This window comes from Streptomyces sp. NPDC031064, assembly GCF_055570965.1.
Window position 1 is genome coordinate 1 of the sequence record NZ_JBVIGF010000010.1, and the last position, 225069, is coordinate 225069.

A 225069-nucleotide genomic window follows, 5' to 3' on the forward strand; every position below is an offset into this window, starting at 1 on the left:
CCCGCGGCGCGGGTTCCGCAGCGCTGCGCGCTGCGCCAACGAACGGCCTCGCTTCGCTCGGCCGGGGGCGGCTCCGCTTCGCGGAGCCTGGTGGGACTGCCTCGCTTCGCTCGGCGGGAGCCTCGCTTCGCGAGGCTCGGCCGGCTCGCTTCGCTCTCCGGCTTCAGGTGGTCTTTCGCTTTGAGTTTCAGGTATCTCTGCGATCCGGTGGATGGCATGAGTTGAGTGTGAGTCAGGGATTTCGGTCCGCTTCGCTTCCCTGACAGGCCCGCTATCGCGGGCGCAGCAGTAGAGGGGTGTGTGGTCTGCCTGCGGGTACGGGGTCTTCGGGTTGCTGGGGTTTTCGAGCGTGGAGGCCATGCGTGGTCGGATTCCTCAGGGCTGTGCTTCATTTTGGAGTACAGATGGATTCTGGCACCCGGCGGGCGCAGCGATGCGGGCTGCAAGCACCGCGTCAGCTTGTCCGCCACCATCTGCCTAAAGCGACTGACCGGTAGTAACCCAACAAGGCATCAGACGATAGGTGTATGCGGCCGCTTGGGCAGCCATACGCGGCGCATCACAGAGTGCCCGGGCTCAACCCCGGTCTGCCCAGCCATCCCACAACAGCATGGCTGGCAACGCTCAGCGCGGAGGCGGGAGCTCGCGCAGACCGTAGTCCGGTGGCAGCCAGCCCTTCTTCCGTCTGTCAATGGTCGCTTGAGCGTGGGAGGCGGATACGGGCAGCCCTGCATCAGATCGGGTTCAGTCATGGCCAACCAAGAGAATCCCGACTACCGCCCGCCCTCGCCCGGCAAGCCGGAAATCTTGCACCACTAGCATCCGCACGTGCACCCCGAGCCCCGATCGACTCTCAAGACCCTACCCCCGCCCGGTCGGATGATCACATCCGATGAGAGCGATGGAGATGCGCAGCCCCTCTGGCTCAGCGATCGGCCGGGCACGGCCGAACTGTGGGCACAGCTCCAGGCCGAGCACACAACTTCCGGCCTCTACCCACTACTCCTTGATTCCCTAGATCCCCATGACGGCCACTTCCACCCATGAGGGTCAAGCGAGCTCTTCCCCGAACAGACGTCATCCCCGGCAAGCCACAACCCGGCCGGCCTCCTCTCGAAGTGGTGGTCGGCCTACACCGCCGTCCATGAAGACGACATGCTCTCCGCCGAAGAACGCCTCGCCGTCACGGCCCCCTTCGGCCAGAGGTGGCCCGGCCTCGCCCCAAGCCGACAGACAGCGACGAACCCCGGCCAACCGGCTGCCGAGTACGCGCAGGCGTTTCACTCCGATCGACCCGAGTCCCGGCTGGGGCTGGTCGCAGCCGCGTCCGGCGCCGAGGCCCTCACAACCGTAGGCTGGCCCGGACCCTGCAACTACGACAACGACACCGCAAAGCTCTCCGCGATCATCACCGATTGGGAACACCGCTTCGGCACCCGAGTCGTCGCCGTCAGGTTTTCCACCCTGCACCTCAGCATCGCCGCTCCACCGATGAACAAAGAAGACGCTCTCCTCGTCGCCGCCGAGCACTTCTCCTTCTGCCCAGACAACACCTGGCAAAACAGCCCACCCTGCACACTGGCCACCTACGCCGAACAACTCACCGGCGCCCACAACAGGAACTCCTGGTGGGACTGATCCTCCTCCGAAAACAATCACCAAGCCTGCTGGAAACCACATTCACTCAAAGGACCCGCACCCAGCCCAGACCACTCGACAACAGAACCCCCCACGCCCCACACACACGACAAGCACCCTTCACCGAATAACAACAACAGCCCTCACCAACCAAACAACACCCCCACCAACCCGGCACCCAAGCCCGCCACACCCACCACCAGCGAAACCCCGCGACGCACACCCAGCGCACACCACACGACGCCCCATCAACCAACACAGCGTCACAGAACAGTTCCCCTACGGCCGCTTCGACAACCACGCGCCGGTTCTGGACCTAGAGGCCTCCGCCCGTGGCCTACATATCGATGAGGGCCCAGCGTCGGCGTCCGCCGTCCTCCTGGTCCGTGCGCTTTGGTCCGGTAGCCGGTGTCGGCCCACGCCTTCGTGACGCGCGGGTGAGCCTTGGCGATATTCGAAAGCAGGTGGATGCCGCCAGCGTTGTCGGAGACGCTGGCGGCGGTGACCCAGACGGCCAGGAGCAGACCGAGGGTGTCCACACCGATGTGGCGTTTGCGGCCGGCGATGTTCTTGCCCGCGTCAACCCCTGGCCGGTGGCCGGGACGTTGACCGGAGGTCTTGATGCTCTGCGCATCGAGAACGCATGCACTCGGTGTAGTACCGATGGCGGCCATCCCGCGACAGGGCGCAAACAGACGCGACCGGGGCGTGTTGGGATCAGACAGGGGGCGAAGGGACCGAAACGGACCCTCGACCATCATCACTAGGCGCAGACAGCGCGACGGTGGCCAGCAACTCGACAGTCCCAGGCAGGTCGGCCACCCAAAACGCAGCCAACCACCCCTGGCAGAACAAAACGCTCTTTTAGACCGGCCGCGTCGAAAGTCACCTGAGCGGGTGATGCGGCCCGAGGCCTGCGCATGGGAACGTGATCAAGCTACAAGCCCGGAACGACCGTGTCACTCGGGGGACCATGCGCACGCCTCGCCCCAGCACCACCCTGCCCTCACGCCGGACTCCGCCCCCGGCCACGCGGGGCTGATCCGCCGATGCCCTTCCGCACCCGGTCCGACCGGAGAGGCCCGGCCGGCCCCGCACAACCGGCCGCCTCCGTGCGGCGGCTCGTACCGCTGCTGATCGTGGTCGTGCCGCTCCCCCTGTTACTGGTCGGATGTGCACCACAGGCGCCGCGTGCCGACCCCGACGAGGTGATCAAGACCGCCACCCAGCGACTCACCGACTCCTGCCTCACCCGCCAGGAACTGACTCCGCCGCGCCGCGGGCACGCCTCGCCGCCCCCGGGCAAGCACGACCGGGTCACCGCCGCTCTATTCGGCGCCGGGCCGACGGAATTGTCGCTGTCGCTGCCCACGGGTCACGTCGTACGCGCCCACACCGACGGCTGCCTGGCCGCCGCCCAGCGCCGCCTCTACGGAGACCAGCGGCGCTGGTTCCGCGTGTCCGTGATCGTCAACAACCTGCACTCCGAGGCCACCCACACCAATCGCAGCCTCGACGAGGTCCGCGCCCGGCACCGGGCCGACATCGCCGACTGGGAGCGGCTGCGCGCACACGCCCTCACCCAGGCCACCGCCCTGCTCGACAACCCCCAACCGACAGGAGACACCACGTCATGAAGCGCATCACCGCCGTCCTCACGGCCGGCCTGATCTCCGCCGGCCTGCTGGCCGCCGCCCCCACCGCCCAGGCGGCGGAATGCCGCAGCGGGTACTTCTGCGTCTGGACCCACGCCAACTTCGACGGGATGAAGATCGACCACTCCGGGGACGACCGATGGTGGGAGGGCAACATGTCGAACCAGGACTCCTCGTGGGCCAACCACGGCGTCTCCGGCCCCGGCGTCCCCGACCATGTCAAGATCTACGACGGCCGCGAGCTGACCGGTGGCGTCACCCTCTGCCTGGCCCCTGGGCAGGAGGTCAGCTTCAACGGCCGCGCGAACGACCGCGGCAGCTCCCACACCTGGGCGAAGAGTTGCTGACCGCCCGATACGCCTAGGGTCTGTTGCGACCGTGCTGGTCACAACCGTGCACCAATGGCTGTGAACAGCACGGTCGGTTCCCTCTACCGGCTCCATACACCCGCGTCACAGAGCGCCCACAGCGGCCACCACGCCGATGGGAACGGCACCGATGGTGCTGGCAACCATCAGCGGCGTAGCGAGCTTCGGATACCGGAAGGCCGGGTGAACCCAGCACCCATGACCAGCAAAGCAACAAGGACCAGGAGCAGGACGACGAGCAGAGCAAGCTTCAACGCCGGATAGTTCGCCCTTCGGAACAGGCAAGCCATCAGCGGCCAGTAGCACGGTGAAGCAGGCACTGGTCAGCCCCGCAACCCACCCCCCCTGGATCTCCAGGGAATCGATCGCCCAGCACACAGACGCCAACCGGCACGACACCAGCATCGAAGCGGCGGCGACGGGCGGCACCAGAGCGGGCAGCACGATCGGGGACCGTATCAGGCGCAACAGTCGGTACAGCGGATCGTGGACGAGGCCCACGGAACCGCCTGTGATCTTGGTCAGCCGTGGGCCTCGATCCACGACAACCAGCGGATCCCCGCCTACTTCCGGCTGTACCTGACCGCGACGCCGCGCATCCTGGCGGCGCCCCGGCCGCCGAGGGGCGCTGACGGCCAGAAGGTGGTGCTGGCGTCGACGGGCCAGGACTCGGAGACGTACGGACCGTGGCTGACCGAGCCCGGGCTCTCGGAGGCGATCGAGCGCGGGATTCTCGCGGGTTCGAGATCGACGTGCTGGAGATCCGCGATCCGTCCCCGGTCTTCGGGGAGTAGGAGGAAGGCGCTACGGGGCCGGCGCATGGCGCTGCTGCAGACGGCGCTCGTGGAGCACGCCGCCGCGTACAACCTGCGTACGGTCATGACGTTCCACCAGCGGGTGAAGGAGGCCGCGGCGTTCGCGGAGAAGCTGCCGGAGACGGCGGCCGAGCTGTACGTCAACGACGTCTCCGATGACGACCTGGCGAAGGTAGAGGCCCTGCCGAAGTCGTCGATCGACGCGGAGTTCTACGAGCTGGAGGCCGGCCGCCAAGTACCCCCGGACCGAGTGTGGGCGGCCTGGCTGTGCGGCGACCACCTCGTGTCCGAGCGGCGCGAAGTCCTGCGCCAGTGCGCCATCGGCATCGACGCGGCTGGCCGCCGGGTCCACCGCGCCTTCCTCGCCAGCGTTCGGGTGCTCGGGGAAGGTGTGGACATCACCGGCGAGCGCGGTGTCGAGGCGATCGGCTTCGCCGAAGACCCGACCGACATGGTCGCCTCCGCCTCGTTCCGCCCCCTCGTAGCGGTTCTCCAGGGCCTGCGCAGTCATGATGAACGACTCGTCGAGCAGCTCGCCTCCCGCGCGCTCACCAGCGGCAAACGCAAGTTACACGTCCAGCGTGACGAGGACGGGCGGATCGTCGGGGCCCGCGAAGAGGCTGACGGAGAGGGCCGGGAGCAAGAGGACACCGACGCCGCTGCCGAGACGGCCCTGCTCCACTTCTCTAGCCCGTGCGACGCGGTGACCATCGCGGCCTTCCTGCGCCCCCGGGTCTAGCGGCCCGAGTCGTTGGCTTGGCTGGAGGGCTACGAGGCGCTGCTGCGCTGGCGCAGGGAGAACGGGATCACGGGCCTGTACGCCGTGCCGTACGACATCGAGGTCGAGGTCGGCGTCATCAAGGACTTCCCCCCTCGGGTGGTGGGTGCACCAGCAGCGCGAGACGCTGCGGGCCGGTGAGCTCGATCCGCACCGCAAGGAGCTGCTGGACGCGCCCGAGGCCGGGATGGTGTGGGAACCCGGCGAGGAAGCGTGGGAGAACAAGCTCGCCGCACTGCGGTCGTACCGGCGGCCCCCCGGGCACCTCGCACCCCGCCAGGACGCCGTCTGGACCGATCCCGCCGACGGGGTAGAGGCGCCGATCGGACAGCACATGGCCAACCTCCGTCGCAAGGCCGCCAAGAACGGCCTGGGCAAGGACCCGGAACGGGCCGCCGTACGCGCGGCACAGCTCACCGCCATCGACACCGACTGGAACTGCCCCTGGCCACTCGACTGGCAACGCCACTACCGCATCCTGGCGGACCTGGTCGACACCAACGGCCACCTGCCGGCCATCGAACCCGGCGTGCTGTTCGGGGGCGACAACATCGGACGGTGGCTGGAACGGCAGAAGAACCCGGGCACCTGGGCGCAGCTTCTCCCCGAGCAGCAGGAGCGGCTGGCGAAGCTGGGCGTGCAGCCCGCTGAGGCCCCGTCTCCCGCCCCGGCAGCCACGCGCAGAGAAGGGCCCCAGCAAGGCGCAGGCGGCGTTCCAGCGGGCCTGGCTGCCCTCACGCAGTGGGTCGAGCGGGAAGGCGTGGACCGGCCCGTGCCGAGGGGTCACAGCGAGCAGCTCGCCGTCGACGGCGAGGCCGAGCCGGTGACCGTGAAGCTGGGCGTATGGATCACCAACACCAAAACCCGGCGCCACAAACTCACGGTGGAGCAACGGAACGCGCTGCGGAAGCTGGGAGTGGAGTGGGCGTGACACGCCACCTCGTCCGTCGTAGAGCTGGGAGGTCAGCGAGGCCCCGGGACGTCGTGACCCCCGGGGCCTTCGTCTTGTCTTCCGGCTCCGGACAGCGGTGCACTACGTGCTGAAACACAGGTCCCTGATGGCTGTGGTCTCGCGATTGTGCAGGTCAGATGTACAACGCGTAGGCGTGTTGCCACGCCGGTATTACACGGTCGAGCGGGCGCGTTGCAGTCCGCTGATCCGCGCGGTCGGGACCGTGGTGGCGTGATCGTCACCGCTTGGGGTGGCGCGTTCGTCGCGGGGCGAGGGTACCTTGCCGGGAAGCACGCACCCCTGTGGCCCGGGTCGGCTATACCGGAGCGGTTCCGACTGCCCTGCTCGCCGCCGCAGAAGGAGTCCACCACCTCATGACCAACGCCGCGAACATCCCTCCCGCCAGCCGCGCCGCCCGCGTGATCACGATCGTCGCCGTAGTCATCGGCGTCGCCTACACCGGTGTCCCTTGGCGGCCGGCGCATGACACGGTGTATCAGGCAGTTCGACTTCCACCCAGGCAAGCCACCACCGGATCGTCGGCAGCGCCGCGCTGCAGGCTGGCTTTGTACGCGAGAGCGGGAATCATTCGTCGACGGCTTCGGGAGTCACCGCGCGGCCCTGTTCCATGATCAATGTCGATGAGTTTGGGAGTCACTCACGGTCCGGCGAGCGGCCTCTGGACTCGAGTTGCACCGTAACGAGGAGAAGGGTGAGTGACTGCAATGGTCTTTTCGGAAGCGATGAAGGACTGGGTCTACTGGGACCAGGCCGCATATGAGCTGGGGTTGAGCCTCGGTGTGCTCACGGCTGACGTTCCCTTCTCGAAGAGCAAGAGGATCTTCTGGGAAGACAACCCGGCTGGGCGAGCTCTCCACGCTACCCTCTTGGCGCTTGTGGAAGCCGGCTTGCTGGAGTCGCGGGACAATGACGAGGAGTTTCGGTGGGCGTCCACCAAGTTCCTGAACGTGTTCGACGACGAGCTCCTGTAGCTGGTGACGATGTCGGCGGCGCGGGCCACGATGCTCGGCCACTGGAGTCTGGGCACACCGGTACATGTAGCCGTCGAGTCAGTGGCGGGTGCCTCCCGAACTCGGGTTCTGGCTCGCTTTCCGTGATGCGCGCACGCTGAGTGACGACTGGTGCTCCGATCAGGCTTCGGGAAGTTGCCTGAAAATGGCCAGGGCCGATCTTGTGTGGTCGACAGTGCGGCGTCGTGGAAGAGACGTCGCCCCGTCTGGAGGGCCTGCTGTTACCGTCCATCGCGGACGTGTCGGTGCTGTCGCTGGACGTGAGCCACGAGGCGATACGCATCGACGTGTGCAGTACGGCGGCCGGGGCGGCATGCCCGGACTGTGGAACCGAGTCGTCCCAGGTGCACAGCTCTTACCTGCGGACGTGCCGAGTGGGGGACGTCTCGTGGTTCCCCGACTGCGAGTCCGGCGGTTCTTCTGTCCGGAGTCTTCGTGTGCTCGGCGGACGTGCCCTGAGCAGTTGCCGGGACTGACCAGGCGGCACAGCAGGTGGACGGAGCGGTTGCGGTCGACTCTCGCCAGGGTGGGTCTCGCCCTCGTCGGCCGGGCTGGCGCCCGGATGGCACGGGCCTTCGGGGTGTCCATCAGCCGCAGCGCGGTGCTGCGGCTGCTCGATGCATTGTCCGAACCCGAAGTCCCGGCCCCGCGGGTGGTTGGTGTTGATGAGTACGCCACAGGCAAAGGACGGGACTACGGCACGGTGCTCGTCGACGTCGAGACCCGTCGGCCGGTGGATCTGCTGCCTGACCGGGAGGCGTCCAGCCTGGCCGCGTGGCTGGGAAGCGACCCGGGATCGAGATCGTTTGCCGGGACCGCGCGCCGTTCTTCGCGGAAGGCGCCACAGCCGGGGCACCCCAGGCGACGCAGGTCGCCGACCGCTGGCATTTGTGGCACAACCTCGGCCAGGCCGCTGAGCGGGCTGTCGCCCGCCACCGGCAGTGTCTTCGCGTCCTGGTCCCCGATCGCGAGGGGAAGGTCGACGAACCGGTGCCGCCAGAGGAGAAGGCGGACTCTCCATGGCGGAGCGAGCGGTTCGCCACCGCGTCCGAGCCAGGCATGCCACGGTCCACGCGCTGCTGGAAGCCGGCCACAGCCGCCGTTCCATCGGGCGTCAGCTCCAGATCACCCACCGCACCGTCAAGAGCCTCGCCGACGCTGCGAAGCCGGAAGACCTCTTTCGCGGCCAGTGGCAGCACAACAGGACCTCCGTCCTCGACGAGTACAAGCCCTACCTGGATCAACGTTGGGACGAGGGCTGCACCAACGCCTGGAAGCTCTGGGAGGAGATCGTTCCCTTGGACTATCGAGGCAGCTACGGCCGGGTGAGCGCCTACCTGCGGGAGAAGCGCACCTCGCCACGGCCGGTCACCACACAACCGCTGGCAGCCCGCGTGGTGACGAGATGGATTCTCAGCCGACCCGAGACGCTGACCGAGATCGAACAGCTCCAGCTCAGGGCCGTCCTGGCCAACTGCCCTGAACTCGACGCCCTGACCGGTCACGTCCGGTCCTTCGCCCAGATGCTCACCGAGCGCCAGGGCGAACGACTCCCGCAGTGGCTCGACGCCGTCCGCCAGGACGACCTTCCCAGCCTCCACACTCTCGCGGCCGGCATCGACCGAGACCGCGCCGCGGTCATCGCCGGCCTGACCCTGCCCTGGAACTCCGGCGTCGTCGAAGGACACGTCAACCGGATCAAGATGCTCAAGCGCCAGATGTTCGGACGCGCCGGCTTCGCACTGCTCCGCGAGCGGGTCCTTCTCGCCCCGTGACCGATGTCAGTGGCTCCTGAAACCATGCCTTCGTCCGAGACAGCCGTATCAGGAGCCATGCATGGGAACGTGGGGAACCGGCCCGTTCGACAGCGACCTCGCCGCAGACTTCGTCGATGAACTTGAGGGACTCACCCACCAGCAGGTCATCGACGTGCTGGAGCGGGCATTCCAGCGAGTCACCGACTCGGGAGAACGCGTCGATGGCGGAGACGGGGCCGAAGCCGTTGCCGCCAGCGCTCTCGTCGCCAGCACCCTCCCGGACAGCCCCATCGTGATTGACCCCGATGACGGCCCCACGGAGCCGCTGCCCGAACTGCCAGCCTCGCTTCGCGCGTCGGCGAAACTCGCACTTGACCGGGTTCTCCGGGACGGATCAGAAATGGCAACCGGCTGGGTGGACAGCGCCGACGCCGACCAGTGGCGCCAGGAAGTACGACAGATCCTCGAAGCACTCGAAACACCCACTGATCACTAATCGTGACCGCTTCACGGAAGTCGTGCCAGAGCCCTTCCAGGGGCAGCGTTTGTCCGCCAGTTTGGGCAGCAGTGGCGGATCTTGAGGCCCGTCGATGTGCACCAGAAATAGCAGCGCGAGCGACGCGCAGTGCGTCACGGCCCGGCGGGTGCTCGGGTGAGTCTGATTCCGACCTTCGTCAGCACTTGGCCGAGGAGGTGGAGGGCTCGTGGCCGGGCTGGCACTCCGCGCGCTGTTCCCGTCCAGTAGGCGTCAGTGAGCTTCTCCGTTGCCGTGAGGATTTGGTCGTCGTTTTGCGTGGTCAGGACGAGGACGAACCGCACGTAGTCGCCGATGTCGGTGCCCTGGGTGTGTTGGTGCGTGAAGGTTTGCAGGCGCGGTGTCAGGGCGGGCAGGGTGCGGTCCGTCGGAAAGACCACGGCGAGTCCGGCGAGGGCGAGGCGAACCGCGGGCATTCGGCCGACCAGCGGGCCAGCAGAGCTGGACCGCGCTGCGGGCCCGGGCCTCGCTGTCGGAATCGGCATGCCGCGGGGTGGCCAGCCAGGTCTCGGCGAGATGGCGCTCAGCGACAGTGGCAGCCCTGAACAGCAGGTCGACGGCTTGGAACCGGTGCCGAGTGGGAATGCGGTCGTCGACTGCGAGGGCCGTGACCAGGGCGAGGCCGTCAGCAGTGGCCGGCTGACAGGTGTCCTGGTGAAGGATCTCGCTGCAGAAGTCGCCGAGGAAGCTCCGGTCGTCCCAGCAAGAGTCGACCTCGCCGTCGAACAGCATCGCGGGCTGGGGCGGCCTGGGGCCCTGCATGCGGTCGGCAATGACGTCCCGGAACAGATGCCGGATCGGCGGACCAGCAGCATTCGTGGTGTGCCGGGTCTGCCCGGGTTCGGCGTTGGTATCCATGGCTAGCGGAGCCTACTGGAGCGTCTCGGCCCGACGTCCCCTCGCCTGGATGGGGCGGGTAGCCGGCCCTGAGCCTGTCGCGGTCAGCCGGCCTTGGCCGATTTCTCCGCTCGGGCTCGGGTGGAGGCGAGGCGGTAGGAGTCGGTGCCGGTCTCGATGATGGTGCCGTTGAAGGTGAGGCGGTCGACAATGGCCGCGCAGAGCCGGGGGTCGGTGGAGTCTTGGTCCAGCCGCCGAACGACTCGTTCGAGGCGATGGCGACGCTGTTCTTCTCCCCCACCCGGTCAGCACCCTGAACAGCGGGGCGAGCTGGCACATCGGCAAGTTTACTCGCCAGTACGCCGCGACCAGCAGTGCCCGGTCCTCCAGCGGAATGCCCCACCGTCAGCCCTTGCGGACCGCATCCGCACCCTCGCGCCGCAACAGACCCACCAGCTTGCCGAACAAGCGAGGGCTCAGCCCGGTTAACGGGGCTATTCAAGACGGCTCCGACGCCGTGATCACACCAGCCACTGCGTGATCATTCCACTGCTTCAGGCTCCCCCTGCTCGAACGCGATGCGGCAGCGTTCTACCTGGTCGGCCACCTGCTCCATGAACCAGCGCATGACCTCGTAGGGGACAACTCGCTCATCAGGGCTGTAGACGCGAACGGTCGGCTGCAGATTCGGGTCCTCGTCTGGGACAAGCGCTACCAAGAAGGCAGCGCCGGGCAAGTGGATCACCGCGGCGTCGGGGGTCTCGGTACCCGTGGCTGGCGCAGGCACAGCCTCGCTCAGCTCCACGGCCCAGGCGTCGTCAGGCAACGCGTAGTGGAACAGGACGGCGTAGTGACGGCCTGCATGTTCTCGCAGCTCCCATGGCATGTCAGCAGGCTGCCACACCGGCCGTGTCGGAGGCTCGTGGGATCCTGGCCCTCACCTGGACGAACCCAGCCAGCGTTTGCGGGACAGCCATTAGGCGTCGGTCGACGCTGACGCCGCTGTTTTTGTCCGGCCGAGCTGAAGCAGCCCCATGCGCAGCTCGTGGGCCATGCTGGCCAGCAGGGTGCCGGGCCGGTGGTGACTATGGGCGGCTCGGCTTCGTCACTGCCAGCGACGCAGTGCAGCTCCAGCTCATCGCGTCCCCAAGAGGTCAGCCACTCAACTGGGGCCGCTGCGCACGCCGTGGGTCGGCCGTGTGGTCGCCAGCGGTGGGGGTCCAGGCTGGGTGATCGGTCGTCAGTTCGCCCCTTAGCTTGCCGGTCGGCTCCGATCCGGGTAACCAGCCCGGCCAGCCGGGGCCGGGAGGCGATGTGTCTCCCGGCCCCCCGGTCGGTCCCTCATGCCAGCTGTGTGCCTTTCGCCCGGCGAGCAGCGGCCCGGCGGCCCGGCAGCAGTAGGAACCGGCCTTGCTCAGCCGCGCCGATGGGGGTAGCGACCAGTCAGGTAAGGCAGCCGGGCACGTCTCGCGCCGGAGGGACAGGTCGTGCTTGGCCTCGTAGTCGTAGAACTCGCGGTCGGTCTCCACCGTGTGGATCGGCAGAGTCATCAGGTCCTCGTCAACCTCCAGCACACCCACGGTGGCCGGGGTACTGGGAATGAACTCTTCCACCATGTACTCGCTATAGGGCTGCTCCCGGTTTGCTCCCTGCGCGTGCGGTATCGAACACCGTCGCCACCCGCATGAGCCGCCGCCCAGTGCCGTTACCCGGCCGAGCGTCTCGTCGATGTCGTAGACACCGATGCTGAGCAGGATCCGTGGCGCCCGCCCCGGCTTCGGCGTTGGCCTTGGCCACCAGCCCGAGGTCGGTGTCTCCGATGCGCAAGCCGAGGTAGAAGGCCGGGCCTTCCTGCGGTACGCGGAAGACCTCCTCGGCGCCGAGCAATTTCGTATAGAAGCCGAGCAGGACATCCTGGTTGGCAGTCAAGATCACTGGCTGGATGGTGGACATGGCACCCCTGTCGAGAACGGTCGTGTCGCTGTGTAGACCGTTCGAAGACGGAGGACTCATCGGCAAACCGTCCTGCCCGAATCTGACGGAAGGAGGCGACCGCGGCCGCGTACGACGCCCGTACACAGGTGCTCAGATCCGTGGGCCCGTATGGCGTCTGGTCGGAGCTGTGGCGGCCGGGTCAGGTTCGCTGCGTAGAGAGTGTTTACCGCTGCTTGTTCCAGGACGGTGGCGGTGTGCAAGAAGGCTTAATCGTTGGTAGTGCGGAGGCATCCGCCCGCGTTGATCAGGCTCATGACGATGTGTCCGCCGTGCTCTCGGTCAGGAGCGTATACGCGGCCGGTGACCGATTCGACCGTATTGATTGGCCGCAGTTTCTCTTCCTGACACCTGAGTCTGCAGTGGTGACGAGCGCCGGGAGTGCCGTAGCCGCGCGGGGCGTGCACTGATGGGCCGTCCGTTCGGCTACTCCTCCGGATGGGCCAGCCTGTGCAACTGCCTGCCCGTCGCGACATCCCACACTCGAGCGGTTCCGTCGTCGCTCGCGGTCGCGGCGGTCTTTCCGTCCGGGCTGAACGCCACGGCGTTGACCCAGTCGGTGTGGCCAACGAGCACGCGCAGTTGCTCCCCGGTGCCGGGATCCCACAGTCGGGCCGTGTAGTCGTCGCTGCCGCTGAGCAGAATGCCGTCCTCGCTGAAATCGACGCCGTTCACCCAATCGTCGTGACCGACCAGTTTACGAAAGGGCTTTGTCGTGCCCGTTTCCCACAGGTCGACCGCGCTGCCGCTGCTGGCGATGGCGAGAGCTTTCCCATCGGGACTGAAGGCCAGGCCTCCCGGGGACGAAACGTTCAAAGTGAATCTTAGTTTTCCTGTCGGCACGTCGGAGATGTGGATGGCATCGTCGTCCTCTCCAGCACTCGCCAAGAGTTTCCCGTTCGGGCTGAATGCCATGGACTTGACCTGGCCGGCATGAGCTTTCATATTGATGAGGTGCTTGCCCGTGGCTGCGTTCCACAGTCGTACCGTGCCTTCGTAATCGCCTATGGCGAGCGTCTTTGAATCGGTGGTCAGCGCTGCGGCCTCGACGTCGGCGTCCGCGGTTTCAACGTTCGCGTCCGTATCACCTGTCAGCGGATTGACGAGAGAGATGCCATTGTAGGCATCGTCGACGACGAATTTTCCGTCGGGGCTGAATGCCAGACATCGGCCGACGCATTCGTAGGTGTCCACGGCCTTGATTCTTATACTGTCGTCCGAGATATCCCACCGGCGCACTCTGTCGTATGTGCTGGTGACCAGGAATTTCCCATCCGGGCTGAAGACCACGAGGTCCACACCGCCGAGTGGAACATCAACTGTTCTCAGGTCACTGCTTCCGGCCGCGGTCAGCAACACGGGAATGAGCACGGCGGCAAGGCGGGCGCAGGCAGCTCGGCGGCGCACGCTCGGTCTTAGGGACCGCAACCGCCGCAATTGCCGGACACGACCACGAGGCGGACGTACAGGGGCGAGGGCAGGGGGGGGAGCGGGTGCCGTGGGGGATTCGGAGCCGCCGTCGCTCTCGACGGCATGGGCGGCGAGGAGGTCGCGCGCTGCCTGGGCCACCGTGGGGATGTCCTCGGCGGCGACCTGCGTGAGCGTTTCGCGTGCCGTGGTGACGCGCGCGGGATCGCCACTCCCCAGCCAGTCGCCCAGCGCCGCCACGGCGCCTCGCCGGATCGCCGGGTAGGGGCTGTCCAAGCCGATGCGCACCGATTCGGGCAGCCGTGCGGGGACAATGGGGGCCGGCGCGAAGGCCGCGTTGCGTGCAAAGGCCATCCGGCCCACGCGATTGCGGTCCAGGACATGCGGCTCCGGCCGTTTCCGGCTGACGAGCAGACTCCGCAGGCCTTCATAGACGGTGTCCAGGTCGAGCATCTCGGGCGCGTCGGCCACACCTGCGCGCAGTACGTCCGTGAACGCCGCGGTGAAGGCGGTGAGCGGATCCCCGGGAGGGGCCATGGCCACCCCGGTCTCCGCGGCGGCGGCCAGCACGAACGTACCGTCGACTTCCGCGAGATCGACCACCTTGCCGGACTGGGGGCCGAAGGCGCGGGCGCTGTAGCAGCAGTCGAGGATCACGATCCGCCGGGCGGCCGGACTGTTCTGCACCGCACGCCTGATCCACGCGTACGGGACGGCGGTGTCATAGACGGATGTTGGATCACTGTCCGGGACCGCGACATACAGGCTCCCGCTCGGACCGAGCAGGCCGTGTCCGGCGTAGTACACCAGCAGGGTGTCTGTGGCCGCCGCAGCGGCCTCCCGCACCAGTTTCGAGGCGGCCCCGGGAGTGGCGGGATCCAGCAGTTCCTTGCAGTTCTCCTTCGGCAGTCCCCACTTGGCCGTCAGCAGTGCGGCCACAGCACCCAGGTTGCCGGCCACGGCCGGCAGGTCTTCGAGGAAGGCGAACCGGCTGGCGCCGATGAGTGCGGCACGGGAACCTGACGGGTCGGGAAGCCTGTCCACGGCCATGGGCGGCTGCTTCAGGACTCGGGGTCGATCAGCTGCCGCAGCAGCCGCTGTGCCTGCTCGGGATCATCCGTGGAAAGGGCCACTTTGGTGCCGTCCGGGCGCTCGACGGTCACGGTCGGTCGCTGCGGGCGGGTGGCGCGCCAGTTGGCCAGGCTTAGTCCGAGCGAAGCTGAGCTGAAGCCGCTGCTGAGCACCAGGGAGACGATGTCGAGGACCGCCGACTGCTGGCCGGGCACAGGAGTGCTCGCCGACGCCAGTTGCGGGTCGGCGCTGCGCCGGATCGACCTGTCCTTGGTCAACCAGTCGTGGAGGGAACGCAGTTCGGCCTCCTGTGGATTCTTGCCCACGCTGATCACCAAGCGCATACGTCCCCCGGATTTCCGTGCTGACGGGCCTCCCCGAAGCTCGCTCAGCGTAGAGGTTCGGCCACGGTCCAAGGAAGCGGTTCGTCACAATCGCGCGGACACGAACAGTTGTGTCCCACAGAGGGCGGTCCCCTCGCTCAGCCGGCTTCGCGAGTCGATGACTGTCCGGTGATCCGCTTCTCGAACCAGTGGTGGGCGTACGGGTCGTCGGTAGGCCGCGGCCTCCCACTGCTGTACTGCTGTGTCGGGGCGGCCCAAGGGTGGTGGCCCCAACACTGTCCGCCGCTGGCGACTGTCCCTCCACAACATCCCAGACCCAGTGCCTGGCCGTCATACGCGGTCGTCGTGCACCGGTATCGTCCCGGCCGCCGCGGTGAGACGTGCCGCCGGGCGGCCGCGGCGAGATGCCGTGGTGTGTTGCTGACCCGCCGCGACGACGCCCGGCTGGCCGTCTGTCGTAGGGCCGCTTGGCCGTCCGGGCGTCTCGCCGGAGCATGCCTCGCTGCTGCGGCCGCCGGCGCGGTCGCGTGGTGCGGGACTCTGTTGTCCCGTCGCTTCGCCGCAGTGCGGTACGGGCGCCGTCCCCGCGCGTCTGGGCGCCGCCGTCCGGCCCCGTTCCGAGGGATGGGCGGCCGCATTGCTGCCGTCCACAGTGTCGCCGTCGTTCGTCTCCCCGCGCGGCAATGCTGTCCGTCACCTCGCCGCAGCCGCGTCGGGTTCGTCGCCCGGATCGGCAGAGGCACTGGTCCAACGTGGGGCGGTAAGGGACAGATACCCCACTGAGGTCACTGACGAAATATGTCAGGTCATGGACACGACCAAGCGGCGGGGACTCCCACCCGCTGCTTAAGACGTCGTTTCCTTTGGCTGAGGTCCGTGCTGCCGACGGCCAGGTGAGTGTCAGTGCGGTGTGGGAGTCTCCGGGGCATGAGCTACGACCTGGCTGTCTGGGAAGGCGAGAGGCCGGCGGATGACAAGACCGCCGGCCAGGTCTTCAGCAACCTGTACGACCGCTACATCGACGGCGAGGTGGAAGAGCCTCCGTCCCAACGCATTGCGGCTTACGTGGCCGCGCTGCTTGAGCGGTGGTGCGACATTACCGAGGACGAGGAGGACACCTCGCCTTGGTCGACCGGTCCGTTGATCGACGAGGCCAGTGGTCCGCTGATCTACTTCGCCATGCGGTGGAGCATGGCCGAGGAGGCGTCGGCCTACGCGGCGGCCGTGGCGGAGTCCATGGGGCTGGTCTGCTTCGACGTGCAGCAGGACCGGCTCAGGCCGTGAGTAGGGCCGCCAAGCAGCGGTAGCCGATCAGGGTCGCGGCTATGCCGACGAAGGCGAGGAAGTGTTCGGCCTTGCGTTCGTACCGCCGGTGGAGGCGTCGGCAGCCCGCCAGCCAGGACACGGTTCTTTCAACCACCCAGCGATGCCGGCCCAGCCGCTGCGGGGACTCGACACCCTTGCGGGCGATGCGGTGGCGGATCCCCCGCTCGCGCAGCCATCGGCGCAGGTGGTTGTAGTCGTAGCCCTTGTCCGCGTGCAGCTTCGCCGGCCTCCGGCGCCGAGGCCCGCGCTGGGACCGGATGGGCGGGATGCCGCGCACGAGCGGCTCCAGACCCTGGCTGTCATGCATGTTCGCACCCGAGATGCCCAGGGACAGTGGCAGTCCGTTCCGGTCGCAGATCAGGTGGATCTTCGATCCCAGCTTGCCGCGGTCGGTCGGATTCGGTCCCGTCAAGGGCCCCCTTTTGCCGCCCGCAGACTGACGGAATCGATTGCGCACCGGGACCAGTCCAGCTCGCCCCGCGCTCCGAGTTCATCGAGGATCACGCGGTAGAGCCTGGCCCAGACCCGGTCCCGGCTCCACTGGGCGAACCGGCGGTAGACCGTGGGCCAGGCGGGACCGAACACCGGCGGCATCTGCCGCCACGTGCAGCCTGAGGTCGCCACGAAGATGATCGCGGCCAGGGCTTCGCGGTCACCTGCCCGCCGTCGACCACCACCCTGCGGACGCGTGACCACTATCGGAGGCACCACCCGCCTGAACAGCACCCACAACTCGTCCGGCGCCAGTCGCTCAACGAGATCCGTCATGCACGGCTCAACGAACGATCACGCCATAAGAAACGATGCCTAAGCTGCCCCCAGAGTTGCTCGACTTGATTCCCCAACAGGCTCGCGCTGACCTGCCAAGGACGTCACGATGGAGGCGCCGCCCGATTGCCAACCAGCAGACACTTGGGGGCCGATCCAGGTTGCCCGTGGCGCGTGAGAACCCGCTTCTGAACCTGCGAAGTCGCGGTGCTGGGCCCCCTGGACAACACCAACACGCAGCATGAATTGACCGACTACGCCTCGGTTTGCCGGTAGTTTCACGCCTATCCCAACAGAAGCGGAGAGGCCGGTGAAAACAAGAACCGCGACTGCCTGGTTCACGCCCGCCCTGCGTACGCTCACGGTTCTCCTGGGTGCGGGGTCATTCGGTTTAGGGGCATGTGCGGTTTTCGCGACCCAGAACGGGACTGGCGCGGCGGCATTAATCGTATTCGGGGGCGTCCTACTTCTCCTCGCTCTGCTAGGCAGTCGTATCGAGAGCCTTGAGTTCGGAGGGGCCACGCTGAGGCTCCGGGCCGCTGCAGCGGAGAGGTTCGCATTGGCGGAGGAGATCGAGCGTCAGGGAGACATGACCACGGCTCGTGAGTTGCGTGCGGAGGCGAGGACTCTGCTGGACGCTGCGGGTCCTATCGCCGCCGACTACAGGTCGGTGCGCGGCTCGATGCGCCCCGGTGCCGCACGCACATGGGCCCTAGAAGCGGTGATTGCCCGTGCACGCCGCTTGGCACAGGAGCGGTCCTTCGAGTCGGCCGAGGTCTTGCGCTGGTTGCGTGACGGTACGGATGAAGAGCGCATCACCGCCCTGGCAATGATGCAGGCCAAGCCTGAACTGCGGAACTTCGAAGCCACCCTCGCCGCCATCGCGCACCCGCGCACCTCCTTCGAGCAGTACCACGCCATGCGGCTCGCGGTGCAGATGGTCGACGAACTCGACTGGGGCCAGGCCAGGAGGCTGGCTGAAGCAGTAGAGCGGCAGAGGGGCATTCGCTTCCGAAGGGACTCAGATCGCGTGAAGCTTCGCGAGGAGATTCTCCGGAAGGTGCGCGCGCGCTCGTAGAGCGGGGCCGGCCAGCGTGGCGCGGCAATCGAACGAGCGAGCGGCCTCAGCGGCCAACGGTACGTTGCTCGCCAGACTTCCCTACTCACTTGAGAACTGGAGCCAGTGGGGCGAGTAGCATCCCCGGTCGCTCACCAGAATCACCATCAGCCTTCCGAGACGAGCCGGTACACCACCTGGCGCAGCGCAACGCTGCCTGGTAGTTCTCCCCGATCTGCCGGGCCCGGTCCACTACGACCGGCCACCGCACCCGCTAACCTCCCCATGCAGTACATGTACCCCTTCGCCGCCCGGCCTGCCGCGTCACCTGGTCAGGGGCTGCTTGAGGCAGGGGCCGCGCGGAACTCCTGCGTCATCAGCGGGACCGAGCCGCGCTGCGCGGGTGCCGGGCCCGGTTCGCCCCAGACTTTGTGCAGCACCGCGCGCATCTGCGGCCCCGGCTTTCTGCTTTGTTGCAGCATTTGATCAACGAACGCCGCCCCTTAGCAGCCCCACTCAGGAGCCGGGAAACACCGTTCCTCTTCCCAGGGCTTCGTCCCGGCCAGCCGATGAACTCCACCACGCTGCAGAGACGCCTGAACCGCCTGGGCATCCCCAGCGACGGCAAAGCCCGCAACGGCGCCTGGCTTGCACTGGTGAGGGCAGTCCACTGGAAGATGCTCGCAGACCTCCTGGGCGCCGCCGACGGCACAGCCCACACCTGGCATCGAGCCAACGGCGGCGACCGCGCCAGCTACGTCGCCAGCCACCTACGAGCAGCCGAAGCGCCAACCGGCCCGGAGCAACATGGAGGTAGGGTTTTACCACTAACAGTCAGGAATTGGTTGCTGCTCTGCAAGGACGAGCATGCGGTAGTCACTGATGGCGCGCTTATAGCCGGAAGGTTTTTCGTCTCCGCCTGTGATTTTGTGAACATAATCACGCCTCAGTGTGCCGTTATGGTCAATTCGCTACTGCCTCGCGCGCCAGTCTGCAAAGGCTGTTGCGTCGAGCGTTCTCAGCCAGGATTCCAATCATTCTTGAGGACGCTCGGCTTGGCTTTCTTGACATCTTGCATGTCTAGCGTCCAACGAGTGCATGGTGGAACATGCGGAAACCTGAAGGCCCACCTGGCATCATCTGTGTCCGTAGCAAGAACAAAGACACCCTTGACATCTCCGGGAGTAGTTGGACAGCGCAAGAACGGTGCTCTTCTTATCCTTGCCCACTAGGACGGTCGAATCGAACAGTGCCGCTTGCTCTTCGGGTCGCAGATGATCCTGCTCGCGGCTTTGGCGTAATTGGTCCTGGGTTGCACGTGATTGCAGAATCCCGCTGTAGCCATTCAGGAGCAGGCCAACCCCCGCCACACCGACTGCGGCTACTTGAGCCCAGTCGACCCATCGCGCTCGAGATTCAGCCTCCCAATGCGCTTCAAGCTTCGGCGACAGACATGGGGTTGCGACACGCGATGCGCGCACTGCCCCGCCGCTACCTTAGAGCTCGTAACACGATCTTGTTGAGGTGTGCTGGTCGGGCGTGACCATTACGCCGATTCTGCCGTTCGTGGGGTGTGGGGAACCGGCCGTGGATCGTGGATGATGAACTGTGGGCGCTGATCGAGCCGTTGCTGCCGCCCTGGCCGCAGAAGACTCCCGGCCCGAAGCCGGCCGATGACCGGCTGTGCCTGCAGGGCATCTTGTACGTGCTCTACAACGACGTCAGATGGCAACTGCTGCCGCTCGAGCTGGGCTTCGGCTCGGGGCAGACCTGCTGGCGCCGACTCGGTCGGTGGCACGAGGTCGGCGTCTTCGACAAGCTGCACCGCCTCCTGCTCGCCGGGCTGCAAGCGGCCGACGAACTGGACTGGACCCGGGCCTGCGTGGATGCCTCCCACTCTGCGTGAAAAAGGGGGGCGAGGTCACCGGCCCGTCACCGGTCGACCGCGGGAAGACTGGCAGTAAGCACCATTTGATCTGCGACGGCAGAGGCACTCCGTTCAAGGTCATCACCACCGCGGCCAGTCAATGACGTCACGCAGACGCTGGCCCTGGTCGACGGAATCGCACCCGTGGCCGGCAAACCCGGCCGACCGCGCAGGCGTCCCGACGCCCTGCTCGGCGACAAGGGGTACGACAGCAATCCCAACCGCCGCGAGCTGCGCCGGCGCCGGATCCTGCCGGTGATCTCCCGCAAGGCGCCCCGAACATCAAGGGCCTGGGCAAGCTCCGCTACGTCGTCGAACAGACCTTCTCGCCCGTGCACCACTTCAAACGCCTGGCCGTCCGCTGGGAAAGACGCCTCGACCTGCACGACGCCCTCGTCTCTCTCGCCTGCGGCCTCATCTGCTGGAGACGTCTCAAGAAGGCCCGCGCGAGACGGGTCACGAGCCTTTTACTGACGGCGGTCTTCGCCTGCGGCTCGGTAGCCGGCTCACGGCCACCACGGGCCTGGTCAAGGCTGCCTTGGTCTCCGCCCATGTGCGCGAGCAGGGCGGTCGTGCAACTGATTCATCTTGTTGGGCATACCGGGTCTGCTGACTGATCCGACAGGTACGCCGTCCGTTCCTCTGGGGTGAGGTCGCGGTTGACGGCACGGCAGATTTTCTTGATCGCTTCGGAAGGTTGGGGGAGGGTCACGTCAGACAGCCGCGCGGTGTAGTCGACACTGCCGGTGGCAAGGGTACGGCCGTCGGGACTGAAGGCCACCGATGACACCGTGTCGTTGTGACCGGACACGGTGGCAACGGCCTTGCCGGCGGCTACGTCCCACAGCCGTATGGTCGGGACGTTGCTGGCGGTGGCGAGGGTGCGGCCGTCGGGGCTGAAGGCCACCGCATTCACCGCGCCCTCGTGCCCGGTCAGAGTGGTGCGGGTCTTACCGGTGGCGACGTCCCACAGCCGCACGGTGTAGTCGTCACTGGCGGTGGCGAGGGTGTGACCGTCGGGACTGTAGGCCACCGACCTAACCCAGCCGGTGTGCCCGGTCAGGGTGGTGCGGGTCTTGCCAGTGGTCACGTCCCACAGCCGCGCGGTGTCATCGATGCTGCCGGTGGCGAGGGTGCGGCCGTCGGGGCTGAAGGCCACCGCATTCACCGTGCCCTCGTGCCCGGTCAGGGTGGTGCGGGTCTTACCGGTGGAAAGGTCCCACAGCCGCACGGTCGAATCTCCGCCAGCGGTGCCGAGGGTGCGGCCGTCAGGACTGAAGGCCACCGACAATACCGCGCCAGCGTGCCCTCTCAGGGTGACGCGGGTCTTGCCGGTGGAAAGGTCCCACAGCCGCACGGTCGCGTCGAGGCTGGCGGTGGCGAGGGTGCGGCCGTCGGGGCTGAAGGCCACCGACCACACCGCGCCAGCGTGCCCGGTCAGGGTGACGCGGGTCTTGCCAGTGGAAACGTCCCACAGCCGCACGCTCGCGTCGAAAGCGCCGCTGGCGAGAATGCGGCCGTCGGGGCTGAAGGCCACCGAATCCACTTCGTGGGTGTGCCCAGACAGGGACGTGCGGGTCGCACTGGTGGTCACGTCCCACAGCCGTCCGGTCGCATCGACGCCGCTGGTGGCGAGGGTGCGGCCGTCGGGGCTGAAGGCCACCGACCACACCGCGCCAGCGTGCCCTCTCAGGGTGACGCGGGTCTTGCCAGTGGAAACGTCCCACATCCGTACGGTCGCGTCGCTGCTGACTGAAGCGAGGGTACGGCCGTCGGGGCTGAAGGCCACCGACGGCACCCCGCCATCGTGCCCGGTCAGGGTGGTGCGGGTCTTGCCGCCGGCGACATCCCACAGCCGCACGGTCGAGTCTTCGCCGGCGGTGGCGAGGGTGCGGCCGTCAGGACTGAAAGCCACCGACCACACCGGGCTACCGTGCCCGGTCAGGGTGGTGCGGGTCTTGCCGCCGGCGACATCCCACAGCCGCACAGTCCCGTCAAAATCTCCGACGGCGAGGGTGCGGCCGTCGGGACTGAAGGCCACCGAATTCACCTCGTCGATGTGGCCGGTCAGGGTGGCGCGGGTCTTGCCGGCGGCGACATCCCACAGCCGCACGGTCGCGTCGACACCACCCGTGGCGAGGGTACGGCCGTCGGGACTGAAGGCCACCGACGTCACCGCGTCATCGTGCCCTCTCAGGGTGGCGCGGGTCTTGCCGGCGGCGACATCCCACAGCCGCACGGTCGCGTCGCTGCTGGCGGTGGCGAGGGTGCGGCCGTCGGGGCTGAAGGCCACGGACCACACCTTGTCGGTGTGCCCTCTCAGGGTGGTGCGGCTCTTGCCTGTCGCGATGTCCCACAGCCGTATGGTCGCGTCGTTGCCAGCGGTGGCGAGGGTGCGGCCGTCGGGGCTGAAGGCCACCCAATTCACATCGTCGGTGTGTCCGGTCAGACGTCGGTGCAGGGGGAGGGCCGCTGCGGTCCGCAGGCTTTCGATGGACTCGGGGGTGTGGCTGGTGCGGTAGGCTTGGACGGCCAGCAGCGAGGCGAGTTCAGGGTTTGCACGGAGAAGCGTGTCGGACTGGGTGGCGAGTTGCCGGGACTGCGCTGATTGCCGTTGGGTAATTGCTGTCCGCCACTGCCAGAGGACGCCCCCTGCGGCGAGGAGTGCGAGTACGAGCAGGCCGGCAAGGACCGTGTTGAGGCGCCTGCTACGTCGAATGACGTCTTGTTGGCGCTGTTTGCTGGCGGTGAGGAAGGCGGTGATGTCGCCTGGCAGGTGACGTCGTCGTGACCACTCGAGGCCTTCCGCGAGTGCTGTTCCCCCGAGAAGATCTCCCGTGTCGGTTGTGGCTGCCCAGCGGGCCTGTTGTCCCCGGGTGCGGTTGAGCCACTCCTGGAAATGGTGATCCTGGCTGATCCACTCGCGCAGTGTGCCCCAGTCACGGATGAGCGCGTCATGGATCAGTTCGGCCACCGGCTCGCCGGGAGGCGCGTCTGGGCGTTGTGGGTCTCGCAGCGTCTGGGTGGTGATGATGCGATGGTGTGTGAGGGCGGCCATCACGGTGTCGACGTCGCCGTCGGTTGTGTCGTCCGGGCCCGCTGCCAGGTCTCGCAGTTCGTTGAGGAGGACCTGCGCGCGAACGGCCGGTATGTGGCGGCCGGCGTCGGCGGGGTGCACCAGGGAGGTCAGGATGCGCCGTGCGATGGTCCGTTGTCCGGGGGCCAAGTCGTTGAGGGCGCTGTCGCACCAGGTGGTCAGGCTTCCGCTGACCGCTCCGATGCGACGGTAGGCCTCATGGGTGAGGTATCCGTCCTGACGGCGGAGCCACAGTTGGCTGAGCGTCAGCTCCAGCAGGGGCAGCACGGTTGCGGGTGCCTCTCCTGCTGTGGCTGTCTCGGGAGTGGTGGCCAGGACGTCGGTGATGATCTGTTCCGGCAGTCCCGATTGAAAGTGGAGTCCCACGTCCTGTGCGGGCAGGACGATGATGTCGTGCAGGTCCTGCCTGGTCAGGGTGCCCGGTACGTTGAGGAGCCCTGGCATCGCCCTTTCCAGCAACGTGGGGGCCGCAGCGGCCAGTTGGGCATAGAAGTCATCACGCATGACCAGGATTACGCTGAGGCTTGCGGGCGATTCGACCGCTGCGGCGATCTGGTCCAGGACGGCCATGCGGTTCCGCTGGGAGCCATTGGCAGTCTGGGTGAAGAGTTCTTCGAACTGGTCGATGATCAGCAGGAGGCGCTCGCGGGTGGGTTCGGCTGCAAGGCGACGCGTGACCGCCTCGGCTATCCCTTCGGTGATGGCCCCGGGCAGCCCCGCGCGCTCGATCTCCGCCGACAAGTCCTGCCTCGGCCGGGCAAGCACCGGCAACCACCGGTCGCTGCCCGGCAGCTCCCCAGCGGCCAGCGCACGCAGCACACCGGCCTGGATCAGAGACGACTTGCCCGACCCGGAGGGCCCGAGCAGCAGCGTGAGCGGCCGCTGGCGGGCCAGGTTCGACACGACTTGTCGTACCGCGTCCCGCCGGCCTTGGAACCAGCGGGCCTGGTTTTCGGTGAACGACTCCAGCCCCCGGTAGGGACACAGCGCCTGCTCGGCAAGTTCCGGCAGGATCTCCCGCAAGACCTGCGTCGGCGTGACATACGCGATGCCCTGACCTCGTACGTACTCGTCGGGAGCGGTGATCTCGGTGAGCATGCCGATGACCAGGCCGGTCACCTCGTCGAGGACCGGCCCGCCGCTGAACCCGGTGGTGAGGTCGTTGGCGGCCGTCAACTGCAGGTGCGGGCCCCCGCCGCCGACAGCTGGCAGCAGATCTCCGGCCACACCGAAGCCGAAGTGTCCGTCCGGCGGGGCCTGAGCGGGGAACCCGAATGAGCGCACATGGTGGCCCCGGCAGCCCGCCGCGGAGCCCAACAGCAACGATCTCATGCTTGCCGACGTACCGCTCAGGTGAAGGACGGCCACGTCCTCGTCCTCGGGAGCACGCCACAGCCCCGTCACGACATGTCCCTCGGCCCGGAACCTCTCCGCTATGTGGGGAAAGACCACTCCCACTCGCTGCCCGGGCCCGCCTCCCGCCGCCCGGACGACGTGCGCACAGGTGACCAGGACACCCTCGGCCACCAAGAAACCGGCTCCCGCCACTTTCCCTCCCGGCCCGAGGATCTGTGCCACGGCAGCGGGCAAATCCGACGCTGTAGGGTCGTCCGACACCTTGCCGACGCCTTCCACCGGATCAGCCCGTATTCTCTTGCGGGAGAGGGTGACCGAGTCCTTCCTTCGCCCATGACAAGGTCACCTTCAGATGGCCACTGGCCTGGCTCTTGGTGATCACGGCCCCGGCCTCGGCCGCGAGGTCGACACCGAACTCGACCGTGATGTTGTCGGGGTGAGCCTTGCGCAGCTGGTCGAGTGTGGCGTGAGCCGCCTTGGCGACCGGCTCCAGAGCCCCCTGCAGACTCCCCGGTAGCTCATGAATGGCATCGCCGATACGACCGGCCTTCACCGGCCCTTCCAACGCACCCGCTGGCTCCTCGACCAGAACCCAGCCCCCGCCCTCCAGCGGAATCCGAGTCAGAGGTGTCAAAACGCCTCCTCCGCCTATCGTGCTCACCTCAGGCGTCGACGAGCGGGGTGCCATCGGCGCCAATGCCGCTCCCTGTCGCCTCGTGGGTGAGGCCGCCAAGCGCCGTGAACGGAACTGCGGCGTTGTCAACGCCTGGAGCTTTGATCGATGGTCGTCGACGGTCTCGCTTCGGCGTCCTGGCCAGGATCCCCGCATATGGCATGGGCCGCATCTCGGAGCAGGCAGTTGAGAGCACGGGCATTTACCAGTACGCCGTGGAGGTACGGGCGGATACGGATGCGCTGCTTCACGCCGCTGAACAGTGGGATCTTGCTCTGGCATCCTTGCCGCCCCGCTGATCAGCATCGCGTGACAGCAGGCATCACGAAATATCCGCCACAGCCTAGAATTCCCCACCCGCGCTCAGGCCGCTCCCCAGGCCTGATCTTGCTCCGCCCTGGGATGGCCCCGCTCCAGAGGGCGCAAGCAGGCCTGGGACGACGGCCGGGTCAGTGGCTGGCGGGTACCGGAGCCGACCCACATCCACCGCCAGCGCCACGGCGGGCGCGAGCACACCACCGAAGGAGCACCCCGTGCTGGACCGCATACCCGACGACATCAAGGTGTGGCTGCTCATGCCCGGCAGCGACGACCACCCCAGCCAGGCCCCAGCGTGGCGCGCCGGCAACTACTGTGCCACCTCGTACTGGGAGGCGCCCGAGATTGAGGCGAACACCGCTCACGCCGAGGTGCTTGCGGTCCTGAAGAAGGCGTACCCGGACGAGGCGGCATCGTGCGGCACGCGGGCGACGCACCTGCGGGACTTCCTGTCGGACGAACGGATCGGCGACTGGATCGTCACCCCGGACGACGACACCGCGCACCTGGGCATCATCACCGGCGAGCTGGAGTACACGTTCTTCGGCGACGCCTTCCCCCGTCGGCGAAGGGTCGACTGGAAACTGTCCATACCGCGACGGCTGCTGCTGAGGTACGCGACCCAGACGGTCGGCACGTTCGTCCCTGTCCACAAGCACCGCGACGCCGTGCTGCTCGCCATCGCCCAGCACGGTGGCCTCGGGCTGTTCACTGGCCAGGATCACGAGGAGCTGGAGAGCCTGGAGGAGGAAGTGCCCGAGGCGGTCGGCCTGGTGGGCGTCCCGTACCAGGAGGCGGACGAAACGATCACCCCCGCCCCAGCCGTCCCCTCCACCCCCGACAGCGCAGCCGTTACCCGCGCGCTGCGCACCCACGCCCAGCTTCAGAATGCACTCGCCCGTCAGGCCGCCGACCACGGCCTCCTGCCCCGCACGCGAGGCAACGACGCGCCGGACTACGACCTGGTCCTGACCGACCCGGCCGGGAAGCATCTGATTCTCGTCGAGGTCAAGTCGCTTCCTCCCGGCGGCGAGGAGGCACAGCTGCGGTCCGGGCTCGCGCAGCTCCTCGACTACGCTGACCACTTCCGTCACCACACCGGCCTACGCCGCGTCCTGTGGGTCGAGCACGCCCCGGCAGAGGCCAAGCGGTGGAAGCGGATCTGCAAGCGCGCCGGGATCACCCTCGCCTGGCCCCGGCGCGAGGACCGGGTCTTCGGGTAGCAGTCGTCTACCTGCTTCCGTTTCGTCTGCGTCGTCTGCATGAGTCAGTGATCGGCTGAACTCCGCTAAGTAAACCGTAATCTGATCAACTCGAAAGGTTCGGGAACCGGAATCGGCCGTACCTCTGAAAGGTGAGGACCCCGCGCAGTTTGCACCCGGGGACAGGGAATGGGCCGGGGCTGGGACGTTGCTGATACCGGTGAAGCGAGGCCGCCCCTGGTTGAGCGCTCAAGTAGGTGGGGAGCAGAGCAGGGAAAGGGAAGTCCACAGAAACTGACCTTCGCGGTGCCGCCCAAGGCTTCGTACTTGCCATCGATTGTGCCGAAGCCCCGCAGGGCGTGGGGTTTACGTCGCTGGACCAGGACGCCCCCGCGCCGCGGAGCGGCCCGGGGGCAGGCTGGACGCCAGCCGCACCTCCCTCAGGGAGCCCAGTACTTCACGGCATCCCGCTCGCCGTAAGAGCCGCCTTCATCCAGCGGTCCACCGCCCGATCTGGGGGGATTCTGCGCGACTGGTCTCAGGCCGTCGTCGAGGAGGTCCGCCGCACCACTCGGGCCGACGTCGAAGTCGACGCGGCGGCGATCCGCCATGGCATTGCCGAGTTCACTCACAGCCGGATGTGTATTGCCAGACCCCGGGCTCCCGGCCCCGGGGCCTCGTGCTGACGGGCGCAGGGCGCGATCACCTGCACCATCCGATGAAGCACCGCACAGCCCCAGCACCCGTGTGCTGGGCCCTGAGGCTGGAGGCGAAGTGTGGTGGGGGCGGCGATTGCTGCCCCCACCTCGTGTCCTGGTGCTGCTGGACGATCTATTCGCCTGTGGTGCCCAGTTGTACGACCTGGGGGTCGTGGGTGCTGAGGCGGTTTCCGGTGCGTGTGTCGATGCGGAAGATGCCGCTCGCGCCTTCGATGACGTTGGTGGTATCGAAGAGGTAGAGCTGGGCTCCTACCGCGTTGATGTGGGGCGGGGTCTGAGGCGGGTCGACGGCCTTGCCGATGGCCAGGCTCGCGGTGAGGAAGGCATCGTGGGCCATGACCGCCCAGCCGCTCGCCAGGTGACCCGGGTCGAACTTCTGTCCGTGATGGGGCCGGCCGAATTCACCGGCGAATGCCTTGTACAGGGCGCGGTCGGGGTTGCTCTCGCTGTTGAGCTGGGCTGGGTCGGCGAGGGGGACGTAGAGGACGGAGATGGGGGCGTCGGGGTCATTCAGGGCCGGGATCTTGCGGTCCAGGGTTGCCGCGTCCGAGCCGGTGACCACGGTGATCGGGGTTGTGCGGCAGTGCCTCTGGTGCAGGTTTTCGAGGAAGGTGGGCAGGTAGGTGGCGCGGCCGGCGTAGAACACCAGGTCGGGTACCACATTGCCGCAGAGGTTCTTGCTGATCGTGTTCAGGCTGGTGCGGTCGGCGCCGTTCCTCACGTCGAAGTTGAAGTAGATCCTCTTCCCCTTGTCGAGGTAGGGGAGCAGGCCGGTCGCCTGGTTGTAGAACGCCTTCTCCAGGGACTGGGTGTAGAGGTCGGGGGTGTTGTTGGGGGTGAAGGGGGCGCTGACGAGTGCGGCGGTCTTGAGGTCGGGGCGGTTTTGGATGTGCCGGCTGATCGTGGCGAGCTGGGTGTTGACCGTGGGTGCAACACGTACGAGGCCGGGAATCTTGGGGCCGTTGTTGATCGTGCCGGTGGTGTCCAGGCCGGCCGCGGTGATCAGATCGCCGATCATCGGGATGGAGGCCTTGGACAGTGCCCGGGCGGCATCGACGGTCTCCTGGCGGCTGAGGCCCATTCCGGTGACGGCGACGAGCCGGTCCTGAGTGCTGGTCATCGACTTGAGCCGGTCGGTGACGGTACGCCAGTCCTTCTGCTCGCTGCCGGTATTGGCCAGCACCAGCCGGATCTTGGGGTAGGCGTTGCCCTGGTTGGCCCGGTGCTGGGCGATGAAGGCGCCTTCGACCTGGTGGACAGCCCGGCCGCCGGACAGGCTGGTGGGGCCTTCGGTGAGCGGGCCCAGCAGGGCGACGGTGACGTAGCCGGCGTTCTTGGTCGCTGCCCGGTTCTCCGCGTCGATCGCGGCGAGGGCCGGCTGCATACCTTTGCCGAAGAGGCTGTGGCCGTCGCGGCCGTCGGTGATACCGACGCACTCACCGGCCGCCGTGCGCAGCAGTGCCGGGTTGGTGGTGCCGCAGTGACGCTTGCGCTCTGCGGCAGCCTTCTGATCATCCCGCTGTCGCTGCAGGGCGGCGCGGGCAGCGGCTTCCTGGTTCTGTTCGTGCTGCCACCACACGACGCCGGCGGCCGCGGCGACGACCGCCGCCGCGGCAAGCACGAGCGACAACTGTAGTCGCCGGGGCTGAACAAGGCGTGAGGCGGAGAGTGCCCGCGGCCACTTCCGTGAGCGTTTGACGGGCGCGAGGCCTTCGTTCACAGCGTGCCAGGCCTCACCCCATGGAGCTTGTTCGTCCTCACTCAATCCGCAGGCCTGCAGATACTGAGTGACGAACTTGAGGCTGGGAAGCTGATCCCGGCGGAGGGTGGAGGCGACTGTGGAGGGCGGCAGCGGCTCGCCTGCCGCGGTGGCGTTCTCGTTGAGCCGTTCAAGGGACAGCCGCTTGTAGGTCCTCAGACTCGCCAGGGCGTCACGGAACTCCTTGGCGTTGCTGATCGTCAGCGGCTTGGGCGCCTTGGGCGCCATCGCCTGCCGCAGCTGACCGGGCTGGTCCACGGGGCCTGCCGTCTTCTTCCAGAAAGTCCTCACGCGCGCCTCCCCGTGACAGAGACGGAGGACTGCTCCAGCCACGCGATGATCGGCACAGCAGCGCCGGCGGCCACCGTGATGACGCCGAGCGCGTCGAGGACGGACTGTCCCGACTTCAGGAGCACGACGACCACCAGCACGATGACGACGAACACCGTCACGCGAAGGCCGGCGGTCACCGTCCCCGTCCCGCAGGACGGGGACGCGGGCAGGACGCTGCTGCGAGGACTTCGTGAGCGTGAGGATCGGGGAACGCGCATGATCTGACCTCCTGGGCGCTGGCGTGGATACGCCGGGCGGACCCCGCGGGCGATTACCGGTCACCGACACGGGGTGTGATGGGAAGTAAGCGTGCTGTCGCCAACGGTCCGGTGGCAAGCCCTGCACCTTGTCGGAACGGCACCCCGCGAGAACCGCGCCGTGCGGCAGGCGTTCCACCCTCCTCCGCCCCAGGCCAGGCTGCTCCCCAGCCGGTTCGTCCGAGCCGTTGAGGGTGCACCAGGCGTTCGGAACGCTCTCTGACACTGGATGGGGAAGTGACCGTGACCTGCGCGTATTTCCTTCGGAAGGCGGCGGAAAGCCTCTTCGATCTTGCTATTGCCCTCGGGCAGTGACGAGACTGGGTACCAGCGGCCGCTCGCAAGACAGGCCGCTGCCGTGACAACCCTCGTCAAGTCCTCCTGGGCGCGATGCGGACAGCTCACGGACAACGAGAGGGCCCCTGTTACCGGCAGGGGCCCTCCCTCACGCTACCCACGGCCTGTCGACACCTTCGGAACACGTCCCGCGGGCTCCACGATCGTACCGAGCGCACATACCCCCGGGCAGGCCAACTAGAGAAGGACGGCGAGCGTTCGCGCCGGTGGACAGGCCCTCAGGTTGCCGCTTCGCCAGTGCCACGTCTATGGGGATGTGCTCCCGCCTGCCGTGCGCACCGTGGACACGCCCCTGGGCCTTCACCCCGCAAACCTCGTATCACACATGTTTTACTCCTTTGGTGAACAATTGCCCCTATATGTTCAGAGTCATCGGTGTCGCAGCCGCGCTAGTCCTTGGACTCGCGCTGCCCTGGTCGGCTGCGGCTGCCGAGGAGGAGCCGAAGCTCACGGTCATCGGCGCTGAAGAAACCATCAAACTGAAGACACGACCTGAGAACGGCCAGCTTCTGCGCGCCCGGGTAAGGGTCGCGGTGTCCAACAGCGGGACAACCGACGCGGTCCTGGCTGCCGAGACGTTTCTCGATGCGATCAACCACGAAACTGATGAGACGTGCACGCGGGCTGAAGACGTCACCGAGACGATTGACGGAACGCCCCCCAGCGTCGGCCGCGGCAAGACCGAACTCGTCGTGATTGATCTCGAACTAGACGAAAAGTGCAGCAACAGGGAAGGAACCCTCCTCCTGTCCAGCGGCACAGGGGCCCCGGCCAAAGTCCGCCTTCTGGTCCCCCGCCTCGAGGAACTCGAACCGGGCTACTGGCAGGCCGGGTTGGCAACCTTCGTAAGCACAGTCCTCGTCGGCCTGACCATCCTCTTCTTGGGCGCCAAGAGCGCCCTGACCGATGAGGTGCCCATCGGCAAGGCGTGGTCTGTCGAGGACAACTGGCTCACCAACGTCGCCACACTCGGAGCCATCCTCGGTAGCGTCCTCACTGCCACAGGTTTCGTGGAAGACTGGCTGCCAGGCGTCTCCCTCGGACCTCTGCTCGGTTTGAACCTTCTCTTCACCGGGTTCCTGCTTGTCGCGCCGGTCATCTACTCCGCTTCATGCACCTGGAAGTGGATGCGGGCACCCGCCAACGTCCAGAACGGGGAGCCGGGATACGAGATGAAGGTGACGGGCCGGGGCTGGGGCCTCCTCCTCGCTGCCTGCGCCACCGTAGCCGGAGTGATCGGCCAGCTCTCGATGACAGGAGCGCTGATCTTCTCCTCATCGACACACACCGGGATCAAGGTTTTCCTCCTGATCCTTTTGGGTCTCGCAGCCACCTTCACCGCAATCTATGCCGTCAAGTTCGTGCATGGAACGCTGCGGTGGGAACGGGAAGAGGGCAAGGAACCGCTGCGCAGTCTGAACGGACAATCACGCAGCGGCATCATGTAGCGGTGCACCGGCGCCGTCCGCTCGGGGTCGTAAGACACATACTGCGCGAGGCTTGAGCGCCTTCCCATCGAAGGCCAGACATGCCCGGCCGGATCCTCCGGCACGGCATCATCGACCAGCCCGAGGCCCGCGCCTCCCCCGCCGGAGGCGTGCTCGGCCGACAGGCCACCGTGTCCGGACGGCCGGACACGCCTTGAGTCTGCCTCCGTGTCGTGGCGGCCCGGTCCGGGGCTCTCAGGACAGGGCGGTCGGTCGACGCGGCGGCGGGACGGCCCGAAGCAGTTCCCACAACGGTCGAGAGCCGGACGCCCACGCAGCGAGGGTGTGACGGTCGACCACGTGCAGCCGCTGCTGCTGGGCGAAGGCCACCGCGGGTGCGGTGACCCGCCCGTTTGTCACGATCACCGCGACGTCCGCGCCGTGGACCTGGCGGGCGGTGCCGTTGAGGACCTGGAGCTCCGGGGTGCCGACCGCGGAGCCGGCGAGGCCGTTGCGGCGGTGCTTGCACTGGATCACCCAGCGCCGTCCGTAGGGGTCGGTGGCCTTCACATCTGCCCCCATGTCCCCGCGGCCACCGACGCGGACCGCGTCCCGGCAGCCGTCACGGCGCATCAGGTCCCGCACCGCGTCCTCGAACCGGGCATGGTGCAGGGCGTCGAGTTGGGACAGCCCGTACCGCAGGCCCTGGGTATGTACCGCTTCCCACCGAGCCTTCTGCTGCTTCTGGCAGAGCCAGCCGCCGCCAGCCAGCACCGCGAGCACGCCGACGATGAGGAGGATCCACCAGTGGGCGAGCAGCCAGTTGACGACGGCCACCACCAGGCCGACGGCCAAGGCTGCTGCCGCGAGGAGACCGATCAGCCGGTCCTCCGCGCGCTGCCGCCGCTTGTTCGGCCCCCTCGGACGCCGCCGTGCCGGCGGGCGCCGGGCCGTTGCCAACCGTCCCTTGCGCGGGCGGGGGCTCATCGGCTGGCCTGCGTGACGCCGCTCGCGAGATGCCCCAGGATGTCCTGGGTTCCCTGGCCGACCGGGGTGGGCGCGAGCAGGACACCGAGCGCCAGGACGATAACGACGGTCATCCTCTCGTCGGAGCGGCTGCGGGCCTGCGTACGCCGCCGCAGCCGCAGCCGCAGCCGCAGGACGACGATGACGCTGAGCAGCACCGCCACGTTGATGGTCAGCAACCGTCCAGCCCCCCCCCCACGACCGGCCCTCACCATGCGCGGACGGCAACGCGCCACCTCGGCCTTCTTGTGTAGCCGGGGGCCGGTGACGTTGGAGGCCGGTTGCTGATGAATGGCACAAAGCCATCGGACCTGGCTGAATACAGCGCGGTCGTACTACCAGTCGGCGATGCGCACGGTGACGTACATGTCGCCTGGCGCGCCACCATGCTTGCCGGGGCCGCCGAGTTTACGGATCTGGATCTCCTGGCCGTCCATGATGCCCGCGGGGATGCGGACCTTGTAGGTGCGCTGTTCACGGACGGCCCTGCCCTCTCGTGGCAGTTGCCGGCCGGCATGGTGAACGCGGCAAGACGCCCGCCGTGGTCGCGGTCGAGGAGACCCGCGCCGAGACCGGCATCCGCTGCACGGTCAGGCAGCACCTTCACGCGTCCACCCGGTAACCGGGGTAGTCGCCGACTACCAGTTGGCCGAGTACCTGATGGGCGAGGCGGAGAACCGGAAATCCGTTGGAAAGCGCGGACGTCGCCTGGGCGCCCATCACGTCCCTCTCGAGGTTCATCCCTGAGCAGACCATCTTCCCGCCGATCCTGGAGGCGCTCGCGTGACCAAGCAGACCAATAACCAGCCGGGCATCTCCGCCGCGATCGACCGGGGCCCGGGCGGGGCACCTCCCGAAACCGTGCACATCTGCCGTCGGAACTCGGTTCTGGCACAGATCTTGGGGAGCGGTCGAAGAGGGTAGCCTCGGCCGGGTTCCGATCACGCCAAGCTGGTGTTTACTGCTTCCGCTCTCCGGGCGTGAAGGGGCCGGTTGCGGGGGCTACGCATTTGTCGACGACGGTGTTCTCGCCGGCCGCCGTGCCTTCCAAGCAGAGCCGTCCGCCCTTGTCACGCAGGTCGAGGAAGAACCGCGTGGTCGCACCTGACTGCTTGAGGTCGTGTATGCGCTCGTCGACGTAGCCGAGGTTGTGCAGAATCGTCCGGACCTTGGTTGGGGTCGGATCCACCAGATCCCAGAGCGCCTGGGCAATGCGCTCTTCATGGAGGGCGCTCGCGCACCAGTCGCGAGCGTTCAACTCCACCTCGGGACCCGCCGTCGGGGCGATGGGCTCCACGTCTGGCGATACCTCCACCACACCGGGCGGCACTGGCAGCGCCGGACCGGTCGGCGGCGCCTCTGGCGGGGCACTGGGGGGACACGACTGCGCGATCTTGTCGAGCATCGCCGTGAAGGCCACGCTGGGCCGGACCTCGGCAGTGTCAGCGGGCTTGCTTTGCGGTCCGTCGGTGGTTGTCTTCACAGTGCCGCAGGCGGCGAGCGCCAGAGAGGCAAGAGCTGCGACCGCGAGCGTGAGCCACGGGCGGCGGTGGGAGCTGGCAACTGTGCTGGTCAGGGTCGAGGTTCGTCTCATGCACCAAGTCTCCGATCAAGCCGCCGCCGGCACGTGAGTACGCGTACTCACGTGCCGGGGGTACTCGCTCAAACTTCCCGACGTTCTTCTGCGGGACGGACGCTCTGACGAGCTCACGCCTCCCACCACTCTCGCGGCTTGACAAACGGCATTAGGAATCGATGAGACCCGACCAGACTTCAGCGAGATAGGACATCGGTGTTCGATTGTGAGGGGGCTGGCTTCGCGTGAGACCGCGTACGCCTCCCGTCAGACAGGTGAGAGTGACGCTCCGTCAGCTCTAGGGCAATCTCTGTCACGCTCGGCTGAGGCCGATGACGGTGCCGGTCAGGCAAAGCGACGCATCGTTCTGGGACTCTCTCGTGTTCGACGGGATCGACGACGTGGATGTCGTAGCGGTGTCCGTCGCTTTCGGCACGGTCGACGTGACGGCGAGGCGAGAGGTCGGGGACCGGTGCGGCATGTCCGAACTGCGGCCGCTTCTCGGCCCGGGTGCACGGCTCCTACCAGGCAGGCTGAAGAATCTGCCGCTCGGTGGGCAGAGCGTCGTGATCCGGCTGGCAGTGCGGCGCTTCATCTGCGGCACGTCGTCACCGTTGCCGCCCTGCTCGCGGGCCTCGCCGCGAATCGCTTCCTACGACCCAGGCCGCTGAGCGAGGACGACGACACCGGCATGGCCGTCAATGGCTTGGTCACGCCGGTCGCTTCATGTGGAGAGGCCCGAGCGCTGGACCAGTTCGTCGAGACCGCAGAGTACGCCCCTGCGGCCCAGCGGGGACGCATTCAGGCCGAAGCTGTCTGCTACGCCCGCGCCGTGCGCACACAGGAGTGGCCGGCAATGGCCGACGGCAACGGCTCGCCGGCTCCCAGCGTGTGGTCGACGGACTTCCCCGGACCTTCGCCACCCTGCGGGACCAGCCCATCTTCGGCATGCTGATCGCAGCCGACCACAAACGCTCCGACGAACGTGAGGAACGACTGACCCAGGCCACCGCATCCCCAGCACCATCTTCTGGTTCCTGCTCGCGACGCTGACCGTCACCGTCATCGGGCTGGGCATCTGCCTGCCCCGCCGCAACAACCGCGGTCAGGTGATGTCCCTCGTGGTCATCACCGCCCTGCTGGCCACGACCCTGTGCATCATCCGGGACGTCGACCGGCCTTTCAGCGGCATCATCAGCGTCGAGCCGACCGCGATCACCGAGGCCGAACGCCAGGCCACCCGCGACTTCCTCGCCAACCACAAAGCCGCCGAGCTGCCCTGCGACGACCAGGGCAACCGCCGCACCACCTGAGCCGAGCCCGAGCGACGTACCAGCGCGGTGGCCGGCGCCGTTTCGCTCCGTCAGCTTCGGTTACCGCACCGCCGACACGCTCGCCAAGGACCGGCTGGGGAGGAATGAGACCCGCTCGCCGACGTTCGCCACCCACGGACAGTTAACCTGCGGCACGCCGCAGACATACTTCTGGCCGATTAAGCGCGGGCTACCGTGTCGGCCACCGTACGCATCTCCGTCGGTCGCTCCTCAGTGCGGCATGGCGTGCTGCGCGCCGGACACCCTCCGCCGCTTCTGTACACGGTCACGCTGCCGGAGGTGGCGCGGCGGACGGGCGGGTCCTCCTCTTTCGGGTCGTCATCACGTGCGGCCGGCTGGCCCCGCCGCTCCTGCGGTCCTGCCGACCAGGCGAAATAGCCACAAGAGCAGGGGATGTCCAAGAACGCCCAGGTGTGACGCGCACGACCTGGGGGAATAACGCTGCGCGCATGCTGAATACAAAACGTTCTTTTTGCTCGCCCTCGTGGGCATCGACGAAAGGGCACAGGCATGTCCCAGGCCATGCGTAAGACGACGAAATCTCCGGTGGCACGGCGGCTGGCCGCCGCGGCTGTGGCGTTGGACAGCTGCCTGGCGCTCACCGGCCCGGCGGGCAGCGCCGGCGCGGCGCCCGCCGACCCCGTACCGACCGTCTTCTTCGGTGACTCGTACACCGCCAACTTCGGCATCGCACCCTTCCAGGAGGGCGAGAAGTTCCTCTGCTTCCAGGCGAAGGAGGACTATCCCACCGTCGCCACCCGACGCCTCGCGGACAAGGGCGTCACGCTCGACGTCCAGTCGGACGTCTCCTGCGGAGGCGCACTCGTCCACCACTTCTGGAACGAGCAGGAGCTGCCGCTCCAGATGAAGGTCCCGCCGCAGCAGGAGGCCCTCAAGGCCGACACCCAGTTGGTCGTGGGCAGTCTGGGCGGCAACACGGTGGGCTTCACCAGCATCCTGAAGCAGTGCTCCGCGAAGCTCCGCAGCGAGGCACACAACCTGCTGCCCGGGACACCGGTGGACTCCGGCGAGCCGGCGGGCAAGTGTGCCGAGTTCTTCACGTCCGGGGACGGAAAGCAGTGGCTGGACGACCGGTTCGAGCAGGTCGCATGGGACCTGGAAGAGATGCTCGACCGCACAGGCTACTTCTCCCCCGACGCCAAGCGCGTCCTGGTCGGCTACCCCAGGCTCGTGCCCGAGGACACGACCAAGTGCCTGACCCCGGCGCCCGGCCAGACGGAACTGCCGTTCACCGACATCCCCAAGGACGCCCTGCCGGTCCTGGGCCAGGTCCAGAAGCGGCTGAACGACGTCATGAAGAAGGTCGCCGCCGCCGACGCCAATGAGGACGGCGTACCCGACGCCGAGTTCGTGAACCTTTACGACGACACCGGCAACAACACGGCCTGCGACGGCGCCGACCGGGGCATCGGCGGCCTGCTGGAGAACTCCCAGATCGGCGGCGACGGCCAGTGGCTTCCGTGGTACGCGCACCCCAATGAGAAGGGCCGCGACATCCAGGCCGAGCGCGTAGCGGCCAAGGTGGAGCAGGTCCTCAACCAGTAAGGGGGCCACAGCCCCTGTCGGGAGCTGCCCTGCGCCCTCACCGCGCGCATGTACGGCCTCCCTGCACCACTCCTGAACGAAGCCCCGGGTCATCGACCTGGGGCTTCGCCCTGCAGCCCCCGCCTCCCGTTCACCGTGTCGACAGGCGTGCCGGTGCGACGGGCGGCGGCGGAGCCGAGGGCGGCTGACGCGCCAGCGGCACATTCCTCCACGGGCGGGCCTGGCCGCGCCAGCTCTGCCCCCTTCGAGCAATGACCGTGGAGTGGCTGTGGAGCGGTCTGGCCTGCGCCTGTGGGATGCGGGGATCTTCCCCGCCGGGCCTCGACGCCCTGCGGCAGGGTCTGATGGACCGGCTGGTGGCGAGGATCGGTGAGGACGGTGCGCTGCGGGATGCGTGCCGCGGCCGGGTGCTGGAGTCGGTGCTGGCGGTGCGTCTTCTGCAGCGGACCGGCGCGGCCCCGGTGCAGGCGGCTGCCGTGCGGCGGTATCTCGAAGGGCAGGCCCGCAGTGCGCGGGGCGTCGAGGGGGTGCTGATGAAAGCCGGACTGGGGGGTGACAGCGCGGGGTCGGCCGGAGCGGCCGCCGGCGGGGGTGGCCGCGGCTCCGTCGTTCACGGCCGGCCGGAAGCGAGCGCTGGTATGGATGTTGGCGGCGATCCTCGACGAGCGTGTCGTGCCCGAGTGGGATGAGGCGGCGTGCGCTGAGGCGGGGCTGCACAGATGTGCGCAGGTGCAGATGAGCGCGTGAAGACGGTCCTGGCCGCAGCTTCCGGCCGCACTGGGCGGGTGAGCGACGAGGACGTGCGGGTGCTGCTGGAGTCGCAGTGGGCGCCGCATGTGTGGGAGGACAACGTCCTCATCCACTCGTCGGCGCTGCACGCCCTGTCCGGGCTGTCGGGCACCGAAGACGTTGTCGCCGCCGGCATCGCGAAGGTGCTGCACCACCAGCGGCCCGACAAGGGGTCCCGTACATCACCGACACCGGCACCTGGTGCACCGCCACCGGTGGGGTCGCTCTGCACTCCGCCAGTGCTCCTCCACCGACCTGTCGCATCAGACCGACGTCGACTGCACATCCGTGGCGGTGCAGTTCCTCCACACTCTGGATGCCGTCCGCTACGGCGAACCTGTCCGCCGCGGCATCAACTCCCTCCCTACTGTCCAGGGGCCGGACGGCGGCTTCCCGACGTACGTGGCCGACGCCCCGTCGGAGGCGTCCATGACGGCCGCGGCCGTCGACGCCATCACCACCCATGGGCTCGTACACCAGGCGGTCGTGACAAGGCACTGCGCTTCCTGGCCAGCGAGCAGCGCCGGAACGGGGCCTTTCCGCCGGACTGGAGCAGCAGCAGCCTGCACACCCTCTTCCGCGCCCGCCTCGCCGCCGGCTGCGACCCTCGCCTGATGTCCGAGCCGGTACGGCGGATGATGGGGGCGCACCGACACGCTGCTGCGCGAGGGCCGCAACCGGGACGGCGGGTGGGGCCAGCCGGCGGGAAAGCCCCGTGATGTCGTCTTCACCGCCTATGGCCTGATCGCCGCGTGCGGGTAGGACGACCCCGGCCTGGCTGTCGGCGCCGCCCGCTTCCTTCTCGCTGCCCGGCGGGGCGACGGCGGGCTGGAGGCGGTGTCGGACTCCATCGGCCCGCGGCCGTTGCGGTTCACCGTGCCTTCCCTCGCAGAGATCTGGGTCCTCCTCGCGCTCGGCCACCTCCACCACCGCACCATCCCGCCCGACGGGCGAACCACCCGCGCCGATGCCGCGGTGCGGCGGCTGGGAGGCTGTGCCGCAGCGGGCAGGGGCCAGGAGCGAAAAGCTTGGTCCGGGTGAGGGGGAGCGTCGCTTTCGCGGCGGAAATCTCTTCCACTCCGAGATCAGAACGCCAGGGCCGGCCATGGACGTGAACAGAGCGGCCATCGAACCAATCACCGCTGAAGCGTCAGATCTCCGCCCAGCAGGGCAGCGTGACGAAGCCGGTGGTGTCGGCCTGTGCCTGGACCAGCTCGGTCAACGCGGCGACAAAGGGCTGGGCAGCGGTGTATGCGGGCAGTGCGGTGGCGGCCTGCTTGAGGCGCTGGTGCGCGGCGGGGAGCATGCCCGGATCCCATGCTTCTTGCTCCTTGAGCCGCTTGTTTCCTCCTCCCATCTGATCTCCATGATCGTGAGCGCCGGACACTGCTTCATGGCCGCTCGCCGCTCCGTGCGTCGGCCCAGCGGAATTTTTCTCCAAGACAGGGCAGCCCGGGGTCCGTCAGGGTTAGCGCATGCACAGCGACGAGGTGGATGCCGAGGCCGGAGCCGGGGCCGGGGACAGCAGTGCCGGCGGCGACCGTGGAGCGGACAGTGGGTGGGAAGTGGCGCGGCCCGGCGGCACGCCTCCCGTTGAAGGTGTCCGGATGGCAGGGTTCAGGGATCGCGTCGGCCGGGCGCTGGACCTGCGGGTGCTCCCCCAGCCTGCCGTGGTCCTTGTCATCGGCTTGGGGGACGACCCGTTCACGGTCGAGGGTGGCACCGGGCATCGGCCCTCGACAAGCCCGAACCGTAACCCGAGCCTGGTCGCGTCGTTGTCGCCCGGGTCCGCGCGGATCCGCGGCCGGGACGTCGAGTGCATCGAGATGTGCCTGACGCCTGCCGCCGCTTATGGGCTGCTGGGTGTGTCGCCGCACGAACTGGAGGGGGCAGTCGTCGGCCTGGAGGACCTGTGGGGGCGGCAGGAACGGCTGCTCCGGGAACGGGTGGTCGCCGCCACAGCGTGGCAGGAACGTTTCACGCTGGTCAGCGAGTTCCTCGCCCGCCGGGCGGCCCGGGGCCCGGCGATGACGCCTGAAGTCGCCGGTGTGTGGGACACGATCGTGGCGCGGGGAGGCCGGGTCAGGGTCGACGACCTCGCCGCGTCCTGCGGGTGGAGCCGCAAGCGGCTGTGGTCCCGGTTCAGTGCCCAGATCGGCCTCACCCCCAAGCGCGCCGCCATGCTCGTCCGCTTCGACCGGGCCGCCCGGGCCCTGCGCGAGGGCACAAACGCCGCGGATGTCGCCCTGGCGCACGGATACTCCGACCAGTCCCACCTCCACCGCGACGTCCTCGCCTTCGCCGGATGCACGCCCGGCGCCCTGGCCGGAATCTGACCTGCACCCCCGGACATCACAGCCACCAATCCAGATGAGGAAGGAAGTCATATGAGCACCATGGACACAGCGGTCACCCAAGAGGCCATGGCCGACCGAGGCCTGATCGTCCAGCTCGCCTTCGGCAGCATGGCCTCGCAGACCTTGCGCGCCGCGGTGCGGCTGGGAGTCTTCGACCTACTCGGCGACGACCGGCGGCCGGCCATCGAGGTGGCCGCCGACGCGGGAGCCGAGCACCAGCCCATGACCAGGCTCTTGCGCGCCCTCGCCGGTCTGGGCCTGATGAAGGAGCACGAACCCGACGCGTTCTCAGTGACTCCGGCCGGCGCCCTCCTCGCTTCCGGCCGTCCCGACTCGCTCGCCTCGTTCGTCCGGATGTTCACCGACCCGGCGATTGTGCGGGCCTGGGGCGACCTGGACACCAGCGTGCGCACCGGCGGGATCGCGTTCGACGCCGTCTTCGGCACCGACTTCTTCAGCCATCTCGGCCGACACCCCGAGCTGTCCACCGACTTCAACGCCGCGATGAGCCAGGCCTCCGAGGAGACGGCCGCCGTGCTGCCGCACGCTTACGACTTCGGCCGCTTCACCTCGGTCACCGACGTCGGCGGCGGTGACGGAAGCGTCCTGGCCGGCGTACTCGCCGCGTATCCGGCGCTCACCGGTGTCCTCCACGACACCAGGGACGGCCTGGCCCAGGCACCGAAGACGCTGGACCGGCACGGGGTGGCGGGGCGCTGCTCCCTGGCCGCCGGCGACTTCTTCCGTTCCGTGCCCGGCGGCTCGGACCTGTACCTGATCAAGAGCGTGCTGCACGACTGGTCGGACGATCAGGCGGTCACGATCCTCGGCAACTGCCGCAAGGTGCTGCCACCCGGCGGCCGCATCCTGATCGTGGAGCCGGTACTTCCCGAAGTCGTCGGTACGGGCGCCGCCGCACACGCCGCGGACGGCGGGATCACCTACCTCAGCGACCTCAACATGCTGGTGAACCTGGGTGGGCGGGAACGTACCCGCAAGGACTTCGAGGAAGTGTGCCACCGCGCGGGACTGTCCGTCGTGTCGGTCACCCCGCTGGTGGAAGCGGCCCCCTTCTACCTGATCGAGACCCAGGCCGACTGACCACGAACACGGACGGGGCCCGTCAGGCTCACGGCGGTGCGCGGCTCGGTCGGCGGCGGCCGCCCAGCAATCCGGGCGAGAGAGGCGATGAGGACCGAGGCCAGCTCGATCCGGCGGGGCCCAGTCCAGACCTACCTGTTGCTCCGCGGAGCGGGCGGGACGCAGAACCGGCTCGTAACTTCCCTGACGTGCCCAACCTCGGTGAATGGCTCCGAACGTAGATAACACCAGCACACGCTTGTGTGCCCCCTTCGCTGGAGGACCATCTCATGCTCGGCACCGATGCTCCGATCGCTGGGGAGCCGGTGGCCCGTGCCTTCGGCCGCCGGTCGGTCAGGCGGAGGTGTCGACCAGCGTGTCGAACGAGAGCCCGCTGGAGCCCTCCCCGCGGCCGAGGCCGCGGCAGGCGCTGAGCCACACGGACACCCGGCCGTTGTGCCAGCGGGTGCGGTTGTAGGAGACGGCGATCCTGGTGCCTGCCGGCGTCACCTCCTCCTCGTTGATGAAGTAGGGCTGTCCGGCGTCGAACCCCTCCCGCAACAGGCTGGTGCGGGGCCGCACCGGCTTGCCGTCGATGGCGCTGGGCAGGGCGGCCCGTTGCAGGCGGATGGCGCGGTCACTGCCGGGGACGCGTACGGGGATGAACGGGATCCAGTGCTCCGGGACGGTGTTCATGGCCCGGTAGGCGATCGGCGCGAGCGGGGTGTCCGGTGCGGTGGCGGGGATGAACCGCTGCCTGTGAGCGAGGACCTCCGCGGCCACCTCGCTGCCCCGCCGGCCTTCTCCCGTGGCCAGCCGGACGGTCTTCTCCAGGCCCCAGACCATGTTGGCGTTCTCGTCGCGGATCAGGGAGACCTCCTCCAGCACCGGTCCCTCAGCGACTTTGGGGACACTGGGCGGCAGGAACACGGAAGTGTCCGCGGCGACGTTCTCGTCACCGATTGTGTCGAGGGTGAACATGGACCAGCGCTGCCAGTCCTCGTCCTTGCCGCTGCCGGCCGGAGTGATCCACAGCCGCTGCCCGAAGACGTCGGTGACCGCCAGGCCCCGGATCGACGCCAGTGCCCCGACCGGCATGTCGCAGGGCAGATGGAGCCAGTCGTTGCTGTAGACGAGGGCGAATTCGAGGAAGATGAGGCGTGCCAGGTCCGTACTGTCCGGTTGTACCCCGGCGAAGTTGGTCCGGCCATCCTCCAGTGCCCACCATCGCGGCAGGGGCATGCCCGCGTACCGGACCGGCGCGGGGAACACCGTGCGGTTGACCGGCGCGGGTGGCGCGGTGGTCCCGCCCAGGGGGCCGCCCGGGTCGATGGAGAACGCGTGCCAGTCCAGCAGGCCGCCAGGATACTCCTGCGCCGTGAGGACCTTCTCGCCGCCCCCGGCCGCGGCGGCCGCGATGGAGAACCGGTGCTCGAGTCGGGTGGCGTCCCAGGTGCCGTGGTCGTCCGGCTGGTCGATCAGGTCGTCGAACCAGGTGACGAGCCGGGTGCCGAGGCTGTCGAGCTCGGCGCGCTGCGATGCCGGGACGGAGATGCCGTCCGAGGCACGGCCGTTGTCCACCTTGATGTGGCGGTAGAGCTCGTAGCCGTCCATACGGCGGCCGGCGACGGCCTGCAGTGCCGACCAAACCTCCGGGTGGGCCACTCGTGGGGTGTCGGTGTCCGCTTTGGGGTCGGGCAGCTTGATCGAGTATTTCTTGACGTAGTCGGCGCGCAGGTGCCGCAGCCCGAGCCGCCGCCCGAGCAGCTTGAGCCAGCGTCGTCCGATCGCCAGGCGCAGGTCGAAGGAGATCCGGTCGGTGCCGAAGGCGAAGGGCAGGGCGCGCCGTTCGGCCAGCGTCTCCAGCGGCCGGTCGCCGGGCAGGCTCTCGGCCGTGGCCGAGGCGGGCCGGAAGCGGGACGGGGTGGTGGTGGCCACTGAGTAGGTCGCCGTCACCGCGGAGCCCGCGTCCGTGCCCCGGTACTCCCCGAGCTGCCACTGCCGGGTCAGCAGCCACAGCGGGTCGCGGACCTCGGCACGCAGCGCCCGGTCGAAGTCGGTGGTACGGGGCCGGCCCTCGATGCGGTTCCAGAGGCCGACGGTGGGGAACGTGCGGTCGGCCAGCGCAGTACGCAGGTCCCGGATGCGGGGCGGCTCAGACATGGGTCTTTCCTCGCAGGTTGCAGAGCGCGAGATCGGTGCTGATGGTGATCGGCCGCCGGGTAGCTGACATCACGGTCGCCGGCAGCAGATGCGCGTACGCCGTGGTGTCGAGATGGCTCGGCTCTACGGCTCGCGTCTTGGCCAGGTCGAGGGTTTCACCGACCGCCGTGATGAGGTCGTCGCCGCTCCAGGTGCCGGTCTTCGCCGGCGGTGCGACGAGGAGCATCGCCTGCGGCGGTTCGGCGTCGGGGTTGTCGTAGTGCAGAGCGATACCGGTGGTCTCCTTCTGTGCCGGGACGACTTCCGTCCATTCGTCGAGCAGCAGACCGCAGTGACGATTGGCGCCCACCACCGGCACGGGTGCGTAGTGCGCGGTGAACATCAACCGGTCCTCGTCGATCAGAGTGTCCGCCGCGAACTCCATGCCGAGCCAGTGGTCGTTCTGACGGTAGGGCAGTTGGACCGGTACGAGTTCGGGCTCCTCCCAGCCGGTGAGATCGCCGAGCAGGCCGCCGCCCGGGCCGCGCAGCGCGTCGCCAAGGAGGACGGCCTGTTCCCACAGCCGCGGCTTGTCCCGCACACGTGCGATGCCGTGCACCCAGTCGTCGACCGGAAAGTCACGCCCGTGGTGCTGGACCAGGTGGGCCACGAGCTTGTCGCTGTCGTGGAGAGACTTCCGCCAGTCCGAGTGGACCTGATCGGGGGCGGTGAACTCGGGTACGGCGAGGGCGTCGTCGCCCAGCATCGCCTGGAGCGCCTCGGTCGCGGCGTGAACCTGGTCCGGGCCGGTCAGCGCCTGATCGTAGGCGGCCAGGGCCTTGTCGGCGTCGCCGAGCCGGGTGATGACTTCGCCGTGCAGCGCCTGTGCCCGAGCCAGGAGGTCCGCGCCGAAGGCAACGATCCGGTCGTGGAACGGTGTCAGCTCCAGTCCGGTCCGGTCGAACTCGGTCAGCGGGAGTAGTGCGGTGACATCGGCGAGCAGTCCGCTGACCGTCTTCCTCGTCGTCGAGGCCAGTGCGCGCAGTGCCTGCAGGCGGGTGTTGAAGGCGGTGCGCGTGGTCCCGACGGCGGCGCGCAACTGGGCGGGCTTAGCCGGGCGCGGGGTGGTCGGCCGGGTGGTGAGCAGCCACTCCGCCTGTTGCAGCAACCGGAAGCGCTCGTCGGTGGTCGCCGAGGAGGGCAGCCGGTCGTAGGCGGCGATCAGGGCGTCGGCGGAGGCGAGGGCGTGGCCCATGCGGTCCGCGGTCTGCTTGACGGCGGCCAGCACATCGCCGTATACGGCGCGCCGCCACAGGGTCATCTCGCCCCAGCCGCTGCGTACCATGCCGAAGCCGGCGGCTGTGACGACGAGGTGGCCGTATCCGGTCAGGAAAGTGTCGATCCCGTCGACGATGGCCGTGCGGTCGGGTTCGGCGGGCGGCTGCGGGTACAGCGGCGTCAGGGTGGCGAGATAGTCGGCGGTGTCCTGGCGCAGCTTGTCCAGGGACGCGCGGACCGCGGCGGGTCGCGCCCGTGACAGGGAGACGGAGTCGTCCATGCTCCGGTCGACGGGCTGGGCTCCGGCGGCCGGCACCAGGTCGGTCGGCCGCAGGGGTCGCGATGTGGTGAGCAGCGTGCGCAGCGCGGTGATGAGGGAGGAGAGTTCGAAGAAGGTCACCTTGTTGTCGACGCGCTCGGTGTGACAGATGGTGAGGTCGGCGTCGGGACGGGGCCGGTCCTTGGCGACGACGAAGCCGATGATCCGGTCGTCGAGGTCGGTCATCGCCGCGTCGTCCTTCGGCCGCACGCCCCACAGCATGTCGATCGGTTGCAGTCCGATGTCGGCCTGCGTCACCACGCGGCTGCGTGGCTCCTTGTCGACCGGGTCTTCCCATCTGACCACGGCGGCCACTTTCGTCTGGTGCGGCAGCAGGGTGGGCAGCCAGGCGTTGACGGCCGGCTCGGCCTGGGCCCGTGGACCGCGCCCCTGGAACATCCCGGAGCCGTGGTCGGGGCCCAGCCCGGGGGTCAGCATCAAGCCCAGCCGGTGGGTGAGCGTGATTCCGCTGCGGGGCGTCTGCACCACCGCCGGGTCGGGCGGGAAGCCCTCCTTGGAGTAGGCGTCGAGGGTGGCACCGGCACGTTCGGTGTTTCCGGCGAGGGTCTGGTGGGCCGCCTCCGCAACGGCCAGATCGGCCAGCGCGTCATGGATGGCGAGCAGGTTCCGCACTTCGGCGTTCATGGCCTGCTGTTCCGCCTCGGTAGCCTCCGGCATCCCGGTCGCGCCGAAGGGGTATTCCGGGAAGGCCGGTTCGCGTGTCGCTCGGCGGACCAGCGCGAGGCCGTCCACGACGTTCCGGGCCTCGATCAGCTCCAGGGCCGTGCCGGGACCGGCGTCGGACAGCTTGCCGGAGCGCAGCGGGAACTCCCCCCGCAGCGCCGGCAGGAACTTGTCCAGTTCGGCCTCGGGATGGCGGTCGTGCAGGCCCCGTTCGAAGCGATGGCCGAGCAGTGCGCCCAGCGACTGGCCCTGACGCAGTCCGTCCAGGAGGCCGAGTGCGACCCTGACGCGTTCGGAGCTCAGATTGACGGCGAAGGAGCCCGGGTTGTCGGGCGAGCCGTTGGCGACGTAGCCCGCCCGCAGCACGGCCGCGGTGGTCGCCTGTGCAGGCGACGGGGCGTGGATGTAGCCGCCGCTGCGGGGATCGTGCAGCAAGGGGGTGGATCCGGCGGGCTGGAACAGCTCCGCGAGGCTGCCGCTGAGCTGCACCTCGGCGAGCGGCGTGCGCCGCCGCCGGACGTCCTCGAGCCACCCGTACGCGCCGAGGTGTACCCCTTGTTGTGCCGGGTCGGTCCCGGCGGGCCCGTACCGCAGTTCGCTGAGCCGTTCGTTGACCAGTCCGAGCCGCCAGGCGTCGAGCCGGTAGGTGGCGCAGTCCAGGTGTTCGGCGAGGACGCGTTCCAGCCGTGCGGTGGGCAGGTCCGCCAGCCGGCCGAGGGCATCGGCCTGCTCGGCCAGATGCTCGGTGGCGGGGTGGGTGCCGAGGATGCCGGGGATGTGGTCGACGACCAGCTTCGTGGGGTGGTTCGTGATGCGGGGGTCGGCGGAGTACAGCTTGCGGAAGCGGCTCTCGCTGGGCTGGGGCTGTGCGGATTTCCGGATGTGGATGAACAGGGGATCAGCGGCGGACAGGGTCTCGCCCGCAGCCGCGGCCAGCTTCCGTGCGGTGTCCTCCCAGCCGAGCAGAACCGCATGGCGCAGCAGCAGGTACAGCAGCGCCGCAGGGGGCCGGTCGTCGGTGAAGCCCCGTTCGAGCCGGATGGTCTCGAGGTCGCTACCCGCGTGGTCGGCCAGCCACCGCAGGTAGTTGCGCCCGTCCGGAAGGTAGCCGCGGACCTTGTCGGTCTCCGACAGTGGCCGGTCGTCGACGAGGGGCCCCAGCAGGGGGTGCTGCTCCTCGACGAACAGACGGCGGATCAGATCGGGATCGGGCGCAGCGGCACCCGTGTGGCCCAGCCGGCGCAGCAGATCGCGGATGGGCCGCGGCATGTCCAGTCTGTCCAGGGCGGGCACCACCTTGGGGCCGCCGCTGTTGAAGTTCTCGCGGTTATAGATGTCTTCGACACTCTGCGCGTAGCGCTGGTAGTACTCCACCGAGGTGGGGTGCAGGGCCAGGATGTCGAGCAGCATCTGATGCGGATCCGCCGCGGAAGTGCCGGCTCCGGTGTGCTTGCCGAGGTAGGACACCTGTGCGACGGCAGCCTGCCAGTCCTCGGCCGCCGCAGACAGCAGGCTGTTGAGGGCACGCCGGTGCGTGGCGGTCAGCGGATGGGTGAGCCGCGAGAAGGCTGTGGTGGGCAGGATGCCGTACGGCTGCCGTCCGATCTTGACCGCGGGCACCGGGCCGCGTCCGGACACGTGCCGGACGAAGAACCGGCGGGTCTCGTCCACCACGTTGGGCGGGATCACCGGATGCAGCATGGTCTGCAGGTACGAACCCCAGGTCACCGGCCACAGAGCAATGTTCGCGGCGCGGGCGTCGCGTTGGTCTGTCCCGTCGGCGTTGGCCACCCCCGTCATGACGGCAGGGTCGAGGCCCAGCAGTTCGGCGAACCACTGGCCGTCGGTCTTGACCGCCCAGTCCTCGGAGGCGGCGGAGACCTGCGCTCCGTAGGTGGTGCGCCGCACGGCCTCGGCTTCCTCGTGTGGGTTCTGGCCGGCGGAGGCCTGCTCGCTGTTGTTGGTCACCGTGCCCTGCGGCAGCAGGCTGAACCCGGCGGGACTGCGCAGGTGGCGGGTGATCAGGTCTGCCAGGTCGGTCGCCGTCTGCTGGGCGGTGCTGTCCTGCCGTACGCCGAACACGAGGAGCCGGTCGACACCGTTACGGAAGGAGTCCTTCAGCTCGATCCGGATTCCCATGCCGACGTCGACGGCGGCCTCGAACTCCGTCAGCCAGCGCAGTTCCGCGGGGACCTTGAGCGCGCCGGTCTCCTCGTTGACCTCGGGCTTGTCGGCGGATGACGGATCCGGGCTGACGGCCAGCTCCGCAGGCACTGCATTGCCGGGCTCGCAGAAGACCTGTTCGCCGCCGACGAACCCGATCGCCGTGAACCGGTCGGGCAGCAGCCGTGCCCGTGCCGCCCGGGTCCACGACCGGGGGCTGACGTCCTCTTCGGGGAGCGGCGCCAGCACTAGGAAGGTGACCAGCACGTCGTCCCCGGCACCCGCCGCCGGGGTGTCCACACCGACCGGACGCCGTCGCCGAGTCTCATCCGCGCGCGTGACGCCGACCGCCGCCAGCAGTGCCGCGTCGGCGGCGCGGATCCTCGCCCGGTCTCCGTGTGCCCGCCAGACCGCCGTCCAGTACGTGACCGTCGGCTCGCGGTCGTCGGCCGCCACGGCTTGGGGCGTGACGACCACGAGCACGGTGGTGTCGCGCGGCACCCCGGTGGGCTGCTCGGACGGATTGGCGGGACGGCGAGCCCTCAGCAGCCAGTCGGCCCGGCCGGCCGGGATGCGCTCGGTGAGTTCTCGCCAGGCGGCCGACTCGGCCGCGGGATCACCGCCGGCCCGCCACACCGCGATCCAGTAGGCGTCGAGCGCGGCGACCTCGGCGGCGGTGGGCCGGGGTTCGAACGCGTCGACCGACCACTCGTCGGGGAACACGCGCACGAGCAGCTCGGTGGCGGTGAACCGGGTCTCGATCCGGACCGGGCCCAGCAGCACCGGGAAGTCGTCGCTGAGCTGCAGCGCGGCCCGCGGGTCGAAGGTGGTCACGGCAGCATCTCCTGTGCGTGTACGGCCATCAGCACCGGTGCTTGGAAGAGGATGTAGGCGACGTCGGCGGAGCTCAGGCCGCCGTGCCAGAGGGGGAGGGACAGATCCTCCACGTGCTGTTCCTGCTTCTCGGCGTCTTCCGTCGGCTGGTCGAACTCCTGAAGCACGACGGGGACGGTGTTCTCGCCGAGTTCGATGAACCGCTTTCCTCCGGGGGCGACGTCCGGCCAGGACAGGTCGTTCCAGACCTCAACACGCTGTGGCGTGGTGGCGGGGGCGACGTCCAGGCCGAACCGCGGCTCACCTGGCCTCTCCTTGATGACGAAGAACCAGCCCGCGCTGCCCTGGGGCACCTCGCCCTTGGCCTCGTCGGAGGTGAGGTCGAAACCGAGCAGGTAGATGTCGGGCTCGACCTTGGCCTCGTACAACGGCAGCCGGATCTCGTCATGTGACGGGTTCGCCTCATCGACGAGCTCGACCGGAACGCGCTCCTTGGTCGGGTCGGGTTGCGCGTTGCTCGGTTCCCAGCGGGCCCGATGGGCGTAGACGGCCGCGTTCGGGTACTTCTTCAGCAGCTCGCCGCGGATCACCAGCACGAGCTCGTTCTCCTGCTCGCCCTTGTCGCGGTTGTCGTGCCCGCCGAGCTTGGACTCCCGGGTCCACGTGGCGATCGGCGGGATGTCGTACAGACGCTCGCGGCGCTCTTCGGGCGTCTCGCCCGGCAGGGACGGCACGGCGCGCACGTCCCAGAACTGCCGGAAGGGTGTGCCCCGCTGGTCGGTGGGGTACTCGCGCCACAGCAGCTCACGGGCCATCTCATGGTTGAGACCAACGAGGTAGGACTCGATGAACTCCTGGTCCGTCTCCAGCAAGGTGACGGAGTTCGGCGGCACCCGGTTGATATTGGGCATGAACAGGTCCACGGACTGGTCGATCAGCGCCTGGTACATGGGCATGTCCAGGACCGGGTAGGCCATGGCCTCCAGAAACTGCTCGGCGAAGGGTGCCAGCCGCTCCGGCAGCTTCACCGAGCTGAGCAGGTGTCTGGGCACGGTGTCGTCGGCGCGCAGGCCGGCCAGCATCGCGTCCGTGGCGTCGGTGACGTGCAGCCGTCGGCGCGGACCGGTCCGGCCGGCCAGGGCGGCGTCGCCCCAGCCCTGGTACAGATCGCGCAACGCGCCCTTGAACGCCTCTGCCTCCGGGCTGTCCGGACCACCGGGCGAGGGGACGAAGGAGTCGCCGGGGAGCGTGAGGCGGAAGTTCTGGCTCGTCGGCAGCAGATCGACGGGATCCGCGGCCTGCGCCGCCTGGCCTGTCCCGTGCAGCACCTGGTCGAGCTGTGCGGGTGTGACGACGGCGGCAGGCCTCGCCTTCGGGGCGGCTGCGGTGACCCCGCCGGATTCGGCGTCCATCCTCGGCACCAGGGCCTGCGGCGGTCGGTGCTCGGTGAAGGGCAACCTGCGCATCAGCCGTGATCCGGGCCGGGTGATGCGGCGCATCGCCGAGGACAGCGGCGCCGCTGTGACCCGGCTCTCGGCCACGCGGAAGCCGACGGCGACACGCTCGGCCGGCCCGGCCGGCGGTGCGGCCGTGGACTCGGCTGGGGAAGGGGGCTGAGCGGCCGGGAAGCGGGTGACCACGCGTCCGTGCGCGGGCGCCGTCAGGGTCAGTGCCCTGCCGGACGGTGCTGCCGGCTCCCTGGCAGGTGCCGATGGCGGATCCAGGTGCCTGGTCTGCAGTACGGCGCCGACCTCACGCGCCAGTTGGGCCGCGCGGATCCGGGCATTGGCAGCGAGTACCTCGCCAACCTGCGCCCAGGCGGCAGCCATGAATTCTTCCTGCCGCTTGCGGACCACCTCGGCCCCCAGATTCGCCGCGACCCGGAAGCGCGGGTCGAGATTGAGGCGGTGCACCCAGTTGCGGTTGTGCGGGACCGGGTTGCCGTTACGGTCGGTCAGCAGCCGTGAGGCCGGCGCGTGCCAGCGCCCGTACAGCGGCGGGGTGATGACCGGGTCGACCTGGCCCGCGGGTGCGGCCGGGTTCGTCGCCGTGAGCGCGGTGTGCGCTGTGGCCGGAGTCCTCGTCAGGTAATCGTCGGCCAGGTTGATCAGACCGGCCAGTGCCTGCTGGAAGGGGTGGGGGTACGTGAAGCCGAGTTCCTGGAGGTTATCCCACTTATCCCAGTTGTCCGCGACGCGCTCGGGAATCTTCAGGGCACCGCCGAGCTTGAGCACGCCGCCCAACTCGGCCGGCACGGTGATCCCGGGCAGGCCCGGGCCGGGCGAGCGGTGCACATCGAGGTCGCGACGGCCGACGCTCGCATCGAGCGGCTCCTTGGGGACCAGCAGCCGTACGAGGTACTCGAAGTCGCCCGCGCTGCCTGTGGAGAAGAACCAGCGGTGGTAGTAGGGAAGTTGACCCGGGGCCTCCTGGCCCGGGTACTCCCCTTTCCAGGCGGGATGCAACGCCGCCGGTGAACGTGCCGGATCCAGGCCGAGTCCCGCCAGCCGCCCCGTCTCGAACGCCGGCACCAGGAACGCGTGATAACCCGTGTGCGGGTCCAGGCGGCGCGGGCAGACCAGCCGCGCACACGCGCGGTCCGCGTTGTCGCGCAGCACCTGCCCCAGCGCGGGCAGCACGTTGGCCATGTCGTCGGACGACACGGGCGCGTCGAGCGAGCCGTTGACGTGTACGTGCGCCCATGCCCCGAGTTGTCCGGACGGGGGCAGGGCATCCGGTTTGGTCACGGTGATGAACGGCAGCGGCCGGCCGGCGGCGGTGCCGTCCTCGAACTCGGCCCGGCCGTCGGCGCGCGAGTCCTCGCCGCCAGCGAGCACGACCAGCGCGAGCCAGGGGAGCAGTCGGCGTGTGGTGGCGTCGGGCGCGGCCGGGCTGTAGCGCCACGGGAAGTCCTCGTCGTAGAACTCGATGTGCGCCAGGTAGTTGGGCTCGACGTTGGTGACCCACGGCCGTGGCTCGGTGCGGGAGATCGCCCGGGGATCCACGCCGATGACATCGCCCGGCCCGTAGATCTGAACGGTCCGTTCGACGTCGCGCGTGACCGGTGGTCCCCCGTCGACGGCCTCACCGGCGACCCGCAGCTTCACCGGAACGGTGGCCCGGGACGTACCGACCGGGTTGGTGGTGATCCTGGTGGCGATGCCGGACCGCAGCCACGGCAGGAACGTGTAGGCGTTGGCGGTCACGTCGTGACCGTCGCGTCGACGTCGAAGATCTCAGCGCTCGTCGTCAGCTCCTCCGCGCCCGGCGTGGCCGCGGCGAGCCCCGACCGTACGACACCACCGGCGACCAGGACGAGCTTGTCCGACAGCGCGACGGCCGTGAACGCCCATCTGCCCGTCGCCAGGCCCCCCGCAGGCCTCCAGCTACGGGTCGCCATGTCGAAGATGACCGCACTCGCGTATCCGACGTCGTCGCGGGCGTTGTCGCTGCCGCCGACGACCAGGACCCTGCTCTGGCCCAGCGGCACGGCGCGGTGCAGACCGCGTCCCCCGGGCATGTCGGGTACGGCGGCCCATGTCCCGGTGTCCTGGACGTAGAGCTCGGCGCTCGCCCGGCTGAACGGGTCGAAGGTGCCGTCGCCGGATCCGCCGGGCGCGCGGCCCCCGGTCACCAGCACGCTGGCACCGCCTGACAGCACTGTGGCCTGGTGCCGGGCGCGCGGCACGAGCAGCGCGCCGGTCGGGCTCCACGTCCCGGCGGTGGGGTCGTACACCTCGCAGTACGCCAGGGCGGTGTCCTCGTCGCGGGCCGTGGGCACGGTGCCGCCGACGACCAGAACCCGGCCGTTGGCCAGCACCACGGCAGGGTGGCCGCTGCGGGCGTCGGTCATGACCCCCGTCTCGGTCCAGGTCCCGGAGGCCGGGTCGTACAACTCGGCGGAGCGCAGCGCCTTCACCGACTGGGCGGAGCGGATGGTCGTGCCCCCCGCGACGAGGACCTTGGTGCCCACCAGCACGGCGCTGTGGCCCCAGCGGGCGGTGTGCATGCTTCCCGTGCTGCTCCAGGTGCCCGCCACCGGGTCGTAGATCTCGGCCGCGGCCAGGCCCGGCGCCGGGAACTGTGCCGATCCGCTGATCCCGCCGGCGACCAGGACCTTGCCGTCGGGCAGTCGGGTCGCGGTGTGCAGCCGCCGGGGCGTCCGGAGGTTTCCGGTGGCGGTCCATGTCTTGGTACTCGGGTCGTAGACCGCGGCGTCGGCGAGCGCCGCGGCCGATCCGTCCTGCCCGCCCATGACAAGGACCTTGTTGTCGGTGAGGACGACCGCGTGGTCGTGCCGGCCGTACCAGGCGGCGGCCGACGGCAGGGCACCGGTGCCGGTCCACCGGCCCATGGCCGCCAAGGTGGTGCTGGTCATGGCCGCAAACCTTTCATCGCGTTCATCGAGTGCATCGGCGTCAGGGGCCCGGTACTGCAGGGGCTCATGGGGTGAAGATCTCCGCCGTGGCCGTCAGGACGTCACGCCCTTGGCCGGGAGCCGCCGCTCCGGTCAGGACCCGGCCGCCCGCGGCGAGGACGCGCCCGTCGGCCAGGACCAGCGCGGCGAAGTCCCAGCGGCCGGTGGTGAGGGCGCCGGTACGGCTCCAGGCGTCGGCGGCGGGATCGTAGGTGGCCGCGTCGCGGTAACCGGCGTGGAAGCGCGGGCCGCCCGTACCGCCAAGGACGAGTACCTTGCCCGTCGGGAGCAGGACGGCACGGTGGCGGCTGCGCCCACCGGGCATGCGGGCGACCGGCGTCCACACGCCGGCGGTGGGGTCGTAGAGCTCGGCGCTGTCCAGGCTCCCGGCGCGGTACGTGCCGCCGGGGCGGCCGGTGACGGTGTCACCGCCGGTGACGAGTACCCGGCCGTCGGACAGGAGCGTCGCCTGGTGCCCGACGCGCTCCGTGGTGAGGCTCCCGGTGGGCGTCCAGGTTCCGGTGGCGGGGTCGTAGAGCTCGCAGTGGGCGAGCGCGGCCCGGCCGCGGCCGGTGAGCAGCGCGCCACCGATGACGAGGACCCGACCGCTGCGGAGCTTCACGGCCTGGTGCCCGGTGCGGGCGTCGGTCATCGGCTTGGCGTCCTCCCACTGCCCGGTCGCCGGGTCGTACAGCTCCGCGGAGGTCAGCGCGCCCACGCCCTGGGCGCGGGTGCCCGTGCCGCCGGTGATGAGTACCTTCTGGTTGTCCAGGAGCGTGGCGCAGTGCCCCCACCGGGGGACGCTGGGGCGTGTGCTCGTCGGGCCGACGGTCCAGCGGGCGGCGAGCGGATCGTAGAGCTCGGCCGAGGACAAGGCTGTCCCGTCGGCCCCCAGGCCGCCGAAGGCCAGTACGCGGCCGTCACGGAGCTTGGTCAGGGTGTGCAGACGGCGGCCGGTCTTCAGACTGTCGGCCTGCGTCCACGTACCGGTCACAGGGTCGAACAGCGTGCTGTCGGCGAGTGCGGCGCCGGTACTGTCCGCGCCGCCCGCGACCAGTACCCGGCTGCCGGAGAGCAGTACGGCGGCGTCCGTGGACGAGTCCGCGCCGACGGTGGAAGGCATCGCCGCGGTGTTGGACCAGCCACCGGGGACCGCGGTGGCGCCGGTCGCTTCGGACTCGGGGATGACGTGCAGCGTTCCGGCGAGGGCGGGGTCCTGCTCCACCCATTCGACGAGTGCCTCGTCGGCCGTCGTCCGGCTGCGGAAGCTCGCCGGTCCCCCGCCCACTTGAGACGTCGCGGTACCGGGTGGGAACGCCTGCTGATTGTTGCGCTTGTGGGCGACGACGAAGCGTTGCCCCGTCAGTTGGAGGGTGTCGTCCGCGGCGTACGGCTGGCGGAGGGCGGCCTCGTGCCGCGACAGGGAGGAGCGGCTGGTGCTGCTGCCGTCGAGGAGGTGCTGGAAGACGGCCGGACTGACCCTGCAGAGCCTTTTCGCCGTGGTGGCCGTGGTCGTGTCCGGCAGGCGCATTCCGTTCACGGCCCGGGCGGCCGCCGCCCGGCGGGCCTTGCTGTCGGTCACGATGAGTTCGTACCTGGCGCTGCGGCGCACGGCGCGCGCGGACGCGAGGGCTCCTTGGACTGCGGCCAGTTCGAGGCCCGCGTCCTGGTCCTCGTACGGCAGGCGGGACAGCTTCGCCGCGTCGTCCATGTCCTGGAACTGGGCCATGGCGAACTTGTCGTCGGGGACCGACACCCGCACCAGGCCGCTGTCGGGTACGGGCTCGATGGCGAACCGCTTGCCGTCGCGCGGTCGCTGGGCGCCGACGCGGTCGAGGCGCACATTGAGCGGGATGAGGCGCTGCCGGATGAACAGCGTGCCCAGCGGGTGCAGCACCAGACGGTCCGTGCTGGGCAGCGTCCGCAGGTTGACCAGGGCATTCGTCCCGCCTGTCGGCAGCTGGGTCTGCCAGCCCTCCGCCTTGCCGATCTCGTCGCTGAGCAGAGGCAGGACGTCGACCGGCGGCAGGGTGGGATTGTGACTGTCCCCCCAGGTCAGGTCGAAGTCCACGGAGATGTCGAAGAACAGCAGCGAGATCGAGCCGCGCCCCCGCGCCCGCCATGGCGCCGGGCCCTCCAGTTGGAACCTCAGGTGAATGCTGAACAGTCCGACACCGAAGGCCTTGAGCGAGACGCCGGCCGTGACGTCGATGACGAACGCGAAGGGCGAGAACCGGAACAGCGCGTCGAAGGCGAGGTGTCCGTGGAGCCCGAATTCCTCGAAGCCGAGGGCGAGTTCGGCTCGGGCGCCGAACTGCGCGGTGTTGCTGGTGACGGCGAAGTAGCCCGACACGCGGATGCGGGCGAGGGGCCGGTTGATGATGTCGACCGAAATGCGCGGTGGTACCGGGAACGGCAGCGGCGGCGGGGTGAAGGACGGGTGGAACCCGCCGACCGACAGGACCAGGTCTCCCCTCCCCCAGCCGACCAGCAGGCCCATCCCGCCCTCGATCGTCATGAGCAGGATGCGGGACTCGAACAACTGGGCGTAGAACCACAGGCGCTGCTTGTCGAACTCGAGCGCGCCGACGAAGTTGACCTGCAGGACCAGCAGCGGCAGCTCTTTGCTCGGCAGGATGCAGCGCAGCACACCGATGATCGCGACGTTCCCCGGGATTTCGAGGACGACTCCGAGGGAGACACTGATGAGCGTGGGCGTGCCCCAGCCGATCTTCGCCATGGGACCGACCAGGAACGTCCCCTGCTCGGGAGGGAAGAAGGCGCGCAGATCGCTGAGGACGCGCGGCGCGTTGGACACCACGTCCTTGGGGAACATGACCGACTCGACGGTGCCGGTGCGCACGCCTTCCGCCAGGGCACCGAGGTTCATGCCTCGATGCAGGCCGAGCAGTCCGCCCACCGCGAGCAGGGTGAACCCGTACCCCAACTGCAGGCCGATCCCGCCGAACTCGGCCGTGAGGATGATCAGCAGTGAGAACCCTTGCGAACCGTCCGGCATCCGGGTGGAGATGAGTCCGATCGCCTTCACGTCGATGAACCCGGCGAGCTGGAACTCCAGGGATCCCGCGTACTCGCCGCGGTCGGGGTCGTAGTACAGGAAGCCGCCTCCGCGGACGACGTCCAGATCCATGGACAGGCCGACGCCCTTGGGTGCCTTGAACCGGGGCCGTACGTCGATGGGGCCGAGGTTGCCCTGGCCGCCGGGCGCCAGAACGAGCGGGATCTCGGTGCCCAGCCCCTGGACAGCCGCCGTGACCGGGCCGAGGGCGGCCTTCACATCCGTGGTGAGGCCGAGGGTGAAGGTGGTGTCCTGTACGCCGAGGAGCAGGGTGAGCGCGGACAGGTCGACCGGGCCGAGACTGATGTGGGAGGCGAGCTGGATCTCCAGACCGCCGCTGCCCTCGAAGCGCAGCCCGTCGGACGGGCTGAACGCGGCGCCCAGTTCGAAGTCGCTCTCGATCCGCACCCCGCCCAGCAGCGTGGCCACGAACCCGTCACCACCGTCGAGGTGGATGTGCACCTTGCCGCGCTGCAGCAGTGCGCCGAGCTGGGTTTCGAGGGTTCCGTCGGGCCTGGCCCGAAGCCGGAGGACCACATCGATCTGCTCGGCCGTCACCCGGCTTCCGCCGGGCAGTGACAGCAGCGGTACGGGATCGCCGGGCTCGCGGCGGTAGCTGTGAACGACTTCGGCCGTGCCCTGCACGGTCGCGCCCTGCGGCGGCTCGATCCGGGCCTTGCCCGGCTGGAACACCAGCGTGGTGTCCGCCGGTACGTCGGCGTCCAGCCGCAGCGTGAGCGTCCAGTGTTCACCGCTGCGCTCGATCGTTCCCTTCGTCAATCCCTGGGGCAGTTCCACCGCCATGCCACGCGGATCGAGGCCGGTCCGCGGTGTGAGGGAGGCGAAGAGCAGGTCCAGGGTGGGGGGCGTGGCGGTCTTGTCGTACAGCGACGGCAGCCCGGCGTAGGCGGCGAGCCGGTCCAGCACGGTCAGGACCTTGGAGCCGTCGAACCCAGGTGCGCCCCAGTCGTACAACGCGCCCAGATGGACGTTCGGCTCGCGCAGCCAGCCGCCGATCCGGTCGAGGTGGAACTCGTTCTCGGTGAAGAACGGCTTCTGCGGATCGATCGGGCCGACGTTCCGGTCGGTGCGCACGAGGACACCCAAGAACTCCAGCAGCTCGTTGACACCCTGATTGCCCCCCAGGAAGCGGGCGAGCAGCAGGTTGAACAAGCGCTCCGGCAGGTTGGCCAGGATGGGCTCCGCGCCGGGCAGGTTCAGGCCCGCGAGCGAGGTCTTCAGCCCGTCGAATCCGGAGACGACAGCATTGATCTGGCCTCCGGCTTGCAAGACCCGGCGCAGGACCTCGTCCCACCGCTCGGCGTCGATCGCCTCCTGCAACCCCCGCAGCAACTCGACGAGGAAGCCAACAGACCCGGTGGTGGTGCTCAGCGTGGGAGCGATGGAGGCCGTCTGCGCGTCCGTCAGTGGCAGACCCACATCGGCGAGGAACTCCCGCGCCCCCGCGGGCGTCAGCCCACTCAGCGGCGACAGCAGCGCGGCAAGCTGGCCGACCAGCCCGTCCAAGGTGCCGCGCTCGCCGCTCATGTCCGCCGTCCCGGGCGGGCGAGCGCCGCCGGCACGTCCTGGATGGTGTCCACCGGCAGCAGCGCCTCGGCGACCATCGGGATGTAGCGTTCGAGGTCCCGGCTCAGCCGGGGACCGGCGTGCTGGACGAGCAGTGGCAGCATCGTCTCGACCAGTTGGGCACGTGTCACCCCGTTGATGACGGTCGGGATGCTGTGTCCGGGGGCACGGACGCTCTGTACGCAGTGGTGGTAGAACGCCGCTCCCTGCATGACCCGCCAGGCGGCGGCGACGGGGCGCACCGAGGTGATCAGCTTCCGCGCCTCGGCCCGGTGCTGTCTGATCTTGCCCAGCAGCAGCCGCCCGCGGACGCTCGTACGAAGCTCGTCGCGCAGCCGCTCCACGCCGCGCCGCTGGGCCAGCTCGACGGCGGACTCCGGCCGGTCGGGGAAGATATGGATCGTGTCGCCGGCGCTGGGCGCGGTATCGGACCAGCCGTCATCGACGCGGGGGATTGTGATCTGGAGGTGGTCGAGCACCTTCTGGATGGGGGTGGCGATGCCGATGTTGCCGATACTGGCGAATTCCAACGCGGATCGGTCGATCTTGAAGTACTGCTCGAGCGGGCCCGCGCGGATGATCATCGCGACAGCGAGGTTTTCGTGGTTGATCACCAGGCTGCCCGAGTCGCCGCCCTCGAAGGTCAGCTCCTCGCCGTTGCGGTAACTGTCGCTCAGTGACTGCCCGGGCACCGGGCTGGGCCGCGGCAGGATCAAGAACTGGTTGACGTTCGTCTTGATGCCGCTTCCGCGGTCGCCCGGGTCGGAGATCCCGAACCGGAAGATGAGCCGGTCAGGATCTGCGACATCGGGCTCGGACAGCGAATTGCTCAGCATCGTGCCGAACTTCAAGCGACCGTTGACCGCGTTGTAGATTCGCACATACTGCGCATGGCTCGGCAAGGTGCCCAACGGAGGGCCCTTGACGACGCCCAGCCCTTCGGTGACGGCTCCCCTGATCGGGATGCTGACCACCGAGCCGCCGATGGCCACCTGCCAAGCGTTGTGGAACTTGACTCCGGGATCCAGCCGTGCCACCGCACAGTCCGTCTCACTGGCATGGCCGTTCACCACGGTGCCCATGACACGGACCTTCGCCGGAATCCAGTTGAAGCCGCCGGTCCACGTGCCGTCGTGGTAACCGCCGACCCAGTCACCGCCCTCCGCAGGCTGCGCCTTCCGGTTCGGGTCGTAGACCGGCCGTCCGACCCGCTGGCCCCCAGAACAGCATGAGCTGTAGTCGGGCGAGTGGACGGCCAGTTTGTCGATGACTCTGAAGCCCGGGAACAGGACATGGGAACAGCTCAGCATGACCGGCATGCCGTTCACGTCACGGGCGAAGCACCCCAGGGCCCCCGGCCCCTTGTTGTGATTGGTCTCGATGCTGGCCCCCGCGGAGATGAACGGCGGCCCCGCGGTGGCGGTGGCCCGGCGTTCCACGACCACATGGGTGGGCAGTCCCAGGACCCTGTCCGGTACGCCGCCGCCTTCCTGACCCTCGCTGACGTACACCCGCCACACCGGCGTGGTGTCCGGGCCGGCGCCGACGCCCAGGCCCACCCCGACCACGCCCGGTACGCCCTGCAGCATTCGGTGCACCTGTGGCAGGAGCGCCCGCCGTCCTCCGACCGTGCTCATGGTGCTCCCTCCCGTACCGTCTCGGCACAATCGGCATCGGCCGGCATGGTGCCCGCCACGAGGGTGACGTCGAGGCGCTGCAGCAACGGCTCAATGGGGCAGGCGACACCGTCGCCGTTGGCCGTGGCGCCCCACAGCAGGCCGACGACGCGGAGCTGTCCGTCCAGCAGCGCCGCGCCGGAGTCGCCGGGTGCGGAGAATGCCAGGGCGGGATCGTGTGATCCGACGAGCAACTGCCCGGGTGCGGTCCACTCGCGGCCGTCGATGAACGGCCGGTCGGGGTAGGCGACATCGAGGAGAGTGCCCTCCGTGAAGCCGGTGGCCGGCCCGTGCTTGCACACGTCGACGCCCGGTTCCGGCCGGGTGACCATCGTGGGCCAGCCACGAGCCAGGGCATGCCGCAACCAGCCTGGATAGTCCTGCGTCCCGTCCAGCTCGATGAGCGCGCCGTCGACGAAACAGTCCTCGCCGGCGAAGTTCACCCGGCCGAGGTGGCCTCGACGGGCAGGCCCGAGCCGGACCGGTTCGGCCTGCCCCGCGTAGTCCTCCCCGTCGACGGACGGCGGCAGAGCCCAGACGATGTCACCGGCCCGCGCTCCGGCGCCCAGGACAACATGGTGGTTGGCCAGCAGATGGGGCCGGCCCGCGGCGTCGCGCACGAGCGCACCGGCGACACCCGGTACTCCCTGCGCATTGACAATCCGCAAACCCGGTGACCAGACCGGGGCCGACGTATCCGAGACATCCGGGTGGCGCGGCAGGTCGAGTAGGGCATGCAGTGAAGTTGTGCGCTGCGCCAGGTCCAGTACGTGTTCCTGATAGGCGGCGATGTCGTCGCGCAGGGCCGCGCTGCCCTCGGCCAGGAGCACATCGCGCATCGCACGCAGGGCGTCCACCGGCCTGACACCGTCAATGGCCTCGGGCAGTGGCCATGTCGGCTGGTCGGCGTTGCGCAGGGCGGTGTTGACGAACGCCGGCCCCTGGTGGCGGTGCCATGTGACCATCACGCGGCGGTTGTGATGCACCAGATGGCGGATCTCATCCATGTGGCGACGGACCAACGGGCCCAGTCGACGTCCCTCGTCACTGCTTTCCAGGGTGCTCCACGCCGCGTGGACCGCCGACCAGTCCACTGGCGGTTGGCCGCCCCGTGCGATCGGCATGCCCGGCACCGCGCGCGACCGGCCCGCGGTGCCCCGGCCGGATGGAACCATCTCGACATTCAGGTGCTTGAAGGCGGCGGCAATGAAGATGCCCTGCGACCGACCGGTCAGAATTTCCTCCGGCGCGCTCTGACCCTGGACGAGGATCGGCTGGAGGACGCCGTTGGTGAGGATGCCGACCACCTTACGGCTGTCATCGACGATCGGCGCGCCGGAGTCCCCGCGCTGCGAGAACTTCGCCCCCCGGACGACGAGGGTGGGGCTGCCGGCGGAGCCGCCGACAGTAACGGTCAGGCCCGAGTTGGTGAACTGGTCCCTGATTTTTTCCGGGGTGATCGAGGGATCCTGCGTCTTGTACCGTTCCATGTCCAGCTTGTACTCGGTGACCGGTTGCCCCTGGCCGGCGGGTGTCACCGCCTCGACCTCGAAAACCCACGCCTGCCCGATAACGACCTGGCTGCCGACCAGCTCCTTGATCTGCACGCGCTTCAGCGCGGCGATCCTGCCGCGGGTGTGCTGGGTCTTCGCACCGTACTTCTGCACCGGAATCTGCCGGTCGGCGGGCAGGTTCGCTTCCGACGGCTCGGCGGCGGACAGCGACCACTCCGTGATGAGGTCACGCACACCGGCGAGCTTGCCGATCTTGGGTACATCGTTCGAGGCGTTGGTCTTCGCATCCAGCCCGATGAGAGAGGCGTCCACGGCGAAGTGGACCTGACCGATCGTGACCTTGCTCTGAATCGCCTTGTCGTCCAGCGGCTGCAGGGTGCGTGACACCACTGTGCCGACGGGGTTGTTGCATTCGGCTCCGCAGCAGGTGCTCAGTTCCGGCGAGTACACGAGATCGGCGTCCGGTGCTCCCTGCAAGGCCAACGGCGGGCCGAGGACATGGGCGCACGTCAGGACGTACCGGCCCTGTCCGCCGGACTCCCTGACGATCAGCCCGGCCGTGCCGTGGTCGTACTGACCGTGCTTGCCGCGCGTCACCTGGTTCCCCGCATCGACGCTGGGCGAACTCGAATGTGGTACCGCGCGCCGCCCGATCGCGGCAGTCGTCATCGGATCACCTTGCTTGCCGTGGTCGATCGGGTCATTCATCACCCTAGCAGTGCATGCCATTCCATAAGCTGACATATCCGGGTACAAGCCACTGAACGGGTGAGGGGCTTGTGGACACGTGGTTCGGGTGGTCCGGCGTACGAGCGGCGCACGGGCCGGTCGGACTGATGGCATGGCGGACAAGGCGGCGCTCGAGGCGGGCCGCGACAGCGAACGGCGAACAGGGCGGCATGGGACCACCTCGTCCTGGCTTCGTTCACTTCTGGCTGAGCGCGTCGAGCCGGGACTCGGGTTCCTGCCCGAGCGTCGAGCACCAGGCGTACCCGGTGCGGATGTCCGCGCTGTCGGCGGGGGCAGGCACCCGCAGCGCCTTCTTCGTAGGCGAAGGCGACGGCGCCGCCGTATGAGCGGAACGGCGAGCCGGGCTGGGCATCACACTTCGGGCAGGTGTGCCGTTTCGTCGCGCCCTGGACCTCCGCTTCCGGCCGGGGAAGATCACGATGGGGCGGGCGATGGTGTCACGGCCATCGTTCGAGCGCCGTCGTGCCGCCTGAAGCAGTACACCGAGCGGCGGCAGACCCAGTAGCACCATGCGTGGGAGTTCCGGGACGCGTGCGAGGGTCGCACGGCGGATGACGACCGGTGGCCGACCTGGCCTACGGCGCCGGGGATGACTGTCGTCCCGGACAGCGCCGGCGTGCCGCACCAGGACTGATGGCGGGGAGCCGCACCCGTGGATGGGTCCGGGCCTCCGCCGTGTAGCGCGCCGGTCAGGGGCGTTCACCGGTCTCAACGGGGATGGCGTCTTCGATGCCGTCGGTCGTGAGGTGGCGGGCAGCGAGGAGGCGGTCGATCGCGGCCCCGCCCGGGGCACCGCGGGGGGCCACAGGCTTCCATGCCTTCCCCTGCGGCCTGGTCAACTCCCCTCGGCACAAGGCGAAATGGAGCCTGTGACTGCTAGAGCTGGTGCCGTAACGTCGCCGGGATCAAGCAGCCGCCAACAACCAGTTGAGGGGGAAGCATGGACGATCACCAGTCTGATGGCGAGTCCGGGCAGCAGACGCCACCGAAGGGGCCACCGCCGCCGACCTTCCCGCCGCCGCCCGCCCATCCGCCCGCCACACCCGTACGGCCCTCTGCCTGGCAGAGGGCCACGGGTAAGCAGAAGACCTTGTTGTCGGTGGCCGCCGCGGGCGTCGTCCTGGCGGTCATCCTGACCGCCATCTCCTCGTCCGGCAGTCCGGACGACTCCGCCGGCGGTTCCGCTGGGCCGGTCGCGGATTCGCTGGCCGCTGCCGCGGCCCACGGCACCGCGGCCGCCGCCGCCCTGGACGAGCTGCCCGGCATCCACCTGTCCGCGGCCTACGCCCCGTACGGCGGCAAGCCCGTCACCCGGGCCGAGCTGACCGTCACCGACGACGGAAAAGCGTCAGGCACCTTCGAGGAGCCGGTGACCGGCAAGGCCACCATGGCGTGGTCCGGTGAGCAGCTCTACCTCAAGGGCGACAAGGAGTTCTGGGCGCAGCAGGGTCCGCACAACGGGACTGACCTGACGAGTGCTGGGCGGTGGGTGGCTCCGGAGAAGCGTTCCGGGTACCACATGCTCGACAGTTTCGGGGTGAACGCGGGATCGCTGTCCCCGAAGTCGCTGGCTGCGATCGTCAGGCAGGTGACCACTGACCCTGCTGTGGTGCAGGAGGACGCCGGCAGTCCTCAAGGCCGCCGGGCGATCTCCTACACGGTGGATGAGCAGACGGTCGTTCTTACCGCAGATGCCCCGTACACGCTGGTTGCGATCGGGTTCAACCCTGCCAATGCGCGGCCGGTCACGACAGCGGCCTGGCGTGGACGGCCTGGCGTCGATGCCCTGGCGGTGAGCGCGGGCCACCGGGTGGTGCCTGTCGACGACGGCGACGACGGCAGGTTCTCCAACCCGTACCTCGTCGCGGTACCGAAACCGGCCACGGACAAGGAGACGGATGCGACCCGGGCCGCGGCAGCCGAGGCCGCGGCGGCCGCCGTTCCCCCCTCGTCGGACGCAAAGGCCGCCAGGTCGCAGGGCCCGAACTTCGTCACCACGTTGACCAGCCCCTACCTGTGCACGTCCAACCCCTGCTCGTACGCGTTCACCGTCAGGAACGAAGGGAACGCGGCAGCCGAGGCGGTTCTGCACGTCAGCTTCCCCGGCATCCCCGACCGGGCCCACCCGCTCGGCACCCTGGGCCCTGGGCAGTCCAAGAGCGTCAGCGGCACCCGCCCCAACGCCGCGGCGGGCACAGGCAAGACGGTGCGGCACACCGACTACTCATGGGTGTACTCCTCCGCCACCTACGGGCCCGACCCGAGGGTCGGGCAGCGGCTGTACGCACGGGGACTGAAGCCCGACGACGTGTTCGTCGCCACCCCCCTCAAGCCGCTCCTCGCCAACCTCCTCGACCAGATGACCAAGGACGCCCCCATCACCGATGAAGAGACGAACGAGAAGACCATCCAGGCGCTGCGGGATGCGAACCACGAGGGGCAGTTGCCGCTGCTGATGACAATCGCCGCTTCCGGCCGCCTGCAAAACCCCGGGGACCTCGCCGAGAGCCTGTCCGGCATCGACAAGATCGGCGGCGTTCGGGTCCTCCAGCAGATCGCCCACCTGGTGAAGGCCGACCCCCACGCGAAGGTCTGGTACGACGGCGGTTACAAAGCCGGCAACGGCCAGACGTACAAGACCGACTACATCTACACCAGCGACCGCGACGGCCAGGAGCTCCGCCGCGCCGTCCAGGTCAAGACCATCGAAGCCTGGAAGAAGCTGTGGCCGCGGATGAAGGACGGCGCGGAACAGCTCAACGGCGAACACACCAAGGGCGGCGGGAAACGGCAGCCGGAGAACGCGCCGCCCGGCTTCGAGCGGGTCCTGCAGATCAACCTCGAACCGTCCGTCGGCCCCGTCTTTTTCAACGCCGGCAAGGCCGACCTCACCAGGTTTCTCAGCAGCCCCCGGTACGCCCAGGCGCGACAGAACCTGTGCAAGCCGAGCGGTGAGGACCGTGTCGACCGGCTCGTCTTCGTCAACGCCGCCGGTATCCACGAGTGGACCGACCTGACCGAGATCGGCGTGAACTGCCGGGCGGCCACGGGGTGACCCGCTGGGTGCACGGCCCTCCTGGCGCGGGCCGCGCCCTCCCTGTACAGCACAGGGGCCCTGCCGGGCCGTCGCGGCGGATTGACCTTCTGGACGAGCTGGATGAACAGCTCCACCAGCGAGTCGGTGATCTCCGTCTACCGCACGTGACACAGCGTCGACAGCAACGTGTAACGCAACGGCCCGGCCGCCGCCAGCAGGTCCTAGGGGTACTCCTTCGCGCGCCCGAGTCGGCCTTCAGCTCGGTGAAGAACGTGCCCCCCGCCGTCCGCGCTGTCCGCGTCCGCGCCCGCGTCCTCAGTGATCAGGTCGTCCAGCCGGGGCCGGGCCGCTGCCGACAGCCGGCCACCAGATGGAGGCCTGGAGCGCTGCCGACCGCCCGGGCCATCCGGTGGACCTCTCTACGCCGAGGGGTCAGCCGTCGTTCGTCTCATACTTCCACGGGGAACAGGTCGCCGACGTGGCGGGTTCCACGCATGCCATGTAACGGACGCGCTTGCCCTCGGCGACCTCGAGGTTGCGCCGGACCGGCGGGCCGCTGTAACCGTTGTGGTTCCATATGCCGTTGGTGACGTTCACCCATCCACCCGGAACCTCGTACTGGATGAGGCCCATGGTGGCCTTGCCATCGGCCCTGTAGTCGTGCACGTGGAAGATGTCGCCGTGGTCCTCCCAGCGTGCCCCCGCGGCCGGCGAGTCGCCGCAGCCCCGGGGGTAGCACGCCTGGCCGTCGGCGAATGCGGGGCTCGCCGTGTAGAGGGAGAGCGCGGCGACACCGCCTGCCACCAGGGGTAGCGTCCGTACGACGTGGCGCTTGAACAAGGTTTTTCCTCCGTCCGTTCTGTCCTTTGACGCTGCGAAAGGACACCGGTGGTCTTCGTCGTGTCGGGTCGTACGTTTTGTGCGGGCCGGACCACCGCGGGTGCGAGGACCGGCCACCGCCGTCATGCGTAGGGGTTGCGGTAGGTCTTGTAGGTGCACGCGTCCGTGATCTCGTCCCGGCAGACCCAGATCGAGACGTAGCGAATCCGGTTGGTGTCCCGGGCCTGCACGCGGCCGAAATTGACCGAGCTGCCGCACCCTTGCTCGTTCCAGCGCTTCTTGCCCCTCCACAGGCCACTCACGTCGACGAACGAGTAGACGGAATGGGCGTCGCAGGAGGTGTCTTTAAGCCAGTAGTCGGGGACGGAGAAGCTGTTCCGGTCGATCCAGTTGATCGAGCCCCACGCCTGGCCGCGCTGCTTGCCCCCGGTGTACACGGAGACGTTGTATCCGGCCCATGAACCGGCGGCGGCTGACGCGCCCGCTCGCCCGGCGATGTCCCCCTGTGACACCGGGCCGGCCTGCGCCGTCGTGGCCTGCGCCGTCGTGGCCGCGGTGGCGACGAGCCCGGCGGCCATGAGGACAGCCGTGATCGACCTGCCTGGACTTTTACGCATGGTTCCCCCATGGATCTAGATCCTGACTTCCTGCCGGGTACGGCAGCGAGCGGCGGACGCACCAGGGGGCGGCGGCCGGGCGGCGCGGCACAGATGAACCCGAGCCGCCGCCCCTCACCACGCCTGGTCCCGCCGCGGTCAGTTACGGCCGCTGCTCGCCCACAGCACGCGCAGGTTCACATCTCAGCGGAGTGCTGGGACCCGCCATCGCTTCGACACTAAGGGCCGTTGCGCCGCAGGGCATCGGGGCAGGCCCTGAGGACGGATCGCGCCATACGAAGCCGGTGGAGTTGTCGGTCGTTGTGCAGATCAGGGTCGAACCGAGCGGCCAGCATGCTCAGCAGCCAGCGCCACATCCTCGTGCTGGCACCTGCCGTCAGTTGGGCTACGACCTCCTCCACGGCCAGGCGTTCACACAGTGTCGCTTGCGCCTACTGGGCCTTGCTGAGCGCGGTGAGGTCTTGAGCGAGCGCGGACCGCTCGACGCCGATCGCCCTTTCCAGAGCTTTCCGGGCTTCCAGAAAGTGTGGTTCAGCCATAGAGCAGCCTCCAGAGATCAAGTGTCCTCGGCATTCTCCTGCCGCTGAGGCGGCCTTCCTCGCACCAGCAGGTCATCGACGTGCTGGGGGTGGGCATTCCAGCGAGTCATCGACTCGGGAGCACGGGTCGATGGCGGAGAGGGAGCCGAAGCTGTTGCCGCCGGCGCCCTCGTCGCCAGCACACTCCCCGACAGCCGCATCGTGATCGACCCCGACGATGGCCCCCGGCCAACCCCTGCCCGAACTGCCCGCCGGTTGGGTGGAGAGCACCGACGCCGACCAGTGGCGCCAGGGCGTACGACAGATCCTCGAAGCACTAGAAGCACCCGCTGATCACTCACCATGACCGCCTCACGGAAGTCATGCCAGAGGCCGAGACGGGCACCGGATGTACACCGGTTCAGAAGGCAGCCGCCGCCCGAGAGGGAATCGCGATGTTGACGGGTTTTGGCAGCAGCACGGGCACGGAGGGGTTGCTGCTGGGGGTGCGGTGGCCGACGCCGTCGCGGTCTGGTGCTCGGGCTGCATGGGTGCGCCGGCTTCAGGCCGGTGGAAGTGGCCCTGCGACGGTGACCGTGCCGGCCCACCTGTCATGTTGATCGGGCGCGTGCCAGAGGATGTTGAGCCGGCGGTGGGTGAGTTCCTACGCCTTCCGAACCACGGCCACCCGCGCGATGTCGGGCTCGGACGAGGACGGAGGACGGGCGAGTGCGCCGTCGGCGATGCCGGCCGGCCCGGTGAAGTGGACGGCGTACCTCCAACCGTCCGGATTCCGGTTCAGGATGAGGCTGGTCGGCGTCCCGGGGGTGCGCCAGTACGGCAGCCGTTTGCTGGCCATGCCGGCAAGATGCTGCGGTCTCACTGCCCATGCGGCGCGTCCGGCGTCACCGGGTACGCACGCGCCCCGGACCGTCCGGATAAACGGATGGTCAGGGTCGAGCGAGACGCGGCAAGATGCTCCGTATGGCATTGCCCGCCCCCGAGCTGCACACCGCCCGGCTGCGACTGCGGCCGTTCTCCGACGCCGACGCGGCGCCGCTCTACGCGCTGCACAGCAGTGCCCACGTACTGCGTTACTGGGACTCCCCGCCGTGGACGGAACCGGCCCGCGCCCAGCGCTTCATCGCGACCTGCCGGACGATCGAGGAGGAAGGCACGGGAGCGCGGTGGGCCGTCGACCGTGTCTCCGACGGCGCGTTCATCGGCTGGTGCGGCCTGACCGGATGGAACCCGGACTTCCGCAGCGCGTCCCTGGGCTACGTCTTCGACGTCGCCGCGTGGGGCCACGGCTACGCCACGGAGACCGCCCACGCCGTCCTGCGGTGGGCGTTCGACACCCTGGACCTGAACCGCGTCCAGGCTGAGACCGACACCCGCAACGCGGCGTCCGCCCGGGTCCTGGAGAAGCTCGGCTTCGTCCGCGAAGGCACCCTCCGCGAGGACTGCGTCGTCAACGGCGACGTCTCCGACTCCTGGGTCTTCGGCCTCCTCCGCCGCGAGTGGCACGCGACGGCCGGCCGCTAGGGCCGAGACCTGCCCGGCTTTCGGTCCGCAGCCCACCGAGGTCGCCGTGGGACCGCTCCGGCGAGCTCAACGTCTTCGCTTGCCCCACCGACCCCGACCATCCGCACCACTGGAGCATCCGGCAGCTCGCGGGGGCCGCCTGGAGCGGCAACATGCCACCGTTCCCGGTGCGGCGTGGATCGGGAAACACTGGTGAGCGGCGTTACGCGGCTGCTACTCCGGTCTGACTCCGCAATCTTGTCGCGGCCCCTGAGCCGAGGCGCGAGAGTTGCCACGTCACCACCGGAGTGGTGGGCTTTGCAGCCAGTTGAGCGCTGACGCGGGTTGAGGCGGCGTACGCACTGCTCCGCCGCGGCCTGTCGAGGTGACCGCGGACGGCCTACGGGGCGGTCCGCGGCTTGCACACCTGTGGTGCGGTGGCGTCGAGTCCGAGCAGGCGGAAATAGTTCTCGCCGAGGGCGATGTTGCGGAAGGCTCTGTCGCCCAGTGCCTTGTTGATGCGGCTCGTCACTTCCAGTTCTTCCTTGTACACGGCGTAGGTCTTGTCGCGCGATGCGACGAAGTCGGTGCCCGGGATCGCCCGGGTGGGGTGGCGGTCGAGCAGGTTGGCGTACTGCCTGCGCACGCCCGGCTTGCTGAAATACTGGTCTTCCAGGACGCGCCAACTCAGATCGAGTGTGAGGTTGGGGTGGCGGTCGAGGAGATCGCTCACGATGGCGATGTGCCGGCGCGGGTCCATGGCGGACAGTTCCTTGGACAGGCCCATATGGGCCCAGACGATCTTGTTGCGGGGGTAGCGGTCAAGCGCCTGCCGGAAGAGGCGCAGGTACTTGGTGGGTTCGGCGTCGGTGCCGAGGTCTGCGTGGATGGTGACGGGGATGCCGCGTTCCTCGAGTTTCCTCATCATCGGCGCCCAGGCGTCGATGTCCTCGCTGGTCGCGGGCTCGTGGTGGTTGGGCAGCAGGGCGCCCTTGATGAGGTTGAGCTCGCCGGCCCACCGGAACAGTCCCGGGAATTCCCGGTCGTACATGTCGAATGTCTCGGGGATGGTCTCGGGGTTGGCGATGTCGAACGAGGTCATCGACAGGGTGACATGCGGGCTGGTGGGCTTGGTTTCGAGGTAGTTCTCGGCGTTGACGACGTCGTTCTTGATGCTGGGGAGTACGGGCGTGCCCGGACAGTTGAGGTAGTAGGTGCAGTTCGAGTCGGCGGGCAGCTTCTGCCCGATACCGAATGCGTTGACGTACCGAACGCCGCTACGGCGCAGGTAGGCATTGACCTCTTCGAAGGAAATGGCCTTGCCCCCGAACGGCCGGTAGTGCAGGTGGCTGTCCACGACAGAGGTGTAGGGGCGTGTTGCCCGGTCGAAGCAAGCGCCGTCGGCCAGGACGGTGCCCGCGCCGGCCGGCGAGGCCGCGACGGCCGCAGCGGCCACTGCGACGACGGATACGAGGACGCGCTTGCGGTGGAGGAGGATCACGTTTGTGCTCCCACGGGAACCAGCCGCGCAGAAGTAGCACACACGGCGCATATACGAACAGATTCGGCACAGTGTGAGTGGCGGTTCTGCCTTGGGTGACACGGACTCGCCGGAGCGGTCTGTCCGGTCACCCGATGGATCGAACGGATGGCGCAGGCAGGCTTCCCGGCGGTGGAGGGCGCGAGGGCGCGCGATCATCGTCCTCGACGACGGCGTCGTGGGGGCCGGGGCGCCGGGGAGGGCTTCCAGGCGGAGGCACAGCCCACCGAGGCCGAGCCGCCGACCCGCGCTGGCGCCCCCGAACCCGCGATCAGCGATCCGCCCATCGTGAGAAGCTGGGCGCCCGTGAGGTCCCGGACAGGCACGGGAACCGTCCGGGACGGGCCCCGCCCGGGGCCGATGACATCCCCCGGCAAGGCACAAGCACGCCACACAGCCCCAGCCATGGATGACGGCGGCTGAACGTTCACCGGGCACGTTGGGGCACTGCACCACGGGCTCGGTGGGCTGGCTCTTCTCCGCCCGACCGGCGGTGAGGCCATGGCGCCTCGGCCCACCTTCTGCGGCCGTCCCTCAAGGCCAGCGTGATGATCAACAGTGGATAGGCTGTGTGCATGTCACGTGCACGCGTCACCCTCGTAACCGCCCTTGCCGGGATTGCCGCGCTCACCGCCTGCTCCTCCAGCAGCGACAAGCCGGCTCCCGGCTCCGGCACGGAGAAGGGCGACAAGCCGGTCTCCGCTCCTGCCCCGAAGCCGATCACGAAGGAACTCACCCAGGCCCAGATCACGCAGGCCCTGCTCGGCGACGGCGAGACCCTTCCCGGCTGGTCCCTTCACGGCGACAAGTCGGTGACGGAAGGGCAGTACTGCAACGGCACAAAGGAAGCCGACTCCGCGCCGGCGGGCTGGGTCCGCGGCGGCGATTCCTCGTACGAGTACAACGGCTCCACGAACAACATGGCGTTCATACATATCTGCCTCTTCCGATCGGCCGACGACGCCCACCGCCAGTACACGGCGTGGAAGGGCACCGAGAAGAGCAAGCAGCAGAACCCCAAAAAGCCGGTAGGCGACGAAAACACACTGGTCATCAACCCCGGCCTCAGCGACGACTCCGTCTACGGGTACGTCCGCTCGGGCAAGGCCAACATCCGGGTACGGATCGAAGGCGGTACCGCCGGCGACCCCTCGGGCACACAAGCCATGCTCGCCGCGACGCTCAAGCGCCTTCAGCAACTGCAGGACGGCAAAGCCGCCACCGTGACCGCCCCCGACGAACAGGCCGCAGCCCGGCAGTAAGCGATCTGCGCAGCCCTGGGCAATAACACTGGCCTCGGTGTCCGGTCCTCGTCCGTGCGGAGAAGCATGCCTTCCCTGTGTCCACGAGGTGCAGCGGTTGGTGGGTCTGTCGCCGTCACCCGGCCCTGGCTGCGGGCAGCCGGGTCCGGGTGCAAGCGGTTACGCCGTCCGAGGCGGTACCAGTGAGCAGTTGGAACAGGCCGTGCGGCGCACCCTAGCCGGCCCGCCACAGGGCCGGGGCGTGGGGCGGCTCCCAGCCCGCCTGGGCCGTGTGGCCCTGGAGGCAGACGTAGGCCGCTCCGCCGTACGTGACGCGGTCGCCCGGGCGGTACGCGGTGCCCGCCGCCCAGGTGGACCCGCCGGGCGGCGGGGTAGGCCCGGGCCCCGGCGACTGTGGCACGTCCAGGACGAAGTCGAACGCCGCCTCCCTGGTGCCGCCCGCGTCCCGCACGGTCATCAGCAGCCGCGGGTCGAAGAGCGGGTCGGTGTTGTTGCGCGGCTCGCCGGGGAAGTAGAGCTGTGTCGTCAGCACGGGCCGGCCCGGTGCCTGGAGCTTCACGTGCAGGTGCCGGGTGCGGCCCGGGTACAGCCCCGGGACGATGGTGGTGAGGGTGAACGCCCCACTCTCACCGGTGAATTGGTGCCCGCGGAAGCGGAAGCCCACGTTGTCGTACGCGCCATTGACGTCGGCCTGCCAAAAGTCGAGCAGGACGCCGTTGAGCGGGCGGCAGGCGAGTCCGAAGACGTAGCCGGTGACGGTGAGGCGCACGCCGGGGGTGCCGGGCTCCAGCAGGGAGGTGCGCCGGGGAGAGTTGGGCTTGAAGTAGGGGCCCTCCATCTGCGGCGGGGTCGGGTCGTCGCCGTCGTCGCAGGACGGGGTGAGCGGGGGCGTGGTGCCGTTCGTGGCGTCGTTCGCCGTGACCGTACGGGCCAGGGCCGGCACGCCCATCAGGGCGGCGGGCGTGGTGACGCCGGCGGCGAGCGCGGCGCGCAGCACGGTCTTGCGGCTCGGGTGTCCGGACATGCCTGCTCCTCGTGAGGGGGCGTCGGGGGTCGGCACCGAACCTACGCAGCCGGCTCCGGGCGGGCGATGGACGCGATCCGGTGGTCGTGGTGAATACCACCGCCGCCGTCCCCCTCGCCGCCCCGCCGGAACGCCCCGGGGCTGAGCCCGGTCTCGCGCCGGAAGAAGCGGCAGAAGTACGCCGGGTCGGTGAACCCGACGCGTGCCGCGACCTGCCGTACCGTCAGGTCGGTGTGCGCCAGCAGCCGTTTGGCCTCATGGGCGCGGGCCTCGCGGACCAGTTGGCCGGGGGTCCGGCCGGTGGCGGCCTTCACGGCCTCGGTGAGGTATCCGCTCGTGACGCCGATGTGCTCGGCGCAGGCGCGTACCGACCACAGGCCCGGATCGGTACGTCCGAGGAGGCGGCCGAACGCGTCCGCGACCGCGCCGGGGCGGGTGGCTCCCGGTGCGACGGTCACGGCCGTGGGTGCGGGTGCGGGTGCGGGTGCGGGTGCGGGCATCCGCGCGACGCGTACGAGGAGGATGTGCAGCAGGGCGCGCAGGACGCTCTCGAATCCGGGGGCGCCACGCTGGTACTCCTCATGGAGGTCGGCCATCAGGCGGCCGGTCCGGATGTGGTCGCTCGGATCGAGCGTCAGCCAGGGACGCTCGGCGAAGCCCCTCAGGACGTCGCGGTCGCCGGGGTGGTCGAGCAGGAAGTCCTCGGTGAACAGCACCACGGACCCGTCGAGCCCTTCCGCGTTCTCCCAGTGGTGGACCTGGCCCGGCGCGATGACGCACAGGTGGGGCGGCCGCAGCTCCCACCGGCACAGGTCCAGTACGTGCGTGCCCGCACCCGCGGTGACGTGCACGACCTCGTAGAAGGTGTGCCGGTGCGGGAAGGACGCGCGGGACATCGGTCCGATGGTGTCGAAGCTGCCGATCGCGAACGGCAGGGCGTTGGGCATCGGCACTTCGAGGCGGTGCATGGGGAGCACGCCGTCCTCGGGTGCGGTGCATGGTGTGCCGGGTAAGACGGTGGTGCCGCGCATCGTCCTGTTCCCCTTCCCGTGAAGGTCCAGACCAACTGCCGGTGCCACCATGGCACGCACGCGTGGGGCTTGGCACCCGTACACGGGTGCCGCGCCCCGCCGGGCCCGCTCGCGGGCTCGCTGTCGGACGTACGGGGCAGGAGCCGGCCGGCCCGGCAAGGGTCACCAGCCGGACGTGGCCGCGCAGTTCGGTTACCCGGCGGACGTCGTCCGTGCGTCCCATGAAGCTCGTCGAGGGAGCGTCCAGGTTGCCGCTCGCCTCCCTCGGCGGCGCGGGCGCTCGGCGACCAGGGCGGGCCCGGTGGCCTGCCGTGCGAGATCGGCCTCGATCCGAGCCTCCACAGCGGCCGGCCACGCCCCCGCGAGCCGCTCGGCCGCCCGCTGGGCGAACGGCACCTCGGGTACGTCGGCGAGCGCCCGCCCTCCCTCGCCACAGCCCCCATGCGTGGTGCAGGACGGCCGCGGCCTCGGCATGCCGGGAACGGGTCGCAGCGATCGCAAGGCGTTCGCCGGATCCTCCGGGGTCCGGTCCCCCCACAGGTCCTCGACCAGCGCCCCCGGCCAGACCGCCCGCCCGGGTTCCAGTGCGAGCCGCGCCAAGAGCGCACGCAACCGCGCACCGCCCAACGTTCGCGAACACCGTTCACGAGCACCGTTCGCGAGCACCGTTCGAACACGCGGCTCCTGGTTTCCGCTTCACCAGCGGGTCCCGTTCGTCGGCGCGGCCGGCGACCCGAGGCCCGCCGCGACCTGCGCCGAGGCCGGCGGATCCGCCGGACTGTGCCTAGGGGCGGGGTCCAATGGTGCGCGTCCCGTCGTGGACGGTGATGGCCGCAGCGGGGCACGAGTCGGCGGCGTCCAGGGCGCGTTCGTCCACGCCGATCTCCTCGCGTACCGGTTCGGCGTGCTCGCCTTCCAGGCGGTACAGCTCGGGGGCGAGAGCGGCGCACATTCCCGAGCCCAGGCACTGCTGCGGATCGATCCGGGTCGTCCACGGCATCCGGATCACCACCCCACCGGCATCTCGCGCGGCCCCCGGACCAGCATCTCGCTCTTCCACACCACGTCACCGGCGAGGTGGAGCCTCGGGAAACGGGTGATCAGGGCGCTCAGCGCCTCCTGGAGTTCCAGCCGTGCGAGAGGCGCGCCGAGGCAGTGATGGACCCCGTGGCCGAAACCGAGGTGCTGCACCCCGGTGCGCGTGATGTCGAGCGTCCCGGGCGCGCCGAACTTCAGCGCGTCGCGGTTGGCGGCGCCGACCGCGACCAGTACCGGCTCTCCGGCGCGTACGAGCGTGCCGCCCACCTCGACGTCCTCCTTGGCGTACCGGGGGAAGGCGGCCGCGCTGCCCAGCGGCACGAAGCGCAGCAGCTCCTCCACCGCGCCGGCGATGAGCTCCGGCCGTTCGCGCAGCAGGGCCAGTTGGTCCGGGTGGTCGAGCAGGGCGTACAGGAAGTTGGGGATCTGGCTGGCCGTGGTCTCGTGCCCGGCGACGAGGATTCCCACGCACAGGTCGACCAGTTCCAGTTCGGTCAGGCGGTCGCCCGTGTCACGGGCCTCGATCAGGCCGGTCATCAGGTCCGGGCGGGGGTGGTCCCGGTGGTCCTTGATCAACGCGCCCATGTAGGCACGGAGCTCCTCGCGGTTGCGGTCCGCTTCCTCGGCGCTCAGGGAGCTGGTCGACAGGGCGGCGTCGCTCCAGACCCGGAACTTCGGGCGGTCCTCCTCCGGTACGCCCAGCATCCGGCAGATGACGGCCACCGGGATGGGCAGCGCGTAGTGCTCCACGAGGTCGACCGGCGGGCCCATGGCCTCCATCCGGTCGAGGAACCCGTTCGCCAGCTCCCGCACCTGCGGCCGCTGCTTCTCCACCTGGTGCACGGTGAATGCCTTGGCCACGAGGGTACGCAGCCGGGTGTGCTCGGGCGGGTCCATGCTGAGGATGCCCGCGTCCTGCTGCCCTTCCGACTGGCGCGGCTCGTCGTGCTCGAGCGCGTCGGCCCGGCTGAAGCGCCGGTCGCCGAGGACGAGCCGGGCATCGGCGTACCTCGTGGCCAGCCAGGCGGCTTCGCCGAAGGCCATGCGTACGCGTAAGAGCCCGGGATGCTCCAGTGCCTCGGCGTAGGCGTCGGCCAGCCCCAGCCCCTCGGGTTCGTTGAACGGATAGGTCAGGGGCGCCTGTTCATGGATGGCGGTCACGGGAAACCTCCCTGGTGTAAGCGGCTGCTTACCAACCTAGAGTTGGGGTTCCGAGCGGTCAACGGTGCCTTGCGCGGGCTCGCGCACGATGCGCCGGACGAACAGGGGGTGGCAGGTGGTGGCCAGGAAGGCGGACGCCGAGGCCGGGCTGTCGCGCGGGGGTCCATGGACGCGGCCGGCTCCGCCACCGGCACAAGGCGGTGACGTGGTGCGGGACGGTGACGGTCACGATGTACGGGACGATGACGGTGTCGGCGTACGGGACAGTGACGGTCACGGTGTACGGGACGATGACGATGACGGTCACGGTGTGGTGAACAGTGACGGTCACGGTGCACGGGACGGCGCCTCGACGCGGGAACGGCTGCTCGCCGCCGCATCCTGCCTGTTCGCGGAGCGCGGCTACGAGCGGGCCACCGTACGGGACATCGCCGCTCGCGCCCGGGTCAACCAGGCGCTCCTCTTCCGCCACTTCGGCTCGAAACGGGCCCTGTTCGGGGAGGTGGTGTCGCGCGACGGTACGGAACAGCTCCGGAACACCAGTCCGGAACGGCTCGTGGAGACAGTACTGGCGAGCATGCTCGCGCCGACCCCGGTCGACGGCAACGACGCCGGGTCCAGCCGTTCCCTGGAGACGCTGCTGCGGTCGGTGGGGGCGGGGGACGAGGTGTCGGCGGCGGTCACCGCTCTCGGGGACGACTATGCCCGGGCCCTGGCCACGCTGAGCGACGCCGACGACAGCGGCTTGCGCGCCGATCTGGCCCTGTCCTGGCTCGTCGGCATCGGCCTCATGCGGGTGGTCGTCGGCAAACGGCCCTTGGCGGACGCGGACGCCGCCGAGGTGAGCCGGCTGGTGGTGAGCGCGCTCGGCCACCTGCTGGACGGCATGGCACCGCCCCAGGACCGGCGCACCGGCAGCGGCTGAGGCTCTCGATCGAGGCATGCGGGCCCCACGTACCACAGCCGGTGATGTCCGATCGTGCGATCCCGACGCGGTGAGCTGTCGGCGGGCCGGTTACGGCTCGGATGGGATGCTCGGACCTCCTGCGGGCCGATGCGCGCGTCCTGTCAGAAGCGGTCGGTGCCGAACGCGTTCCGCGCGGCCGCCACCAGTTCCCGGCGCGCCAGATGGTGGTTCTCCTTGCGGGTCTCCCTGTCGTGGCGGGCGGCCTCCCGCTGCTGGTGCGTCCTGCTCAGCACGAGGGCCGTGTGCTCTTCGCCGAATCCGGGAAGGTCGTCGAGAGCCTGCCCCACGTTCACGTATTCCGGACACGATGCGCGCTGCTCAAGGGGAATGTGATCGTCGGCCTCCCAGAGCCTCTCGACCGCTTCCAGTGCCCGGACCGCTGCGGCTTCCCCCTGCTTCGCCCGCCTGCGCAGCTCCTTCAGGGCCCGCTCGGCGGGGGCGGACTGCTGAGCCGTCCAGTACATGCGACCCACGGCCTTGCGGAGGTCGTCGATGGGCACGAGGAGCGCGGCCGGTGCTCCCAGTTCGGCCTCGGCGTGGGCGAGCGTGAACGCGTGCCAGCGCCGCCGGGCCTCCGGCAGGGAGTCCGTGGTGTAGAGCTGGTCCGCAGCCTCCATGCATTCGCTGGCGGCTCGCAGGTACGCCGCCAGAAGCGACCAGCGGCGGTCGTAGAGGGCTTGCTGGTGCGTGGCCTCCGCCGCTATCCGGGCAGCCTGCTGGGCGGCCTTGGCTTGGGCCTGGCCGCCACGTGCCTGGACCCATCCGCCGAGCACCGTTCCCAGGGCCGTGCCGCCCACGGCGACGGCCCCGATCAAGGCCGAGGTGATACTGGCGTCCATGTGATGCCCCCCTGATCCAATTCCTTGGTGAAGCGGGCGGTTCCCCGGCCCGCCGGAAATACGACCAGGTGACATTAGCGGTGTGAGGATTCTGTCGGCCTCGCGAAGACGGACAGCGCCGGGCCGCCGCTCGCCTCTCGGACACTCCCCTCTCGGACACTCCCCTCCCGGGCCGCTCCCCCCGGGCCGGTGTCCTCCCGGGCCGGTGTCCGACCAATTGCCGTGGGGCGGCCTCTTGGAACCGACTGGACGGCATCCTCGCGAGCCGCTACCGACTGGCTCACCGGGTGGCGGGAGACCTAGCCGAAAACCTCGGCTCCGGGATAGGGCGCTGTCTCCCGTACGGGTGGCACGAGATAGGTCCCCGCCGCTCTCACGGTCAGCAGCCGGGCGGCCGGCCCCTCCTGCCCGGGCCGGCCGCCGAAGTTGACTCCGCCCAGCCAGCCGCGTTGTGTGAGAACCCGCAACAGACGGTCGGGGCTGTCCTGGAAGCTGACGAAGTTCAGCCCGACCCGGAAGCCGGGTGCGGCCGCGACCGGTTCGAAGAACTCGTATCCCTGCCGGAAGACGCGCAGTGAGCCGCCCTGATCCGGATCGCTGGTGCCGGCCAGATTGGCCCTGCGCACATGGGAGGCGAGCAGCACGGGGTCGTCCGTGGGCCCCGGTTCGAGGCAGCCCTCGTTGCCCGCCTGGAGCACCTCGGTGGTCCCGGCGACCGGGCACCCGGGGGCGGACACGGGCTGCCCGTCCGGGCCCCGGGCGATCAGCGGCGCCCCGGTGAGTTTCTCCCGCCCGACCAGCAGTTCCTGCTGCACGCGTGGCAGGTGGTGCCACTGGGTCAGGTCGACGGCCAGGCGGAGAAAGACCAAGTACGTACCGCCGACGGTCCAGGTGTCCTCTCCCGCCTCGGAATCCGCGATGGTGATGGCCTGTTCCCGGTCCCTGCTGTCGAGGTTGGACACCCCGTCGTGGAAGCCGATCCAGCTCCGCCCGTCCTCGCGCTGAAATCCTGTGTGAATGCCCGCAATCTCCAGCGTGGCCATCCGGGTGTCCTCGGTCCGTTCATCGCTCAGCAGCTTCCACAGCTCCACGACGGTACGCGAGACCGCGAGTTGGGTGTTCGCGGTGATCTGTAGGCAGAACTCCTCCGTGGCGTCGTTGTGAACAATGTCCGGCGCATAGGGCAGACCCGCGCCGATCAACAGCGGACCGCCGCCGGTGGGACGGGGCGAGCGGAAGCGGAAGCGTGGGCCGAGTGCGGCTGGGCACGCCACTTTCGTGTCGGCGATGCTGAAGGACTTGGGTCCGAAGCCGAGGAGGAACTCCATGTTCCCGCTCGGCACCGGATGTCCTGGCAGTTCGCTCACGTTGCCGGCGGCGAGTTCGCGGAGCATGGCGGTCACTTCGCGCAGCGCGGCGTCGACGGACACGGCATTCGCCTCGGGGGCGGCCCGGAGAAACACCAGCGCGAAATGCGCCGGGGGGCGCCGGCCGGGCCCGTGGTAGATGCCCTGTTGCAGGGCGCTCATCGCGGGCCCCGGCGACCGCCGCCCCCTGCGCCACCCGGCAGTAGGGCGGCCTCGGCTTCGTAAGCCTCCTTCAGTGGTCGCACCGTGTCGGCGCACACGCTCGCGTCCCGGCAGCGGATGGGCCCGGCGGAGGCCGGAAGTTCGACGAAATCCTCAGGCGGCACGGTCTTCGGCGCGCCCAGCGCCACCACCGGTCCCACCTGTACCTGGCGTACAACCTGGTAGCCACCGGTCAGCGGCTCTTCCGACTCGCCCTCCACCACGACGATCTCGTCGAGGAAGTGCGGGTCGTCGTCCGCCGGGCCGAATTCCAGTCGCTGGTGCAGCCCATCGCGGCCGCGGCCGAGCCGAATCCACTCCTCAGGCACAGGGCCGTCCTCGAAGAGGAAGACTTCGGAGGTGAACTCGTGGATGTACATGCCCAGCGGGTCGGCGAAGGACACGGTCCGCCCCTCGAAGGCGGCGCCGGCCGCGGCCAGGGCGGCGGCGGGGTCGGCATGGCGGCAGGACAGCGCTTCGAGACCTGGCTCCTGCCGGAAGATCTGATCGCGGCCGGCCGGTTCCAGGGCCCCTGACGCGGTGCGGCGGGCGTAGGGTTTCGAGCCGAACATCACGATGTAGATGAGGTCGTCGAGCCCGTTGATCGGATGGGCCATGAACAGCGCGTTGACCGCGTTGAGGGAGCCCACGGGATTGGCCGGCACCCCGGCGTCCTGGAGGTCCCGGTGGAGTCCGTGACCGGTGAGCTGACGAGCGAACGCCGCCCGGCGCTGGTGGGGGCTGAGCGGCTTGGGGTCGGCCACGGTGGGTCCGTACAGCTCCTGCCAGCGAGGCTCACTGCTGAGCGTCGCCGTCAGGACCTCGCGCAGGCGATCGGGGTCGTGCTCGGCGAGCATGAGGTAGTACTCGGGCAGTTCGGTGGTGACCTGCACCCGCTTGGGGCGCAGTCGGCCGTCCCTGTCGGCCGCGCTGATGAGTGCGTACTCGCAGTACTCGTTGTGCAGAGCGCGTCGGCCGCGCACGCCCCAGTCCGACAGCTTACGGGCGGTGTCGGTGTCGAAGCAGAACTCCGGTTCGGCGGGGTTGCCGAACCACCTGACCGCCACCCGTTGGGGGGAGGGATCGCCGGGTTCCAGGGTGAAGTACTTGGTCCCGAGCGAGGGCTCCAGGTTGTCGAAGTGGCGGCGGATCTCCTTGTTCCAGGCTGCCACGAGGTCAGGAGCCAGGTCATCGGCCAGACCGGGAGCGGAAAACGGCACGGCGGCGCCTCCCAGAAAGGGTGCGGGACCCTGTAGGACAGTGTGAGTGATACCTAGTCAGGTCAAGCATATGCGGGTAAAGCGGTGTATGTCCGCTTCAGCGCACGCATGTGTGTGACGGGGGTTCGGGAGCGCCGGCGGCCCGGGAGGCGGCCGTTCATCGCCGTGCCGGCCCGGGAGGCGCTGTCGGAGGCCCGCGACTCCGTGGCGCACGGGTGGGCGGCGTGCCGATCTGGCGGCGGAGCTCACGAACGTCCTCGGGCTCCTGGGTTGGGCGGATGCGCTCGTCGCTGGACGGCGACCCCGGCGTGGGTCCTGGAACGCGACCTCACGGTCGTCGCCCAGGTCGCGGACGGGCCCGCCGCCGGCGCCGCGGCTGGGGCTCACCGGCCGGACCTCGCCGTGCTGGGCCTGGAGATGCCCGAGCTCGACGGCCTAGAGGCGGCGCGGCATGTCCGCCACGACCACCCCGCGTACCGGTGGTGCTGCTCACCCATCAGCCCATGACCCCCGGCGACTCCGGGGGCCATGGGCTCGTGGGTTCGTGGGTCCGTGCCCAAAACCACCCGGACGCGCGCCTCGCAAGCAGGCCGGCCGCGCCCGCGTCGAGGCACCATGGCGACGCCCGCGCCACACCGGGCAAGGTCGGTCCTGACCAGGCGCCGTCTCGCCGAGTGGCCGTGGAGCAGCACTAGCGCGCCGACCCTCGCTCCACAGCCCTTCGAGACGACAGGCTGGAGGGTCCGGTACGGCAGCATCAGGATGGTCTTTTCGTCCACACCGGCACACTTTAGTCAAATTTGACTAGCTGGGCGGCGGGTTCTCCGATCACCGCCTGGCCCGTAGGGCCCGGCCGCTGCGCTCCTCGAGACAGTGACCGGCCCCCACCCTGGCGCCGGTCTCGGCGTGCGCCGGGGCGGAGCCGGACGGAGGATGAAGCCGATGAGCGGAGCAACAGTGGGCAAGACATATGACACGCCAGGCACGCACGGCGGCGCCTTGGTGGTGCTGAGCGACGTCAACAAGCACTTCGGCGCGTTGCACGTGCTGAAGGACATCAACCTGAGCATCGCCCGTGGCGAGGTGGTCGTCGTCATCGGGCCGTCCGGCGGTGGCAAGTCGACCCTGTGCCGAGCCATCAACCGTCTGGAGACGATCGACTCGGGTCAGATCACCATCGACGGGAAGCCGCTGCCCGCAGAGGGCCGTGAGCTGGCCGCCCTGCGAGCCGACGTGGGGATGGTCTTCCAGTCGTTCAACCTGTTCGCGCACAAGACCGTGCTGCAGAACGTGACGCTCGGGCAGATCAAGGTCCGCAAGAAGGACAAGAAGGCGGCCGAGGAGCGGGCGCGCGCCCTCCTCGACCGGGTCGGTGTGGCCTCCCAGGCGGACAAGTACCCCGCGCAGCTCTCCGGGGGTCAGCAGCAGCGCGTGGCGATCGCCAGAGCGTTGGCCATGGAACCCAAGATCATGCTGTTCGACGAGCCGACATCGGCGCTCGACCCCGAGATGATCAATGAGGTGCTGGAGGTCATGCAGCAGCTCGCCCGCGAGGGCATGACGATGGCCGTCGTCACCCACGAGATGGGCTTCGCCCGTTCGGCCGCCAACCGCGTGGTGTTCATGGCGGACGGCAGGATCGTGGAGGAGACGACGCCCGATCAGTTCTTCAGCAACCCGCGAACCGACCGCGCCAAGGACTTCCTGTCGAAGATCCTCCACCACTGAGCCGACCCGGTGAGGAACCGGTCCGGTCCCGACCGATCGATCCGATCCATTCCATGTCATGCAATTCAATTCACAGTAATCCGCAGGGATGATCACCATGAAACCTCTCAAGGTCACCGTCGCGGCCGCCGCCGCGGTCGTGCTCTCCGTGACCGCCGTCGCCTGTGGCTCCGACGACGGCGGTGGCGGTGCCGGTAACGGTGGCGACAAGGTCACCGTCGGCATCAAGTTCGACCAGCCGGGCATCGGCCTCAAGACGCCGGACGGCAAGTACACGGGCTTCGACGTCGACGTGGCGACCTACGTCGCCAAGGAGCTCGGTTACGAGCCCGGCGACATCGAGTGGAAGGAAGCCAAGAGCGCCGACCGCGAAACGCTCCTCCAGCGGGGCGACGTCGACTTCATCGCGGCCTCCTACTCCATCAATGACGAGCGTCAGAAGAAGGTCGACTTCGCCGGCCCCTACCTCCTGGCACACCAGGACGTTCTCGTCCGTGCGGACGACAACTCCATCAAGAAGCCCGAGGACCTGAACGACAAGAAGCTCTGCTCGGTCACCGGCTCCACATCCGCGCAAAACGTCAAGGACAGGATCGCGCCCCGGGCTCAGCTCCAGGAATACGGCGGTTACTCCGAGTGCCTGACCGGCCTGGAGAACCGGGCCGTCGACGCCCTGACGACCGACGACTCGATCCTGGCCGGTTACGCCTCGCAGCCGGAGCACCAGGGCAAGTTCAAGCTCGGCGGCTTCAAGCTCAGCAACGAGAACTACGGCATCGGTGTCCAGAAGGGCAGCGATCTGAAGGCCAAGATCAACACCGCACTCGAAAAGATGGTCTCGGACGGTTCCTGGGACGAGGCAGTGAAGAAGAACTTCGGCCCGGCGAACTACAAGAACGAGCCAGCCCCGAAGATCGGCAACATCGTCAAGTGAAGCAGACCGGCCCGGCGCGCCGCCCGTGACGGTGGCGCGCCGAGCCTTCCCCGCGCGCCGAAAGGGCGGGAGATCGTGTTCGACTTTCTTGAGGGCTACGACCTGCTGGGCGCCTTCTGGGTGACGGTGCAACTCACCGTGTACTCCGCCATCGGCTCCCTGATCTGGGGAACCCTGCTGGCCGCGATGCGGGTCAGCCCCGTGCCCCTGATGCGAGGATTCGGCACCGCGTACGTCAACATCGTGCGGAACATTCCCCTCACCGTGATCATCGTCTTCACGTCCCTGGGCCTCTTCCAGACGCTCAACGTCACGCTCGGCGCGGACGACTTCAAGACCATCAACTTCCGGCTCGCCGTGCTCGGCCTGATCGTCTACACCTCGGCGTTCGTCTGCGAGGCGCTGCGCTCGGGCATCAACACCGTGGCCATCGGCCAGGTCGAGGCGGCACGCGCCATCGGTCTGCCCTTCACCCAGACGCTGAGGCTGATCGTCCTGCCTCAGGCATTCCGCTCGGTGGTGGGTCCGCTGACGAACGTGCTGATCGCCCTCACCAAGAACACCACGGTGGCCGCCGCGATCGGTGTCGCCGAAGCCGCGCTCCTGATGCGGGAGATGATCGAGAACGAGGCACAGCTCATCCTGATCTCCGCCATCTTCGCCTTCGGGTTCATCTGCCTCACCCTCCCGACAGGGCTGTTCCTCGGCTGGGTGAGCAAGAAGGTGGCGGTGAAGAGATGACCTCGGTCCTCTACGACACTCCGGGACCGCGCGCCAAACGGCGCAACCTCCTGTACACCGTGGTGTTCCTGGCGGCTCTCGGCGCGTTGATCTGGTGGGTGTGGCAGGCCCTCGCCGACAAGGGCCAGCTCGAATGGATCAAGTGGGAGCCGTTCGTCACCGACAGCCGGGCCTGGAGCACTTTCCTCCTTCCCGGACTCGAGAACACGCTCATCGCTGCCTCCCTCGCCATGGTCATCGCCCTGCCCCTCGGAGCGCTCTTCGGCATCGCCCGGCTCTCCGACCACTGGTGGGTGCGCGGCGTCGGCGGGACCGTCGTGGAGTTCTTCCGCGCCATCCCGGTGCTGATCCTGATGCTCTTCGCCAATGCGGCGTACGCCGAGTTCACCGACATCAGCCCCGACAACCGGCCGCTGTACGCCGTGGTCACCGGTCTCGTCCTCTACAACGCCTCGGTTCTGGCCGAAGTGGTACGGGCCGGAATCCTGTCCCTCCCCCGGGGCCAGACCGACGCGGCCAAGGCGATCGGCATGCGCAAGGGCCAGACCATGACGTACGTCCTGCTGCCACAGTCCGTCACCGCGATGCTGCCGGCGCTCGTCAGCCAGCTCGTGGTCATCGTGAAGGACACCGCGCTCGGTGGCGCGCTGCTCGGCTTCTCCGAACTACTGGCATCGGTCCGCCCGATGAGTGCCAACTACGGTGCGAACACCATCGCCAGTTTCACCGTCGTGGCTGTGATCTTCGTGGTGCTGAACTTCCTGCTCACCAGCTTCGCGGGCTGGCTGGAGGGCAGGCTGCGCCGCGGCAAGAAGTCCACCGGTGCGGTGGTCGGCGTCGACGCGGTCGCGGAGCTCTCGACACCGGGCGAGCACGTCGTCCCGGACGAGCAGGGTGAACCGGGCGGCCGCGCGGCGGACGGCAGGACCACGCGGAACGGCAAGGAGACGTGACGGCACCGGGGGCGCGGCCTCAGCCGGTTGGGCCCCGCCCAGGTGCCAGACCGTTCTCCGGCGCGAACCCTCGCCGAGGGCGGCCTACCGGGTGTCCGGTCCTCCCCTCCCCCGGTCACCCGGGTGCACCGGTACGCAGGCGCGGCTCCTCGCTCCGTGTGACGGCAGCGCGTCCGGCTCGTCGACGACGGGGGTAGCCGTACTCGCCGTCGAACTCGATGCCGGGGCGCGGCCGTTCCTCCTCCTTGCCGCTGCGGTCGCCGTCAGTCGTCCACTTCCTCGGCTGCCGGCGGCGCCTGCCAGGTCAAGGTCTCCAGCGGAGGCGGCAGGTCACGAAGTCGGCTCGCATCGGGCAGCGGCCGCATAACGGCGGACGCCTCGTCGCTGAAGAAGACGACGGGCCGCTCCGGCGCGTGGAGCGGGACGGGAACGTCCGATGCGTGCGTGATCTTGGTGGTCATGTACTCCCCCATGTTTCGTGGGCGTGCTCGCGTCGGAAGCCAGCGCGCCCGGATCCCAACCGGATCCGTCGGCGACAGCGTATCCAGAAAGGCCACTTGGGCCCTCATGCGGTCAACCACGCGAGGCCCGCACCATTCAGGTGCGGGCCTCGGGCGTCCTTGCGGTGCCGGAACCGTCCGGGCGTTCCGCTCAGCGCTTGACGGTCTTCGCGGGCGCGGGCTTCTTCGCCGGGGCCGGCTTCTTCTTCGCCGCCTCGTCCTTGGCGCGGGCCTCGTACTGGCCGATGTCCAGGAAGTGGTGCAGCTCCTCCCGCGTGCCCTTGAGCGCCTTCGCCGCCGCGGCCTTGACCGCGGGGCCGCCCGCCGCGGCGATCCGCGTGGCGCGCGCCCGGTCGTCCGTGAGACGTGCCGCGTGCTGGCCGGACTCCAGGAATGACTGGATGGCCTGCTCGGTGTTGGCCTGCAAGGCCTTCTTGCCCGCCTCCTTCACCGACGGGCCGCCCACGCTGATGACCTGTCCGACCCGCACGCGGTCGTCCGTGAGACGCTCCTGGTACTGGCCGGTCTCCAGGAAGTACCGCACATCGTCCGCCGTGCCGTTCAGCGCCTTTTGGGCCGCCTCCTTCACGCCGGGGCCGCCCCGGTGCATGATCTGGGCGACGCGCACCCTGTCGTCCTCAAGCTGCGCCTGGTACTGGCCGGACTCCAGGAAGCGGACGATGTCCTCGGGCGTGCCCTTCAGCGCCTTCTTGCCGGCCTCCTTCACCGCGCGGCCACCGACGCTGATGATCCGCGAGACCCGCACCTCATCGTCGACGAGCCGGTGCTCGTACTGGCCGGACTCCAGGAAGTCGCGCATGTCCTCGGGCGTGCCGTCCAGCGCCTTCTGCGCCGCCTCGCGGACACCCGGGCCGGTGTACGGGTTGGCCAGCATCTTGAGGATCGCGGCCCGGTCCCGCTCGGCCGGGGAGGCGTCCGTCGCCGAGGCGGCCGGCGCGGGAGCGGCCGGCGCGGGAGCGGCCGACGCGGGGGCGGCCGGCGCCTCACCGTCGGCCGCGATCGCGGGGACGGAGAACAGAAGAGCGGGGGTGATCGCCACCGCCGCGGCGATGGCCGGGACACGGGCCAGCTTCATACACACCTACCAACCGTAAGAAAGATCTTCACGTCATCTTCGAAAGCGTGTTGATCTTGTGCGATTTCCGCTATCAGGTCAAATGAGTTGAGACCCGCGCCCTCCAGACAGGCAGGGCGCGGGCCCCGAGCTGCCGCCCCGCGCCGGCCGCGCGCCGGCCCACGAGGGGCGGCTGCTACGGAGGGGAGGCGTCGGCTTCGGCGGGTGGTCAGAAGGCGAAGACGGCGTTGCCATTCAGGGTCGCGGACATCACGCACGCGTTGGAGAAGGTGTGCTTCCACGAGATGCGGCTGCCCTGCCACACGCCGTCCACGGTGACGGTGACGGGGTCGTAGTGCATCGGGCACGCGCGGTCCGGGTCCGGCGCGGCCAGGAGCGCGTCGAGAGTGCCCGAGGTGGCGGCGAGGGCCGCGCAGGCGGCCTCGGGGTCGGGGTGCGTTCCCTGAGCGGTCGGTGCGCAGCTAAGGGTGGACGCCCTGACGATGGTGTCGTGACCCTCGCCCTGGCCCTCGGCGACGGCGAGGACCACGGCGGACGGGGCGTACAGGCCGGCGGGCCGGGCTTCCGCGACGCCGGTGGCGGACGCCATGGCGAGGAGGGTGACGGCGGAAGCGGCAGCGACGTTGCGACGCACGAGATGACTCTCTTTCAATTTGAAGGAATGACTTGGCACTTGCCTGCACTTGACTGGTGGAACGCCGCTGAGTTTGTCGGGTGTGAAGGTTGGGTGCACATCGATGACCGATTTACAGACATCTCGTTCGATTATCGGTGCGCCTATGGCCGTTACGGCAGCTCAGAGGGGTTGTGAGCCCTGAGCGATCACGCGGGGACGTAGGGTGACGGGCGGGGTCGGAGTCGTACGCGGGCCCTGTGACCAGCCGCTGGTCGCTCCGGGTTCATCGAACGTCCATCCAAGCTGACCGGATAGTGCCGATACCCGCTGTCCTCCTGAAGGGGAGTCAGACGCCGCCCCACCGCCGAACGACCAGCCACCGCGCACGGCAGCCCCCGCGGGAGGTGGTGTACGAAGTACTCCATGCACGAACAGGAACAGAACGAGGCCGCGACGGTCCGCGTCTTCATAGCCCTTGCCCCGCCGGACGACGCCAAGGAAGAACTGGCACGGGCGCTGCGGCCCGCCTACGACGCCTACCCGGGCCTGCGGTGGAACCGCATCGAGGACTGGCACATCACCCTGGCGTTCCTCGGTGAGCTGCCGAGGCCGGCCGTTTCGCTCCTGCGGCCGCCGCTCGCGGAACTCGCGGCGAGTCGCCGCCCCCTGCGCCTGGCTCTGCGCGGCAGCGGCCACTTCGACGAGCGTGTGCTGTGGAGCGGGATCGACGGGGACCTCGAAGGACTTCGGGCACTCGCCGGAGAGGTGCGTACGCTGGTCGAGGAACACGGCGTCCCCTTCATGGGCCGGCCGCTGAACCCCCACCTGACGCTCGCCCGTTCCCGCCGTGACGATGCCTCCAGCGTGGTCGAGGCGGCCGCGCTCCTCTCCTCGTTCACCGGCCGCACATGGCAGACGGAACGTCTGCATCTCGTCGGCAGCAACTACGGACGCGGCCCCGGCCCGATCCATTACCGCGACATCGAGTCCTGGCCCTTCGACAGCGCCGGCTGTGAGCGGCGGAACGGCCGGGGCCACGCCGTGGGGACACCAGAGGGGTAGGGAGTGGTCCTCTGCCCGCTCCGGTGCGCTTCCCGACGCGGCCGACGCGACGGACGCGACGGACGCGGCCGACGCGGACCGTGGTGGCGGTCACGCGTCGGCCGAATCCAGTCCCGCGGAAGACACCACAGGGACGTGCGACTGACCTACCCGGTGGGAGGCAAGGTCACCAGACCCGGCTGCAGCCGGAGGGGGCCCGGTCCGGGTAGTAGTTGCACACGTTGATCTGTACGCCGTCCACGTTGGACAAGGGCGTGCTGTACGTCCCGTTGACCTTGACCCGCTGGTGGGACTTCCAGCTCCACTGGCCGTTCTGGTACTTCCAGTAGCTCAGATAGAGGCCGCCCGCCCAGCCGTCGCCCGGGCACTTGTCCCGGACGGTGATGTTGAAGTAGGCGTTGTAGGTGTCACGCCCCTGGGCATTGCCGGTCCAGCTGTAGCTGTACGTGCCCCCGGCGTCCGCGCAGCCGTTGGTGCTTTCGCCGTAGACACTGGCGGCCTGCGCAGTGCCCGAGAAGGCGACGGTGGCCACGGCGGCGAGGGTCACCGCGATACCGGCCTTTCCGGTCCGCGACGCCAAAGGTGACTTCTCCACTGATGCTCCTTCGTCTGAGCCGTGCGCTGTGATGTGAGCGCTTGGACGAGCAACAGGCTTGCCGACGCCGGGGCAGCAGCACACGGAGACCGCGTGTCCCGGACAGTCCCAGCACTGTCCGGCCTGGTCGAATGCCTGTCCCGGACAAGGCAGGCAGGGCAGGGCAGGGCCAGCATTCCCGTGGAGCTCCGAGTCGGATGCCCGGCGCTGGGTGACGGTGGTATCGCCTTCCGGGAGCCGCGGTCCATCTCCTGGGCGGTCCGCCGCTCGTACGCCGCGTGCGGGGCGGCGGCCCGAGCGGACGGCACGGTCGGGAACCGGCCACGGCTCGTTCGTGTCCCAGGGGGTGGAGACCCGCGGCAGGGGGGACGGAAAGATGAAGGCGTGGGTGGTCCCCGGTTATACGGAGACCAGAGAACTCGGCTCGGGCGCCAGCGGCCGGGTGGTACTGGCGGTACACGACGGGACCGGTACGCCGGTCGCGGTGAAGTACCTCAGCGACCGCCTGCGGAGTGATCCGGCGTTCGTGGGGCAGTTCCGGGCCGAGGCCCGGCTGCTCGGCGCGCTGCACTCGCCGTACGTCGTCCAGCTGTACGAGTACGTGGAGGCGCCCGACGGAGCCGCCATCGTCATGGAGCTGGTGGACGGCATCGCTTTGCGCGCCGTACTGAAGCAGTCCGGGCACACCGACCCGGAGGCCGCCCTGGTCCTGCTCAAGGGTTCGCTGCTGGGCCTGGCCGCCGCCCACCGGGCAGGGGTCGTGCACCGTGACTACAAGCCGGAGAACGTCCTGGTCGCGGCGGACGGCTCGTCCAAGCTGGTCGACTTCGGCATCGCCGCCGACCACGGCACCACACCCGGCGTGGCGGGCACACCCGCGTACATGGCCCCCGAGCAGTGGCAGGGCCGGCCCGCCTCGCCCGCGGCCGACGTGTACGCGGCGACCGCCACGTTCTACGAGTGCCTGACGGGACAAAAGCCCTTCACCGGGCAGAATCTCGCGGAACTGGCACTCCAGCACATCGAGGCCCCGGTCCCCGAGTCCGAGGCCCCGGAGCCGGTGCGTCCGCTGATCCGCCGGGGCCTGGCCAAGCGCCCCGAGGAACGCCCGGTGGACGCCGAGGCGTTCGTGGCCGAGCTGGAGGACGTGGCCCGCGCGGCGTACGGGCCGGACTGGGAGGAGCGCGGACAGCGCAAGCTGGCGGCACTGGCCGCGCTGCTGCCGCTGCTGTTCCCATCGGCGGGCGCCCCGTCGACGTCCACCACGGCCTTCGCCACCACTTCGTTGTGGGCGCCCGGGCGGAGTGGCTGGCTGGGCGCCGCCGCGGCGCTCGCACTGGGTCTGCTGCTGGTCCTCACGCAGGCCGGGGCGCTGGAGCGGACGGATGAGGCGGCAGCGGGGAGTGTGTCCGCCACGACCAGCGCCGTTCCGCTCACGGGCGGCCAGGCGCGGCCCACGGCGTCCTCGCCGACGCACTCGCCCTCACCGTCGGCATCGGCCTCGGCATCGGAATCGGGAGCGCCCTCTCCCTCGGCATCGGCCGGTACGTCGGCCTCGCCGACGCCCGCGTCATCGCCGTCCGATCCCCCGCTGCCCCTCCCCGCCACCCCGACGGCCCCGACGTCCCCGACGACCACTCCGGCGACGGATACCGGACCGACGACGACACCACCGACCACCGCGCCACCGTCGTCCCCGCCCACGAGCGTGAAGGCGGTGACCGTGACCTCGTTCCGGCAGACCGACTTCACCGCGGCGCAGGTGACGCTGTCCGTCGACGCCTCCGGCCCGGCGACCGTCCTGCTGGAGTGGTTCAGCAGCGACTCACGGGGCACGCTCGGCGCCTTGGAGGGCTCCATGACCTTCCCCTCCGCCACGGCGACGACCGCCCGGACCCTGACGTTCTCGGGCCAGGGGTGCTACTGGGGCGTGCGCGCCACGACCACCCCTGCCGCAGGCAACGGAGCGGCGACCCAGCAGATCCTCATCAGGCGGTGCGAGATCCGATGAACGACGACGACTACAGCGCCACCGCCCTTGGCAGCAACTGGATCAGCGGGCCGCCCGAGCGGACCGACGTCGCGGACGGAACGCCCACGCGGACCCACGTGGCGCCCGACCGGGCCGACGGTTCCGTGCTGCGTTTCGGGCCCGGGGTCACCGCGGCCGCCGTGGCGCCGTTCCCAGTGGTTGCGGGGCCCGCGCCCGCCACGCGGCGCGCCGCGGGTCTTCGCCGGTACGCGCTCGCAGCGGCCGTTCTGGTCGCCGTCCTCGGCTACCTCGCCTGGCAGCGCTACGGTCCCGGTGTCGAGGTCCGCAGCGTGGCCGTGACCACTGATCCGGCCGGGCCGGCCTGTGGCGCGACGGCCGACGTGGTGGCCGTCGTCCGGACGAACGGCCGCCCGGGGACCCTGGCCTACCGTTGGGTCCGCAGCGACGGCACCAGTTCGGAGCGGCTGACCGAGCGGCTCGCCCAGGGCCGGCACGAGGCCAGGCTCCACCTGTTGTGGACCTTCCAGGGCCCGGGTCACCACCTGGCCGAGGCCAGGCTCGAACTCCTGGAACCCGCCCGGCACACGGCGTCCGCGCGGTTCACGTACGACTGCGCGCCGTAGCGGGCGGCCCGGAGCCGCCCCCCGCGGACGAGCCGGTGCCTCAACCGGCGCCGGCGTCCGCGGGGCCGGGCCGGTCGGGGTGTCCTCCTTGCCGGTCGGTGTGCTGTCCCGGCCGGGCGGGGTGCTGTCCTGGCCGGGCGGGCGGGCCGGCCAACGGGGTGGGCGAGAGGTCGGCCGGTTCCTCACCGGGCTCGAGGAGTGTGTCGGCGGCACCCACGATCAGCGGGTCGGGCTCGCCGACGGCCGCCGGGTCCTTCTTGTCGTAGTCGATGCGCCAGAGCAGGCTGCGCATCGCCTCCAGCCGCCCGCGCCGCTTGTCGTTGCTCTTGACCACCGTCCACGGCGCGTGTTCGGTGTCGGTCGCGCGGAACATCGTGACCTTGGCTGTGGTGTACGCGTCCCACAGGTCGAGGGACGCCAGGTCGGTGGGCGACAGCTTCCACTGCCGGACCGGATCGACCTGACGGATCGCGAAGCGGGTTCGCTGCTCGGCGCGCGACACGGAGAACCAGAACTTCACCAGCAGGATCCCGTCCTGCACGAGCATGGACTCGAAGACCGGGCACTGGCGCAGGAACAGTTGGTACTGCTCATCGGTGCAGAAGCCCATCACCTTCTCCACACCGGCCCGGTTGTACCAGGAGCGGTCGAAGAAGACGATCTCGCCGGCCGACGGCAGATGGGCGACGTACCGCTGGAAGTACCACTGGCCGGCTTCCCGCTCGGTCGGCTTGTCGAGGGCGACGATCCGTGCGCCGCGAGGGTTGAGCCGCTCGGTGAACCGCTGGATCGTGCCGCCCTTTCCCGCCGCGTCCCTCCCCTCGCAGATCACCACCAGGCGGGCTCCCGTGTCCTTCACCCAGCGTTGCAGTTTCAGCAGCTCGATCTGCAGGATGCGCTTGGTCCGCTCGTACTCCGCCCGCCGGATCTTGCGGTCGTACGGGTAGTTCTCCTGCCAGGTCTGGATCGGTGCCCCGGCCGAGTCCAGCAGGACCGGCTGCTCCGGCCTGCTGGCGTCCACGCTCAGGCCCTTCAGGAGATCATCCGCCTGCATCCCCTCGGGTTCCTTGTCCTCCATGTCCCACCCTTACCCGGGCCCGCCCGAATCACCGCGTTCGCGACCCGGACCACCGCGACCGCGCGCCTGCCCCCTTCCGGGACGGGTGCGGGCGAGGCCCGCGCTATTCAAGTTTGACTAGTCGGGGCGGTGGGGACTATTGTCAACGTCAGCTAGTCAAACTTGACGAGGAGCTCGCTTGACCATCCTGCCCGACACCGGTTTCACCCCTTCCGCCGAGGACCGCGCGAGCCTGGACGCCTGGTTCGCCGAGTACGACGCCGCCAGCGCACGGCGCGACATCGAGCACATGGCGGACATGGCGGTCTTCCCGCTGAACCTGGTCAGCGACGACTCGGCGGGCGACGGGCGCACCGCCCAGTGGGACCGCGCCCGGTTCGTCGAGACCATGAGCCAGGTCATGGGCGAGGAAGGAGACGGTGAAGTGTCCTTCGAGTCCACCCGGGTCCCGGTCTTCCTCAGCCCGTCGATGGCGGTCGTCTTCACCGATTCGACCATGACCACCGGCCAGGAGAAGCATCAACTGCGGTACGCGGACATCGTCGTACGGCGCAAGGGGACCTGGGCGTTCCAGACAATGATCCAGAGCGGCTGGGGCGACAACCTGGCCTGATCCCCCGCTACACCCCGAAGGACCGCGTCACCCCTTGCGGGTGGCGCGGTCCTCCGCGTTGGACGGCGCCCGGCGTCGTAGCGAGGGACGAGTTTTGTATCCGATGCGTATCAGGTGGCGCTTGGTTGTCCATCGAATCGTTGCGTCGCCCACAGCGAGGCGAGGCCGACAGGTGCCGCAGAACCCGGCCTCCGGCAGGTGTCCGGGCCGGCGCCGCACCGTCTGACCTGGGGTTTCGTGGAGAGGTGAGGGGGCGGTGAGTGTGGTGCGTGTCCACTGGGTGACGCCATCGATGCGCCTGATGTCTGCCGTATCGTTCCTTTCGGGTCGCCGGCCGTGCGTGAGTCGTGGGTCGTGAGCGCAGCCGGGACCGCCGTCTCGCCGGACCGTCCGAACAGGAGCCATCCGCCCGTGTCTTCGTCCGCCCCGGCTGGGGCCTCTTCGCGCCCCGTTCGCGTGTTGCTGGTGGAGGACGACGATCTGATGCGCCGGTCCTTCACCGTGGCCCTGGAGCGCTACGGCTACGAGATGAAGGCGGCGGCCGACGGCCTCACCGGGCTGGAGCTCTTCCGCGAAGAGAGCTTCGAGTTGCTGATCCTGGACGTGATGCTGCCCGGTCTGGACGGGATCGGCCTGTGCCGCAGGGTCCGCGAGACCAGTTTGGTGCCCGTTCTGATGATGTCGGCCCGCGGCGACGGGCTCGACGTCGTCGCCGGCCTGGAGGCCGGAGCGGACGACTACGTGGTCAAGCCCGTGGACACGTACGTGCTGGTCGCTCGCATCCGCTCGCTGCTGCGGCGGGCGACCTACGCGCCCCTCCCGGGACCCGAGCAGGCCGCGGGTGGGGGGCAGCCCCCCGAGGGGGAGGTGCTGGTGTTCGGGGACCTGAGCATCGACACCGCCGGCATGGAGGTGTTCGTCTCGGGCAGCCCGGTGGCGCTGACCCCGACCGAGCTGAAGCTGCTCCTGGAGTTCGCCGCCCATCCGGGCGTCGTACTGGAGCGGCACACCTTGCTGCGCGACGTCTGGGAGTACGGCTGGGACGGTGACAGCCGGGTCGTCGACCTGTGTGTGCAGCGGCTGCGCCGGAAGCTGGGGCGGGACCGGATCGAGACCGTCCGTGGCTTCGGCTACAAGTTCAGGCGGTGAGGCCGGTGCGTCCGTTCCGCCTGCCGCGGCAGGCCGGTGCGTCCTTGCGCTGGAAGATCGCCGCACTGGCCGCTGTCACGGCCTGCCTGGTCGTAGCCGCGGTGGGCGTGCTGGTGCACGTATGGACCGCGCAGGACATCCGTGACCGGGCCCGGGCACAGGCCCTCAACACGCTCTACTCCGCCATGGACGTCCACCGGCGTACCGGAACGCTCGTGGACGGTGCCGAACTCGACCCTGCCGCGCTGCCCGCCGCACTGCGCGACCCGGCCGACGGTGACCGGCACGCGGCCTATGACGGGCGCGTCGAGGGGAACGTGGGGCCGAGCTTCTGGGCCGGGCAGCGGACCGGTGGGCCGGGCAGCCCGGTGCTTGCCGTGCAGGTCAACATGAGCTCGGAACTGCACACCCTGCACCGGCTCGACGTGACCATGACGGTGGCCTCGCTGGTCGCGCTCGCGGCGGCCGCACCGGTGGCGGTCTACGGCGCCGGGCTGGTCGCCCGCAGGCTGCGGCGGGTCTCCGAGACCGCGGGCCGGATCTGCGCCGGGGACCTCGACGCCCGGACCGGGCCCACCAAGGGCCGCGACGAGGTGGCCGAGATCGCCGCCACCGTCGACCTGATGGCCGACAGTCTGGGCCGACGGCTGCGTACCGAGCGCCGGTTCACCGCGGACGTGGCCCACGAGCTGCGCACCCCCGTCGGTGGACTGCTGGCAGCCGTCGACCTGTTGCCGCCGGGAGAGACGGAGGACCTGCTGCGGGCCCGAGTGCGCGATCTGCGCGGCCTGGTCGAGGACCTGCTGGAGATCTCCCGCCTGGACGCCGGCGCCGAGCAGCCCGTCCGCGCCCGGGTGCCGCTCGGCGCCGTCGTCTCCGAGGCGGTGGCGCGCACCGGCCTCGACACGGAGGTCACCGTCGCGGCGGCTGCCGAGGGCGGCGAAGCCGGCCGGGCCACGGAGGCCACGGAGGTCGCGGAGGTCGGAGGGGCCGCCGGGGTCGCCGGGGTCGCCGGGGTCGCCTCTGAGACCGCCGAGGCGGCCTTCGAAGAACGGGACGGCGCCGGGGCCGGGGCCGCCCGGACGGCGAAGACCCTGGAAGCCGTGGAGACCGCGGCGACCGTGAAGACCGTTGCGACCGTGGAGACCGACCCGCGCCGCCTGGAGCGGATCGTCGGCAACCTGGTCGTCAACGCCCACCGGCACGGAGCCATGCCGGTGCGGGTCACCGTGGAGGGCCGTACGGTCGTCGTGCGCGACCACGGCCCCGGCTTTCCTCCGGACCTGCTGCTCCACGGACCGCGCCGCTTCCACACTGGCGCGACGGAGCGCGGTTCGGGGCACGGCCTGGGGCTGACCATCGCCCTGGGACAGGCCCGGCTCCTCGGCGCCGAGCTGCGCCTGACCAACGCCCCGGACGGCGGCGCCGTCGCCACCCTGTACCTGCCGGCCTGACCACCCGGCCCCTACAGAACCGATACGAAGCGGCGCGGACGCCGATACACACCGGCTCAGGCCCCGATACGTTCCCCGGACACCCTTCGAAGTGCGCCTTTCCGCACTCGAAGAGGAGTCCCCGTGACCGCCAACAGCCTTGTCCCCCACGCGCTGCCCCCCACGCCCGGGGTCGCGGCCGCCACCACCGACCTGACGAAGGTCTACGGGAGTGGCGACACCCGTGTCGTGGCCCTGGACCGGGTCAGCATCGCCTTCCGGGAGGGCGAGTTCACCGCGATCATGGGTCCTTCCGGCTGCGGCAAGTCCACCCTGATGCACTGCGCCGCCGGACTCGATTCGCCCACCTCCGGCTCGGTACGCATCGGCACGACCGAACTGAGCACCCTCGACGACCGCCGGCTCACGCAATTGCGCCGCGACCGGATCGGCTTCGTCTTCCAGGCTTTCAACCTGCTGCCGACACTCACCGCGCTGGAGAACATCACGCTGCCCCTGACCATCGCCGGGCGCCGCCCCGACCGGGAGTGGCTGGACCGCGTGGTCTCCATGGTCGGCATCGCCCAGCGCCTGGGTCACCGGCCCGCGGAGCTTTCCGGCGGGCAACAGCAGCGCGTCGCGGTGGCCCGCGCCCTGGCCTCCCGCCCCGCGATCGTCTTCGGCGACGAGCCCACCGGCAACCTCGACTCCCGCGCCGGGACCGAGATCCTCGGCTTCCTCCGCGACTCGGTACGCGAGCTGGGCCAGACCGTGGTCATGGTCACCCACGACCCCGTCGCCGCCGGCTACGCCGACCGGGTCGTCTTCCTCTCCGACGGCCGCCTGGTCGACGAGATGGCACACCCCACCCCGGACCGGGTCCTCGACCGGATGCTGCGCCTTTCCGAGGGAAGCCCTCAGGCTCCCGGCTTCGACACCCACTCACGCACCCGCTGACCCGCCGCCCCTTCGCCCGCGCCCGCACCCTCGCCCTCGCCCAAGCCCCCGCCCTCGCCCCCGCCCCCGCCCCCGCCCTCGGGCCGGACCAGCCCGCCTGCCCGGTCGCCCGCCCGGTGACTCGCATCCGTCGAGCCCACATCCCGAAAGCCACCCATGCTGAGAACAGCCCTGCGCAACATCCTGGCGCACAAGGCCCGTCAGATCATGACCGTCCTCGCGGTCTGCCTGGGAGTCGCGTTCGTCTGCGGCACCCTCGTCTTCGCCGACTCCACCGCCGCGGCCCACCGTGCGGCCGCATCGAAGAACTTCGCCGACATCGCCGTCACCGTGACCGCGAAGGAACCCCCGCCCGGGGCCGCCGCGGACCAGCGGGCCGACGTGCTCGACGACGCCCTCGTACGGCAACTGGCCGACGTACCCGGCGTCGCCGCCGTACGCCCGTCGGCAGACGGCTCGGCCACCATGAACGCGGCCGACGGCACCCCGCTGCGGGCCGGCAAGGCATGGTCGAACCTGGCCGCCGCCCACGTACCGGGCAAGGACGGCGAGGACAGCCGCTATCCGCTGGCCGAAGGCCGCGCCCCGGCGAACAGTGGTGAACTCGCCGTGGACAGCGGCACCGCCGCCGCCGGCCACTTCCGGATCGGCGACACGATCACACTGGCCACCGACGGACCGGTCATGACCAAGCGGCTCGTCGGCATCGTCACCACAACGGACACCCGGGTGACCGCCGGCGGCACGCTGGCCCTGTTCGACAAGGCGACCGCCCAACGCCTGTTCGCGACCCCGGGCCACTACACCGGCATCGACCTGTCCGCCGCCCCCGGCACCACCCCTTCCGAACTCGCCCGCCGGGTCGGCGACGTGCTCCCGGCCGACCGGGCGGAGGCCACCACCGGCGCCGCCCAGGCCGACCAGCAGGCCATCCTCGTGGACACCCTGACCAGGGGCTACGAGAAGCTGCCGCTGGTCTTCGCCGCGGTCACGCTGTTCATCGGTTCGTTCCTCATCGTCAACACCTTCACCATGCTCGTGGCGCGGCGCACCCGTGAGATCGCGCTGCTGCGGGCGATCGGCGCCTCGCGCCGCCAGGTGTCCCGCTCGGTCCTCCTGGAGGCCCTCCTGGTCGGCCTCGTCGCATCGGCGGCCGGTTTCCTGCTCGGCCTCGGCATCGCCTCGGTACTGCCCGACGTCCTCGGCACCGGCGGGGACACGCTGCCGCGCGGCCCCTTGGTGATCGGCCCGCGTTCCGTCGTGGCGGCGCTCGGCGTGGGCGTGGGGGTCACCGTGCTCGCCGCGTGGCTGCCGTCCCGCAGGGCGGCGAGGGTCGCACCGGTCGAGGCCATGCGCGCGGCCGAACAGCCGCTCTCCCCCGCGCGGTCCCGGATCCGCGGTGTGGTGGGCCTCGTCCTCCTCGTCCTCGGCACCGGCCGGCTGATCTCGCTCACGGGGGCGAAGGACGCCTCGGAGGAGAACCTGCGGGACGCGCTGCTTGGTTGTGCCCTTCTCGGTGCCGCCCTGATCGTGCTCGCACCGCTGCTCGCCATCCCGGTGATCCGGCTGGCCGGACGGCTGACCGGCCGCTTCGGCATCACCGGCCACCTCGCCCGCGAGAACGCGCTGCGCGACCCTCGGCGCACCGCGGCCACCGCCGCCACCCTCCTCATCAGCACCGCGCTGGTCGCCGGGCTCGCCGTCATCGGAAACTCCACCGGGCAGGCCCTCGACCGCCAGGCCGCGGCCGGTCTGGGCGCCGACTACGTAATCGGCTCCCGCACCCCCACGACCGGCATCGACCCGGCCGCCGTACAGCGGGTGGCCGACACTCCGGAGGTACGAACCGCCGGCGCCGTTACGGACTCCACCCTGTTCACCGGCGGAGGGGTCCGGGAGATCTCCGGCGTCGACCCCGCCACCGTGAACGCCGTCATGAAACTCGACTTCGTCAGCGGCTCCCTCTCAACTCTCGGTCCCGGCCGGATAGCCGTCTCCAGCACCGTCGCCCGGGAACAGGGCGTGACCACGGGCGGCCGGCTCAACGCCCGCATGGGCCGAAACCAGGAGTTCACGCGGTACACCGTCATCGGCGTCTACAAGGACACCCCCATCGCCCGTGACGCGCTGGGCGCCCGTACGGAGGTGGCGAAGAACAGCTTCCTGCCCGGCTCCGTCCAGCGGATCCTCGTCCGCACCGAAGGCGGCGCGGTCTCGAAGACGATGGAGGGACACCTGCGCTCGGCCGTGGGCAACAGCCCGCTGCTGAAGGTCCAGGACCGCGAGCAGCTCGTCGCCGAGGCCGCCGGCACCATGGCCGACCTGCTGAACGTGATGTACGGGCTCCTCGCCATCGGTGCCGTGATCGGCGCCCTGGGCATCGTCAACACCCTGGCCATCTCGGTCGCCGAACGCACCCGCGAGATCGGCGCCCTGCGCGCCATCGGTATGGACCGCGCCGGCATCCGGCGGATGATCCGCCTGGAGGCGGTGACGGTCGCCGCCTTCGGCACGCTCCTCGGCCTGGTGGGCGGGGTGTTCGGCGCCTGGGCGGTCGGCTCGCTGGCCAACGGCGCGATGGAGCAGTACTCCCTGACACTGCCCTCGGGGTCGCTGGTCCTCGTATGCCTGGTCTCCGTGGCGATCGGCGCGGCCGCGGCCACCGTCCCGGCCCGCCGGGCAGCCGCCCTGAGGCCGCTGGAAGCCGTCGCCGAGACGTGACGCACGGCTTGGGCGACGCGGCCGGCGGGTACGGCCATGGGCAGGCCCGTGACCCGCCGGCATCACCCGTCTCCCCAGCCCGCCCGGTGTCCGCCCGGTGACCGGGCGGTGTCCGCCCGGTGTCCGCCCGGTGTCCGGCCGTGCGCAACCCGGCGTCACCGCCTGGCGTTATGCACCGCGTGGATGACACACAGCACGTGAACCCGCCCGGGTCGGTTCGGACTGGGAATGACGGCTCTGAAGGCGCCCGTGACACCGGGTCGAACAGCCGGTCCTCACGGCCGGCTCTCCCCTGGCAGCGTTCGGCGAGGCGCTCGCCGGGGAACGCCGGCTTGGCCGTGGTGACGGGCAGTTCCAGCGGTATCGGACAGGCGACGGCACGGCTTCTTGCCCAGCGGGGTCATCCCACCGTTCTGATCGCCCGCAGGTACGACGCCCTGTACAGCCTGGCGCGGGAGCTCGGGACGTGGGCGCCGAGTGTGCCTGTCGCCCTGGACGTCTCCGACGACCGGGCCACAAGGGCCGCGTTTGCTCGGCTGAGCCGGGACAGCGGCCCGGTGCACATCCTCGTCAACTGCGCGGGCTCCGGCCTCTACCAGCCCTTCCTCGCCCAAACGCTGGAGGACATCCGCCGGATGACGCAGGTTCACTACCTCTCAGCAGTCACCACCATCCGGTCCGTACTACCCGGCATGATCGAGCAGAGGGCTGGACATGTCATCAACATCGGCTCGATGTCCACGAAGATGGGACCATGGGGCCACAGCGGGTACACCGCCGCCAAGGCCGCCGTCACCGCACTGACCCAGACGCTGGCCGCCGAGTACAGCTCCAGCGGGGTCCGTTTCAGTGTGGTCCACCCCGCCATCGTGGACACCCCCTACTTCGACTCCCCCGACCTACAGCCCCTGCGGCGGCGTCTTCAGCGGCATCTGATCCCCCCGGAGAGGGTTGCTCAGACCGTGGTCCGCCTGATCGACCGCCCACGACTCGAAGTCTGCGTACCCCGCCACTACCGGCTCGTCGACACGCTCAAGGCGTTCTGCCCGCGCCTGCTGCACCACCTCGTGGCGGCCCACAGCCGACCCTCCCGTCTCCGCGACTAGGACCTGTCCGGGCGATCACGTGCGGAGCCAGATGACGATGGCTGCGACGGTGACGGTGCCGAGAAAGACGTAGCCCCGCTTGTCGTAGCGGGTGGCGACGGCTCGTGCCTGCTTGAGTCGGTTGATCGTTCGCTCGACGGTGTTGCGTTTCTTGTACCGCTCTTCGTCGAAGCCTGGAGGCCGTCCGCCTCGTGAGCCCTTGCGTAGGCGGGCGGCCTGGCTGTCTGTCTTCTCCGGAATGGTGTGCCGGATGCCTCGATGTCGCAGGTACTGGCGGCAGGGCCCGTTGCTGTACGCCTTGTCGGCCGCGACACTCTCCGGCCTCTTGCGCGGCCTGCCGCGCCCGCGTCGTGGGACGCGAATCTTCTCCAGCACCGGTGCGAACTGAGTGCAGTCCGCCCGCTGCCCCGGCGTGACGACCAGGGACAGCGGACGGCAGCGGCCGTCCGCGCTCAGATGGACTTTCGTGGTGAAGCCGCCGCGCGAGCGGCCCAGGCCCTCACCCGATGCGCCACCTCCACCAGGCGGCCGTGCAGGTTCTGCCACGGCGTTTCGTCCTGGTGTTCTGCCGTTGTGGCCCCCTTTTGATGCGGGGCTGGTGGTGGGTCGGTGCGGGCGCCGGCAGCGTGGTGGTGCGCGCGCACGGTCGTGGAGTCCACGGAGATGTCCCAGTCGATCTCACCCGCCGCATCGGCTGCGGCCTGGAGCTGCTGCAGCACGCGCTCCCATGTCCCGTCAGCCGACCATAGCCGGTGCCGTTCGTAGACCGTTTTCCACGGTCCGAAGCGTTCCGGCAGGTCACGCCACTGCACCCCAGTCCGTACCCGATACAGGATGCCGTCGATCACCTGGCGGTGGTCCCGCCACCGGCCGCACCGGCCGTTGCTCACGGGCAAGAACGGCCGCAGCCGGCCCCACGCCTCGTCCGTCAAGTCCCCGCGAACGGTCATGCTGCGGAAAACGAGTTCTGCCGTCTGATCAGCACGGCCTACGCTTCATTGAGCCTCCTCAGTGATCGCTCCACAGGGTGAACGCCCAGTTAAGGTTGACCGCCCTCTGATATGCGACAGGACCGACGCATGCGGAAGTAGTCGTCACCCGATCGGTGACCACGCTGAAGATCCTCATTGATCGATGACACCGCATCTCCAACGTAACGGGGGTATTGATGTGGACGTGAACAGCGGCAGTGGCCTTGCATCGTGGGAACGGTTGCCTGGCTACGTCTTCCGGCCGTATCGCGGTCACGACGACCATGGCGCGATGGCCGCTGTGCGGCTGGGCTGTGCCCAGCGGGATCGGGCCGACGCCCGCTCGGTTGTGGAAGGAATCCCGACGGCAGCCGAGATCGCCGAATCCTGCGCCAAGCTGGACGACCCATCCGAGAACCAGGTCCTGGTGGAGCACGACGGTGGCGTCGTCGGCTATTCGACGATCAGGTGGTGGCACGAGCGGGACGGGACATGGCTGTACCTGCACCGCGGCTACCTGCTGCCCGAGCACCGCGGCCAGGGCATCGGCTCGGCCATGCTCAACTGGGCAGAAAGCCGTATCCGCCAGCTCGTGCAGCAGCATGGAACCGCGCAGACGGCCGTGATCGGCGCGAACGCCATGGCCTCCGAACAGGAGGCAACGGCGCTGCTGCTCGCAACGGGATACCGGCGTGTCTTCAGCCTGGTAGAGCTGGAGCTGTCCGATCTGCGACAGCTCTCCGACGGCAAGCCGTTGCCAGCCGGCATCCGAGTCGGTGCGGTCGATCCGAGCAGCTACCGCGCGGCCTGGAAGACGGTCGTTGATTCGTATGCGGATGCCGCCTTCACCGAGAGGTGGACGTTCGAGAGCTTCCTCGCCACGGCCGACCCGACCTGTTGGCGGGCTGCTTGGGATGGGGAGAGTATGGCCGGGGTCGCCTTGTGCTCCATCCGTCGGCACGACCCCGCTGTGGGCGAAGTCGAAGAACTGAGCGTCCGGGCAGAGTCGAGGCGTCTGGGCCTTGGGCGGGCCCTGCTGCTGGACGGATTGCGATGCCTTCGCGAGCACGGTGCGGAGACTGCCCGGTTGTACACCGGGACTGCGAATCCGCACCGGTCCTACGACCTCTACGAGAGCGTAGGGTTCCGGCGCCAGAACGAGCACGTCCGCTACCGCAAGCCGATCGCTGTCTGATCCGACAGAGCCAGCTCGGCAGCACCTGACAGTGCGGATTGCAGAAGACTGAGCCCGGATTGATCGGCCGGGCAGGTCCTAGCTTCGGCGACGGCTCGTCTCGACACGACACGACAACGCACGTCACAGCCATGGCTGTTCCCGCCACAACGGGCCGGCTCTGGGGTGTACGTACACTGTCGGGCATGGCATGCCGCATCAGTGAGCTGGTCCTCGACTGCGCCGACCCCGAACGGCTCGCCGCATTCTGGAGCAGCGTCCTCGGCTACGTCGAAATCGAACGGGAGGAGGACGGAAGCATCGCGATCGGACCGCCCGACACCGGCTTCGGCGGCCCGCAGCCCACCCTCGTCCTCAGCCCCACCAGCGACCCGCGCACCGGGAAGCTCCCCCTGCACATCGATGTCAACGCCACCGACCGCGACCAGGACGCCGAGCTGGAGCGGCTGCTCGCCCTCGGCGCCAGGCCCGTCGACGTCGGCCAGACCGGCAACGAGAACTGGCACGTCCTGGCCGACCCGGAAGGCAACGAATTCTGCCTCCTGCACACCCGGCTCCAGCCCCTCTGACGGCGGGCGTGCAGACGCCAAGCCGCTGGGCCGTGCGGGTCGGCCGGCCCTCTTTGCCATCGCGGCCGGGGAGCTCCGGCCGGTCGGTGTGAGCCCGATCATTTCTCCTGGTCAGCGGCGCTCATTGGACCTTCTGCTGATGAAACTCAGCGTCCATGGTCGGGAAAGCACATTGCCTGTAGGGGTCTTGACAGTTTGGATGGCCAAGGTCAAGACGGCGGTGTTCCTCCTGGCATCGAGCAGGGCGATGGCCGTCGATCACACCTGGGCGCGGCCGTGACGAGGCACGCCCCGCACGGCTTCCGGTGCAGAAACCGGCACAGAAGAAAGCGAATGGCATCCATGCTCGACGGCTTCACGCCCTGGCCCGAGGAGTTCGTCGACCGTTACTGGGCGGCCGGGCACTGGCGTGGCAATACGCTGGACAACCTGCTGCGCGGCTGGGCCCTGCAGTACGGACCGCGCACCGCCCTCGTGCACGGCGGCACCCGCCTCACGTACGCGAACCTGAACCGGCGCGTGGACCGCATGGCCGCCGGATTCCGGCTGCGCGGCCTTCGGCCCGGGCAACGGGTCGTCGTCCAGCTACCCAATGTGCCCGAGTTCGTCATCACCGTGTTCGCGCTGATGCGCGTCGGGGCAGTTCCCGTGTTGTGCCCGGTCTCGCACCGCGCGACGGAGGTGTCCCACCTCGTCCGGGTGACCGAGGCCGTCGGCTACGTCGGTCCCTCGACGTACCAGGACTTCGACCACACGGCGATGGCCGCGGGCATCGCTGCCCAAGGGCCATTCCTGCGGCGCGTGTTCACCCTTGAGGCGCCGGGCGCCTCGTCCCCGTACGGCGGCTATACGACCGACCCGTCGGGCTGCCAGTACTTCCCGCTGGGCTCCATCGACGCCCCACCCGAGCCGGCGCTCGCGCAGCGCGCCGACCAGGTGGCGTTCCTCCTGCTCTCCGGCGGTACCACCGCCGCGCCCAGACTGGTCCCGCGCACCCACAACGACTACGCGTACCAGGCGCGGGCCGCCGCCGAGCTGGTGTCCCTCACCGAGAACGACGTGTATCTCGCCGCGCTGCCCGCCGAGTTCACCTTCACCTTCGGCTGCCCCGGCATCGTCGGCACTCTCTCCGTCGGCGGCACAGTCGTCCTGGCCGAGAACCCGGGACCGGCCGAATGCCTCTCGGTCATCGAACGGGAGCGGGTCACCATCACGTCGGCGGTGCCCACCGTCGCCCAGCGCTGGCTCGACAAGCTTCCCACGGCCCGGGCCGACTTGAGCAGTCTGCGTCTCGTACAGATCGGCGGCGCGCCCCTGCACCGGGCGACCGCCGAACGCATAGGCCCCGAACTGGGCTGCCGCCTCCAGCAGGTCTTCGGGCTGCCCGAGGGGCTGCTCACTCTCACCCGCCCCGCCGATCCGGACGAGACCGTGCTCACCACACAGGGCCGCCCGCTCTCCCCCGACGACGAGATCCGCATCGTCGACGTCGACGGCAAGGACGTGCCCGACGGAGAGCCCGGCGAGCTCCTCGCCCGTGGCCCGTATACCGTGCGGGGCTACTACCGGACGCCCGACCACAACGCACGCTCCTTCACCACCGACGGCTACCTCCGCACCGGCGACCTCGCCCGGCGCACCCCGGACGGCAATCTCGTGGTGACGGGCCGCTTGAAGGACGTCCCACAGCAGGCCTGCCATGAAGATCCGTCTGCCCTCTGACGACAGAGGTAGGCCGTGGCCGGTGCGAGCCTGGCGGCGCAGATACGGGACAGGGCAGATCGTTGCCGACAAGGACTACTCGTCCGTGAAGGCCCGGACGCAGTCCGCGCGACAGCACGGGGCCAACCACGGTACCGGCGCTCGCCCTACTCGTTCCGGCCGGCGACTTCACCTTTCCGTACGGTCAACTGAAGTAGGCGAGCCGTATGCATGTATGGGTGACGCGCGGTCATCGCGAGTTCGAGGCGTTCCAGGTGGTCATAGAACGCCGGGTCGTACTTTCGGGCGTCGTCGGTGATGTAGTCGCATACGCTGCGGATGCCGTAGTGCCGCACGTCTCGGCATCCGAGATCCTCCAGGATGGGGATGAGGTCCTCGGCCGCGTGCAGCGTGAGCGCCGAGTGGAACATCTCGGTCCAGCCATCGTCAGAGTCGAGCGCGGCAATCGCGGCGGCCAGGTCCATCTGGCGCACGGCTACGGTCAACGGCGCTGAGTGCCGGTTCAGCGCCATCACCGAGAACAACCCGCCCGGCCGTAGCGGGGCGAGCGCCGTGGCGAGCGTTCGGCGGGGCTCATCCACGTAGGCGAGCAGGTTGTGGCACAGCACCGCGTCGAACTCGCCGGCAACAAGGTCGGCGGGCAGAGCGTTCACATCGGCCTGGACGCAAGTGATCCGACTCCTCAGACCGCCCTGATCCGCTCGCTCGGCCGCTGCGGCGAGCATGGCTGGAGCGTAGTCGACGATCGTGACGTGGTGTCCTCGGGCAGCCAGACGTACGGCGTCGCCGCCGTCCCCGCCCGCCAGGTCGAGGACGCGCAGCGGCCCGTCCGTAACCTCACCGAGGTCACGGACCAGGGTCGCCTCGGCAACGGCGTAACGGAGACGTCCCCACGGAGCGTCTTGCCACTCCTTCCATGCGGCCATGGATGTGTCGAACTTCTCGGAAGACTCAGGCATCTGGCGACGACAGCGGTGAGTTGCCGCCTACGCCTGCGCGGATCCGGAGGGCAAAGGCTTGCGGCGCGGCACCGGGCGCCGCCGGGCTGGGGTGGCGGTCGGTTCGCACCGGCGTGGAGGGGCCTCGGTCAGACCGAGGCCGGCCGGTGGTGTGCCGTACGCTCACCGAATCATGTGAGTCGATGGCTGGGGGGATCATGTTGCGGTCGAACGAAAGAAAGCGGTTTGCGTCGATGTTGCTGCTGGGCGGCGCCGTCGCCGCCTTGGGGCTGGGGGCAGGTGGCTGGTACCTGTACACCGGCGTTGACGGGTACCGGATGGATGAGTCTGTGTGCCGGAAGCCGGGCCTGGTTGCCGTGACCCGTATGTTCGGCGAGCTGCGCTCCGACGGCGGGCTGACGGACCAGCTCGGTTCGGATACCGAACGACTCGCCTGCTCCTTCACGGGCGGGAGCGGGACGGGCGATGCGGCCAAGGACGTCGCGGCGTTCGTGAAGATCCACGTGCGTCACGACGGTGTTGCCAAGGATCCCCGAGAGCTGATGGCACCGTCTGAAAGCCTGGGCCGGCGTGTCCCGGTTCGCGGCGTGGGTGAGAGGGCCTACACGGTCAGCGCGGTGGACGACGGCTACCAGGGGCTGGTGGTCCTCGACCGCAACGCGGTGGTGACCATCGAGGTAACCGGGCGGACAATCCAGGGTCCCCTGGACCTGTCCACTGCCCGCCCCGCCATGATCGACGACGCCCGTACCCTGCTGGCAGCGCTGAAGGACTGACCGGCCGCGTTTCACCGACCTCTGGCCGCTGAGCCGTCTCAGGTGGTGTGCGGGGTCCGGGTCTGTGGCGAGTTGCCGTCGTCGGTGAAGGTCCAGCCGGCAACCGGGAGTCTTCGACCGTCCACCCAGCGCCCCCGAGGGTGAGGCACGACGGCGTGGCGGTGGCCGGGAGCTGCTCGTGCCGCTGGCTGGCCGCACTGCGCTTCAGCCTCTGGTTGCGCCGCTGACCAGCTCGGAGCCGAAGTAACGGGCGGCGACAGAGACGATCACCGGCACGGCGCCGTCCTCCATCGCCAGCTTGAAGGTGTGGACGATGCAGGTACGCACCGGGTGGACCGGCCCGCTGGTTTCCGCGTCGTCGCGGGTGGCGATGGGCCGGATCTGGGGGCGGGCCAGGGCGAAGCAGACCAGCATCGTGCGCTGGTCGTGATACTGGAAGAACTCCGTGATGGCACGGTTGCCGAAATCCAGGCGCTCGAAGACCACAGCAATGTCCTCGTCCCCGTAGGGCGCCCGCTCAAGGGCAGGTAGCACGTCCAGTATCGCCTCGCCGCGAGCCAGCACACGGGCCCGCTCATGCGAGGGTCCCCATGGCGGTGGGTCATCGTCCCGGAACTCCTCAGGCAGTTCCTCCGTCCGCAGCTCGGTGCCCACGGGCGGCTGGTCCCACCGTGCCTGGCCGCTGACGCTTCCCCAGTTCAGGCTGGCGTTGACGCACAGCCGGCCGACGATCAGGGCCCACGGCGTACGGACCACACGTTCACGCGCCAGGTCGACCACGAGACGGCCGAACTTCTCCCGGGGCAGCAAGGTCGGCTGTTCGGGTGCGACGAAGGCGTCGGTCCAGATTCCCATGCGCCTGGTTGTAGCAACCCGGCCTCTTTGGACACCAGTCAATAAGGTCAGCGGTCGGCCGGTACCTACGACACCCAGCGCCGGCTCATCGAGTTGTCCGCCGGTTGTCTCACACGAGGGCGCAGCGATGCCGGGCGCCGACGTCGTCGCGCATCGAGGCCCGTGTCCGCCCGGCGGGGCCGGCTGTCACATCCGGCGCCGCTCGGCTGTCCCTACTACGGAAGCGAGAGAAGGGACCGTCGGAATGAAGGCCGTCATCATCTGCACGTCCGTGTCACACGGCAATACGCGTCGTGTCGCCGAGACCATGGCCCGCGTACTGGACGCGAAGGTCGTCACCCCCGAGGAGGCCGACCTGGGGGAGCTGGCCGACGCGGACCTCGTGGGGTTCGGCTCGGGTGTTTTCCACGGCAGGCTGCACCCCTGCCTGACCGACTTCGTCAAGGCGCTTCCCCCTCGGCGGGGCCGGGCGTTCGTGTTCGCCACCAGTGGGCTGCCGGAGATACCGGTGGCGCCCTTCACGCGTCCCCTGGTCCGGCTCCTGGAAGGCAAGGGCTTCCACGTGGAGGGGAGCTTTTCATGCCGGGCTTTCGACACGTGGGCACCCTTCAAGTTGGTTGGCGGCATCAACAAGCAGCGGCCCAACGCCGGGGACCTGGCCGCCGCGCGGGGGTTCGCCGAGCGGCTGCGGGATCGGACGGGACCGGTGTCCTGACCATCAGCGGCCGATGACGCACGCGGCCGCAAGACGTGCTGTTTTCGGCCAGGCATAGCGAAATAAATGCGGTCAATTTTGCGATGGCCACACGAATGATCCATCATCGTGACCGCGCGTCAGTTTCCGGCGCGCTTCAAGGGGCGGGGGGCTCGGGGGTCTCCCCGCGTACCGTTCGATCCCGCAGGCGGCGAGTTCGTGGTCTCGCCATGCCGCGGTGACTCCCATCCTGTCCCGTTCACCTAGGCAAAGGCCGCATGTCCGCCCATCAGCTACCGGACCTCATACGGTTCGCGCGTCACAGCTCACCCTTCTACCGCGATCTTTACGCGTCCCTGCCGCCGGACGCCGACCGCCTCACCGACCTGCCGGTCGTCGACCAGCAGGAGTTCTGGTCGGCCAACGGCCTCCGCGACAACCGTGTGCTGACCGGGCCCCTCAGTGAGGCGACGGTCTACAAGACCGGAGGCACCACCGGGGCACCCAAGTTCTCCGTTTACACACGTGACGAGTGGCGCACCTTCGTGACCGCCTTCGGCCATGGGTTGGTGGACGCGGGGCTGCGGCCGGGGCACCGGGTGGCCGACCTGTTCTACGCGGGTGAGCTCTACGCCAGCTTCCTGTTCATCCTGGACTCGCTCGCCCACTGCCCCGTCGACAACGTCCGGCTGCCGATCGGCGGAGCCGCGCCGCTGGAGTCGACGGTCGACACGCTGAGCGAATTCTCCGCCCAGGTGGTGGCGGGAACGCCGACCACGCTGTGCCGGCTGGCGGAGTACCTGATCGCGGCCGGGCTGCGGTTGGAGGCCGTCGAGCTGGTGCTCTTCGGCGGCGAGGCGCTCTTCGCTGACCAGCGGCGCCTGTTGGCCCTCGCGTTCCCGAACGCCGAGGCCCGGTCGGTGGGTTACGCCAGTGTCGACGCGGGGCTGCTCGGCGGTCCCGTGCCCGGCGCCGATCCGCGTGTGCACCGTGCGTTCACGCCGTACTCGGTCGTCGAGATCCTGGACGAGGCGACGGGCGAGCCCATCACCGAACCGGGGAGGGCGGGACGGGTCGTCGTCACCAGCCTCTTCCGCCGCCTCATGCCCGTCATCCGCTACCCGGCGGGTGACCGCGCCGAGTGGACCGACACCGGGGCCGGTCACTTCCGAATCCTCGGCCGCGCCGAGGAAGGCGTACGGGTGGGGCCCGTGTCCCTGTACGCGCAGGACGCGCAGGATGCCGTGGCCGAGGCCGACACCGCCGGCCGGATCGTCGGGATGCAGTTGGTCGTACGCCGTTGGGACGGCCGCGACGGGCTGGTGCTGCGGCTGGCCACCGCCCCGGGCGACGACGACTCAGCCGGTCTGGAGCCGCTCGCCAAGGCGGTGGTCACGGAGCTGGAGAACGCCAGGCCGCTGTACCCGGACAGCGTTCGCGCCGGCTTCGTGCACCCGCTCGCCGTTGAGTGGGCGCGCCACCGCGACCTCGCCGTCAACCCGCGTACGGGCAAGCTCGTCCGCGTACTCGACGAGAGGCCGACGGAATGAGCTCCACCGCACCCTCGCCCCGGGAGCGGCGCTCGCCACTGATCCTGCGGAACCGTGCCTTCGGCGCCGTGTGGCTCGGGCAGGTCCTGGCACAGGCCGCCGTGCGCATGTTCCAGGTGGGCGTCTCCTGGTGGCTGGTCGCCTACGCCGTCGAGGACGGGCAGGGGCTGGCCTCCGGGCTGCTCATGGCCGTCAGCACGCTGCCCGCCGTCGCGCTCGCGCCGGTCGTGGCCCGTGCGGTGGCCCGGGTCGACCACCGTTCCGTCCTGCGTACCGCCGCCGGGCTGGCGGGCGTTGCCGCCGCCGCACTGGCGGCCTGGGCATGGACGAGCGACCTGCCCGTGCCGGCCGCCTACGCCGCCGCCCTCGTCATGGCCACCTGCCAGGCCTTCTTCGACCCCTGCCTGACGACCTCGGTGCCCGAACTCGTCGATGACGAGGACATCGAGACGGCCACCGGTTTCGAGCTGTCCACGCAGTCCCTGGCCGGTCTCGGCGGGGCGCTGCTCGGTGCCCTGGTCGTCGACCGGGCCGGTGTGGGCGCCCTCACCGCCGGCTGCGCGGCCGCATACGTCACCGCCGCGCTGCTCATCACGGGCGTACGTTTCCCCCACGCGTCCGGCTGCGCCGCGCCCGGCGACGACGGGACGCCGGCCGCCCGGCGCACCCTCCGCCGCATCCTGGGCGAACTGCCCTACGTACGCCGGATCCTGGTCTGTTTCACCGTGGCCAACCTCTTCACCACGGCCGTCTTCGTCGTCATCCCGCTCTACACCCGGTCCGTGCTGGCCGACGGCGGTGGCACGGTGGCGCTGCTGGAGGCGTCCCTGGGCGTGGGCACGCTCGTCGGTTCCGTCACCGGCGCGCGGGTGCCGGGCCGGCCCACTGTCACCGGCGCGTACTGCCTGGCGCTCATGGCCCTGGCCCTGGCTCTGCCGGGGCTGGTCGCCGGGCGACTGGTGTTCGCCGGTTGCCTGGCGGTGGCCGGGTGGTGCGTGGGCGTCATCGGTGTCCGGTTCGTGGCGCTCTTCCAGCGGCTGGTGCCCGCCGCCGACAAGGCCGGGTTCTTCGCCGTGATGCAGGCCGTGCTGGGGGCCACGTTCCCGGTGGGCTCGCTGCTGTTCGGGGTCGCCGGGGACCACCTGTCGGCGCAGACGCTGTGCCTGGTGCAGGCCGCCGGTCTGGTGCCCGCCGCGTGCGCCCTGGCGCTGCTGGGCGGGCACGAGCGCGCTCCGGCGCCCGTGGCCGGCGGCGCTCCGGTGCCCGAGACCGGCGGCGCTCCGGCGACCGCCACCGTGGGAGGCGGACGGTGAGCGCTCCCATCGCCTCGGCCGCCCCGATCGCCCCCATCGCTCCGGCCCGGGTCGCGGACATCGCCGAGCTGCGCCAGCTCTACTACGCCGTCTACGGGCCGCACTACCCCGTCGCCCTCGGCACCGACCCGGCCACGATGACCCGGTTCATCGAGGACCCCCACACGCTGTGGCTCGTCGCCCGCTGCCCGGACACCGGTGCCCTGGCCGGGTCGGCCGCCGTCCACGGCGACCCCGGCAGCCGTATCGGCCGCCTGGAAGGGCTCGCCGTGCACCCCGACCACCGGTCCGGGGGCCTGGCCGCGCGCCTGACCGAGGCGCTGTGCGCGGGCACGCTGGACGCCGGGCGGCTGGACTCGGTGTACGCCACGGTCCGTACCGTCAGCGCCGGTCCGCAACGCGTCGTGGCGCGCAACGGCTTCCGCCCGCTGGGCGTCCTGCCCAACGCGGTCGATCTGAGCAGCCGTGAAAGCCTCGCGCTCTACGCGCGTCACCGCCCCGGTGTGCTGGAGCGCCGCTTCCCCGTACCCGAGGTGCCGGCCCCGCTGCTGCCCCTCCTGCGAACCGTCGAGCGCGCGCTGGGCGTGCGGTACGACGGCACCCAGGCGGTCGCACCGGCCCCCGCCGCCGGGCCGGAGGTGGCCGGGCACCTGGAAATGATCGAGGCCCCCGCCTTCGTACGGAGGCGCTTCCAGGACCGGTTCCCGGACGCGGGCGGTTGGTTCTATCCGCTGCACACGCCCAATGTGCTGCTCACGCCGGAGGACGGGCGGTTCGAGGTGTACGCCCACCTCAACCGCACCGGGGGCTACTGCTCGCTCGTCGCCGCCCATCCCGGCCCGGCCGCCGCGGCCGCGTACCTGGGGCCCGTCACCCGGGCCCTGACCCGGGCCGGCGCGGGCTACGTGGAGGCGCTGGTGCCGCTCGCACACCATGGGGCGCTCTCGGCGTTCCTGGCCGAGGGGTTCGTGGCCGGCGCGCTCTACCCGGCGATGCGGAGGGACGGGGACCGGTTCCACGACTACGTCGTGCTGTCCCGTTCGACGGAGCGGATCGACTTCCGTGACGTCGTCGTCGAACCGTCCCTCCAGCCGTACCTGGACTGCTATCTGTCGGCCTGGGCGTCGACGTACCTGCCCACATTCGAGGTTGCCTCATGAACCCTCATCTCGCCCCGGTCGGCGTTCCCGACCCCGCCCTGCTGCCGCACGTGCAGCGGCTGTGCGACCTGGCCGACCCGTACACCCGCGGGCCGGCCGAGGACGAGCTGTTCGCCGCGGCCATGGCGGAGATCAACGCCTGGCACGCCGAACGGTCCCCGTTCTTCCGGTCGCTGTACGAGGCGACGCCGCCGGCGCGTCCGTACCGCACGCCGCTCGTGCACGCCAACTTCTTCAAGCGCCACGAGGTGCTGTCCATCCCGCGCGACGAGGTCGACCTGCACCTGACGTCCTCGGGCACCACCGGCCAGAAGTCGCAGATGTTCTTCGACCGGTGGACCATCCGCTCCGCGCAGCGCATGGTGGCCCGGATCTTCGAGCGCAACGGCTGGATCACCCCGGAGCAGGAGGTCAACTACCTCCTCTACAGCTACGAGCCGGCGCCCGCGCTCAAGCTCGGCACCGCCTTCACCGACAACTACCTGTGCGACTTCGCGCCGGCCCGCACCGTGGAGTACGCGCTGCGCAACACGGGTGGCGACGGCCACGAGTTCGATCCCTTCGGGTGTGTCGCGGCGCTGCGCCGTTTCGCACGGGACGACGCCCCGGTCCGCATCCTGGGCTTTCCCGCCTTCCTCTTCTTCACCCTGGAGCGGATGCGGGCCATGGGCGTGCCCCCGCTGCGCCTGCCCGAGGGCTCGCTCGTCGTGCTGGGCGGCGGCTGGAAGGGCCACGCCGACCGGCGGATCGGCAAGGAGGAGCTGTACACCCGCGTCACCGAGCAGTTGGGCATCCCGGGTGAGCGCATCCGCGACACGTTCGGTTCGGTCGAGCACTGCGTCCCGTACGTCGAGTGCGATCACCACCGGCTGCACGCGCCGGTCTGGTCGCGGGTCGCCGTCCGTTCCACGCGGACGCTGGAGCCCCTGCCGTACGGCGAGACCGGCTTCCTGCACCTGGTGTCGCCGTACATCACCTCCGTACCGGCGCAGAGCGTCGTCATGGGCGACCTCGCCTCCGTACACCCCGGGGAGGCGTGCGGGTGTGACCTGACCACCGACTGGTTCACCGTCCATGGCCGCGCCGGGGTGAGCCGTAACCGCAACTGCGCGGTGGCCGCCGCCGAGCTGATGAAGGGAATGTCATGACGACCGTGCAGCCGCACATCACCGGCGGAGCCGGCGAACACCACTACTGGCAGGGCGCGTTCATCGGTGACGAGGAGGCGGGACGGCGCCTGGCCGCGCTCCCCGGGACCGTCGAGGACGCGCTCGGTACGCCGCTGGAGACCGAGACCCTGCTGGCCGCGTGCGATGCCCTGGCAACGGCCCTGGCCGACCCCGGCCACCCGGTGCGCGCCCGGCTCGTCCGCCATCTGCCCGACGACGAGGACCCGGCCGTCCTCGCCGAGCTCGGGAGCCTGCTCACCCGGCGGGAGCTCACGCGCAAGCTCCGCCGCGAACTGGGCGACGCCGCCCCGCAGCGGCTGAACCGGCCCGACGCCCGCGAGACCGTGTACGAGGCCTGGGCGCCCGTCGGCCTGGTCGCGCACATCGCGCCCGGCAACGCCGCCACCGTGGCGCCGCTGAGCGTCGTCGAGGGGCTGCTCGCCGGCAACGTCAACATCCTCAAGACCAGCAGCGACGACACGCTGCTCACCCAACACCTGCTGGCCGAGCTGGCCGCCCTGGATCCGACCGGAGGCATCGCCTCGCGCGTCATCGTGCTGCGCTTCCCGTCCGCGCGGCAGGAGTGGCTGCGCCTGATGTGCGCGCCGGCCGACGCCGTCGCCGTCTGGGGTGGGGAGAGCGCCGTGGAAGGGGTCACCGCCCATGTGCCGCCCGGCTGCCGCCTGGTGGAGTGGGGGCACCGCATCTCCTTCGCCTACCTCACACGCGACGCCTGGGACGACGCGGCGACGCTCGACGCGCTGGTGGAGGACGTCTGCCTCTACGAGCAGCAGGCGTGCGCCAGCCCGCAGGTGGTGTACCTCGACACGGAGGACGAGGGGGAGGTGTTCGCGTTCGCGGAGCGGTTCGCACGCGTCCTGGCGGCGCGGGACGGCAACCCCGGCCTTCGTGACCTCGGCGCCGCCGAGGAGGCGGAGGTGACGACGACCGAGCTGATCGCACGGCTGGAGGAACACCTCGGGCTGACCCGGGTGTTCGCCGCGCCCGACGGCTCGTGGCGGGTCATGGCCGACACCCGGCCGGCCCTCACCGCCTCCCCGCTGCACCGGAGCGTGTGGGTCAAGCCGCTGCCGCGCAAGCGGCTGATCGGCACGCTGCGCCCCATGCGACGCTACCTCCAGACCGTGGGGCTCGCGGGCAGCCGTACCGACATCGCCGAGCTCGCGCGTATCGCGCTGGCCGCGGGCGTCACGCGCGTCACGCCCGTCGGCTCCATGCACGCCAGCTACTCCGGTGAACCGCACGACGGCGTGTACGCGCTCCAGCGCTACAGCCGCCGGGTGGCGGTGCGGGCCGACGAACGGCTCGCCACCGTCGCCTGCCTGGACGACCTGGCCCGGCCGGTGACCCTGCCGCCGCCCGCCGGTCCCCTGCTCGGCAAGGAGGACGCGCAGGAACGCGGCCGCCATGTCGCGCGGGCCGACGCCGAGTTGTACTTCCGCAGCGGCGGCACCACGGGGACGCCCGCGCTGTCACTGTTCAGCTACGACGACTACGACACGCAGATGCACGCCGCCGCCCGGGGCCTGCTGGCCGCGGGCTACGACCCGGTGCGGGACCGTACCGCCAACCTCTTCTACTGCGGCGGCATGTACGGCAGTTTCATCAGCTTCTTCTCCATCCTGGAGCGGCTGGGCGGCGTCCAACTGCCGCTGGCGGCCGGCCCCGACCACCGGGCCACGGCAGAGGCGCTGATCGCCCACGAGGCCGACACGCTCTTCGGGATGCCGTCGTACCTGTGGCAGCTCCTGCACGACCAGGCCGACGCGCTGCGCGCCTACGGCGGCATCCGCAAGGTCTTCTACGGCGGCGAGCACTTCACGGACGAGCAGCGCCGCACGCTGGAGGAGACGTTCGGCGTCGAGGTGGTCCGTTCCCTCACGTACGGCAGCACCGATCTCGGCCCGCTCGGCTACCAGTGCACCGAGAGCACCGGCGGGGTGCACCACCTCCACGCCGACCTGCACACGATGGAGATCCTGGCACTCGACTCCGACCGGCCGGTGCGGCCCGGCGAGACCGGTCGCCTGGTCTTCAGCACCCATGCGCGGCGCGGCCAGGACCTCGGCCGTTACGTCATCGGTGACCTCGGCCGGGCCGTTGCCGGGCGCTGCCCGTGCGGCAGCCACGCCCCGAGGTTCGAGCTGCGCGGCAGGCTGGGCGACGTCATGCGGGTCGCCACGTACTTCCTGAACCACCGGCGCTTCGTCGCCCTCGCGGAGGAGCGGGGCGGCTACCGCGGCGAGCTCCAGATCGTGCTCGCGGGGCAGGACGCCCGCGAGCGGCTCACCGTCCGGGTGGAACGGTCGGGCGCGCCGGACCCGGAGCGCCTGCGCGAGGCCTTCCTGGACGGCTACCCCGAGCTGCGGGCCGCCGTGGAGGAGCGGCTGCTCGACCTCTCGGTCGAGGCGGTGGACGGCTCGTCCCTGGACCGCAGCCCGACGAGCGGCAAGCTGCGCCGCGTGGTGGACACGCGGGGGTAGCCCCCCCCCCGGGCCGGAGGGCTGCTCCCCGTCTGGTGAGGGGTGGTCGTCCTCCGGCCGGCCGCGTGGCGTGGCGTGGCGTGGCGTGCGGGACAACGGCCGGAAGCGATGTTGTGGAGTGACGTACTGCCCGGCAAGCATGTGGGCATGGGGCGTCAGGGGGAATTGACACCGCACAGGGCACGGGATGCTGCCGAGTTCGTCGCCCTGCTACGGGAGCTCAAGGCGCGTTCGGGGCTGACGTACAGGCAGTTGGAGGAGCGGGCGGCCGCACAGGGGGAGGTCCTGCCACGGAGCACCCTGGCCGGTGTGCTGAACGGTGGCACGCTGCCGCGTCCGGAGCTGCTGGCGGCGTTCGTGCGCGCGTCCGGGGACGGCGTCCGGCTCACCATGTGGCTCCAGGCCTGCGAGAGGATCGCCGACCGGCAGACGGGCGGGGCTGGTGAGGTGGGCGAGGCGGGTAAGGCGGGTGTGGCCCGCGAGGCGGAACCGGCCCGACGGAGCCCGTTGTTCGGTGTTCCGCGCCTACCGCGTCTTGCGCGCCTTGCGCGCCTTGCGCGCCTACCGCGCCTTCCGCGCGAGGGAGCGGTGGCCGCTGTGTCGGTGGCGGCGGTCCTGGTGGCCGTCGGTGCCTGGATGCTGGCCGCGCCGGGCGAGCCGGGAGTGCCCCCGGGAGAAGACCGGGGTTCGGTGGCGGCGCTGTCCGGCGATGTGGCGGCACCGGGCAGTGGGTGGGTACGTATCCGTCCGGTCACGGCTCCGAGTCTGTGCCTGACCGACGGACGGGTCCGGGACCGGCGGCACACGCCACTGGTGGCGGTGCAGAGGCCTTGCGACGAGGCGATGCCGCAAGCCACCCGGCTGGAACCGATGGGCGGTGACGCCTACCGGATCCAGTGGCACCACCCCGACTACGGCAAGGGCTGCCTCAAGGCGCTCGCGGAGGGGCCGGGCAAAGGACTGCTGGAGCCTTACGACGACTGCACACAGGGCAGCCGGTTCCATCTTGAACCCTCGGGACCGTACGGAGGCGGTCGGTACGTCCTCCGGGTCGACGGCCAGGGGTGTGTGGGGATCAGGAACTCGGACACGGCCGAAGGGACCGAGGCCGTGATGGAGCGGTGCGTGGGCAAAGGGGGCCAGGTGTTCTCGATCGAGACCGTACCCTGACCCCCACACCGTCCGACGCGCCGTGAACGCGCGCGCACGGGGGCGCACGGGGCGCGCGCCTCCGCAGCTCGCGCAGCTCGCGCCGCGAACCGAGGGTGCCGGACGAGCCGCCGCCGTCCCCGTCGCGGCCTCAGGAGTGGCCGACGTGGGCTTGCCGTCGCGCCGCACCCCACTCCCACATGCTGTGCAGCACCGGCTCCAGTGCCCGGCCCTCCGCGGTGAGGACGTAACGGACCCGTGGAGGCCAGCTCGGGGTGCGGTGGCGGTCGATGACGCCCGCATGGGTCAGTTGGGCCAGCCGGTCGGAGAGGACCTTGTCCGAGAGGGCCGGCAGGGCGGCCGACAGTTCGGAGTAGGTGGCCTCGCCACGGCGCAGGAATTCGCGCAGTACCAGTGGCGTCCATCGGCCGCCCAGCGTGGCGAGCGTGATGTCGACCGGGCAGCGCGGTTCGGGGGCCGGCGGTACGAGGGCGCTGTCCGGACAGTCCGCCAGGGGGCCGTCCTGGTCACCCGGGCCCGCGTGGCCAACCGTTTGGTGAGTCACCGAAGCCACTCCTAACGTCCTGTCGAGAACAGCCGATCGCTTCTCTCCCCGACCATTTTCCTCCAGGGGGCCTTGTGCGCATCCACCACCTCAACTGCGGTTCGCTCCGGAAGATCTCACCGCTCGGCCAAGGGCTCGCGGCAGACGCCACCGGCCGTGAACCGGCCGTCGTCTGCCATTGCCTGCTCATCGAAACGGACGGGGACGGACTCGTTCTGGTCGACACCGGTCTGGGCACCGCCGACCGGCGGCACGCCGACGAGAGACTGGGTGCGGACTGGGTCTCCTACGCCCAGCCGGCGCTGGACCCCGAGGAGAGCGCGCTGCGCCAGGTCATCCGCCTCGGGTACGCGCAGGAGGACGTGCGGCACATCGTCCTCACCCACCTGCACCGCGACCACACGGGAGGGCTGCCCGACTTCCCTCACGCGCGCGTGCACGTCCACCCGGACGAGTACCGGGCCGTCACCGACCCCGCGGCACCCCACCACGGGCACAGCCTCGACCGCTTCATGCCCGCGCACCGGGCGCACGGCCCGCTGCTGACGCCCGCGCGCGTGGACGGTGCGCGGTGGTTCGGGTTCCCTGGCGTCGCCCGCCCGGAAGGGCTCGGCTGCGAACTGCTCCTGGTGCCGCTGCCCGGTCACTCGGCCGGACACGCGGGGGTCGCGGTGCGGGAAGAGGGCGGAGGGTGGCTGCTGCACGCGGGGGACGCGTACTTCTACCACGGCGAGATCGAGCACACCCCGCCCCTGGCCCACCCCGACCTGGAGCCGGTCCAGCAGGGAGCGCAGACCCACGCCACCGCTCGGCTCGCCACCCGCGACCGACTGCGGGGGCTGCGCCGCGACCGCGCGGAAGAGGTCACCTTCTTCAGCGCGCACGACCCGTGGGAGATGGCTCGGTTCGCCGCCGGGGCAGGCATGTGACCGTCGGGGCGGCGCGTGGCCGAGGGGCTCTCGGCCCCTCCCCGGACGGCCTGGGCGAAGGGGCCGGCCCTCTCCCCCGGACGTCTCGGGGAAGGGGGCCGGCTCACGGGCGGGAGGGGCCGGGCTCAGTCGGTGACCTTCAGGGCGCCCGAGGCGGTCGCGTCCGCGCCCGTGCCGTCCGCCGGAGTGGCGGTCAGCTTCCAGGTGTACCGGCCGGTCGCCGCCGGGGCGCCCGACTCGGACGTGCCGTCCCAGGTGACCCGTATCGCGCTGAGGGCACCCTCGCCCGTCCAGGTGCGGACGACCTCGCCCGTCGCGCGGTGGGTGAGCGTCACCTGCCAGGACGCCGCGGGCTTGGAGAGCCACCACGCGGCGGCCCACTCGCCGGCCGTCGTCCGGGGGGCGGCGGTGCGGGCGACGCGCAGCGGGGAGACCGCGTGGTGCGGCGCGGTGACGTGGACGGTGTCGTCCGCGCCGACCCAGACGAGCTTGCCGGCGCCCCCGTCGAGGGTCCAGGTGGTGCCGCGTCCATCGCCGTCGGCGGGCTGCTTCAGGCCGGTGACGGTGCCGAGATCGGCCGTATCGCCGTCCGCGTTCAGGGCCGTGAGGCGCAGGTCGCCGGCCGCGTCGCGGTGGGCCAGGAAGCGGTCGCCCAGCAGGACACCGGACGCCGGGGCGGGGTAGGTGTGGCCGGTGGCCAGGTCCCGTACGCCCGCCGCGCCCTTGGAGGCACAGCTCCAGTACAGCAGGGTGCCGCTGTGCTGGAGTTCGTCGGGGACGCAGGCGGCGCCGATGTCGGTGCTCCCGCCGGCCTTGCCGGAGCGCAGGTTGATCACCTTCACCGTGCCGGGCTCTTTGAGAGCGGGCTTGAACAGTTGGTCCTGCTCCAGTGCGGCGGCCTGCGCCGGCTGCTCGCGGACGACGAGGTCGCGAGCGGTGTCCACGACGTACTGCCGGCCGCCCGCCTCGTACAGCACGAACTGCGGTGCCGCGTCGAGGATCCGGCCACCCGTGCCCGGCAGCGGGAAGGTGTCCGCCGGGTGCTCGGGGTCGTCACCGGTCACCAGCACGTCGGTGCCCGTCGCCGGGTCGGCGACCAGGCGGGCCAGCCCCTCGTCGGAGCCGTCGGCGAAGCGGCCCGCCTCCAGGCCCGGGAAGTCGGCGAGCGCCGCGCCGTCCGCCGGTTCGAGCCCTGTGCCGGTGTTCTTGCCGTGCAACGTCTCCGTGCCGGCGAGGGCGTTGACGTACCGCAGTCTCCCCCGGTCGAGGCTCAGGGCCTTGATCGAGCCGTCCGCCGTCTTGACGCGCGGGACCTGACGCAGCGGCAGGTCGAAGACGAGCCCCGAGCCGTCCACGCTGAAGTGGTGCACGGCACGCTTGCCGTCCGTGCCCTTGCCGAGTGCGACCAGCGAACCGGAGCCCTCGGCGCGCAGGAACGTCTGCTCGACGGCGGTCAGCAGCGTCCGCTCGGTCTCCGCCCCGGCGAAGGGCGTGAGGCGGAGCGGGCCGCCGTCGCCCTCGTACCAGAGCACGTTGTCGCCCACGACGAAGGAGGTGACCTCGCTGTCGGCGGACTGCGTGGCGAGCGGCACGACGCGCGGGGCGGCCGTGCTTCCCCGCGGCATGACCCGCACGCCCGGTTCGCCGCTGCGGGAGAACCAGCTCACGGTGTTCTGCGTGATGCGGAAGCTGCTCGCCTCGCCGGTCACGGGCAGCGGGACGACCTGGCCGTTGTACGCGGTGAGGACGCCGTATCCCGGGGTGCCGTCGGCGGTGCGGTAGCCGATGAGGAGCTGGTTGCTGTACGCGCCGAGCAGGACGGGCTCGGCGCCGGTGGTGGCTCCGGCGGGCAGCCGCACGACGGGGTCGTTGGCCGGGGCTCCGCCGCGCGCCACGCGCAACTGGTACGTGCCGTCGCCCTGGTCGACGGTGGCCAGCACCCAGCCTCCCGCGACGCGCGGGTTGAGGTAACCGGCCGGCACGCTGAGGGTGTTGGTGAAGGCGGGGTCCTCGATGCCGACCCGCACGACGTCCGTGCCGCCGTCCGCGCGCGGCCTGGTGTGGATGACGCGGTTGAACTCGTCGTGGGTGCGGACGATGGCGTCCTGCGGTACGCCGTCGAGGGCGGGGACGGGCTTGGTGGTGCGGTTGTACGTCGTGGTCCAGAGGTAGCCGCCGCCCTCGCGGTGCAGTACGCCCTGGCTGCCGGTCGCCAGGACGGTCTCGGTGCCCTCGCCGTAGGCGTCGGGGGCGGGTATGAGGATCTCGCTCGCTTCGGCCGCGTGAGCGGTGGCCGGCAGCACGGTTGCCAGTCCCGCGGCGAGGACGGCGGCGATGGCGGTACAGCGGGTGCGCCGGATTCGGCTGGTTCTGCGCAGGTGATGGGACACCTGACCCCCCTCTTGTTAACCAGTGACATTGCGGGTTGCGCTGTGAACTCGGTCAACCATACGCCGATGCACGTGAGTTGTGTGCGAAACGTGTGCGGAATGTGTCCCGGAGGCGTCACGACAGCCGCCTGTGATCCCGGCATCGCCGTCGATCCAGCCGCGTTCCCCGACGAACAGGCGCTTCGCAGCCGCCCCTATGGTGTCTTCGCTCACAGTGCGGAGCGGCGAGGTGACGACACGCGGCCGGCCTCCGTCTGAGAAGGCATGAACGACATGACTGATGAGGCCATCGTTCGCGCGGTGCGCGACATCGTGGCACTGGAAGCCTCGCGTGAGGCGCTGGCCGCGCGCGTCACGGCGCTGCGTACCGCCACGTCCGCCGAGGACGTGGCCGAGCGGGACCGGTACGGCGAGGCCATGGCCGAGGCGGACACCCGGCTGCTGCTGGAGTCGATCGAGGTGCTCGACCGGCTCGGCATGACCGCCGCGGCCATGGCCTGCTCGCACGTGGCCCGGGAAGAAGGCATCCTCCCTCCCGCCTGACCCGGCCTGACCATGGTGCGGGGGCCGGTACGCCCAGCCGGTACGCCCAGCCCCGTGTCGTGCCGTACGAGCCGCTACGCGGCCAGGGCGGCGGGTTCGCCGAGGCGGGCGGCCGCCGTCCGCCAGGCCTCCGTCACCGCCCCGTAGGCCTGCGCCGTACGCGCGGCGCTGTCGCCGGTCAGCGTGAGCGGCGTTCCGACGTGGACGTGCAGGCCGGGGCGGCGGACCGGTGCCGTCACCAGGCCGGCGAGCTGCTTGACCGCGCTGCCCGAGGTGACCCGGCGCGCTCCGGCCTGTCCGACCGGCACGACGGGCGCGCCGGTGCGCGCGGCGAGCCGGGCCAGCCCGCTTCGGAAGCTCTCGGGCGCGGCTTCGGCGGCGTCCCTTCGGAGCGGCAGGCCGCCTTCCGCGTAGATGAGGATCAGCCTGCCCGCGGCCAGGGCCTCGGCGGCGAGATCGAGTGCCTGCGCGGCACGCCGGTCCCCGCGGTACACGGGGACGTGGCCCTCGCGGGCCAGCGCGCGGCCGAGCAGGGGTACGCGCCACAGGCCGGCGGCCGCCAGGATGACCGGCCGGACGCCGAGCCGGCGCAGCGCGGCGAGCACGATGGCCGGGTCGGCGAGCGAGGTGTGGTTCGCGGCGACGATGCTGCCCGGCGCGATGTCGGCTCCGGCGTCAGCGGTCACCGTGAGGCGCCCGAAGGCGGGCACGAGGGCGTGGCTGAGGCGGCTGAGCATGTGGTTCTCCCGGTTCCGGCGACGAGATGATCCTCATCGTCGGCGGGCGGGAGGCGGTGGGCCTGAGCACGCGTACTCAGTTCCCAGCCACCTGGTACCCAGGGGCCGTGGCTCACCGGGCGGCGGCTGGGTTGACGTTGCCCCGGCGGGCGGCGGCTGGGTTCGCGTTGCCCCGGCGGGCGCCCGCCGGGGCGTCGGAAGCCACTACGCGTACGGGTTGGCGAAGTACCGCGAGGTGCGGCAGGTGTCGCTGCCGGCGTCGTCGACACAGACCACGACCCGTAGCCGGCGGATGGTCGTTCCGCCGTTGTCGATGTGCAGGTTGTGCCAGGGCACGTAGCCGGCCTGGCAGCCGGAGGTGTTACGGCGCTCCCGCGTCTTCCAGACGCGGCCGCCCTCGTCCACGTCGAAGCGGATGTACACGGCGTGCGAGTCGCACTTGTTGTCCTTGACGGACATGGAGATGTTGCCGACGTCGTCGCGGTCCTGCCAGGTGAACGTCGCGCTGCCGCACGCACCCGAGAAGCAGGCGTCCCCGCGGTCGGTGGCCGCGACGCGGGCCCCGTCCGCCGCCTGCGCGCTGGTCGGGAGGAACGTCAGTACGGTGGCCGCGGCGACCGGCGCGATCGCGTGCCTCAGGTGACGGCTGGTGAGACGCATACGGGTCACTCCTCGTTCATGGGATCGGGATCAACTGCTCCGGCGGGCGGGCCTCCCGGTGGGGGCCGCCGGTCATGCAGTTCAGCGGCCCGGGCGTTGATAAGCAGCCCTGTTTCGTGCCGCTGATCAATCCGGTGTCCGGCGGCTGCGTCGCCTTCACCACCGGTCGACCGGTCAGCGGGGCAGCCGATCGGCCGGTCAGCCGGTCAGCCGGTTGCGGGGCCTCACCGTCTTGTGGAGCCGTTGGCCGGGGGCGAACTGCGCGGCCGCAGAGGGAGGCAGGCGACGACGGCGCACGCTGCGGCGAGAGGCAGGCAAAGGGCCCATATCCACCACCGCTCCCCGCCCGCGGCCAGCCGAATGCCCGGGAAGTAACCGAAGAAGCAGATGCCCATCCACGCGGCGCACCGCAGTGACGCCCGGTGCGGGTCACGGACGGGCCGCATCAGGGAGACGAGCAGGAGGCCGACGCCTGCCCAGGCCAGGAGGACGGCCATGAGCAGGGCGGCGCCGGCATGGGGGCTCACCTCGCAGGTCTCGCCGCGTACGGTGAGCCGCATGAGCTTTCCGCGCCAGGTCACCATGTCGGCGTGCGAACCGCGCCGGGCCGCGTCGTAGCAGGGCGGGTAGCGGCCCTCGAGGTTGTACTGCTTCTCGCCACCCGAGGCCCAGCGGACACGGAGCCAGAACGTGCCGGTTCCCCGGTCCTTTTCGATGACCCGTCCGCTCGTACGGCCCAGGCAGCCGTGCGGTGACGCCTCCGCTCCCGGCTCGGCGCACGGGCGGGCCTGAGGGTAGTGGACGCGTTCCGCGTAGGGAGTGTGAGCCAGCGTCAGCCCCGCCCAGGCGAGGAGTGCGCCGGCGACGACCCCCGCCACCCGCCCGAGCACGTGCACCACAGCGCCCTCCCGCCCCTGGCCGCTTCGCCGCGCGCGTCGCCGGAGAGTCGGTACGGGCCCGGCGACGGCACGTGCCTCGGCAGCACAGCGTGACCGGGCAGCCGTCCGCGGCGCAAGGCCGCACGGTCCGGTGCGAGCCGGCGTCCCGCCCTGTTCCCGGTCTCCGATCCGCCAAGTTTTTCGCGGAGGGCGGCAACCTCTTGGCCCTTCGGACGTCGTGCGGGGGTGAAGGGCGTGATTCCGCGCCCCGCGCCCGAGTCGGGAGAACAACCTTGAACAATCTGAAGCAGGCAGTCATCACCGCCGCCGCCACCGGCGCGCTCGCCGCCGTCGCCGTGCCCGCCGTACCCGCCTGGGCGGCCGCCGGGGCGAGCGCGACGCCGTCGGCCGCGCCGACACCCGTCACCAGCAGCGCGCCGACCGCCACGCCCTCCACCGCGCCGACCCCCTCGCCCAGCGCGCCGCCGAGCTCCGGCCCCTCCGCCGCGCCCACCCCCTCCGTCAGCACTCCGCCCGCCCTGCCGAGCGCCGTCCCGTCCGCCGCGCCGGCCCCGGCGAACGGCAGCGCCCCCGGCACCGCGCCCCGGCCCAGTACCGCGCCCGAGCTCGCGCATACTGGTGGCTCCACCGCCACCAACGCCGCCATAGGGGCCGGCGCTGTCGGGCTCATCGGGCTCGGCGCCGGGACCATGTTCGTCGTGCGGCGGCGTGCCCTGCGCTGACGTGCTCGATCCAAGGAACCCTGTGCTGCACCACGCCCTGCCCCTCCGCCCCGCCGTGCCCGGTTTCTTCCCGGCGCGGCGCGGCGGCGGGCGGGGCGTGCGTGCGGCCCTCCGCGCGCTGCTGCTGCGCCGCGACCGGTCGGCCGCGCCGGTCGATCACCCGCTCGGCGACCACTCGTCGGTCGACCACTCGTCTGTCGACCACCGGTCGGTCGAGCACTCGTCGGCCGACCGTCCCTCGGGCGACCACGCGTCGGCCGTCGTCCGCCCGCTGCCCTCGGGCCCGTACGGAACCGGGAGTCCCCCGCCGCCCACGGTCACCGACCTCTACCACGCGCACCGCCTCGGCATGGTCCGCCTGGCGGTGCTCCTCGTCGATGACCTCGCCACCGCCGAGGACGTCGTCCAGGACGCCTTCACCGCCCTGTACCGGCGCCACGGCGAGTACATCAGCGAGGTGGACAACGCGCTGGGCTACCTGCGCACGGCGGTCGTCAACACCTCCCGTTCAGTGCTGCGGCGCCGGCGGACCGCCCGCGCCTGGACGCCGCCCGCCCCCGCTGACGTCCCCTCCGCCGAGGAGCGCGTCGTGCTGGACGAGGCACACCGCGAGGTGCTCGCCGCGCTGGGCAGGCTCACCGCTCGCCGCCGCCAGGTCCTGGTCCTGCGGTACTGGGCCGACCTCAGCGAGGCCGAGATCGCCGAGACCCTGGGGATCAGCCGCGGGGCGGTCAAGTCGAACGCCAGCCGTGCCCTGGACGCGCTGGAACGAATCCTGGAGGGACGGATATGACGGCCCACGGCGAACGCGAACGTCCCGTGGAGCGCCGGCTCCGGCAAGCGCTCGACGCCCGCGCGGAGTCGGTGACCGTGCGCCACCTGCGCCCGGCGGCACCGCCCCGCCCGGCCGCCCGGCCCCTGTGGTGGAGGCGTACCCCGGCGTACCGGGCCGCCCTCGCCGGTCTGACCGGCCTCGCCGCCGCGGCCCTGGCGAGCGCCGCCTACCTGGCCCTGTCCCCGGAAGCGGCCACCCCGCGCCCCGTTCCGCCGGCCGTCCAGCCCGGGACCGCGTCCCCGACACCCAGCGCGCCCCCGAACACGCCCCCGAGCCCGTCCCCCAGTACGCCCGCGAACCCCTCCCCCAGTACGCCGCCGAACCCGTCCCCCAGCACGCCGCCGAACCCGTCCCCGAGCACGCCGCCGAACCACCGGCCCAGCGACAGCCCGCCCACGGCCGTTTCCTCGGTGCCGACCACCACCCCCAGCCCAGGACCCGGCTGAGCGATGCCGCTGTGCCGCCCGCACCCGGACCGACTCGGTGGCATCGAGTGGGGCGAGGTCGCCGGACCCCGGGTACGGCCAGTTGGCTAACGTGATCCCATGGGCTTGGGGATCACGGTCATGGTGGTCGACTGGCAGCGCCTGGAGGCGATCCCGGTCGGCGAGCGGGCGGACCGGCTCTACGAGGAGTCGGATCAGGCGGAGGACCTCGACGCCGGCTGGTTCTGGCCTCTCGGTGGCGGCGCACCCTGGTGGGGCGTGTACGAGTTCCGGAACACGCTCGGTTCGTACAAACCCCATTTCTGGGCGGGTGAGGCATGGGACGACGCACGGGACCACGCCGAGCCGCAACTACGCGGTGCTCTCGACGCCTTCCTCATGGGTTTGGGTATCCGCTGGGATCCTGACGAGGACGACGAGGACGACGAGGACGGCGAGGACGACGAGGGCGACGAGGGTGGCGAGGGTGGTGAAAACCCCGAAGCCGGCTCCTGGCGGTCGAACCTGCTGCTCCACTGTCCTCCGGAGGACGCCTCCACCCTGGCCGGCCTATGGTCCCGGGCGGAGCCACGCCTGAATGGGCTGAGGGCTTCCTTCGACACCCACGCGGCGCGCGGTCCGGGGAGCTGGATCCCGGACCACGCTGCCTTCGCGTCGCTGCTGCGCGGCTGGGGCGAGGTCGTCGGAGAGGCGTACCGGCGCGGGTGGGGTGTCATCGGTCTCCGCTGCTGACGCGGATCTTCTCAGCGGAGGGCCCATCGCATCCGGTAGCGGAACGTGCCGGGGGCGGGGCCGGGCCGGCGCGGGCGTCCGCCGCCGGAGCCACCGCCCGCCTGCTGGGGGTTCACTTCCCCAGGCGTTCCAGTTCGTCCGCGCGGCGGTGGTCCTTGGGCCGCCCGATGGCTCGGCGCATGCCGACCAGGTCGTCGAGTGCGACGTACCGGATCGTGAAACCCGAAGGGTCGTGGGCGGTCACGGCGCGGGGCAGGCATGCGGTGACGTCCATGCCGCCCCAGGACAAGGCCGGTGTGCACAAGTCGCCTGCGGCGCCCGTCACCTGGTACCCGGCCTGTGGGCGGTCGAGGTCGGGCGGCTCGGTGCAGCCGGCGATGAGGAGGGCGTCGCGGAGGGCGCGCGCCTGGGCCGGGGTGCCGTCCCACAGGAGGTCGAGGTCACCGGTCAGCTCGGTCGAACCGTGCATGATTCCGGCGACCTGGCCGACGACCACGGCTTGCGAACCGGCCTCGTACAGCGCCCGGAGGAAGGGGAACGGGTCGAAACCGAGCGCTCCGTCGGTGGCGAAGGTGCCCACGAGGTCGTCCGCGTCATCCGGGCGCCGCCCTGTGGCGGCACGGTCGCGGGTGAGGTGTCCGGTCCGGGCAACGGCCTCTCGCAGTCGCAGGGCAGGCGTCTGACTCATACGCCCATCCAACACGGCACCACCCCTGCCTGCGACGGGAATTACCGTGACCGACGGTCGTGCCGTGAGCCGCGCCGGTCGGTCATTTCGCCTCCGCGCCCGTCGACCGACCGGAAGCCGACCGTCGTGTCACTTCCCGGCCGCGTCGACGAAAATCCGCGCCAGCTCGTGCGGCTGGGAGAACATCGGCCAGTGGCCGGTGTCCATCTCGACCAACTGCCAGGAGTCGCCGGTCAGCAGCGCAGCCACGTCGTCGCTCGGCTCGGCGCCGTCCAGCAGGCACTTGAGGTACGTGGCCGGAAGCTCGCCGAGCGGCCGGGTCAGCACCGCCGGTTCGGCCAGCGAGGCACCCGGGTGCGGCGTCGCGCCGCCGAGGAACCGTGCGATCTGATCCTCCGTCATCCCCTGGCCGACGAAGTCGGCAGCGGTCGGCAGGGCCCAGAAGCCGTTGTTCCCGGCAATGGAGGCTTCCAGTTTCGCCGGCCCCTCCCACCAGCGGGAGACGAACGACTCGCCGTCGGTCGGAACACAGGCGTCGACGAAGACCACCCGAGCCAGCCGCCCGCCGATGCGCTCGGCGGCCTGACCGACCGGGATACCCGAATAGCTGTGCCCGACCAGCACGACATCGCGCAGATCGAGGCGTTCCACTTCGCCGACGATGTCTTGGACGTGGGTCTGCTGCCCAGCAGGGACGCCGCGTCTTTCCCCGACGCCGGACAGAGTCAATGGGTAAGCGCCGTGGCCGGCAGCCCGCAGCTCCGGCACCACCTCGTCCCAGGCCCACGCCCCGAGCCACGAGCCTGCAACCAGTACGAAATTCACCATGGCCGCACGGTAGCGGAGGGATCTGACAACGGCTCCGCCGACGGAGGTGCGGACGCGGTGGCCGGTGGCGGGGTGGTGCCGGGGCACATTCCGCCCCACCCGGCCCGTCGAGGAGCGGCGCGTGCCGCCCGCGCAGGTGCCTGTCGAGGAACGCCCGCACGTACACCCGTACCGCGACGACGCAGCGGTGGCCGTCGAGGTCCTGCTGCGGAACGCCGAGCTGTTTCGTCCGTGCCGGGCAAGGTGGGGTGGGGTGCCGTGGCCTCAGTGGGAGGCGAGGCTTTCCCGGGCCGCCGCCATGAAGGCGGTCTTGTGCTCCTCCAGGTGCTCATTGACCTCGGTGTCGCCGATCTCGCGCCACACCGCCTGGTTGAGCGCGCGACCATACGCATGAACAGGGCCGTGCAGGGTCGTGTCGCAGAGCAGCACAAGATGCCGTTCGGCGACCCAGAGCCTGGTCATGGTGGCCGCGGCCGAGCCGCTCCAGTCGTTGTCATCGCCCCACGACTCAGGACGGCTGTACGCCGCCCGTTCGGCATCCTGGGCACACGCCATGAAGTCCTTGATCGCCTGCAATTGTTCGGCTCGCCGGGCCTCGGAGGTGGCCACCGCCTGCCGTCGCTCTTCTGTCCGCTCGGCGGACCGCTGGGTGGCGCGCTGGGAGAGCGCGGCCAGACCACCACCGAGCGCGACACCCGCGAGTGAAAAGACCGATGCCCACATTTGCAACTCCACGTCCCCGCCCCTCGTGACAAGTCCCTGCACATCAGTGCACATGATGGCCTCGACACTCCGCGCGTCTGGACGGCCAGGGCAATGCCACGTCACTGAAGGCGGGCCGACACCAACATCAAACTATGCAGGCGCGAATATTGCCATCCTCAGCCGCCTCGAAGGCTGAGAGAGCGCGAGTCGTCGCCAATTCTTCACAGGATCACTGATGAGGAGTCAAATTCGGCCCTGCGGAGCCGCATTGATGTAGCACGCTCCGGCCGCCGTGACCGACGCGGCAGGCCCGCCCACCCCCGTCCACGTTTGCGTTCCCAATGTTTGCTCTGCCATCATCCTCGCGCCTCATTGGCAATATCAGTCTCGGAGACAACTTTGTCGAAACGTCGAATACCGGTCATGCGCCGTGGACGGATGGTCGCCGTCGGTGCCGTCGCAGCGGGCGTCCTGGGTGCCCTCGTCGCCCCCGCCATGGGCAACGAGGGTGCCGGGGCCGACCCGGCGCTCATGACCGAAGCGGCCACGGGGGCCGAGCAGCCCACAGCTTCCTTCGCACCCGAGCCGTCACCGGGCATCGTCACCCGGGCGGCCTGGGCGGGGCCCGGGTCGGTGGCCAGACCCGCCGACTTCAGGCTCAAGTCGGGTGCCGGCCTTGCCAAGAAGGTCGCCAAGCTGGACGCCATGCTCCCCAAGCAGGGCGTCCAGAAGATCCTCAGGTACGCCAACCGTCCGCTGCTGACCGGCGGCGCTTGCCGAACGGACCCGTTCGGCAAGGGCGACAAGGGCAAGGATCCGCTGAAGCCGGCCAAGAAGTACTGCTTCAAGGACGATGACGCCAACAGCGTCGAGTGGATACCCCAGGCCGTGACCGGAGCGTCGGATGCCGCGAAGGACGAGAAGTGGGGCGCCAAGCGCCCGATCCTGATCGGCTCGTACGACGACGACAACACCGGCCGCACCAAGAAGGGGTGCAAGAAGAAGGCGTCGGACAAGTGCAATGAGAAGGGCGTCCGGATCACCTTCGTGGACCCGGCCACCAAGAAGTACCGCCACGCGCTGCTGGTCTGGCCCTATGTGAGCAAGAAGTCGAAGAAGATCACCTTCGACGCCATCCACGCGAACGACAGGAAGGGCCAGACGGGCATCCACATCGGCGGGATGGCCTGGTACAAGAACTACCTGTACGTCGCGGACACCTACAACGGCATCCGGGTCTTCGACATGCGCAAGATCATGGACCTCGATCCGGACAACAAGCCGAGCACCGACGACACCGTGGCCGGCGGCTACAAGACCAACATCAAGAACAAGAAGAAGATCGGCCGGCACGGCAAGACCTGGTACGGCTTCGGCTACCGCTATGTGATGCCGCAGGTCGCCACCTGGACCTTCCAGGCCAAGCAGCACAACAAGGCCACGGCCGGGAAGAAGAACAAGAAGAAGATCACCTACTGCGCCGCGACCGGCGCGCCCAAGGCCTCGTACCTGTCCATCGACCGGTCCGTCTCCCCGCACGAGCTCATCATGGGCGAGTACTGCCGCTCCACCCCGAGCCACCCCTCAACGGGCCGCCTCACCGGTTACGCTCTCGATCCGGGGACCGGCAGGCTCGCCTCCCGCGGCGGGGTCACCAGGACGCCGGCCTGGGGCTTCTACCTCCCCAAGGAGGGCATGCAGGGGGCCGCGCGTCACGACGGCCGGTACTACCTGAACCAGAGCAAGAAGTACGACAACGGAAGCATCGTCCGCGCCAAGCCCTTCCCCAAACGAGGACTCCTCCCGTACGGGAGCGATGTGCCCACGGCGGTCGGCCCCGAGGACCTGTACGTCGAGCACGGCCGGCGGACCGGTAACCCGGCCCTGCTCTGGTCCGTCTCCGAGCACCGCCCGGCCGACCACTCCACGAAGTGCGGTCAGCCCTCACCGTGCGGGCGCGTGATCTACGCGCACCGGATCAAGGACATCCGGGCCAGGCCCTGACCAACGCCGGCCGCGCACCGGCCGCCCCGGTTCGACCGAGAGCCGGGGCGGCCGTGCCGTCAGTAGTCTCGTTTCGCACACAATGGCCAGCCCGAGGGGATCCACGAGTGTCCGATCTGGACTTCTATGCTCACGTCGCCACCCGCTGCGACGTGCTCGGAGCCGGGATCGGCTCGTCCCCTGACCACTGGGAGGCCGTTCTGGGCCCGGATTATCTCGATGTTCCGAGTGGCGGTCTCGTACGGCGGGATTACGGGCTCGTGGAAGTGACGTTCTCGCCGACACCCGAGGGACTGTTGTCCTGTAGCGGTTTCGGTCTCCAGACGCACCGGCTGATCCACGACCTCTCTGCGAGCACCGTACCGACACGTCTGTCGAGGGAGTACGGGCGCTTCGAGCCGAGGGTCGGCTACGCGGAGCTGCGGGCCGTCATCCTGTCGCTGGGCCGCACCATCGCACCTGCCGATCAGTCAAGTGACGTACACCGCTACCGGGTACGGCAGTCCGGCGCGGACATCCACGTCATCGCGGACCCCGATCCGTACGGTAACGGTGACCATGACCCGGACGACACCAAGGTGCACCAGGTCGACGACGTGTGGTCCGTCCACGTGGCGCCTGGCCGCTGAAGTCGGTCACGGAGCGACGGCGTCGGTGCCCGCGGCCAGGGTGTCCTTGGCGACCAGTCGCCCGCCGGAGTAGCACAGGCGGTAGAGGTCGACCTCGTCCAGGAGGTTGCCGTTCGAGCGGTAGAAGTGGCAGGTGGTTCCGGGCGGGCGGAGCGCGGAGCGTGCTGTGTCGGGGGCGTAGGGGAAGGGCCGTGCCGGCAGGAGGTGCGTCAGCTCCGCGCGGGATGAGCCGACGCGTAGCTGCTCGTAGCGGGAGGGCGGGAGAACGCTGGTGGTGAGCTGGTAGGCCAGGTAGGCGGCGCTCGGCAGGAAGACCGCCGCCACCGCCGCGGGAACCGCGAAGAAGGCCGCGAAGCGCCAACGGGCGATGCGGCGGACGCGAGCGCGTCGCCGCACCGATTCGGGCAGGGGGCCGGCGGACGAGGACGTACCGTCGGCCGGGTCCGCCTGGTCGGCGAGCCCCTCCGAGCCGTGTGGCGCCGCCTGGGCGGAGGTGTGATGCGGAAGGGTCGCGGCGACCTCGAACCCGCCTTCGTGCGGGCCGGCGCGCAAGGCGCCGCCCAGGACCGTCACCCGCTCGCGCAGCCCTGCCAGACCGTGATTCCCGCCCACCGCGACGGGCGCCGGGCCGGGTGACCGCCCGGGCAGCGGCGCCGAGTTGACGACCCGTACGCGGGTCACGTCGTCGGCGTGCGCGATGCCGACGCGGACCGTGCTGCCCGGCGCGTGCTTGGTGGCATTGGTGAGGGCCTCCTGCACCACCCGGTACACGGCCCGTTCGACCAGGGGCGACCGTGCCGGCGGCGACCCGCTGCGCGCCCACCGCACCGGGACGCCGGACGCGACCGCACGCCCCAGGAGTTCCTCCACGGTGTCGGCCGTGACGGGGTCCGCCCCCGCGTGGGGGGTGGCCCGCAGCACGGTGACGGTCTCCCGGAGGTGGTCGACGGCGTCGGATATCGTCCGCCGGAGCTCGGCGACGTCGTCGCGGTCCTGCGGGGCGAGGGTCGGCGACAGCTCCAGCGCACCGGCGCGCAGGGCGACCAGGCTCAGTACGTGCCCCAGCGAGTCGTGCATGTCGGCGGCGATGGCCGCGCGTTCCGTCAGGCGTGCCCGTTCGGCGGCGAGGTGCTGCCGTTCCTCAAGGCTGCGGGCCAACTGCCAGCCGCCTTCGACGAGTTCCCGGCGCCCGCGCCAGTAGCGGCCGGCGAGCCAGGGCGGCACAAGCCCAGCGGGCAGCATGGTCATCGCGTAGAACCACCACACCGCGGGGACCCGCAGGACAGCGCACAGGGCCAGGTCGGCCGCCAGACATCCGGCGAGCACCAGCAGCGGCATGCGCGCCCCGGCCTTGCGCACGCCCAGGAGGAAGCTCATGCAGGCCAGCGTCAGCACGTAGACGTTCGCCGGGCTCCCCGAGCCGGCGAGTCCCAGCGCGCACGGGACGTTGGCCAGGAGGACAGCCGTCCCGGGGCGGCGCCGGGCCAGGGCCACCGCCACGCCCAGCACGAGCAGCGGAAGGACCAGGTCCCGGGTGGCCGAGGCGGTCCGGGCGTCGCCGAACCAGAGGGCGCCCGCGGTCGCGAAGACCGCCCACAGGGCGATGTCGGCGACGACCGGTCTCAGTGGTGTGCGAGGGCGCCGCATGGTCGTTCGGGGGTCCTCTCCTGGGGGTGCGGTACGTGCTGTCACCGGGCCGACGCTACGTCAGGCGTACGACCCGGGCGCCAGAGGGACGTTCCCGGGCCGGGAGCCTGCGGCTTCCGGCCCGGGGACCCGGTCAGGCGTCCCGGCGGCGCAGCAGGTACAGGCCGGTCAGGTGGGCGGCGACCGTCCATGCGAGCAGCACGAGGAGCGCTGTGGCGGGGCTGTACGGGGTGTCGGGGGCGCCGCCACGCATGAGGATGTCGCCGGCGCTGTGCGGCAACCAGTCGTTGATCGCGAGCAGGACCGGGCCGCCGAGGCCCACGAGCATGCTCGGCAGGGCCCACAGCAGGGTGAGGAGCACCGTCAGCGCCCCGGCCGCGTGCCGGGTGGCGAAGGAGACGCCCACCGTCATGACGGCGATGAGGGCGTAGTAGACGCCGACGGACACGGCCTGGCCCGCCGTCTCGCCGGCGTCGAACGAGGCGCGGCCGGAGAACGGGCCCCACGCGACGGCCGTTCCCAGTGCGGCGAACACGGTGCCGGCGGTGAGGAAGACGAGCGCGGTGACCAGGGCCTTGGCGAGCTGTACGCGGTGCCGTACCGGTACCCACAGCAGTGACGAGCTGATGCTGGTGGTCGTGTACTCGCTGGTGACGGTGAGCATGGCCAGGACGACCACGGCGAACTGGACGAGGACCGTGGAGGAGATCGCCGCGTGGCCGGCCGGCTGGACGGGATGGTCGTTGATCCGGGCGATCGAGCCGTAGTAGAAGGTGAACACGCAGGTCGCGACAAGACCCGCCGCGAGACAGACGTACGGGGCGCGCACCGACCACAGTTTGGCCCACTCGGCGGCCACCGCACCGCGGAACGGACGGCCGTACGGCGGCCCGCCGTACGGTGGGCGGCCGGACGGCGGACCGCCGGACGGCCGGGCAGGAGCGGTTTGATCGGACGCGACCGCGGCCCCATGGTCCGCCGTGTCGGTCGTCGGCTTGTTGGCCGTCATCGTGTCAGCCCCGTCTCGTGTCGGTCGTCGTTCCGTGCGCCCGTCGCGTACTCGACGCTGCGAGCCGTCAGGTCCATGTACGCCTGCTCCAGCGATACGTGGACGTCGCTGAGCTGATGCAGCCGGACGCCGCAGTGGTGGGCGAGGTCGCCGACCTGCCTGGCGGTCCGCCCCGTGACGACGATCTCGTCGCGGTCCGCCGTGTCGACGCTCACGGTGACGTTCGCGTTGTCCGCCGCCAAGCGGCGTACCAGGGCGGCCCGCTCCTGGGGATCCGGTACGCCGACCCGCACGACCGCGCGGGAACTGCCGGCGAGGAAGTCCGCCATGGAGGTGTCCGCGAGCAGCCTTCCGCGGCCGATGATCACGAGGTGATCGGCCGTCAACTGCATCTCGCTCATCAGGTGGCTGGAGAGGAACACCGTGCGGCCCTGAGCGGCCTGGGAGCGGACGAGGTCCCGCATCCAGCGCACGCCGTCGGGGTCGAGGCCGTTGACCGGCTCGTCCAGGATCAGGGTGGACGGGTCGCCGAGGAGCGCCCCGGCCACGCCGAGCCGCTGGGACATGCCGAGCGAGTAGGTGCCGGCGCGGCGTCGCGCCGCCTTGGCCAGACCCACGGTCTCCAGCACCTCGTCCACGCGGCGCACGGGGATGCCGTTGCTGCGGGCCTGTGCGATCAGGTGGCTGCGGGCGGACCGTGCCGGGTGCAGTGCCTTCGCGTCCAGCAGCGCGCCGACCTCGCGGACCGGGTGCCGCAGGGAGGTGTAGGGCCTGCCGTTGATGAGGGCCCTGCCCCGCGAGGGGTGATCCAGGCCGAGGATCATCCTCATCGTGGTGGATTTCCCGGCCCCGTTGGGACCGAGGAAGCCGGTCACCTTGCCTTCTTTGACGTCCAGTGTCAGGTCGTTCACGGCGACGGTCTCGCCGTAGCGTTTGCTGAGCCCTCTCAGGGTGATCACACCGGTTCCCTCTGTTCCTTCTGCCTGTGTGCTGCCGGACTGTTCCGTGGTGCTTCCGTGGTGCTCCGTGGTGCTCCGTGGTGCGGCAACGACGCTAAGAGGGCTGTCTCGCGGCGGCACATGGGCCGATCGTCAGGTCCTTCCTTCCCTTCGTCAGGGGTGCCGCTGCGTCCCCGGTCGTATTCGCCGGGGAGCCCGGATGCGCGCGCCGGCCAGGGCCGTACGCTCGCCGTGTGGAAGAGACGACACCAGGCCAACGGCCCGTCCGCGTCCTCGTGGCGGACGACGAGACGATGGTCCGGGCCGGTATCCGGGCCATCCTGGCCAGGGACCCGCGCACGGACGTGGTCGCCGAGGCGGCCGACGGGAACGAGGCGGTCTCCCTGACGCGCCGCCACCGGCCCGACGTGGTCCTCATGGACATCCAGATGCCGGGCCTCGACGGAATCGCGGCGGCGGCCCGCATCCATCAGGCCGTACCGGCGACGGGTGTGGTGATGCTGACGACGTTCGGGGAGGACCACTTCATCCAGCGAGCCCTGGAGGAAGGCGCCAGCGGCTTCCTGCTCAAAGCGGACGACCCACGGGAACTGCTGAACGGGGTGCAGGCCGTGGCCTCCGGCGGGGCCTACCTGTCACCGAGGGTCGCCGCCCGCGTCATCGCCGGTCTGCGCGCACACCGGGCCGCCCGCCCCCGGCGCCCGCTCGAGCACCTCACAGGCCGGGAACGCGACGTCCTCGCCGGCCTGGGCGCGGGCCTGTCCAACGCGGAGATCGCGGCAGAGCTGCACCTCGTCGAGGGCACCGTGAAGGCCCATGTCAGCGCCGTCCTGTCGAAGCTCGGCGCACGCAACCGCGTAGAGGCCGCCATCGCGGCGCACGAAGCCGGCCTCGTGGCCCGCGACGCTTAGCGCCCGCACCTCTCAGGGGCGGGAACGGTGGTAGTGGCGACGGGCGCGATCCCGGTTGCCGCAGTCGCTGGAGCTGCACCAGCGACGCGTGCCGCTGCGGCTGCGGTCCAGGAAGAACCAACCGCATCCCGGGCCCTCGCAGCGCCTGATCCGCTGGACGAGCGGACTCGCGAGGAGTTCGTCGGCCTGTAGGGCCAGGGCGTGGGCGAGGTCGGCGAACCCTCTCGCCCGGACGTGCCAGCGCAGCGGCAACTCCGGTGGCAGCGCGGCTTCCCGGCGAGCCGCCACGATCGACCGACGCAGGATCTCCCATGGGGCGGACGGGAAAGGGCGGTTGTCGATCAACGCGTCCAGCACGTCCCAGAGGGCGCTCCTCAGCGTCTCCAGGCCGGTGAGCTGTTCCCGGTCGTTCCGCGCGTTCCGCGTGGCGGGGTCCAGCAGCGCCGTGGCCTCCCGGGCGGTGAACAACCCAACGCGGCCCGCCCAGTGGACCCAGGCCTCGACGCCCTCCACGCGGGCGACGCGGCGATTGGGGTCCGTGCGCCAGGCGACCGTGTTGGTGAAGTCGAGGACGGTGTGTCCGCCGACGAGGGCCACGCCCGCGTGGGTTGGGCGCGGTGTCGGTTCCGTGCCGGTCGTGTCCGAGGCTCTCTTCACCGCCACCACCCTAGCCAAGACCCCCTAACAGGCTTACCAGCTTATGCCTGTTAGGTTGTGGTCATGTCCGACGAACTTCCCCTGCACGAGGGCGCATTACCCCGACAACGCCTGCACGCCGGACTGCGCGTCGGGTTCGCACTCGGCTCGGCCTCGTTCCTGCTGGCCGTGAGCTTCGGGGCGATCACGCAGTCGCAGGGGTGGGCCGTGACCGGCTCCGTCCTCTGCTCGATGGCCGTCTTCTCCGCTTCGGCGCAGTTCGCCCTCGTGTCGACGCTCGGCACGGGAGGTGGCGTGGCCTCGGCCGTGGTCGCCGCCGCCCTTGTCAACGCGCGCTTCCTGCCCATGGGAGTGGCGGTCTCCGGTGCCCTCCGCGGAGGCCGGTTGCGCCGGGCCGCGGAAGCCCAGGCGGTGGTGGACGGCTCCTGGGCCGCCGCGCACCTCGGGGGCGGTCGCTTCGACCGGCGGGTGCTCTTCGCCGCCAGTGCGGTCCAGTGGGTCCTGTGGGTCGCGGGCACCGCACTCGGCGCGGTCCTGGCGCCCAGCCCGCACCTGCTGACGTCCCTCGGCCTGGACGTGGTGGCGCCCGCCATGTTCCTGTTCCTGCTGCTCGACGCGCCGGGCGCAGGCCGTCCGTACTGGACCTCAGCGCTGCTGGGCGGAGCCATGGCCGCGGGCCTGTCGTTCTTCTTCCCCGCCGGGCCGGCGCTGGTCGGCGCCGCCGGCGCCTCCCTGGTGGCCCTGACACGTCCCCTGCCGCAGAGCGAGCACCGCGGCGAGCCGCGCCGGCGGCACGTGAGTGACCAGCCCGGAACGGAGCCCACACAGTGACCCCGTGGTCGGCCGTCGTAGCCGTCGCCATCATCGGTTTCGCCCTCAAGGCCGCCGGCCCGACCGCGCTCGGTGAGCGTGAGCTGCCCCCACGAGCCCGTGCGGTGGTCGCGCTCATGGCCCCCGCCCTGCTGGCCGGGCTCGTCGTGGTCGACGTCGCCGACGACGGATGGCGGACGGTGGACCCCGCCCTCCTCGCGGCCCTGACGGCGGTCCCGCTGCTCCGCCGGTGCGGACTGCCCATGCCGGCCGTCCTGGTCGGCGCGGCCGTGCTGGCAGCGGTCGTCCGGAGGCTGACCACCTGACAGCCGCGGGGTATCGCTGCCCGCCCCGGCCCTCGCGACGACGGAGCCGCTGCCGGTGCCCATGCGCCCGCTCGGCAACACGCACACCGGCACATTCCCTCACCCGACCCCTGGAAAGGAACATGAGTTCATGGACACCGCTGCACGCGGGCGGACCCGGGAATCCCAAGCCCGCGGTCTCCGCCTCTGGATTCCCCGATTCATCTACGCCGCCGCCGCCGCGCACATGCTCGTCGGCGTCATCGCCGCCCACTCCCACTGGACCGGCATCGTCTCCGAGGGACTGTGGAACACCGTCCCCAACGACGACGAGGGCCGCATGATGGCCCTCTGGTTCATGGTCAGCGGTATGGCCTTCGTCGGTCTCGGCCTCCTCGCCCGGAGGTCTGTGACGACCACCGGGAGGCTGCCCGCCGAACTCGGGTGGATTCTGCTGGCGCTCGGGATACCGGTGTCGCTGCTGGAGCCGGTTTCCGGCGGCTGGTCGCTGATCGCCATCGGCCTGCTGGCGGTGCGGACCTCGCGGCGTGACCGTGCCGTGGGCCGGGATCACCAGGCAAGCCACACCTGAGCACGGACGGTCGCTGCCACCGCCCCCGGCCATGACCGCGCGATCCGGCCCCGCGCCGTCAGGAGCCGGGAAGCGCGCGGCGGACGGCGGAGGCCAGGGCAGCGCCGATGGCCTTGGAGCCGGCCGCATTGGGGTGGAGGGGCATGGCGGCACGTGTGCGCAGCCATCCTTCGGTGAAGCGGTCGGCGGGTGCGGCGCAGATGTCGTGTCCGACACCGAGGGTGTACGTGTCGACGAACACCGCGCCGTGTTTCCGCGCGGTCTGCTTCAGCCGCTTGTCGAGGTGGTTGATCGTGCCCTGGAGGTAGTCGGCGTCGGTGTCCCAGATGGGCTGGGCGGGGAAGCAGCCGCCGGGGCGGATGACGTTGCCGTAGCCGATGACGAACACCTTCGCGCGGGGCGCCCTGCGGTGGATGTCGTCCAGCGCCGCGGCGAACTCGGGGGTCCAGGCGTCGATGGCGGTCCTGACCTTGTCGGAGCCGCCTGCGGTGTTCTTGGCGGCGCAGCTCACTCCGGCGGGCTTGGGGTCCAGGTTGACGCACTCGATGGCGGTGGTGACCAGTCCGACGTCCACTCCGCCGATGGTGATGCTGACGACGTCGGTGTCCGGTGAAAGGGCACTGTTCTGGGCGGCCGTGCCGGGGTATTGGGAGGTACGCAGGTCTTCGAGGGAGGCGGCGGAGCAACTGACGTCGGTCAGCTTGGCGCCCAGTGCCTTGGCGGCGGCGTGCGGATAGTTGGCGCGTGAACGCAGGCAGAGCAGGTTGGACACGTCGGGCGGCGGCACGTGGGTGGCGGCGGCGAAGGAGTCACCGAGGGCGACGTACTCGAGGGGGTCGTCCGCCGCCGCGGAGGCGGCCGGCGCCGGGGGGAGGGTGGCGAGGGCTCCCGCGAGGAGGGGGGCGACCAGGAAGCTGCGCGGGCTCGTTCTCACGGACGACTCCGTTGGGTGCAGGGGTTTGGCCCCGCGGGGCTTTTGTCCGTTCTTATCACATAAGCGCCACAGGGCTGGTGACCTCCGGCCCCTGCGGGGCCCCTCGGCTCAGGAGGCCGGTTGCCCGGCGACCGCGCGGCTCATGCGCCCGGTGACGCGGACGGCCGTCTCCGCGTCACCGGAGCTCCCGCCACCGTCCGCCGGGACAGCGACACGCGCGGCGAGCGCGACGGCACGCCCACCCGCCGTTCGGGTGAACGCGACGGACCAGGCGGCCGACTTGGCGGGTGGCGCGACGGCGGCGCCCCTACGCCCTCGGGGGTCGGCGGCGGTACTGGTGGCCGCATCGGCCTCCGCGCCGCCCGGGAGGGCCGTCGTACGGCCCGCCGTACCGCCCGTCGTACCGCCCGCCGCACCGCTCCCGTCGTACCGCGGGCAGGCGCCGCTTCGAGGACCGCCCGCGACTGTGCCGCCGTGTCCGGGGCGAGGACCCGGCCTCCTCGGGCGGCGGCGTTCCGTGGCTTCTCCCGTTGCGGCCCGCCCGTACGACGGCCCCGCGTTCGGCGCGCGGTGGTACGGCTGGCAAACTCGGGCCCATGAGCGCGGACTTCACCGTACGCCGGGCCCGGCCCGCTGACGCGCGGCTGCTGGCCGAGCTGCGCTGGACCTTCAAGCAGGAGGAGCACGAAGGGCCCGCACCGGCCCCCGCCCGGCCCCTTGAGGAGGCCGAGCGCTGGATCGGTGACCGGCTTGGGGACGGACGTTGGCTGGCGTGGGTCGCGGAGTCGGAGCAGGACATCCGCGGCCACGTCTTCCTCTGCCCGGTGGAGCGGGTTCCGGAGCCGTACGGCGACAACACCCCGGTCGGTTACGTGACGAACTTCTTCGTCACGCCGTCGCACCGCGACCGAGGCATCGGCTCGGCACTCCTTGAGGAGCTGCAACGGCATGCGCGCGGCGCCGGATTCGACACCCTCGTCGTCTGGCCGTCCGAACGCAGCGGCCCCCTGCGGCGGCGGTGCGGTTTCGAATCCCCGGAGGAACTCCTGGAATTACCGCTCGCTCCCGGCGGGAACTCCTCACCTCGCACAACCGTCCTCCATGGCAAGGACGGACGACGGAAGTGAGCGGTCATGCAGACGAACGACCCGACCACCATCGAGAGCACCCTGGCCGACGGCCGGCGCATGACGCTGTCGCTCCCGCCGACGGACGCCCAGTGGGCCGCTGACGGCATCAAGGCCCTGTGCCCCGTCCCGGCCACGCACACGGGCCGGGGAGAGGAACCCCCGGCCCTCCCGGCACGCCCCGCGCTCCCCCTGGAGATCGCCCTTCTGGGCATAGGGGCCTAACTCCGCAGTTCCTCAAGGCGCTTGAGGTCGTCGTGCACCGACTCCCGCTCCTGCTCGGTGAGGTGGACCGCGACTGCCCTGGCGAGCAGGGACGTCGCGGTCTCTTCGTCACCGAGGCGCCTGGCGACATCGGCACGGAGCACGAGGAGCCGAAGCAGCCGCACGGGCGTGGGCCGTTCGTCGTCGATGCGGAGCACGCGGTCGATGATCTTCGCGGCGCCGGCCGGGTCGTCCCTCGAGTCCGCCAGGAGCGACGCGTGGTGCAGGGCTCGGGAGAAGGTTTCCTTGGGTGCGGGCCGGTGGTGGTGGTCCTGACTCGTCTGCTGTCCGATGCGCAGGCAGTTGCCGCCGGGATCGGTGACGAGGAACTGCCGTACGCCGTGCGACGTGTCCTTCAACGGCCCTATGCGCGGCAGGCCACGGGTGGGGATCCTTCCGTACGCCGCTTTGAGGCGGGACCGGAAGACCTCGTACAGGCCGTCGACGTCATCGGTGCGGATGTAGCACGTGCTGTACGACTCCGTCGGTTCGTACCGTTTCATCCCGAAGAAGTGGAGCTGAATGCCGCCGCGCTCGACGACGGCGTACGGATTGGGACTTGCCTGCTGGAAGGTGACCTCGAAGCCGAGGACGGTGTAGAAGTCGAGAACGGGCTGGAGGGTCCGGCACGGCAGCATTGGAATGGTCATCTCACCCATGCCCGGCAGTCTAGTCAAACTTGAATAGTCATTTCTGGCGGACTTCGACTTCCGCCAGCACGGCCCTGATCACGTGCCGGGCGTTGTTCGCCATCGCGGGGTTCGTCCTCCGGTAGTACGGAAGTGCCGTCAGCGCCTGGGAGAGGGTCCGGCCGCGGCCGCGGTTCCAGGTCGCGTCGTCCGCACCGAGCGCCTCACGGAAGACGTCCCGCGCGTCGGCCGGAAGCAGGTTCCACGCCGGGAACAGGTCGCAGGCCGGGTCGCCCACGCCCATGCAGCCGAAGTCGATCACCGAGGTGAGCCGACCGTCACGGTCCACCACCAGGTTGCCCGGCAGCAGATCGGCGTGCAGCCACACGGGCGGCCCGTCCCAGCCGGGGGTGCGCAGCGCGTCCTCCCACACGGCGGTCACGGCGTCACAGTCGACGCCCTCCTCCGGGATGGCGCGCAGTTCCTCGATCGCCGCCCGGGTCGAGGCGTCGAGCGAGGCGAGCGGACCGCCTCGGTAGGCCGCCGGCGCGTCCGGCAGGGTGATGCCGCGCATCGCCCCAACGAACGCGGCCAGGTCCCTGGCCAGCGTCACCGCTTGGCTCAGCGCCCCCGCCCGCGGGTTCTCCCCCGCGAGCCACCTGTACACCGACCATGGCCACGGATACCCCTCGGCGGGCTCCCCCGCCCCCAGCACCTCGGGAACGGCCACGGGCAGCCGGGACGCGAGGCGGGGCAGCCACTCCCGCTCCATCACCACGTCACCGGCCCCGCCCTCCACCAACGGCAGCCGTACGACCATGTCCTCGCCGAGCCGGTACATGGCGTTGACCGTGCCGCCGGACGCGAACCGCTCTACCGCCAGCCCTGCCCACCGCGGGAACTGCCCGGCGACCAGCCGCCGTACGAGGTCGGTGTCGATGGGGTGCATGCCCGGGTGCATCTGCCCTGTGCTCATGGGGTCCCATCCGACCGCCGGACGCCGACGGGCGTCAAACGCTTTGCGAGCAACCTGGTCGTGCCGGTGTGTCAGTGGCGGTGACTACCGTAAGGGCCATGATCGACGCCGATGACGTCCGCCGGATCGCGATGTCCTTCCCCGAGACGGTGGAGAAGGAAGCATGGAGCATTCCCACCTTCCGGGTGGCCGGGAAGATGTATGTGACGGTCCCCGACGACCAGACATCGTTCGCCGTGCGCTGCCCGAAGCACGAGCGGGCGGAGCTGATCGCGGCGGAGCCGGAGAAGTTCTGGGTGCCGCCGCACGAGGCGAGTTCGGCGTGGGTCCGGGTGCGTCTCGCCGCGCTGGAGGACCTGGACGAGCTGCGGGACATCCTCGTCGACTCCTGGAGGCAGGCGGCGCCGGACAGGCTGGCGGAGGAGCACCCGGACCTGCGGCCGGGCGCGGGGAGCGGCGCGTGAGCAACGAACGTCGGCGGCTCGACCGACGGTCGGCGGCTCGCCGTTGGTGGTGGCTCGGCCGACGGTCGACGGCTCACCGATGGTCAGCGGCTCGGCCGATGGTCGGCGGCTCACGTCGGTCCGGTCGAGGACGTCGTGGGCGTGGCGGGGCGGGGCGGGGCGGGGCGAGGTGGCGCTCGGCCCTCGACCGGGCGGGGGACGTTACCGATCGCTCCGGCGGGGAGCGCCGGCTGCGGCCGCCAGCCGGTTGATGAGCGGCCCGGGGTCGGTGCCCTGCGGCAGGTCGCTGACCTGGCCGTCGCCCACCTCGACAACGCGCCAGGCACCGTCCTCGCGCAGGGCGAGGTCCGTTGTGACGAAGCGGCAGCCCAGGGCGGCGACCAGTGGGCGCACGAAGGCCGGGTCGGGTTGGGGCCGTAGGGCCGGGGAGTCGGGGTGGGCGGTGACGAGGGCTGGGTCGCCGTCGACCCACCACAGGCGCGCCTCGCCGACGGTGGTGCGGAAGCCCTCGAAGGCGCGGAGGACCACGCCTCCGGTGAGCGAGTCGCCCTGAAGCTCCACGAAACGGCTGACGACGGACGTGAGGCGGTCCGTGTCCGTCACGTCGGGGACGTAGCACGCCTCGTGCCACTCGTGTTTGCGGGACTTCACATGGTCCTTGACGACCGCGGGGCCGCCGCCGAGCGCGGTGGCCGCGGCGGCGAGCTCGCTCCTGGCCGGCGGTGTGCCGGGCGAGGTGGGGAGCAACACGCTGCGTGGGGTGACCGGTTCGAACGTCTCGTACCAGCCGGGAAGCTCGTGGGCCCGCTGGTAGTCCTCGGGTGGGGTCAGCAGCGTCAGCCCGCGCTCGGCGAGGGCGTCGGACAGGGCGCTGTACTGCCCGGCTGTGAGCATCCAGCCGCGGTACCAGGCCGTGCGGCGTCCCTTCGGGACCCGCGCCACGGCGGCGGTCACGTCACCGGCCGTCAGGGCGTCGTGGTCGATGAGCGCGACCGGGTGGCCCAGCTCCCGAGCCGCACGCGCCTCGGCGGCGAAGTGCCCGTCGGTCCGCCGTGGCCGGAGCGGGTCCGCGCAGTGGATGAACGTGGCCCCCATGGACGGCACTCTATCCGGCGCGTGGAACGGCCCACTGCGGGCGGCCGGGCGACGCTCACATCGCCGGGCCCGCACAGCGTGGGCCACCTTCCCTCCGCGAAACCCGTGGCCGTCCGGCACCGTGGCGGTGCCGGACGGCCGTTGCGGGTCGGCGGGCCGGACGGACGTCGTTACGTCCTGGCGGGTTCGGCGGACGGCAGGGACGGGGTGAGGCGTCCGGTGCGGTCAAGGGCGTACAGGGCGCCGGCGCAGGCGAGACCCAGGAGCGCCAGGGCGGTCCACGGGAGCGCGGACAGGCCGGCCGCCCGGGCGGCGTCGAGCGCGGCGCCGGTGAGGAGGTTGCCGAGGGTGATGCCGATGCCGCAGATGGTGTTGTACAGGCCGTAGTGGGTGGCGACGAGGCGGTCACCGGAGAGGCGGACGATGGTGTCCATCTCGAACGGGTAGGCGATCATCGTGCCCAGGGCCAGCAACAGGGCGGACAGCGCGGGCGGTACGGCGGCGAGCAGCCACAGCCCGATCCCGCCGCCGGGTACGGGCACGGCCGCCGCCGGCAGCAGGGGTACGAAGGCGAGCCCCATCACCAGCACGCCCCACCCGAGCGCACGGCCCGGCGCCATGCGGGCCTTGCACCAGGTGGTCACCCGGGTCTGGCCGAGGATGGTGCTCAGGCCGGACACGGCGAACAGCACCGCCACGGCCGCCGTGCCGAAGTCCCCCTCGCCGCCCAGGCGCCTGACTTCCAGCGGGAGCGCGAGGTAGACCTGGAACGACATCACGTAGGAGCCGATCATGGCGAGGGAGAACAGCAGGAAGGGCCGGTTGGACAGGACGCTCCGCCACTGGGACAGCACGCTCTCCTGCCGCCCTCTGCCCCGGCGCGGGGGCAGGGCCCGGATCTGCACGATGCTCAGCACCGCGAAGATCCCGGCCGCGGTCAGGCAGGTGACGCGGAAGCCGATGCCCGTCAGCACCATGCCGACGAGTGGGCCGAGCAGGACGCCGGCCTGGTAGAAGACGTTGAACAGCGCGAACGCCTCCACCCGGCGCTCCCCCGCCGCAGCGGCGAGGTAGGCGCGGCTGGCCGGGTTGAACAGCGCTCCGGCAAGGCCGGTCGCGGCGGAGGCGGCCAGCAGCGCGGGCACGGAGTCGACGAGCCCGAGGGTCGCGAAGCCCACCGTGCGCAGCACCAGTCCGGCGATGATCATCGGCTTGTAGCCGAGCCGGTCGGCGAGCGTGCCGCCGACCAGGAACATGCCCTGCTGGCTGAAGTTGCGTACGCCGAGGATCAGCCCGACCAGCCACCCGGCCAGGCCGAGCGGGCCGGCCAGGTGCGTGGCGAGGTACGGCATCAGCATGTAGAAGCCGAGGTTGATGGTGAACTGATTGACCATCAGCAGTTGGACGCCGCGTTCGTGGGCGCGGAGCTGTGCGAGGGTGCGGTGCTTCACCGGTCGTCCTCCCCCGCGTCACGGCCGAGGGTGAGCGGGTCGACGACGCGCGTGCAGCGGGTCCAGCGGGTGACCTCCTTCTCGTCGAGGCGGCCGATCACCTCCGGTTCGGACGGGGGCGGGCCGTCGAGCAGGCCGTGGGCGGCGCAGTAGTCGTCGTCGTACACCGTGCCGAGGTAGCGTTGCGGCCCGTCGGGGAAGACGGCCGCGATGCGGGTCTCCTCGGGCAGGGTGCGGGCGAGCCAGCCGGCCACCAGGGCGACCGCGCCGACGCTCCAGCCGCCGGTGGCGTAGTGGGAGGCGGCGAGCTGCCGGCAGGCCCACACCGCTTCGGCCGGGGCGACCCAGTGGACCTCGGAGAAGCTGTCGTAGGCGACGTTGCGCGGGTAGATGCTGGATCCGAGCCCTCGCATCAGCCGGGGCCGGGCGGGCTGGCCGAAGATGGTCGAGCCGACGGTGTCCACGCCCACGAGCGTCAGACCGGGGTAGAGCTGCTTCAGTACGCGTGAGACGCCGGCCGAGTGGCCGCCGGTGCCGACACTGCACACCAGCACGTCGATGTGGGCCAGTTCGGTGGCGAGTTCCAGGGCGAGCGGGGTGTACGCGGTGGTGTTGTCGGGGTTGTTGTACTGGTCCGGGCACCAGGACCCCGGGTGCTGCCGCATGAGCTGGGCGACGCGGTCACGGCGGGCCTGCTGCCAGCCACCGGTGGGGTGGGGTTCGGAGACGACGTTGACCTGGGCGCCGTACGCGGTGAGCAGCCGGGTCATGGAAGGCTCCAGGCCCGGGTCGGTGACCAGGGTGACCGGGTGGCCGTGGACCATGCCGGCCAGGGCGAGCCCGAGGCCGAGGGTGCCGCTGGTGGACTCGATGATCCGGGCGCCGGGCTCCAGGTCGCCGCGGGCGCGGGCGCGTTCGACCATGTAGAGGCCGGGGCGGTCCTTGATGCCGCCGGGGTTGAAGCCTTCGAGCTTCGCCCAGAAGCCGCGCCCCGCGGGGGCGAAGGGCTCGCTGACGTACAGGACGGGGGTGTTGCCGACCAGGACGGACAGGGCGGCCTGGCCGGGCCCGGCGTGGGAGGTGGTGCGGGAGGCGGTGTGCGGAGAGTGCATCGGATTCGCTCTCGTTGTCGGTAAGGGGCGTTCGGTTGCCGTTCCGTGCGCCGGCTCCTACGTCCGCCACCGGCAGAGGGAGCACAGTGTGAGGCGTCCGGAGGCCGGTCCTCCGGGCTCCGGCGAAGCGCGCTTCTCACGCCCCGCGGCAACTGCCGTGTACGTCGCCGTGGTCGCGGGTACGGCGTCGGCGCACACGGGGACGCGCCCCGGTGGACGCAACACGACCGGCTCCACGTGCGCGTCGGCCGGCGAGCAGGAGTGCCGGGGCGTCTCGGCGCGCTGCACCTGCGCGGTGGCGGGCCGGCCGCCGTGCGCCACGAGGGCTGTGGGCGCGGTGGTAGCCGTAAGAGTCGTGGAGGGCGGGCCCTGGTTCTGAGCGGGCGGGTGCGGCAGGTGTCCGCAGCCGAGTGCCGTCAGGAGCAGCCCGCAGAGGAGCAGGGCGAACAGCCGGTACGACGCGGGCAGGGCGAACAGCCGGTACCGCGCGGGCAGGGCGAACAGGCGGTAGCACGCGGGCAGGGCGAACAGGCGGTAGCACGCGGGCAGGGCGAGCAGCCGGTACCGCGCGCGCCGGGCGAACAGGCGGTAGCACGCGGGCGGGGCTGAAGGCGGGTGAGTACGGGAAGGAGAGGGCACGGTTCCTCCGCGGGCGGCCGTCACATACCGCGGGCGCACCATGGGGTCGGCGCGGCACAACGGCGGGCGGGGCGGGCAGTGTCGGAGCAATGCCGCGGGAAACCGCTTCCGTAAGGCGTGTGGACGCACACGCCCGGGCGGGCAGTTCGCGGCGACAGCCGGTCGCATCGAGCTCGCAGCCACGCGGGGCTGCCCGGGAGTCGATGGCCGGCGAAGTGTCGCCGGATCCTAGATCTGGAGAACGGTGGCTCTTATGGACGCCGCCGGCGACTGCTCTGCCGACACCCCGTCACCGAACGGAACCGGAGCGGGGCTCAGCGCCGTGGGGGCGCCGTCACCGGAGAGGACGCGGGCAGTCGGCGCGTCGAGGGCCGGGGGCTGCTGTGGCTGGCCGGGCACGCACTCCTGCGCCGCGTGGGAGGGGCCGTGGTCACCCTCGTGGTGATCGGCGGGCGGGTGCTCGGCCGTGTGGTCGTGCGGGGACGCCGCCGGGGTCAGGGCCGTAGTGGTGGTGACAGCGGTCGGGTCGAGGTGGGCCGTGGTGCCTTCGGCGCTCACACCGTGCGCGTAGACGAAGGCGAACAGCGTGAGCGCCACCCACAGCACGCGCAGCGGACCCGCCGAGGAGCGGGCCCGCGACATGCGGGGAGACGACCAGGCCGTGACCATGCCGTGATCCTAATGGCACGACCGGTCGGTGCCGCTGCCAGGGCACCGAACATGGCGTGAAAGGCTCGCCGCCCGGCGCGGGCCGGGAACGGGTCCACGAGCCGTCAGCCGAGGGAAGCGAGCAGGTCGTTGCAGGCGGCCTCGCACCTCCGGCAGGCCTCGGCGCAGACGCGGCAGTGGTCGTGCATGGCCGCGTGGCGCTCGCATTCCTCGGCGCACGCCTTGCAGGCGGTCGCGCACGCGGTGAGCATCGCCCGGGTGATGTTGGCGTCGTACCCGGTGTGGCGGGACAGGACGGCGGCGGTGGTGGTGCAGATGTCCGCGCAGTCGGCGTCGGTGCGGATGCACTTGGTGAGGTCGGCGACCATCTGCTCGGACAGGCACGCGTCCGAGCAGGCGGTACACGCCTGGGCGCACGCGATGCACTCCTCGATGCACCGGGTGAGGGCTGCGCGGTCCACGCCGCCGAGGTCGGCCGGGTAGGTGTCCAGCATGTCCTTGACCATCGTGGTCATCGTCGTCGCACCTCCACTTGCGCCTGAGCCGGCGGGCCGGGCCGGTCCGCCACCGGAGCCTCGGCGTCGGTGGGACGGGTAACACGCCGTTGACCGGCACAAACGCCAGGGACGCGAAGGAAGTTGGTTCAGGAAGTCCTGAATTCAGGATCTCCTGTACTATTACGGCGTGCTGACACTTGCCACCGAGGTCGAGGTGCTGGCGCGGTTCGGCCGCGCGCTCGCCGACCCGATCCGTTGCCGTCTGCTGCTGGCGTTGCGCGAGGCGCCGGCGCACCCGTCCGACCTCGCCGACCGGCTTGGGATCTCCCGCACCCGGCTGTCGAACCACCTGGCCTGCCTGCGGGACTGCGGCCTCGTCGTGGCCGTACCCGTGGGCCGCCGCGCCCGCTACGAACTGGCCGACGAGCGGCTCGGACGCGTGCTGGACGAGCTGCGTACCGCCGTCGTCGCCGTCGAGGCGGACCGCACCTGCCCGGACGCCACCGAGAAGGGCTGCTGCTGAGCATGGCCGCGGTATCCCTCGGTCCCTCGCCGGCGCAGCGCGACGCGCTCACCCGCCGGATACGCCTGCTCGTCGCCGCCACGATCGCCTACAACGTCATCGAGGCCGTCGTCGCGATCATCGCGGGCACCATCGCCTCTTCGACGGCGCTGATCGGCTTCGGACTCGACTCCGTCATCGAGGTGTCCTCGGCCGCCGCCGTCGCGTGGCAGTTCTCCGCCCGCGATCACGCCGTCCGCGAGGCCCGTGAGCAGAGGGCGCTGCGGATCATCGCGGTCTCGTTCTTCGCCTTGGCCGCCTATGTGGCCGTGGACTCCGTCCGCGCGCTGGCGCGCGGCGGAGAGGCCGACGGCTCGGTCCCGGGCATCGTGCTGGCCGCGCTGTCGCTGGCGGTGATGCCGTTCCTGTCCACCGCGCAGCGCCGGGCCGGGCGGCAGCTCGGGTCGGCCTCCGCGGTGGCCGACTCCAAGCAGACCCTGCTGTGCACCTACCTGTCCGCCGTGCTGCTGGTCGGCCTCGTCGCCAACGCCGCCCTCGGGTGGTCGTGGGCCGACCCGGTCGCCGCGCTCGTCATCGCCGCCGTGGCGGTCAAGGAAGGGCGGGACGCCTGGCGCGGCGACGGCTGCTGCGCCGTGCCCGCGCCCCCGACGGTGGCGGCCCCCACGGCGGCCGCGCCCGCGAAGGCTGTCCCCAAGAAGGCCGGGGACCCGTGCGGCTGTGCGGCCGGTTGCGCCTGCTGCTGACCTACCGCCCCGGCCGGGACCGACGTGAGCGGTGGCGGCCGACGTGAGCCGTGGGACCTGGTGTGAGAAGCGGGGCCGGCGTGAGCCGTGGGGGCCGGCGTGAGCCGTGGTGGCGCCGAGGCACACTGGTGCCACGGCCGCGCGGCAGTGGCCCGGAGGAGGAAGGCCGGCGACATGTCGGACAGCGAGCAGGACCTGGCGCGGGCGCAGCGCCGGCACTGGCAGGGCACCTACGCGGCACACCCGGCCATGTACGGCGAGCAGCCCTCCGCCCCGGCCGTCCACGCCGCCCGGGTGTTCCGCGCGGCCGGCGCGGCGGACGTGCTGGAGCTGGGCGCCGGGCACGGCCGGGATTCCCTGTACCTCGCCCGCGAGGGGTTCACCGTCCACGCCACCGATTTCTCCGCCACCGGGCTCGAACAGTTGCGGGACGCCGCCCGTGCCGGGCACCTGGACGAGCGGGTGACCACCACCGTGCACGACGTGCGCGATCCGTTGCCGATGGCGGACGGCTCCGTGGACGCGGTCTTCGCCCACATGCTGCTGTGCATGGCGCTGTCCACCCGGGAGATCCACGACCTGGTGGCCGAGGTACGGCGTGTCCTGCGACCGGGCGGCACCTTCCTCTACACCGTGCGGCACACCGGTGACGCCCACTACGGGAGCGGCATCGCCCACGGTGACGACATCTACGAGCACGGTGGCTTCGCCGTGCACTTCTTCTCCCGCGACCTGGTCGACGCCCTCGCCGAGGGCTGGTCGCTGGACGACGTCCACGCCTTCGAGGAGGGCGAACTGCCCCGCCGCCTCTGGCGCGTCACCCAGACGCTGCCACGGTGACCACGGCCCGTAACGCCCCCCATCGCACCGGCCCCCTATGCGTGGGTCTCCGCCCAGGCCAAGGCGAAGAGTTCGGGCACCGGCAGGGGCGGCAGGAGGCGGGGGAAGGGGCCCTGGACGGTGCCGCCGTCGGACGTGGTGGCCAGGTGGAGGGGGAGCTTCGCCGTCTCCAGGGGTAGGTGCGGCGCCTTGAGTTCGGTCCACGGCCCCGGTATGAACGCCGTCCGGCCCGCGCGGGAGCGCTTGCCCGTCTCGATCGCGCCGGCGGCTGCCAGTTCGGCCTGGGCCTTCTTGTGGCGGGCCGCCGTCCAGCCGTTCCAGCGCCGTACGTTCTGGTCCGTCGGCCGGGCGAGGGCCAGCAACTGGAGGTACAGTGCGGCGGCGTCCGGCCCCACGGAGAGGGTGCCCGAGACCTCGGCCACCAGTGCGGGGACGCTGTGCCTCGGGTTCGCCTCGTACGCGCCCGGCGGCACCGGGGTATGCGCGGCCCGGCGCAGCATCCGGGCCAGGCCGCCGTCCTCCCCGTAGAGCGCCTCGATCCGGCGCGCCGCCTCTTCCGCCGGGCTGTCCTTGCGTCGGGTGGCCAGCCCGGACGGGCGGATGAACGTGTCCTTGCCCGGTACGGCGACGACGAGGCAGCCGTCGTCGTACACCACCGAGGCATTGTTCCGGCCGTAGTCGGACCACGGGCACGGCAGGACCGGGCCTTCGTACGGCCGGAACGCGGTGTCGGTGGGCGCCGTGCGGGCCAGTTCGGCGTTCCAGCCGACCGGGACGAGCATGCCCGGGGCGTTCAGCGCGCGCAGCACCTCGGCGTGGAGTGCGCGGGCATGCGCCTGCGCCGGGTCGCCGACCGGGCGCTCGGTCAGGAGCCAGGCCAGAACGGTGGCGGGCGGTGTGTGGGGCAGGTCCGAGGGGCGGATGAAGTCCCGGGCGCTGCCGTCGTACGCGGCCCGGTGAAGGTTCAGGCCGCCGGTGCTGCCGCCTACGAGGACGTAGCGCGGCCCGGTCCCGTCCGGCCCCGGCCCGTCGGACTTCGAGGTGTCCGCCAGCGGCCCGGCGGACTTCGAGGCGCCCGCCTCCCGCATGCCCGGCTCCCGCCTGCCCCGCTCCGGCGGGGCGGCGCCGTCGGTCTCCTCTCCCCCGCCGGGGGCGGAGAGCCGCTGGGCCCACTCGGCGCCGAGCCCGAGGTCGCCCTCCAGGCCGAGCGCCAGGTCCTCGTCGGCGTACGGGCGCGGGCCGACCAGCCGGTTCCACACGTCGGCCATGCGCTCGGCGGCCCGCACCATGCCGCCGTCCGCCCACAGTTCGGCCGGGTCGTCGGGGATTCCGGCCGCCAGGATCGCTCCGCCGCCGGACGGTCCGATGGTGTAGGGCAGCCCGTCGTACTGCGAGGCGACGTCCTTGTCCGCCTTGTACGGCGCCGAGCGCAGCAGCTTCTTGTGGTCGTCGTATCCCATGCGGCGCGGAAGCCCGGCCAGGACGAGCGTCGCGAGGGAGCGCCGGGCTCCGGTGCGGCGGCTGAAGGCGAGGACCGCGTCCGGGGGCACCGGTACGGGGCCGTGGGCGTCGAGCAGGTCGAGGAACCGGATCAGGCGGCCGGCGTCGTCGCGGTCGATGCTGACCCGTATCGCCGCCCCGGGCTCCTCGCCCGCGCGCCTGGGCTCTCCCTCGGTGGCTCCCTCGGGAGCGGGGGCGTCCGCCGGCTGGACGAAACGCACCGTGCGCTGCCAGTTGGGCGGGCCGGAGACGGCGGCCCGCAGGCCGTTGCCGCCGAAGGAGGCCAGGGGCGCCCGGCCGGTGCGCCATTCGCTGCCCCGCACGGCGAAGGGCTGGTCGGCCCAGGTCTTCAGCAGCGCCTTGAGCGCGGCCCGCTCGCCGTCGTCCGTGAGGGTCACGGCCGCGCGCCAGGCCGCCGCGTCGATGTGGCCGAGCAGCGCGCTCCAGTCGAACGGCGGCGAGTCCGGGGCCAGCCGGCGGGTCTCGTCGTCCAGTTCACCGCGCAGGAAGGCGCCGTCGGCGGCGACCGCGGTGAGGGTGGCCGGGTAGGGCTGCGGGTCGCGCTGGTCGCTGTGGGCGCGGAACGCCGGCAGGAGGCCCCACAGCGCCGGTACCAGCTCGGTGTCGGGAACCGCCGCGGGCAGCCGCACGACGGCCCCGGACCGCATGATGCCGACGCGCCGGGACAGCTCCTCGCGGCGCCGCAGCACGTCCGCCGCCAGTCGGGCGGCCCGCCGCACGCCGACCGCGATCCGCGGGTCGGTCACTCCTGCCGGGACTCGTTCGGGGTCGGCGAGGAGCGCCCGCGCCTCCGTGTCGGTCAGTGCCCGCAGGGCGGCGGAGGAGGTGGTGTCGCGGGAGGTGAGGAAGTGCCAGAAGGCGGGCGGCGGGAAGGGGGTGTCGGCGTGGGACCGGCGCGCGGTCTTGTACCGGGGAACCTCGGGTGCGGGGAAGCCGTCCACTTCCCAGAGCAGGGAGCCGTCCTCGGAGGCGTGGCAGCGGATGCTCACCTCCTCCGCGAGCACGCCGTCCTCGCCGCCCTCGGGCATGCGGATGATGCCCCAGGGCTCCTGGCCCTGCCGTGAGACGCGGTAGGTGGCGCTCCGGCCGTCGATGCCTTGCAGGAGGAAGTCGGCAGGGGCGTGGGTGCGGTGGTCCGTGCGGTGGAGCACCCGGCAGCCGACCAGGTTTCCCGCCTGGCCGAGCGGGGAGGCGGGGGCGCCCGGCGGCAGCGGCGCCAGGGTACAGGCCCGGTCGAACAAGGCGTGTCCGCCGGGGATTTCGCCGGAGGTGTGGAACCCGGGCAGGGCGGTGTCGCCGGTGCGGGCGCCGGTCACCGGGTCGAGGCGGGCCCAGCCGTCGGTGAACGTCTGGGAGCTCCACGTCCGGTGCCCGTCGGACATCTGGAGTTCGAACTTGCCGATGCCCTCCCGGCCGCCGGGGCGCAGGACACGCTCCCCGTCGTGGCGGCCGCCGCCGTCGGCGCTTTCGAACTGGAAGCCCAGGCCGCCCTTGATGGAGCCGCCGTACGGGATGAGGCCGAGGACGTCGTCGGGTGTGAAGACGTCCTGGGGACGGTCGGACCAGAAGGCGTGCTCGGCGTATCCGGCCTTCGTGGTGTTCCAGCCGACGAGGAACCGCCCGCCGGCGAAGTGCACCGAGTGCGTGGTGGCGTCATCCGGAATGGAGAAGGCGCAGGAGCCCCGTCGCCCGGCGTGGTCGACGGCGACGGCCCGGGTGCGGCCGTACACGGTCAGCACGGGCCAGGTGCAGGTCACGCCCGCGACCTCGTCGCCCGACCGGTCGAACTCGGCCAGAACGTCGTCGAGGGCCGGCCAACCCAGCTCCTCCGGGAGCCCGGCGCGGAGGGAGCGGGTCAGCGGCCCCACCAGGTCGAGTGCGGCCAGGGCCTCCTCGATGCCGTCCAGCGCGGTCGTGGTGGGCCGGTCGAGCAGGGTGGCCAGTTCGTCGACGGCCTCGTCGGCGGCGCCAAGGCCGCCGCCGCGCAGGGCGTCGAGGAGCCCGTTGACCCGGCGGTGCACCTCGGCGGCGATGCCCGCGTTCTCGGGCAGGCGGGTGATCGCCGTGCCGGGCGTACGGGAGCCGGAGAAGCGGCCGTGGAGCAGCTCCTCATGGACGGTGCCTTCGAGGCGCTGCCCGAAGACGGGGTCCTTGGCGAGGGCCTTGAGGTCGCGGCGGGACCGGGCGCCCCAGAACTCCAGCGTGACGCGGCCGCCGGGGTCCTCGACGGGGATGTTCTCGGCGAGGCAGGCGTCGAGCAGGTCGGCGTCGAGGCCGGTCCACCGCCACTTGCTCTCGTGCAGGGTGACCGGGTCGCCCGCCGCGCGCAGCCGGGGAGCGAGCAGGGTGACGAACGCGAACAGCTCCGGTGGCATCGGCTGGCGCGTGATGCCGCCGCCCGACGGACGGAAGGCGTAGTCGCCGGCGAACCGGCCCAGCCAGGCGGCGTGTCCGCCTTCGGGGACGATCCGGCCGGCGGCGAGCGCCTCGGTGGCGCCGGAGCCCATCAGCAGGCGCAGCCAGGCGGCCGCGTCGCTCTTCGAGGCGGGGAAGAGACCGAGCAGGGCGGCGTTCACCTCGTCGCCCTGTGGATGCTCGGTCAGGACGGCCGCCGCCGCGTCCAGCAGCGAGTCGGGAACGGCCTTGCCGTGCGCCCGGGCGAGGACCGTGCCCAGGACGCGGGCGTCCTCGTCGGTGCCGAGCCCCGCCGCCCGCGCCGACGCCCGCACGCGCCGCGCCAGGTCGGCCGGGAGGTCGCCGGGGGACGCCGCCCACGTGGTCAGCAGGCGTACGTACTCCTCGTGCGCCTCCTTGGGCGGGAGGCTCTCCGTGAGCCAGCGCTGATACAGCGTCAGCTCTTTGGCGGGCAGCGCGCCTGCGCGGGCGAACAGCAGGGTGTTGGCCCGGTGGAATCCGGCGTCGACGGTGAGGGCATGGTCCCGCTCGGCCTTGCGGGCCTCCGCGTAGGCACGCCCGGCGTGGCGCGGTGAGCGCACGGCGGCGGACAGCCAGTGGCCCACGGTGTCCCAGAACCACGGCCGGTGCGCGGGCGGCAACCGCCGGGCCCGTACCGCCATCCCGTCCAGGAACCGCCCCGGCTTCTCGTACGCCCGCGGCAGCTCGCTCCCCGCCGCGCGCAGCAGCTCCCGCGCCGCGGGCTCGGCGCCGGGGTCACGGGCCAGGACCCAATCGACGTACAGGGAGGAGCCGATGGGCTTCCGGGGCAGCTCGACGATCATGTAAGGCATCCTCGCACGGGCCACTGACAATGCCCCCGGGGCGGACGCGGCACAGTCGACGACCGGCACGAGACCCGCGATCCGGAGCCGTCACGGCAGTCGTCGCGATCGTGGTCCCGTGGCCGTGATCGTCGTGGCCGTCGTCAACGGAACGCACAGAACGCGTCAGTGGTGCGTCAAGCGCGACAACGGCGGGTGCGCTCGGCCCTACGGTCACTGCCATGGGACGTATCGGTGACGCCGGGCCCGGCCAGTACCACGCTCCGGTGGTGCGGGACGACGGTTGGGGCGCCGACGCTCGTTTCGCCGGCGTCTGCGCGGCGACGCTGCTGGGGCTGTTGCTGGTGGTCGACGCGGGTGCGGGCAGCCTGACGTGGTGGCGCGCCGCGCTGTGGGCCGCACTCGCCGTGCTGCTGCTCGTGGTGCTCACACCGCCGAGGGTGTCCGCACAGGCGGGCCGTCTGGTCTCGCGGGGCGTGCTGTGCGAGCGGAGTGTGCGGACCGACCGCCTGGTGTCGGTGCGCCGGTCCGACGGTGTGGCGCAGCGGCTGATCCTTACGGACGCGGAAGGCGGGCGTGTCGAGCTGGACCCGCGGGTGCTGGTCGCCAATCCGCCGCTGTGGCGGGTGGTCGACGAGGACGCCCGCGCGTGCCTCGCGGCCGGTCTGCTGCTGTGCGGAGGGAACTCCGTGCGCCAACTGTCGGAGCGTATCGACAGCGAGACGGCGCGGGCGGTCTTCCGGGTGTCCGGCCTCGGGTAGCCGCCATTCAGGGTGCCCGTACCCGGGGCGGTTCTCCCCAGGGGGCGGTCAGGGCGTCGCGCAGGGCGGTGACGGCGCCCTCGCCGATGCGCTGCGCGAGGTGGTCTTCGAGGACGGCGAGCGTGGCCAGGGCGCGGCGGTGGACGCGGGCGCCTTCGGCGGTGGTGCGGATGAGGCGGCTCCGGGCGGAGGCGGGGTCGGGGACCTGTTCCAGCAGGCCCATGTCGATCAGGCCGTGGACGGCCTGGTGGACGGTCTGCCGGGTGACGCCGATGCGGCGGGCGAGCTCGGAGATGCTGGTGCCCTCGTCGTCCAGGGTGGCGAACACCATGCCCTGCGCGGCGGTCACCGGTCGCTCGCCCGCCTCCAGCATGCCGGCCTGCAACGCGTCGTCGAACCAGCGCTTGGCCTCGATCAACAACTGAGGAAGTGTCGGTGCGGGGGTGGTCATGGCTCCTCGGAGGGCGGGGGGGATCCGAGCATAACCGTGACAGCACCGGCCTCCCGGCGGCGGCGGTCAGCCGTCGACGAGCGCGTCGACGACGGCGCGGGCGACCCGGCCCGCCCGCTCGGCCGTCCAGAAGGCGAGGTCCTCCACCGTGGAGATGAAGTAGCCACGGGTCAGCAGGAACAGGACGTCGGCGGCGAGTTCCGGGGCGGGCGCTCCCGCCGCCGTGGCCGCGTCGACGAACTCCTGCCGGGACTCGTGCGGTTCGCGCTGGTCGGCGCCGTTGGGGTCGGTGTGCGCCGAGGAGAGCGTCTCGACCCACAGCGTTCATCACGCACGACCTCGGCGCCGTCCGGCACGTCGGCGACGACGTCCTCGTCATGCGGGCGGGCAAGGTGATCGAACACGCCCGGTCGCGGACGTCCTGGCCCAGCCGGCGGACCCGTACACACGCCGCCTCCCGGCGAGGGTGCCTGTCCGGGGCACCGGCCCCGAGGGACCGGGGGGCCGGACAGGCGTGCTCGTTCACGTCGTGGTGGTGACCCGGGCCGCGCCCTTCGCATCAGGCGGGATCAGGCCAGGTCAGGCCGGATCAGCGGTCCACGGCCAAGCGGCCTCGCGGCCGGCCTCGATGAGTCCGACCATCCGGAACGCGGCGTCCGTGAGGCCGCCGAAGGTGTGCCGGTGAGGGCCCGTTGGGCCGTGGGCGGGCCGGTACCCCGCCAGGTTCCACGTGTAGACCGGGATGTCGGCCGGGACCGATTCGGCCGGCCCACCGGGGCCGTAGGGGGTGGCCTGCTCGTCGGTGACGATCAGGACCCGGTCGTGTTCCCGGTAATGCCTCTGCACGGCCTTGGCCGTGTAGGTGCCTCCGAGGCTGTGGAACCGTTCCACCACCTTGAGCACCGGCTCGCCCGGCTCGAACGGCACCGCCGCGCTGCCCCAGCCGAACTCCACCAGGTCCGCCTGCTCGGCACGCATGGCCAGCGCGGCGCCGAATACGGCCGCCGCGTCCGCCCGGGTCAGCTTGGACCGCTCGGAGACCGTGTCCCAGAACATGGAGTCGGACCGGTCCACCAGGATCAGGGACCGGCCGGGCAGGGACGGTACGTTGGCGAGGGAGTGGCTCAGCGCCTGTTCCAGCGCGGCCGCCCAGCGCCGCGACGGCGCGTGCCGGTGGGCGGCCAGGTAGCGGAAGGGGAACTGCCGGGACCGGGCGACCTCGGAGGCGTCGGAGAGCCGTGCGGCGACCCGGGCGGCGACGTCGTCCGAGACCCCCGCCTCGTCGAAGTTCCGCAGGTTCCGCAGGAGTGCCATCGGCGCCATCGCGGGGATCACGGCCTCCCAGACGGCGGCGTCCATCGGTCCGTGGAGCCAGCCCGCCAGGGCCTCCCACGTCATGCCCGCCGCGGCCAGCCGCTCGGAGCCGCCCGGCCCGGTCACCACCGCCCGCCGCTCGTCCGCGGGTGACTCCATCAGCGCCCGGTGGGCGGTCAGCAGGCGGTCGGAGGCCGGCGGAACCGCTTGCTCCGGGTGGTGGCGGCGGTCCAGGGCGTACCGGAAGAGCGCGCCTTGCCAGGGCTTGTCGGGGTCGGGGGACGCGTGCACCAGGTTGAGCACGTCTCCGAAGCGGAAGCCCTTGGACGCGGTGTCGTACTTGAGCAGGGACCCGGACGTGTACAGCCGTCGTACGCCGTCGGCGATGCCCCGCTTGACGGGCTGCGGCACGTTCCGCCCGTACACCGAGACCCAGTGGGCGAGCATCTCGCCCGGCTCGTCGGCGCGCTGGAGCACCGAGTCGATCACGGACCGGTTGGACGGGCCTTCGGACGCCCCGGCCCGGAGCCGGGCCCGCACGTACGCGGCGGCGCCGACCAGGGATGCCGTGCGCATGTTGCCCTCGCCGCGAAGCCAGCGCAGCAGGCCGGCCGTCCACACGGGGTCCTGGAGAGCGAGTTCGCCGACGAGACGGGTGTACCGCTCGTCCCGCTCCTCGCCGCTCTCGTGGAACGTCCGCTGGGTGACGAAGTTGGCGACCGCGAGCAGGAAGAGCTCCTCGCGGGGCTCCCGGACGAAGGCCGGGCCGCCCTCGTAGGTGCGGACGTCCGGCCTGGTGGACCCGTGGTGGTGGAGCCGTGGCGAGGGCAGGGAGCGGGCGGCCGCCGCAACGTGCGGGGCCACGAGCATCTCGGGCCAGACCTTGGAGACGCGTCGGGTGTGACGAGGCAGCGAATCCCCCCGGATTCAAAGGATGGAACGGCCCCGGCCACGAGGTCCGCCGGGGTAATGCGCCCGCGCCTGCCGAGATCAAAGGGGCGGCGGCGTCACTTGGTTGTCAGAAGGAAGTAGCCGCAGCCGGGCGCATCGTCAGGCGCGGTCGCGTCGCCAACCTACAAGGCCCGCCGGACTGCACACCAGCGATTAAACGCGGACCCGTTCCGGCTCCCGCGCCACTCCGATGGGCGAACCGGCCGGTGGGCGCGTGCTCGTGTCGGAGGGAGGTGGTCGGGTCAGCCCGCCGCGAAACGGCTCAGCGGGGGGCGGCGGCGTTCCGCCCTGGTCTCGATGGCCGTGGCCGTGTGGAGGGCGATGACTGTACGCCGGACGGGAGGCCGTCGCGGATGCCCATGGGGTCGGAGATGGCGGGGAACCCGAGCACCGGGATGGCCCGCATCGGCCACTGGGCGGCGAGCAGTTCGCGTACGCGGGCGTCGCCGGCCAGGTCCGCGAAGGGGGGTTCCGCCAACACGGGCATCAGCAGGATGCGCTCGTCGCCCAGGTACTGCTGGAGCCGGGTGATGAGGGTGCCGCGCCGCGCGTAGCCCTTGATGTAGGCGTCCAGCGTCGGGCGTTCGCCCCAGGTTTCGGTGGCGGCCGCGAAGGACGAGGCGAGCGAGAGCCGTACCGTGTCGTCACCGAACGGCCCTCAGTCGTCCGGGTGCGCCTCGGTCTGCAGCCGCCACGAGCTGCCCGGGCACCCGGCCGGCAGGGGCGGGAAGCGATGGCCCTTCACGTCCGTGCTCCAGTGGTGACCGGCGCCGCAGTCGCACTCGTAGATCCCGCTGGAGGGCACGATCTCGCCGGGATGCCACCAGGTCTTCTCCTCGCTCATGCCCCCTGTCTACGACGACGTCCCCGGTTCCGCGACCCGGCAGACGGAGGGCGGGCGGTCCCCCACCGCCGTTCACTCGGACACCATGCGTCAAACCTGGCTGCTCATCGATCGTCTCCAGCCTTTTGCGATCAGGCGTTAATGTCCCCGCTCGCCGGCGCGTCCAAGGGTGACGGCGCAAACCGCGCCGCGCTCTCTCACGGAAGATCGGGAGCCCTTGCATGACGTCGTCCCTGGAGTGGGTCGGATTGGTCACGGCCGCGTTGAGCGCGGTGCACGCGCTGGGCGTCGTGCGGCGCCGTCCCTGGAGGCGGCTGGACCGGCGGGCGCCGGGCGCGGGCGCGGGCGTGGGCCTGGGCGTGGACCACGGGGTGGAGCGGGAGCTGTGCGGGTGCCCCGTGGCCCGGGTGGTCCGGTTCGAGGCGGCCGACGGCAGCGTACTGACCGTATGGACGGTGCGGCCGGGCCCGGGAGGGCGCCGCGAGGAGAGCGGCCTGTGGTGAACGACGTACCGCCCGGCGAGACACTGCGGCTGCGGGGAAACGTCGGGCAGCGGCTGCTGGAGATCTACCCGGCGTACATCGAGCGGGCGCCGTACGCCCTGCGCCGGAACTTCGGCATGTCGCTGGTCCAGGGCCAGGACGTCGCGCAGGAGGCGTTCCTCCGGGTGGCGCGGGCCTGCCTGACGGGGCGGGCCGCGTCCGGCGAGAACCTGATGGGCTACCTGCTGCGCGCGGCGTACAACCTGGCCGCGAGCACCTTCCGCCGGGAACGGGCGGTGCTGGTGGCGGACACCGTGCTGGCGCAGCTCCAGGAGCGGCGGCCGCCGTCGCCGGCCGTGGACCTGCGGGTGCTGCACGAGGTGGTCGTGCCGGCCATCGAGGGGATGGCGCCCGGGTCACGGAAGCGGATCGTCGAACTCCAGGCGCGGGGACTGGAGGACCGGGAGATCGCCGAAACGCTCGGGATATCCCTGGAGAACCTCCGGGTCCAGCGTCACAACGCGGTCGTCGAGCTGCGGCGCAAGCTCAAGCGCCATTGCCGCCCACAGCGGCGGAAGGACACAGCGGTGCACGGAAAGGGAAGCAAGGGAATCAGCCGAAAGGGAATCAGGTGAGTGATGTGAGCGGGTACGACGGTCCCCGGGGCGAGTACTCGGAGCCGACGGTTCCGGCCGGACTCACCGATCTGCTGCGGGAGCTGGAAGGCACGCGGGACTTCTGGGACCGGCCCTACGGGGACCGGCCCCATGGGACGTGCGACCCGGACGCGGGCGGTGGCGCCGAGGAGGAACGGTCCCGGGCGAACTCCTTCTACCGGCTGGGCACCAAGGCCCTGCGCCGCGACGAGCTGGGCACGGCGGCGGACTGGCTGGGGCGGGCGGCGGAGCGGGACCATCCCGGAGCGCTGTTCCGTCTGGCGGTCGTCGTCCACCGCCGGTTCGGTGGGGAGGGCCGGGACGATGCCCGGTTCCTCGTCGCCGAGGCGGCACGGCACGGACACGGCGACGCCGGCGCGCTGCTGTGCGAAGCCACGGGCGGGGCGGGGAGGCACCTGAACGAAGTTCAGGCGCAGGACCCGGAGTTCATCGACGACGTCCGCGCCGCCCTCGGCCTGTCGCGCACGCCCTCGCCCCCCATCCGGATGGGCCCCCGGGGCACCCCGGCCGCGGACGCCCCTGCCCCGACGCCCCAGGGCCTCCCGGCTCTCCCGGCCCCGGTCCCGCCCCCGCTCCCGGCACCCCCGGCTGCGCCCCCTGCGGTCCCGGCTCCGGCGCCCACGACGTCCCCGGCGGTACCGGCTCGCCCGGTCGCCCCGGTCAGTGGGCTGTGGGTACCCGGCCGCACCGACGGGCGAAGCCGGCTGTGGACGCCCGCCCCGCTGCGGCCTGCGTCGCTCACCAGCCTCGCCCAGCAGGTCCCGGCCGCGCGGGAGTCGGCCCAGCGTTGGGAGGAGGCCATGCGCGTCCTGGACGTGCTCGACGTCATCGACAGCGCGGACGGGCCGGTGACCGCCGCGCGGATCGCACGCGGCACCGGCATGGACGCACCGGCGCTGGAACACCTGCTCACCTGGCTGTCCCAGCAGGGCCTGGTGGCCGCCGCCGACCCCGGTGCGTACACCGCCGGTCCGCTCATGCGCGTCCTGTCGGGACACCGGGGCGCCGAGCGCGAGCACGCCCTGCGAGAGGTCCTGTCCGACCTCCGGGACACGGTCGGGGCGGCGGTGTACGTGAGCACCTACACCGACGGGGAGGTGCGGATCACCCAGTACGCGGCCGGGCCCAGCACGCCCGCCGTGTACGAGTGGGTCGACTTCCGCGAGGCGGCGCACGCCAGCGCCGTCGGCAAGAGCCTGCTGGCGCAGCTCGACTTCGAGGGCCGGATGGACCACCTGCACCGGCGCCGTCCCGTACCGCTCACGCCCCGCACCATCACCGACCACCGGCACCTGTTCCACGCGCTGGACCACTACGGCCCCCAGGCCGCCCAGTTCGACCTGCTGGAGTACTCCAACGACGAGGTGTGCGTCGCCTTCCCCCTCGCCCTCGGGGGCCGGGCGGGGGCCGTGGCGCTGTCGCTGCCCGTGGCGCGGCAGCACCGGCTCCTCGAAGCGGCCGATGCCCTGAGCAACCGGTCGGCGAGCCTCCTGGCCACCCTGCTGCTCGCGGCGGACCCACCGGACGGCACACGTACCGCGGGCGCGACCGACGCGGACTCCGGCGGCGCGGATACGGGCGGCTCCGATACGGGCGGCGCGGACGCGAGCCGCGACGACGCCGGCGGCTCCGGCGGCCCTGGCGACTCCGGCGACCCCGGCGGATCCGGTGCGGACACTTCGCTGCAACCGGTGGGGCTCGGGACGCATGCGGGCGGGGGTGAGGGGGCACGCGATCGGCATGGCCGGTGACACGGACGACGACGGGCGGGTCCGGCACCCCGGGGCGAGCGGTCACCGGGCGGTGCCGCACACGGCTGACGTGCGCGTCGAGGCGTGGGGCGCGAGCCGCGAGCAGTGCCTGGTGGAGGCGGTGCTCGGCATGGTCGAGTGCTTCGCGGACGTCTCGGGGGCACGGGCGACCGCGGTGCGGCAGGTGCAGGTCGGCGAGGCCAGTGACGACGACCTGCTGGCCGCGCTGCTGGACGAGGTCGTCTTCCGGCTGGAGGTGCACGGCGACGTGCCGGTGGACGTCGAGGTGGAGACGGTCGACGGCGGGCTGGACGTGCGGATGGCCGTGACCGACGTACGCTCGGTGCCGATCACCGGCGCCGTGCCGAAGGCCGTGTCCTGGCACGAGCTGCACCTGGCCCCCGATCCGTACGGCTGGTCGTGCGCGGTCACGGTCGACGTGTGAGACCGCCGCCGGACACCTGTGCGCCGAGGCTCGGCGGGCCCCGCGCGAGACCCGGTCGAGGTCCCTGCGGCCCCGTGGACCCCGTGCGAGACCCGGACGAGGTCCGTGCGACCACGTCGACCCCGTGCAAGACCCGTGAGAGGTGCCTGCGACCCCGTGCAAGACCCGTGCGAGGTCCCTGCGACCCCGTGCGAGACCCGGACGAGGTCCCCGCGACCCCGTGCCAGGGCCTACCCCTTGACCACGCCCAGGGGGACCAGGCGGGCCACCTTGCGGCACAGCCCGGCGCCCTCGCTCGCCTCCACCACGGCGTCGACGTCCTTGTACGCCTCCGGGGTCTCCTCCGCCAGGCCCCGCCACGACACCGGGCGCACCGCGATGCCGTCCGCCTCCAGCCGCGCCCGGAGCTGCTTGCCGCCGATGGTGCGGGCGGCCTGGTGGCGGCTCATCACGCGCCCCGCCCCGTGGCACGTGGAGTGGAAGGCGTCGCCGCCGGGGACTCCGGTGAGGACGTAGGAGGCGGTTCCCATCGTGCCGGGGATGAGCACCGGCTGGCCGACCGGTCGCAGGTCCTCCGGCAGCTCGGGGTGGCCGGGCGGGAAGGCCCGGGTGGCTCCCTTGCGGTGCACGCACAGCCGGCGCTGCTCGCCGTCCACCTGGTGGGTCTCGACCTTGGCGAGGTTGTGGGACACGTCGTACACCAGCGTGAGGCGGGCCCCCGCCTCACGGCGGAAGACACGGCGGGCCGCCTGGGCGAGCAACTGGCGGTTGGCCCGGCCGTAGTTCGCCGCCGCGGCCATGGCGCCCAGGTAGGCGCGGCCCTCCGGCGAGGCGACCGGGGTGCAGGCCAACTGCCGGTCCGGCACGCCGATCCCGTAGCGGGCCATGGCCCGGTCCATCGCCCGGACGTGGTCCGAGCAGATCTGGTGCCCGAGCCCGCGCGACCCGCAGTGGATCATCACGCACACCTGGCCGGCGGCGAGCCCGAACGCGGCGGCCACCGGCTCGTCGTAGATCTCGGCGACCTGCTGCACCTCCAGGAAGTGGTTGCCCGAGCCGAGGCTGCCGACCTGGCCGAGCCCGCGCTCGCGCGCCCGATCGTTCACCCGGTCCACGTCCGCGTCGGCGACGGCCCCGCCGTCCTCGCAGCGCGACAGGTCGCGTTCCTCGCCGTGGCCCGCCTCGACCGCGTACCGGGAACCGCCCTCAAGGACGCGTTCCAGCTCCGGGCCGCTCAGCCGCCAGACACCGCCGGGTCCGGCGCCGCGCGGGATCACCTGGCCGAGGCCGTCCATGAGCGGGTGCAGGACCGGTTCCAGCGCCCGCCGGTCGCAGTCGGCGGCCAGCAGCCGCACCCCGCAGGAGATGTCGAAGCCGACGCCGCCGGGCGACACCACGCCGCCCTCGTCGATGTCGGTGGCCGCGACTCCGCCGATGGGGAAGCCGTAGCCCCAGTGGATGTCGGGCATGGCGTACGAGGCACCCACGATGCCGGGCAGTGTCGCCACGTTGACGACCTGGTCCAGTGACTTCTCCGCGTCCCGCAGCAGCGCGGGGGACGCGAACACCACTCCCGGCACCCGCATGTCCCCCCGGCGGCCGATGCGGAAGCGGTAGGGACGCTCTTCGACGTACTCCATCGCGGCCTCCAGAGGCGGCGTCCCCGTCCGCGTTTCCCGCACGGCCCGGCATAAACCGCCGTTTCAGCCCACCGCCCGCGTCGCCGCCGGTGACAGGTGGCCGCGCAGCCCGGTCCGGTGCCCCAGGTCCGGGAGCGGGTGGACGCGCCAGGGGCGGGCGTAGGGCGGGATGCCGCCCAGGTCGGAGACGAGGACCGCGACCGGCAGGCGCTTGCCCAGGGCGGCGAGGCCCCGCGGTGTGATGCTGCCGTCGTGGCCGGAGGGCTGGCGCGAGGCGCACCCGGTGCGGAACGCCACCCGGATGGCGTCCTCGCCGCTCACCACGCACGGCGGGGTGACGCCTTGTGCCCGCAGTTCGGCGGCGATGCGGCCGAGGGTGACGTTGTCGCGGCGTACCCGGTCGGCCACGCCGTCGAGGACCCGGTACTGCACCGCCAGGTGCGCGGTGGCGGCCAGGGTGAGCAGGACGGCGACCGTGCGACGCCGACGAGGGCGGGGGCGGGCCGCCCGGACCAGGCACTGGGCGACGGGCAGGGCCAGCAGGGCGTACGCGGGCAGCAGGAAGCGCGGTGCGGCGTAGCCGACGGTGAAGAGGTAGGGCGCGGCCGACACCAGTCCGGTCACGGTCGCCAGGACGACGGGGACGCGGTCGCGGGTACGGGCGGCGACCCGCACGCCGCCCGCCACGAGCAGGGGCAGTGCCAGGAACCAGACGGCGGACAGGGGGTGGCGCCAGGGCACGTCGCAGGGGCGGCACAGCGTCCGGCCGCCCAGCGCGCGCACATGGTCGTCGACGGCGAAGTACCAGCCCAGGTGGCCCTGGATCTCGCTGGCCCGCCGCAGCCTCGCGACCAGGCCGCCGTAGTGCGCGTACGCCTCCACGACCCACGGGGCGCAGCCCACCGCCAGGCCGGCGGCGAGCACGGCCACCACCGCGAGCGCCCGGCGGCGCGCCGGTCGCAGGAGCGGCACGGCCACCGCGAGGGGCAGGGCGAGCCACACCGCGTCGGTCGGGCGCATGAGGGCGGCGAGCGCCACTGCGGCGCCCAGACCGGGCAGCGCCCACCGGTCGCCGGGGTCCCGGACGGCGCGCAGGAAGAAGCCGGTCGCGGCGAGCGAGCCGTAGGCGACCCACAGGTTCGGCATCGCCTGCGGGCCGTAGAACAGCGTCACCCACAGGGTCGCGAACAGCGCCCCGGCGGTCGCCAGTACCCCGGCCGGAAGGAGCCGCCGCCACACCCACAGCGCGAGGAACAGTCCGCAGCCGGATAGCAGCGCCAGCCAGACGCGCAACGCCTCCACGGACGTGGTCAGCGCCGCCACGGGCGCCACCAGGAAACTGATGCCCCGCGCCCGGGGTGCGCTGAAGAACGCCGCCGGCGCCTGCGGGCTGACCTGGCTGACGTACACGGTCTCGTCCCAGCCGAGTCCGAGGCCGGGCACGACCAGGGCGAGCTGGGCGAGCGTGAAGGCCGCGGCGACGCCCGCCGTCCAGGCCGTCCCCGCCCCGACGGGCGGCCGCCCCTCTCCGGGCGCCCCGGGCCGCGTGACGTCCCGCGAGCCCGCGATCAAGCGTGCGTCCTGCATGGCCGGCCTCACTCGTGGTGTCCTGTGGCGGGTACGACGGTGAGGGCCCTCCCCCACCGTCTTCCCCCACGCTGCGCGCCGGTCGCGACCCGTGCACCGGCCGGACGCGGCAGTCGGCGCAACGGCCGGGCCCGAACGGGTGGCGCCGGCCCGATGTGCCGGATGAGCGCCACGCCGAGGCGATGCGTGTCCTGGAACGGGCTCGCCGGCCGACCGTGGAAGTGCGTGGAAGTGGTCGACGTGACGGGGGGCGTTCGGCTCAGCCCTGGGCCCGGAGCAGGGGCCGTTGTCCGCCGGGTGAGGGGGCGGACAAGGTGAAGGCCTTGTTCAGGCCGGTCGTCGCGAGGAGCCTGTCCACGGCCGGGGACGGTGCGTGGAGCAGGAGCTGGGCGCCCGTGTCGGCGGCGTGCCGGCGGGCCCACAGCAGGACGCGCAGGCCCGAGCAGTCCAGGAAGGTGACCCCGGAGAGGTCGATGAGGACGGTGGGCGACGCGTCCAGCGCGTCGTGCAGCCGGCTGCGCAGTTCCTCGCCGGTGACGATGTCGAGCTCGCCCGACACCGTGACGACGGTGTCGCCGCCGGGTGGTGTGGTGACGGTGGTGGTGAACTCCTCGGGCATCGCCGGACGCCCCCTTCCCCTGCCGGAAGCGCGTGGGCCGCGCCGGCGGAAACGTCCCGTCGACCACCAGGAAAACGCCGTACGGCCGCGCTGTCCACCATCAGGAATGGGCGCCCGGCCCCGTGCGGTTCTCCCAGGTGGAGGCGTTGGCCCCGGTGGAGGTGCCCGATGATCCCGCTGGCCTCTTCCCTCATCACCGCCCGTGACCGTTCCCGGTCCCGGCGCGAGTCGCGGCGCGAGTCCCGGGACGCGTACCGGCGTGCGTGCCGGCCCGGCGCCGGTCGTCCCGCCTCGTACGTGGAGGGCCGGGTCGCCGGTCTGGGGGCCGTCACCGTGGCGTACGAGCGGCAGGGCGACGGCGAGCCGCTGGTGCTGCTGCACGGGGTCGGCGACGACCGCCGGGTGTGGGGCGCCGTGGTGCCGCTGCTCACCGGGCGCGAGACGATCGCCCTGGATCTGCCGGGCTTCGGGGAGTCGCCGGACCCGGACCCGGCGGTGCCGTGGGACCTGGAGGCGGCGGTGGCGTGGATGGGCGCGCTGTTCGCCGGGCTGGAGGTGGAACGGCCGCATGTGGCGGGCCATTCGCTGGGCGGCCTGATCGCGCTGCGCCTGGGCCAGGCGGGCCTGGTGCGCAGTGTGACGGCGCTGGCGCCGGCGGGGTTCTGGACCGGCGCGGAGCGGAGGTACGCGTACGCGGTGCTGGCCATGTCCCGGCAGAGCGCGGCGGTCAAGGCGGCCCTCAAGGCCGGGCGGGCACCGGTGCTGTTCAGCGGGGACGTCCCCGGTGTGCCCGTCACCGTCGCCTGGGGCAGCCGGGACCGGCTCCTGCCGCCCCGGCAGGCCGCGCGGGTCAAGGCCGCGATCCCCGGTGCCCGGCTGGTGCCGCTGCCCGGCTGCGGCCATGTGCCGATGGCCGACGCCCCGGGACTGGTCGCCCGCGTGCTGCGGGACGCGACCGGTGCCGTGCCCGGATGATGGGTGACCCCGGTCGGGAGGCGCTGTGGAGTGGTTCACGGACGGCGGCTACTGGCTGGGCCGGCTGGTGTTCCAACGCGGCCTCGCCGTCGTGTACTTCGTCGCCTTCTTGAGCAGCCTCCAGCAGTTCCGCGCGCTCATCGGCGAGCGGGGGCTGCTCCCGGTGCCGCGTTTCGTCGCGTCGGTGCCCTTCCGGCGCTCGCCCAGCGTCTTCCACTTCCACTACTCCGACCGCTTCTTCGCGGGCGTGGCGTGGACGGGTATGGCCCTCTCGGCCGCACTCGCGGCGGGGGCCGGCGACCGCGTACCGCTGTGGGCGTCGATGCTGATGTGGGCGCTGCTGTGGGTGCTGTACCTGTCGATCGTCAACGTCGGGCAGACGTGGTACGCCTTCATGTGGGAGTCGCTGCTGCTCGAAGCCGGCTTCCTGGCGGTCTTCCTGGGGAACGAGCGCACCGCGCCGCCGGTCCTGGTGCTGTTCCTGCTGCGCTGGCTGCTGTTCCGCCTGGAGTTCGGCGCCGGGCTGATCAAACTGCGCGGCGATCGGTGCTGGCGGGACCTGACCTGCCTGTACTACCACCACGAGACGCAGCCGATGCCGGGTCCGCTGAGCTGGTACTTCCACCACCTGCCCAGGCCGCTGCACCGGGTGGAGACCGCCGCCAACCATGTCGCGCAGCTCGGCGCGCCGGTGTTGCTGTTCGCGCCGCAGCCGGTCGCGAGTGTCGCCGCCGGCTTCATCGTCGTCACCCAGCTCTGGCTGGTGGCCTCGGGCAACTTCGCCTGGCTCAACTGGCTGGCCGTCCTCCTCGCGGTCACCGCGATCGACGGGGGCCAGGCCGCCGAGGTGCTGCCGCTGCCCGGGCCGCCCGCGTTCGGCCCCACCCCGGCCTGGTACGCGGGCGTGGTGATCGCCGTGACCGCGCTGGTGGCCGTGCTCAGCTACTGGCCGGTGCGCAACCTGCTCTCCCGCCACCAGTTGATGAACTACTCCTTCAACCCGCTCCACCTGGTCAACACCTACGGAGCCTTCGGCAGCATCAGCCGGATACGGCACGAGGTGGTGATCGAGGGCACCGACGAGCCCGGGCTCAGCGACGGCACGGAGTGGAAGGAGTACCGCTTCCGGGGCAAGCCGGGTGACGTGGCCGGTTTGCCGCCGCAGGTGGCCCCGTACCACTTGCGGCTCGACTGGCTGATGTGGTTCGCCGCGCTCTCGCCCGCGTACGCGACGCCCTGGTTCCCGGCGCTGCTCCTGCGGCTCCTGGACAACGATCCGGTCGTCCTCAAGCTCCTGCGCGGCAACCCCTTCCCCGCCGCCCCGCCCGCGTACCTCCGGGCGCGCCTCTACCGCTACCGGTTCACGGACCGGCGCGAACGGCGCCGTACCGGTGCCTGGTGGCACCGCACACTGGTGGGCGACTACGTGCCCCCGGTCACGCTGATGCGGCAGGGGTGAGGTTGCCGGGCGGCGCCGGGGGCTCGTTCGACGACGCGTTGAGGACTGCCGTCAGGAGCAGGCCCACGAGGGCGATGACGACCAGGAGCCAGGTGGTCCTCCTGCGCCAGTTCCGCTTCGGCGCCACCGGGTCGTCCGGTTCTTTCCCGTCCTCCGCCCGCTCCTCGGAGAACCGTTCGTTGAGCGTGCTCATGCGGGCGGCGAGCCCGGGGTCGTCGCTGGTGAGCGCGTGCTCTATCTGCTCGAGGATGCGCCCTTCCGACTCGTGTTCCATGACAGCCACCTGCTTCATGGGAAGGATTCCCGCGCGGGACGAGCCACTCTTCGTGTACCCACACATTTTCCCCCATCGCGCGGTCATCCGGACCGGCCCTTCTCCAGGCTGCGCGGAAGGGCCCCGGCGAGCCGGGCGAGGAGCGGCCCGGCGACGGCGAGGACGAAGACGTAGGCGGTGACGAGGGGGGCGAGGTCGCCGTTCAGCGTGCCGACCAGCCCGATGATGACGATGGAGAACTCGCCGCGCACGATGAGCGCCGTCCCGGCCCTCAATCGCCCCCGGCGGCCCACCTGGTCACGGGCGGCGGCGTAGCGGCCGGTGACCACCTTGGTCGCGGCCGTGACCGCCGCCAGGGCGAGGGCGGCGGGGAGGAGCGGCACGAGATCGTCGGGGCGGACCGACAGGCCGATGGCGAGGAAGAAGATCGCGGAGAACAGGTCACGCAGGGGGCTGAGCACGGCGCGGGCCCGGTCCGCGGTGTCGCCGGTGAGGGTGAGGCCGACGAGGAACGCCGCCACCGCCGCCGTGGCGTGGATCAGCTCGGCCAGCGCCGAGACGATCAGGGTGAGGCCGAGGACCCGCAGCATGAGCTGCTCGGCGTCCGGGTGCGACAGCAGCCGGCCGAGGTGGTGACCCCAGCGGTAGGAGGCGGTGAAGGCCGCCAGTACGGCGCCGACCGCCGCCATGACGCCCAGCAGGGCCTGCCACCAGGGCCCGCCGGCGGCGAGGACGGCCAGCAGGGGCAGATAGGCGGCCATGGCGAAGTCCTCCATGACCAGTACGGAGAGGATCGCCGGGGTCTCCCGGTTGCCCAGTCGCCGCAGGTCGGCCAGGAGCCGGGCGACCATGCCCGAGGAGGAGACGTACGTCGCGCCCGCGAGCGCGAGGACACCGACGCCGTCGAAGCCGAGCAGCCATCCGGCGACGGCGCCGGGTACCGCGTTCAGGACCAGGTCGACCAGCGCGGACGGGACGTGCCGGCGGAGGCTCACCGTGAACTCGGTCGGGGTGAACTGCAACCCGAGCGTGAGCAGCAGCAGGACGACACCCATGGCCGCCCCGGTCTCCACGAACTCGCCGGCGGCCGGGACGGGCGCGATGCCGCCCTCTCCGAGGGCCAGACCCGCGAGCAGGTAGAGCGGGACCGGTGAGAAGGTGAGGCGGCGGGCCACGGTGCCCAGCACGCTGAGGGCGGTGAGGATGAGCCCGAGCTCCAGCAGCAGCGTGACGGGGGTTCGCACGCTCAGCCCTGGACGATCCGGTCCACGCCTGCGATGCCCTCACGGGTTCCGATCACGACCAGGACGTCACCGGCCTGCAGCGTCTCGCCCGGTGTGGGCGAGGCGATCACGTCCTCCCCGCGGACGATGGCAACGATGGAGGCGCCCGTCCGGGTCCTGGCCCTGGTCCGCCCCAGCGGCTGTCCGGCGAACGGGCTGGAGGAGCGGACCTCGACCTGCCCGGACTGGAGTCCCGGCACCTCCCTGGTGAGGTCGGCGAACCGTTCCGCGATGCGCGGCGCCCCGAGGATCTCGGCGACCGCGTCGGCCTCCTCGCTGTTCAGCCGCACCAGGGGCCGCCCCTCGTCGGGGTCACCGCGCCCGTAGACGACCAGTTCGAAGTCACCGGTCCGGTCGGCGACGATGCCGACCCGGTCCCCCTCGTGGTTGGTGAACTCGTACCGGATCCCCACCCCGGGCAGGAGTACCTCGGTGACGTCCATGCGCCCCATCATCACCGGTACGCGTTCCGCCACCCGGTATGCGCGCCCCAGGCGTGTCAGCGCCGCCGCCCGCGCACACAGGGGGACGGCGGCGGGCCGGTCAGCGGGCGGTCACCTTGGCGGCGAAGGCCTCCAGGTTCCCCTCCATCCGGGCGATGCGCTCTTCCAGGGTCAGCGACTCCTCGTACCGTCCGGACCGCAGCTTCGGCTGCCGCTTGCCGCGCACGTACAACGGGCAGGCCAGGTCGGAGCACACATAGATTCCCACCGTGTTCCCCTCACGGCCCCGCGCCCCCGCCAGCGGGGCGGCGAGCAGGGTGACCCCGGAGGAAGCGTGTCCCGTCAGGCATATCTGGCACAGGCTGGACTTCACCGCACTGGTACGGCCGACGGCCGGGACGCGCAGCGTGATCCCCAGCGGACCGTCGGCCCGGGGCAGCACGAGGTGGGCCCGCAGCGGGGCCCCGGGATCCACCCACCCGAGGAAGTCCAGGTCCTCCCAGGGGAGTTCGGCGAAGTCGGACGGCAGTCTGAGCCGTGCCGCCTCACCCTTCGTGCAGTTGACGAAGGACGAGCGGATCTGTTTCTCACTGAGCGGTTCCACGTGCATCGACCCTACGGAGGAGTCGATCACGCCGCATCCCAATATCGCCGTTGCGGAGTTGCGCCAGTCGGATGCACCTGGCGGTGCGGGGCGCAGGTTCGGGTGGTGGCGCGGTAACAGGGGGGTATGGCCGGAATCTCGCTCACAAGTAGCGCGTTCAACGATGGTTCCTTCATTCCCCGCCGTTACGCCAAGGAAGGCGACGACGTCTCACCCCCGCTGTCCTGGTCCGGGGTGCCGGACGGCACGTCGGAGTTGCTGCTGTTGTGCGAGGACCCCGACGCGCCGTCCGGGACGTTCTTGCACTGGCTGGTCACGGGGATCGACCCGGCGAGCGACGGGGTGGACACCGGGGAGACGCCCCGGGGCGGAACGAACCGGAGCAATGATTACGGGGGGCGGGGCTGGGGCGGGCCCCAACCGCCGGTCGGTGACCAGGCGCACCGGTACTTCTTCCGTGTCTACGCACTGCCGGAGCCGGTCGAGCTGCCCGACGGGGCGTCCGCCCGGGACGTGCACGCCGCGGTGGACGAGCGGCAGTTGGCCAGCGGCACGCTCGTCGGCCTCTACCAGCGCTGAACGCGGAGGGAAAAGCGTTCGAAGTACGGGTGTTCGCGGCCTAGCATGACCGGCCATGCCTACAAACGCAGAGATCATTCACCGCGCCCTGGACCGGATCACGGCCGAGTACGTCTTCCCCGAGAAGCCCGCGCACATCGACGCCCTGATACGGCCACGGCTGGCGGCCGGCGAGTACGACGGCCTGGAGGGGCGCGAGCTCTGCGAGACGGTGACCGCGCATCTGCAGGAGGCCTGCCCGGACAAGCATCTGCGGCTGTTGTGGACCGATGAGCCGCAGGACCTCAACCCGGCGGCCGAGGACGAGGGCCGGTCCGCCTTCCTCGAACTGCTCAAGGCGGAGAACCAGGGCATCCACCGCTTCGAGCACCTGGACGGCAACGTCGGCCTCATCGACGTCCGGCGGATCGCGTCCGCCGACGAGGGCGGCCGGGCGATCGGCGCGGCGATGGAGCTCGTCGCCCTCAGCTCCGCTCTCGTCCTCGACCTTCGCGAGTGCCGGGGCGGTGCTCCCGAGGGCGCCGCGATGTGGTGCAGCTACTTCTTCCCCGACGACCAGGTGCACCTGAACGACATCTACGAGCGCCGCACCGACTCCACGCGCCAGTACTGGACCGTCGCGCACCTGCCCGCGCCGCGCTACCTGGACCGGCCGGTCTACGTGCTGACCAGCGCCGTCACCTTCTCGGGCGGGGAGGACGTGGCGTACACCCTCCAGGCCCACGGCAGGGCCACCGTGATCGGCGAGACGACCCGGGGCGGCGCGCACCCGACGGTGCGGTACCCGGTGGCCGAGCACATCCTCGTGACGGTGCCCGCCGCCCGCACCATCAACTCCGTCACCGGCACCAACTGGGAGGGCGTCGGTGTCGTCCCGGATGTCGCCGTCCCCGCCGACCAGGCTCTCGACACCGCACACAAGGCCGCCCTCCGCGAGCTCGGTGCTTGACGCGTAACGGCGGGTAGGGTGCGAGCGTGAGCAGCGCGCGCCGGAACGACGTGACCCGGGAGCGGGTACTGGCCTACCGGGTGGCGGCCCACGGGTTCGACCGCTCCTCCCCGGATCCCGGCGTGCTCACCCTGGGGGCGCAGGACACGCCTTACGGGTCGGCCCGGCTGGCGCTGGCCGCGCGGGGCGCGTCCCTCGACGGGCTCCGGCTCGTGTGGTCCTTCCGCGGCGCGCCGCATCTGCACCGCCGCCGGGAACTGCCCGCGCTCGCCTCGGCCCTCTGGCCGGTGGACGACTCGGACGCGACGGCGCGGATCGACACGGCGGTGATCAAGGAGGGGGCGCGGCTGGGTGTCGAGGCCTTCCGGGTGACCGCCGAGGCGTTCCGCGAGGCGGTGACCGCGCCGATGCCCAAGGGTGAGGTCAGTACGGCGGTCAGCGCCTCGGTGCCGGAGTCGCTGACGTACTGGTGCGAGCGGTGCGGGGCCCAGCACATCTCCGGGCTGCTGTTCCAGCAGGCCGGGCTCTTCGGCGGGGTCGGCGTCACGGCGGAAGGCGGCGGTACCGTACTGGCCCCGCTGGCCGACAGGTTCCCCGTGCCGGTCACGGCATCGGGGACGACCGAGCTGGTCCGGGCCTATCTGCGGTTCCTCGGGCCGGCCACACCGGCCGAGGTGGCGAAATACCTCGGCACCAAGCCGGCCGTGGTCAGGTCGGTCTGGCCGGACGATCTGGCCGAGGTGCGGGTCGAGGGCCGTGAGGCATGGCTGCCGGCCTCCGGCCTGGACGCGCTGATGTCGGCCCGCAGCCCCCGGCTGGTCCGGCTGCTGCCGCCGGGCGATCCGTTCCTCCAGGCCCGCGACCGGGCCCTGGTCGTGCCGGACAAGGCCCGGGAAAAGGCGATCTGGCGTCCGATCGGCGGCCCGGGCGCACTACTGGTCGGCACGGAGCTCGCCGGCACCTGGCGCGCCAGGACGACCGGTTGTCGCCTCGACTTGACGGTCACCCCGTTCGGGCCGCTGCCCGCGAGCGTTCGCAAGCAGGTGGACGCGGAAGCCACGACGATCGCCACGGCACGCGGCGTGGCCGAGGTACGGGTGCGGCTCGCCTAGCGCCCACCTGCCGGCTGGTGTCGGCTGATGCCGGTTGCTGCGGTTGGCGCGGGTTGGCCCGCCTGGGCCCGTGTCGGCCCGCGCCGGCACCGTCGGCTCCGTCGGCGTGTGGTCAGCCAGTGTCCGTGGGCTCGTCGACTCGTCGCCCTGTCGGCGCGTGTCAGCCAGTGTCGGCCCGCGTTGGGCGCGTTGGGGCGTGTTGGCCGCGTTGGCCCGCGTCGGGCCCGTGGGGCCGCGTCGGCGCGCGTCGGCCGCGCGGAGCCGCGTTAGGCGCCATTTGGCCGCGTTAGGCCCCGTTGGGCTGCGTTGGGTCGTGTCGGGCCTCGTAGGCCGCGTTGAGCCCCGTTGGACCGCGTCGGCCCGCATCGGGCCGCTGGGCCGCCGGCTCGTGTAGGCCCGCCCCGCCCGTGTCGGCCCGTGTTGCTCGTGTCGGCCGGGCCGTATCGCCCCGCGTTGGGCCGCGTCAGCCCGCCTTGGGCGGCGTTGGGCCCCGTTGGGCCGTCGGCTCGCCGGCCGGCGTCGCCTCGTCGTGGCGGCGGCCGCCTTGGCCTGTCCGGCGCTCGGCCGCCTGGCCGCCGCCTGGCCGCGGGGCGGTACGCCGGGGCGTTGGAGCGGCGGTGCCGTGCAGAGGGGCCGGTGGCGGTACGAAGCTCCCGTGACGCACGCGCGTCCGCTCCTGCGGCGGCACGCGCGTGCGTCGGTGGGGCTCGTGCGGGCGCGCGTCAGGCGGAGACGATGTTCTCCGCCTGGGGGCCCTTGCGGCCCTCGGTGACGTCGAAGGTCACCTTCTGACCCTCCGTCAGTTCGCGGTAACCGGCGCCGGAGATGTGGGAGTAGTGGGCGAAGACGTCAGGTCCGCCGCCGTCCTGGGCGATGAAGCCGAAACCCTTCTCGCTGTTGAACCACTTGACCGTTCCAGTAGCCATACCGGCCTCCTATACCTGGGGAACGGCCCGCACCGTGCGGGCCCGGAGAGTGCGGGCCCGACAAGGGGTGTGACAGCACAAACGCCCGTGATCGCGATCACGGGCGCACACTTCGGAACCACGACTTCTCTGCCACCGACCGTACCCGAACAGTGGTCGTCCCGCTACGCAGCGCACTCCGGTGGCCGTGTGTCGGTCCGGACCGGCCCTCGCATGGCGCGTGAGGTGCCCGGGGGGCACGCTGGGAGGAGCGCTTCCCACGGCTTTCGCATCGAGGAGGTGGCTTACCCATGACGGAGGCGAGCGGATCGACGACGGCCCTGTCCGAGCCCCGGGGCAGGACGACCATCGCGGACGGGGTGGTGGCCAAGGTCGCCGGAATGGCGGCCCGGGAGGTGGACGGCGTCCACACCCTGGGCGGTGGCCTCGCCCGCACCATGGGGGCGGTACGCGACCGCGTTCCCGGCGGACGCCCGGGCGTCACACGCGGCGTCAAGGTGGAGGTCGGCGAGCGCCAGACCGCCATCGACCTGGAACTCGTCGTCGAGTACGGCGTACCGATCGCGGACCTGGCCGGCGACGTCCGGGAGAACGTCATCCAGGCGGTGGAGCGCATGACCGGCCTGGAGGTGGTCGAGGTGAACATCGCCGTCGACGACGTCCACCTGCCCGAGGAGGAGGACGAGGAGGAGGCGGCGGCCGAGACCCGCGTACGGTGAGCCTCGCACCCCCGGCCACCGCCCCGCGCCCGGCGCACGGTCGGGCGGCAGCCATCGTGCGATGACCGCCGCCCGACCCGGACCCGCTACATCGGGTCCATGGTCCCGCCCGTCCCGCCGCGCTCCTGCTCGCTCTTCTCCTTGAGCCGACGGGCCTTGTCCCGCAGCCGCTGGGCGTCCTGCGGGTCGGTGGCGCGTTCCGCCGCCTGCTCCAACTCCTGCGCCTTGGCACGCATCTGGAGGATCCGGCTGCCGGGTTCGTCCGCAATGCTCATCATGTCCCTTTCGGTCTTTCCGATGTGGCGTGAGGCCGGGCCACATCAGACAAACAGAGCCACTCCCGCGCCGCATCCCGGACAGTCACTGACTGTCACCGCCGCAGGCCGGCGCCTCATCCGGGGAAACGCCCGGCGACGGCGCCCACCGGGCAATAGCCTGGGAGGGTCGGCGGCGCGGGAGGGGAGGACCGCATGCGGAACGACCGGCCGGTGGGGGTGGCACTCGTGGACGACCACCCGGTGGTGCTCGCCGGGATCGAGTACTGGTACACCACGTCCGGGCACCCCATCAGGGTGCTGGCCAAGGGCCACGACGTGTCCGTGGCGACGACCGGACCGGGACGGGACGCGGACGTGGTGGTCCTGGACCTCCAGCTCTCCGAGGGGGCACCGGCGTACCCGGAACTGAAGCAACTGGTCGCCCAGCAGCGGCAGGTCATCGTCTACACCATGAAGGACAGTCAGGAGGCGGCCCTGACCTGCCTCGACCTGGGCGCCTTCACCTACCTCACCAAGGCCGAGGGGGAACGCCACCTCGTGGCCGCGACGCTGGCGGCCGCCGAGGGCGTCCCGTACACACCGCCCGCCCTCGCGGGCGCGTTCGGCAGCGACACCCGGCGGGGCCGTCCGGTGCTGGCGCCCCGCGAGGTGGACGTACTGCTCGAGTGGTTCCAGTCGGAGTCCAAGGCCATGGTGGCCCAGAGCCTGGGGCTGTCCGTGCGTACCGTCAACACGTACCTCGACCGGGTGCGCATCAAGTACGCCAACGCCGGGCGTCCCGCGACGACCAAGGCCAACCTGGTCGCGAGGGCCGTTCAGGACGGGCTGGTCTCCCTCGACGAACTGTGAGCGCCCACGCCGCCCCTGCCTCCGGCGTCGCCGCCCTCCGCGTCACCGCCGTCGCGGCCCGCCGGCACCGACGCGCACACCGCCTCCACCCACAGCCGCCCCTCGTCGCTCACCGTCCGCACCCGCACCTGGTCCGTCGCCGTGGCCGGAATGCGCGCCGCCGGCTCGTCGATGACCACCCCGACGCGTACGCGTCCGCCGCCGCGCACCACGGTCGCCCGGGCGGTGCGGTCGGCGGACGCGAGCGCCGCCAGCACCGGTTCGATCAGCGCCCGGCGCAGGCCGCGCGGAAGCTCGGCGGGGGCACCCCGGACGGCGAGCTGCACGCCGACGCCGTTGCGCTCGGCCACGTCGATCCCGGCGCGCAGCTCGTGGACGAGCGGATCGGCGGCGTAGTCGTTCTCGGCGAACAGCCGCCGCAGCTTGGCCGCCTCCAGCGCGCACCGGCGGCGCACCTCGTCGTCGCGCGGGTCGAGCGACCCGTCGGCCAGACCGGCCAGCAGGGGGAACACCGTCGCGTTCAGCGCCTGGTACCGGTCGCGCTGGTCGCGGTGCAGGTGCTCGGCCACGGCCGCCTCCGTGTGGAGCCGTTCCTGTTCCCGCAGCGCGGTGCTCGCCGACCGCGCGCAGTCGCGCAGCAGCCGCGCCCCGACGGCCATCGCGACCTGGAAGCCGCAGATGGCCAGTGCGCTGACCGCCATGCCCGCGGCCTGCTGCCGCGGTGGCAGCCCGTTCAGCAGCAACTGCGTGAACGTGACTCCGAGATGGCCGCCCAGGAACGCCCACGTCATGGCGAGCGGCCGGTCCATCAGCAGGACGACGCCGAACCAGCCGGCCTCCAGGAACGACCAGTGCAGGGTGCCGAGGAAGTACTCGCCCGGCAGGTCGTTCGTCGCGGCCGCCGACGCGACGACCGTGCACCCGAGCCCCACCCACGGCCACACGTGCGCCCCTCGCCGAGCGCCCCCGCCCGGAGTGACCGGACCGTCCGGGCCTCTCGTACCCCGGTCCAGCACCGCCGCCGCCACCATGGTGACCAGGACCAGCGACAGCAGCCCGAACGCGGCCAGTTGGAGCCACGGCCGGGGGTACTCGGAGAGCCGGCTCAGCAGCGCGGGCAGCGCGAGGCCCACGTGGATCGCGGCGAGGATGCCCAGCGCCGCGAGGCGCGCGCCGCCCCGCAGGCGGTCGGAGATCTGCTCGGTGAGCGGTTCACGCACGGGGCCACTCCAGCCGCACCCGCGTCCCCTCCCCCGGCCGGGACACGACCTCGGCATCGCCGCCGATGGCGCGCATCCGCCCCACGACGGACCGCGACAGCCCCTGCTTGTGTGCGGGAACCGCCGCCACGTCGAAGCCCCGTCCCCGGTCCTCGACCGTCACGACGACCCCCTCTCCCCGGCGCGCCACCGTGACCCGCGCCGCGTCCACGCCCGCGTGGCGGGCGACATTGCGCAGCGCCTCGCCGCAACTGTCGCGCAGCGCCACCACGGCCGGGCGCCACAGCGACACCCGGTCCGGGCGGTGGTTCGCGTACCGCAGGTCGGTCCGGACGGGATGCCTCAGCAGTTCCCGCGACAGTTCCGCCATGAGGTCCGCCTTGAGGTCCGCCTTGAGGTCCTTCTTGAGATCCGCGTTGAGGTCCACGTTGAGACCCGCCTCGAGACCCGCCTTGAAGAAGTCCGTTCCCGCGTCGGGCCGCTCCTCGGCGGTCAGGCGGCGCAGGTCCCGCCCGGCCTGTGCCCGGACCACCTCGGGCCGGATGGAGCCGCCCGGCAGGGAGGCCATCAACAGCGTGGCGCACGCGGTGTCGTGCAGCGTCGCCAGATGCGTCCGCTCGGCCGCCCGCCGTGCCTCCGCCACGCGCAGGGCCTGCCGCGCGCCGGCCGCCTCGGCCGCCGCCGCGTCGGCCGCCCGGCCGCGCCGGTGCACGACCGCGTACAGGCCGCGCGACATGGCCGCCTGCACCAGCAGCCAGCCGATGTTGGGCAGCGCCGCCGGCCAGGCGTCCGGCCGGTCCTGTACGGCCCCGGCGACGACCACTCCGGCCAGGTCGGCGGCGGCCAGGTATCCGGCGACCAGGGCGCCGGTGAGCGGCGGGTGGGTGAACTGGTAGCCGACGGCCACGAAGCTGACGGCCACCAGGATCCAGGTGCTGCCGTGCGAGGGCTGCGTGGCGGGGACGGTCAGCGCCTGGGTCAGGCACAGGCCCGCCATCACCGCCAGGTCCGCCGCCAGCAGCGCCCGGGGCCGGGCGCCCGAGGCGAACCAGGCGGGGTACAGCAGGCTCCACCCGATGGCCACCGCCGCGACGACACCCGCCGCGGCCATGTCCGCCACGGGCAGCGCGGGCACCGAGAGCAGGGCGCAGGAGGCGACGATCACCGCGCGGAACCGGGGCACGTGCCGCCGCACGAACCCGGTGAACTCCCTCTCCGTAGGTCCCATCGGCTCCCCACCCGACATGTGGGTCGAACGACCGACACCACACCCGCCCGCCGACCGGTAACGTTCCCGACGTCAGGCTGATGTGAGAACGGGCTCGGGCGGCCTTCGGGGGAGCGTAGCGGGTCGTACGGGCCACAGGGCCGTGCCGGAGAGATCCGGCACGGCCCTTCCCCTTGCCCCTTCCCCCTGGTCCTCCCCCTCTCACGGCCCGGTCAGAAGAAGGCCTGGTCTCCCCCCACGCTGACGGCCAGGTAGTACGCCTGGGCCGCGTTCACGCAGTTGAGGTGGCGCAGGGGCGTGAGGTAGGTGTCCTGGCAGACGCGCTCCATCTCGGTCCTGAACCGCCTGTCGATCCAGTTCTTCGTCTCCCGGGTGGGGCTGAGCCTCAGTTCGTGGTTGGCGCCGTAGTTGCGGTACCCGAAGTCGTGCTGGACGCAGGCCGGGCGGAACACTTCGCTGTACGGGGCGTAGCCGGTGGGTACGGAGCAGCCGTCGGTCGACCAGTTGAACGGCTCGATGCGCGGTGTCCGGGCGAACTCGCGGTAGGTGAGGTTCATGATCCGGTCCGCCTGCTCGCGCACGGTCGGTTCGGCGACGGCGGCAGGGCCGGTGTCGGCGGCCACGCCGGTGCCGGCCGTGGCGACAACGCCGCTGAGAGCAGTGGTGGTAGCGAACGCGAGCGCGGCGACAGTGGTCGAGAGCTTCCGGCGCATCGGGCCTCCAGGTCATCGGTCCCGGGCGGAGCGATCTCCGCCCAGGACTGCAAACGATCACCTGGGGGCGAGGTTGCTGAAGGTCCCCTGTAAGGGGCACGGAGGAGCGGACGCGGGGCAGCGGGCCCGGGTCGGTCCTGGTCGGTCCGGGGTCGGTCCGGGTCGGTCAGATGCGCCAGCCGCGGATGCGGTCCGCCGCCTCGTAGACGGTGGCCTTGGCCGCCTGGATGTCGCGGACCAGTTCCACCAGCGCCCCGTACGGGGCGTCGATGCCCTCGCCGGAGGCGTACATGTAGGCGACGGCGACCTGGCAGGCGTACAGGGAGTTGCGGTGCGGCAGCGGCTGGAGGCGTACGAGGGTGTGCAGGAGGGCCGCCGCGCGCCAGGCGGGGTCGGGTTCGGCCGTCGTGGGGCGCGGGATGCGGGTCTTGTGGCGGGCGACGGCGGCGACGAGTGCGGAGTAGTCCGCGACGGACACGTCTTCGGGGACGGCCTGTTCCTGTACGTCCAGGAGCCAGGGGACGTCGATGTAGAGCACCATCAGGCGGCCGCGCCTCCCCGGCGGCCGTCGGCCTCGGGGACCTCGTCGGGGAAGGCCTCGTCGAACTCGGCGCGGTGCGTCTCGCCCCAGGAGACGGCGTAGCGGACGAACTGGCGCCGTTGACGTTCACGGAGGGGGAGATCGTGGACGTACTGCTTGAGGGACTTGCCTTCGGCGGCCGCCGCGGCGCGGACCTCCTCCAGCTCCTCATCGGTGAAGGTGATGTTCAAGGACGGCATACCCATGATGGTACCTAGTAGGTACCAGCCCGGCCAGAGCTCGCGCAGCGGCGGCCATGCGGGTCGGTGGCCATGGGCGGGCGGTGGCTATGCGGGGTGGCCGGGCGTGAGGTCCGCGACGTCGCTGAGCATGATCAGCGGGGGCCTCCCCGGCGCCGGCGGGGACGTCTCCAGGGGGTCGAGGAGGAAGCCCACGTGGTCCCCGCCGCCGGTACGGCTGTGCACACGGCCGACGAACCAGGCGCAGGCGTCGGTCAGTACGGGTACGGCGCCGTGGTGGTGGGGCTGCCAGGCGACGCGGGCGAACTTGTCGGTCTCGTCACCGGTCTCGCCGCCGAACAGCCGCGCCAGGCCGACCTGTTCGCGGTGGAGGAGGTGAACGGCGAGGTGGGTGGAGTGGCGCGCCACCCGGTAGGTCCGGTTGGCGGTGGACAGCCAGACGGCGAAGCGGGGCGGGTGGATCGAGCACTGGGAGGCGAAGCCGACGAGACAGCCGGCCCGCTCGCCGCCGGCCGCCGCCGCCGTCACGACGTACATCGGGTGGTCCAGCAGATCGCTGAACGCGTCGAGTCCGGCCACGGACCTCACCCCTCCCCGGTGGGCCGGGCTCGCGACGCCGCACCGGCGAGCGAGCCCGGAATCGGCGGCCGCCCGCGGCGGGGCGGACGGCGCTACTTCGCGGACACGGTCTAGCGCACCCAGACGTTGATCACGGGCGTGACGACCCGCTTGCGGCTGTCGACCAGACGCAGCTTGTTGTGCCCCTTGAGCCCGAGCATGACACGCATGCTGTAGGTGGAGCGGGACGTGGTGTTCATCGAGGCGGGGAGCGTCACCCAGCGCTTGCCCTGCTGCTGCTGGAGGATGACCTTGCTGCCGGGCCGCAGGCTCTTGATGACGCCGCGGATGCGGAACTGCTGCCACGCTCGCACGCTCTTCATCGTGGCGTGGGCCGAGGCGGTCGTGAGCGCGGTGGAGGAGGCCGCGGGCTTGCCGGGCGCGGAGGACGGGGACGTGACCGCCACAGCGGTCCCGACGGAGCCGGCGATCAGCGCGGCGGCGGCGATACCGGCGCCCCAGGTACGTGCGAACTGACCCATTGCTATGTCTCCCAAGCTAGGGGGGTGGCTTCAGCGGGCTCACCTTAAGCACGTGGGACGATAACCGGATTATTCGACACGAAGAGGTCATCCAGACAGCGTCAATCCCGCTGATGGGCCGTCAGCTCCAGTGGTGGGTGTAGTGGGCGCGGAGGTGGTCGCGGTCGGCGCGCTCCGAGAGGAGCCACCGGGCGGCCAGCAGGCCGAGCAGGCTCACCGCGATGACCCCCAGGCCGGGCACGAGCTCGCGTGCTCCGACGATCGCGGTGACCGTCCGCCGCCCCGTGCCGCCCGGCGGTGCGACGGCCTGGGCGGGCGGCGCGGCACCGGCGGGCAGCGGAGGCGCGGAGGGCTGCGCGGCGGGCTGCCCGGAGGGCTGTGCGGACGGCGCGGCCACGGTGCCACGGTCGGTGGCGAGGCGGCCGTCGATGACGCGTACGCCCAGTTCCGCCAGCGCCGAGGTCACCGGCTGGAAGAACGTCATGCCGCCCTCGGTGCAGTCGCCGTTGCCGCCCGAGGTCACGCCGAGGGCGAGGCCTTCGGCGAGCAACGGGCCGCCGCTGTCCCCGGGTTCGGCGCATACCGTGGTCTGGATCAGTCCGGTGACGGTGCCCTCGCGGTAGTTCACCGTGGCGTTCAACGCGGTCACCCGGCCGGAACGCAGGCCCGTGGTGCTGCCACTGCGGAACACCTGCTGGCCGACGACGGGGTCGGCCGCGCCGATGACCGGCACGCTCCGGCCCTGCCCGATGTCCACGGCGTTGGTCCCGTCGAACGCGCCCCGGTCGTCGTACCGGACCAGGGAGAAGTCGTCGCCCGGGAAGCTGCGGGCGACGGTGGTGCCGATCTGCCCGTCGAGGCCCTGACCGCCGCTGAACCAGCGGGTGCCCTCCGGACCGCAATGCCCGGCCGTCAGGATGAAGTTGTCCCGGCCGTCGGTGACGTTGAAGCCCACGGAACAGCGGCCGGTCCCGTTGAAGATGGGGACCGCGCCATTGACCCGGGTGGTGAACTCGCCCTGGGTCCGCTGCATGCGGACGAAGTCACCCGCCCGGCGGGCGACTTCGGACATGCGCGACCAGTCGCCGGCCGACACGGTGCGGTCCGCGTACACCTTGACCTGGTTGGACGCGTAGTCCATCACCCAAGCGGTGCCCGGCACCCTCGGGGCGCGGCCCAGGGTCTCGGTCGCCGAGCGGAGGTCGCGCATGCTGTACCGCTTCACCTCGGCCCGCGCTCCCGCCCGCCGGACCTCGTCGGCGGTGGCGTCGTCGGTCACGGCGACGACCGGGCGGCCGTCCGCACCCACCCAGCTTCCGGCGGTACGCGACGTGCCCAGCCGTGCGACGAGGTCCGTCGCCACGTCGGCGGGCGGGACGGACGGGGCGGCACCGTCGACGGCCGTACGGCCTGCCGGCGGTGGCTCACCCGCCACCGCGTGCGACACCATCAGCCCGCCGCAGAGCAGCCCTCCGACAGCCGCCAGCCTGATGGCCCGCCGAAGGGTGCGCCGCCCGTGCTTCATCCGTGGCCCCCAAATGCCTGACGGTGGGAAACAGAAGGTCGCACCTCCATACGTGCCGCCGCACCGTTCGGTTCACCGGCTCAGCCGCCGCCGGGTTTCACCAGGCCCGTCTCGTACGCCACCACGACGGCCTGCGCCCGGCTGTCCAGGTTCAGCTTGTGCATCGCGCGGTTCAGGTGCGTCTTGACGGTGGCCTCGCTGATGAACAGTTCACCGGCGATCTCCTGGTTGCTGAGGCCGCGCGCGGTCAGCCGCAGCACCTCGGTCTCACGGCCGGTCAACACGGCGAGGTCCGGGGGAGTTTGTGGCCGGTCGCCGCCGGCCTGCCGCGCGAACGCCTCGACCAGGCGCCGTGTGACGCTGGGCGCGAAGAGCGCGTCGCCTCCCCCGACCGCCGCGACCGCCGCGAGCAGCCGCTCGGGGCCCGAGTCCTTGAGCAGGAAGCCCGAGGCGCCGGCGCGCAGCGCACCGTACACGTACTCGTCGAGGTCGAAGGTGGTCAGCACCAGGACCTTGGGCGCCGGGTCCGGCGCCTCGGCGAGGATCCTCTCCGTGGCCGCGATGCCGCCCATGCCGGGCATCCTGATGTCCATCAGCACCACGTCGGGCCGAGTCCGGGCGACCAGCTCGACGGCCTCCTCGCCGTCGGCGGCCTCGCCCACGACGTCGATCCCGGGCGCGGCCCGCAGCAGCCCCACCAGGCCGGCCCGGATGAGGAACTGGTCGTCGACGACGAGCACCCTGGTCATTCCGTCGTGCCGTCTTTCTGCCGTGCGGTCCGGGTGGAGGTCGGCAGGGTCAGCTCGACGGCGAATCCCCCCTCGCTCCTCGGGCCGATGCTGATCGTCCCGCCGTACAGCTTGGCCCGCTCCCGCATCCCGATCAAGCCGTGTCCGCCGCCGGTCCGCACTCTGTCCTGAATCACCCCCTCGCCGTCGTTCGTGACGGAGACCGCCACGTGGTGCGGCCGGTACTGAACCTCCACCAGGGCGCGGGAGCCCGGCGCGTGCTTCAGGACGTTCGTCAGGGCCTCCTGGACGACCCGGTACGCGCACAGGTCCACGCCGGGCGGCAGCGGGCGCGGCGTACCGTCGACCCGCAGCTCGACGGCCACTCCCCCGGCCCGTACCCGCTCGGCCATTTCCGTCAGCCGGGCGAGGCCGGGCATCGGCGCGGTCGGGCCGCCGTCCTCGTCGGCGCGGAGCACCTGGAGCACGCGCCGCAGCTCCTCCAGTGCCTCCGTGCTGGTGCCGGCGATGGTGCCGAGGGCGGTACGGGCGGTGTCCGGGTCGGAGTCGAACACGAAGCGGGCCAGTCCCACCTGCACGGATATCACCGACATGTGGTGGGCGACCACGTCGTGGAGCTCGCGCGCGATCCGGCCGCGTTCCTCGGTGACCTCGCGACGGGCCCGCTCCTCATGCTCGTCGCGCAGTTGGCGGGCCAGCTCGGCCGAGCGGCGGGCGAGGTGGCCGAAGCGGACGAGTACGAGGGAGAAGCCCAGGGCCTGGGCGACGACGGACGCCATGGCGGCGCGTTCGCTGATGAACCCGGCGTAGATCCACACGGCGCTCATCAGGGCCGCGCACACGGCGGCCGTGCGCAGGGGGCGGAGGGAGGCGACCGTGTAGAGGGCGAGCATGGGGGCGAAGGAGTTCACCACGGGCCAGTAGCCGGCGGTGACGTACCCGGCCCACATGGCGAGGACGAAGAGGCAGACGGCGACGGGCGCCCTGCCGCGCGCCACGACCGGCACGTTGACCAGCCCCACCAGCAGGTGGCCGGTGAGGTCGAGGGCGGGCCACCCCTGGCTCGTGGCCTCCTGGCCGAGCAGCACGGCCACGCTGGTCAGCGCCACCGTGATCAGGGCGTCGGCGGCAAGGGGGCGGATCGGCATCGCCGCAGCGTAACCCGCGTCGAGGCGGTCCTACGTCAACCTCTCGCCGTACCACGGTGGTTGCAGGCCTGCCGGGCGTACCACCGGGGGTGGGCGCAGACGTCAACCCGGTGCGGGACGACGGGGCGCGCGGGCGTCCGTAGGTTCTTGCCCGGCACGAAGGCGCCGCGGCCTACCACCGCGGCGGCCGGGACCACGGGCCCTCGGGGGACCCAACGGGGGGACCGGGCCCGTGGTCACCGCAAGGGGGAAGCAGGGCATGAACGTACGCAAGGTGATCGGGCGCGCGGCACCGGGTGCGGTGGCGCTCGCCGCGGCGGCCATGGCCGTCCTGGCACCGGCGGCGGCCACCGCCGCGTCGGCCGCCCCGGTGTCGAGCGCCCAGGCGACGGACATCCCGGTGCCGGACGTCCCCGCGCCGGACGCCCCAATGCCGGACGCCCCCGCGCCGGACGTCCCCGGCCCGGACGTCCCGGTGGCCACGGCGACGGCCTGCACGGCGTGGCGGACGCTCCAGGCGGGCGAGGACGGCACCGAGATCAAGTACCGCGAGTGCGACCGGCGCAGCGGGCCGCACAGGCAGACCAAGGCCCAGCTCTACATCCCGGACGACGCGCGTGACGGCGAGGTCGCCCAGGTGTACACGGCCACGGGATCGAACCTGGGCGGCCGGTGGTACCGGACCTGGCACACGTACGACGTCCGGGGCGCCGCGAGCCACAGCCCCCTCGTGGACACGGGCTGGCACAGCGGACACGACGTGAGGGTGGTGCTCAAGAACGTCATGGACTGATCCACCGACGGGGGTATGACGGTGCCCCGCCCTCCAGATGCGGGAGGGCGGGGCACCGTCACGCGACCGGTCAGGAGCGGAGGGGCCACGGCGAGGAGCGGCGCATCCGGCACGCATAGATCCACGTGTGCGGGTACCCGCACCACCGGCCGACGTGCGCGGCGGGTCCCCGCCGCGCCGCAGACCGGAACGAGGAGGCGCTGATGAGCACGGTAAAGGAAGCCGTCGAGGTCGAGGTCCCCATCCACACGGCGTACAACCAGTGGACGATGTTCGAGGAGTTCCCGAACTTCATGGAGGGCGTCGAAGAGGTCATCCAGGTCGACGACCGCCACAACCACTGGAAGACCAAGATCGGTGGGGTGCAGCGGGAGTTCGACACGGAGATCGTCGATCAGTTGCCCGACGAGCGGATCGCGTGGAGGACCATCAGCGGCGACACGCAGCAGAAGGGTGTGGTCAGCTTCCAGCGCCTGGACGACACGCACACGCGCGTGGAGCTGGTGATGGACGTCGAGCCCAGCGGCCTGGCCGAGAAGGCCGCCGACGTCACCGGCACGATCGACCGGCGCGTGAAGGGCGACATGCGGCGGTTCAAGACCTTCATCGAGCGCCAGGGCGGCGAGTCCGGCGGCTGGCGCGGCCGCATCAAGCCCGGCGAGCGCTGAGGGGCGGCTGAACGGGGAGACGGTGCGCCGGTACGGCACGGACGCGGCGGGTCCGTGCCGTACCGGCCATCGGCGTGCTCGGGGCGCTCAGCGGGTGAGGCGGCTCAGCAGGCGAGCCCCTGGGAGCGCAGCCACTCGCACTGGGTCTCCCCCGACGTCTTGCCGCCGTCGTAGGCACGCGGGTCCTTGTAGGCGGGGCCGACGGGCTCGTGGGGCTCGAAGACGCCGTCGCCGTCCAGGTCTCCCCCGTCGGGGTCGATCCTGCCGCTCGGGTTCCGGCACGCCGCCCGGTCGGCCGGGTCCGTGGTGCACACGCCCTTGTCCGCCGCGCCCGGCCGCTCGTCCGCCTTTTCGGCCGCCGCCACCAGGGCTGCGGCCTGGGCCTGAACCGCGTCGGCGATCGTGGCGCTCGTGAGCTCCAGGGCCGGCTGCCCGGCCGGCCGGTCAGGCGGCGGCTCGGCGGAGGCGCCGCACGCCGACAGCGTGAAGGCGAGGCTCGTGGACAGCAGGGCCGAGCCGGCGAAGACGGCGGCCCGGCGGCGGGCACGCGGTGCAAGGACCATGGAACGCCCAGGTGCGATCGGCGTGATGGGTCCTTCACCCTACGGCGGCGCCGAAGATCAGGTCAACGCTCCTCATCCCAGCTCGTAGTCGAAGGTGTACGGGACGGACGGCTCGCCGTGCCTGGCCGTGAAACGGCCGGTTCCGCGCAGCCCGGTCAGCTCTCCGGTACCCGACCCGGGCACCACTTCAAAGGCGCAGTGCACCGTGCCGTCCGCCTCGAACGAGCCCCTCTCCTCGACGACGAAGGCACCCTCGCGGCCGTCGAGCCGGCCGGCCAGCAGTTCCATGCCGGCGAACGTACCGGTCTTGTCGGTGAGGTAGGCGATCGTGTACTCGCAGAGACTGCCGGGCGCCTCGATGCCGCCCGTGAAGCTGTTGGTGACCGAGGCGTGGGCCAGTCTCGGGTTCGTCCCGCCGTCCCCGAGCGTGCGTTCCTGCCAGTCGGCGAAGGTGAAGCGGCCGGTCGTGCGCGTGGGCATGGGTCTCCTCCCGGTGGGGGCGCGCGGGCCGGTCGCCCGCGCGGTGTGATCAGTCTGGGCGCCGTACCTGACACCTTCTGTCAGGTACGGCGCGACAATGGGGCCCATGCGTGCCGACCGGCTTCTGTCCCTGTTGCTGCTCCTCCAGAACCGTGGGCGGATGACCGCTCCGGAGCTCGCCGAGGAGCTGGAGGTGTCGGTCCGTACGGTGTACCGGGACATCGAGGCGCTCGGCGCGGCGGGCGTCCCGGTCAGCGCCGAGCGGGGCCCCGACGGCGGGTACCGGCTGGTGGACGGGTACCGGACCCGGCTGACCGGGCTCACGGACGCCGAGGCGACGTCGCTGTTCCTCACCGGGGTGCCCGGACCGGCGCGCGATCTGGGCCTGGGCGCGGTGCTGGCGACGGCCCGGCTGAAGCTGGAGGCCGCCCTGCCCGCGGAACTGGCCGAGCAGGCGCGGCGCGTTCAGGACCGGTTCCATCTCGACGCGCCGGCCTGGTTCCGGGACGCGGACCCGGTTCCGCATCTGGAGGCGATCGCGCGGGCGGTGTGGGAACAGCGGGTGCTGCGCGCGCACTACCGGCGCTGGGGCGGTGAGGTGCACCGGGAGCTGCGCCCGCTCGGCATCGTCCTCAAGGGCGGTATCTGGTACCTGGTGGCGGCGGACGAGACCGTGCGGACGTACCGGATCTCACGGTTCCTGGCCGTGGAGGCGACGGGTGAGACCTTCGAACGGCCGGAGGGGTTCGTGCTGGCCGCCTCCTGGGAGGAGTCGTCCCGGCGCCTGGAGGCCGCGCTCCACCGGGGTACGGCACTGCTGCGGATCTCGCCCCGGGCGCAGCGTCTGCTGCCCATGCGCTTCGGCGCGGTGGGCGTACGGGCCCTCGACGGCGCGGGTCCGCCGGACGAGGAGGGCTGGGTGCGGGTGGAGATGCCCGTCGAGGCGGAGGCCGTGGCGGTCGGTGACCTGCTCGCGCTCGGCACGGAGGCGGAGGTGCTCGGTCCGCCGGAGCTGCGCCGGGCGGTCGCGGGAGCCGTCGCCGTCCTGGCCGGCCGGTACGCGGAGGGCGCGTAGGCAGGGCGGGGGGCAGGGGTTCGGTGGATCGGCGGGGCCGGCTGCCGGCGCGCCGGCCCACCGACCGCTCAGGCGAGGGCTTCGCGCAGTCGGTCCAGGAGGGCCCTGGCGGCGGGGCCGGCCGGGCCGGGGGTGCGCCAGGTGAGGGCGACCCGGCCGCGCAGGGGCGGGTCGGTGATGGGCAGGGTGCGCAGCCCGAGGGCTGATGCCATGTCGGCCGGGAGGCGCGGAAGGACGGCCACGCCGAGGCCGCGCCCGGCGAGCCGGGCCAGGAGCTGAGGAGCGGCCGCCTCGAAGGCGATACGGGGCTGGAAGCCCGCCGCCGCGCACGCGCCGTCGAGTACGCCACGCAGGCCGGTGCCGCGCGGCAGGCTGATCAGCGGGCGGTCGCGGAGCGCGGTGAGCGGGACGCCCGTGCGGTCCGGGTGGCCGAGCAGGGGGTCGCCGGGTGCGACGGCGGCGACCAGCGGTTCGTCGACCACGATCTGGACGGAGGTGCCGGGTGGGGGCTGTTCGTCCGGGACGCCGAGCAGGGCGATGTCGAGTTCGCCCCGGTGCAGCGCGGCGAGCATCCGCTGCGAGGTGTCCTCGGTGAGGGAGATCTCCACGTCCGGGTGGGCGTCGTGGAAGTCGGCCAGCACGGCGGCCACGTCGAACTCGTGGGTGGCGGCGCCCGAGATGAGGCCCACCCTGACCTGGCCGCGGAGCAGACCGGTGAACTCGTCCACGGTCCTGCGCACCCCCTCGGCGGCGGCGAGCGCAGCCCGCGCGTAGGGCAGCACGGCCTCGCCCACCTCCGTGAGGGTCACCGTCCGGCCGGAGCGGTCCAGCAGCGGCTGGCCCAGTTCCCGTTCCAGTTGGCGGATCTGGGCGCTCACCCCTGGCTGGGCCAGGTGCAGACGGGCGGCGGCGCGGGTGAAGTTGGCCTCCTCCACCACTGTGACGAAGTACCGCAGTTGCCGGAGGTCCATAACCGCTGATTCTAGGTCCCAGAAGAACCCTCTCTTGGACTTATGCCTGGCACCGGGCAACGCTGGACGTCATGGAGATCACCGCCCGCCGTCTCATCCGCACCGCGATCGCGGCCGAACGCCGTGAGCTGGCCGACCTGTTGGACGCCCTCCCCGCCGCCGCGTGGGACGCGCCGACGCTGTGCGCCGGATGGCGCGTACGGGAGGTGGCGGCCCATATGTCGATGGGGTTTCGCCATTCGCTCCCCCGCACGGTGGCCGAGCTCGTGAAGGCGCGCGGCAATATCCACCGGATGACCGACCGGTGCGCCCGCCGGGACGCGGCGGCCTTCCCGGAGCGCCGACTGGCCTCGTTCCTGAGGGACAACGCGGAGCATCCCTGGACGCCACCGGTCGGGGGCATCACGGCGGCCCTCGGCCACGACGTGGTGCACGGCCTGGACATCACCGTCGCGCTCGGCCTCGACCGGCGCGTCCCGGAGGCCCGCGTCCGGCCGCTCCTGGAGAGTCTCACTCCCCGGGGCGTGAGGTTCTTCGGAGCGGACCTCGACGGCGTCGAACTGCGCGCCGACGACCTCGACTGGTCCTTCGGGTCGGGAGCGCCGGTGTACGGCACAGCGCAGGACCTGCTGCTGGTCGCCTTCGGCCGGAAACTGCCCCCGGGGCTGCTGCGCGGAGAGCGGTCCGGCCGCTTCGTCGCCGCGTAGGAACGGCCGGTGCGGGCGGCCGCCGCCGAGGCAGGACGGCCGTCACAAAGTCCGGCTCGCGCCCTTCTGTTGCCCTGGTCCCTCTCGTAACGTCGGCACGGCTCACGGATGGCCATGTTCATGACGAAGAGAGGGTGTCCATGCGCAGACGTCTGCTCCACCTGGTCCTCGCGCCGCTCGTGGGCGTCGCCATGCTGGCAGCTCCGGTGGCGACCGCGGCGCCACCCGGCCCGCCGGACGTGTACCGGCCGGTCCGGGGGCCCGCCGCCCCGGCCGAGTACCGGTACCTGCAAAAGACGCTGCCCGGACAGTCGATTCCCCGCCACGCCCACGAGGACGCCGCCGCGCAGGCACGCCGGCTGCCCACCGTGGGCGGGCGCTGGAAGCCGCTCGGCCCGACCAACATCGGCGGGCGCATCGTCTCGCTGGCGCTGGACCCCAAGCGTGCCGACACCGTGTACGCCGCTGCCGCCAGCGGCGGAGTCTGGCGCAGCACGGACGCGGGGCAGACGTTCACCTCCGCCTGGCCGGACAACTGGACGCAGGCGATGGGGGCGATCGCCACCGGGCCCGACGGCACGCTGTACGCCGGGACCGGCGAGCCCAATCCGGGCGGCGGCAGCATCACGTACGAAGGCACCGGCCTCTACCGCAGCACCGACGGCGGCGCCCACTGGCGGCCCATCGGGCTGCGCGACTCCGGTGCGATCAGCGCCATCACGGTGGACCCGGCCGATCCGCGACGGATCTACGTGGCCGCGGCGGGCTCGCTCTACAACGGCGGCGGCGACCGCGGCGTGTACCGCTCCGACGACGGCGGTGACACCTGGCGGCGCATCCTCGCCGGGGAGAACGAATTCACCGGCGCCACCGAGGTGTTCGTCCAGGGCGGGCAGCTCTACGCCGTGCTGTGGGACCACCGCCGCACGCCGGAGCTGCGTACCTACGGCGGCGTCGGCTCCGGCGTCTTCCGCAGCGGCGACGGCGGGAAGACCTGGCAGCGGCTCGGCGGCGGCCTGCCCCCGCGCGGCCCGGACGTGGGACGGATCGGCCTGGCCGTCGCGGGCGACCGGCTCTACGCCATCGTCAACAGGACCAGCGGTCCCTTCGAGGGCTTCTACACCTCCACCGACGGGGGCGACAGTTGGAGCCGGACACCGGCGGACGCCAACCTGACCGGCTCGCAGTCGAGCTTCGGCTGGTGGTTCGGGAAGGTGTGGGCCGACCCGAAGGACGCCAGGCACGTGCACGTGGCGGGTGTGCCGCTGATGACCTCGAAGGACGCGGGCGCCACGTGGACGTACGACGATTCGACCATCCACGTCGACCAGCACGCGATGGTCTGGGACCCGCGCCGGCCAGGCCGCGTCTACCTCGGCAACGACGGTGGCGTCTACCGGTCCGACGCCAACGGGGACGGCGGTTGGGTCAAGGCCCGCCACGAGCCGTACACCCAGCTCTACAGCGTCGCCATCAGCCCGCAGGACACCTCGCGGATCTCCGGCGGCGCGCAGGACAACGGCTCGCTGCGCTCCTGGGGCGGTGAGCGGTTCAACGAGTACCTCGGCGGGGACGGGGAGGAGAACCTCATCGACCCGACAGACGTGAACACCGTGTTCGCGTGCTACCAGTACGGCAACTGCTTCCGCTCCACCGACGGCGGCGACACGCTCACGTACTTCGCCGACAAGACGGTGTTCAAGCGGCGCAACTGGTTCACGCCCGTGGTCTTCAACCCGCGTGACCCGAAGGTCATGTACTACGGCTCCGAGGTGCTCAACCGCTCCACGGACGGCGGCGTGACCTGGCGCGCGGTCAGCCCCGACCTGTCGGGCGGCCCGGGCCCGGACCCGATCTACACCAACTACGGGACGATCACCTCCATCGCCCCGGCGGGCGACGGCCGGACCGTGTACGCGGGCACCGACGACGGCCGGGTGTGGGTCACCCGGGACCTGGGCGCCACCTGGACGAAGCTCGCCGAGGGCCGCCCCTGGGTGACCCGGGTCGTGGTCGACCCGGCCGACCCCGACCGGGTCTACACCACCCACTCCGGCTACCGCGCCGGTTCACCGCTCGCCCATGTGTACGGCAGCACGGACGGCGGCAAGCACTGGAAGGACCTGTCCGGCAACCTTCCCGACGCCCCCGTCAACGACCTCGTCATCGGGCGCGGCCACCTGCTGTACGTGGGCACTGATCAAGGCGTCTTCGCCTCCGCGGCGTTCGGGGCAGGCGGGCGGCAGTGGTTCCGCCTGGGCCGGGGCATGCCCGCCGTCCCCGTGGACGACATCGAGTACGACGCCGGCCACCGCCGCCTGGTCGCGGCGACCTTCGGGAGGGGGTTCTACGAGCTGACCACGCCCTGAGGCGGTGGCGAGGGGCCCGGAAGCGGGCGGGCCGTGTCGTCGGCCCGCCCGGTTCGTTGCACATTCCAACCGCTGAATTCGGCCAACTCCCCCTCACACCCCAGGAGCACCACATGTCCCGTCACCCCCGCACCCGTCTGATCGCCGTATGCGCCTCGGTCGCGGGTGCGAGCGTCGCCGCCGCCGCTCCGGCCCTGGCCGCGGAGCAGCCGCCCGCCGCCGTCGGTGCGCCCGTCGTGACCGACCTCAACAGCACGGGGCCGCTCAGCACGACCCCCGACTCCCCGGGGCAGGCCTCCCCGCTGCCGGTCGGCGGCGCCCTCCTCGGCGGCCTGCCGGCGGGCCTGCCCATCGGCGGCTGAGCCTCCCCGCCCCGCTCCCCCGCGCCCGCCTGAACGGGTGGCTGTCACGTCCCGTAGTAGGGGACAGCAAGTCACCGTGAGGAAGACGAAAGGGGGGCGATGAGCCGTGCCGCTTCGCTGGAAAGGCCGCCGGTTCCGCGTCGATTACCCGCGTCGGGGCCGCCGGGGCGTCCTCCGGTGGGTCCCGTCGTGGCGCCAGGTGCTCGGTCTCGCGCTGTTCGGCCTGACCGCGCTCGCCGCACTGGTGGGGTACGTGTACTCCACGGTGCAGATCGCGGACGTCAACGCCGACGCGCGGGCCGAGGCCAACGTCTACTACTGGGCGGACGGCACCCAGATGGTGAGCGTCGGGCCGGTCAACCGGCAGAACGTCCCGCTCTCCGACATTCCGCCGTCCCTCCAGAACGCCGTGATCGCCACCGAGAACGCCACCTTCTACACCGACCCCGGCTTCTCGGTGCGCGGGCTGGCCAGGGCCGTGGTGAACATGGCGCGCGGCCAGGAGGTGCAGAGCGGCTCCACCATCACGCAGCAGTACGTGAAGAACACGTACCTCACACCTGACCAGACCCTGGAGCGCAAGCTGCGCGAACTGTGCCTGTCGGTCAAGCTGTCGAGATCGCTGTCCAAGCAGGAGATCCTTCAGGGCTACCTCAACACGAGCTGGTTCGGACGCAACGCCTACGGGGTACAGGCGGCGGCCGTGGCGTACTACGGCATGGACGCCAAGGACCTCGATCCAGCCCGCAGCGCCCTGCTGGCCGCGCTGCTCAAGGGCGGTGAGCTGTACGACCCTTCGCTGAGCGAGGCCCACCACCGCCGGGCCGTCGAGCGGTGGCGCTACGTCCTGGACCGGCAGGTGGAGCTCGGGTACATGTCCCAGCGGGAGCGGGCCAAGTACACCGTCTTCCCGGAGCCCCGGCCGGAGTCGGTGTCCACCAGCATGTCCGGCCAGATCGGCTACCTGGTCGACGTGGCGAACAAGTACATCAAGAACCGCACCGGCCTGACGACCGAGCAACTGGGGCGCGGCGGTTACCGGATCCGGACCACCTTCGACCGGCGGGAGGTGGAGCGGCTGCGCACGACGGTGGAGGAGGTCCGCCAGACGTCGCTCGACCCGGCGCGCCGGATCGCCGACCGGGAGGTGGAGATCGGCGCCGCGTCGATCCGCCCGGGCGACGGGGCGGTGCTGGCGCTGTACGGGGGGTCGGACGCGACCCGGCACTTCACCAACAACGCCGACACGGCCGGTGTGCCGGTGGGTTCGGCGTTCACGCCGTTCGTCCTCGCGGCCGCGCTCCAGCACGGGGCCGGTTCCGGCGGTGAGGCGGGCGGTGAGGGCGGTGCGGGCGGTGCCGGCGGCGGCGCGCCGTTGGCGCTGCGTCAGGCGCTGGTCCGGGGCGACAGCGGTGTCTTCAGCCGGCTCGGTGAGGCGGTCGGGCTGGACAAGGTGCGCGACCTCGCCGTCGGCTCGGGCCTGTTGCCGCTGAGCATGGCTCCGCTGGAGCCGTCGTTCTCCGCCGGCACGTCGACGCCGAGCGCGATCAGGATGGCCGGCGCGTACGCCACGTTCGCCGCCGACGGCCGGCGGACCGAGCCGTACTCCGTCACCGCCGTCAGCCACCTGGGCACGCCGCTGGAGGGCTTGGAACGGCCCGCCGCCCGGCAGGCGGTGGACGCGGAGGTGGCCCGTGACGTCTCGGAGGCGCTGCGGGACGTGGCCGTGGACGCCATGGCCCCGGACGCCATCCGTACCCTCTCCCCGGTCGCCGCAGGGCGCACCGCGGACGGGGACCGGTTCCCCGCGTCCTGGTTCGTCGGCTACACCGGCGAGCTGTCCACCGCCGTCACGGTGTTCCGCAGCAGGCCCGGCGGGGAAGGGCTGCTGCCCATGACCGGGGTGGGCGGGAGCACGTCCGACCGGGCCGACTTCCTGCCGCTGCGGGTGTGGTCGGCGTACATGACCGGCCCGCACGCGTCCCGCGCGGCCGAGTAGCGGGTCGGCGGACAGGGGGTGGGGCCGGTGGATCAGACGGCGTCGGCGACGCGCCGTACCGCCTCGGTGAGCACCTCGGGCGAGGTGGCGAGGTTGAGGCGGGCGTGGCCGGCGCCGCCGGTGCCGCAGGGTGGGCCGGGGTGGAGCGCCACGCGGGCGCGGTCGACGAGGACGGCTGCCGGGTCGTCGCCGAGCCCGAGCGCCCGGAAGTCCAGCCAGGCCAGGTAGGTGCCCTCGCCCGGCAGGTGGCGTACGGCGGGCAGGTGCTTGGCCAGAAGGTCGGCCAGGAGCCGCCGGTTGTCGTCCAGCCCGTCCAGTACGGCGTCGAGCCAATCCCCGCCGTCCCGCAGGGCGGCCGTGTGCGCGATGACGCCGAGGTGGCTGGGCCCGTGGCCGACCTCGGGCGGCATCGCCGAGAGGTCGTCGGCGGCGGCCGGTCCGGCGATCGCGAGCGCGGCCTTGAGCCCGGCGAGGTTCCAGGCCTTGGAGGCGGACATCAGCGAGAAGCCGCTCTCGGCGCCCGGCACGCTCAGGTACGGCACGAACCGCGCCGTGCGGGAGACGACGGGGGCGTGGATCTCGTCGGCGACGACGCGTACGCCGTAGCGGGCCGCGAGCTCCGCGACGGCGGCCATTTCGCCGGCGGTGTGGACGGTACCGGTGGGATTGTGCGGGCTGCACATCAGGTACGCCGCGCGGCGCCCGCCCGCGACGGCCTCGCGGAACGCCTCCTCCAGCGCGGCGTGGTCGATCCGCGCCCGGGCGTCCAGCGGCGCCTCCACGACCCGGCGGTCCATGTGCTCCACGAACAGGTAGAACGGGTTGTAGACGGGGCAGTTGACCACCACCGCGTCGCCGGGGCCGGTGATCAGCTTGAGCACCTCGACGATCCCCAGCATCACGTCCGGCACGAGCCGGGTGCGGTCCACCGCGAGCCCGTCCCAGCCCCACCGCTCGCTCGCGAACGCCGCCAGCGCCTCGGCGTACCCCGTCCCCGCCGGGTACCCGGTGTCGCCGAGGGCCACCGCGTCGGTGAGCGCCCTCGCCACCGGCTCGGCCAGCGGCACGTCCATCTCGGCCACCCACAGCGGCAGCACGTCGTCGGGGTACGCACGCCACTTGATACTGGTACGGCGGCGCAACTGCTCCAGGGAGAGCCTCCGGAGCGGGTTGGGGTGCTCGGGCGAACCGTGCGGTATCTGCTCCATGTCCGGCGATTCTAGGCGGCGCGCGGCCGTCGCGCCGGGTCACTCGTGCCGGTGGTCCGGCCCGTTCGGCGGCGACGGCCGCCGTGGACCGCGGGAAGCTGGGGGGATGCGCCGGATCGTGACCCTCGCTCTCGCCGTCCTCCTCGGAGCCACCGGATGCGTGTCCGTACCGCGCACGGTCCCCGCGCCCGAACCGAGGCAGTGGGCACCGGCGGGCGATCCCACGCCCTCCCCAGTCCACTGGCCGCGCCCGTCCGAACCCCCGGCCCGTGAGGCGCTCGCGACAATCGGGCCGCTTCCGGGGCCACGTCTCGGGCCGCCCCGCGCGCCGGTGCGGCAGGACCGGCGTACCGGCCGGCCGCCGGCGCGCGAGCGTGCGGAGCCGGACGCGCCCCCTCGCCGGGCCCCGGCGCCGGAGCGGCCGCGTCCCCGGCCGCGACCGAAGCCGCCGGCCGTGCGTGCCCCGGTCGTGCCGCGGCCCTCGTACGGCATGGACGACGTGTGCCGTGCGTCGCAGGGGGTGACCGACCCCTCCCTCACCGCGCTGTGCCAGGAGATGTACGGGCGTTGAGTTGCGGCCCCTGGCCGGCCCACCCCGGCCGGTCCCTCCCGGTCGGTCCCTCCCGGTCGGCCCCTCCCCGGCCGGCCCTTCCCCGGTCAGCCGCCTGGCGGACCCAGGCCGCCCTTGAGGCGCTCGATGTCGGAGGGGCGCACCTGGATGACCAGCAGGGCGATGAGGGCCGCGACGGCCGCGAAGATCGCCGCCACGATGAACGCCGCGGAGACACCGGATGTCAGGACGTGGTCGGCCCAGGGCGGCGGCAGCTCTCCGGTCTGCCGGAACCGCAGGCTCTCGGCCGGATTGGCCTGGGAGAGGAAGGCGGGCACCTGCTTCTCCGCCTCGTTGGCGCTCGCCGTGCCGAACATCGTGACCAGGATGGACAGTCCGAGCGAGCCGCCGACCTGCTGGGTGGCGTTGAAAAGGCCGGACGCGGCGCCCGTCTCGTGGGTGGGGACGCTGGACAGCGCCATGAGGGCGAGCGAGACGAACTCCATCCCCATGCCCAGGCCGAAGACGAGCATCGGCCCCAACACGCTGCCGAGGTAGGTGGAGTGCACGTCGGTCAGCGTCAGCCAGGCCAGGCCCGCCGCCGCGAGCAGCCCTCCGGTCACCATGAAGGGCTTGGGCCCGTACCGGGGCAGGAGTTGGGAGGCGAGGCCCGCGCCGACCGCGATGATGGCGCTGACCGGCAGGAACGCCAGGCCCGCCCGGAGCGGGCTGAAGTCCAGGACGTTCTGCACGAAGAGTGTCAGGAAGAAGAACATGCCGAACATCGCGGCGGCGAGGCTGAGCATGATCGCGTACGTGCCCGCGCGGTTGCGGTCCGCGAACATGTGCAGCGGTGTGATGGGCTGCCTGGAGCGCCGCTCCACGAAGACGAACACCGCGAGGATGACCACGGCGACACCGAAGGACGCCAGGGTGAGCGGGTCGCTCCAGCCGTCGTCGCCGGCCCTGATGAATCCGTACACCAGCAGGACCATGCCGAGGGTGGAGGTCAGCGCGCCGGTGACGTCGAAGTTCCCCGGGTGCCGCTCGGACTCCTTGATCCACTTCGGGGTGGCGAGAACGATGAGCAGGCCGATCGGCACGTTGACGAACAGCACCCAGCGCCAGTCGAGCCATTCGACGAGGATGCCGCCCGCGAGCAGCCCGATGGCGCTGCCGCCGGCGGAGACCGCCGCGAACACGCCGAACGCCCGGTTGCGCTCCGGGCCCTCCTTGAACGTCGTGCTGATGAGGGCGAGGGACGTCGGGGAGGCGATGGCTCCGCCGACGCCCTGGAGCGCGCGGGCGGCGAGGAGTTGTCCGGAGTTCTGGGCGAGTCCGCCGAACAGCGAGGCGAAGACGAACAGCAGCACGCCGAAGATGAACACCCTGCGGCGGCCGAGGATGTCGCCAGCCCGGCCGCCGAGCAGCAGCAGGCCGCCGAAGGTGAGCGTGTAGGCGCTGACCACCCAGGAGAGGTTGGTGGTCGAGAAGTGCAGTGAGCTCTGGATGTGCGGCAGAGCGATGTTCACGATGGTGATGTCGAGCACCACCATGAGCTGGCAAGAGGCGATGACCAGGAGCGCCATCGCGTTTCCGCCGCCCCGCTCGGGGGTGGCGGCCTGCGGTACGGGGGCCGGCTGGGGTCTGGTCATGGAGCGCATCCCTCACCGGAGGGTCAGCGGACGGTTCCGGAGCGTCAGTAGACGGCTTCGTTCACTATTCGACCGTAAGGCCGGGGCGTGAGCCGGACCAGTCGATCACGTGTGCGGCGGACGGCGGTCCGGGGGCGGTGCGAGGGCCGTCGTGGAGGTGCCGGCCTGGTGGTTGGCGAGTGCGGCGCGTACGGCCGGCCAGGCGTCGGCGCGGCGGGCGAGCAGCAGCACGCGGGTGCGCAGGTCGGGCCGGTGCAGCAGGGCGTTGCTGAACAGCCACGTCAGGTGGGTCAGCGGCCACCGGTCGGCGTGGTCCACGAGCAGGGCCAGGCCCCGGGCGCCGTCGGGCCGCAGGTCCTGGCTGCCCGGGGGCGGCGGTACGGCACCGGAGCCGTGGACGGCGGTGACGGCCTTCCACCCGTCGGCGAGCGCCTCGCGGGCGAACCGGGCCGCCAGCCGTGTCCTGCCCGGTCCGTCCTCGCCGTGCAGCCACCGCACGGCGAGCCTCGGGCCCTCCTCGCGCCAGGTCCGCAGCCCGGTGAAGTCGGCCCCGGCGGCACGGGGGTTGAGCGGCGAGGCCCCGTCAGGGGACGGGGGCGGGGGCGGACGCCAGTTCTCCAGGACGTACAGCGGCATGCCGTCGCCGAAGACGTGGATGGACGCGCCGATCACTCCGTACGCGAAGCCGCCCGCGGCCGTGACGTGCTGCTCCATGCGGTCTCCAGCGTCACTCCGTCGGCGTGCCCACGCGGATGCGGTTGCCGTCGGGGTCGCGCAGCTCGATCTCGCGCGCCCACGGCTGATCCACCGGCCGCTCGCCGAACTCGGCGGCGAGGGCGTCGACATCGCGTACGCGGAGGTACACCAGCGTGTCGGGACGGGCGTCGCCCCGGTGTTCCGACAGGAACAACCGCACGCCGCCACGGGCCACTTCGACGAACGCGGGCAGGCCCGGGGCGAAGCGGTGTTCCCACTGCCGCGAGAAGCCGAGCCGCTCGTACCAGGCGACCGCCGCGTCGGCGTCACCGACGTGCAGGATGGGAATGACGTCCTCTTCCGTGTCCATACGGGCCATCGTCGCAGAGGCGTGCCGCCGGCGATTCCACCGAGGGCGGAACGCCGTTGCGGGCCGGGCCGGCGCTTCTAGTCTGAAGGGGTGACCAATCACGTACCCAAAGAGCCCCTCTGGCGGCACGTCGTCGGTGACGTCCTTCGTCGTGAGCGCCTCGCGCAGGAACGCACGCTGAAGGACGTCGCCGAGGCGGCCCGGATCTCGATGCCGTACCTGTCCGAGCTGGAGCGCGGCCGCAAGGAGGCCTCGTCCGAGGTCCTCGCCGCCGCCGCCCACGCGCTGGGCCTCGGCCTGGCCGACCTCCTCACCCTCGCCCAGGAGGGCCTCGCCGACACCGCCCGCCTCCCCCGGGCACGGTCGGCAACCCACCACATCGCCGCACCGGCACGCGACGGCTCCGCCGTGAGCGACATCCGCCTCCGGCGTGTTGGGCCGGCCGCAACACCCCGGCCGGGCCGACGCCAAGCCCAGCTCAGCCTGGCGGCCTAGCGAGCCGGGTCCGCTGCTCGGCCCCGGGCACCTGTGCGCGGTCGAGCAGGTGGTGCATCGCGGGCACGGGGAGGGCGGGATTGCCGGCTGCCGCGGTGCACGTCAGGCCTGTTCGGCGACGCCGCCCGGGAGGTTCAGTTCGCCGACGACCTGGTCGCCGTGGAGTTCGCCGGTGCGGTGGAAGCCGAGCTTGGCGTAGAAGCGCTCGGGGCCGTGGTCACCCGGGACATAGGTCACCGTGGCGCTGGTGCCGCCGCGTTGGCGGATCTCGTCGCAGACGGACTGCACCGCGAAGCGGCCGTAGCCCGCGCCCTGGTGGCCGGCGGCGATGTTGAGGCGCCAGATTCCGTCGCGGTGGCGGTCGGCGGGGTCGTCGGGGTTGAAGCGGACGCCGAAGAAGCCCATGACGAAGCCGACGAGTTCGTCGCCGTCGAAGATCAGCCGTGGCCAGGCGATGTCGGGATGTGCGTACGCCTCGGCGAGTGACCGTACGACCGGTGCGACGAGCCCTTCCTGGTCGGGGCGTATCTTCAGGTCGATGGCGGCGTCGACGTTGTCGGGGGTGATCTTTTCCAGGCGCGGCGAGGAAGGCATCCGGGAAGTCTACAAGTCGCCCTGGTCCAGGGGGCTTACGAGGGCCACGGTGTGCGCCCATCCCGCCGCGAGGGAGTGCACGCGGCGCGCGGGGTGGCCGCCGGTCAGATCCAGGGGCACGGGGCCGGAGGCGGCGGGTGGGCGGTCGTCGGGGGCCAGGCCCCAGACGAGGCACTGCTGCGGTCCGCCCGGCCCCTGGGGGGCGACGACGGCCAGGGTGTGGCGGTAGCCGGCGGCCACGCGCTCCACGTGCCGTACGCCGGGGACGGTGACCGGCCCGGTGGGGCCGTGTTCGGGGCCGATGCCCAACTGCCCGCAGTGGTTGTTGCCCCACGCCCGTAGGGTGCCGTCCTCCAGCACCGCGAGGGTGTGATGCCACCCGGCCCGGAGGGACGTCACGCCGTCGACCGCGTGGACGGGCACCGGCGTGGGGCGCTCCTCGTTGGTGCCGTCACCGAGCTGGCACCAGTGGTTGGTGCCCCAGGCCCGTACCGTGCCGTCCCGCAGCAGGGCCACGCTGAAGTAGCCCCCGCCGGACACGGCCGTGACGTCCCCGAGGTCGCGGACGGCCACCGGAGTGCGCCGTTCGTCCTTGCTGCCGTCGCCGAGCTGCCCCCGGTTGTTGGACCCCCAGGTCCGGACGGTGCCGTCGTTCAGGAGGGCGAGGTTGTGGCCGCCGCCCGCCGCGATGGCGACGACGTCGTGCAGACCGGGCACGGGCACCGGCACGTGGTGGTCGTGCCGGGTGCCGTCGCCGATCTGGCCCCAGTCGTTGGCGCCCCAGGTCCGGACCGTCCCGTCCCGCAGCAGGGCGACGCTGTGGCCGCCGCCCGCCGCGAGTGCGGTGACACCGGTCAGCCCCGGCACCGCCACCGGCCGGTGCCGGTCCAGCCGGGTGCCGTCGCCGAGCTGCCCGTAGTGGTTGGCGCCCCACGCCAGGACTGTTCCGTGGCGGGTGAGCGCCAGGGTGTGGTGGGAGCCGGCCGCGACGGCGACGACGTCGTCCCCGGTGTCGCGGAGGGGCACCGGGGCGGCGCGTTCGCCGCGTGTCCCGTCGCCGAGCTGCCCGCAGTGGTTGGCGCCCCACGCCAGGACTGCGCGGCCGTCGGATCCGCCGGTCATACGGGCTCCCTCCCGGGTCGCGGCCGTTCGTTCCAGGCGCCGGAGCGGCGCCCTCCGGTAGCCGTCCCCCTGTGGGGCGGGCACGCGCGCGTGGGGCGGGATGGATCACCCGCACGTGTGCGGGCATACGGAGGCAGTCCCCCTCCCGGTCCTCCCGGGGGCCGCACGGTCCCGGTCCCCCTCGCGGCCACACGGCCCCGGCCCCTCCCGGAGCCGTCCGGGCCGCCGTCCTCCCGGAGCCGTCCGGGCCGCCGTCCTCCCGAGCCGTCCGGGCCGCCGTCCGGGGCCTCGGGCGCTGTCCGGGCCGTCTCCGGGTGTGTCCTTAGACTGCCTGACGTGGAGCTTCGACATCTGGAACATTTCGTGGCCGTCGCCGAGGAGGGCAATGTCACCCGGGCGGCCGCGCGCCTGCACCTGGCGCAGTCGGGGCTGTCGGCGTCGGTGCGCGCCCTGGAGCGGGAGCTGGGCGCCGAGTTGTTCCTCCGTACGGCGCGCGGCGTGGAGCTGACCGAGGCGGGGCGTGCGCTGTTGCGGGAGGCCCGGCGCACGCTGGACAGCGCGGCGGCGGCGCGGGAGGCGGTCGCGGCGGTGCGGGGCGTGGTGGGCGGCACGCTGCGGGTGGGGACCGAGCAGTGCATGGGCGCGGCGGACCCGTTCGGCACACTGATGGGTTTCGGTGCGCGGCACCCTTCGGTGGAGGTGCGCGTCGAGCAGGCCGGGTCGGCGCTGCTGCTGGAGCGGCTGCGGCAGGGCCGCCTGGACGTCGCCTTCGTCGCCGGACCGGGCGACACCTCGGGGCTGCGGCTGCGCGCGCTGGCGCGGGAGCCCATGGTGCTGCTGTGCGCGCCCGGGCACCGGCTGGCAGAGCGGCGGGAACCGGGGCCGGTGGCGCCGGCGGAGCTGGCGGGCGAGGTGTTCGTGGACCTGCACCCGCACTGGGGCTCGCGGCAGGTCGCCGATGCCGCCTTCGCCGCCGCGGGGGTCCGGCGGGACATCGCCATGCAGCTCGACGATGTGCACAAGGTGCTGGACGTGGTGGGCGGCGGGACCGCCGTGGCGTTCGTACCGCGCTCGGTGGCCGACAAGGAGCAGGCCCGTGGTCTGCGGTGGCTGGCCGTGGTGCCGGACGCCGAGTGGGCGGTGTCTGTGGCGTGGCCGGAGCACACCCGCCCCTCGGCGGCCGCGCGGGCGCTGCTGGCGTCGGTACGGTCGGTGCGATCGGTGCGGTCGGTCACGTCGGTGGACGAGGGCGGCGATCCGCCCGGCTGATGGCTGCCATCACCATCCGGTGTTGGACGGCGCCCCGGCCCGGCACCGAGGCTGGAGCGGTGACTGTGACACGAACCCACCCCGCCATGCCGGCCCGCCGCATCGGCCTCGTGAAGGTGAGCGCGATCGGCCTGGGCGCCATGCCGCTCTCCGTCCAGGGCCGCCCGGACGAGCGGCAGGCGATCACGACCCTGCACACGGCCCTGGACGCCGGTATCACCCTGATCGACACGGCCGACGCCTACCACCTCGACGCCGGCGACCCCGGGCACAACGAGACGCTGATCGCCACCGCCCTCGCGGCGTACGGGGGCGACACCTCGGGCGTCCTGGTCGCCACCAAGGGCGGCCACACCCGCCCGGGCGGCTCCTGGGCGCTGGACGGGTCACCGGAGCACCTGCGGCGGGCGGCCGAGGCGTCGCTGCGGCGGCTGGGGGTGGAGGCGATCGGGCTGTACCAGTACCACCGCCCGGACCCGGCCGTTCCGTACGCGGACTCGATCGGCGCCCTCGGGGAGTTGTGCGACGCCGGGAAGGTTCGGGCGGTGGGCATCTCCAACGCCGACCCGGAGCAGATCCGGCTGGCCCGCGACATCCTGGGCGAGCGGCTCGTCGCCGTGCAGAACCAGTTCTCGCCGTCCTTCCGCAGCAGCCTGCCGGAGCTGGAGCTGTGCGAGGAGCTGGGCCTGGCGTTCCTGCCGTGGAGCCCGCTCGGCGGCATGGGCGAGGCGGGCGCGCTGGGGTCGCGCCACCGCGCGTTCCACGAGGTGGCGGGCGAACTGGGGGTGAGCCCGCAGCGGGTGTGCCTGGCGTGGATGCTCGCCCTGTCCCCGTGCGTCATCCCCATTCCGGGTGCCCGCCGCGCCGCGAACGTACGGGACTGTGCCATGGCCGCCGGGCTGACGCTGTCGCCGGAGCAGTTGGCACGCCTGAACGCCACGGGGTGAAGCACGTGGCCGGATGCCCGGGACGCAAAGCAACGGCCGCCGGATGTCCGGGACCCAAAGCAACGGCCGCCCTAGGCCCGCAGCCCAAAGCCACGGCCACCCCATGCCCGGGGCCCAGAGCTACAGCCGCCGCACCCCCGCGGCCCGAAGCCACGGCCGCCGGATGTCCAGGACCCAAAGGCCACGGCCGCCCGATCCCCGGGGCCCGAAGCCACGGCCACCCCATGCCCGCAGCCCAAAGCAACGGCCCTCACCGGGCGGTGAGGAGGACCCACACCTGGCCGGGGGCGAAGCGGAGGGGCTGCCCGGCGGGGGTGGTGAAGGTGGTGCCGCCGTCCGCCGTGGTCCGGGTCCACCGTGCGTCGTGGCTCCTGCCGTCGCGCAGCACGAGCGCGGTGCCGGAGCCCACGGTCTTGGTGTACGGGGTGACGTTGCCGCCCCGGTCCTTGAACCGGGAGGGCTGGACGTCGGTCTTCTGCACGACGACCGTCCGGGCGGCCGCCTGCCCGGCGTCCGTGGTGCGGGCGGGCGCGCCGTCCATGGCGACGAGCCACCGCTTGGTGGTGTCCGACCAGGTGAAGGTGTACCGGGCCGCCGGGTAGCGCACGGTGTGCTCGTTCACCTGCCTGCCGCCCGCCGGTGCGGCGCCGAAGCGGAAGCCGATGTCCTTGGCCTTGTCGGCCTTCGGCGCGGCGGCCAGGGCGCGTTCGGGGCGGAGGTAGAGGTTGTACGGGGCCGGGCGGTCGTCGCTGCGGAAGTACGCGCGGGGCGCCTGGCCCGGCGTCAGGGCGAACAGCGGGGCGGCGTTGATCAGGGGCCGGAGCGCGGACTGTTCGCCGGAGTAGGCGAGGGCGGGGCGGCCGAACTGCCGCAGCAGTTCCAGGTCCGATTCGCGTGCGCTGCGCACCGGACCCACGGTTCGCGGCAGCTTCGACGAGTAGATCGCGAGGATGCGGCTCTGCCCGGCCTCGACCTGCTCGACGTACACGATGTCCGCCGCTCCGAGGCCGGTGTGCGGGCGTGCCGGGCGGACGTTGTCGATCTTGACGGCGAGCACCGGGGCGGGCTTGGCCGCCAGACCGGTGAACGGTGACACACCGGGCCGGATGGGGCTGGGCGACGCGGGCGGGGCGGAACTGCTCGGCGGCGGCTGAGGGGTGGGCCTGGGTTCGGGCTCGGATCGGGAGCATCCGAAAAGGCCGGCGGTCATGGCCGCGGAGACCACCACGGCGACGGCTGCGCCGACCGGTAGCGGATTGCGCTTCGCACCCATCGGTCCTGCTCCTGCCTGCCTCAAGTGGACCACGAAAAGCAGTGCTGGAACAGGCCCCGGCCCAGGTCAATTCAGGGCAGCACTCCGATGCTCCAGAGGTGGTACGCGACGACACCGGCGACGCACAGCAGGACGATCCAGGAGCCGAGCCCGGTGTGCCTCCCGCTGCCCCCGGACCCGCGGGCCTTCCCGGAGCGCCGGGCCTTCCCCGGGCGCCCGGCCTTCCCGGAGCGCTCGGCCCTCCCCGCACGCCCGGCCTTCTTCGGGCGCCGGTACCGTTGCTCGGCCGCCTTCCGCCCGGGGCCGCCAGGAGCGCCGGATCCGGCGGCCCCGCCCGGCCCGGCGGCTTCGGCGGCCGTCTCGGCGAGCAGGCGCCGGCACGCGGCGGCCAGCTCCGCCGTGCCGGCGGAAAGCGGCATGACGGCTTCCGAGCGGGCCGGGGCGGTCGTCCCGCCGTCGAGGATGCGGCCCGCCCGCAGGAGTATCTCGTCCCTGCCTCCGGCGGGCGCGAGGCTGATCCAGCGCTTGACGTGCTCGCCACGGATGACCACACCCCCGGAACGCTCCCGGTAGACGGTGTGCTCCCGCCACAGCACACCCGCCAACTCGCTTGCGGCCTCCCGCAGTTGCGCACTCATGCGCCGCCCCCTCCTCCACGTACCGATGGATCGAACACCGCACTCTAACGTCAGGTACACACCAAGCCGACGCCAGGTGCCACGGCGCCGTTCCCCTGTCGCACACTGGCGTGATGACACATGCCGACGACCGAACGAGTCCGGGTGGTGTGCTGCACGCGGCGTACGGCGCCTTCATGGCCGCCGTCCGGGAGATCGACGACGAGCGGTCATGGGCGCCGACGGGCTGCACCGGCTGGGCCGCGCGCGATCTGGTCTTCCACTGCCTGGCCGACGCACAGCGCGCCCTCAACGCCCTGCACACCCCCACGGACGACCCGCCCGACCGGGACGCGGTGAGCTACTGGGCCGACTGGCGGCAGCAGGACGCGGCGGGCCGGGAGCGGGCGGCACAGGGCCGCCGGTTCGCGCGTACCGTCGCCGGGATGTTCCTGCACTTCGGGCAGTTGCGCGAGCTGTACCTGGAGACGGCGGCGGCCACGCTGCACGCCGCCGACCAGGCCGACCCGTACCGGCCCGTGGTCACGCAGGGGCACGTCCTGAGCGCGGGCGACCTGCTGCGTACGCTCGCGGTGGAGGCGACGATCCACCACCTCGACCTGGTCGTCGTCTCACTGACGGATCTGCCCGGCCCGTCCCCCGAGGGGCTCGCCGAGGTCCGCCGCACGCTGGACGGGCTGCTGGGCCGCCCCGTCCCGGTGCCGTGGGACGACGCGCACTACGCCCGTGCGGCCACCGGCCGGGCCGCGCTCACCGCCGCCGAACGCACCGCCCTCGGACCGGACGCGGCCCGCTTCCCCCTCTTCGGATGACCCCGCCCGTCACACGTCGTGCCCCTGGGCGGCGAGCCAGCGGTGGACGGCGGTCTTGTCGGCGACGCTGATGCGTACCGGCACGTCCGGCGGGGGCCCCTCGTCCGCGTTGAAGGCCGTGTCGGTGACCCGGGCCGTCACCCAGTCGGCCAGCTCCCGGGCGGCGTCGGCGGACAGGCTCCGCCGCCGCCAGCCCTCCCGCGCCTCCTCGGCGGCCCGCGCGTCGTGCCGCGCCGCCTCCTCCAGCCATGCCGGTACGAGCCGTTCGACGACCCGCTCGTCCGCTGCGGATTGGTTCATGCCCCCATGTGTGACCGTTCGGACCCGGGTGTCACCCCTCACTGCGGCAGAAGGGTGAACTCACCGTCCCCCGGCGGCGCGGGCGTTACGCGACGGGGGGCCGTCTGTTACGCAAAGGGACCCGGGGGACCCGGGTGTCTCGACAATGAAGGACGAACATGATCAAGAAGGTGCTGGCCACGGCCGGCGTTGCCGCTGCCGTCCTCGGTGTGTCCGCGCCCATGGCCGCGGCCAACGGTGACCGCGGCGTCGACACGCAGAACGGCAACTTCTCCACCCAGTCGTACGGCAACACCAAGACCGGCGGCCACATGAGCCCGCAGATCGGACTGGTTCAGGGCTCGCTCAACAAGCTGTGCGCCGGTGTGCCGGTCCAGGCCGACGTCCAGAACATCCTGCTGATCAACATCGGCGTCCAGGACCTGGTGAACGACACGCAGAACCAGCAGTGCGCCGAGAACTCCACGGCGGTCAAGGGCGACAGCGCCCTGTCGCACATCCTCGAGGACGTCGTCTCCGAGAACCTCTCGGCATCCGTCCGGAACTGAGGTGAACCGGCCGGTCCGCACGGCGTCGTCGTGCGGACCGGCCGTGTCGGGAGAGTCAGGCCGGGTCGCCCGGCAGGGAGAGGGTCGCCCAGACGGTCTTGCCGCGCAGCGGCGCCCGCTCCCAGGACCAGGACTCGCTGAGAGCGCCGACGAGGGCGAGGCCCCGGCCGCTTCCCTCGGCGTCGTCGGCGTCGCGCGGCCGCGGGGGGACGGAGCTGGGGTCGGAGACGGCGCACACCACGGCACCGGGGTACCTGAACAGGCCCAGCCAGACCGGGTGTTCCAGGGGCGGGGAAGGCGGGACCAGCGCGTGCCGGAAGGCGTTGGTCACGAGTTCACTGACGACCAGCGTCATGTCCGGCACCAGCGACGGCAGTGACCACGAGGTCAGCGTGGCCCGGACGAACCGGCGGGCCTGCCCGGCACTTCGCGGACACCCGCCGAGCCCGCACGCGGCGAAGGAGCCGAGACCCTCGTCGTCCGGCAGGCCGGACGGTGCGGTGGCCCGCCCGGCATCCGTGCGCGGTAAGGCCGACATGTGAGCCGTCACTGGGCAAGCCCCCCTGCTGGCTTCGGTGTTCAACGCTGCGGCAGCCGATGTGGAACGAGTATCGTCGTCCGCGTCCCCCGAATGCAATTGCATCTGGGATTGCAGCCAAGGATGGCCGGGAACACCTGAACGAAACACGAGGGGCTGGTGGGTGTGGAGTACATCAACGGTATGGGGGCCGGGGCCCTGAGCTCGGTCACATGGACGAAGAGCAGTCACAGCAACGCCACCGGCAACTGCGTCGAGCTGGCCGCGCTTCCCGGTGGCCGGGTCGCCGTCCGCAACTCCCGTGATCCACAGGGGCCCGCGCTGATCTACACCCGTGAGGAGATCGCGGCCTTCGTCGCCGGCGCCCGGGACGGCGACTTCGACTCCGTACTGGACTGAATCGGCCACCGGAGCGACCTGCTCTCTGGAGCGTCGTGCCCGTGCTGGATACTGTCGTGTCCTCACAGAGCAGGAGCGCCCCGATGACCGCAACGGAACGGAGCCCGTCGTTGTTCGTCCGGCCCCTGGGGGCGGTCGAGAACAACCCGACCGCCCTGAAGCTGATCCTGGGCGGCAAACTGCGCGAACTCCGGGTGAGTGCCGGGCTCGATCCGGCCGACGTCGACGCCCGCCTCGGCTTCTCCCGGTCGAAGACCAGCCGGCTCGAACTGGGCCGGCACGGCTGCAAACCGGCCGACGCCCAGGCGCTGTTGCGCTTGTACGGCGTGGAGGACGAGGAACTGGTCGCGGAGTTCCAGCGGCTGGTCGCGCAGTCCCGCCGGCCCGACTGGTGGCGCTCCTTCAGCGACGTCCTGTCGGACTTCTTCACCCCGCTGGTCGCCCTGGAGGGGGCGGCCGCAATCATCCGCACCTATGAACCGTTCTACGTGCCGGGCCTGTTGCAGACCCCGGACTACGCGCGTGCGGTGATCGAGTCCGGGCCCGCCCGGCTCCTGCCCCACGACGTGCGGCGCCGGGTGGAGCTGCGCCAGCAGCGGCAGCGCCAGCTCGACCTGCCGGACGCGCCCCGCCTGTGGGCGGTGATCGACGAGTCGGTCCTGATGCGCACGGTCGGCGGTCCGCGGGTGATGCGGGAGCAGTTGGAGCACCTCGCCGAGATGGTGGGACGGTCCCATGTCACCGTGCAGGTCGCGCCGTTGGACATCACGGCGTCGGTGGGCGTGGGCACCGGCGTGACGTACCTGCGGTTCGCGCTCGGCGACCTCAAGGACGCGGTCTACATCGAGCACCTGACGGACAGCACCTTCAGCCAGAAGCCGCAGACCGTCGAGCAGTACCGCGACATGCTCGACCGGCTGGGGGCGTGTGCCCTCACGCCGAAGGAGTCGCTCGCGCTGCTGCACGAGCGACTCCGGCGCTACTGACGGCCCTGGCCGGGCGAGCTGCAGGATCGAGCACTCACCGCCGTGCGGCGGCCGGTCGAGTACCGCCCGCGTGCGGCGGCCGGTCGATCAGTGACCGCCGTGCGGCGGCCGGCCGAGCGCTCACCGCCGTACGGCGGCCGGTCGAGTACCGACCGCGACCGGCGGCCGGGGTCACACGATCCGGCCGACGCCGCCCCACTCGACCCATTCGTCGGTCTGCTGGACGGGGGCGAGGTCGTTGTCGGGCCGCCAGGTCGACACCTCCACCAGGCCGGGCTCGAGGATCTCCAGCCCGGTGAGGAACTCGGTCACCTCGTGCTCCTCGCGCACCCGCCCCCAGTGCCCATCGGTGGCCTCCGCCATGAAGTCGGTCACGAAGGCCCGGATCTCCGGGCGGTCGCTGACGAGCTGGCACACCACGAGGAAGCTTCCCGGTACGAGGCGTTCGGCGACCCGCCGGACCAGCGCGGCCGGGTCGTCCTCGTCCGGGATGCAGTGCAGGACCGACACGAACAGGGCCGCGACGGGACGGTCGAAGTCGATCAGTCTCCTGGTCTCCTCGTGGCCGAAGATGCCCTCGGTGTCCCGCATGTCCGCCTGGATGACCGCGGTCCGGTCGTTCTCGTCGAGCAGTGCGCGGCCGTGCGCCAGCACGATGGGGTCGTTGTCGACGTACACGACCCTGGAGTCGGGGTCGACGGCCTGGGCGACCTGGTGGACGTTGTCCTGCGTGGGCAGGCCCGAGCCGTGGTCGATGAATTGGCGGATTCCGTACTCCGCGGCCAGCACGCGCACGACGCGCCGCAGGAAGTGCCGGTTGTTCACCGCCAGGGCCTTGGTGCTGGGCACCTGCTTCAGCAGGAGTTCGCACGCCTCGCGGTCGGACGCGTAGTTGTCGCTGCCCCCCAGGAAGTAGTCGTACATGCGCGCCACGCTGGGCACGGTCGTGTCGATGGCGTCAGGGCTCCACAACTCGCGTGCCATCCAGTCCTCATCCGCTTCGGTGCCGTCAGGTCGGTCGTACGAGAGGCACATGCTAGGGAGAGCCGGGGCGGCGGTGACGCGAATGGCCGTACCCGCCCGGCGCAGCGGACGGTTTCGGCCATCGTGTCAGCGCATGACACCTTCGGTGGTGTCGTGCCACTGTTCGAGCCGGCGTTGCAGCACCTGGAGCGCCCCGCGCCGGCGGCCGGGTACGCGGCGGCGCAGGGCGACCAGCGCCGGGCCCAGGGCGCGGGCGGCCTCCGGGTCGCGCAGTCGCTCCCACTGGTGGTGGGCGCGGTCGACGGCGCCCTCGACGTCGGGGTCGTCCCGGGTCTGCTGCCGCGCCAGTCTGGCCTCGGCGGCCACCATCCACAACCGGCAGCTCGCGGCCGGGTCCCCGGCGAGGCGGGCCAGGTCGGCGCGCACCTCCAGCCAGTGGATCGCCTCGGGCGATCCGGAGCCGTACGTCCGGTGCGCGTGCTGCTCCCAGGCCGCGGCGGCGGCCGCCGCCTCGCCGTGGCGGCCGGAGGTGGCGGCGGCGAGGATCGACGGCAGCGGATCGGCGTCGGGCGCCGGGCGTGCGGAGGGCACGGCGGGTACGGGTGACGGCGCCGGCGCGGGGGTGGGCGCGGGCGCCGGCGCGGGGGTGGGCGGGAAGTCGGCGGCGTACAGCAGTGCGCCCTGGGCGACGCCGGTCTGTGCGAGGACCTGTTCGTGCAGGGCCGGGAGCGGCGGGCGCGCTCCGCTGCGCCAGACGGCGGCGCAGGCCTTGAGGTAGTCGGGGCTGGCGATCGCACGGCGCCCGGGCGGCGGGACGAGGCGGCCGTAGACGCGTACTCCGTGGCAGAGGGCGAGGAGGCCCCGGTCCGTGGTGAGCCGCTGCCAGGTCGGGGCGTCGGCGACCAGGTCGACGACGACCGTGGTGGTGCCCGGGCGGCGGAGTTTCAGCTCGCCGGCGATCCAGTGCCAGGGCAGCGCGGTGTAGCGGAGGGTGGCGGGTGACGTGCGTGCCAGCGCCAGGTGCGGCAGGTGCTGGCGGTGGTCGAGGTGGAGCTGCCCGGCGATGTAGAGCGAGAGGGGGCCGGGCGTGGCGACGGCGGCCCGGAGCCGGGTGAGCACGGCCTGCGGGTCGAGCGGGTCCGCCAGCTCGACCAGTGTCGCGGCCGCCGTGCCGGTCAGCGCGCCCGGGGGTACGGCGGCGAGCGCCGGAAGCACGCCCACCGCGTCGATCAGCCGTCCCTTGCCGACGGGGGCGGCCGCCAGCAGCAGCGCCGTCCCGGCCGGTTCCTCCCTGTCGATCTCCACACCAGCACCGTATCCGCTCTACCGGGCGCCGGGCCCCACCGGGTGGCGTGGAGGCAGCCGGTGGAGGCGGACCTCGGCCAGCCGGCCGCCGGTGACGACGGCGGTCATGTACGTGGCGTACGGCTGGCGCCGGCGGTCGGTGGGCGAGCCGGGGTTGAGCAGCCTCAGACCGCCGGGCGCCGTGCTGTCCCAGGGGATGTGGCTGTGCCCGAAGACCAGGACGTCCAGGTCGGGGAACCGCTCCTCGCACCGGCGTTCGCGGCCTTGCGCGGGGCCCGTCTCGTGGACGACGCCGAACCGCAGCCCGCCGAGCTCGGCGCGGGCCACTTCGGGCAGGCGGGCGCGCAGCTCGGGGCCGTCGTTGTTGCCGTGGACGGCCAGCAGCCGCTTGGCGCGGGCCGCCAGCAGGTCGAGGGTGGCGGTGTCCACCCAGTCGCCGGCGTGCAGCACGACGTCGGCGGCCTCGATGCCCGCGAGGAGCTGTGCGGGCAGCTCCTTGGCGCGTTTGGGCACGTGGGTGTCGGACGTCAGGAGCAGTCGCACGTCGTCGGTCGCGTTCACCCCTCCATGGTGCCGCGCCTCAATGGCACCGCATGTCGGTCTCCCGCGCTACGGGGCTCGTCGGCCGGCCGGTCAGGCACGGCAGCGCAGCATCTCCAGCGGCGGGTTCGCGAGGAGGTCCGCCCAGAAGTCCTCGCCGAACTCGCGCAGGCCGGCTTGGGACACCTGGAGCGGAACCCACTCCACCTCCCTGAACCCGGTCGCCCGCAGGGACCGCTCGTAGACCTCGCGGCGCGGGGCCGCGGTGACGATGCTGATCGGCCGCGGGTCGAGCAGAGCCGTGACTCGCACGATCGGACCGGTCTCGGCCTCCTCGCCGGTCGGCTCGCAGAGGAATCCGTACTTCTCCAGGGAAGGGCGCTCGAACCGGTAGTCGGGACTCTGGGCGAGCACGAAGAACTCTCCACTCGGTACCAGGCTCCGGTGGATGTTGCGGCACATCCGCTCCATCGCCGCGATGTCCTCGGCGTAGTTGAGGCACTGCACTCCCACGGCGATGTCGAAGCGCCGGTCGAGAGGCGGCAGCTCGGCCACGTCACCGACCTCGTAACGCACCCCCAGCGGGTCACGCTGCTCGCTCCCCCGGGCGGCGGCGATCATCTCGACGGAGATGTCGACACCGAGGACGTCCTTGGCGCCGCGCCGGGTGAACTCCCTGCTGTAGAAGCCGGTGCCGCACGCCACGTCGAGAACCGACTTGCCGCTCACGTCCCCGACCATGCCGAGGAAGCTCGGCACCTCCCCGTAACGCATCAGCGGCAGGGACTTGAACCCCTCGAATGCCTCGCCGATCCGGTCGTACTGCTGCACGCTCACGTGCCGCCCCCTCGTGCGCTTCGTTCCGTACGTGGCCACGCCGGTCCTCCGGACTGGGAGGTTCGCCGGTCGTGGGCGTGATTCTGGTCGTGGTCGTGGTCGTGGTCGTGGTCGTGGTCGTGGTCGTGGCGGAGATTCTGCCCCGCCCCGCCGGACCACCGTACTGGCAGATGGCACAAAGAAGTTGACCGCCCGCCCTCCCATCGCCCAACACGCCCTCCCGGTGTCAGGGCGCCGGCTCGTGTGGCGGGACGGCGAGGAGTGTGCGGTACGAGGCGGTCTCGGCCGGCTCGCCCACCCGGCGCCCTTCGGCCTCGACCCAGGCGTGGGCGCTGAAGGGCGGCGTCCGCACGCCGGTGCACCAGGTCGGCCAGGCGCCCCGCATCCGGCACAGCAGGACGGTGGCGAGGGAACGCTGGAGGCAGTATCTGCCCGCGCACAAGGTGCTGACGGTGGTGACGTTGCAGCGGGCGCGCAGTGCCTCTTGGTAGGTGGCCGGGCGGGCACCGTGTCGCAGCAGGGCGAGCAGAGTGCCGAGGCGCTTCGGGGTGAGGTGGGCGAGGAGACGCGCGGCACCGACCGCCACGTGTGCCAAGCAGCGATGGTGGAAGGGGATCGGGGCGCGGTGGCTGTCGAGTACCTGGCTCATGGCGTTGTTCCCTCCCGCACCAGCCGTGCCCTGGAGAGCCGGGCGATCAGGTCGCTGATGTCCTGGGCGGCCTGTTCGGCGGTGACGGGGCGGGCGCGGGCCAGTTGTTCGGCGATGCGGGCGCTGTCGTCACCGCGAAGCAGCGCGTGCAGGATGAGGGCGCCGGTGGCGTTGAGCTGCCAGTAGCGGCCGCGGCGGCCGTCGAGCAGGACCATGCCGTCGCCGGTGTCGCAGGCGGTCACATCACGGCACAGTGTCAGGGTCACGGGGGTGCTCCTTGAGGTGGTCCGGTGTGGGGTGCGTCTGGATGTCCCGCAGCCAGGATTCGGCGGCCAGTACGGTCTCGACCGCTGGACCGCAGGCCGCGGGCAGCGTGCCGGGGCTCAGCCACGCACGGCGCAGGGTGTCGCGGTCGGCCAGCCCGGCGGCGACGAGGAGCGAGGAGTCGGCCCAGGCGGCGAGAAGCGGCTGCTGCGCCTTCATCCCGGCATGCCACTCGGCGCCGGCGTCACCCTTTGTCGTCCGGTCCAGCAGATGGTCCGGCACGATGCCGCGCATCGCTTGTTCCAGCAGCGGCTTGTAGCACCACGGATCGAGCGCCTCGTGCGGGCGGACGGACAGGCATGCCTCGACGACCGCGTCGTCGCAGAAGGGCATTTCGAGCGCCATGCCGTGCTGGTCGTAGGTGACGGCGACCCGTCCGGCCTGCTGGATCTGGTGGATCCACCGGTGCCGGCCGCGGGTACCGGTCAGCGGGGGGACATCCGCGGCCACCTGGCGCAGGAGCTCCGCCGTTGCCTGCAGGGTGTGCTCGGTGGCCCACGGCGTGGGTGTCATCGGCGCTGCCCAGCCCAGGTCGGGGGCGCCGGACTCCCTCGACGCGTTGGCCAGGCGCGTTGCCTTCCCGACCAGCCAGGCGGAGTGCCCCCGTCGGTCGGCGAGGCAGCGCGCCGTCGCGCCGCGTGGCCAGCGCTGCATGGCGGCGAAGGCACCCAATTGGCTGATGGCCGTGGCCGGCCGGTGTCGTACGAGGTCGTGCAGGTGACAGACGGGCGGCAGGACTACGTGGTCCCCGCCCTGCCCGCACAGCCGCCGCCCGGCCCCGGACGCGCGCAGCACCGAACGGATGTGGTGCTGCTGCGCCAGGTCGCGCCACTTCAGCGACGGCTCGTCGTCCGGTTCACCGCCTTCGCCCAAACCCGTGAGGTAGGGCGGCAGGCCCGCGATGGGAAAGGTCAGGTGAGTGGTGCCGCTGGGCAGACGCGCCGCGGCCACGCGGGCGTAGCGGGCGTCGTCATTGGCCGCGTCGCTCAACTCCAAGGTGCAGACGGTGAGTCGCGCCCCGGCTTCCGCGGCCAGGAAGCACAACGAGGTCGAGTCCATGCCACCGGAGAGATCCGCCGCCCATACCTGCCCCGGGCTCACCCGCACCGCCACCGCGTCCCGCAGCGCGTCCCGTAACCCCACCGCCGCCTCGGCCAACGGCAACTCCTGCTCCGGCGCCCGCCACCACCGACGCTCGTCGGCGCGCCCGTTGCGGTCGAGGCGAACGGCGCGCTCGGGCGGCAACGCGCACACTCCACGGAACATCGAGGCCCGGTCCAGCGGGAAGGGAGTGGGCCCCAGGAACGCGATGCGTGCGGCCATCTGGCGCGCGTCCACTTCCGCCCCCGTCAGCCACGCCAGCGTCCGGGCACGGTCGGCGACGACGGCGACCCCGTCCACCGCGGCACGGTACAACCGCCGCGCCCCGGACGCCGTTCCCCGCGCGTACACCTCCCCGCGCACTGACGCCAGCAGGTGGAAACACCCCGCTACGCCCCGCACGACCTGCTCGGCCTGCGCCGTGGTGCTCACCCCGTCGGCCCGTCGCCGCAGTTCCGTCTCACTCGCTCCGCAGACCCCGAGCAACGCCACACGTACCTGACCGGCCTCGACGATCCGCACCCGGTCCGCGCTCCAGCACCCGACCAGCCAGGGCCGGCCGGACTCGTGCGCCACCACATGGCGGGCCCCACCGCGTAGCCGACGGAACGCGGCGAGCGCCGCGTCGCAGTCCGGCAGGACCGCGAACCAACACTCGCCGCACATGGACGTCACCCCCACCGGTGGAACCCGGCCCAGCCGTCCCACCTGTGACCACGGAAACCTTCGGTCTCCTCGGTGAAACCGCCGACCTCCTCCAGCACCGGCGGCTCGTAGACCTCCGCCGGCTCGATGTCACAACTCTCGCGCACAGCTCCTCACCTCCTTTCACCGCCTGCTTGAGCGTCTGCGCAAGGGGGAAGTGCCCGGCACGCAAGCCGACACACCGCGTTTAACTCGCGTGAGTTACTAAATGGGAATATATGATTGGCGTCTGGAAATCTTCCCTCGCCCATGTCACGCGTCTGATACGCCGGTGCTGTCGTCCCGCTCAGCGGGCGTCAGGCCGTCAGAAGGGCTCCGAACCGGGCCTGGAGCGCTGGGAGGCAATCCACGGATCGAAGCTCGGACCTTCGCGCGGCGGCAGACTTGGGCCGATGGACAGCCCAGCCTGCACTGCTTCCGGCTCGGCTCCGGTCCGGGCCGACGAAGGAGCGGGCCGCTGGTGCCCCAGGCGCCGGCATGTTGTGCACTGGGCACCAGGGAAGCCGGGAGCGCCGCCTCACGATGCCTCTCGGATCGCCACCCATCCTGCCTCGTTGAACACGGCGTCACCCGGGGCCACCATGGGAGGCTTCGGCATGCCCTGTGTCGCCTGCTGAGCCCCCTTGGTCACGCCACCGGACAGCTTCCAGTCACTGCCCTCCCACCGCACCCCGACCAGGGTGCGGGTGTAGCCGCCGGACTCCTTCGCCAGCTCTCCCGCCTTCTGCGTGACACGGGCCAGCACCCACGCGCTGACCTCGTCTCCCGACGCCTGAATGACCTTGTAGCCGACCACATGGCTGCGCATGTACGCGCCGGAGGGCAGTCCCTGCCCCGGGCCTACTCCCGCCTGCTGGGCCAGGGTCTTGTCGGTCTGCATGGCGTTCTGCTCGACCTGCTCGGCCCTCTGCGCGGACTGGTCACCGGCACTCAGGTACGAGTAGTAGAGGCGCAACTGCTCGTCGACCGCGGACCTGCCTTCCTCGATGGACGTCTCGCTGGAGGCCTTCATCATCGCCACGGCGCCCTCGGTCGTGTGCGGGAAGCCGACCACGCTGCCGCGGCCATCGATACGCCGCCCTCGCGGAAGCAGCGACCACCGCTGCGGCTCGGTCCACTCGTCGGGGGCAGCGTACGACGCCACGGGACCGGGTGTGTCCGGCACACCCCCGCTCCCGGTGCCGTTGGCCGGTGCGCCGGTACTCTTCTCACCGCCACTGGCCCGCGTGCCCCCGTCAGCCCGAGGCGCAGCGTCGCCGCTGTTTCCGCCGCACGCAGTCAGGCCGAGCAAGAGTGCTGCCGCTGCCACCCCACGCACCATATGACGCACCGCAAATCCCCGCCCATATCGACTACTTGGCAAAAGACAAGTATGGCGCGCCCCCCTCGGGTTTCGTGATGTCATTCCCCAGGTCGCGATGACCTCCGCCGAAAATGGACCAGCGGGGCCACCGACTGCGTCGAGGAAGCCGCAATGACCGGCCCCCGGTCTTTGGCCGCGAGGCATACGAGCAGCGCAACACGGTTGAGCGGTGCATCAACCGCTTGAAGCAGTACGCGGCATCGCCACGTGCAACGAGAAGACCGCGACCACCTACCTGGGCGGACTCCCAGTCGCGAGCATCTTCCTCTGGTCCGGGGATGAAGCCTTCCCTATGACGAGACCGTCTCTTCCCAGCACAAGCGCATGTGTGCCTGCAGGCCGGAAACGGATGCTGCGTTGCAGGACATGACGACTACGAGCCTGCTGAGGTCAATGCCTTCGGGCCGCTTTGTGGAGGTCCATCGCTGTCCTGCCCGTAGCAAAGTCTCGAAGAGCAGCCGCCGTCCGGCGGTATCGTCCGACAGTGCCTCATCCGCAGCCTCGACGATCAGCACGTAGTGGTCTGCGGGCAGCCACTTCAGGTCACGCAGGCAGTCAGAGAGGGCATTCCAGTTCCACCCGAAGTAATCCGGCAGCTTCAGTCGGTCGTAGAACTGCTGGAAGACGGAGTCGGCATCACGCATCTGTCGGCCGTCGAGCCGCGCTACGTACGTCCTGCCGGTCATGGGAAGCAGCAAATCGACAGGCAGGGCACCTTGCTCCGGAACGACGTGTACCCAGGGCACGATGTGCACCGCCGTCCTCCCTCCAGGGATCCAGGGCTTCCACCGCCGTCAGAGCCGGTGACGTCAGCGAGCTGCCAAGTCTAGATCGAAAAGAAGCGCTGACGCGGGTTGAGACGGCAAGGGACTGTCAGTGGCTGGTGACAGGATCACCGGCATGGGTTTCGTACGCACTACTCCGCCGCGGCCTGTCGAGGTGACCGCGGTCTTTCCCGAACTGGCTCGGTTCGCGCGACCTGCCATCCGGCTGCATCCGCGTCCAGGGTCGCCTTCGATCAGGGACAGCTCGGTCGGCGGGCCGTTGCTGTGGCCGGCAGGGGAGCCGTGGCCGCACTGCGAAGACACGCACTTGCACGTGGACACTGGATTCCGCCAGTCACCGACCGAAGTGCGGCTCCAGAGACGGTTGCAGTCCCGGTGGCGCCCTGACGACCGACCTCCCGCATTCACGCCCGAGGAGGAAGCGCTCAAGGAGCGCAATGCCGCGCGGCTCGCCGAACGACTCGACGCCGGCCCCCCATGGCCCGCCGAATGCCCGGTCCCGATGTTGCCCGTGGCTCAGCTGTTCCTGCGTGACATACCCCTGTTGCGGCCGCCCGGGCAGGCCGATCTGCTTCAGATTCTCTGGTGCCCGTACGAGCACGAACCGGATTACAAGCCGGCGACCGCACTGTTCTGGCGGGCGGCCGCGGAGGTCGGCGACATCCTCGCCGCACCACCGGAACCGCACGAGGCGGACTATCCGGGTTACGTGCCGGAGCCGTGCGTGCTGGCGCCAGAAGCGATCACCGAATACCCCAACAGCCTGGATCTGAGCCCGGAACTTCAGCGGATGCTGGAGGACTGGAACAGGTGGCAGGCGGCCGGCGCCGGCGTGGACGGCTCCTACGCGGAGTATCCCCGCGACTTCTATTCCATTCACCTGGGCAACGCACCCGGTTGGAAGGTCGGCGGCTGGCCCCCTTGGGGCCGCACCGACCCGAACCCCCGGTACTGCGCTGTGTGCCAGGTACAAATGGTCCCGCTACTGACGATCGCTTCCTGGGAGTGGGACGGCGGTGAAGGTCATAGCTGGGCGCCGCAGGAAGACCAGGCCGCCGTCCTCGCCGGCTCCTACTACGCGGGCCAGAATCCCGCGCAGCCGACGAGCGTGGAAGTAGGCAGCACGGACAACATGCAGATCTACGTCTGCCCGACCTCCCCCGAACATCCACACACCGACCTGATCCAGTGACCTGTCGGGCCCGTCACATACCCTCCCGTAGCCGGTGACAGAAGTGCTGTCGAGTCAGGATGTGTGACAGGCCGCTTGCCTCGCTGGTGGCAGCCGGACTGCTTCGGCAAACCCCACTCACCACGTCATCCGGCTGCGCTGGTGACAACTGCTGAGCCCCGGCACAGACCCAACTGGGTAACAGGTATGGCCACCGCGTGACCATCGGGGGTTGTCGGGACTCCCGGGGATCGTGCGGTGGCCGCGGGCCATAGCGTAGACCCTGCCCGCTGGCGGGCCATGTCAGATCGGTTATGGCCTGGGTCGCAGGCCGGTTCAAGCGAGTCGAACCCCGAGCTGCGGCCCGCGCCTAGCTGCTGCTCGGACTACTGTCGAGCGCCGAACGGAAGAACTGCCGGCACATGCAAAGCGCTCGTCGATGCCCTCCTCGCATGGCACCACAGAGCGAGCGATGCCGTCGTGGCCCCCTGTCCGACGGGTTCGTCGCCACGGTGCCGGGAGGCGGCGCGGGCAGCCGCCCTTCAGAGGGAGGCACTCGAGCCGGTCCGCTTCATGGCGACCTGAGCCTGGTCTGCCACCACCCGTGGGGGCGCGCAGGCCGCCACTCACAGTGCCGGACTGCGGAATGTGTGCCGCCCCTGTGCCACCCGGGCCTCGCGAGATCGAACAGGATATCGGTCCATCCAGGGTCCCCGCCAGGCCAACACGCTCTTTCAATGGTGCCGCGCCTCAGGAGTGCCGGAACGGGCGGCCGAAGCGGGTGCGCCACGAGCCGGGCGGGGGGTGGGCGCGCCAGCCGCGGTCCCACTCCGCCCGGCGCGGGGACGTCCCGGCGCCGGGGCGTTCCGTCGCGGTCCGGCACGCGAGTGCGGTCAGTACGGCGGTGACGGCCGCCAGTTCGGTGACGGTCGGGCGGCCGTGGACGATGCGGAAATGGAGGGGCACTGGCCCATGCTGCGCCGCCCCCTCCGTCCGGGGCATCCGCTGCTCCGCCGTCCGGGCGAACGCGGCACCGGTCGCGGTTGCGGCGGTGGGACGGCCGGGCACCCGGCGGCGGGCGCGCCGGGCATGGCGTGGACGGCGGGGGGTCACCGGTTTGCCGTAATCGGGTGGGTTCTCTTCGACGCGCGCGGCGATCGCCGGTCCCTGATCCTTTGAATGCAAACGCGACGAAAGGGCATACGTCATGGCCACGTTGTGCAGACCCGCGGTGTCCGTTCCCGAGCACGTGATCACCATGCAGCAGACGCTCGACCTGGCACGGACCATCCACGCGGACCACCCGCAGCTCCAACTGGCGCTGCGGCTGATGGAGAACACCGGAGTGCAGAAGCGGCACCTGCTGCGGCCGATCGAGGAGACGCTCCGGCACGACGGCTTCGAGATACGCAACCAGATCTACGAGGCGGAGGCCAAGGCCCGGGTGCCGGCGGTCATCGAGCGGGCGCTGGAGGACGCGGAGCTCCGCGCCGCGGACATCGACATGATCATTTATGTGTCGTGCACGGGCTTCATGATGCCCTCGCTGACGGCGTGGCTGATCAACACGATGGGTTTCCGCGGCGACACCCGGCAGGTGCCCATCGCCCAGCTCGGGTGCGCGGCGGGCGGCGCGGCGATCAACCGGGCGCACGACTTCTGCACCGCCTACCCGGAGGCGAACGCGCTCATCGTGGCGTGCGAGTTCTGCTCGCTGTGCTACCAGCCGACCGACCTGGGCGTGGGCAACCTGCTGTCCAACGGACTGTTCGGTGACGGACTCGCGGCCGCCGTGATGCGGGGCCGGGGCGGCACGGGCGTGACGCTGGAGCGCAACGGCTCGTACCTGGTTCCGGAGACGGAGGACTGGATCGCGTACGACGTGCGCGCCACCGGGTTCCACTTCAAGCTCGACAAGAGAGTGCCCGGCACCATGGAGCCGTTGGCGCCGGCCCTCAAGGAGCTTGCGGGGCAGCACGGCTGGGACGCCTCCGACCTGGACTTCTACATCATCCACGCTGGTGGTCCAAGGATCCTGGACGACCTCAGCAAGTTCCTCGGCGTACCGTCGGAGGCGTTCCGCTTCAGCCGCGCCACGCTGACCGAGTACGGGAACATCGCCAGCGCCGTGGTCCTGGACGCGCTGCGGCGGCTGTTCGACGAGGGCAGCGCCCAGCACACCGCGCGCGGGCTCCTCGCGGGCTTCGGGCCGGGCATCACGGCCGAGATGTCGCTCGGCCGCTGGACGGTCTCCGACCAGGTGCCCGAGCGCGTTCCCACGCGCAAGCTCAAGGACGTACCCGACCGTGTCCTGGTGGAGGAACCGACCCGTGTTGGATGAGACGACGACCACGACCGCACCGCCCGCACTGCCCCCCGTGCGTCACTGGCCCGCCCTCGACCTGTTCGGGGTGGACTTCGACCCCGTGCTCGCCGAATTGATGCGGGAAGGCCCGATCACCCGGATCCAACTGCCCAACGGCGAGGGCTGGGCGTGGCTGGTGACGCGCTACGACGACGTCAGGGCCGTGACGAACGACCCCCGCTTCAGCCGGAAGCTGGTCGTCGACAACGACGTCACCCGGCTGGCGCCGCACTTCATCCCGGTCGACGGGGCGGTGGGTTTCGAGGACCCGCCCGACCACACCCGGCTGCGCAGGGCGGTGGCGCCCGCGTTCACCACGCGGGGCGTGGAGCGGCTGCGGGACCGGGCGCGGCGGATGCTGGACGAGCTGGTCGAGGAGGTGCTGGCCGACGGCCCGCCGGCCGACTTCACCGAGAGGCTGCTGGGGCCGTTCCCGCTCGCCGTGGTGTGCGAGCTGATGGGCGTGCCCCCGATCGACCGGCCCCGGATGCACGAGTGGACGAACCTGATCCTGTCCTCCGCGCACGGTGCCGAGCGCAGCCAGCGAGCCAAGGACGACATGTGCGCGTACTTCGCCGATCTGCTCCGCCAGCCGCGTGACGGCGACATCGGCGACGACCGGGACGACCGGGACGACGAGGAGAGCGTCATCGGGCTGCTGGGGACGGCCGTGGCGAACGGTGAGATCACCGCGTCGGAGGCGGTGGGGCTGGCGCTGCTGATCCAGATCGGCGGCGAGGCGGTCACCAACAACTGCGGCAACATGCTGTTCATCCTGCTCACCCACCCCGAGCACATGGAGCGGCTGCGTGCCGAGCCGGCCGCCCGGCCGCGCGCCATCGACGAGATGCTGCGCTACATCCCGCACCGCAGCGCCGTCGGCCTGTCCCGCATCGCCCTGGAGGACGTGACGGTGGCGGGGGTACGCATCCGGGCCGGCGAGCCGGTCTACGTCTCGTACCTGGCGGCCAACCGGGACCCGGACGTCTTCCCCGACCCGGAGACGCTGGACTTCGACCGCAGCCCGAATCCGCATGTGGCGTTCGGGTACGGGCCGCACTTCTGTGTGGGGGCCATGCTCGCCCGGATGGAGTCGGAGCTGCTGGTGGACGCCTTCCTGGACCGGTTCCCCGGGCTGCGGCTCGCCGTGCCGGTCCACGCGGTCCCCTTCCGCCGTGGCGCGCTCATCCGTGGTCCCCAGTCCCTTCCGGTGACCTGGTGACGGCGCATCAGGGGGCGCCGGCCGCCGCGCTGGCCGACGCCCCCGACGGGCTGCTGGTGCCGACGGGGCACGGGCGGAGGCTGCGGTCGCCCGCCCAGGAGGTCACCTTCAAGGTGACGGGCGAGCACTCCCGGGCGGCGTCGAGCTTCGAGGTGGTGGTGCCTCCCGGGTTCGACGTGGGGGCCCATGTGCACGCCCGCAGCGAGGAGCTGTTCTACATCCTGGAAGGGGAACTGGACGTCCTGGCGTTCGAACCCCGGGTGCGGACCGGCGACGACTGGCGGCACTGGGAGTCGCCGTCGGGGCGGCGCACGGTCCGGGCCACGCCGGGCACGGTGATCGTGGTCCCGCCGGGCTGTCCGCACGCGTTCGCCAACCGTACGGACGAGCCCGCCAGGATGTTCTTCCAGGCGTCGCCCCCGCCGGACCACGAGCGGTACTTCGAGGAGCTCATCGAGATCCTCGACCGGGACGGGCCCCCGGACCACGCGGCGATCGCCGCGCTGCGCGCCCGCTACGACATCGAGCAGATCACGCCGCTGCGGCACGACGCGCACCGGGAGCCGTGACCCGGGGCGTCGTCGCTCAGGCGGCGGCGGGGAAGCGGTCCCAGACGCGGTGGCGGCCGAGGAGTTCGGTGACCCGTGCGAGGACGCTCTCGCCGCTGTCCCCGGTCACCACGCCCGTGGCGCCGGCCGGTACGCCGGCCGCCTCCAGGACGCTCTCGGCACCGGCCCAGCCGCCGATGGCCTTGGCGTGCCGGAACGCCTCGGAGACCATCAGCAGCACCCGGGGGTCGGTCGTCGCGGTGGGCTGCTCGGCGTCGGCCGCCCGGGCGTCCCGGGCGCCGTAGGCGTCGGCGCCGTGGCCGGGCAGGCCCGCCACGAGCAGGGCGTCGAACTCGACGGACCGCGCGGTGGCGAAGGTCCGCTGCACCGCGACCGGGTCGCCGTCCGTACCCAGTTCGCCGCCTGCCGGGGCGATCACGAGCGGCACCATGCCCGCGTCGAGCACCGCCTGGCGTACCGCGCGTACGCCGTCCAGTTCGCCGTTGTCGTCGGCGACGATGCCGATGATCCGGCCGTCCGTGGGCCAGGTCTCACCGATCTGGGACAGGGCGGGGCTGGGCTCCACCATGGCCAGGGGCTCGGTGGGCTTGGGGGCGGGCAGGCCGAGGCCGGTGGCGACCTTCTCGCACAGCTCGGGGTCGATGTTGGCGAGCACCTTCAGCCCGCGTTCCTTGATGGCCTGCTCGTAGCACTTGCCCAGTTCGAAGGTGTAGGCGGCGGCGATGTGCTCGCGCTCGGTCGGGGTCATGCTGAGCCAGAAGCGGCGGGGCTGGCTGAAGTGGTCGGAGAAGGAGGCGGGGGCCTCGCGGACCTTCTTCGCCGCCGGGATCTCCCGCGGTACCTCGATGTACGCGCCGGTGTCGGCGCCCGCGGTGAACGGGCAGCCGCCGTCCAGCGAGTTGGGGCGGTAGGGGGCGACGCCGGTGTGCACGGCCGTCTGGTGCATGCCGTCGCGGGTCATGTCGTTGACCGGGGCGTGGGGGCGGTTGATGGGGATCTGGGCGAAGTTGGGGCCGCCGAGCCGGCTGATCTGGGTGTCGAGGTAGGAGAAGAGACGCCCGGCCAGCAGCGGGTCGTCGGTGATGTCGATGCCGGGGACGAGGTGGCCGGGGTGGAAGGCGACCTGTTCGGTCTCGGCGAAGAAGTTGGACGGGTTGGCGTTGAGGGTCAGCAGGCCGATCGGCTGTACGGGGGCCAGCTCCTCGGGGACGATGTTGGTCGGGTCCAGCAGGTCGATGCCCTCGAAGGTCTGCTCGGGGGTGTCGGGGAAGGTCTGGATGCCCAGCTCCCACTGGGGGTACGCCCCGGCCTCGATGGCGTCGGCGAGGTCCCGGCGGTGGAAGTCGGGATCCATGCCGTTGATCATCTGTGCTTCCTCCCAGACGAGGGAGTGCACGCCGAGCTTCGGCTTCCAGTGGAACTTGACCAGGGTGGTGCGGCCCTCCGCGTTGACGAGGCGGAAGGTGTGGACGGCGAAGCCCTCCATCATCCGGAAGGAACGCGGGATGCCCCGGTCGGACATGTTCCACAGCGTGTGGTGGGTGGCCTCGGTGTGCAGCGTGACGAAGTCCCAGAAGGTGTCGTGGGCACTCTGGGCCTGCGGGATCTCCCGGTCGGGGTGGGGCTTTCCGGCGTGGATGATGTCGGGGAACTTGATGGCGTCCTGGATGAAGAACACCGGGATGTTGTTGGCGACCAGGTCGAAGACGCCCTCGCCGGTGTAGAACTTCGTCGCGAAGCCTCGCGTGTCACGCACGGTGTCCGACGAGCCGCGCGAGCCGAGC

At 71.2% G+C, this 225069-nt stretch carries 205 protein-coding genes and 7 pseudogenes (1 of these 212 only partly in view); 94 read left to right on the top strand and 118 right to left on the bottom strand.

What is annotated here, in order from left to right; genetic code table 11:
* Nucleotides 1-1155 precede the first annotated feature (1155 nt).
* Complete coding sequence (locus tag ACZ46W_RS30560; RefSeq protein ID WP_468344403.1) at nt 1156-1638, top strand: DUF4253 domain-containing protein; 483 nt, start codon at nt 1156-1158, stop codon at nt 1636-1638.
* Between the two features lie 383 nt (nt 1639-2021).
* Here ACZ46W_RS30560 and ACZ46W_RS30565 read toward each other — a convergent pair.
* Nucleotides 2022-2291 (bottom strand): annotated as a pseudogene (locus ACZ46W_RS30565) (transposase); the annotation flags it as partial.
* Between the two features lie 396 nt (nt 2292-2687).
* On the opposite strand from ACZ46W_RS30565, the gene ACZ46W_RS30570 reads away from it, so the two are divergent.
* The 7 genes and pseudogenes from ACZ46W_RS30570 (at nt 2688) to ACZ46W_RS30600 (ending at nt 9490) form a co-directional block, all read left to right on the top strand.
* Nucleotides 2688-3275, top strand: coding sequence for a hypothetical protein (locus ACZ46W_RS30570; RefSeq protein WP_468344406.1), 588 nt, complete (start codon nt 2688-2690; stop codon nt 3273-3275).
* Nucleotides 3272-3640, top strand: coding sequence for a peptidase inhibitor family I36 protein (locus ACZ46W_RS30575; protein WP_468344409.1), 369 nt, complete (start codon nt 3272-3274; stop codon nt 3638-3640). The genes ACZ46W_RS30570 and ACZ46W_RS30575 overlap by 4 nt, the downstream gene beginning before the upstream one ends.
* 504 nt (nt 3641-4144) lie before the next feature.
* A pseudogene (locus ACZ46W_RS30580) lies at nt 4145-6185 on the top strand (helicase associated domain-containing protein); the annotation flags it as partial.
* A 737-nt stretch (nt 6186-6922) separates the two neighbouring features.
* The gene (locus tag ACZ46W_RS30585) at nt 6923-7198 is read left to right on the top strand and encodes a hypothetical protein (RefSeq protein WP_468344412.1); all 276 of its coding nucleotides are present in this window, start codon (nt 6923-6925) and stop codon (nt 7196-7198) included.
* An 813-nt stretch (nt 7199-8011) separates the two neighbouring features.
* Nucleotides 8012-8122: pseudogene (locus tag ACZ46W_RS30590) on the top strand (transposase); the annotation flags it as partial.
* A gap of 134 nt (nt 8123-8256) precedes the next feature.
* Nucleotides 8257-9012, top strand: a complete 756-nt coding sequence (locus ACZ46W_RS30595) for an ISL3 family transposase (protein WP_468344415.1) — start codon at nt 8257-8259, stop codon at nt 9010-9012.
* A 61-nt stretch (nt 9013-9073) separates the two neighbouring features.
* Entirely contained in the window at nt 9074-9490 is a 417-nt protein-coding gene (locus ACZ46W_RS30600; RefSeq protein ID WP_468344418.1) for a DUF4259 domain-containing protein, read from the top strand.
* Nucleotides 9491-9624: 134 nt separating this feature from the next.
* On the opposite strand, the gene ACZ46W_RS30605 is transcribed toward ACZ46W_RS30600, so the two are convergent.
* Nucleotides 9625-9945, bottom strand: a complete 321-nt coding sequence (locus ACZ46W_RS30605; RefSeq protein ID WP_468344421.1) for a hypothetical protein — start codon at nt 9943-9945, stop codon at nt 9625-9627.
* Between the two features lie 100 nt (nt 9946-10045).
* On the opposite strand from ACZ46W_RS30605, the gene ACZ46W_RS30610 reads away from it, so the two are divergent.
* On the top strand, nt 10046-10393 hold the full coding sequence (locus ACZ46W_RS30610) for a hypothetical protein (protein ID WP_468344424.1): 348 nt from the start codon (nt 10046-10048) through the stop codon (nt 10391-10393).
* A gap of 77 nt (nt 10394-10470) precedes the next feature.
* On the opposite strand, the pseudogene ACZ46W_RS30615 reads toward ACZ46W_RS30610, so the two are convergent.
* The 7 genes and pseudogenes from ACZ46W_RS30615 to ACZ46W_RS30645 form a co-directional block, all read right to left on the bottom strand.
* A pseudogene (locus ACZ46W_RS30615) lies at nt 10471-10661 on the bottom strand (ATP-binding protein); the annotation flags it as partial.
* Nucleotides 10662-10675: 14 nt separating this feature from the next.
* Nucleotides 10676-10864: pseudogene (locus ACZ46W_RS30620) on the bottom strand (IS5/IS1182 family transposase); the annotation flags it as partial.
* Between the two features lie 43 nt (nt 10865-10907).
* Nucleotides 10908-11252, bottom strand: coding sequence for a hypothetical protein (locus tag ACZ46W_RS30625; RefSeq protein ID WP_468344427.1), 345 nt, complete (start codon nt 11250-11252; stop codon nt 10908-10910).
* Between the two features lie 268 nt (nt 11253-11520).
* A complete protein-coding gene (locus tag ACZ46W_RS30630) occupies nt 11521-11982 on the bottom strand; it encodes a hypothetical protein (protein WP_468344430.1) in 462 nt (153 codons plus the stop codon).
* A gap of 7 nt (nt 11983-11989) precedes the next feature.
* Entirely contained in the window at nt 11990-12319 is a 330-nt protein-coding gene (locus tag ACZ46W_RS30635; RefSeq protein ID WP_468344433.1) for a VOC family protein, read from the bottom strand.
* Nucleotides 12320-12784: 465 nt separating this feature from the next.
* The gene (locus ACZ46W_RS30640; protein WP_468344436.1) at nt 12785-14836 is read right to left on the bottom strand and encodes a caspase, EACC1-associated type; all 2052 of its coding nucleotides are present in this window, start codon (nt 14834-14836) and stop codon (nt 12785-12787) included.
* An 11-nt stretch (nt 14837-14847) separates the two neighbouring features.
* Nucleotides 14848-15183, bottom strand: coding sequence for an effector-associated constant component EACC1 (locus ACZ46W_RS30645; protein WP_468344439.1), 336 nt, complete (start codon nt 15181-15183; stop codon nt 14848-14850).
* A 945-nt stretch (nt 15184-16128) separates the two neighbouring features.
* Here ACZ46W_RS30645 and ACZ46W_RS30650 point away from each other — a divergent pair.
* Entirely contained in the window at nt 16129-16485 is a 357-nt protein-coding gene (locus ACZ46W_RS30650; RefSeq protein WP_468344442.1) for a hypothetical protein, read from the top strand.
* On the opposite strand, the gene ACZ46W_RS30655 is transcribed toward ACZ46W_RS30650, so the two are convergent.
* Nucleotides 16475-17295 (bottom strand): IS5 family transposase gene (locus ACZ46W_RS30655; RefSeq protein ID WP_468344445.1). Its coding sequence is split into 2 segments (ribosomal slippage): nt 16475-16945 and nt 16948-17295, totalling 819 coding nucleotides; the frame shifts between segments, so codons are not numbered across the junction. The two genes, ACZ46W_RS30650 and ACZ46W_RS30655, sit on opposite strands and share 11 nt — an antisense overlap.
* Nucleotides 17296-17884: 589 nt before the next feature.
* On the opposite strand from ACZ46W_RS30655, the gene ACZ46W_RS30660 reads away from it, so the two are divergent.
* Both ACZ46W_RS30660 and ACZ46W_RS30665 read left to right on the top strand, forming a co-directional pair.
* Complete coding sequence (locus ACZ46W_RS30660; RefSeq protein ID WP_468344449.1) at nt 17885-18373, top strand: hypothetical protein; 489 nt, start codon at nt 17885-17887, stop codon at nt 18371-18373.
* 1570 nt (nt 18374-19943) lie between these two features.
* Nucleotides 19944-20722 (top strand): annotated as a pseudogene (locus tag ACZ46W_RS30665) (IS5 family transposase); the annotation flags it as partial.
* Between the two features lie 140 nt (nt 20723-20862).
* On the opposite strand, the gene ACZ46W_RS30670 reads toward ACZ46W_RS30665, so the two are convergent.
* Both ACZ46W_RS30670 and ACZ46W_RS30675 read right to left on the bottom strand, forming a co-directional pair.
* On the bottom strand, nt 20863-24993 hold the full coding sequence (locus ACZ46W_RS30670; protein WP_468345240.1) for an nSTAND1 domain-containing NTPase: 4131 nt from the start codon (nt 24991-24993) through the stop codon (nt 20863-20865).
* Between the two features lie 22 nt (nt 24994-25015).
* Nucleotides 25016-25366, bottom strand: coding sequence for a CU044_2847 family protein (locus ACZ46W_RS30675; RefSeq protein WP_468344452.1), 351 nt, complete (start codon nt 25364-25366; stop codon nt 25016-25018).
* Between the two features lie 572 nt (nt 25367-25938).
* Here ACZ46W_RS30675 and ACZ46W_RS30680 point away from each other — a divergent pair.
* On the top strand, nt 25939-26946 hold the full coding sequence (locus ACZ46W_RS30680; protein ID WP_468344455.1) for a hypothetical protein: 1008 nt from the start codon (nt 25939-25941) through the stop codon (nt 26944-26946).
* Between the two features lie 419 nt (nt 26947-27365).
* Here ACZ46W_RS30680 and ACZ46W_RS30685 read toward each other — a convergent pair whose 3' ends face one another.
* From ACZ46W_RS30685 to ACZ46W_RS30695, 3 genes are all read right to left on the bottom strand, one after another.
* On the bottom strand, nt 27366-27557 hold the full coding sequence (locus ACZ46W_RS30685; RefSeq protein WP_468344458.1) for a hypothetical protein: 192 nt from the start codon (nt 27555-27557) through the stop codon (nt 27366-27368).
* A gap of 199 nt (nt 27558-27756) precedes the next feature.
* Entirely contained in the window at nt 27757-29661 is a 1905-nt protein-coding gene (locus tag ACZ46W_RS30690; RefSeq protein ID WP_468344461.1) for a type 1 periplasmic-binding domain-containing protein, read from the bottom strand.
* A 29-nt stretch (nt 29662-29690) separates the two neighbouring features.
* On the bottom strand, nt 29691-29873 hold the full coding sequence (locus ACZ46W_RS30695; protein ID WP_468344464.1) for a hypothetical protein: 183 nt from the start codon (nt 29871-29873) through the stop codon (nt 29691-29693).
* A gap of 836 nt (nt 29874-30709) precedes the next feature.
* Between ACZ46W_RS30695 and ACZ46W_RS30700 the strand changes: the two genes are divergently transcribed.
* Nucleotides 30710-31798, top strand: a complete 1089-nt coding sequence (locus tag ACZ46W_RS30700) for a hypothetical protein (protein ID WP_468344467.1) — start codon at nt 30710-30712, stop codon at nt 31796-31798.
* A gap of 234 nt (nt 31799-32032) precedes the next feature.
* On the opposite strand, the gene ACZ46W_RS30705 is transcribed toward ACZ46W_RS30700, so the two are convergent.
* From ACZ46W_RS30705 to ACZ46W_RS30725, 5 genes are all read right to left on the bottom strand, one after another.
* On the bottom strand, nt 32033-32764 hold the full coding sequence (locus ACZ46W_RS30705; RefSeq protein ID WP_468344470.1) for a restriction endonuclease: 732 nt from the start codon (nt 32762-32764) through the stop codon (nt 32033-32035).
* Nucleotides 32761-32982, bottom strand: a complete 222-nt coding sequence (locus tag ACZ46W_RS30710) for a hypothetical protein (protein WP_468344472.1) — start codon at nt 32980-32982, stop codon at nt 32761-32763. Before ACZ46W_RS30710 ends, ACZ46W_RS30705 begins: the two co-directional genes overlap by 4 nt.
* A gap of 156 nt (nt 32983-33138) precedes the next feature.
* Complete coding sequence (locus tag ACZ46W_RS30715; protein WP_468345243.1) at nt 33139-33306, bottom strand: DnaJ C-terminal domain-containing protein; 168 nt, start codon at nt 33304-33306, stop codon at nt 33139-33141.
* Nucleotides 33307-33406: 100 nt separating this feature from the next.
* Complete coding sequence (locus ACZ46W_RS30720) at nt 33407-33544, bottom strand: hypothetical protein (RefSeq protein ID WP_468344476.1); 138 nt, start codon at nt 33542-33544, stop codon at nt 33407-33409.
* 217 nt (nt 33545-33761) lie between these two features.
* Nucleotides 33762-34397 (bottom strand): hypothetical protein, encoded by a 636-nt coding sequence (locus ACZ46W_RS30725; RefSeq protein WP_468344479.1) that lies wholly within the window; start codon nt 34395-34397, stop codon nt 33762-33764.
* 314 nt (nt 34398-34711) lie between these two features.
* On the opposite strand from ACZ46W_RS30725, the gene ACZ46W_RS30730 reads away from it, so the two are divergent.
* From ACZ46W_RS30730 to ACZ46W_RS30740, 3 genes are all read left to right on the top strand, one after another.
* Nucleotides 34712-35050, top strand: coding sequence for a hypothetical protein (locus ACZ46W_RS30730; protein ID WP_468344482.1), 339 nt, complete (start codon nt 34712-34714; stop codon nt 35048-35050).
* A gap of 411 nt (nt 35051-35461) precedes the next feature.
* Nucleotides 35462-35692, top strand: a complete 231-nt coding sequence (locus tag ACZ46W_RS30735; protein ID WP_468345246.1) for a hypothetical protein — start codon at nt 35462-35464, stop codon at nt 35690-35692.
* A gap of 531 nt (nt 35693-36223) precedes the next feature.
* On the top strand, nt 36224-37279 hold the full coding sequence (locus tag ACZ46W_RS30740) for an SGNH/GDSL hydrolase family protein (RefSeq protein ID WP_468344485.1): 1056 nt from the start codon (nt 36224-36226) through the stop codon (nt 37277-37279).
* A gap of 1939 nt (nt 37280-39218) precedes the next feature.
* Here the strand turns inward: ACZ46W_RS30740 and ACZ46W_RS30745 are convergent.
* Nucleotides 39219-39425, bottom strand: coding sequence for a hypothetical protein (locus ACZ46W_RS30745; protein ID WP_468344488.1), 207 nt, complete (start codon nt 39423-39425; stop codon nt 39219-39221).
* 250 nt (nt 39426-39675) lie between these two features.
* Here ACZ46W_RS30745 and ACZ46W_RS30750 point away from each other — a divergent pair, with 250 nt between their 5' ends.
* Both ACZ46W_RS30750 and ACZ46W_RS30755 read left to right on the top strand, forming a co-directional pair.
* Nucleotides 39676-40404 carry a helix-turn-helix domain-containing protein gene (locus ACZ46W_RS30750; protein ID WP_468344491.1) on the top strand — a complete coding sequence of 243 codons (729 nt, stop codon included), beginning with the start codon at nt 39676-39678 and terminating at the stop codon, nt 40402-40404.
* A gap of 51 nt (nt 40405-40455) precedes the next feature.
* Entirely contained in the window at nt 40456-41526 is a 1071-nt protein-coding gene (locus ACZ46W_RS30755) for a methyltransferase (protein ID WP_468344494.1), read from the top strand.
* 333 nt (nt 41527-41859) lie between these two features.
* On the opposite strand, the gene ACZ46W_RS30760 is transcribed toward ACZ46W_RS30755, so the two are convergent.
* From ACZ46W_RS30760 to ACZ46W_RS30790, 7 genes are all read right to left on the bottom strand, one after another.
* Nucleotides 41860-43668, bottom strand: coding sequence for a hypothetical protein (locus tag ACZ46W_RS30760; protein ID WP_468344496.1), 1809 nt, complete (start codon nt 43666-43668; stop codon nt 41860-41862).
* The gene (locus ACZ46W_RS30765) at nt 43661-48925 is read right to left on the bottom strand and encodes a hypothetical protein (RefSeq protein ID WP_468344499.1); all 5265 of its coding nucleotides are present in this window, start codon (nt 48923-48925) and stop codon (nt 43661-43663) included. The genes ACZ46W_RS30760 and ACZ46W_RS30765 overlap by 8 nt, the downstream gene beginning before the upstream one ends.
* Nucleotides 48922-52131: a DNA polymerase III subunit gamma/tau domain-containing protein gene (locus tag ACZ46W_RS30770; protein WP_468344502.1), complete on the bottom strand. Its 3210-nt coding sequence runs from the start codon at nt 52129-52131 to the stop codon at nt 48922-48924. Before ACZ46W_RS30770 ends, ACZ46W_RS30765 begins: the two co-directional genes overlap by 4 nt.
* Nucleotides 52128-53303, bottom strand: coding sequence for a Kelch repeat-containing protein (locus ACZ46W_RS30775; protein ID WP_468344505.1), 1176 nt, complete (start codon nt 53301-53303; stop codon nt 52128-52130). Before ACZ46W_RS30775 ends, ACZ46W_RS30770 begins: the two co-directional genes overlap by 4 nt.
* A gap of 64 nt (nt 53304-53367) precedes the next feature.
* Nucleotides 53368-57969, bottom strand: a complete 4602-nt coding sequence (locus ACZ46W_RS30780) for a DUF6603 domain-containing protein (protein ID WP_468344508.1) — start codon at nt 57967-57969, stop codon at nt 53368-53370.
* Nucleotides 57966-59645 carry a hypothetical protein gene (locus ACZ46W_RS30785; protein ID WP_468344511.1) on the bottom strand — a complete coding sequence of 560 codons (1680 nt, stop codon included), beginning with the start codon at nt 59643-59645 and terminating at the stop codon, nt 57966-57968. Before ACZ46W_RS30785 ends, ACZ46W_RS30780 begins: the two co-directional genes overlap by 4 nt.
* Nucleotides 59642-61906, bottom strand: a complete 2265-nt coding sequence (locus ACZ46W_RS30790; RefSeq protein WP_468344514.1) for a chymotrypsin family serine protease — start codon at nt 61904-61906, stop codon at nt 59642-59644. Before ACZ46W_RS30790 ends, ACZ46W_RS30785 begins: the two co-directional genes overlap by 4 nt.
* 982 nt (nt 61907-62888) lie before the next feature.
* On the opposite strand from ACZ46W_RS30790, the gene ACZ46W_RS30795 reads away from it, so the two are divergent.
* Nucleotides 62889-65003, top strand: coding sequence for a hypothetical protein (locus tag ACZ46W_RS30795; protein ID WP_468344517.1), 2115 nt, complete (start codon nt 62889-62891; stop codon nt 65001-65003).
* 414 nt (nt 65004-65417) lie between these two features.
* Here ACZ46W_RS30795 and ACZ46W_RS30800 read toward each other — a convergent pair whose 3' ends face one another.
* From ACZ46W_RS30800 to ACZ46W_RS30810, 3 genes are all read right to left on the bottom strand, one after another.
* Nucleotides 65418-65825: a hypothetical protein gene (locus tag ACZ46W_RS30800; protein WP_468344521.1), complete on the bottom strand. Its 408-nt coding sequence runs from the start codon at nt 65823-65825 to the stop codon at nt 65418-65420.
* Between the two features lie 122 nt (nt 65826-65947).
* Nucleotides 65948-66442, bottom strand: a complete 495-nt coding sequence (locus tag ACZ46W_RS30805) for a hypothetical protein (protein ID WP_468344524.1) — start codon at nt 66440-66442, stop codon at nt 65948-65950.
* Nucleotides 66443-67624: 1182 nt separating this feature from the next.
* The gene (locus ACZ46W_RS30810) at nt 67625-67819 is read right to left on the bottom strand and encodes a hypothetical protein (protein ID WP_468344527.1); all 195 of its coding nucleotides are present in this window, start codon (nt 67817-67819) and stop codon (nt 67625-67627) included.
* Between the two features lie 125 nt (nt 67820-67944).
* Between ACZ46W_RS30810 and ACZ46W_RS30815 the strand changes: the two genes are divergently transcribed.
* Entirely contained in the window at nt 67945-68505 is a 561-nt protein-coding gene (locus ACZ46W_RS30815) for a GNAT family N-acetyltransferase (RefSeq protein WP_468344530.1), read from the top strand.
* A gap of 379 nt (nt 68506-68884) precedes the next feature.
* Here ACZ46W_RS30815 and ACZ46W_RS30820 read toward each other — a convergent pair whose 3' ends face one another.
* Nucleotides 68885-69985, bottom strand: a complete 1101-nt coding sequence (locus ACZ46W_RS30820; RefSeq protein ID WP_468344533.1) for an amidohydrolase family protein — start codon at nt 69983-69985, stop codon at nt 68885-68887.
* 614 nt (nt 69986-70599) lie between these two features.
* Here ACZ46W_RS30820 and ACZ46W_RS30825 point away from each other — a divergent pair.
* Nucleotides 70600-71286, top strand: coding sequence for a hypothetical protein (locus ACZ46W_RS30825; RefSeq protein ID WP_468344536.1), 687 nt, complete (start codon nt 70600-70602; stop codon nt 71284-71286).
* 214 nt (nt 71287-71500) lie between these two features.
* On the opposite strand, the gene ACZ46W_RS30830 is transcribed toward ACZ46W_RS30825, so the two are convergent.
* From ACZ46W_RS30830 to ACZ46W_RS30845, 4 genes are all read right to left on the bottom strand, one after another.
* Nucleotides 71501-72310 carry a dioxygenase family protein gene (locus ACZ46W_RS30830; protein WP_468344539.1) on the bottom strand — a complete coding sequence of 270 codons (810 nt, stop codon included), beginning with the start codon at nt 72308-72310 and terminating at the stop codon, nt 71501-71503.
* A gap of 41 nt (nt 72311-72351) precedes the next feature.
* A complete protein-coding gene (locus ACZ46W_RS30835) occupies nt 72352-73341 on the bottom strand; it encodes a helix-turn-helix transcriptional regulator (RefSeq protein ID WP_468344542.1) in 990 nt (329 codons plus the stop codon).
* Between the two features lie 784 nt (nt 73342-74125).
* On the bottom strand, nt 74126-74341 hold the full coding sequence (locus tag ACZ46W_RS30840) for a ferredoxin (RefSeq protein ID WP_468344545.1): 216 nt from the start codon (nt 74339-74341) through the stop codon (nt 74126-74128).
* Nucleotides 74342-74346: 5 nt separating this feature from the next.
* Nucleotides 74347-75540: a cytochrome P450 gene (locus ACZ46W_RS30845; protein ID WP_468344548.1), complete on the bottom strand. Its 1194-nt coding sequence runs from the start codon at nt 75538-75540 to the stop codon at nt 74347-74349.
* Nucleotides 75541-75850: 310 nt separating this feature from the next.
* On the opposite strand from ACZ46W_RS30845, the gene ACZ46W_RS30850 reads away from it, so the two are divergent.
* Complete coding sequence (locus ACZ46W_RS30850; protein ID WP_468344551.1) at nt 75851-76465, top strand: TetR/AcrR family transcriptional regulator; 615 nt, start codon at nt 75851-75853, stop codon at nt 76463-76465.
* Between the two features lie 143 nt (nt 76466-76608).
* On the opposite strand, the gene ACZ46W_RS30855 is transcribed toward ACZ46W_RS30850, so the two are convergent.
* From ACZ46W_RS30855 to ACZ46W_RS30865, 3 genes are all read right to left on the bottom strand, one after another.
* Entirely contained in the window at nt 76609-77346 is a 738-nt protein-coding gene (locus ACZ46W_RS30855; protein WP_468344554.1) for a hypothetical protein, read from the bottom strand.
* Nucleotides 77347-77645: 299 nt separating this feature from the next.
* A complete protein-coding gene (locus ACZ46W_RS30860) occupies nt 77646-78875 on the bottom strand; it encodes a Dyp-type peroxidase (RefSeq protein WP_468344557.1) in 1230 nt (409 codons plus the stop codon).
* Nucleotides 78872-80134 carry a hypothetical protein gene (locus ACZ46W_RS30865; protein ID WP_468344560.1) on the bottom strand — a complete coding sequence of 421 codons (1263 nt, stop codon included), beginning with the start codon at nt 80132-80134 and terminating at the stop codon, nt 78872-78874. Before ACZ46W_RS30865 ends, ACZ46W_RS30860 begins: the two co-directional genes overlap by 4 nt.
* Nucleotides 80135-81076: 942 nt before the next feature.
* On the opposite strand from ACZ46W_RS30865, the gene ACZ46W_RS30870 reads away from it, so the two are divergent.
* The 4 genes from ACZ46W_RS30870 to ACZ46W_RS30885 all read left to right on the top strand — a co-directional run bounded on the left by ACZ46W_RS30870 (nt 81077) and on the right by ACZ46W_RS30885 (nt 84490).
* On the top strand, nt 81077-81862 hold the full coding sequence (locus ACZ46W_RS30870) for an amino acid ABC transporter ATP-binding protein (RefSeq protein WP_468344563.1): 786 nt from the start codon (nt 81077-81079) through the stop codon (nt 81860-81862).
* Nucleotides 81863-81959: 97 nt separating this feature from the next.
* Nucleotides 81960-82796, top strand: a complete 837-nt coding sequence (locus ACZ46W_RS30875; RefSeq protein WP_468344566.1) for a glutamate ABC transporter substrate-binding protein — start codon at nt 81960-81962, stop codon at nt 82794-82796.
* A gap of 75 nt (nt 82797-82871) precedes the next feature.
* Nucleotides 82872-83537, top strand: coding sequence for an amino acid ABC transporter permease (locus tag ACZ46W_RS30880; protein ID WP_468344569.1), 666 nt, complete (start codon nt 82872-82874; stop codon nt 83535-83537).
* Entirely contained in the window at nt 83534-84490 is a 957-nt protein-coding gene (locus ACZ46W_RS30885) for an amino acid ABC transporter permease (protein WP_468344573.1), read from the top strand. The genes ACZ46W_RS30880 and ACZ46W_RS30885 overlap by 4 nt, the downstream gene beginning before the upstream one ends.
* 263 nt (nt 84491-84753) lie before the next feature.
* Here the strand turns inward: ACZ46W_RS30885 and ACZ46W_RS30890 are convergent, their stop codons facing one another.
* From ACZ46W_RS30890 to ACZ46W_RS30900, 3 genes are all read right to left on the bottom strand, one after another.
* Complete coding sequence (locus ACZ46W_RS30890) at nt 84754-84951, bottom strand: hypothetical protein (protein WP_468344576.1); 198 nt, start codon at nt 84949-84951, stop codon at nt 84754-84756.
* 190 nt (nt 84952-85141) lie between these two features.
* The gene (locus ACZ46W_RS30895; RefSeq protein WP_468344579.1) at nt 85142-86086 is read right to left on the bottom strand and encodes an ALF repeat-containing protein; all 945 of its coding nucleotides are present in this window, start codon (nt 86084-86086) and stop codon (nt 85142-85144) included.
* 208 nt (nt 86087-86294) lie between these two features.
* Nucleotides 86295-86720, bottom strand: a complete 426-nt coding sequence (locus ACZ46W_RS30900) for an SSI family serine proteinase inhibitor (RefSeq protein WP_468344582.1) — start codon at nt 86718-86720, stop codon at nt 86295-86297.
* Nucleotides 86721-87125: 405 nt separating this feature from the next.
* Here ACZ46W_RS30900 and thpR point away from each other — a divergent pair, with 405 nt between their 5' ends.
* Nucleotides 87126-87764, top strand: coding sequence for an RNA 2',3'-cyclic phosphodiesterase (thpR, locus tag ACZ46W_RS30905; protein WP_468344585.1), 639 nt, complete (start codon nt 87126-87128; stop codon nt 87762-87764).
* 166 nt (nt 87765-87930) lie between these two features.
* Here the strand turns inward: thpR and ACZ46W_RS30910 are convergent, their stop codons facing one another.
* Nucleotides 87931-88359: a hypothetical protein gene (locus ACZ46W_RS30910; RefSeq protein WP_468344588.1), complete on the bottom strand. Its 429-nt coding sequence runs from the start codon at nt 88357-88359 to the stop codon at nt 87931-87933.
* Nucleotides 88360-88735: 376 nt separating this feature from the next.
* Between ACZ46W_RS30910 and ACZ46W_RS30915 the strand changes: the two genes are divergently transcribed.
* Both ACZ46W_RS30915 and ACZ46W_RS30920 read left to right on the top strand, forming a co-directional pair.
* Nucleotides 88736-90370 (top strand): serine/threonine-protein kinase, encoded by a 1635-nt coding sequence (locus tag ACZ46W_RS30915; protein WP_468344591.1) that lies wholly within the window; start codon nt 88736-88738, stop codon nt 90368-90370.
* Nucleotides 90367-90975, top strand: a complete 609-nt coding sequence (locus ACZ46W_RS30920; RefSeq protein ID WP_468344594.1) for a hypothetical protein — start codon at nt 90367-90369, stop codon at nt 90973-90975. The genes ACZ46W_RS30915 and ACZ46W_RS30920 overlap by 4 nt, the downstream gene beginning before the upstream one ends.
* A gap of 40 nt (nt 90976-91015) precedes the next feature.
* Here ACZ46W_RS30920 and ppk2 read toward each other — a convergent pair whose 3' ends face one another.
* Nucleotides 91016-92053: a polyphosphate kinase 2 gene (gene ppk2 / locus ACZ46W_RS30925; RefSeq protein ID WP_468344597.1), complete on the bottom strand. Its 1038-nt coding sequence runs from the start codon at nt 92051-92053 to the stop codon at nt 91016-91018.
* 178 nt (nt 92054-92231) lie between these two features.
* Between ppk2 and ACZ46W_RS30930 the strand changes: the two genes are divergently transcribed.
* From ACZ46W_RS30930 to ACZ46W_RS30955, 6 genes are all read left to right on the top strand, one after another.
* The gene (locus tag ACZ46W_RS30930) at nt 92232-92666 is read left to right on the top strand and encodes a nuclear transport factor 2 family protein (RefSeq protein WP_468344600.1); all 435 of its coding nucleotides are present in this window, start codon (nt 92232-92234) and stop codon (nt 92664-92666) included.
* Nucleotides 92667-93122: 456 nt separating this feature from the next.
* Complete coding sequence (gene cseB / locus ACZ46W_RS30935; protein WP_468344603.1) at nt 93123-93815, top strand: two-component system response regulator CseB; 693 nt, start codon at nt 93123-93125, stop codon at nt 93813-93815.
* 5 nt (nt 93816-93820) lie between these two features.
* Nucleotides 93821-95269, top strand: coding sequence for a sensor histidine kinase (locus ACZ46W_RS30940; protein ID WP_468344606.1), 1449 nt, complete (start codon nt 93821-93823; stop codon nt 95267-95269).
* A 153-nt stretch (nt 95270-95422) separates the two neighbouring features.
* The gene (locus ACZ46W_RS30945; RefSeq protein WP_468345249.1) at nt 95423-96205 is read left to right on the top strand and encodes an ABC transporter ATP-binding protein; all 783 of its coding nucleotides are present in this window, start codon (nt 95423-95425) and stop codon (nt 96203-96205) included.
* 156 nt (nt 96206-96361) lie between these two features.
* Nucleotides 96362-98926, top strand: coding sequence for an ABC transporter permease (locus ACZ46W_RS30950; protein ID WP_468344609.1), 2565 nt, complete (start codon nt 96362-96364; stop codon nt 98924-98926).
* Between the two features lie 338 nt (nt 98927-99264).
* A complete protein-coding gene (locus tag ACZ46W_RS30955; RefSeq protein ID WP_468345252.1) occupies nt 99265-100032 on the top strand; it encodes an SDR family NAD(P)-dependent oxidoreductase in 768 nt (255 codons plus the stop codon).
* 15 nt (nt 100033-100047) lie between these two features.
* Here ACZ46W_RS30955 and ACZ46W_RS30960 read toward each other — a convergent pair.
* Nucleotides 100048-100982, bottom strand: a pseudogene (locus ACZ46W_RS30960) (IS5 family transposase).
* Between the two features lie 220 nt (nt 100983-101202).
* Here ACZ46W_RS30960 and ACZ46W_RS30965 point away from each other — a divergent pair.
* The 3 genes from ACZ46W_RS30965 to ACZ46W_RS30975 all read left to right on the top strand — a co-directional run bounded on the left by ACZ46W_RS30965 (nt 101203) and on the right by ACZ46W_RS30975 (nt 104489).
* A complete protein-coding gene (locus ACZ46W_RS30965) occupies nt 101203-102198 on the top strand; it encodes a GNAT family N-acetyltransferase (RefSeq protein ID WP_468345255.1) in 996 nt (331 codons plus the stop codon).
* A 185-nt stretch (nt 102199-102383) separates the two neighbouring features.
* Nucleotides 102384-102767: a VOC family protein gene (locus ACZ46W_RS30970; protein ID WP_468344612.1), complete on the top strand. Its 384-nt coding sequence runs from the start codon at nt 102384-102386 to the stop codon at nt 102765-102767.
* Nucleotides 102768-103100: 333 nt separating this feature from the next.
* A complete protein-coding gene (locus ACZ46W_RS30975) occupies nt 103101-104489 on the top strand; it encodes a (2,3-dihydroxybenzoyl)adenylate synthase (protein WP_468344615.1) in 1389 nt (462 codons plus the stop codon).
* A gap of 146 nt (nt 104490-104635) precedes the next feature.
* On the opposite strand, the gene ACZ46W_RS30980 is transcribed toward ACZ46W_RS30975, so the two are convergent.
* The gene (locus ACZ46W_RS30980; protein WP_468344618.1) at nt 104636-105448 is read right to left on the bottom strand and encodes a class I SAM-dependent methyltransferase; all 813 of its coding nucleotides are present in this window, start codon (nt 105446-105448) and stop codon (nt 104636-104638) included.
* 233 nt (nt 105449-105681) lie between these two features.
* Between ACZ46W_RS30980 and ACZ46W_RS30985 the strand changes: the two genes are divergently transcribed.
* Nucleotides 105682-106224 carry a hypothetical protein gene (locus ACZ46W_RS30985; protein ID WP_468344621.1) on the top strand — a complete coding sequence of 181 codons (543 nt, stop codon included), beginning with the start codon at nt 105682-105684 and terminating at the stop codon, nt 106222-106224.
* Between the two features lie 204 nt (nt 106225-106428).
* Here ACZ46W_RS30985 and ACZ46W_RS30990 read toward each other — a convergent pair whose 3' ends face one another.
* Nucleotides 106429-107079 (bottom strand): hypothetical protein, encoded by a 651-nt coding sequence (locus ACZ46W_RS30990; protein WP_468344623.1) that lies wholly within the window; start codon nt 107077-107079, stop codon nt 106429-106431.
* Between the two features lie 244 nt (nt 107080-107323).
* On the opposite strand from ACZ46W_RS30990, the gene ACZ46W_RS30995 reads away from it, so the two are divergent.
* The 7 genes from ACZ46W_RS30995 to ACZ46W_RS31025 all read left to right on the top strand — a co-directional run bounded on the left by ACZ46W_RS30995 (nt 107324) and on the right by ACZ46W_RS31025 (nt 116639).
* Nucleotides 107324-107794, top strand: coding sequence for a flavodoxin family protein (locus tag ACZ46W_RS30995; RefSeq protein ID WP_468344626.1), 471 nt, complete (start codon nt 107324-107326; stop codon nt 107792-107794).
* Between the two features lie 257 nt (nt 107795-108051).
* The gene (locus ACZ46W_RS31000; RefSeq protein ID WP_468344629.1) at nt 108052-109323 is read left to right on the top strand and encodes a phenylacetate--CoA ligase family protein; all 1272 of its coding nucleotides are present in this window, start codon (nt 108052-108054) and stop codon (nt 109321-109323) included.
* Nucleotides 109320-110636 (top strand): MFS transporter, encoded by a 1317-nt coding sequence (locus ACZ46W_RS31005; protein ID WP_468344632.1) that lies wholly within the window; start codon nt 109320-109322, stop codon nt 110634-110636. The genes ACZ46W_RS31000 and ACZ46W_RS31005 overlap by 4 nt, the downstream gene beginning before the upstream one ends.
* Nucleotides 110633-111796, top strand: a complete 1164-nt coding sequence (locus ACZ46W_RS31010) for a GNAT family N-acetyltransferase (protein WP_468344635.1) — start codon at nt 110633-110635, stop codon at nt 111794-111796. Before ACZ46W_RS31005 ends, ACZ46W_RS31010 begins: the two co-directional genes overlap by 4 nt.
* On the top strand, nt 111793-112944 hold the full coding sequence (locus ACZ46W_RS31015) for a LuxE/PaaK family acyltransferase (RefSeq protein WP_468344638.1): 1152 nt from the start codon (nt 111793-111795) through the stop codon (nt 112942-112944). The genes ACZ46W_RS31010 and ACZ46W_RS31015 overlap by 4 nt, the downstream gene beginning before the upstream one ends.
* A complete protein-coding gene (locus ACZ46W_RS31020; protein ID WP_468344641.1) occupies nt 112941-115469 on the top strand; it encodes an acyl-CoA reductase in 2529 nt (842 codons plus the stop codon). The genes ACZ46W_RS31015 and ACZ46W_RS31020 overlap by 4 nt, the downstream gene beginning before the upstream one ends.
* Nucleotides 115470-115616: 147 nt before the next feature.
* On the top strand, nt 115617-116639 hold the full coding sequence (locus tag ACZ46W_RS31025) for a helix-turn-helix domain-containing protein (protein WP_468344644.1): 1023 nt from the start codon (nt 115617-115619) through the stop codon (nt 116637-116639).
* 130 nt (nt 116640-116769) lie between these two features.
* Here the strand turns inward: ACZ46W_RS31025 and ACZ46W_RS31030 are convergent, their stop codons facing one another.
* Nucleotides 116770-117183, bottom strand: coding sequence for a winged helix-turn-helix transcriptional regulator (locus tag ACZ46W_RS31030; protein ID WP_468344647.1), 414 nt, complete (start codon nt 117181-117183; stop codon nt 116770-116772).
* Between the two features lie 74 nt (nt 117184-117257).
* Here ACZ46W_RS31030 and ACZ46W_RS31035 point away from each other — a divergent pair, with 74 nt between their 5' ends.
* Nucleotides 117258-118112, top strand: coding sequence for an MBL fold metallo-hydrolase (locus ACZ46W_RS31035; protein ID WP_468344650.1), 855 nt, complete (start codon nt 117258-117260; stop codon nt 118110-118112).
* A gap of 125 nt (nt 118113-118237) precedes the next feature.
* Here ACZ46W_RS31035 and ACZ46W_RS31040 read toward each other — a convergent pair whose 3' ends face one another.
* A complete protein-coding gene (locus ACZ46W_RS31040) occupies nt 118238-120502 on the bottom strand; it encodes a FlgD immunoglobulin-like domain containing protein (protein WP_468344653.1) in 2265 nt (754 codons plus the stop codon).
* 273 nt (nt 120503-120775) lie between these two features.
* On the opposite strand from ACZ46W_RS31040, the gene ACZ46W_RS31045 reads away from it, so the two are divergent.
* Entirely contained in the window at nt 120776-121045 is a 270-nt protein-coding gene (locus ACZ46W_RS31045) for a hypothetical protein (RefSeq protein ID WP_468344656.1), read from the top strand.
* Nucleotides 121046-121119: 74 nt separating this feature from the next.
* Here ACZ46W_RS31045 and ACZ46W_RS31050 read toward each other — a convergent pair whose 3' ends face one another.
* The 3 genes from ACZ46W_RS31050 to ACZ46W_RS31060 form a co-directional block, all read right to left on the bottom strand.
* Nucleotides 121120-121782 (bottom strand): lysophospholipid acyltransferase family protein, encoded by a 663-nt coding sequence (locus tag ACZ46W_RS31050; RefSeq protein ID WP_468344659.1) that lies wholly within the window; start codon nt 121780-121782, stop codon nt 121120-121122.
* A gap of 204 nt (nt 121783-121986) precedes the next feature.
* Nucleotides 121987-122442 carry a hypothetical protein gene (locus ACZ46W_RS31055; protein WP_468344662.1) on the bottom strand — a complete coding sequence of 152 codons (456 nt, stop codon included), beginning with the start codon at nt 122440-122442 and terminating at the stop codon, nt 121987-121989.
* 224 nt (nt 122443-122666) lie between these two features.
* On the bottom strand, nt 122667-123341 hold the full coding sequence (locus ACZ46W_RS31060; RefSeq protein WP_468344665.1) for a hypothetical protein: 675 nt from the start codon (nt 123339-123341) through the stop codon (nt 122667-122669).
* A 272-nt stretch (nt 123342-123613) separates the two neighbouring features.
* Between ACZ46W_RS31060 and ACZ46W_RS31065 the strand changes: the two genes are divergently transcribed.
* Complete coding sequence (locus tag ACZ46W_RS31065; protein ID WP_468344668.1) at nt 123614-124063, top strand: LPXTG cell wall anchor domain-containing protein; 450 nt, start codon at nt 123614-123616, stop codon at nt 124061-124063.
* Nucleotides 124064-124085: 22 nt separating this feature from the next.
* Nucleotides 124086-124856 (top strand): RNA polymerase sigma factor, encoded by a 771-nt coding sequence (locus tag ACZ46W_RS31070; protein ID WP_468344671.1) that lies wholly within the window; start codon nt 124086-124088, stop codon nt 124854-124856.
* 208 nt (nt 124857-125064) lie between these two features.
* On the opposite strand, the gene ACZ46W_RS31075 is transcribed toward ACZ46W_RS31070, so the two are convergent.
* Entirely contained in the window at nt 125065-125319 is a 255-nt protein-coding gene (locus ACZ46W_RS31075; RefSeq protein ID WP_468344674.1) for a hypothetical protein, read from the bottom strand.
* A gap of 124 nt (nt 125320-125443) precedes the next feature.
* On the opposite strand from ACZ46W_RS31075, the gene ACZ46W_RS31080 reads away from it, so the two are divergent.
* The gene (locus tag ACZ46W_RS31080) at nt 125444-126076 is read left to right on the top strand and encodes a hypothetical protein (protein ID WP_468344676.1); all 633 of its coding nucleotides are present in this window, start codon (nt 125444-125446) and stop codon (nt 126074-126076) included.
* 112 nt (nt 126077-126188) lie between these two features.
* Here the strand turns inward: ACZ46W_RS31080 and ACZ46W_RS31085 are convergent, their stop codons facing one another.
* From ACZ46W_RS31085 to ACZ46W_RS31095, 3 genes are all read right to left on the bottom strand, one after another.
* A complete protein-coding gene (locus tag ACZ46W_RS31085; RefSeq protein ID WP_468344679.1) occupies nt 126189-126764 on the bottom strand; it encodes a hypothetical protein in 576 nt (191 codons plus the stop codon).
* A 129-nt stretch (nt 126765-126893) separates the two neighbouring features.
* On the bottom strand, nt 126894-127592 hold the full coding sequence (locus ACZ46W_RS31090; RefSeq protein WP_468344682.1) for an alpha/beta fold hydrolase: 699 nt from the start codon (nt 127590-127592) through the stop codon (nt 126894-126896).
* 264 nt (nt 127593-127856) lie between these two features.
* Complete coding sequence (locus tag ACZ46W_RS31095; RefSeq protein ID WP_468344685.1) at nt 127857-128327, bottom strand: hypothetical protein; 471 nt, start codon at nt 128325-128327, stop codon at nt 127857-127859.
* A gap of 393 nt (nt 128328-128720) precedes the next feature.
* On the opposite strand from ACZ46W_RS31095, the gene ACZ46W_RS31100 reads away from it, so the two are divergent.
* On the top strand, nt 128721-130301 hold the full coding sequence (locus ACZ46W_RS31100; protein WP_468344688.1) for a hypothetical protein: 1581 nt from the start codon (nt 128721-128723) through the stop codon (nt 130299-130301).
* 107 nt (nt 130302-130408) lie between these two features.
* Nucleotides 130409-130930 carry a hypothetical protein gene (locus tag ACZ46W_RS31105; protein ID WP_468344691.1) on the top strand — a complete coding sequence of 174 codons (522 nt, stop codon included), beginning with the start codon at nt 130409-130411 and terminating at the stop codon, nt 130928-130930.
* A 6-nt stretch (nt 130931-130936) separates the two neighbouring features.
* On the opposite strand, the gene ACZ46W_RS31110 is transcribed toward ACZ46W_RS31105, so the two are convergent.
* From ACZ46W_RS31110 to ACZ46W_RS31120, 3 genes are all read right to left on the bottom strand, one after another.
* Nucleotides 130937-132577 (bottom strand): sensor histidine kinase, encoded by a 1641-nt coding sequence (locus tag ACZ46W_RS31110; RefSeq protein ID WP_468344693.1) that lies wholly within the window; start codon nt 132575-132577, stop codon nt 130937-130939.
* Nucleotides 132578-132710: 133 nt separating this feature from the next.
* Nucleotides 132711-133586 carry an ABC transporter permease gene (locus ACZ46W_RS31115; protein ID WP_468344697.1) on the bottom strand — a complete coding sequence of 292 codons (876 nt, stop codon included), beginning with the start codon at nt 133584-133586 and terminating at the stop codon, nt 132711-132713.
* Nucleotides 133583-134545, bottom strand: a complete 963-nt coding sequence (locus ACZ46W_RS31120) for an ABC transporter ATP-binding protein (RefSeq protein WP_468344700.1) — start codon at nt 134543-134545, stop codon at nt 133583-133585. The genes ACZ46W_RS31115 and ACZ46W_RS31120 overlap by 4 nt, the downstream gene beginning before the upstream one ends.
* Before the next feature lie 233 nt (nt 134546-134778).
* On the opposite strand from ACZ46W_RS31120, the gene ACZ46W_RS31125 reads away from it, so the two are divergent.
* Nucleotides 134779-135456: a response regulator gene (locus ACZ46W_RS31125; RefSeq protein WP_468344703.1), complete on the top strand. Its 678-nt coding sequence runs from the start codon at nt 134779-134781 to the stop codon at nt 135454-135456.
* A gap of 12 nt (nt 135457-135468) precedes the next feature.
* Here the strand turns inward: ACZ46W_RS31125 and ACZ46W_RS31130 are convergent, their stop codons facing one another.
* Nucleotides 135469-136113, bottom strand: a complete 645-nt coding sequence (locus ACZ46W_RS31130) for a CGNR zinc finger domain-containing protein (protein ID WP_468344706.1) — start codon at nt 136111-136113, stop codon at nt 135469-135471.
* Between the two features lie 63 nt (nt 136114-136176).
* Here ACZ46W_RS31130 and ACZ46W_RS31135 point away from each other — a divergent pair, with 63 nt between their 5' ends.
* The 3 genes from ACZ46W_RS31135 to ACZ46W_RS31145 all read left to right on the top strand — a co-directional run bounded on the left by ACZ46W_RS31135 (nt 136177) and on the right by ACZ46W_RS31145 (nt 137820).
* On the top strand, nt 136177-136944 hold the full coding sequence (locus ACZ46W_RS31135; protein WP_468344709.1) for an AzlC family ABC transporter permease: 768 nt from the start codon (nt 136177-136179) through the stop codon (nt 136942-136944).
* The gene (locus ACZ46W_RS31140) at nt 136941-137249 is read left to right on the top strand and encodes an AzlD domain-containing protein (protein WP_468344712.1); all 309 of its coding nucleotides are present in this window, start codon (nt 136941-136943) and stop codon (nt 137247-137249) included. The genes ACZ46W_RS31135 and ACZ46W_RS31140 overlap by 4 nt, the downstream gene beginning before the upstream one ends.
* Nucleotides 137250-137379: 130 nt before the next feature.
* Complete coding sequence (locus ACZ46W_RS31145; RefSeq protein WP_468344715.1) at nt 137380-137820, top strand: DUF6463 family protein; 441 nt, start codon at nt 137380-137382, stop codon at nt 137818-137820.
* Between the two features lie 58 nt (nt 137821-137878).
* Here the strand turns inward: ACZ46W_RS31145 and ACZ46W_RS31150 are convergent, their stop codons facing one another.
* Nucleotides 137879-138754 (bottom strand): SGNH/GDSL hydrolase family protein, encoded by an 876-nt coding sequence (locus ACZ46W_RS31150; protein ID WP_468344718.1) that lies wholly within the window; start codon nt 138752-138754, stop codon nt 137879-137881.
* A 596-nt stretch (nt 138755-139350) separates the two neighbouring features.
* Here ACZ46W_RS31150 and ACZ46W_RS31155 point away from each other — a divergent pair.
* Both ACZ46W_RS31155 and ACZ46W_RS31160 read left to right on the top strand, forming a co-directional pair.
* Nucleotides 139351-139881 carry a GNAT family N-acetyltransferase gene (locus tag ACZ46W_RS31155; protein ID WP_468344720.1) on the top strand — a complete coding sequence of 177 codons (531 nt, stop codon included), beginning with the start codon at nt 139351-139353 and terminating at the stop codon, nt 139879-139881.
* A 6-nt stretch (nt 139882-139887) separates the two neighbouring features.
* Nucleotides 139888-140106, top strand: a complete 219-nt coding sequence (locus ACZ46W_RS31160) for a hypothetical protein (protein WP_468344722.1) — start codon at nt 139888-139890, stop codon at nt 140104-140106.
* On the opposite strand, the gene ACZ46W_RS31165 is transcribed toward ACZ46W_RS31160, so the two are convergent.
* Complete coding sequence (locus ACZ46W_RS31165; protein WP_468344725.1) at nt 140103-140804, bottom strand: bleomycin resistance protein; 702 nt, start codon at nt 140802-140804, stop codon at nt 140103-140105. The genes ACZ46W_RS31160 and ACZ46W_RS31165 overlap by 4 nt on opposite strands.
* A gap of 28 nt (nt 140805-140832) precedes the next feature.
* Nucleotides 140833-141750 carry an aminoglycoside phosphotransferase family protein gene (locus tag ACZ46W_RS31170; RefSeq protein ID WP_468344728.1) on the bottom strand — a complete coding sequence of 306 codons (918 nt, stop codon included), beginning with the start codon at nt 141748-141750 and terminating at the stop codon, nt 140833-140835.
* Between the two features lie 98 nt (nt 141751-141848).
* Here ACZ46W_RS31170 and ACZ46W_RS31175 point away from each other — a divergent pair, with 98 nt between their 5' ends.
* Nucleotides 141849-142214, top strand: coding sequence for an MmcQ/YjbR family DNA-binding protein (locus ACZ46W_RS31175; protein WP_468344731.1), 366 nt, complete (start codon nt 141849-141851; stop codon nt 142212-142214).
* 201 nt (nt 142215-142415) lie between these two features.
* On the opposite strand, the gene ACZ46W_RS31180 is transcribed toward ACZ46W_RS31175, so the two are convergent.
* The 6 genes from ACZ46W_RS31180 to ACZ46W_RS31205 form a co-directional block, all read right to left on the bottom strand.
* Nucleotides 142416-143309 (bottom strand): ATP-grasp domain-containing protein, encoded by an 894-nt coding sequence (locus tag ACZ46W_RS31180; protein ID WP_468344735.1) that lies wholly within the window; start codon nt 143307-143309, stop codon nt 142416-142418.
* A gap of 170 nt (nt 143310-143479) precedes the next feature.
* A complete protein-coding gene (locus ACZ46W_RS31185) occupies nt 143480-144703 on the bottom strand; it encodes an MFS transporter (protein ID WP_468345258.1) in 1224 nt (407 codons plus the stop codon).
* 53 nt (nt 144704-144756) lie between these two features.
* Nucleotides 144757-145872 carry a PLP-dependent cysteine synthase family protein gene (locus ACZ46W_RS31190; protein WP_468344738.1) on the bottom strand — a complete coding sequence of 372 codons (1116 nt, stop codon included), beginning with the start codon at nt 145870-145872 and terminating at the stop codon, nt 144757-144759.
* A 57-nt stretch (nt 145873-145929) separates the two neighbouring features.
* Complete coding sequence (locus ACZ46W_RS31195; RefSeq protein ID WP_468344741.1) at nt 145930-146511, bottom strand: hypothetical protein; 582 nt, start codon at nt 146509-146511, stop codon at nt 145930-145932.
* A 228-nt stretch (nt 146512-146739) separates the two neighbouring features.
* Nucleotides 146740-147180 carry a hypothetical protein gene (locus ACZ46W_RS31200; RefSeq protein WP_468344744.1) on the bottom strand — a complete coding sequence of 147 codons (441 nt, stop codon included), beginning with the start codon at nt 147178-147180 and terminating at the stop codon, nt 146740-146742.
* A 104-nt stretch (nt 147181-147284) separates the two neighbouring features.
* The gene (locus ACZ46W_RS31205; RefSeq protein ID WP_468344747.1) at nt 147285-147695 is read right to left on the bottom strand and encodes a four-helix bundle copper-binding protein; all 411 of its coding nucleotides are present in this window, start codon (nt 147693-147695) and stop codon (nt 147285-147287) included.
* A 169-nt stretch (nt 147696-147864) separates the two neighbouring features.
* Between ACZ46W_RS31205 and ACZ46W_RS31210 the strand changes: the two genes are divergently transcribed.
* From ACZ46W_RS31210 to ACZ46W_RS31220, 3 genes are all read left to right on the top strand, one after another.
* Nucleotides 147865-148200, top strand: coding sequence for an ArsR/SmtB family transcription factor (locus ACZ46W_RS31210; protein ID WP_468344750.1), 336 nt, complete (start codon nt 147865-147867; stop codon nt 148198-148200).
* A gap of 2 nt (nt 148201-148202) precedes the next feature.
* Nucleotides 148203-148943, top strand: a complete 741-nt coding sequence (locus ACZ46W_RS31215; RefSeq protein WP_468344753.1) for a cation efflux transmembrane domain-containing protein — start codon at nt 148203-148205, stop codon at nt 148941-148943.
* Between the two features lie 174 nt (nt 148944-149117).
* The gene (locus tag ACZ46W_RS31220; RefSeq protein ID WP_468344756.1) at nt 149118-149783 is read left to right on the top strand and encodes a class I SAM-dependent methyltransferase; all 666 of its coding nucleotides are present in this window, start codon (nt 149118-149120) and stop codon (nt 149781-149783) included.
* 35 nt (nt 149784-149818) lie between these two features.
* Here ACZ46W_RS31220 and ACZ46W_RS31225 read toward each other — a convergent pair whose 3' ends face one another.
* Nucleotides 149819-154543: a hypothetical protein gene (locus tag ACZ46W_RS31225; protein ID WP_468344759.1), complete on the bottom strand. Its 4725-nt coding sequence runs from the start codon at nt 154541-154543 to the stop codon at nt 149819-149821.
* A 221-nt stretch (nt 154544-154764) separates the two neighbouring features.
* Between ACZ46W_RS31225 and ACZ46W_RS31230 the strand changes: the two genes are divergently transcribed.
* A complete protein-coding gene (locus ACZ46W_RS31230; protein WP_468344762.1) occupies nt 154765-155304 on the top strand; it encodes a hypothetical protein in 540 nt (179 codons plus the stop codon).
* Nucleotides 155305-155311: 7 nt separating this feature from the next.
* Here ACZ46W_RS31230 and ACZ46W_RS31235 read toward each other — a convergent pair whose 3' ends face one another.
* The 4 genes from ACZ46W_RS31235 to ACZ46W_RS31250 all read right to left on the bottom strand — a co-directional run bounded on the left by ACZ46W_RS31235 (nt 155312) and on the right by ACZ46W_RS31250 (nt 158864).
* A complete protein-coding gene (locus tag ACZ46W_RS31235; protein ID WP_468344765.1) occupies nt 155312-155755 on the bottom strand; it encodes a MarR family winged helix-turn-helix transcriptional regulator in 444 nt (147 codons plus the stop codon).
* A 579-nt stretch (nt 155756-156334) separates the two neighbouring features.
* Entirely contained in the window at nt 156335-157939 is a 1605-nt protein-coding gene (locus ACZ46W_RS31240; protein ID WP_468344768.1) for a TROVE domain-containing protein, read from the bottom strand.
* Nucleotides 157940-158282: 343 nt separating this feature from the next.
* Nucleotides 158283-158501 carry a hypothetical protein gene (locus ACZ46W_RS31245; protein ID WP_468344771.1) on the bottom strand — a complete coding sequence of 73 codons (219 nt, stop codon included), beginning with the start codon at nt 158499-158501 and terminating at the stop codon, nt 158283-158285.
* Nucleotides 158502-158678: 177 nt separating this feature from the next.
* Nucleotides 158679-158864, bottom strand: coding sequence for a hypothetical protein (locus tag ACZ46W_RS31250; protein ID WP_366125675.1), 186 nt, complete (start codon nt 158862-158864; stop codon nt 158679-158681).
* Between the two features lie 221 nt (nt 158865-159085).
* On the opposite strand from ACZ46W_RS31250, the gene ACZ46W_RS31255 reads away from it, so the two are divergent.
* The 4 genes from ACZ46W_RS31255 to ACZ46W_RS31270 are packed head-to-tail and all read left to right on the top strand — an operon-like array spanning nt 159086 to nt 162219.
* The gene (locus tag ACZ46W_RS31255; protein WP_468344774.1) at nt 159086-159367 is read left to right on the top strand and encodes a hypothetical protein; all 282 of its coding nucleotides are present in this window, start codon (nt 159086-159088) and stop codon (nt 159365-159367) included.
* Nucleotides 159364-159981, top strand: coding sequence for an RNA polymerase sigma factor (locus tag ACZ46W_RS31260; RefSeq protein WP_468344777.1), 618 nt, complete (start codon nt 159364-159366; stop codon nt 159979-159981). Before ACZ46W_RS31255 ends, ACZ46W_RS31260 begins: the two co-directional genes overlap by 4 nt.
* Nucleotides 159978-161774, top strand: a complete 1797-nt coding sequence (locus tag ACZ46W_RS31265) for an IclR family transcriptional regulator (RefSeq protein ID WP_468344780.1) — start codon at nt 159978-159980, stop codon at nt 161772-161774. The genes ACZ46W_RS31260 and ACZ46W_RS31265 overlap by 4 nt, the downstream gene beginning before the upstream one ends.
* Nucleotides 161764-162219: an archease gene (locus ACZ46W_RS31270; RefSeq protein ID WP_468344783.1), complete on the top strand. Its 456-nt coding sequence runs from the start codon at nt 161764-161766 to the stop codon at nt 162217-162219. The genes ACZ46W_RS31265 and ACZ46W_RS31270 overlap by 11 nt, the downstream gene beginning before the upstream one ends.
* Before the next feature lie 230 nt (nt 162220-162449).
* Here the strand turns inward: ACZ46W_RS31270 and ACZ46W_RS31275 are convergent, their stop codons facing one another.
* The 3 genes from ACZ46W_RS31275 to ACZ46W_RS31285 form a co-directional block, all read right to left on the bottom strand.
* Nucleotides 162450-163859 (bottom strand): RtcB family protein, encoded by a 1410-nt coding sequence (locus ACZ46W_RS31275; RefSeq protein ID WP_468344786.1) that lies wholly within the window; start codon nt 163857-163859, stop codon nt 162450-162452.
* Nucleotides 163860-163922: 63 nt separating this feature from the next.
* Entirely contained in the window at nt 163923-165446 is a 1524-nt protein-coding gene (locus ACZ46W_RS31280; RefSeq protein WP_468344789.1) for a hypothetical protein, read from the bottom strand.
* Nucleotides 165447-165705: 259 nt separating this feature from the next.
* On the bottom strand, nt 165706-166065 hold the full coding sequence (locus tag ACZ46W_RS31285) for an STAS domain-containing protein (RefSeq protein ID WP_468344792.1): 360 nt from the start codon (nt 166063-166065) through the stop codon (nt 165706-165708).
* A 168-nt stretch (nt 166066-166233) separates the two neighbouring features.
* Between ACZ46W_RS31285 and ACZ46W_RS31290 the strand changes: the two genes are divergently transcribed.
* Complete coding sequence (locus ACZ46W_RS31290) at nt 166234-167040, top strand: alpha/beta fold hydrolase (protein WP_468344795.1); 807 nt, start codon at nt 166234-166236, stop codon at nt 167038-167040.
* Nucleotides 167041-167065: 25 nt separating this feature from the next.
* Nucleotides 167066-168499, top strand: a complete 1434-nt coding sequence (locus ACZ46W_RS31295; protein ID WP_468344798.1) for a lipase maturation factor family protein — start codon at nt 167066-167068, stop codon at nt 168497-168499.
* Here ACZ46W_RS31295 and ACZ46W_RS31300 read toward each other — a convergent pair.
* The 4 genes from ACZ46W_RS31300 to ACZ46W_RS31315 all read right to left on the bottom strand — a co-directional run bounded on the left by ACZ46W_RS31300 (nt 168477) and on the right by ACZ46W_RS31315 (nt 171103).
* Nucleotides 168477-168773: a DUF3040 domain-containing protein gene (locus ACZ46W_RS31300; RefSeq protein ID WP_468344800.1), complete on the bottom strand. Its 297-nt coding sequence runs from the start codon at nt 168771-168773 to the stop codon at nt 168477-168479. The genes ACZ46W_RS31295 and ACZ46W_RS31300 overlap by 23 nt on opposite strands.
* A gap of 83 nt (nt 168774-168856) precedes the next feature.
* Nucleotides 168857-170017, bottom strand: a complete 1161-nt coding sequence (locus tag ACZ46W_RS31305) for a cation:proton antiporter (protein WP_468344803.1) — start codon at nt 170015-170017, stop codon at nt 168857-168859.
* Nucleotides 170018-170019: 2 nt separating this feature from the next.
* Nucleotides 170020-170499 carry a cation:proton antiporter regulatory subunit gene (locus ACZ46W_RS31310; protein ID WP_468344806.1) on the bottom strand — a complete coding sequence of 160 codons (480 nt, stop codon included), beginning with the start codon at nt 170497-170499 and terminating at the stop codon, nt 170020-170022.
* A gap of 100 nt (nt 170500-170599) precedes the next feature.
* Complete coding sequence (locus ACZ46W_RS31315) at nt 170600-171103, bottom strand: FBP domain-containing protein (protein ID WP_468344809.1); 504 nt, start codon at nt 171101-171103, stop codon at nt 170600-170602.
* 126 nt (nt 171104-171229) lie between these two features.
* On the opposite strand from ACZ46W_RS31315, the gene ACZ46W_RS31320 reads away from it, so the two are divergent.
* From ACZ46W_RS31320 to ACZ46W_RS31330, 3 genes are read left to right on the top strand one after another with little or no spacing between them, the layout of a single operon-like run.
* Entirely contained in the window at nt 171230-171682 is a 453-nt protein-coding gene (locus tag ACZ46W_RS31320; protein ID WP_468344813.1) for a YbhB/YbcL family Raf kinase inhibitor-like protein, read from the top strand.
* A 55-nt stretch (nt 171683-171737) separates the two neighbouring features.
* A complete protein-coding gene (locus ACZ46W_RS31325; RefSeq protein ID WP_468344815.1) occupies nt 171738-172631 on the top strand; it encodes a S41 family peptidase in 894 nt (297 codons plus the stop codon).
* Nucleotides 172632-172657: 26 nt separating this feature from the next.
* Nucleotides 172658-173743 carry a winged helix DNA-binding domain-containing protein gene (locus ACZ46W_RS31330; RefSeq protein ID WP_468344818.1) on the top strand — a complete coding sequence of 362 codons (1086 nt, stop codon included), beginning with the start codon at nt 172658-172660 and terminating at the stop codon, nt 173741-173743.
* A 722-nt stretch (nt 173744-174465) separates the two neighbouring features.
* Here ACZ46W_RS31330 and ACZ46W_RS31335 read toward each other — a convergent pair.
* Nucleotides 174466-174669 carry a cold-shock protein gene (locus ACZ46W_RS31335; protein WP_468344821.1) on the bottom strand — a complete coding sequence of 68 codons (204 nt, stop codon included), beginning with the start codon at nt 174667-174669 and terminating at the stop codon, nt 174466-174468.
* 290 nt (nt 174670-174959) lie between these two features.
* Between ACZ46W_RS31335 and ACZ46W_RS31340 the strand changes: the two genes are divergently transcribed.
* Nucleotides 174960-175388 carry an Asp23/Gls24 family envelope stress response protein gene (locus ACZ46W_RS31340; protein WP_468344824.1) on the top strand — a complete coding sequence of 143 codons (429 nt, stop codon included), beginning with the start codon at nt 174960-174962 and terminating at the stop codon, nt 175386-175388.
* An 86-nt stretch (nt 175389-175474) separates the two neighbouring features.
* Here ACZ46W_RS31340 and ACZ46W_RS31345 read toward each other — a convergent pair whose 3' ends face one another.
* The gene (locus ACZ46W_RS31345; protein WP_468344827.1) at nt 175475-175666 is read right to left on the bottom strand and encodes a DUF6381 family protein; all 192 of its coding nucleotides are present in this window, start codon (nt 175664-175666) and stop codon (nt 175475-175477) included.
* A 192-nt stretch (nt 175667-175858) separates the two neighbouring features.
* On the opposite strand from ACZ46W_RS31345, the gene ACZ46W_RS31350 reads away from it, so the two are divergent.
* Nucleotides 175859-176515, top strand: a complete 657-nt coding sequence (locus ACZ46W_RS31350) for a DNA-binding response regulator (protein ID WP_468344830.1) — start codon at nt 175859-175861, stop codon at nt 176513-176515.
* Here the strand turns inward: ACZ46W_RS31350 and ACZ46W_RS31355 are convergent.
* The 10 genes from ACZ46W_RS31355 to ACZ46W_RS31400 all read right to left on the bottom strand — a co-directional run bounded on the left by ACZ46W_RS31355 (nt 176482) and on the right by ACZ46W_RS31400 (nt 184978).
* Nucleotides 176482-177735: a hypothetical protein gene (locus tag ACZ46W_RS31355; RefSeq protein ID WP_468344833.1), complete on the bottom strand. Its 1254-nt coding sequence runs from the start codon at nt 177733-177735 to the stop codon at nt 176482-176484. The two genes, ACZ46W_RS31350 and ACZ46W_RS31355, sit on opposite strands and share 34 nt — an antisense overlap.
* Nucleotides 177728-178963: a sensor histidine kinase gene (locus ACZ46W_RS31360; RefSeq protein ID WP_468344836.1), complete on the bottom strand. Its 1236-nt coding sequence runs from the start codon at nt 178961-178963 to the stop codon at nt 177728-177730. Before ACZ46W_RS31360 ends, ACZ46W_RS31355 begins: the two co-directional genes overlap by 8 nt.
* Before the next feature lie 212 nt (nt 178964-179175).
* The gene (locus tag ACZ46W_RS31365; RefSeq protein WP_468344838.1) at nt 179176-179676 is read right to left on the bottom strand and encodes a phospholipase A2; all 501 of its coding nucleotides are present in this window, start codon (nt 179674-179676) and stop codon (nt 179176-179178) included.
* Nucleotides 179677-179842: 166 nt separating this feature from the next.
* Nucleotides 179843-180217, bottom strand: a complete 375-nt coding sequence (locus tag ACZ46W_RS31370; protein WP_468344841.1) for a toxin Doc — start codon at nt 180215-180217, stop codon at nt 179843-179845.
* On the bottom strand, nt 180217-180456 hold the full coding sequence (locus tag ACZ46W_RS31375) for a hypothetical protein (RefSeq protein ID WP_468344843.1): 240 nt from the start codon (nt 180454-180456) through the stop codon (nt 180217-180219). Before ACZ46W_RS31375 ends, ACZ46W_RS31370 begins: the two co-directional genes overlap by 1 nt.
* 87 nt (nt 180457-180543) lie before the next feature.
* Nucleotides 180544-181035, bottom strand: coding sequence for a flavin reductase family protein (locus ACZ46W_RS31380; protein ID WP_468344846.1), 492 nt, complete (start codon nt 181033-181035; stop codon nt 180544-180546).
* A 110-nt stretch (nt 181036-181145) separates the two neighbouring features.
* A complete protein-coding gene (locus ACZ46W_RS31385; protein WP_468344849.1) occupies nt 181146-181556 on the bottom strand; it encodes a hypothetical protein in 411 nt (136 codons plus the stop codon).
* Between the two features lie 121 nt (nt 181557-181677).
* The gene (locus ACZ46W_RS31390; RefSeq protein ID WP_468344852.1) at nt 181678-183081 is read right to left on the bottom strand and encodes a S1 family peptidase; all 1404 of its coding nucleotides are present in this window, start codon (nt 183079-183081) and stop codon (nt 181678-181680) included.
* An 80-nt stretch (nt 183082-183161) separates the two neighbouring features.
* Nucleotides 183162-183830 carry a response regulator gene (locus ACZ46W_RS31395; RefSeq protein WP_468344855.1) on the bottom strand — a complete coding sequence of 223 codons (669 nt, stop codon included), beginning with the start codon at nt 183828-183830 and terminating at the stop codon, nt 183162-183164.
* Entirely contained in the window at nt 183827-184978 is a 1152-nt protein-coding gene (locus ACZ46W_RS31400) for a sensor histidine kinase (protein ID WP_468344858.1), read from the bottom strand. The genes ACZ46W_RS31395 and ACZ46W_RS31400 overlap by 4 nt, the downstream gene beginning before the upstream one ends.
* Before the next feature lie 259 nt (nt 184979-185237).
* On the opposite strand from ACZ46W_RS31400, the gene ACZ46W_RS31405 reads away from it, so the two are divergent.
* Nucleotides 185238-185771 (top strand): hypothetical protein, encoded by a 534-nt coding sequence (locus tag ACZ46W_RS31405; RefSeq protein WP_468344861.1) that lies wholly within the window; start codon nt 185238-185240, stop codon nt 185769-185771.
* Nucleotides 185772-185974: 203 nt separating this feature from the next.
* On the top strand, nt 185975-186439 hold the full coding sequence (locus tag ACZ46W_RS31410) for an SRPBCC family protein (RefSeq protein ID WP_468344864.1): 465 nt from the start codon (nt 185975-185977) through the stop codon (nt 186437-186439).
* A 104-nt stretch (nt 186440-186543) separates the two neighbouring features.
* Here ACZ46W_RS31410 and ACZ46W_RS31415 read toward each other — a convergent pair whose 3' ends face one another.
* Both ACZ46W_RS31415 and ACZ46W_RS31420 read right to left on the bottom strand, forming a co-directional pair.
* Nucleotides 186544-187002 (bottom strand): hypothetical protein, encoded by a 459-nt coding sequence (locus ACZ46W_RS31415; protein WP_468344866.1) that lies wholly within the window; start codon nt 187000-187002, stop codon nt 186544-186546.
* Nucleotides 187003-187074: 72 nt separating this feature from the next.
* A complete protein-coding gene (locus ACZ46W_RS31420; RefSeq protein ID WP_468344869.1) occupies nt 187075-187482 on the bottom strand; it encodes a DUF3224 domain-containing protein in 408 nt (135 codons plus the stop codon).
* A gap of 106 nt (nt 187483-187588) precedes the next feature.
* On the opposite strand from ACZ46W_RS31420, the gene ACZ46W_RS31425 reads away from it, so the two are divergent.
* A complete protein-coding gene (locus ACZ46W_RS31425) occupies nt 187589-188557 on the top strand; it encodes a helix-turn-helix transcriptional regulator (protein ID WP_468344872.1) in 969 nt (322 codons plus the stop codon).
* 68 nt (nt 188558-188625) lie between these two features.
* On the opposite strand, the gene ACZ46W_RS31430 is transcribed toward ACZ46W_RS31425, so the two are convergent.
* Nucleotides 188626-189528 (bottom strand): LysR family transcriptional regulator, encoded by a 903-nt coding sequence (locus ACZ46W_RS31430; RefSeq protein ID WP_468344875.1) that lies wholly within the window; start codon nt 189526-189528, stop codon nt 188626-188628.
* Between the two features lie 71 nt (nt 189529-189599).
* Between ACZ46W_RS31430 and ACZ46W_RS31435 the strand changes: the two genes are divergently transcribed.
* The 4 genes from ACZ46W_RS31435 to ACZ46W_RS31450 all read left to right on the top strand — a co-directional run bounded on the left by ACZ46W_RS31435 (nt 189600) and on the right by ACZ46W_RS31450 (nt 194965).
* The gene (locus ACZ46W_RS31435; protein ID WP_468344878.1) at nt 189600-190235 is read left to right on the top strand and encodes a maleylpyruvate isomerase family mycothiol-dependent enzyme; all 636 of its coding nucleotides are present in this window, start codon (nt 189600-189602) and stop codon (nt 190233-190235) included.
* A 140-nt stretch (nt 190236-190375) separates the two neighbouring features.
* Complete coding sequence (locus ACZ46W_RS31440) at nt 190376-192604, top strand: WD40/YVTN/BNR-like repeat-containing protein (protein WP_468344881.1); 2229 nt, start codon at nt 190376-190378, stop codon at nt 192602-192604.
* 113 nt (nt 192605-192717) lie between these two features.
* The gene (locus ACZ46W_RS31445) at nt 192718-192966 is read left to right on the top strand and encodes a hypothetical protein (protein WP_468344884.1); all 249 of its coding nucleotides are present in this window, start codon (nt 192718-192720) and stop codon (nt 192964-192966) included.
* Nucleotides 192967-193165: 199 nt separating this feature from the next.
* The gene (locus ACZ46W_RS31450) at nt 193166-194965 is read left to right on the top strand and encodes a transglycosylase domain-containing protein (protein WP_468344887.1); all 1800 of its coding nucleotides are present in this window, start codon (nt 193166-193168) and stop codon (nt 194963-194965) included.
* Nucleotides 194966-194997: 32 nt separating this feature from the next.
* On the opposite strand, the gene ACZ46W_RS31455 is transcribed toward ACZ46W_RS31450, so the two are convergent.
* From ACZ46W_RS31455 to ACZ46W_RS31470, 4 genes are all read right to left on the bottom strand, one after another.
* Nucleotides 194998-196173: a MalY/PatB family protein gene (locus tag ACZ46W_RS31455; protein ID WP_468344890.1), complete on the bottom strand. Its 1176-nt coding sequence runs from the start codon at nt 196171-196173 to the stop codon at nt 194998-195000.
* Between the two features lie 657 nt (nt 196174-196830).
* Entirely contained in the window at nt 196831-198312 is a 1482-nt protein-coding gene (locus ACZ46W_RS31460) for an MFS transporter (protein ID WP_468345261.1), read from the bottom strand.
* Between the two features lie 171 nt (nt 198313-198483).
* Complete coding sequence (locus ACZ46W_RS31465) at nt 198484-199092, bottom strand: hypothetical protein (protein ID WP_468344893.1); 609 nt, start codon at nt 199090-199092, stop codon at nt 198484-198486.
* 13 nt (nt 199093-199105) lie between these two features.
* Nucleotides 199106-199453, bottom strand: coding sequence for a glyoxalase superfamily protein (locus ACZ46W_RS31470; RefSeq protein ID WP_468344896.1), 348 nt, complete (start codon nt 199451-199453; stop codon nt 199106-199108).
* An 81-nt stretch (nt 199454-199534) separates the two neighbouring features.
* On the opposite strand from ACZ46W_RS31470, the gene ACZ46W_RS31475 reads away from it, so the two are divergent.
* Complete coding sequence (locus ACZ46W_RS31475; protein WP_468344899.1) at nt 199535-199939, top strand: helix-turn-helix domain-containing protein; 405 nt, start codon at nt 199535-199537, stop codon at nt 199937-199939.
* Nucleotides 199940-200041: 102 nt separating this feature from the next.
* Here ACZ46W_RS31475 and ACZ46W_RS31480 read toward each other — a convergent pair whose 3' ends face one another.
* Nucleotides 200042-200533, bottom strand: coding sequence for a GNAT family N-acetyltransferase (locus ACZ46W_RS31480; protein ID WP_468344902.1), 492 nt, complete (start codon nt 200531-200533; stop codon nt 200042-200044).
* A 9-nt stretch (nt 200534-200542) separates the two neighbouring features.
* Nucleotides 200543-201655, bottom strand: a complete 1113-nt coding sequence (locus ACZ46W_RS31485; RefSeq protein WP_468344905.1) for an RCC1 domain-containing protein — start codon at nt 201653-201655, stop codon at nt 200543-200545.
* A 336-nt stretch (nt 201656-201991) separates the two neighbouring features.
* Here ACZ46W_RS31485 and ACZ46W_RS31490 point away from each other — a divergent pair, with 336 nt between their 5' ends.
* A complete protein-coding gene (locus tag ACZ46W_RS31490; protein ID WP_468344908.1) occupies nt 201992-202924 on the top strand; it encodes a LysR family transcriptional regulator in 933 nt (310 codons plus the stop codon).
* A gap of 86 nt (nt 202925-203010) precedes the next feature.
* Nucleotides 203011-203871, top strand: a complete 861-nt coding sequence (locus ACZ46W_RS31495) for an aldo/keto reductase (protein ID WP_468345264.1) — start codon at nt 203011-203013, stop codon at nt 203869-203871.
* Nucleotides 203872-204121: 250 nt separating this feature from the next.
* On the opposite strand, the gene ACZ46W_RS31500 is transcribed toward ACZ46W_RS31495, so the two are convergent.
* Both ACZ46W_RS31500 and ACZ46W_RS31505 read right to left on the bottom strand, forming a co-directional pair.
* Nucleotides 204122-205144 (bottom strand): DUF3048 domain-containing protein, encoded by a 1023-nt coding sequence (locus ACZ46W_RS31500; RefSeq protein ID WP_468344911.1) that lies wholly within the window; start codon nt 205142-205144, stop codon nt 204122-204124.
* 71 nt (nt 205145-205215) lie between these two features.
* Entirely contained in the window at nt 205216-205782 is a 567-nt protein-coding gene (locus tag ACZ46W_RS31505) for a hypothetical protein (protein WP_468344914.1), read from the bottom strand.
* Between the two features lie 113 nt (nt 205783-205895).
* Between ACZ46W_RS31505 and ACZ46W_RS31510 the strand changes: the two genes are divergently transcribed.
* Complete coding sequence (locus tag ACZ46W_RS31510) at nt 205896-206594, top strand: maleylpyruvate isomerase N-terminal domain-containing protein (RefSeq protein WP_468344917.1); 699 nt, start codon at nt 205896-205898, stop codon at nt 206592-206594.
* Nucleotides 206595-206603: 9 nt separating this feature from the next.
* On the opposite strand, the gene ACZ46W_RS31515 is transcribed toward ACZ46W_RS31510, so the two are convergent.
* Nucleotides 206604-206894 (bottom strand): hypothetical protein, encoded by a 291-nt coding sequence (locus ACZ46W_RS31515; RefSeq protein ID WP_468344920.1) that lies wholly within the window; start codon nt 206892-206894, stop codon nt 206604-206606.
* Between the two features lie 158 nt (nt 206895-207052).
* Here ACZ46W_RS31515 and ACZ46W_RS31520 point away from each other — a divergent pair, with 158 nt between their 5' ends.
* On the top strand, nt 207053-207442 hold the full coding sequence (locus tag ACZ46W_RS31520; RefSeq protein ID WP_468344923.1) for a rodlin: 390 nt from the start codon (nt 207053-207055) through the stop codon (nt 207440-207442).
* Nucleotides 207443-207497: 55 nt separating this feature from the next.
* Here the strand turns inward: ACZ46W_RS31520 and ACZ46W_RS31525 are convergent, their stop codons facing one another.
* Entirely contained in the window at nt 207498-207980 is a 483-nt protein-coding gene (locus tag ACZ46W_RS31525; protein ID WP_468344926.1) for an ATP-binding protein, read from the bottom strand.
* Between the two features lie 165 nt (nt 207981-208145).
* Here ACZ46W_RS31525 and ACZ46W_RS31530 point away from each other — a divergent pair, with 165 nt between their 5' ends.
* Both ACZ46W_RS31530 and ACZ46W_RS31535 read left to right on the top strand, forming a co-directional pair.
* Nucleotides 208146-208379 carry a DUF397 domain-containing protein gene (locus ACZ46W_RS31530; RefSeq protein WP_468344929.1) on the top strand — a complete coding sequence of 78 codons (234 nt, stop codon included), beginning with the start codon at nt 208146-208148 and terminating at the stop codon, nt 208377-208379.
* 83 nt (nt 208380-208462) lie between these two features.
* Nucleotides 208463-209365 (top strand): helix-turn-helix domain-containing protein, encoded by a 903-nt coding sequence (locus ACZ46W_RS31535; protein ID WP_468344932.1) that lies wholly within the window; start codon nt 208463-208465, stop codon nt 209363-209365.
* Nucleotides 209366-209536: 171 nt separating this feature from the next.
* Here the strand turns inward: ACZ46W_RS31535 and ACZ46W_RS31540 are convergent, their stop codons facing one another.
* The 10 genes from ACZ46W_RS31540 to ACZ46W_RS31585 all read right to left on the bottom strand — a co-directional run bounded on the left by ACZ46W_RS31540 (nt 209537) and on the right by ACZ46W_RS31585 (nt 217928).
* Nucleotides 209537-210349: an SAM-dependent methyltransferase gene (locus tag ACZ46W_RS31540; protein WP_468344935.1), complete on the bottom strand. Its 813-nt coding sequence runs from the start codon at nt 210347-210349 to the stop codon at nt 209537-209539.
* A gap of 126 nt (nt 210350-210475) precedes the next feature.
* Nucleotides 210476-211654, bottom strand: a complete 1179-nt coding sequence (locus tag ACZ46W_RS31545; protein ID WP_468344938.1) for a hypothetical protein — start codon at nt 211652-211654, stop codon at nt 210476-210478.
* 18 nt (nt 211655-211672) lie between these two features.
* Nucleotides 211673-212197: a metallophosphoesterase family protein gene (locus tag ACZ46W_RS31550; protein WP_468345267.1), complete on the bottom strand. Its 525-nt coding sequence runs from the start codon at nt 212195-212197 to the stop codon at nt 211673-211675.
* A gap of 90 nt (nt 212198-212287) precedes the next feature.
* Nucleotides 212288-213031: a class I SAM-dependent methyltransferase gene (locus tag ACZ46W_RS31555; RefSeq protein ID WP_468344941.1), complete on the bottom strand. Its 744-nt coding sequence runs from the start codon at nt 213029-213031 to the stop codon at nt 212288-212290.
* A gap of 226 nt (nt 213032-213257) precedes the next feature.
* Complete coding sequence (locus ACZ46W_RS31560) at nt 213258-213680, bottom strand: lasso peptide biosynthesis B2 protein (protein ID WP_468344944.1); 423 nt, start codon at nt 213678-213680, stop codon at nt 213258-213260.
* Nucleotides 213677-213946, bottom strand: coding sequence for a lasso peptide biosynthesis PqqD family chaperone (locus ACZ46W_RS31565; RefSeq protein WP_468344947.1), 270 nt, complete (start codon nt 213944-213946; stop codon nt 213677-213679). The genes ACZ46W_RS31560 and ACZ46W_RS31565 overlap by 4 nt, the downstream gene beginning before the upstream one ends.
* Nucleotides 213924-215771, bottom strand: a complete 1848-nt coding sequence (locus ACZ46W_RS31570; protein ID WP_468344950.1) for an asparagine synthase-related protein — start codon at nt 215769-215771, stop codon at nt 213924-213926. The genes ACZ46W_RS31565 and ACZ46W_RS31570 overlap by 23 nt, the downstream gene beginning before the upstream one ends.
* A gap of 5 nt (nt 215772-215776) precedes the next feature.
* Nucleotides 215777-215917, bottom strand: a complete 141-nt coding sequence (locus ACZ46W_RS31575; protein WP_468344953.1) for a lasso RiPP family leader peptide-containing protein — start codon at nt 215915-215917, stop codon at nt 215777-215779.
* A 410-nt stretch (nt 215918-216327) separates the two neighbouring features.
* On the bottom strand, nt 216328-216954 hold the full coding sequence (locus tag ACZ46W_RS31580; protein ID WP_468344956.1) for a hypothetical protein: 627 nt from the start codon (nt 216952-216954) through the stop codon (nt 216328-216330).
* Nucleotides 216955-217463: 509 nt separating this feature from the next.
* Entirely contained in the window at nt 217464-217928 is a 465-nt protein-coding gene (locus tag ACZ46W_RS31585; RefSeq protein ID WP_468344959.1) for a barstar family protein, read from the bottom strand.
* Nucleotides 217929-218073: 145 nt separating this feature from the next.
* On the opposite strand from ACZ46W_RS31585, the gene ACZ46W_RS31590 reads away from it, so the two are divergent.
* Nucleotides 218074-219150: a hypothetical protein gene (locus tag ACZ46W_RS31590; RefSeq protein WP_468344961.1), complete on the top strand. Its 1077-nt coding sequence runs from the start codon at nt 218074-218076 to the stop codon at nt 219148-219150.
* A gap of 729 nt (nt 219151-219879) precedes the next feature.
* Here the strand turns inward: ACZ46W_RS31590 and ACZ46W_RS31595 are convergent.
* A complete protein-coding gene (locus ACZ46W_RS31595) occupies nt 219880-220095 on the bottom strand; it encodes an acyl-CoA carboxylase subunit epsilon (protein ID WP_468344964.1) in 216 nt (71 codons plus the stop codon).
* A 241-nt stretch (nt 220096-220336) separates the two neighbouring features.
* On the opposite strand from ACZ46W_RS31595, the gene ACZ46W_RS31600 reads away from it, so the two are divergent.
* From ACZ46W_RS31600 to ACZ46W_RS31610, 3 genes are read left to right on the top strand one after another with little or no spacing between them, the layout of a single operon-like run.
* On the top strand, nt 220337-221470 hold the full coding sequence (locus tag ACZ46W_RS31600) for a type III polyketide synthase (RefSeq protein ID WP_468344967.1): 1134 nt from the start codon (nt 220337-220339) through the stop codon (nt 221468-221470).
* Nucleotides 221460-222716 (top strand): cytochrome P450, encoded by a 1257-nt coding sequence (locus ACZ46W_RS31605; RefSeq protein ID WP_468344970.1) that lies wholly within the window; start codon nt 221460-221462, stop codon nt 222714-222716. The genes ACZ46W_RS31600 and ACZ46W_RS31605 overlap by 11 nt, the downstream gene beginning before the upstream one ends.
* Entirely contained in the window at nt 222713-223285 is a 573-nt protein-coding gene (locus tag ACZ46W_RS31610; RefSeq protein ID WP_468344973.1) for a cupin domain-containing protein, read from the top strand. The genes ACZ46W_RS31605 and ACZ46W_RS31610 overlap by 4 nt, the downstream gene beginning before the upstream one ends.
* Nucleotides 223286-223301: 16 nt before the next feature.
* Here ACZ46W_RS31610 and ACZ46W_RS31615 read toward each other — a convergent pair whose 3' ends face one another.
* Nucleotides 223302-225069: the 3' portion of a catalase gene (locus ACZ46W_RS31615; protein WP_468344976.1), read on the bottom strand. It continues 509 nt past the right edge of the window; 1768 of the gene's 2277 nt are visible here — the last part of the coding sequence; its start codon lies beyond the right edge, outside the window — the gene reads right to left on this strand; its stop codon occupies nt 223302-223304.

Excerpts from the sequence above, each read along its gene's own strand:
- ACZ46W_RS30560 (WP_468344403.1), top strand. The coding sequence starts at position 1,156 with ATGCTCTCCGCCGAAGAACGCCTCGCCGTCACGGCCCCCTTCGGCCAG.
- ACZ46W_RS30570 (WP_468344406.1), top strand. The coding sequence starts at position 2,688 with ATGCCCTTCCGCACCCGGTCCGACCGGAGAGGCCCGGCCGGCCCCGCA.
- ACZ46W_RS30575 (WP_468344409.1), top strand. The coding sequence starts at position 3,272 with ATGAAGCGCATCACCGCCGTCCTCACGGCCGGCCTGATCTCCGCCGGC.
- ACZ46W_RS30595 (WP_468344415.1), top strand. The coding sequence starts at position 8,257 with ATGGCGGAGCGAGCGGTTCGCCACCGCGTCCGAGCCAGGCATGCCACG.
- ACZ46W_RS30600 (WP_468344418.1), top strand. The coding sequence starts at position 9,074 with ATGGGAACGTGGGGAACCGGCCCGTTCGACAGCGACCTCGCCGCAGAC.
- ACZ46W_RS30605 (WP_468344421.1), bottom strand. The coding sequence starts at position 9,945 with ATGCCCGCGGTTCGCCTCGCCCTCGCCGGACTCGCCGTGGTCTTTCCG.
- ACZ46W_RS30610 (WP_468344424.1), top strand. The coding sequence starts at position 10,046 with ATGGCGCTCAGCGACAGTGGCAGCCCTGAACAGCAGGTCGACGGCTTG.
- ACZ46W_RS30625 (WP_468344427.1), bottom strand. The coding sequence starts at position 11,252 with ATGCCATGGGAGCTGCGAGAACATGCAGGCCGTCACTACGCCGTCCTG.
- ACZ46W_RS30630 (WP_468344430.1), bottom strand. The coding sequence starts at position 11,982 with ATGGTGGAAGAGTTCATTCCCAGTACCCCGGCCACCGTGGGTGTGCTG.
- ACZ46W_RS30635 (WP_468344433.1), bottom strand. The coding sequence starts at position 12,319 with ATGTCCACCATCCAGCCAGTGATCTTGACTGCCAACCAGGATGTCCTG.
- ACZ46W_RS30640 (WP_468344436.1), bottom strand. The coding sequence starts at position 14,836 with ATGGCCGTGGACAGGCTTCCCGACCCGTCAGGTTCCCGTGCCGCACTC.
- ACZ46W_RS30650 (WP_468344442.1), top strand. The coding sequence starts at position 16,129 with ATGAGCTACGACCTGGCTGTCTGGGAAGGCGAGAGGCCGGCGGATGAC.
- ACZ46W_RS30660 (WP_468344449.1), top strand. The coding sequence starts at position 17,885 with ATGACCACGGCTCGTGAGTTGCGTGCGGAGGCGAGGACTCTGCTGGAC.
- ACZ46W_RS30700 (WP_468344467.1), top strand. The coding sequence starts at position 30,710 with ATGTTCAGAGTCATCGGTGTCGCAGCCGCGCTAGTCCTTGGACTCGCG.
- ACZ46W_RS30705 (WP_468344470.1), bottom strand. The coding sequence starts at position 32,764 with ATGAGCCCCCGCCCGCGCAAGGGACGGTTGGCAACGGCCCGGCGCCCG.
- ACZ46W_RS30720 (WP_468344476.1), bottom strand. The coding sequence starts at position 33,544 with ATGAACCTCGAGAGGGACGTGATGGGCGCCCAGGCGACGTCCGCGCTT.
- ACZ46W_RS30725 (WP_468344479.1), bottom strand. The coding sequence starts at position 34,397 with ATGAGACGAACCTCGACCCTGACCAGCACAGTTGCCAGCTCCCACCGC.
- ACZ46W_RS30730 (WP_468344482.1), top strand. The coding sequence starts at position 34,712 with ATGACGGTGCCGGTCAGGCAAAGCGACGCATCGTTCTGGGACTCTCTC.
- ACZ46W_RS30740 (WP_468344485.1), top strand. The coding sequence starts at position 36,224 with ATGTCCCAGGCCATGCGTAAGACGACGAAATCTCCGGTGGCACGGCGG.
- ACZ46W_RS30745 (WP_468344488.1), bottom strand. The coding sequence starts at position 39,425 with ATGGGAGGAGGAAACAAGCGGCTCAAGGAGCAAGAAGCATGGGATCCG.
- ACZ46W_RS30750 (WP_468344491.1), top strand. The coding sequence starts at position 39,676 with ATGGCAGGGTTCAGGGATCGCGTCGGCCGGGCGCTGGACCTGCGGGTG.
- ACZ46W_RS30755 (WP_468344494.1), top strand. The coding sequence starts at position 40,456 with ATGAGCACCATGGACACAGCGGTCACCCAAGAGGCCATGGCCGACCGA.
- ACZ46W_RS30760 (WP_468344496.1), bottom strand. The coding sequence starts at position 43,668 with ATGTCTGAGCCGCCCCGCATCCGGGACCTGCGTACTGCGCTGGCCGAC.
- ACZ46W_RS30775 (WP_468344505.1), bottom strand. The coding sequence starts at position 53,303 with ATGACCAGCACCACCTTGGCGGCCATGGGCCGGTGGACCGGCACCGGT.
- ACZ46W_RS30780 (WP_468344508.1), bottom strand. The coding sequence starts at position 57,969 with ATGAGCGGCGAGCGCGGCACCTTGGACGGGCTGGTCGGCCAGCTTGCC.
- ACZ46W_RS30785 (WP_468344511.1), bottom strand. The coding sequence starts at position 59,645 with ATGAGCACGGTCGGAGGACGGCGGGCGCTCCTGCCACAGGTGCACCGA.
- ACZ46W_RS30790 (WP_468344514.1), bottom strand. The coding sequence starts at position 61,906 with ATGAATGACCCGATCGACCACGGCAAGCAAGGTGATCCGATGACGACT.
- ACZ46W_RS30795 (WP_468344517.1), top strand. The coding sequence starts at position 62,889 with ATGGACGATCACCAGTCTGATGGCGAGTCCGGGCAGCAGACGCCACCG.
- ACZ46W_RS30805 (WP_468344524.1), bottom strand. The coding sequence starts at position 66,442 with ATGCGTAAAAGTCCAGGCAGGTCGATCACGGCTGTCCTCATGGCCGCC.
- ACZ46W_RS30810 (WP_468344527.1), bottom strand. The coding sequence starts at position 67,819 with ATGGCCAGCAAACGGCTGCCGTACTGGCGCACCCCCGGGACGCCGACC.
- ACZ46W_RS30815 (WP_468344530.1), top strand. The coding sequence starts at position 67,945 with ATGGCATTGCCCGCCCCCGAGCTGCACACCGCCCGGCTGCGACTGCGG.
- ACZ46W_RS30825 (WP_468344536.1), top strand. The coding sequence starts at position 70,600 with ATGTCACGTGCACGCGTCACCCTCGTAACCGCCCTTGCCGGGATTGCC.
- ACZ46W_RS30830 (WP_468344539.1), bottom strand. The coding sequence starts at position 72,310 with ATGTCCGGACACCCGAGCCGCAAGACCGTGCTGCGCGCCGCGCTCGCC.
- ACZ46W_RS30835 (WP_468344542.1), bottom strand. The coding sequence starts at position 73,341 with ATGCGCGGCACCACCGTCTTACCCGGCACACCATGCACCGCACCCGAG.
- ACZ46W_RS30840 (WP_468344545.1), bottom strand. The coding sequence starts at position 74,341 with ATGCCGTGGACGACCCGGATCGATCCGCAGCAGTGCCTGGGCTCGGGA.
- ACZ46W_RS30855 (WP_468344554.1), bottom strand. The coding sequence starts at position 77,346 with ATGGACGCCAGTATCACCTCGGCCTTGATCGGGGCCGTCGCCGTGGGC.
- ACZ46W_RS30860 (WP_468344557.1), bottom strand. The coding sequence starts at position 78,875 with ATGAGCGCCCTGCAACAGGGCATCTACCACGGGCCCGGCCGGCGCCCC.
- ACZ46W_RS30870 (WP_468344563.1), top strand. The coding sequence starts at position 81,077 with ATGAGCGGAGCAACAGTGGGCAAGACATATGACACGCCAGGCACGCAC.
- ACZ46W_RS30875 (WP_468344566.1), top strand. The coding sequence starts at position 81,960 with ATGAAACCTCTCAAGGTCACCGTCGCGGCCGCCGCCGCGGTCGTGCTC.
- ACZ46W_RS30885 (WP_468344573.1), top strand. The coding sequence starts at position 83,534 with ATGACCTCGGTCCTCTACGACACTCCGGGACCGCGCGCCAAACGGCGC.
- ACZ46W_RS30890 (WP_468344576.1), bottom strand. The coding sequence starts at position 84,951 with ATGACCACCAAGATCACGCACGCATCGGACGTTCCCGTCCCGCTCCAC.
- ACZ46W_RS30895 (WP_468344579.1), bottom strand. The coding sequence starts at position 86,086 with ATGAAGCTGGCCCGTGTCCCGGCCATCGCCGCGGCGGTGGCGATCACC.
- thpR (WP_468344585.1), top strand. The coding sequence starts at position 87,126 with ATGCACGAACAGGAACAGAACGAGGCCGCGACGGTCCGCGTCTTCATA.
- ACZ46W_RS30915 (WP_468344591.1), top strand. The coding sequence starts at position 88,736 with ATGAAGGCGTGGGTGGTCCCCGGTTATACGGAGACCAGAGAACTCGGC.
- ACZ46W_RS30920 (WP_468344594.1), top strand. The coding sequence starts at position 90,367 with ATGAACGACGACGACTACAGCGCCACCGCCCTTGGCAGCAACTGGATC.
- ppk2 (WP_468344597.1), bottom strand. The coding sequence starts at position 92,053 with ATGGAGGACAAGGAACCCGAGGGGATGCAGGCGGATGATCTCCTGAAG.
- ACZ46W_RS30950 (WP_468344609.1), top strand. The coding sequence starts at position 96,362 with ATGCTGAGAACAGCCCTGCGCAACATCCTGGCGCACAAGGCCCGTCAG.
- ACZ46W_RS30970 (WP_468344612.1), top strand. The coding sequence starts at position 102,384 with ATGGCATGCCGCATCAGTGAGCTGGTCCTCGACTGCGCCGACCCCGAA.
- ACZ46W_RS30975 (WP_468344615.1), top strand. The coding sequence starts at position 103,101 with ATGGCATCCATGCTCGACGGCTTCACGCCCTGGCCCGAGGAGTTCGTC.
- ACZ46W_RS30980 (WP_468344618.1), bottom strand. The coding sequence starts at position 105,448 with ATGCCTGAGTCTTCCGAGAAGTTCGACACATCCATGGCCGCATGGAAG.
- ACZ46W_RS30985 (WP_468344621.1), top strand. The coding sequence starts at position 105,682 with ATGTTGCTGCTGGGCGGCGCCGTCGCCGCCTTGGGGCTGGGGGCAGGT.
- ACZ46W_RS30990 (WP_468344623.1), bottom strand. The coding sequence starts at position 107,079 with ATGGGAATCTGGACCGACGCCTTCGTCGCACCCGAACAGCCGACCTTG.
- ACZ46W_RS30995 (WP_468344626.1), top strand. The coding sequence starts at position 107,324 with ATGAAGGCCGTCATCATCTGCACGTCCGTGTCACACGGCAATACGCGT.
- ACZ46W_RS31000 (WP_468344629.1), top strand. The coding sequence starts at position 108,052 with ATGTCCGCCCATCAGCTACCGGACCTCATACGGTTCGCGCGTCACAGC.
- ACZ46W_RS31005 (WP_468344632.1), top strand. The coding sequence starts at position 109,320 with ATGAGCTCCACCGCACCCTCGCCCCGGGAGCGGCGCTCGCCACTGATC.
- ACZ46W_RS31015 (WP_468344638.1), top strand. The coding sequence starts at position 111,793 with ATGAACCCTCATCTCGCCCCGGTCGGCGTTCCCGACCCCGCCCTGCTG.
- ACZ46W_RS31020 (WP_468344641.1), top strand. The coding sequence starts at position 112,941 with ATGACGACCGTGCAGCCGCACATCACCGGCGGAGCCGGCGAACACCAC.
- ACZ46W_RS31025 (WP_468344644.1), top strand. The coding sequence starts at position 115,617 with ATGGGGCGTCAGGGGGAATTGACACCGCACAGGGCACGGGATGCTGCC.
- ACZ46W_RS31045 (WP_468344656.1), top strand. The coding sequence starts at position 120,776 with ATGACTGATGAGGCCATCGTTCGCGCGGTGCGCGACATCGTGGCACTG.
- ACZ46W_RS31050 (WP_468344659.1), bottom strand. The coding sequence starts at position 121,782 with ATGCTCAGCCGCCTCAGCCACGCCCTCGTGCCCGCCTTCGGGCGCCTC.
- ACZ46W_RS31055 (WP_468344662.1), bottom strand. The coding sequence starts at position 122,442 with ATGCGTCTCACCAGCCGTCACCTGAGGCACGCGATCGCGCCGGTCGCC.
- ACZ46W_RS31080 (WP_468344676.1), top strand. The coding sequence starts at position 125,444 with ATGGGCTTGGGGATCACGGTCATGGTGGTCGACTGGCAGCGCCTGGAG.
- ACZ46W_RS31085 (WP_468344679.1), bottom strand. The coding sequence starts at position 126,764 with ATGAGTCAGACGCCTGCCCTGCGACTGCGAGAGGCCGTTGCCCGGACC.
- ACZ46W_RS31090 (WP_468344682.1), bottom strand. The coding sequence starts at position 127,592 with ATGGTGAATTTCGTACTGGTTGCAGGCTCGTGGCTCGGGGCGTGGGCC.
- ACZ46W_RS31100 (WP_468344688.1), top strand. The coding sequence starts at position 128,721 with ATGCGCCGTGGACGGATGGTCGCCGTCGGTGCCGTCGCAGCGGGCGTC.
- ACZ46W_RS31110 (WP_468344693.1), bottom strand. The coding sequence starts at position 132,577 with ATGCGGCGCCCTCGCACACCACTGAGACCGGTCGTCGCCGACATCGCC.
- ACZ46W_RS31115 (WP_468344697.1), bottom strand. The coding sequence starts at position 133,586 with ATGACGGCCAACAAGCCGACGACCGACACGGCGGACCATGGGGCCGCG.
- ACZ46W_RS31135 (WP_468344709.1), top strand. The coding sequence starts at position 136,177 with ATGTCCGACGAACTTCCCCTGCACGAGGGCGCATTACCCCGACAACGC.
- ACZ46W_RS31145 (WP_468344715.1), top strand. The coding sequence starts at position 137,380 with ATGGACACCGCTGCACGCGGGCGGACCCGGGAATCCCAAGCCCGCGGT.
- ACZ46W_RS31155 (WP_468344720.1), top strand. The coding sequence starts at position 139,351 with ATGAGCGCGGACTTCACCGTACGCCGGGCCCGGCCCGCTGACGCGCGG.
- ACZ46W_RS31160 (WP_468344722.1), top strand. The coding sequence starts at position 139,888 with ATGCAGACGAACGACCCGACCACCATCGAGAGCACCCTGGCCGACGGC.
- ACZ46W_RS31165 (WP_468344725.1), bottom strand. The coding sequence starts at position 140,804 with ATGGGTGAGATGACCATTCCAATGCTGCCGTGCCGGACCCTCCAGCCC.
- ACZ46W_RS31170 (WP_468344728.1), bottom strand. The coding sequence starts at position 141,750 with ATGAGCACAGGGCAGATGCACCCGGGCATGCACCCCATCGACACCGAC.
- ACZ46W_RS31175 (WP_468344731.1), top strand. The coding sequence starts at position 141,849 with ATGATCGACGCCGATGACGTCCGCCGGATCGCGATGTCCTTCCCCGAG.
- ACZ46W_RS31180 (WP_468344735.1), bottom strand. The coding sequence starts at position 143,309 with ATGGGGGCCACGTTCATCCACTGCGCGGACCCGCTCCGGCCACGGCGG.
- ACZ46W_RS31185 (WP_468345258.1), bottom strand. The coding sequence starts at position 144,703 with ATGGTCAATCAGTTCACCATCAACCTCGGCTTCTACATGCTGATGCCG.
- ACZ46W_RS31190 (WP_468344738.1), bottom strand. The coding sequence starts at position 145,872 with ATGCACTCTCCGCACACCGCCTCCCGCACCACCTCCCACGCCGGGCCC.
- ACZ46W_RS31200 (WP_468344744.1), bottom strand. The coding sequence starts at position 147,180 with ATGGTCACGGCCTGGTCGTCTCCCCGCATGTCGCGGGCCCGCTCCTCG.
- ACZ46W_RS31205 (WP_468344747.1), bottom strand. The coding sequence starts at position 147,695 with ATGACCACGATGGTCAAGGACATGCTGGACACCTACCCGGCCGACCTC.
- ACZ46W_RS31215 (WP_468344753.1), top strand. The coding sequence starts at position 148,203 with ATGGCCGCGGTATCCCTCGGTCCCTCGCCGGCGCAGCGCGACGCGCTC.
- ACZ46W_RS31220 (WP_468344756.1), top strand. The coding sequence starts at position 149,118 with ATGTCGGACAGCGAGCAGGACCTGGCGCGGGCGCAGCGCCGGCACTGG.
- ACZ46W_RS31225 (WP_468344759.1), bottom strand. The coding sequence starts at position 154,543 with ATGATCGTCGAGCTGCCCCGGAAGCCCATCGGCTCCTCCCTGTACGTC.
- ACZ46W_RS31230 (WP_468344762.1), top strand. The coding sequence starts at position 154,765 with ATGGGACGTATCGGTGACGCCGGGCCCGGCCAGTACCACGCTCCGGTG.
- ACZ46W_RS31235 (WP_468344765.1), bottom strand. The coding sequence starts at position 155,755 with ATGACCACCCCCGCACCGACACTTCCTCAGTTGTTGATCGAGGCCAAG.
- ACZ46W_RS31240 (WP_468344768.1), bottom strand. The coding sequence starts at position 157,939 with ATGCTCGTGGCCCCGCACGTTGCGGCGGCCGCCCGCTCCCTGCCCTCG.
- ACZ46W_RS31250 (WP_366125675.1), bottom strand. The coding sequence starts at position 158,864 with ATGAGCGAGGAGAAGACCTGGTGGCATCCCGGCGAGATCGTGCCCTCC.
- ACZ46W_RS31255 (WP_468344774.1), top strand. The coding sequence starts at position 159,086 with ATGACGTCGTCCCTGGAGTGGGTCGGATTGGTCACGGCCGCGTTGAGC.
- ACZ46W_RS31270 (WP_468344783.1), top strand. The coding sequence starts at position 161,764 with ATGGCCGGTGACACGGACGACGACGGGCGGGTCCGGCACCCCGGGGCG.
- ACZ46W_RS31275 (WP_468344786.1), bottom strand. The coding sequence starts at position 163,859 with ATGGAGTACGTCGAAGAGCGTCCCTACCGCTTCCGCATCGGCCGCCGG.
- ACZ46W_RS31280 (WP_468344789.1), bottom strand. The coding sequence starts at position 165,446 with ATGCAGGACGCACGCTTGATCGCGGGCTCGCGGGACGTCACGCGGCCC.
- ACZ46W_RS31285 (WP_468344792.1), bottom strand. The coding sequence starts at position 166,065 with ATGCCCGAGGAGTTCACCACCACCGTCACCACACCACCCGGCGGCGAC.
- ACZ46W_RS31290 (WP_468344795.1), top strand. The coding sequence starts at position 166,234 with ATGATCCCGCTGGCCTCTTCCCTCATCACCGCCCGTGACCGTTCCCGG.
- ACZ46W_RS31300 (WP_468344800.1), bottom strand. The coding sequence starts at position 168,773 with ATGGAACACGAGTCGGAAGGGCGCATCCTCGAGCAGATAGAGCACGCG.
- ACZ46W_RS31310 (WP_468344806.1), bottom strand. The coding sequence starts at position 170,499 with ATGGACGTCACCGAGGTACTCCTGCCCGGGGTGGGGATCCGGTACGAG.
- ACZ46W_RS31320 (WP_468344813.1), top strand. The coding sequence starts at position 171,230 with ATGGCCGGAATCTCGCTCACAAGTAGCGCGTTCAACGATGGTTCCTTC.
- ACZ46W_RS31325 (WP_468344815.1), top strand. The coding sequence starts at position 171,738 with ATGCCTACAAACGCAGAGATCATTCACCGCGCCCTGGACCGGATCACG.
- ACZ46W_RS31335 (WP_468344821.1), bottom strand. The coding sequence starts at position 174,669 with ATGGCTACTGGAACGGTCAAGTGGTTCAACAGCGAGAAGGGTTTCGGC.
- ACZ46W_RS31340 (WP_468344824.1), top strand. The coding sequence starts at position 174,960 with ATGACGGAGGCGAGCGGATCGACGACGGCCCTGTCCGAGCCCCGGGGC.
- ACZ46W_RS31345 (WP_468344827.1), bottom strand. The coding sequence starts at position 175,666 with ATGATGAGCATTGCGGACGAACCCGGCAGCCGGATCCTCCAGATGCGT.
- ACZ46W_RS31350 (WP_468344830.1), top strand. The coding sequence starts at position 175,859 with ATGCGGAACGACCGGCCGGTGGGGGTGGCACTCGTGGACGACCACCCG.
- ACZ46W_RS31360 (WP_468344836.1), bottom strand. The coding sequence starts at position 178,963 with ATGGGACCTACGGAGAGGGAGTTCACCGGGTTCGTGCGGCGGCACGTG.
- ACZ46W_RS31365 (WP_468344838.1), bottom strand. The coding sequence starts at position 179,676 with ATGCGCCGGAAGCTCTCGACCACTGTCGCCGCGCTCGCGTTCGCTACC.
- ACZ46W_RS31370 (WP_468344841.1), bottom strand. The coding sequence starts at position 180,217 with ATGGTGCTCTACATCGACGTCCCCTGGCTCCTGGACGTACAGGAACAG.
- ACZ46W_RS31375 (WP_468344843.1), bottom strand. The coding sequence starts at position 180,456 with ATGCCGTCCTTGAACATCACCTTCACCGATGAGGAGCTGGAGGAGGTC.
- ACZ46W_RS31385 (WP_468344849.1), bottom strand. The coding sequence starts at position 181,556 with ATGGGTCAGTTCGCACGTACCTGGGGCGCCGGTATCGCCGCCGCCGCG.
- ACZ46W_RS31390 (WP_468344852.1), bottom strand. The coding sequence starts at position 183,081 with ATGAAGCACGGGCGGCGCACCCTTCGGCGGGCCATCAGGCTGGCGGCT.
- ACZ46W_RS31395 (WP_468344855.1), bottom strand. The coding sequence starts at position 183,830 with ATGACCAGGGTGCTCGTCGTCGACGACCAGTTCCTCATCCGGGCCGGC.
- ACZ46W_RS31400 (WP_468344858.1), bottom strand. The coding sequence starts at position 184,978 with ATGCCGATCCGCCCCCTTGCCGCCGACGCCCTGATCACGGTGGCGCTG.
- ACZ46W_RS31405 (WP_468344861.1), top strand. The coding sequence starts at position 185,238 with ATGAACGTACGCAAGGTGATCGGGCGCGCGGCACCGGGTGCGGTGGCG.
- ACZ46W_RS31410 (WP_468344864.1), top strand. The coding sequence starts at position 185,975 with ATGAGCACGGTAAAGGAAGCCGTCGAGGTCGAGGTCCCCATCCACACG.
- ACZ46W_RS31415 (WP_468344866.1), bottom strand. The coding sequence starts at position 187,002 with ATGGTCCTTGCACCGCGTGCCCGCCGCCGGGCCGCCGTCTTCGCCGGC.
- ACZ46W_RS31420 (WP_468344869.1), bottom strand. The coding sequence starts at position 187,482 with ATGCCCACGCGCACGACCGGCCGCTTCACCTTCGCCGACTGGCAGGAA.
- ACZ46W_RS31425 (WP_468344872.1), top strand. The coding sequence starts at position 187,589 with ATGCGTGCCGACCGGCTTCTGTCCCTGTTGCTGCTCCTCCAGAACCGT.
- ACZ46W_RS31430 (WP_468344875.1), bottom strand. The coding sequence starts at position 189,528 with ATGGACCTCCGGCAACTGCGGTACTTCGTCACAGTGGTGGAGGAGGCC.
- ACZ46W_RS31435 (WP_468344878.1), top strand. The coding sequence starts at position 189,600 with ATGGAGATCACCGCCCGCCGTCTCATCCGCACCGCGATCGCGGCCGAA.
- ACZ46W_RS31440 (WP_468344881.1), top strand. The coding sequence starts at position 190,376 with ATGCGCAGACGTCTGCTCCACCTGGTCCTCGCGCCGCTCGTGGGCGTC.
- ACZ46W_RS31445 (WP_468344884.1), top strand. The coding sequence starts at position 192,718 with ATGTCCCGTCACCCCCGCACCCGTCTGATCGCCGTATGCGCCTCGGTC.
- ACZ46W_RS31455 (WP_468344890.1), bottom strand. The coding sequence starts at position 196,173 with ATGGAGCAGATACCGCACGGTTCGCCCGAGCACCCCAACCCGCTCCGG.
- ACZ46W_RS31460 (WP_468345261.1), bottom strand. The coding sequence starts at position 198,312 with ATGGCGCTCCTGGTCATCGCCTCTTGCCAGCTCATGGTGGTGCTCGAC.
- ACZ46W_RS31465 (WP_468344893.1), bottom strand. The coding sequence starts at position 199,092 with ATGGAGCAGCACGTCACGGCCGCGGGCGGCTTCGCGTACGGAGTGATC.
- ACZ46W_RS31470 (WP_468344896.1), bottom strand. The coding sequence starts at position 199,453 with ATGGCCCGTATGGACACGGAAGAGGACGTCATTCCCATCCTGCACGTC.
- ACZ46W_RS31480 (WP_468344902.1), bottom strand. The coding sequence starts at position 200,533 with ATGCCTTCCTCGCCGCGCCTGGAAAAGATCACCCCCGACAACGTCGAC.
- ACZ46W_RS31485 (WP_468344905.1), bottom strand. The coding sequence starts at position 201,655 with ATGACCGGCGGATCCGACGGCCGCGCAGTCCTGGCGTGGGGCGCCAAC.
- ACZ46W_RS31495 (WP_468345264.1), top strand. The coding sequence starts at position 203,011 with ATGCCGGCCCGCCGCATCGGCCTCGTGAAGGTGAGCGCGATCGGCCTG.
- ACZ46W_RS31500 (WP_468344911.1), bottom strand. The coding sequence starts at position 205,144 with ATGGGTGCGAAGCGCAATCCGCTACCGGTCGGCGCAGCCGTCGCCGTG.
- ACZ46W_RS31505 (WP_468344914.1), bottom strand. The coding sequence starts at position 205,782 with ATGAGTGCGCAACTGCGGGAGGCCGCAAGCGAGTTGGCGGGTGTGCTG.
- ACZ46W_RS31510 (WP_468344917.1), top strand. The coding sequence starts at position 205,896 with ATGACACATGCCGACGACCGAACGAGTCCGGGTGGTGTGCTGCACGCG.
- ACZ46W_RS31515 (WP_468344920.1), bottom strand. The coding sequence starts at position 206,894 with ATGAACCAATCCGCAGCGGACGAGCGGGTCGTCGAACGGCTCGTACCG.
- ACZ46W_RS31520 (WP_468344923.1), top strand. The coding sequence starts at position 207,053 with ATGATCAAGAAGGTGCTGGCCACGGCCGGCGTTGCCGCTGCCGTCCTC.
- ACZ46W_RS31525 (WP_468344926.1), bottom strand. The coding sequence starts at position 207,980 with ATGTCGGCCTTACCGCGCACGGATGCCGGGCGGGCCACCGCACCGTCC.
- ACZ46W_RS31535 (WP_468344932.1), top strand. The coding sequence starts at position 208,463 with ATGACCGCAACGGAACGGAGCCCGTCGTTGTTCGTCCGGCCCCTGGGG.
- ACZ46W_RS31540 (WP_468344935.1), bottom strand. The coding sequence starts at position 210,349 with ATGGCACGCGAGTTGTGGAGCCCTGACGCCATCGACACGACCGTGCCC.
- ACZ46W_RS31560 (WP_468344944.1), bottom strand. The coding sequence starts at position 213,680 with ATGAGCCAGGTACTCGACAGCCACCGCGCCCCGATCCCCTTCCACCAT.
- ACZ46W_RS31570 (WP_468344950.1), bottom strand. The coding sequence starts at position 215,771 with ATGTGCGGCGAGTGTTGGTTCGCGGTCCTGCCGGACTGCGACGCGGCG.
- ACZ46W_RS31590 (WP_468344961.1), top strand. The coding sequence starts at position 218,074 with ATGGGTTTCGTACGCACTACTCCGCCGCGGCCTGTCGAGGTGACCGCG.
- ACZ46W_RS31600 (WP_468344967.1), top strand. The coding sequence starts at position 220,337 with ATGGCCACGTTGTGCAGACCCGCGGTGTCCGTTCCCGAGCACGTGATC.